The 204,859-nt window shown below is 71.3% G+C and carries 150 protein-coding genes and 1 pseudogene; 87 read left to right on the top strand and 64 right to left on the bottom strand.

The annotated features are described in order from the left end of the window. Positions 1–95 precede the first annotated feature (95 nt). Entirely contained in the window at positions 96–740 is a 645-nt protein-coding gene (locus ACFYML_RS21240) for a class I SAM-dependent DNA methyltransferase (protein WP_387422288.1), read from the bottom strand. 146 nt (positions 741–886) lie between these two features. After that, positions 887–2,287, bottom strand: coding sequence for an endo-1,4-beta-xylanase (locus ACFYML_RS21235; RefSeq protein WP_387422287.1), 1,401 nt, complete (start codon positions 2,285–2,287; stop codon positions 887–889). Between the two features lie 293 nt (positions 2,288–2,580). Here ACFYML_RS21235 and ACFYML_RS21230 point away from each other — a divergent pair, with 293 nt between their 5' ends. Together ACFYML_RS21230 and ACFYML_RS21225 are read left to right on the top strand one after the other, a co-directional pair. Continuing rightward, positions 2,581–3,144, top strand: coding sequence for a GNAT family N-acetyltransferase (locus tag ACFYML_RS21230; RefSeq protein WP_387422286.1), 564 nt, complete (start codon positions 2,581–2,583; stop codon positions 3,142–3,144). A gap of 68 nt (positions 3,145–3,212) precedes the next feature. Next, positions 3,213–3,581, top strand: coding sequence for a nitroreductase/quinone reductase family protein (locus ACFYML_RS21225; protein ID WP_387422285.1), 369 nt, complete (start codon positions 3,213–3,215; stop codon positions 3,579–3,581). Between the two features lie 24 nt (positions 3,582–3,605). Here the strand turns inward: ACFYML_RS21225 and prfH are convergent, their stop codons facing one another. Both prfH and ACFYML_RS21215 read right to left on the bottom strand, forming a co-directional pair. Next, a complete protein-coding gene (gene prfH, locus ACFYML_RS21220) occupies positions 3,606–4,223 on the bottom strand; it encodes a peptide chain release factor H (protein WP_387422284.1) in 618 nt (205 codons plus the stop codon). Then, entirely contained in the window at positions 4,220–5,407 is a 1,188-nt protein-coding gene (locus ACFYML_RS21215) for an RNA ligase RtcB family protein (RefSeq protein WP_387422283.1), read from the bottom strand. Before ACFYML_RS21215 ends, prfH begins: the two co-directional genes overlap by 4 nt. A gap of 207 nt (positions 5,408–5,614) precedes the next feature. Here ACFYML_RS21215 and ACFYML_RS21210 point away from each other — a divergent pair, with 207 nt between their 5' ends. The 3 genes from ACFYML_RS21210 to ACFYML_RS21200 all read left to right on the top strand — a co-directional run bounded on the left by ACFYML_RS21210 (position 5,615) and on the right by ACFYML_RS21200 (position 8,710). Beyond that, the gene (locus tag ACFYML_RS21210; RefSeq protein ID WP_387422282.1) at positions 5,615–6,172 is read left to right on the top strand and encodes a DUF4240 domain-containing protein; all 558 of its coding nucleotides are present in this window, start codon (positions 5,615–5,617) and stop codon (positions 6,170–6,172) included. A 368-nt stretch (positions 6,173–6,540) separates the two neighbouring features. Next, a complete protein-coding gene (locus tag ACFYML_RS21205; protein ID WP_387422281.1) occupies positions 6,541–7,449 on the top strand; it encodes a DUF4034 domain-containing protein in 909 nt (302 codons plus the stop codon). Between the two features lie 223 nt (positions 7,450–7,672). After that, positions 7,673–8,710, top strand: coding sequence for an aromatic acid exporter family protein (locus tag ACFYML_RS21200; RefSeq protein WP_387422280.1), 1,038 nt, complete (start codon positions 7,673–7,675; stop codon positions 8,708–8,710). Positions 8,711–8,922: 212 nt separating this feature from the next. On the opposite strand, the gene ACFYML_RS21195 is transcribed toward ACFYML_RS21200, so the two are convergent. Next, on the bottom strand, positions 8,923–9,105 hold the full coding sequence (locus ACFYML_RS21195) for a hypothetical protein (protein WP_387422279.1): 183 nt from the start codon (positions 9,103–9,105) through the stop codon (positions 8,923–8,925). Positions 9,106–9,320: 215 nt separating this feature from the next. Between ACFYML_RS21195 and ACFYML_RS21190 the strand changes: the two genes are divergently transcribed. From ACFYML_RS21190 to katG (ACFYML_RS21180), 3 genes are all read left to right on the top strand, one after another. Next, positions 9,321–9,872: a YciI family protein gene (locus tag ACFYML_RS21190; RefSeq protein WP_387422278.1), complete on the top strand. Its 552-nt coding sequence runs from the start codon at positions 9,321–9,323 to the stop codon at positions 9,870–9,872. Between the two features lie 139 nt (positions 9,873–10,011). After that, positions 10,012–10,416, top strand: a complete 405-nt coding sequence (locus ACFYML_RS21185) for a Fur family transcriptional regulator (RefSeq protein ID WP_387422291.1) — start codon at positions 10,012–10,014, stop codon at positions 10,414–10,416. Positions 10,417–10,450: 34 nt separating this feature from the next. Continuing rightward, positions 10,451–12,682 (top strand): catalase/peroxidase HPI, encoded by a 2,232-nt coding sequence (katG, locus tag ACFYML_RS21180; RefSeq protein WP_387422277.1) that lies wholly within the window; start codon positions 10,451–10,453, stop codon positions 12,680–12,682. Between the two features lie 62 nt (positions 12,683–12,744). Here the strand turns inward: katG (ACFYML_RS21180) and ACFYML_RS21175 are convergent, their stop codons facing one another. Beyond that, a complete protein-coding gene (locus ACFYML_RS21175; RefSeq protein ID WP_387422276.1) occupies positions 12,745–13,677 on the bottom strand; it encodes an AraC family transcriptional regulator in 933 nt (310 codons plus the stop codon). 88 nt (positions 13,678–13,765) lie between these two features. On the opposite strand from ACFYML_RS21175, the gene ACFYML_RS21170 reads away from it, so the two are divergent. Then, entirely contained in the window at positions 13,766–14,599 is an 834-nt protein-coding gene (locus tag ACFYML_RS21170) for an NAD(P)H-binding protein (protein WP_387422275.1), read from the top strand. Positions 14,600–14,649: 50 nt separating this feature from the next. Here the strand turns inward: ACFYML_RS21170 and ACFYML_RS21165 are convergent, their stop codons facing one another. From ACFYML_RS21165 to ACFYML_RS21140, 6 genes are all read right to left on the bottom strand, one after another. Next, entirely contained in the window at positions 14,650–15,855 is a 1,206-nt protein-coding gene (locus ACFYML_RS21165; protein WP_387422274.1) for a sugar phosphate isomerase/epimerase family protein, read from the bottom strand. 132 nt (positions 15,856–15,987) lie between these two features. Continuing rightward, entirely contained in the window at positions 15,988–19,443 is a 3,456-nt protein-coding gene (locus ACFYML_RS21160) for a ThuA domain-containing protein (protein ID WP_387422273.1), read from the bottom strand. Positions 19,444–19,978: 535 nt separating this feature from the next. Continuing rightward, positions 19,979–20,926, bottom strand: coding sequence for a sugar phosphate isomerase/epimerase family protein (locus ACFYML_RS21155; RefSeq protein ID WP_387422272.1), 948 nt, complete (start codon positions 20,924–20,926; stop codon positions 19,979–19,981). Between the two features lie 19 nt (positions 20,927–20,945). Beyond that, positions 20,946–23,057 (bottom strand): PQQ-dependent sugar dehydrogenase, encoded by a 2,112-nt coding sequence (locus ACFYML_RS21150; protein ID WP_387422271.1) that lies wholly within the window; start codon positions 23,055–23,057, stop codon positions 20,946–20,948. A 386-nt stretch (positions 23,058–23,443) separates the two neighbouring features. Next, positions 23,444–24,763, bottom strand: coding sequence for a cytochrome P450 (locus ACFYML_RS21145; RefSeq protein ID WP_387422269.1), 1,320 nt, complete (start codon positions 24,761–24,763; stop codon positions 23,444–23,446). Further along, positions 24,760–25,539, bottom strand: a complete 780-nt coding sequence (locus tag ACFYML_RS21140; protein WP_387422268.1) for an alpha/beta fold hydrolase — start codon at positions 25,537–25,539, stop codon at positions 24,760–24,762. Before ACFYML_RS21140 ends, ACFYML_RS21145 begins: the two co-directional genes overlap by 4 nt. A gap of 251 nt (positions 25,540–25,790) precedes the next feature. Between ACFYML_RS21140 and ggt the strand changes: the two genes are divergently transcribed. Then, entirely contained in the window at positions 25,791–27,593 is a 1,803-nt protein-coding gene (gene ggt / locus ACFYML_RS21135) for a gamma-glutamyltransferase (RefSeq protein ID WP_387422267.1), read from the top strand. A gap of 137 nt (positions 27,594–27,730) precedes the next feature. Then, positions 27,731–29,368 (top strand): family 10 glycosylhydrolase, encoded by a 1,638-nt coding sequence (locus ACFYML_RS21130; RefSeq protein ID WP_387422266.1) that lies wholly within the window; start codon positions 27,731–27,733, stop codon positions 29,366–29,368. Between the two features lie 4 nt (positions 29,369–29,372). On the opposite strand, the gene ACFYML_RS21125 is transcribed toward ACFYML_RS21130, so the two are convergent. The 5 genes from ACFYML_RS21125 to ACFYML_RS21105 form a co-directional block, all read right to left on the bottom strand. Next, positions 29,373–31,004, bottom strand: a complete 1,632-nt coding sequence (locus tag ACFYML_RS21125; RefSeq protein WP_387422265.1) for a hypothetical protein — start codon at positions 31,002–31,004, stop codon at positions 29,373–29,375. Positions 31,005–31,227: 223 nt separating this feature from the next. Continuing rightward, a complete protein-coding gene (locus ACFYML_RS21120; RefSeq protein ID WP_387422264.1) occupies positions 31,228–32,571 on the bottom strand; it encodes a glycoside hydrolase family 18 protein in 1,344 nt (447 codons plus the stop codon). Positions 32,572–32,739: 168 nt separating this feature from the next. After that, positions 32,740–33,531, bottom strand: coding sequence for a DeoR/GlpR family DNA-binding transcription regulator (locus ACFYML_RS21115; protein ID WP_387422263.1), 792 nt, complete (start codon positions 33,529–33,531; stop codon positions 32,740–32,742). Positions 33,532–33,555: 24 nt separating this feature from the next. Further along, a complete protein-coding gene (pdxA, locus tag ACFYML_RS21110) occupies positions 33,556–34,560 on the bottom strand; it encodes a 4-hydroxythreonine-4-phosphate dehydrogenase PdxA (protein ID WP_387422262.1) in 1,005 nt (334 codons plus the stop codon). A 10-nt stretch (positions 34,561–34,570) separates the two neighbouring features. After that, positions 34,571–35,785 carry a four-carbon acid sugar kinase family protein gene (locus ACFYML_RS21105; protein ID WP_387422261.1) on the bottom strand — a complete coding sequence of 405 codons (1,215 nt, stop codon included), beginning with the start codon at positions 35,783–35,785 and terminating at the stop codon, positions 34,571–34,573. Positions 35,786–36,012: 227 nt separating this feature from the next. On the opposite strand from ACFYML_RS21105, the gene ACFYML_RS21100 reads away from it, so the two are divergent. The 10 genes from ACFYML_RS21100 to ACFYML_RS21055 all read left to right on the top strand — a co-directional run bounded on the left by ACFYML_RS21100 (position 36,013) and on the right by ACFYML_RS21055 (position 48,183). Then, on the top strand, positions 36,013–37,635 hold the full coding sequence (locus ACFYML_RS21100; protein ID WP_387422260.1) for an ABC transporter substrate-binding protein: 1,623 nt from the start codon (positions 36,013–36,015) through the stop codon (positions 37,633–37,635). A gap of 8 nt (positions 37,636–37,643) precedes the next feature. Next, complete coding sequence (locus ACFYML_RS21095) at positions 37,644–38,576, top strand: ABC transporter permease (protein WP_387275977.1); 933 nt, start codon at positions 37,644–37,646, stop codon at positions 38,574–38,576. Further along, positions 38,573–39,475, top strand: coding sequence for an ABC transporter permease (locus ACFYML_RS21090; protein WP_387422259.1), 903 nt, complete (start codon positions 38,573–38,575; stop codon positions 39,473–39,475). Before ACFYML_RS21095 ends, ACFYML_RS21090 begins: the two co-directional genes overlap by 4 nt. Continuing rightward, complete coding sequence (locus ACFYML_RS21085; protein ID WP_387422258.1) at positions 39,475–40,323, top strand: ABC transporter ATP-binding protein; 849 nt, start codon at positions 39,475–39,477, stop codon at positions 40,321–40,323. Before ACFYML_RS21090 ends, ACFYML_RS21085 begins: the two co-directional genes overlap by 1 nt. After that, positions 40,320–41,168, top strand: a complete 849-nt coding sequence (locus ACFYML_RS21080; RefSeq protein ID WP_387422257.1) for an ATP-binding cassette domain-containing protein — start codon at positions 40,320–40,322, stop codon at positions 41,166–41,168. Before ACFYML_RS21085 ends, ACFYML_RS21080 begins: the two co-directional genes overlap by 4 nt. Next, entirely contained in the window at positions 41,165–42,142 is a 978-nt protein-coding gene (locus tag ACFYML_RS21075) for an aldo/keto reductase (protein WP_387422256.1), read from the top strand. The genes ACFYML_RS21080 and ACFYML_RS21075 overlap by 4 nt, the downstream gene beginning before the upstream one ends. 20 nt (positions 42,143–42,162) lie before the next feature. Next, the gene (locus ACFYML_RS21070) at positions 42,163–42,960 is read left to right on the top strand and encodes an HpcH/HpaI aldolase/citrate lyase family protein (protein ID WP_387422255.1); all 798 of its coding nucleotides are present in this window, start codon (positions 42,163–42,165) and stop codon (positions 42,958–42,960) included. Next, positions 42,957–44,165 carry an exo-alpha-sialidase gene (locus ACFYML_RS21065; RefSeq protein WP_387422254.1) on the top strand — a complete coding sequence of 403 codons (1,209 nt, stop codon included), beginning with the start codon at positions 42,957–42,959 and terminating at the stop codon, positions 44,163–44,165. The genes ACFYML_RS21070 and ACFYML_RS21065 overlap by 4 nt, the downstream gene beginning before the upstream one ends. 323 nt (positions 44,166–44,488) lie before the next feature. Further along, positions 44,489–46,633, top strand: coding sequence for an FUSC family protein (locus ACFYML_RS21060; RefSeq protein ID WP_387422253.1), 2,145 nt, complete (start codon positions 44,489–44,491; stop codon positions 46,631–46,633). A gap of 254 nt (positions 46,634–46,887) precedes the next feature. Continuing rightward, a complete protein-coding gene (locus ACFYML_RS21055; protein WP_387422252.1) occupies positions 46,888–48,183 on the top strand; it encodes an MFS transporter in 1,296 nt (431 codons plus the stop codon). Positions 48,184–48,225: 42 nt separating this feature from the next. On the opposite strand, the gene ACFYML_RS21050 is transcribed toward ACFYML_RS21055, so the two are convergent. The 3 genes from ACFYML_RS21050 to ACFYML_RS21040 all read right to left on the bottom strand — a co-directional run bounded on the left by ACFYML_RS21050 (position 48,226) and on the right by ACFYML_RS21040 (position 51,557). Continuing rightward, positions 48,226–49,089, bottom strand: a complete 864-nt coding sequence (locus ACFYML_RS21050) for a YybH family protein (protein WP_387422251.1) — start codon at positions 49,087–49,089, stop codon at positions 48,226–48,228. Between the two features lie 76 nt (positions 49,090–49,165). Beyond that, complete coding sequence (locus ACFYML_RS21045) at positions 49,166–50,182, bottom strand: sigma-70 family RNA polymerase sigma factor (RefSeq protein WP_387422250.1); 1,017 nt, start codon at positions 50,180–50,182, stop codon at positions 49,166–49,168. 85 nt (positions 50,183–50,267) lie between these two features. Continuing rightward, positions 50,268–51,557: a D-alanyl-D-alanine carboxypeptidase family protein gene (locus ACFYML_RS21040; protein WP_387422249.1), complete on the bottom strand. Its 1,290-nt coding sequence runs from the start codon at positions 51,555–51,557 to the stop codon at positions 50,268–50,270. Between the two features lie 239 nt (positions 51,558–51,796). Here ACFYML_RS21040 and ACFYML_RS21035 point away from each other — a divergent pair, with 239 nt between their 5' ends. From ACFYML_RS21035 to ACFYML_RS21020, 4 genes are all read left to right on the top strand, one after another. Then, a complete protein-coding gene (locus ACFYML_RS21035; protein WP_387422248.1) occupies positions 51,797–52,699 on the top strand; it encodes a phytanoyl-CoA dioxygenase family protein in 903 nt (300 codons plus the stop codon). Positions 52,700–52,845: 146 nt separating this feature from the next. Beyond that, the gene (locus ACFYML_RS21030; protein WP_387422247.1) at positions 52,846–53,592 is read left to right on the top strand and encodes a response regulator transcription factor; all 747 of its coding nucleotides are present in this window, start codon (positions 52,846–52,848) and stop codon (positions 53,590–53,592) included. Beyond that, positions 53,589–55,325 carry an ATP-binding protein gene (locus ACFYML_RS21025; RefSeq protein WP_387422246.1) on the top strand — a complete coding sequence of 579 codons (1,737 nt, stop codon included), beginning with the start codon at positions 53,589–53,591 and terminating at the stop codon, positions 55,323–55,325. The genes ACFYML_RS21030 and ACFYML_RS21025 overlap by 4 nt, the downstream gene beginning before the upstream one ends. Before the next feature lie 115 nt (positions 55,326–55,440). Then, a complete protein-coding gene (locus tag ACFYML_RS21020; protein ID WP_387422245.1) occupies positions 55,441–56,343 on the top strand; it encodes an NAD-dependent epimerase/dehydratase family protein in 903 nt (300 codons plus the stop codon). Between the two features lie 97 nt (positions 56,344–56,440). Here ACFYML_RS21020 and ACFYML_RS21015 read toward each other — a convergent pair whose 3' ends face one another. The 3 genes from ACFYML_RS21015 to ACFYML_RS21005 form a co-directional block, all read right to left on the bottom strand. Then, the gene (locus ACFYML_RS21015; RefSeq protein ID WP_387422290.1) at positions 56,441–56,743 is read right to left on the bottom strand and encodes a PxKF domain-containing protein; all 303 of its coding nucleotides are present in this window, start codon (positions 56,741–56,743) and stop codon (positions 56,441–56,443) included. Further along, positions 56,740–57,615 (bottom strand): oxidoreductase, encoded by an 876-nt coding sequence (locus tag ACFYML_RS21010; protein WP_387422289.1) that lies wholly within the window; start codon positions 57,613–57,615, stop codon positions 56,740–56,742. The genes ACFYML_RS21015 and ACFYML_RS21010 overlap by 4 nt, the downstream gene beginning before the upstream one ends. A gap of 143 nt (positions 57,616–57,758) precedes the next feature. Then, positions 57,759–58,127, bottom strand: coding sequence for a MerR family transcriptional regulator (locus ACFYML_RS21005; protein WP_387422244.1), 369 nt, complete (start codon positions 58,125–58,127; stop codon positions 57,759–57,761). Between the two features lie 94 nt (positions 58,128–58,221). Here ACFYML_RS21005 and ACFYML_RS21000 point away from each other — a divergent pair, with 94 nt between their 5' ends. Continuing rightward, positions 58,222–58,680 carry a hypothetical protein gene (locus ACFYML_RS21000; RefSeq protein WP_387422243.1) on the top strand — a complete coding sequence of 153 codons (459 nt, stop codon included), beginning with the start codon at positions 58,222–58,224 and terminating at the stop codon, positions 58,678–58,680. A 243-nt stretch (positions 58,681–58,923) separates the two neighbouring features. Further along, positions 58,924–59,499: a hypothetical protein gene (locus tag ACFYML_RS20995; RefSeq protein WP_387422241.1), complete on the top strand. Its 576-nt coding sequence runs from the start codon at positions 58,924–58,926 to the stop codon at positions 59,497–59,499. Positions 59,500–59,523: 24 nt separating this feature from the next. Here ACFYML_RS20995 and ACFYML_RS20990 read toward each other — a convergent pair whose 3' ends face one another. The 3 genes from ACFYML_RS20990 to ACFYML_RS20980 all read right to left on the bottom strand — a co-directional run bounded on the left by ACFYML_RS20990 (position 59,524) and on the right by ACFYML_RS20980 (position 61,822). Continuing rightward, positions 59,524–60,597 carry a winged helix DNA-binding domain-containing protein gene (locus ACFYML_RS20990; RefSeq protein WP_387422240.1) on the bottom strand — a complete coding sequence of 358 codons (1,074 nt, stop codon included), beginning with the start codon at positions 60,595–60,597 and terminating at the stop codon, positions 59,524–59,526. Between the two features lie 134 nt (positions 60,598–60,731). Beyond that, positions 60,732–61,040 carry a hypothetical protein gene (locus ACFYML_RS20985; RefSeq protein ID WP_387422239.1) on the bottom strand — a complete coding sequence of 103 codons (309 nt, stop codon included), beginning with the start codon at positions 61,038–61,040 and terminating at the stop codon, positions 60,732–60,734. A 179-nt stretch (positions 61,041–61,219) separates the two neighbouring features. Then, positions 61,220–61,822 (bottom strand): dihydrofolate reductase family protein, encoded by a 603-nt coding sequence (locus ACFYML_RS20980; protein ID WP_387422238.1) that lies wholly within the window; start codon positions 61,820–61,822, stop codon positions 61,220–61,222. 287 nt (positions 61,823–62,109) lie between these two features. Between ACFYML_RS20980 and ACFYML_RS20975 the strand changes: the two genes are divergently transcribed. From ACFYML_RS20975 to ACFYML_RS20950, 6 genes are all read left to right on the top strand, one after another. Beyond that, on the top strand, positions 62,110–62,823 hold the full coding sequence (locus ACFYML_RS20975; protein WP_387422237.1) for a hypothetical protein: 714 nt from the start codon (positions 62,110–62,112) through the stop codon (positions 62,821–62,823). A gap of 150 nt (positions 62,824–62,973) precedes the next feature. Further along, positions 62,974–63,348 carry an MmcQ/YjbR family DNA-binding protein gene (locus ACFYML_RS20970; protein ID WP_387422236.1) on the top strand — a complete coding sequence of 125 codons (375 nt, stop codon included), beginning with the start codon at positions 62,974–62,976 and terminating at the stop codon, positions 63,346–63,348. A 151-nt stretch (positions 63,349–63,499) separates the two neighbouring features. After that, positions 63,500–63,961, top strand: coding sequence for an SRPBCC family protein (locus ACFYML_RS20965; protein ID WP_387422235.1), 462 nt, complete (start codon positions 63,500–63,502; stop codon positions 63,959–63,961). After that, positions 63,958–64,308 carry an ArsR/SmtB family transcription factor gene (locus ACFYML_RS20960; protein WP_387275926.1) on the top strand — a complete coding sequence of 117 codons (351 nt, stop codon included), beginning with the start codon at positions 63,958–63,960 and terminating at the stop codon, positions 64,306–64,308. Before ACFYML_RS20965 ends, ACFYML_RS20960 begins: the two co-directional genes overlap by 4 nt. Positions 64,309–64,340: 32 nt before the next feature. After that, a complete protein-coding gene (locus ACFYML_RS20955) occupies positions 64,341–64,784 on the top strand; it encodes an SRPBCC domain-containing protein (protein ID WP_387422234.1) in 444 nt (147 codons plus the stop codon). 153 nt (positions 64,785–64,937) lie between these two features. Further along, entirely contained in the window at positions 64,938–65,951 is a 1,014-nt protein-coding gene (locus ACFYML_RS20950) for a methyltransferase (RefSeq protein ID WP_387422233.1), read from the top strand. Here the strand turns inward: ACFYML_RS20950 and ACFYML_RS20945 are convergent. Beyond that, entirely contained in the window at positions 65,926–67,008 is a 1,083-nt protein-coding gene (locus tag ACFYML_RS20945; RefSeq protein WP_387422232.1) for a PQQ-binding-like beta-propeller repeat protein, read from the bottom strand. The genes ACFYML_RS20950 and ACFYML_RS20945 overlap by 26 nt on opposite strands. Continuing rightward, positions 67,005–68,003, bottom strand: coding sequence for a LysR family transcriptional regulator (locus tag ACFYML_RS20940; protein WP_387422231.1), 999 nt, complete (start codon positions 68,001–68,003; stop codon positions 67,005–67,007). The genes ACFYML_RS20945 and ACFYML_RS20940 overlap by 4 nt, the downstream gene beginning before the upstream one ends. 95 nt (positions 68,004–68,098) lie before the next feature. Here ACFYML_RS20940 and ACFYML_RS20935 point away from each other — a divergent pair, with 95 nt between their 5' ends. The 3 genes from ACFYML_RS20935 to ACFYML_RS20925 all read left to right on the top strand — a co-directional run bounded on the left by ACFYML_RS20935 (position 68,099) and on the right by ACFYML_RS20925 (position 74,122). After that, positions 68,099–71,431, top strand: a complete 3,333-nt coding sequence (locus tag ACFYML_RS20935; protein WP_387422230.1) for a S8 family serine peptidase — start codon at positions 68,099–68,101, stop codon at positions 71,429–71,431. A gap of 243 nt (positions 71,432–71,674) precedes the next feature. Then, positions 71,675–72,256 (top strand): LemA family protein, encoded by a 582-nt coding sequence (locus ACFYML_RS20930; protein WP_387422229.1) that lies wholly within the window; start codon positions 71,675–71,677, stop codon positions 72,254–72,256. Positions 72,257–72,259: 3 nt separating this feature from the next. Beyond that, complete coding sequence (locus tag ACFYML_RS20925) at positions 72,260–74,122, top strand: DUF2207 family protein (protein WP_387422228.1); 1,863 nt, start codon at positions 72,260–72,262, stop codon at positions 74,120–74,122. Positions 74,123–74,255: 133 nt separating this feature from the next. On the opposite strand, the gene ACFYML_RS20920 is transcribed toward ACFYML_RS20925, so the two are convergent. Then, entirely contained in the window at positions 74,256–75,686 is a 1,431-nt protein-coding gene (locus ACFYML_RS20920; protein WP_387422227.1) for a PQQ-dependent sugar dehydrogenase, read from the bottom strand. Between the two features lie 558 nt (positions 75,687–76,244). Continuing rightward, positions 76,245–77,252 (bottom strand): sugar phosphate isomerase/epimerase family protein, encoded by a 1,008-nt coding sequence (locus tag ACFYML_RS20915; RefSeq protein WP_387422226.1) that lies wholly within the window; start codon positions 77,250–77,252, stop codon positions 76,245–76,247. A gap of 285 nt (positions 77,253–77,537) precedes the next feature. On the opposite strand from ACFYML_RS20915, the gene ACFYML_RS20910 reads away from it, so the two are divergent. Further along, positions 77,538–78,806, top strand: coding sequence for an ROK family protein (locus ACFYML_RS20910; protein ID WP_387422225.1), 1,269 nt, complete (start codon positions 77,538–77,540; stop codon positions 78,804–78,806). Between the two features lie 142 nt (positions 78,807–78,948). Here ACFYML_RS20910 and ACFYML_RS20905 read toward each other — a convergent pair whose 3' ends face one another. The 7 genes from ACFYML_RS20905 to dnaE form a co-directional block, all read right to left on the bottom strand. Further along, positions 78,949–79,344, bottom strand: a complete 396-nt coding sequence (locus tag ACFYML_RS20905; RefSeq protein ID WP_387275902.1) for a YkvA family protein — start codon at positions 79,342–79,344, stop codon at positions 78,949–78,951. Beyond that, on the bottom strand, positions 79,337–79,906 hold the full coding sequence (locus ACFYML_RS20900) for a Chromate resistance protein ChrB (protein ID WP_387422224.1): 570 nt from the start codon (positions 79,904–79,906) through the stop codon (positions 79,337–79,339). Before ACFYML_RS20900 ends, ACFYML_RS20905 begins: the two co-directional genes overlap by 8 nt. Before the next feature lie 52 nt (positions 79,907–79,958). Then, positions 79,959–80,291 (bottom strand): DUF3703 domain-containing protein, encoded by a 333-nt coding sequence (locus ACFYML_RS20895; RefSeq protein ID WP_387422223.1) that lies wholly within the window; start codon positions 80,289–80,291, stop codon positions 79,959–79,961. An 8-nt stretch (positions 80,292–80,299) separates the two neighbouring features. After that, positions 80,300–81,034 (bottom strand): cation transporter, encoded by a 735-nt coding sequence (locus ACFYML_RS20890; RefSeq protein ID WP_387422222.1) that lies wholly within the window; start codon positions 81,032–81,034, stop codon positions 80,300–80,302. Then, the gene (locus ACFYML_RS20885) at positions 81,034–81,363 is read right to left on the bottom strand and encodes an ArsR/SmtB family transcription factor (protein WP_387422221.1); all 330 of its coding nucleotides are present in this window, start codon (positions 81,361–81,363) and stop codon (positions 81,034–81,036) included. Before ACFYML_RS20885 ends, ACFYML_RS20890 begins: the two co-directional genes overlap by 1 nt. A 179-nt stretch (positions 81,364–81,542) precedes the next feature. Further along, on the bottom strand, positions 81,543–81,863 hold the full coding sequence (locus ACFYML_RS20880) for a DUF6300 family protein (RefSeq protein ID WP_387422220.1): 321 nt from the start codon (positions 81,861–81,863) through the stop codon (positions 81,543–81,545). Then, positions 81,860–85,435, bottom strand: coding sequence for a DNA polymerase III subunit alpha (gene dnaE / locus ACFYML_RS20875; protein ID WP_387422219.1), 3,576 nt, complete (start codon positions 85,433–85,435; stop codon positions 81,860–81,862). The genes ACFYML_RS20880 and dnaE overlap by 4 nt, the downstream gene beginning before the upstream one ends. A 90-nt stretch (positions 85,436–85,525) precedes the next feature. Here dnaE and ACFYML_RS20870 point away from each other — a divergent pair, with 90 nt between their 5' ends. Next, positions 85,526–86,482, top strand: coding sequence for a LysR family transcriptional regulator (locus tag ACFYML_RS20870; RefSeq protein ID WP_387422218.1), 957 nt, complete (start codon positions 85,526–85,528; stop codon positions 86,480–86,482). 77 nt (positions 86,483–86,559) lie between these two features. On the opposite strand, the gene ACFYML_RS20865 is transcribed toward ACFYML_RS20870, so the two are convergent. Continuing rightward, a complete protein-coding gene (locus ACFYML_RS20865; protein ID WP_387422217.1) occupies positions 86,560–87,831 on the bottom strand; it encodes an FAD-dependent oxidoreductase in 1,272 nt (423 codons plus the stop codon). Between the two features lie 65 nt (positions 87,832–87,896). Here ACFYML_RS20865 and ACFYML_RS20860 point away from each other — a divergent pair, with 65 nt between their 5' ends. After that, positions 87,897–88,511, top strand: coding sequence for a TetR/AcrR family transcriptional regulator (locus tag ACFYML_RS20860; RefSeq protein WP_387422216.1), 615 nt, complete (start codon positions 87,897–87,899; stop codon positions 88,509–88,511). A gap of 38 nt (positions 88,512–88,549) precedes the next feature. Continuing rightward, positions 88,550–89,197 carry a CatB-related O-acetyltransferase gene (locus tag ACFYML_RS20855; protein WP_387422215.1) on the top strand — a complete coding sequence of 216 codons (648 nt, stop codon included), beginning with the start codon at positions 88,550–88,552 and terminating at the stop codon, positions 89,195–89,197. Positions 89,198–89,302: 105 nt separating this feature from the next. On the opposite strand, the gene ACFYML_RS20850 is transcribed toward ACFYML_RS20855, so the two are convergent. After that, entirely contained in the window at positions 89,303–91,453 is a 2,151-nt protein-coding gene (locus ACFYML_RS20850) for a sialate O-acetylesterase (RefSeq protein WP_387422214.1), read from the bottom strand. Between the two features lie 310 nt (positions 91,454–91,763). Here ACFYML_RS20850 and ACFYML_RS20845 point away from each other — a divergent pair, with 310 nt between their 5' ends. Both ACFYML_RS20845 and ACFYML_RS20840 read left to right on the top strand, forming a co-directional pair. Continuing rightward, the gene (locus tag ACFYML_RS20845) at positions 91,764–92,465 is read left to right on the top strand and encodes a hypothetical protein (protein WP_387422213.1); all 702 of its coding nucleotides are present in this window, start codon (positions 91,764–91,766) and stop codon (positions 92,463–92,465) included. 135 nt (positions 92,466–92,600) lie between these two features. After that, positions 92,601–93,977 carry an FAD-dependent oxidoreductase gene (locus ACFYML_RS20840; protein WP_387422212.1) on the top strand — a complete coding sequence of 459 codons (1,377 nt, stop codon included), beginning with the start codon at positions 92,601–92,603 and terminating at the stop codon, positions 93,975–93,977. A 10-nt stretch (positions 93,978–93,987) separates the two neighbouring features. Here ACFYML_RS20840 and ACFYML_RS20835 read toward each other — a convergent pair whose 3' ends face one another. The 7 genes from ACFYML_RS20835 to ACFYML_RS20805 form a co-directional block, all read right to left on the bottom strand. Continuing rightward, a complete protein-coding gene (locus tag ACFYML_RS20835) occupies positions 93,988–95,163 on the bottom strand; it encodes a trans-sulfuration enzyme family protein (protein WP_387422211.1) in 1,176 nt (391 codons plus the stop codon). A gap of 74 nt (positions 95,164–95,237) precedes the next feature. Next, positions 95,238–100,544, bottom strand: coding sequence for an amino acid adenylation domain-containing protein (locus ACFYML_RS20830; protein WP_387422210.1), 5,307 nt, complete (start codon positions 100,542–100,544; stop codon positions 95,238–95,240). Then, positions 100,541–101,557, bottom strand: a complete 1,017-nt coding sequence (locus ACFYML_RS20825) for a TauD/TfdA family dioxygenase (protein WP_387422209.1) — start codon at positions 101,555–101,557, stop codon at positions 100,541–100,543. The genes ACFYML_RS20830 and ACFYML_RS20825 overlap by 4 nt, the downstream gene beginning before the upstream one ends. Positions 101,558–101,613: 56 nt before the next feature. Further along, positions 101,614–102,681: a TauD/TfdA family dioxygenase gene (locus ACFYML_RS20820; protein WP_387422208.1), complete on the bottom strand. Its 1,068-nt coding sequence runs from the start codon at positions 102,679–102,681 to the stop codon at positions 101,614–101,616. Beyond that, the gene (locus tag ACFYML_RS20815; RefSeq protein ID WP_387422207.1) at positions 102,674–105,847 is read right to left on the bottom strand and encodes an amino acid adenylation domain-containing protein; all 3,174 of its coding nucleotides are present in this window, start codon (positions 105,845–105,847) and stop codon (positions 102,674–102,676) included. Before ACFYML_RS20815 ends, ACFYML_RS20820 begins: the two co-directional genes overlap by 8 nt. Further along, positions 105,844–117,816 carry an amino acid adenylation domain-containing protein gene (locus ACFYML_RS20810; protein WP_387422206.1) on the bottom strand — a complete coding sequence of 3,991 codons (11,973 nt, stop codon included), beginning with the start codon at positions 117,814–117,816 and terminating at the stop codon, positions 105,844–105,846. Before ACFYML_RS20810 ends, ACFYML_RS20815 begins: the two co-directional genes overlap by 4 nt. Next, on the bottom strand, positions 117,813–117,965 hold the full coding sequence (locus ACFYML_RS20805) for a hypothetical protein (protein ID WP_387422205.1): 153 nt from the start codon (positions 117,963–117,965) through the stop codon (positions 117,813–117,815). The genes ACFYML_RS20810 and ACFYML_RS20805 overlap by 4 nt, the downstream gene beginning before the upstream one ends. Positions 117,966–118,238: 273 nt before the next feature. On the opposite strand from ACFYML_RS20805, the gene ACFYML_RS20800 reads away from it, so the two are divergent. Together ACFYML_RS20800 and ACFYML_RS20795 are read left to right on the top strand one after the other, a co-directional pair. Continuing rightward, positions 118,239–119,897, top strand: coding sequence for an FAD-dependent oxidoreductase (locus ACFYML_RS20800; protein WP_387422204.1), 1,659 nt, complete (start codon positions 118,239–118,241; stop codon positions 119,895–119,897). Beyond that, the gene (locus tag ACFYML_RS20795) at positions 119,894–121,318 is read left to right on the top strand and encodes an ATP-binding protein (protein ID WP_387422203.1); all 1,425 of its coding nucleotides are present in this window, start codon (positions 119,894–119,896) and stop codon (positions 121,316–121,318) included. The genes ACFYML_RS20800 and ACFYML_RS20795 overlap by 4 nt, the downstream gene beginning before the upstream one ends. 37 nt (positions 121,319–121,355) lie before the next feature. Here the strand turns inward: ACFYML_RS20795 and ACFYML_RS20790 are convergent, their stop codons facing one another. The 7 genes from ACFYML_RS20790 to ACFYML_RS20760 form a co-directional block, all read right to left on the bottom strand. Beyond that, positions 121,356–122,189 carry a DeoR/GlpR family DNA-binding transcription regulator gene (locus ACFYML_RS20790; RefSeq protein WP_387422202.1) on the bottom strand — a complete coding sequence of 278 codons (834 nt, stop codon included), beginning with the start codon at positions 122,187–122,189 and terminating at the stop codon, positions 121,356–121,358. Further along, positions 122,186–123,094, bottom strand: a complete 909-nt coding sequence (locus ACFYML_RS20785; protein ID WP_387422201.1) for a carbohydrate ABC transporter permease — start codon at positions 123,092–123,094, stop codon at positions 122,186–122,188. The genes ACFYML_RS20790 and ACFYML_RS20785 overlap by 4 nt, the downstream gene beginning before the upstream one ends. Positions 123,095–123,096: 2 nt before the next feature. Further along, complete coding sequence (locus ACFYML_RS20780; RefSeq protein WP_073834010.1) at positions 123,097–124,023, bottom strand: carbohydrate ABC transporter permease; 927 nt, start codon at positions 124,021–124,023, stop codon at positions 123,097–123,099. A 34-nt stretch (positions 124,024–124,057) separates the two neighbouring features. Next, on the bottom strand, positions 124,058–125,290 hold the full coding sequence (locus ACFYML_RS20775; protein ID WP_387422200.1) for an ABC transporter substrate-binding protein: 1,233 nt from the start codon (positions 125,288–125,290) through the stop codon (positions 124,058–124,060). A 150-nt stretch (positions 125,291–125,440) separates the two neighbouring features. After that, positions 125,441–126,331 carry a class II fructose-bisphosphate aldolase gene (locus tag ACFYML_RS20770; RefSeq protein WP_387422198.1) on the bottom strand — a complete coding sequence of 297 codons (891 nt, stop codon included), beginning with the start codon at positions 126,329–126,331 and terminating at the stop codon, positions 125,441–125,443. Continuing rightward, positions 126,331–127,245, bottom strand: a complete 915-nt coding sequence (locus ACFYML_RS20765) for a 1-phosphofructokinase family hexose kinase (protein WP_387422197.1) — start codon at positions 127,243–127,245, stop codon at positions 126,331–126,333. Before ACFYML_RS20765 ends, ACFYML_RS20770 begins: the two co-directional genes overlap by 1 nt. After that, positions 127,242–128,153 carry an SIS domain-containing protein gene (locus ACFYML_RS20760; protein WP_387422196.1) on the bottom strand — a complete coding sequence of 304 codons (912 nt, stop codon included), beginning with the start codon at positions 128,151–128,153 and terminating at the stop codon, positions 127,242–127,244. The genes ACFYML_RS20765 and ACFYML_RS20760 overlap by 4 nt, the downstream gene beginning before the upstream one ends. 238 nt (positions 128,154–128,391) lie before the next feature. Between ACFYML_RS20760 and ACFYML_RS20755 the strand changes: the two genes are divergently transcribed. Next, positions 128,392–129,843: a Gfo/Idh/MocA family oxidoreductase gene (locus tag ACFYML_RS20755; RefSeq protein ID WP_387422195.1), complete on the top strand. Its 1,452-nt coding sequence runs from the start codon at positions 128,392–128,394 to the stop codon at positions 129,841–129,843. A 65-nt stretch (positions 129,844–129,908) separates the two neighbouring features. On the opposite strand, the gene ACFYML_RS20750 is transcribed toward ACFYML_RS20755, so the two are convergent. Further along, positions 129,909–131,897 (bottom strand): NPCBM/NEW2 domain-containing protein, encoded by a 1,989-nt coding sequence (locus tag ACFYML_RS20750; protein ID WP_387422194.1) that lies wholly within the window; start codon positions 131,895–131,897, stop codon positions 129,909–129,911. A gap of 304 nt (positions 131,898–132,201) precedes the next feature. Between ACFYML_RS20750 and ACFYML_RS20745 the strand changes: the two genes are divergently transcribed. Continuing rightward, positions 132,202–135,951 (top strand): S8 family serine peptidase, encoded by a 3,750-nt coding sequence (locus ACFYML_RS20745; protein ID WP_387422193.1) that lies wholly within the window; start codon positions 132,202–132,204, stop codon positions 135,949–135,951. A 163-nt stretch (positions 135,952–136,114) separates the two neighbouring features. Further along, positions 136,115–137,329: a LuxR C-terminal-related transcriptional regulator gene (locus tag ACFYML_RS20740; protein WP_387422192.1), complete on the top strand. Its 1,215-nt coding sequence runs from the start codon at positions 136,115–136,117 to the stop codon at positions 137,327–137,329. 118 nt (positions 137,330–137,447) lie between these two features. On the opposite strand, the gene ACFYML_RS20735 is transcribed toward ACFYML_RS20740, so the two are convergent. Further along, entirely contained in the window at positions 137,448–137,975 is a 528-nt protein-coding gene (locus ACFYML_RS20735; RefSeq protein WP_387422190.1) for a CGNR zinc finger domain-containing protein, read from the bottom strand. A gap of 25 nt (positions 137,976–138,000) precedes the next feature. On the opposite strand from ACFYML_RS20735, the gene ACFYML_RS20730 reads away from it, so the two are divergent. The 21 genes from ACFYML_RS20730 (at position 138,001) to ACFYML_RS20630 (ending at position 164,940) form a co-directional block, all read left to right on the top strand. Then, on the top strand, positions 138,001–138,171 hold the full coding sequence (locus ACFYML_RS20730; RefSeq protein WP_387422189.1) for a hypothetical protein: 171 nt from the start codon (positions 138,001–138,003) through the stop codon (positions 138,169–138,171). Positions 138,172–138,557: 386 nt separating this feature from the next. Further along, positions 138,558–140,684, top strand: a complete 2,127-nt coding sequence (locus ACFYML_RS20725) for a Xaa-Pro dipeptidyl-peptidase (RefSeq protein WP_387422188.1) — start codon at positions 138,558–138,560, stop codon at positions 140,682–140,684. 159 nt (positions 140,685–140,843) lie between these two features. After that, positions 140,844–143,441, top strand: coding sequence for a M64 family metallopeptidase (locus tag ACFYML_RS20720; protein ID WP_387422187.1), 2,598 nt, complete (start codon positions 140,844–140,846; stop codon positions 143,439–143,441). A gap of 397 nt (positions 143,442–143,838) precedes the next feature. Beyond that, complete coding sequence (locus ACFYML_RS20715) at positions 143,839–145,197, top strand: alpha/beta fold hydrolase (protein WP_387422186.1); 1,359 nt, start codon at positions 143,839–143,841, stop codon at positions 145,195–145,197. Further along, positions 145,124–146,515: an aminopeptidase P family protein gene (locus tag ACFYML_RS20710; protein WP_387422185.1), complete on the top strand. Its 1,392-nt coding sequence runs from the start codon at positions 145,124–145,126 to the stop codon at positions 146,513–146,515. Before ACFYML_RS20715 ends, ACFYML_RS20710 begins: the two co-directional genes overlap by 74 nt. Before the next feature lie 47 nt (positions 146,516–146,562). Then, a complete protein-coding gene (locus tag ACFYML_RS20705) occupies positions 146,563–147,468 on the top strand; it encodes a dihydrodipicolinate synthase family protein (protein ID WP_387422184.1) in 906 nt (301 codons plus the stop codon). Then, a complete protein-coding gene (locus ACFYML_RS20700) occupies positions 147,465–148,466 on the top strand; it encodes a proline racemase family protein (RefSeq protein ID WP_387275840.1) in 1,002 nt (333 codons plus the stop codon). The genes ACFYML_RS20705 and ACFYML_RS20700 overlap by 4 nt, the downstream gene beginning before the upstream one ends. Then, entirely contained in the window at positions 148,463–149,146 is a 684-nt protein-coding gene (locus ACFYML_RS20695; protein ID WP_387275838.1) for a GntR family transcriptional regulator, read from the top strand. The genes ACFYML_RS20700 and ACFYML_RS20695 overlap by 4 nt, the downstream gene beginning before the upstream one ends. Continuing rightward, positions 149,143–150,303, top strand: coding sequence for an NAD(P)/FAD-dependent oxidoreductase (locus ACFYML_RS20690; protein ID WP_387422182.1), 1,161 nt, complete (start codon positions 149,143–149,145; stop codon positions 150,301–150,303). The genes ACFYML_RS20695 and ACFYML_RS20690 overlap by 4 nt, the downstream gene beginning before the upstream one ends. Next, a complete protein-coding gene (locus ACFYML_RS20685; protein WP_387422181.1) occupies positions 150,300–150,605 on the top strand; it encodes a (2Fe-2S)-binding protein in 306 nt (101 codons plus the stop codon). The genes ACFYML_RS20690 and ACFYML_RS20685 overlap by 4 nt, the downstream gene beginning before the upstream one ends. Continuing rightward, complete coding sequence (locus tag ACFYML_RS20680) at positions 150,589–152,082, top strand: NAD(P)/FAD-dependent oxidoreductase (protein WP_387422180.1); 1,494 nt, start codon at positions 150,589–150,591, stop codon at positions 152,080–152,082. The genes ACFYML_RS20685 and ACFYML_RS20680 overlap by 17 nt, the downstream gene beginning before the upstream one ends. Beyond that, positions 152,075–153,604 (top strand): aldehyde dehydrogenase (NADP(+)), encoded by a 1,530-nt coding sequence (locus ACFYML_RS20675; protein WP_387422179.1) that lies wholly within the window; start codon positions 152,075–152,077, stop codon positions 153,602–153,604. Before ACFYML_RS20680 ends, ACFYML_RS20675 begins: the two co-directional genes overlap by 8 nt. 328 nt (positions 153,605–153,932) lie before the next feature. Beyond that, positions 153,933–154,475 (top strand): 2'-5' RNA ligase family protein, encoded by a 543-nt coding sequence (locus ACFYML_RS20670; RefSeq protein WP_387422177.1) that lies wholly within the window; start codon positions 153,933–153,935, stop codon positions 154,473–154,475. 562 nt (positions 154,476–155,037) lie between these two features. Beyond that, complete coding sequence (locus ACFYML_RS20665; protein WP_387422175.1) at positions 155,038–156,255, top strand: ROK family protein; 1,218 nt, start codon at positions 155,038–155,040, stop codon at positions 156,253–156,255. After that, entirely contained in the window at positions 156,252–157,202 is a 951-nt protein-coding gene (locus ACFYML_RS20660; RefSeq protein WP_387422174.1) for a carbohydrate ABC transporter permease, read from the top strand. The genes ACFYML_RS20665 and ACFYML_RS20660 overlap by 4 nt, the downstream gene beginning before the upstream one ends. Continuing rightward, a complete protein-coding gene (locus tag ACFYML_RS20655) occupies positions 157,195–158,007 on the top strand; it encodes a carbohydrate ABC transporter permease (RefSeq protein WP_387422173.1) in 813 nt (270 codons plus the stop codon). Before ACFYML_RS20660 ends, ACFYML_RS20655 begins: the two co-directional genes overlap by 8 nt. Positions 158,008–158,037: 30 nt before the next feature. Beyond that, a complete protein-coding gene (locus tag ACFYML_RS20650) occupies positions 158,038–159,318 on the top strand; it encodes an ABC transporter substrate-binding protein (protein ID WP_387422172.1) in 1,281 nt (426 codons plus the stop codon). Between the two features lie 85 nt (positions 159,319–159,403). Continuing rightward, positions 159,404–160,519, top strand: a complete 1,116-nt coding sequence (locus ACFYML_RS20645) for a glycoside hydrolase family 15 protein (protein ID WP_387422171.1) — start codon at positions 159,404–159,406, stop codon at positions 160,517–160,519. Further along, on the top strand, positions 160,516–162,726 hold the full coding sequence (locus ACFYML_RS20640) for a TIM-barrel domain-containing protein (protein WP_387422170.1): 2,211 nt from the start codon (positions 160,516–160,518) through the stop codon (positions 162,724–162,726). Before ACFYML_RS20645 ends, ACFYML_RS20640 begins: the two co-directional genes overlap by 4 nt. Positions 162,727–162,928: 202 nt before the next feature. Next, the gene (locus ACFYML_RS20635) at positions 162,929–163,774 is read left to right on the top strand and encodes an SGNH/GDSL hydrolase family protein (protein WP_387422168.1); all 846 of its coding nucleotides are present in this window, start codon (positions 162,929–162,931) and stop codon (positions 163,772–163,774) included. A gap of 161 nt (positions 163,775–163,935) precedes the next feature. Beyond that, on the top strand, positions 163,936–164,940 hold the full coding sequence (locus ACFYML_RS20630) for a serine hydrolase (RefSeq protein ID WP_387422167.1): 1,005 nt from the start codon (positions 163,936–163,938) through the stop codon (positions 164,938–164,940). 46 nt (positions 164,941–164,986) lie between these two features. Here the strand turns inward: ACFYML_RS20630 and ACFYML_RS20625 are convergent, their stop codons facing one another. Further along, positions 164,987–166,159: an ROK family protein gene (locus tag ACFYML_RS20625; protein ID WP_387422166.1), complete on the bottom strand. Its 1,173-nt coding sequence runs from the start codon at positions 166,157–166,159 to the stop codon at positions 164,987–164,989. A 132-nt stretch (positions 166,160–166,291) separates the two neighbouring features. On the opposite strand from ACFYML_RS20625, the gene ACFYML_RS20620 reads away from it, so the two are divergent. The 7 genes from ACFYML_RS20620 (at position 166,292) to ACFYML_RS20590 (ending at position 179,119) form a co-directional block, all read left to right on the top strand. Next, entirely contained in the window at positions 166,292–167,422 is a 1,131-nt protein-coding gene (locus tag ACFYML_RS20620; protein WP_387422165.1) for a Gfo/Idh/MocA family protein, read from the top strand. Further along, positions 167,419–168,921, top strand: coding sequence for a sugar ABC transporter ATP-binding protein (locus tag ACFYML_RS20615; protein ID WP_387422164.1), 1,503 nt, complete (start codon positions 167,419–167,421; stop codon positions 168,919–168,921). The genes ACFYML_RS20620 and ACFYML_RS20615 overlap by 4 nt, the downstream gene beginning before the upstream one ends. Next, positions 168,918–169,943: an ABC transporter permease gene (locus tag ACFYML_RS20610; RefSeq protein WP_387422163.1), complete on the top strand. Its 1,026-nt coding sequence runs from the start codon at positions 168,918–168,920 to the stop codon at positions 169,941–169,943. The genes ACFYML_RS20615 and ACFYML_RS20610 overlap by 4 nt, the downstream gene beginning before the upstream one ends. Next, a complete protein-coding gene (locus ACFYML_RS20605; RefSeq protein WP_387422162.1) occupies positions 169,940–170,953 on the top strand; it encodes an ABC transporter permease in 1,014 nt (337 codons plus the stop codon). The genes ACFYML_RS20610 and ACFYML_RS20605 overlap by 4 nt, the downstream gene beginning before the upstream one ends. A 32-nt stretch (positions 170,954–170,985) precedes the next feature. Continuing rightward, entirely contained in the window at positions 170,986–172,161 is a 1,176-nt protein-coding gene (locus tag ACFYML_RS20600; protein WP_387422161.1) for a substrate-binding domain-containing protein, read from the top strand. Then, positions 172,158–173,009 (top strand): sugar phosphate isomerase/epimerase family protein, encoded by an 852-nt coding sequence (locus tag ACFYML_RS20595; RefSeq protein ID WP_387422160.1) that lies wholly within the window; start codon positions 172,158–172,160, stop codon positions 173,007–173,009. Before ACFYML_RS20600 ends, ACFYML_RS20595 begins: the two co-directional genes overlap by 4 nt. A gap of 170 nt (positions 173,010–173,179) precedes the next feature. Continuing rightward, positions 173,180–179,119: a ThuA domain-containing protein gene (locus ACFYML_RS20590; protein ID WP_387422159.1), complete on the top strand. Its 5,940-nt coding sequence runs from the start codon at positions 173,180–173,182 to the stop codon at positions 179,117–179,119. A gap of 80 nt (positions 179,120–179,199) precedes the next feature. On the opposite strand, the gene ACFYML_RS20585 is transcribed toward ACFYML_RS20590, so the two are convergent. Continuing rightward, complete coding sequence (locus ACFYML_RS20585; protein WP_387422158.1) at positions 179,200–179,559, bottom strand: VOC family protein; 360 nt, start codon at positions 179,557–179,559, stop codon at positions 179,200–179,202. Positions 179,560–179,622: 63 nt separating this feature from the next. Continuing rightward, positions 179,623–180,657 (bottom strand): sigma-70 family RNA polymerase sigma factor, encoded by a 1,035-nt coding sequence (locus ACFYML_RS20580; RefSeq protein WP_387422157.1) that lies wholly within the window; start codon positions 180,655–180,657, stop codon positions 179,623–179,625. A gap of 117 nt (positions 180,658–180,774) precedes the next feature. On the opposite strand from ACFYML_RS20580, the gene ACFYML_RS20575 reads away from it, so the two are divergent. The 3 genes from ACFYML_RS20575 to ACFYML_RS20565 all read left to right on the top strand — a co-directional run bounded on the left by ACFYML_RS20575 (position 180,775) and on the right by ACFYML_RS20565 (position 183,819). Continuing rightward, positions 180,775–181,395, top strand: coding sequence for a maleylpyruvate isomerase family mycothiol-dependent enzyme (locus ACFYML_RS20575; protein WP_387422156.1), 621 nt, complete (start codon positions 180,775–180,777; stop codon positions 181,393–181,395). A gap of 102 nt (positions 181,396–181,497) precedes the next feature. After that, entirely contained in the window at positions 181,498–182,619 is a 1,122-nt protein-coding gene (locus ACFYML_RS20570) for an SPFH domain-containing protein (RefSeq protein ID WP_387422155.1), read from the top strand. Positions 182,620–182,724: 105 nt separating this feature from the next. Then, positions 182,725–183,819, top strand: coding sequence for a hypothetical protein (locus tag ACFYML_RS20565; RefSeq protein WP_387422154.1), 1,095 nt, complete (start codon positions 182,725–182,727; stop codon positions 183,817–183,819). 90 nt (positions 183,820–183,909) lie between these two features. Here the strand turns inward: ACFYML_RS20565 and katG (ACFYML_RS20560) are convergent, their stop codons facing one another. The 3 genes from katG (ACFYML_RS20560) to ACFYML_RS20550 form a co-directional block, all read right to left on the bottom strand. After that, positions 183,910–186,105, bottom strand: coding sequence for a catalase/peroxidase HPI (gene katG, locus ACFYML_RS20560; protein ID WP_387422153.1), 2,196 nt, complete (start codon positions 186,103–186,105; stop codon positions 183,910–183,912). Positions 186,106–186,493: 388 nt separating this feature from the next. Further along, a complete protein-coding gene (locus ACFYML_RS20555) occupies positions 186,494–187,999 on the bottom strand; it encodes a sugar ABC transporter ATP-binding protein (RefSeq protein WP_387422152.1) in 1,506 nt (501 codons plus the stop codon). Between the two features lie 73 nt (positions 188,000–188,072). After that, on the bottom strand, positions 188,073–188,909 hold the full coding sequence (locus ACFYML_RS20550) for a DeoR/GlpR family DNA-binding transcription regulator (protein ID WP_387422151.1): 837 nt from the start codon (positions 188,907–188,909) through the stop codon (positions 188,073–188,075). A 257-nt stretch (positions 188,910–189,166) separates the two neighbouring features. Here ACFYML_RS20550 and ACFYML_RS20545 point away from each other — a divergent pair, with 257 nt between their 5' ends. From ACFYML_RS20545 to ACFYML_RS20520, 6 genes are all read left to right on the top strand, one after another. Then, positions 189,167–191,653 (top strand): LamG-like jellyroll fold domain-containing protein, encoded by a 2,487-nt coding sequence (locus tag ACFYML_RS20545; RefSeq protein WP_387422150.1) that lies wholly within the window; start codon positions 189,167–189,169, stop codon positions 191,651–191,653. A 103-nt stretch (positions 191,654–191,756) separates the two neighbouring features. Next, on the top strand, positions 191,757–192,821 hold the full coding sequence (locus ACFYML_RS20540; protein ID WP_387422149.1) for an ABC transporter substrate-binding protein: 1,065 nt from the start codon (positions 191,757–191,759) through the stop codon (positions 192,819–192,821). Next, positions 192,821–194,347, top strand: a complete 1,527-nt coding sequence (locus ACFYML_RS20535) for a sugar ABC transporter ATP-binding protein (RefSeq protein WP_387422148.1) — start codon at positions 192,821–192,823, stop codon at positions 194,345–194,347. The genes ACFYML_RS20540 and ACFYML_RS20535 overlap by 1 nt, the downstream gene beginning before the upstream one ends. Beyond that, the gene (locus ACFYML_RS20530) at positions 194,340–195,302 is read left to right on the top strand and encodes an ABC transporter permease (RefSeq protein WP_357436110.1); all 963 of its coding nucleotides are present in this window, start codon (positions 194,340–194,342) and stop codon (positions 195,300–195,302) included. Before ACFYML_RS20535 ends, ACFYML_RS20530 begins: the two co-directional genes overlap by 8 nt. Beyond that, positions 195,299–196,312 (top strand): ABC transporter permease, encoded by a 1,014-nt coding sequence (locus ACFYML_RS20525; RefSeq protein WP_387422147.1) that lies wholly within the window; start codon positions 195,299–195,301, stop codon positions 196,310–196,312. The genes ACFYML_RS20530 and ACFYML_RS20525 overlap by 4 nt, the downstream gene beginning before the upstream one ends. A gap of 235 nt (positions 196,313–196,547) precedes the next feature. After that, positions 196,548–198,791 carry a penicillin acylase family protein gene (locus ACFYML_RS20520; RefSeq protein WP_387422146.1) on the top strand — a complete coding sequence of 748 codons (2,244 nt, stop codon included), beginning with the start codon at positions 196,548–196,550 and terminating at the stop codon, positions 198,789–198,791. On the opposite strand, the gene ACFYML_RS20515 is transcribed toward ACFYML_RS20520, so the two are convergent. Next, complete coding sequence (locus ACFYML_RS20515) at positions 198,773–199,039, bottom strand: hypothetical protein (RefSeq protein WP_387422145.1); 267 nt, start codon at positions 199,037–199,039, stop codon at positions 198,773–198,775. The genes ACFYML_RS20520 and ACFYML_RS20515 overlap by 19 nt on opposite strands. Positions 199,040–199,134: 95 nt before the next feature. Here ACFYML_RS20515 and pdxY point away from each other — a divergent pair, with 95 nt between their 5' ends. The 3 genes from pdxY to ACFYML_RS20500 all read left to right on the top strand — a co-directional run bounded on the left by pdxY (position 199,135) and on the right by ACFYML_RS20500 (position 203,217). Then, on the top strand, positions 199,135–199,986 hold the full coding sequence (gene pdxY / locus ACFYML_RS20510; protein ID WP_387422144.1) for a pyridoxal kinase PdxY: 852 nt from the start codon (positions 199,135–199,137) through the stop codon (positions 199,984–199,986). A gap of 97 nt (positions 199,987–200,083) precedes the next feature. After that, a complete protein-coding gene (locus ACFYML_RS20505) occupies positions 200,084–201,592 on the top strand; it encodes a pyridoxal phosphate-dependent decarboxylase family protein (protein ID WP_387422143.1) in 1,509 nt (502 codons plus the stop codon). 299 nt (positions 201,593–201,891) lie between these two features. Then, the gene (locus ACFYML_RS20500) at positions 201,892–203,217 is read left to right on the top strand and encodes a phospholipase D-like domain-containing protein (RefSeq protein WP_387422142.1); all 1,326 of its coding nucleotides are present in this window, start codon (positions 201,892–201,894) and stop codon (positions 203,215–203,217) included. A 383-nt stretch (positions 203,218–203,600) separates the two neighbouring features. On the opposite strand, the gene ACFYML_RS20495 is transcribed toward ACFYML_RS20500, so the two are convergent. Together ACFYML_RS20495 and ACFYML_RS20490 are read right to left on the bottom strand one after the other, a co-directional pair. Beyond that, positions 203,601–204,602: a helix-turn-helix transcriptional regulator gene (locus ACFYML_RS20495; protein WP_387422141.1), complete on the bottom strand. Its 1,002-nt coding sequence runs from the start codon at positions 204,600–204,602 to the stop codon at positions 203,601–203,603. A gap of 109 nt (positions 204,603–204,711) precedes the next feature. Beyond that, positions 204,712–204,859, bottom strand: a pseudogene (locus tag ACFYML_RS20490) (IS5/IS1182 family transposase); the annotation flags it as partial.

Genomic DNA, 204,859 nt, shown 5'->3' with positions numbered 1-204,859 from the left:
TCGACACCGGGCAGTTTTCCTTACGTGGCAGGCACTTCGCCATATCTACCGACTCACCACCCATCCAAGATCACGATCGCCGTGAAAGGCCGAGGCTAGGGCTGGCGGCGGGCGAAGAGGAGGGCGCCGGGCACGCTCTGGTCCGGATCGACCAACAGCTGGGCCTCGACCGTGAATCCCGCGTCGCGCAGCCAGGCGGCCACCTGATCGGGTTGGCGGCGGTGAACGTGGACGTTCATCGGGTGGCCACCGTAGCCCCGCGTCTTCAGCCGCGAACCGTCGCCGACGTGGAAGCCGAGCAGCAGTGGTCCGCCGGGGCGCAGCGCCCGCCGGAAGTGGCCGAGGGTGACGGGGACCGCGTCGTCGGGAACGTGGATCAGCGACCAGCAGGCGAGCAGACCGGCGACGGATGTGTCGGCGAGGCGCAGGTCCGTCATCGAGCCGACCTCGAACCGCAGGCCGGGGTGGTCACGCCGGGCCACGTCGACCATTCCGGGTGAGAGGTCGATGCCGAAGGCGTCGATGCCCAACGTGTGCAGGTGGGCGGTGATGTGTCCGGGTCCGCAGCCCACGTCAACGACCGGTCCGCCACCGGCGGTGTGGATCAGGTCGGCGAACACCGCCAGGCTCCCGCGTAGGTAGGGCGAGCGGGCGAAAGCGTCGCGTACCTGGTCGGCATAGCTGACCGCGACGGTGTCGTAGGAGGTCCGGGTGTCCGCCAACCAACCTTGATCGCTCATCCCGGACAGCGTAATGGCCCGGAACGTCACCGTGCGGTTGACGGAAGTGACGGCCCGCGGTGGGGATCGGGCCGACGCCCCGCGGTCAGGCCGGCGGCTCACAGGTACGGCCCGGCGCGGGATCTTCCGCGCCGGGCCGCGCTCTGTCAGGCAGCGGTGCAGGTGGCGCTGCCGGAGGGTCCGGTGCCGACACCCTGGAAGCCGAACTCGGTGCTGGCTCCGGCACCGACCTGGCCGTTGTAGCTGAGGTTGCGGAAGGTCACGGCACCGGATGTGCCGCTGGGCTGGGCGTTCCAGGTGTTGGTGATCGTCGCGCCGCCCGGCAGGGTGAGCCCGACGGTCCACCCGTTGAGCGGGGTCGCACCGGCCGTGACGCGGACGTAGGTGACGAAGCCGCCCTGCCACTGGCTGAGGGTCAGGGTGGCGGTGCAGCCGCTGCCCGAGGGCGGCGGGCTGGTCGGCGGGGTCGTGGTCGGGGCAGTGGTGGTCGGTGGCGGGGTGGAGCCGCCGTTCAGGGCGTTGAGGACCGCGGTGTACGCGGGCTTCTTGTTGCCGCTGCCGTCGAAGAGCAGCGGGGTGCCGCTGGCCCGCCACGAGTCGGTGTCCCGGATGCCCCAGACGGTGATGCCGGTACAGCGGGGCACGGCCAGGCAGGCCCGGACGACCCGACCGTAGCTGTCGGCCTGGACGGTGCCGGAGCCCTCGATGTCCAGTTCGGTGATCTGCACGTCGACGCCGAGGTTGGCGAACCGCTGCAGGTTGGCCTGGTAGTCACCGGGTACCGGGGAGGCGCTGTTGAAATGGGACTGGAAACCGACGCAGTCGATTGGCACGCCGCGGGCCTTGAAGTCCTGCACCATCGCGTAGACGGCGTTGGACTTCGCGTTCTGCCCGTCGGTGTTGTAGTCGTTGTAGCAGAGCTTGGCGCCGGGGTCGGCGGCTCGGGCGGTGCGGAAGGCAGCCTCGATCCAGTCGTTGCCCGTGCGCTGCAGGTTCGAGTCCCGGCGGCCGCCGCTGCCGCCGTCGGCGAAGGCCTCGTTGACCACGTCCCAGGCGTAGATCTTGCCACGGTAGTGGGTGGCGACCTGGGTGATGTGGTTGACCAGCGCCTGGCGCAGTGCGCTGCCGCTCATGTTCTGCGCCCAGCCGGGCTGCTGCGAGTGCCACGCCAGGGCGTGGCCGCGTACCCGCATGCCGTTGGTCTGGGCGTGGCTGACGATGCGGTCGGCGTTGGTGTAGGTGAACTGGCCCTGGGACGGTTCGGTGGCGTCCCACTTCATCTCGTTCTCGGGGGTGACCATGTTGAACTCGCGGTTCAGGATGCCGACGTACGTGGCGTCCGACAGCTTGTTCGCCGCCACCGCGGCGCCGAAGTAGCGGCCCTGCTCGGCCGCCGAGGTCCCCAGGGTCGTGCCGGCGCTGGCCGTGGCGGTCACCACCACCGTGGCGGCGAACACCGCGACACCAGCCGCCGCCAACGCCAGGGCGGTATGCGGGCGGGACCGGGCCGTCGAGCTCCCGCTGCCGCGGGCGAGCACCTTGTGCATCAGAAAGCCTTTCCATAGCCGTGCGGATGAGGAGGACTCTTCGATCACTGCCCGCCACGGTGGTCGGCTCGCTGCGCGGCCGCCCGGAGGCCGCGCCAACCGGGATCGTCTCCCGCCCCACCATGAGTTGATCGAAGGAAATCTATCGAAAAGGTACCGGAACCTTTTCTGGCCCACAACGTGTCATGGCATGCCGACCGATGCCTGGAGGCCGGCGTACGGCGGGGTGACCGGGCCGGCCCCGAGCGAAAAATTTCCCGGACCGAACAGGCCCGTCCCGGTACGCTCCGGCCGTGTTCACCCCGATCCGCACCCGCCGGCTCACCCTCCGGCCGGTCACCCCAGACGACCTTGACGACGTGTGCGCGTACCAGCGCCGGCCCGACGTGTGCCGCTGGCTGCTCGGCGGCGAGCCGCGTACCCGCGAGCAGTCGCGGGAGTCGGTGGCGGCGATGGCCCGCGAGGACGGGCTGCGTGTCGAGGGCGACGTCCTGACCCTGGCCGCCGCGGCGGACGGGCGGGTGACCGGCACCGTCGAGCTGGTCTGGCGGAGCGAGGCCGACCGGACCGCCGAGATCGGGTACGTCTTCAACCCGGAGTTCTCCGGCCGGGGGCTGGCCACCGAGGCCGCGGCGGCGCTGCTGGGCTGGGGCTTCGAGGAGTTCGGCCTGCATCGCGTCTACGGCCGGTGCCATGCCGGCAACGGGGCGTCGGCCCGGCTGATGACCCGGCTGGGCATGCGGTGCGAGGCGCGGCATGTCGAGAGCTACCTGTTCCGCGGCGAGTGGGCCGACCAGCTCGTGTTCGCGATGTTGGCCCGGGAATGGCGGTCGCGGTCGGCGGCGCTCCCTGGCTGACGCGGGGCCCGCGGTGGGCCGTCGTGCAGGTGCGCGCGGTGGCCGCCGCGGGCCGATAGGGTCGCCTCGTGCCCGTCCACGAATTCGCCTACCTGACCACCGTCGGCCGGCGCAGCGGTCGCCCCCACACGATCGAGATCTGGTACGCGGAGCACCAGGGCGTTCGGTATGTGCTGTCCGGCGACGGTGACGGCGCCGACTGGGTACGCAACCTGCGGCGGGAGCCGAGCGCCCGGTTGCGCCTCGGTGGTCCCCGCGAACTGCACGCAGATCTGCCCGGGACGGCCGCCGTGATGGCCCGGTTCGTGGCCGCCCCGGCAGAGGAGGCGGTGGCTCGGCGCCTGTTGGCCGCGAAGTACCAGGGCTGGCGGGAGGGCGAGCCGCTCTCCGACTGGGCCGCGACCTCGCTGGTCGTGGCGTTCGAGCCGCCCGGCTGAAGCGACCCGCCTCCGGCTGTCCTGTCATGACGGCTTCGGGCGTTCGATGCGGGTGGGATTGCCGCGAACGAGTTCGTCGTGGATGCGCCATCGGTCGGTGGTGAGGGCGCGGCGTGCCTCCTCGTCGCCGTGCTCGATGCGTTGCCGCAGCAGTTGCATGGCGATGCGGCGGTTGAGGACGAACTGGCGCTCGGTGTCGACCACGACGACGACACCCGAGGGACGGTGAGTCGCCCGTACGGCCGTGCTGGCCTTGTTCCGGTGCTGGCCACCCGGGCCGCCGGTGCGGCAGGCGACGATGTCGACGTCCGCTTCGGTGAACGTCGTGGTCGGGGTGTCGACCTGGCAGGGCCGGGCGATGACGTACCAGTTCTTCCGGCCGGCGCTCGTCCGGTAGGGGCTGGGCGCCTGCCAGCACAGGGTTCCGGTCCACGAGGCGGCGAACCTCTCGGCGCGGGCGCCGGCGATGCGTACCAGGACGGACCGGTAGGTGTCGGGCCGGTCACCGGGCACGGTCCGGATCCGGCGGGTGGTCAGCGCGTGCCGGGTGGCGTCGGCCTCCAGACGGGACAGCAGCCGGGCCAGCGCCCAGGCGCACTCCTGCGGGCCGCGCCCGGCGGACATGAGCAGGTGCACACTCACGGCCGGCCATGCCTGCGGCGGTTGTCCCGGCGGTCCGGTCGCGGCGTGGCCCCGACGTCGGGCGTCTTGTAGGTGACCAGCGGGATCGTGGTCGCCACCGGGGTGGCCAGGTGGTGGTCGACGAGATCGTTGATCACCTGCTCGATGCGTTTGTAGGCGGTGGGTGCCTCCTCGAACAGCAGTTGGCGGTCGCCGCACACCACCAGCGACCCCACCGGCGTGCGGCGCAGTTCCGCCACGGTGTGCTTGGCGCGGCCCCGGCGCAGCGCGTCGGCGCGGGACATCTTGCGGCCCGCGCCGTGGGCCACGGAGTGGTTGGCGTCCGGGCCGGCGTGGGCGGCCACGAGGTAGGACGGGGTGCCGCGGGTGCCGGCGATGAGCACGTCGCGGCCGTCGCCCGGCGCCGCGCCCTTGCGGTGCAGGTAGACCCCGTCGCGGATTTCGACCAGGTTGTGGCACTGGTCGAGGATCGGTTCGCTGGGCTCGGTCCCCAGCGCGTGCGCGACCCGGGCCGCCAACAGCCGCCGGTTGAGCGAGCCCCAGCGTACGGCCTGGTCGTGCAGGGCCAGGTAGGCGGCGGGGTCAGGGGCGGGGCCAGCGCCGTGGACCTCGGTGTGCGCCCGCAGGATCCGTTCGCCGAGTCCCCGGGAGCCGCTGTGGACGACGAGTACGAGGTCGCCGGCGTCGAGCCCGAGACGGTTCGCGTGACCCGGGTCGAAGACGGTGCCGATGCGTGCCAGCTCGACGAAGTGGTTACCCCGGCCGACCGTGCCGAGTCCCTCGAGGTGGCCGGCGGGAACCTCGCCGGCCACGACGGCCCAGGCGGGGTCGTCGGCGCCCCGTTGAGGGTCCAGGGCGCGGTCGAGATCGGGGAACCGGGCGGCGAGCTTCTCGGGTGCGGGGCGCTTGAGCTTGATCGGGAACACGGCGATTCCGCACCCGATGTCGGAGCCCACCAGGAACGGGTACAGCACGGTCGACGCCATCGCGGCGCCGATGGGGGCGCCCTTGCCCGGGTGCAGGTCCGGCATGGCGGCGACGTGGATCATGCCGTCGAGGGCGGCCACCTGATGGCACTGCGCGACGGCGCCGGACTCGATCCAGCTGGTGGGAGAGGCGAACACGGTGATGGTGGCCGGAGTGGACGGCGGCACGGACTCCCGCCGCGAGGGGTGCTGAGACAAAGACGCTCGCTTCTTAACGGAAAGGTATGGGCGGACGGCCAGGACGGCACCGATCGGTGCCGTGGAACCTGGGATCAGCGGGTGCGGTCCGTCAGAACGTCATGGCGCCCACCCTCCCGGAGCCCGCCGGGGCGCGGCAAGCGACTTTCGACCGCGCGGCCTCGTCCGGGCCCGCTGCTTGTCGGTGGGCTCCACTAACCTGCGCCCGTGACCGACACCGATCTCGCGGCTCCGCCGCGGCTGCCGACGGCTGAGGAAGAGTCCCGCTTCTGGGCGCTCGTGGAGGAGGCGTGGGCCCGACTCGGCCCGGAGCCGGCGGTGCTGCGCCGCGCCCTGCTCGACCGGGACCCGGCGGACGACGACGTGGAGGACGGGGACGGGCTTTACGCGATCGACAAGTGGCTCGACCCGTTCCTGGGCGAGCTACGTGAGCTGTGCGCCGAGCTTTCGGGCCCGGAGTTGGTCGACCTCGACCGGGTCGTCGAGCGGAAGCTGTACGACATCGACCGCGCCGACATCCAGGAGGTGACGGACGGCTCCGACGACGGTTTCCTGTACGCCCGCGGGTTCATCGTGGCGATGGGCCGCCAGTTCTACGAGGCGGTCCAGGCGAATCCGGCGATGGCCGTGCTCGACGCCGACTGCGAGGGACTCTGTTACCTCTTCGCCCACCTGTACGAGGAGTGCTTCGGGGCGTGGCCCGAGACCGGCTCGGGTATCTCACGGGAGTCCGTCTGCAATCCTGCCGGGTGGCCCGAGGACTGATCACTGCGGATGATCCGCCGCCCGGCCAGTGTGCTCAACTCCCCGGGGCCGGCAGTGGCGACTATGGGAGTTGGCGTCCACCAGGGAGTAACCGACGCCGCGTGCGGACTCCACCGCGACGGCGCATCGACTTCGCCCTCCGACCCACCAAGTGTTGACCGACAACTGAGATCACCCGGGCCCGCGCCGATCACTCGGCGCGGGCCCGGCCCGTCGGCAGGGCGCTCGATCGACAGCGCCGCTTCCGGTGGATCACCGAGGCCCCTATGATCTGCGCGAGATCACGGGGAAAGGAACGGGACATGTGGCCATTCCGGCGTAGCGCGAGGCCGGCTGCCACACCCGCCACGCTGTCGATCGACCCGGCCATGGGCGATCCGACCGCCGCCGCGCTCCGCGCCGCGTTGCAGCAGCGGGACTGGCCCACCGCCCGGGATCTGCTCACCCCGATCACCGACCCGGACGACCACGCGTACTACCTGGGTGTCGCGGGGAACGTGTCCGGCGTGCAGGACTGGATCGGTGAGTGGATCGACGCCGAGCCGCGTTCGACCCTTCCGCTGCTGGTGCGTGGCGTGCACGCGGTCTACTGGGCGTGGGAGGCGCGGGGTGGCGCCCGGGCGTCGCAGACCCGGCAGGAGCAGTTCCGAGAGTTCCGGAAGCGACTCACGCTCGCCGAGAACTGCCTCGACGAGGTGGCCGACCGGGACCGGGACGACACCACGGCCCGCACCTTCCTCGTCACGTCGGCGCGTGGCCGGCAGGTCGACCGGGACGAGGCGCAACGACGCTTTGACGCGGTGACCGACCGGCATCCGTGGCACCGGATCGCCCACGAGCACATGCTGCAGTACCGGTGCCGGAAGTGGTTCGGCAGCCACGAGGAGATGTTCGAGTTCGCCCGGAGTGCGGCGGCGAAGGCTCCCGCGGGGTCCACGCTGGGGCAGCTCGTCCCGATCGCGCACCTGGAGATGTGGCTCGATCTTCCGGTGGGGGAGGACGCCGAGTACATCGGTGCGGCGGCGGTGGTCGCTGAGCTCAACGCCGCAGCCGACCAGTCGGTACGGCATCCCGACTACCAGCGTCGACCGGGTTGGCCGGTCGTGCACAACCTGTTCGCGATGGGCTTCGCCATGGCCGGTGACCTCCCCTCGGCGGTCGCGCAGTTCGAGGTGATCGGCGACCTCGTGACGGAGTGGCCGTGGCAGTACCACTCGAGCGATCCGGTCGGCGCGTTCCTCGCCGCTCGACAGCGGGTGCGCGGCGAGCACGGCTGAGCAGGCAGGCGGCCGCACCGGCTTAGACACCGAACGCTCTTCGCGCATCTTGGTGTCCCATGACTAGTTCCGCGGAGAGTGGGAAAGCCGTCGCATGGCTAATCCGGGTGCCCCCGGCCGGCGTCCCAGCCGTCCGGCGGGGCATCCCGGCCGCGTATGGCCGCTGCCGGCCGTACGGCAATTTCTCGCTACCCGGCAGCTGGCGCCCATTGCGTTGATCTCCGTGCAGGCTGGGCTCGCCACGGCGGGGGCCTGGATCATCGCCACCGACTTCCTCGGCCGCAACGCGCCGGTCTTCGCGCCCGCGGCCGCTCTCGCCACCATCGCCTCCGCCACGGGACAACGCACCAGACAGACGGTGGAACTCCTCATCGGGGTCGGTCTGGGCATCACGGTGGCCGACGCCCTGCTGTATCTCGTCGGCAGCGGCGCGTGGCAGATCGCAGTAGTTGTCTCCGGTTCCATCGCCCTCGCCCTGTTGGTCGCCGGCCGCAGTGGTGCCCTGGTCAGTCAGGCCGGTGCCACTGCGACACTGTTCGCCACCCTGTCCGGCAGTCAACGCAGCCTCGAGCTGCCCCGCATCCTCGATGCCGCCGTGGGTGCGTCGATGGGCTTCCTCGCCGTGGCGCTGCTCCTGCCCTTCGACCCGTTGCGGGGTGTCCGTCGCGCCGCCAGGCCGTTCTTCACCGATCTCGCCGCGGCCATCCACACCACCGCCCAGGCGCTGGCAGCCGGTGACCGGGACCTGGCCGTGCGAGCGCTGGACAGCTTCAACGGCGTTGCTGCCGACGCCAAGCACTTCGACGAAGCCCTGCGGGGGGCCGAGGAAATGGTGAGCATCGCGCCGTGGTGGCGCCACCGGCGCAGCCGCTACCAGCAGTACCGGGCCGCCGCCGACCAACTCCGTGCCTTCACCACCAACGTCCGGGTGATGGCCCGCCGCGTCGTTACTCTGCTCGAATATCACGAACCGGTCCCGCCGTCCTTGCATCAGGCCGTCACGGCCCTGGGTGACGCGCTCACGTATCTGCACGGCGACTGCACCACCGGCCGGGCGTCCGGACAGACCCGGCAGTCCGTGCTCGAAGCCGCACGGCTGGCCGGACAAGCGGACCGCGCCCAGGCGCGGGAGTTCGGCGAGACCGTTGTCGTGCAGATCCGCAGCGCCGCCAGCGACCTGCTGCGCGCCACCGGCGCCAGCCCACAGGACGCCAACCGCCTGGTCCGCGAAACAGCCACCGGCGACGAGAACGGCCGGTAACCCCGCCGCCCGGCCACGTCGGCCTCGCCGCCCCTCGCGGACCACCGGCCCTTCGTGCCGTCCGTGGCCTGGGCGGTGTTCGCCACCACGCGGAACGGCCACCATGGTGGGGCGGGATCCCGGCGGCCCCGGTCAGGGATCGCGGCGGCTGGGCGCGATCGGCGGGGTGCTGCTGACCGGCAGGAACAGCTCCAGTAGGTCGTCCAGACGGATCAGGATGAGCGCGCGCCCACCGCCCCGGCCGCCAGGGCGACGGCCGCGCCGGCCGGCGCCGGCGGGTACGCCGCCCCGAGGGCGATGGCCACGAGCGCGGCGGCGACGCTGGCCAGCAGGATGCCGTTGCGGACGACATCGTGCCCCCGACCGTCGTGGGCCCGCGGCGCCAGTATCGCCACTCGGACGCCCCGGGGGAAAGGATCGACCGCCGTGCGCGTCGGGCGGCCGGGTCAGGGCACCGGCGCGGGCAGGACCGCGACGGGGTCGAGGCCGGCCAGGCGGGCCAAGACGGCCTCCGCGTTCGCTCGACTCCCGCCAGTCCGGGTCTGTCACCACCGACCGCCTGCCGGGCGGGTGCTGCGCCGCCTGCGGTAGTGCGGTCAAGATCTGGGGCATGGAGTTCTTCTGCTATCACCGTGACCGGCCCGGCTCCGCGGTCCTGCGCCGCGAGCTGCTGCAGGAGCACTGGTCCTACATGGACCGGTACGCGGCGGAGATGATCGCCCGGGGCCCGACCTTCGCCGACGACGGTGCCACGCCCACCGGCAGCGTGCACATCGTCGACCTGCCGGACTCCGCCGCCGCCCGGGCGTTCGCCTTCGACGAGCCCAACTATCAGGCCGGTGCGTACCGGGACGTGCTGCTGCGCCGGTGGCGCAACATGCTGGGGCGCACCATGTGGGACTTCCCCGGAGGCCGGACCGGGGGCAACCGGTATCTGGTGCTCGGCCTCGGCGCCGGGCCGGCCGCCGACATCACCGTGCCGCCCGACCGGGACGAGCTGATCGCGTACGGGCCGTTGCTGTCCGACGACGGCGCCACCTGGCTGGGTACCGCGGTGCTGCTCCGGGCGTCGGATCCGGACGCGGCGCGTGCGGTCCTGACCCCGGACCGGTACGCCGACATCGAGGTGCACGGCTGGGCGTTCGGTGGGCGGCCGGCATGAGCCGACGATGGCGGTGGACCCCTCGGTGGTGGTGCGTGACTGAGATCGCACTCACGGTGATGTTGCCCGGATATTCTTGACTCATTCCAGAAAACGGACCAGACTGCGTGGCGTGGTCACCAGCCTGGACTTCCAGCAGATGCTGCGCGAGGCCGCGTTGCGCGTGACCCGTCCTCGGGTGGCGGTGCTGAACGCGGTGCACGCGCACCCGCACGCCGACACGGACTCGATCATCGGTGCCGTACGCCGGGAGCTCCCCGGGGTGTCCCGCCAGGCCGTGTACGACGTCCTGCACGCGCTGACGGCCGCGGGCCTGGTGCGGCGCATCGAGCCATCCGGCTCCGTGGCTCGCTACGAGTCGCGGGTCGGGGACAACCACCACCACGTCGTGTGCCGGTCATGCGGGCTCATCGCCGACGTCGACTGCGCCGTCGGTGCGGCACCCTGCCTGACCGCGTCCGACGGCCGCGGCTTCTCGATCGACGAGGCCGAGGTCGTCTACTGGGGCCTGTGCCCCGACTGCTCCACCGCCGGCAATTCCTGATTCCCTCTGATCCGCCAGTCACGGAAGGAACCTGATGTCCGAGAACCACGACGCCGTCGTCCACGACGCGGAAGCGGGCAGCGAGTCTCGCTGCCCCGTCGCCCATGGACGCGCCCCGCACCCGACCCAGGGCGGCGGCAACCGCGGTTGGTGGCCGAACCGGCTCAACCTGAAGATCCTCGCCAAGAACCCCGCCGTGGCCAACCCCCTCGGCGAGCAGTTCAACTACGCCGAGGCGTTCCAGGCTCTCGACCTCGCCGCCGTGAAGCGGGACATCGCGGAGGTCCTGACCACCTCGCAGGACTGGTGGCCGGCCGACTTCGGCCACTACGGCCCGTTCATGATCCGGATGGCGTGGCACAGCGCGGGCACCTACCGCATCAGCGACGGCCGCGGCGGCGCCGGTGCCGGGCAGCAGCGCTTCGCGCCGCTCAACAGCTGGCCGGACAACGGGAATCTCGACAAGGCTCGCCGCCTGCTGTGGCCGGTGAAGAAGAAGTACGGCCAGAGCCTGTCCTGGGCCGACCTCATGATCCTCGCCGGCAACGTGGCCCTGGAGTCGATGGGCTTCAAGACCTTCGGCTTCGCCGGTGGCCGCGAGGACGTCTGGGAGCCCGACGAGGACGTCTACTGGGGCCCGGAGACCACCTGGCTCGGTGACCAGCGCTACACCGGCGACCGGGACCTGGAGAACCCGCTCGCCGCGGTCCAGATGGGCCTCATCTACGTCAACCCGGAGGGCCCGAACGGCAACCCGGACCCGATCGCCTCGGCCCGCGACATCCGCGAGACGTTCCGCCGGATGGCGATGAACGACGAGGAGACGGTCGCGCTGATCGCCGGCGGTCACACCTTCGGCAAGACCCACGGTGCGGGCCCCGCCGACCACGTCGGCCCCGAGCCCGAGGGCGCCCCGCTCGAGGAGCAGGGCCTGGGCTGGAAGAACAGCTTCGGCACCGGCAAGGGCGCCGACACCATCACCAGCGGGATCGAGGTCACCTGGACCTACCACCCGACCCGGTGGGACAACGAGTTCTTCCACATCCTCTTCGCCTACGAGTGGGAGCTGATGCAGTCGCCGGCCGGCGCGCACCAGTGGCGGCCCAAGAACGGCGCGGGCGCCGACATGGTCCCCGAGGCGCACGATCCGTCGAAGCGCCGCGAACCGCGGATGCTCACGAGCGACCTCGCGCTCCGGTTCGACCCGATCTACGAGCAGATCTCGCGGCGCTTCCTGGCGAACCCGGCCGAGTTCGCGGACGCGTTCGCCCGGGCCTGGTTCAAGCTGACCCACCGCGACATGGGTCCGATCGCCCGCTACCTCGGCCCGGAGGTCCCGACCGAGACCCTGCTGTGGCAGGACCCGTTGCCGCCGGTGACGCACGAGCTCGTCGACGCCGAGGACGTCGCCACCCTCAAGGGCCAGATCGTCGCCTCGGGCCTGACGGTCGCCCAGCTGGTCTCCACCGCGTGGGCGTCGGCGTCGACGTTCCGCGGCAGCGACAAGCGCGGCGGCGCCAACGGGGCGCGTATCCGCCTCGAGCCGCAGATCGGCTGGGAGGTCAACAACCCCGACGAGCTGGCGCCGGTGCTGCACACCCTGGAGAAGATCCAGGAGGCGTTCAACGCCGCCCAGACCGGCGGCAAGAGGGTCTCCCTGGCCGACCTGATCGTGCTGGCCGGTGGGGTCGGTGTCGAGCAGGCCGCCCGGAACGCCGGCTACGCCGTCGAGGTCCCCTTCACGCCGGGGCGTACCGACGCGTCGCAGGAGCAGACCGACGTGGAGTCCTTCGCCGCGCTCGAGCCGACGGTGGACGGGTTCCGCAACTACGTCGGCAAGGGTAACCACCTGCCGGCGGAGTTCCTGCTGATCGACAAGGCGAACCTGCTGACCCTGAGCGCGCCCGAGATGACGGTCCTCGTCGGCGGTCTGCGCGTCCTCGGTGCCAACTACCAGCAGTCGCCGCTGGGCGTCCTCACCGCGGCCCCCGGGTCGCTGACCAACGACTTCTTCGTCAACCTGCTCGACCTGGGCACGGCGTGGCAGCCGACGTCCGAGGACGCGAACACCTTCGAGGGCCGTGACCTCGCCACTGGCGAGGTCAAGTGGACGGGCAGCCGGGTCGACCTCGTCTTCGGCTCGAACTCGGAGCTGCGCGCGCTCGCCGAGGTCTACGCGGGTGACGACGCGCGGGAGAAGTTCGTGCACGACTTCGTCGCCGCGTGGGCCAAGGTGATGGACCTCGACCGGTTCGACCTCGCCTGATCCGCACGTCCAGGCCGGCCCTCGTGGGGGCCGGCCTGGACGGCCAGGACAGGCGGTTCGGGTCAACCGGGGGAGTGAGCAGCGGCGCCTCCGGCGAGCTTGCGGTGCTCGCTGGGGCTCACCCCGTGGGCCCGTTTGAAGGCCGCGCTGAAGCCGAACGCGTCCGCGTAGCCGACCTGGCGCGCCACGGCGGCGACCGTGGCGGTGGAGTCCGCCAGCATGTCGGCAGCGAGCGTCATCCGCCAGTCGGTCAGGTAGGTCAGGGGCGGCTCACCCACCAGTTCGGTGAAGCGCTTGGCCAGCGTCGTGCGGGACACTTTGACCAGAGCTGTCAGCGAGGACAGCGTCCACGGCATGCCCGGCGCGTCGTGCATGGCGCGCAGCACCGGTCCCACCGTGTCGTCGCTCAGAGCGCTGTACCACCGGGGCGCCTCGGCGCCGGGCTGGTCGAACCAGTCCCGGATGGTGCACACCAGCAGCCAGTCCAACAGCCGATCCAGGACGATCTGCCGACCCGGGCGGCACCCGCCGAGCTGGTGGTCCAGGTAGTCGCGTAGCGACGAACAGTCGTGGTCGTCGGGTACGACCAGGACCGGCGGCAGCACCCCGAGTAGCCGCTGCGGCGCCTGGCCCTGGACGTGGTACGCCCCGGCGAGCAGCACCATGTGCTCGGCCGGGTCCGCGTCCGGCGGCTCGGCCGCCCGCGATTCGCCGCAGCGGACGTCTCGAAGCTCCCCGGGCCGGAAGCTCGACCGCGGCTCGGTGGAGAACACGAACGGCTCCGGCCCTCGCACCACGACGGCCTCGCCGACCCGCACCAGCCGCGGTTTGTCGCACTTCGGATGCAGGATCCAACCCTCGCCCCGCAGGGGTATGCAGAGCGTCACCGGCGCGCCGTCGGTGAACCGCAACGCCCACGTCGGCGGCAGCACCGACCGGCCGAAGGCGGCGCCCTCCGCGCGTACGCCCCGCAGCAGACTGTCGAACGGGTCCATCGCTTCACCATAGGTCGCGGACGATCGCACATGCCCCGCGTACGGCCAGGCATGTGCCGAGGGCGGTCGGGTCGGTTGACTCGTGGTCATGACGACAGCAACGAATGAGATCCTCGTCCTTGGCGGAACCGGGAAGACCGGACGCCGCCTGGTGCGCACGCTGCGGGCGGCGGGCAGGCGGGTGCGGGCGGCGTCCCGCTCGGGAGAGGTGCGATTCGACTGGGCGCAGCCGACCACCTGGCAGCCGGCCGTGGCGGAAGCTTCCGCGGTCTACCTCATGGCGCCGGAAGACCCGGCCCTGGCCGACGACTTCGTGTCGCGGGCGGTGAAGGCGGGGGTGGGCCGGTTCGTCGCGCTCTCCGGACGCGGAATCGACCGGATCGACCAGGATTTCGCGCCGGGCATGCTCGCCGCCGAACAGGCGGTGCGGGACTCCGGGGCGGAGTGGACGATCATCCGCCCGAACAACTTCAACCAGAACTTCGACGAGGACCTGTGGCGCCAGCCGCTGGTGGAGGGCCGGCTGGCCCTGCCGATGGGCGCCACGCCGGAGCCGTTCATCGACGCCCAGGACATCGCCGACGTCGCCGCGGCACTGCTGACCTCCGACGGCCACCACGGGCAGGTGTACGAGCTGTCCGGCCCCCGTGCGCTCACCTTCGGCTCGGCGGTGGCGATGATCGCGGAGGCGGCGGGCCGATCCATCCGCTACCTGGAGCTGACGCCCAAGGAATACCGGGCCGAACTGCTGGCCCAGGGACATTCGGAGGCTACCGCAACGGCGCTCAACGCCATGTTCGCGGGCATGCGCGCCGGATACCTCGCCGAGCCCACCGACACGGTCCGGCGGATCCTGGGACGCGACCCGATCGACTTCGGCACCTACGCCGCTGAGGCCGCCGCAAGGGGCATGTGGTCGTAACCGGTGGACGACGTCGCCGGCCCGCGGGTGTCGCGGGCCGGCGACGTATGTCAGTAGCGCAGGGCGCGGAGGTTGGCGTAGCTGTCGCAGGCGGACGAGACGCCGTCCGGGCGCGGGCTGTCGTTCTCGGTGAAGTAGTAGTCGGTGCCGGCCATCTCGCTGTAGGCGAAGATGCGGGCGAAGTCGATGGTGCCCTCGCCCACGTCGGCGAACGACCCGTCGGCGGCCATGTCCTTGACGTGGAACAGCGAGAACCGGCCCGGGTACTGCGTGATCAGGTCCACCGGGTCGGCGCCGACGCTGCTCGCCCAGTACAGGTCCAGCTCCATCGCCACCAGGTTCGGGTCGGTCTCGCGCACCAGCACGTCGTAGCCGCGCGTGCCGTCCTGGGCGGTGAACTCGAATCCGTGGTTGTGGTAGGCGACCGTGATGCCTTCCTGCTTGAGTCGCGCGCCGACGGCGTTGAGGGTTGCCGCGACCTCGGCGTAGTCGTTGAGCTTCCAGGAGGCCGAACCTGAGATCCGGACGTACTTGGCGCCGAACGCCTTGGCGTTGGCGATGACGCCGTCGATGTTGTTTCTGAGGTCGCCGAGGCCGATCCCGATCGACGGCGCCGACAGACCCGCGTCGGCGACCAGGGGTGCCAGCGCCGTGGCCGTCTTGCCGTAGAAGTTGTTCACCGCGCCGGAGGGTTCCGCGTTGCGGTAGCCGCAGGCGGCGAGCGCGGCCAGGGTGGCGTCGGGCGCGGTCGGCATGGTGGCCCGCACCGTGTAGAGGACGAGGCCGATCCGCTCGTCGGGTACCGCGCGGGTTCCGGTGGCGGGCTGCGGCTTGCCGATCTCGGAGTCGGCCGCCGCCCGTACGATGCTGCTGCTCTCCTCGGGCGTGAGGATCGCGGTCTGCCTGAGCTCGTTGGCGAGCCGGCTGACCAGGCTCACGAAGCTGCCGTGGTTGGCGAACGGCGCCTCGGCCCAGACGGTGTCCATGATCGTGCACCCGTCGCCGAGGTCGCGGTTCGGTACGCCCGAGTCGGCGCCCCGGCCGAAGAAGACCGTGGCTGAGGTGAGGTATCCCCACGGGCAGCGGTCCGCGGTCACCTGCTCGGTCACCTGGGCGCTGGTGGCGTCGGTCGCTGTTTCGGCGGCCGCCGCCGGAGTCGGTGTGAACGGCAGGAGGGCCGCGGCGAGCGACGCGGCAAGCAGGTGACGTGCTCGTCTCGATCGGGTGTGGGGCGGGCGGGCGGAGTTGGCATGCATGTCGTCTCCCAGGTAGCGGAGGAATTCAGACTGGTCAGGTGGTAGGCCGACAGGCCTTCGCGACAGGGACGGCGGCGGTGCCGGGCCGGTGGTGGCGGGGTGCCGTCCCACCCCGCCACCCGCTCCGGACGCTCAGCGCACCGTGACGACCACGATCGAGGACATGGTCGCCCCGAGGCTGTCGGTGACGGTCAGCCGAGCGGTGTAGGTGCCCTTGCGGGCGTACGTGTGACTGGCGGACGCGCCGTGCACGGTCGCCGCGTTGTCGCCGAAGTCCCACGCGTGGTCCGTGATGGTGCGCCCGGCCGCCGGTGCGGCGGTGCCGGTGAAGGCCACCTGCAGCGGCCCGGTGCCCGTGGTGGGTGTGGCCGAGGCCGACACCGTGGCGTCGGTCTGTTCGCGCACCCCGGCGCCGTTGAAGCGCAGCCAGTCCAGCGCCATCAGGTCGGGGGTGCCGCCCGTCTGGTTCGGGTTGACGAAGACCAGATAGAGCGTGACCGTCCGGCCCGGATCGGTGAGCTCGACGGTGGGTGACACGAGGTTGTCCCAGCCGCCGGTGCCGCCGACGGTGGCCCGGCCCAGGAGTTCGCCGGTGGGGGAGTCGGCCCTGATCTCAATGTCGCCGCCGCTGCTGCCCGAGGCGACGCCGAAGGTGACCGAGTCGATGTCGCGCAGGTTGACCGGGCCGAAGTTGATCCAGTCGCCGTTGTCCATGTCACCGATGCGCTTGCCGGCGCTCGCGGTGGCCCGGTCGATCACCTGGACGCCGCTCTGGCCGTCGAAGTGTTCGGCCTCCTTGCGCTTGGTCTGCAGCTCCGCCCGGGTCGAGCCGACCAGCGCCGGTGCTCCGGCCGCCCCGCCGTCGGTGTACTGCGCGGTGAGCACGGTGTACAGGTTCTGTCCCGGGCCGTGCCCGTCACCGCCGTTGCTCTCGGTGACCGCGACCCCGGTGCATCCGATGTAGTTGTCCAGCGGGTGGGTGTGCGAGTCGTGGCCGAGCTGGGTCTGCACGACCACCTTCGAACAGTCGATGCTGTTTTCCTCGGGGTCGGTGACCGTCACGGTGTAGGGAATGCGGTCACCGAAGTCGAAGAAGGCCCCGTCGGGGACGCTGAGGGTCACCGTCGGCCGAGTGTTGCCGACCGTGATCTCCTGTACGGCGACGGCGGTCTGCCCGTTGGTGGCGGTGACCGTGAGCCGGGCGGTGAAGCGCCCCGGTGTGCTGTAGGTGTGGCTGGGGTTGGCGGCGGTGGAGTCGACGCTGCCGTTGCCGTCGAAGTCCCAGGCGTACTCGACCGCGGTGCCGTCCGGCCCGCTGGTGCCGGCGCTGGAGAAGGCGACGGTCAGCGGCGCGGGCCCGCTGTCCTTGTCGGCGGTCAGCTTGGCCACCGGCGGCCGGCTGTTGGCGACGTAGTCGATGCGGTAGATGCCCGCGCCGTCGTTGCTGCCGCCCCGGCCGCTCCCGCTGCCCGCGCCGAAGTCGATGACGTAGAGCGAGCCGTCCGGCCCGAACTCCGCCTCGAACGGCTGGATCCACGACATGTTGCCGAAGATGCCGTTGATGGACTGCAGGTCACCGACGTTGGTGGGGTTGAAGCGGGGATCGTTGAAGGTCTGGGCGGTGGAGTGGATCGACAACGTCTTGAACCACTTGCGGGTCAGTTCGTAGACGATCCACTTGCCGTCGAAGTACTGGGGGAACTTGGTCAGCCGCTTGTTGGACGGGTCGTAGTCGTAGACGGGTCCGCCCATCGGGCCGCCGCCGCCCGTGCCGAGCTCGGGGAACTCGGGGGAGGCCGAGTAGGCGTACCAGACCAGCGCTGGCTTGGCCGCGGGGAGGCTGGTCAGGCCGGTGTTGTTGGGGGAGTCGTTGACCGGTGCGGCGCAGTCGAACTTCGGCCCGGAGGTGGAGGTGGCGAAGTCGTAGTCGTTGAACGGCGTGTTGTTGCCGATGCAGTAGGGCCAGCCGTAGTTGCCGGCACTGGTGATCCGGTTGAACTCGACGGTCCCCTCCGGCCCGCGGTTCGGGTTGGCGGACCGGGCGTCGGGGCCGTAGTCGGCCACGAGCAGCGCGTTCGTCGTGGAGTCGACAGTGATCCGGAACGGGTTCCGCATGCCCATCGCGTAGATCTCGGGCTTGGTCCTGGCCGTGCCCGGGGCGAACAGGTTGCCCTCCGGGATGGCGTACCTGCCGTTGGACAGGGGCTTGATCCGCAGGATCTTGCCCCGCAGGTCGTTGGTGTTGCCGGCGGTGCCCTGCGCGTCGTACGCGCGGCGGCCGGCCCGCTCGTCGACGGGGGTGAAGCCGCTGGACTCGAACGGGTCGGTGTTGTCACCGATGGCGGCGTACAGGTTGCCCTGCTTGTCCATGGTCAGCGAGCCGCCCATGTGGGAGTTGGCGCGCGCCTCACCGCGCCAGGTGGGGATCGTCAGCAGGCGCTTCTCCGAGTCGAGGCGGACGCTGTCGCCGTCGACGGTGAACCGGGACAGGTTCAGCTGCTTCTCCACCCGGTCGGACCAGAGCAGGTAGATCCAGCTGTTGTTCGTGCCGAAGTGCCGGTCCAGGGTCATGCCGAGCAGGCCGTCGGACTGGCTGGTCTGCTCCGGCGTGTAGGCGAAGTCCAGGAGGGTGGTGACGGCGAGGGTTTCCTGGTTGATGACCTTCAGTGCGCCGGTGCGCTCGATGTAGAAGACCCGCCGGTCGGGCGCCACCGCCAGCTCGAACGGGTCGGAGAGGTCCTGGTTGACCAGGGGGATCCGCTCGAAGTTGTCGGTCCTCGTGGCGCCGCAGTCACCGGGGGCGGTGCCCGCCGCCCACCTGATGCCGCCGAGGAGGTGCTGCAGGAAGGCCGGCTCCTGGAAGGAGGAGGAGCTGTGCCCGCCGGCGGTGAACCAGGACCGGCCGCCGTCGTAGTTCTGGCACCACGAGTACGGGTGGTCGACGCCCTCGTTCAGTCCGGATATGCCGTCGCGCACCTTGATCTGGGCGAGAGTGTGGACCTTGCCGGTGGGGTTGGTCCGCCAGTTGTACCACTCCTCGCTGCGCTCCCAGAGCTCCGGCAGGTTTTTCGTGGAGGGGTGGGCGTGGTCGAGGACCTTGATCCGGCCCGGGAAGGTACCCCCGGTGCGGGAGAAGTCCGGGTGGGTGTCGAAGATGGCCCCCACCAGTCCCTCGTACCACGTCCAGTCCCGCTCGCTCGCCGAGGCGGCGTGCAGGCCGACCCAGCCGCCGCCGCCGCGGATGAACTTCTGCAGTGCGGCCCGCTGGTCAGCGTCGAGCAGGTCGCCGGAGGCGGGGGTGGAGTTGGTGTTGTTGAACACGAGGGCGTCGAACCGGGCGAGGTTGGCGTCCGTGAACGCGGCCGCGTCGGTGGTCGCCTCGACGGCGAAGCCGTGCTGGTCGCCGAGTTGCCGGATGGCGGCGACGCCCGCCGGAATGGAGTCGTGATAGAAGTTCGTGACCTTGGAGAAGACCAGGACCCGGAAATCGGCGGCGGTGGTGGATTCGGCGGCGGTCGCCGGCGTGCTCGACAACACGAGGGTGACAGCCGCGAGTAGGGCGAAAAGTAGCGTGCGGTGGCGTCTCATACACGCGCTCCTGAATGGGGGACGGAGTAGGAAAGCGCTTTCCACGTTCCTTGTACCCTACGAGATCCATTTCGCCGGGTCAATATTTAGACGACTCCATATTTCTGCGACGTCGTCTCGATCGCGATGAGGCTCGCCAGAAAGCCCGTCCGCTACCGGCACCATCCGCGGTTGCTCACCCGGCAAACGGCCGGTCAGTGCCACCGCTGGTCGGCGGGCGCGGCCACACGGCGCGCAGGGCGGGCGGATTCCCAGCGGAAGGCGGGCTGCCGATAGTGCCACGACAGTTTTCAACCCGCGGCATGGCGGCGTAAAAGAAATACGCGAACGGCCCTGTCGCCTTGCCATTTCCACAGTGAATTGCTCCCTCTGTCGAGGGAGTTGGCCGTGGCGCTTATGTGGCTTTTAAAGGGTCAACTCGTTGCCCACGACATGGTGGGCGGTGAACACCAGGGCCGGCAGTTGCGGCCGATTGGCAGAATGCCTGGTCCGCCTGCCGGCCCTGGTGTCCGTCAACGCTCCTCTCCGGGGTTCCTCAGAACCGCACGTTGCGCAGGTAGCGGTAGCCGATCTCGGCCGTCCGCTGCGGCGTCACGTCGGGGGTGTCGTTCTCGACGATGTACTCCTGCACCGAGTGCTCCCGGAAGATCCGGGCAAAGTCGATCATGCCGGTGCCCAGGTCGGCCATGTCGCCGTCGGACGCGTGCCGGTCCTTGACGTGGTATTGCAGGACGCGCTGCGGCGCGGAGCGGATGACGTCCAGGGTGAAGCCCTCGGGGTCGGCCACGCCGTCGCCGGAGTTGATGCCGCCGGTGACGGCCCAGTAGATGTCGACCTCCAGGTGCACGAGCTTGGGATCGAGCTCCGCGGTCAGCACGTCCCAGGGGCGCTTGCCACCGCCGAGGTCGATCGTGAACTCGTGGGCGTGGTTGTGGTAGCCGTAGCGCAGGCCGGCCCTGGCCGCCGCCGCGGCCTCGACGTTCATCTGCTCCGCCCAGCGCTTCCACTCGTCCGCGCGCTCGGAGTACAGGTAGGGCACCACCATGTACGACTGGCCGAGGGTGACCGCGTTCTGGATCTTCTGCTCCAGTTCGGCGGCGTTACCGCTGATCCCGTCGTGGCTGGAGCTGGCCCGGATGCCGATGCCGTCCAGGAACTGGCGCAGCTGGGCGGCGGTGCGCCCGAAGTAGCCGAGCGCCAGCTCCACCTTCGGGTAGCCGATCTTGGCGAGGTGGGTCAGGGTCGCGTCGTACCCCGGCGCACCCCACAACGCGTCGCGCACCGTCCACAGCTGAATGCTGATGAGGCCCGGAGGAACATGCTGCCTCCCGGTGGTGCGGGTGGTCGCCGTCGCGGCCGTCGCACCGATCCCCGCCGACGCGAGCCCCACACCGGCCAGCGCCGCCAGTGAACCGCGCAGCAGGCTTCGCCGGTCCATGACGGACCGCCGCAGCGCGGCCTCCCCGTCGTATCCGTAACACATGGTGACTCCTTCTAGGTGGCTACTTCGTGGGAACCAGGACGACCTCGTCCGACCCGGTCAGGGCGGGCAGCCCGTTGCCACCGGGATCGGTGTAGGACGCCACGAACACGGCGGTCAGGTTGTCCTTCTCCGGGTCGTGGCCGGACGGCACGGTCGTCTGGATCGAGCCGGTGCAGCCGTTGGCGGTGGTCTGCGGGTGGCCGTGCGAGTCGTGGCCGAGGACGTATGTGACGCTGACCCGGGCGCAGTCCACCGGCTGGTCGTCGGTCACCCGCACCTCGAACTGCACGGTGTCGCCGAACTTGAGCGGCTGGCCCGCGACCGGCTTGACCAGCTCCACCACGGGCTCGGCGTTGCCGACCACGACCCGGACCGACGCGGCGGCCGACAGCCCTCCGGGGTCGCTCACCTTGACGGTGGCGTTGTAGAGACCGTTCGTCTGGTACGTGAACGTCGGGTTTGCCGCGCGCGAGTCGACCTTGCCGTCGTTGTCGAAGTCCCACGCGTACGACAGCCGGTCGCCGTCGTAGTCGGTCGTGCCCTCGCTGGAGAACGTGACGGTCAGCGGGGCGAGCCCGTTGGTGGGCGTGGCCGAGACCTGGGGCACCGGAGTGTGGTTGCCCGTCCAGCCGGTGTAGTCGATCCGGGCCAGCTGCGCGTCCGGGTTCTCGCTGAAGAAACCGTCGCCGTACTCGAGCACGTAGAGCGCGCCGTCCGGGCCGAACTCCAGGTCCATCGGGTTGTCGAAGATGAACGAGGGGAGCACTCGCTCGATGCCGCTCAGGTCACCGCCGGAGTTCAGCCGGAAACCCTGCACGTAGTCGCGGGTCCACTCGTAGAACAGCGGAATGCCGTCGTAGTAGGCCGGCCAGGCCACCGGGGCGCGTCCCCGCGTGGTCGGGTAGGAGAAGTGGTACGCCGGCCCGGCCATCGGCCCGATGCCGCCCGTGCCCAGCTCCGGGAACTGCGCAGAGGCGCCGTAGCCGTACCAGACGTCCGGCTGCTGCACCGGCGGCAGCTCGCGCAGGCCGGTGTTGTGCGGGGACTCGTTGATCGGCGCGGAGCAGTTGAACGGCTGCCCGGACCGGCCGGTGGCGAAGTCGTAGTCCACGTACGGCAGCTGTGCGGTGGCGCAGTAGGGCCAGCCGTAGTTCGCCGCCTTGCGGACGACCGCCCACTTGCCCTGCCCGGCCGGCCCGCGCTGCGGATCGGCCTCGCCCGCGTCCGGCGAGTAGTCGGCGACGTACAGCTCGTCGGCCTGCCGGTTGAACTCGATCCGGAACGGGTTGCGCAGGCCCATCAGGTAGATCTCGGGCCGCGTCTTGGGCGTGCCCGCCGGGAAGAGGTTCCCGTCCGGGATGGTGTAGCCCCCGCCGTCGCGTACCTTGATGCGCAGGATCTTGCCGCGCAGGTCGTTGGTGTTGGCCGAGCTGCGCTGCGCGTCGTACGCCGGGTTGCGGCCGGCACGCTCGTCGATGGGGGTGTAGCCGCCCGACTCGAACGGGTTGGTGTCGTCACCGGTGGACAGGTACAGGTTGCCCTTGGCGTCGAAGACGATGTCCCCGCCGACGTGGCAGCAGATGCCCCGGTCGACCGGTACGTCGAGGATCTGCTGCTCGGTGGAGAGGTCCAGCTTGTCCTTGACCAACCGGAACCGGGAGAGCCGGATCGCTCCCTTGAACGGCTCGAAGTCGGCGGGGGTGCCCCAGGCCGGCGCGTCGCCCTCGTTGACGTTCGGGGTCGACGGGTCGTCGACCGGGGTGTTCATCGGCGGGGAGTAGTACAGGTAGACCCAGTTGTTTCCGGCCTTGCCGAAGTTGGGATCGATCGCGACGTTCTGCAGGCCCTCTTCGTCGTGCCGGTAGACGTCCAGCGTCGCGGCCAGGGTGTTGCGGCCCGTGGCGGGGTCGTGCAGCCAGACCTCCCCGGGGCGGGTCACGTGCAGCACCCGGCTGTCCGGCAGCACGGCGAGGTCCATCGGCTCGCCCGGGTGGTCGTTGAGGGTCACCTTCTGGAAGCTCGACTCGGGGGGCGCGTCTGCCGTGGCTGGCTGGGCCATCGCGACGGTTGGTGTGGCGACGAGGGTGATGGTCGCCAGGCCCGCTACGGCGAGCGAGAGTCGTCTCTTCATCTGCCTCTCCTTTGGCTGGGGACGGGTCGGGGCAGGTCGGGGACGTACTTTTTGTTCCTTTTTTGAGTGGGCGATCCGGGTGGTGGGGGCTGCTGAGTGGCGCGCGGGACGTCGACCGCGGCGCCGATCAGCGCTGCCCGCGGTGCGACATGCGGTCAGTCACGCACGGGTCGCCGATGGCGGTTCACCTCGACGAACCACGTGGTCACGCGGCCGACGGTACAAAACTAATGTCTATATGTCCATAGCTTTCACCGCAGCCGCACTGACTTTCGTCGCGCCCGGACGAAAGTTGGTGTGGTCCCTGAAATTGGCCGCAGTCCGACGTCTTCGACGCCCCGACGGTCGGTGTCGAGCGCCGGCGGCAAGGTGCGGCCGGAGCCTGATCAGCGGCGCCGCCAGTGGATCGGCAGGCGCTTCACACCGCGCTGGAAGTTCGAGCGCAGGTAAGCCGGTGGACCCGCGTACGTGATGCTGGCGGTGTTCGCGAGCAGCGCCTCGAACAGGGCGCGGAGCTGGCACCGGGCCAGGTGCGCGCCCAGGCAGAAGTGCGGTCCGTGGCCGAAGACCAGGTGCGGGTTCGGGTGGCGGGTGAGGTCGAGCCCGTCGGGCTCGGCGAAGACGCGTTCGTCCCGGTTGGCCGACGCGAACGAGACCACCACCTTGTCCCCAGCCCGAACCGGTACGCCGGCGACGGCGGTGTCCGTCGTGGCGGTGCGCCGGAACACCATCACCGGCGTCCACCAGCGCAACAGTTCGTCGACGGCGGTGTCGAACAGGGCCAGGTCCCGGCGGAGCCGCGCCATCTCGGCCGGATGCTCCAGCAGGGCGATCATCGCGCCGGGCAGGCCGTTGCGGATCGTCTCGTTGCCGGCCACGGCGAACAGCCAGAACATGTTCTCGAACTCGTCCACCGAGAGCCGGTCATCCCCTTGCTGGGCCAGCAGGATGGACATGACGTCCGGGCCCGGGCTGCGGCGCTTCGACTCGGCCAGCAGGTGGGCGTACGCGTAGAGGTCGGCCATACCGGCCCGGGTGCGCGGGTCCGGCATCCGGCCGTCGGCGTCCGGGGCCGGCCGGTGTCGCAGGGCCTCGCGGGCCGCGGCGGTGCCGGCCCGCGGATCGAACGCGGCTGACCCGGCATGGTCCGGATCCTGGAAGCCGATCACCCGGTTCGACCAGTCGTACAGCAGCCAGCGGTCGGGCTCCGGCATCCCGAGCACGTCCGCGAGCGTGAGCAGCGGCAGGTCGGCCGCGAGATCACGAGCGAAGTCGAAGGTCCCCTCGTCGGCGTCGCCCAACGTACGCTCGACGAGCGCCGCCGCGGTCGCGCGGATCGACGCCTCCAGCGCGGCGACCGCGCGCGGAGTGAACGAGCGGGCGACGGACCGGCGCAGCCGGCCGTGCTCCGGCGGGTCCATGTTCAGCATCATCCGCCGCACGTAACCGAGATCCTCCGGGCTGGCCGGGTCGCGGATCTGGGTGGCGCCGAGCCAGGACGAGAAGAGCCGTGGCTGCTTGAGCACGTCTGTCACCTCGGCGTGCCGGAGCACCAGCCAGAAGCCCGGCCCGCCGGGTAGCCCGAGCAGCGGCGGCTCCTCGACCCACGCCACCGGGTCGGCCGCGCGCAGCGCGGCGAGCAGGTCGTACGGGACGCCGTCGACATAGGTGCGCGGGTCGACCAGGGGCGCCGGATCGACAGTCACTGCCCGAGAAACTCCTCGAGCACCGTGGTCAACCGGACCGGCGTCTCGTACATCGCGTAGTGCCCCGCGTTGGCCAGCACCTCGAGCCGAGCGTTGGGATAGTGGCGCATCCAGGTCTCGCGCATCGTGTCCGCGCCCAGCGCCGGGTCGTGCTCGCCCACGACGGCGAGCGCCGGTACCGGATTGCCCTTCACCTCGTCGGTGAAGTCGGTCCGCGCCCAGGCGGTGAGGTAGGCGCCGAACGCCGCCGGAGTGGAGTGATCGAGGGAGAACCGGACCATCTCGTCCAGCCAGCGGCCGGACAGCCGGTTGCCGGTGGTGAGGTCGATGATGGCGCGCCGGTTGTCCGGGTTGGCGGCCGCGCCGTCGAACAGCGTCCAGCCCTGCAGGTCGAAGGGCACCCCACCGGCCGGGACCGGGCTGATGCCGACGAGGCGTTCCACCCGGCCGGGGGCGTCGGCGAGCACCCGCTGGGCAGCAATGCCGCCCATGGAGTGCCCGACCACGGAGAAGGTGTCCCAGCCGAGGGAGTCGGCGAGGTCCAGGGCGTCGCAGGAGATCTCGGCGATGGTGTGCTCGCCCGCGACCGCCGTGCGCGTGCCGTATCCCCGGTAGTCCAGGAACGCCCAGGTGAAACGCTCGGCGTCGATCAACTCGGGCAGCCAGCCCCAGCCCTGCGCCGACCCGAACCACCCGTGCAGCGCCAGCACCTTGTGCGGGCCGTGACCGACCGGACCGGCGCCGGACTCACCGACGCTGCTGTGGCTGACCGTCATGACGGCGACCCCTTCCGCTGTGCGGAGCACTGCGACGAACGACCGGAAACCCGACCTGGATGAACGCTGGCGAGGTGACAGCGACCGTAGTCTGCGGGGGGACCGGACGGAAGTGCAGTCGCGATCGTGACAGATCGGGCGTCATGGTCACCCGCTGCTGAACCCGGCCTCGGCAATATCGACTGTCGGGTTGCCTACACCCGGCGAGGAGGGTAGGCAGGAATCCCACCTACGCCGATCGGGGAGAACACATGAGACCTCGAGCCCTCATCACCACGACCATCGCGCTGGGCGCGCTGGTGGCCGGGACCGCGGTTCCCGCCCAGGCGAAGCCGGCCGAGCCGCCCACGGAGCCGGTGGCCGTCGGATACGGGGGCGCGGTGTCCACGGTGGACGCCACCGCCACGGCCGTCGGGCTGGACGTGCTGCGGCGCGGTGGCAACGCGGTCGACGCGGCGGTCGCCGCCGCCGCGACCCTCGGCGTCACCGAACCGTTCTCGGCCGGCATCGGCGGCGGCGGCTTCTTCGTCTACTACGACGCGAAGCGCGGAAAGGTGCACACCATCGACGGCCGCGAGGCGGCACCGGCGTCGATGAACGAAACCAGCTTCGTCAACCCGAGCACCGGGCAGCCGTACCGGTTCGACGAGGCCCGGATCAGCGGGCTGTCGGCCGGCGTTCCCGGCACCCTGCTGACCTGGCAGGACGCGTTGGACCGCTGGGGCACCCGGTCGCTTTCGCAGATGCTCAAGCCCGCCGCGCGGGTCGCCGAGGACGGCTTCCCCGTCGACGAGACCTTCGCCAGTCAGGTCGCCGCGAATCAGGCCGCGTTCGGGCAGTTCAGCTCGACCAGTGCGCTGTACCTGCCCGGTGGCCAGCCGCCGGCGGTCGGTAGCACCTTCCGCAACCAGGACCTCGCCGAGACGTACCGTCTGATCGCCAAGCGGGGCACCGACGTGTTCTACCGGGGCGAGGTCGGCCGCGACGTGGTCGCCACCGTGCAGCACCCGCCGGTGGCGGCGCAGCCGGTCGGGTCGTGGCCGTATCCGATCCGGCCGGCGGGGATGACCTCCGCCGACCTCGCCGGCTACCGCACCCGCTTCCCCGAGCCCACCCGGTCGGACTACCGCGGCTTCGAGGTGTACGGCATGTCCACCCCGTCGAGCGGCGGCACCGCGGTGGGGGAGGCGCTCAACATCCTCGAGCAGTTCGACCTGCGGTCGATGACCGCGACGCAGGCCATGCACCACTATCTGGAGGCCAGCGCGCTGGCGTTCGCCGACCGTAACCGCTACGTCGGCGACCACACCGGGCAGAGCGTGCTCCAGGAACTGCTCAGCGACGGGTTCGCCAAGGAACGCGCCTGTCAGATCGCTTCCTCGGCGGCGCTGCGCAAGCCGGTCGCACCCGGCGTCCCCGACGGCGCCTACGGCGGTTGCTCGGCGGCGGCGGTCGCCGACACCCGCGACGACCGCAAGAGCACCACCAACCTGACCGTGGCCGACCGGTGGGGCAACGTGGTGGAGTACACGCTGACCATCGAGGCGACCGGCGGCAACGGCATGGTGGTCCCCGGTCGGGGATTCCTGCTCAACAACGAGCTGACCGACTTCAACTTCGCGCCGACCCAGGGCACCGCGCCCGACCCGAACCTGCCCGCGCCGGGTAAGCGCCCCCGTAGCTCGATGTCGCCCACGATCGTGCTGGCCGACGGGCGGCCGTTCCTGGCTGTCGGCACGCCCGGCGGCGCGACGATCATCACCACCGTTCTGCAGATGCTGGTCAACCGGATCGACCTGGGGATGACCCTGCCGGAGGCGCTGGCGGCGCCGCGGGCGTCGCAGCGCAACGGCGCCAGCACGCAGGCCGAGCCGGCGTTCATCACCGCGTACGGCAACGGCCTGCCCCCGGGGCACGCCTTCTCTTCCACCGAGGAGATCGGCGCCGCGACCGGTATCGAGTTCCTGACGGACGGCCGGCTGCTCGCCGCGGCCGAACCGGTACGCCGGGGCGGCGGCGCGGCAGCGGTGGTCGGCCGCTGGGCGGGCCACTGACGGTGTGAACGCCAGGACGGCTCAGGCAAACGCCTGAGCCGTCCTGGCGTCGTCACTCGCGGGAACTCGCCTTAGCTGGCTGTTAAGTAACGGCCGAACTGGTTCATCCGGGGGGTCGCACCGGGCAGACTGGGCCGATGCCCGCCGCCGATCCGCCCGCTTCTTGGTTCCGCCGCCGCCGTACCCAGACCCTCGTCGCGGTGGTCGTCTCCCTCGCCGTGGCGGTCGCGCTCGGCGCCTGGTCGCTGCAGGGTCGGGTTGCCGGCGGCGGCGGTGCAGCGGAGTCAGGCGAGGTGGCTGCCTCCGGCACCCCGAACTGCGTCGGTCGGCCGGCGCGGGCACCCCGCGAGTTACGCGGCATGTGGATCACGACGGTCAACAACATCGACTGGCCGAGCCGGCCCGGGCTGCCCGCCGCGACGGTGCGGGCGGAGTTCCGAAGCTGGCTGGACCTGGCCGTGCGGCGCAACCACAACGCGGTGTTCGTGCACGTGCGGCCGAGCGGGGACGCACTCTGGCCGTCCAGGTACGCGCCGTGGTCGCAGTGGCTGACCGGGAGCCACGACGGCCGTGACCCGGGCTGGGACCCGATGGAGTTCATGGTCGCCGAGGCGCACGCCCGCAACCTGGAGTTCCACGCGTGGTTCAACCCGTACCGGGGTGGGCAGCCGGCCACGGTCGGCGGGCCCGGCCCGCGGCTGGACCAGCTCGCGCCGGCCCATCCGCTGCGCCGACACCCCGATTGGGTGGTGACCTATCCGAGCGCTGACCGGCCCGGCAGCCGCCTCTACTTCAACCCGGGTGTGCCGGAGGCGCGCAAGTTCGTCGAGGACTCGATGCTGGAGGCGGTGCAGCGGTACGACGTCGACGGGGTGCACTTCGACGATTTCTTCTACCCGTATCCCGAGGCCGGGCAGGACTTTCCGGACGGCGCGGCGTTCGCCCGCTACGGCCGGGGGTTCGCGGACAAGCACGACTGGCGGCGGGACAACGTGAACACGCTGGTCCGGGAGATGAGCGAGCGGATCAAGGCGATCAAGCCGTGGGTGAAGTTCGGCATCAGCCCGTTCGGTATCTGGCGTAACAAGCGCACCGACCCGGCCGGCTCGGCGACCGCCGGGTTGCAGAGCTACGACGACATCTATGCCGACACCCGACTGTGGGTACGGGAGCAGTGGCTGGACTACGTCGTGCCGCAGCTCTACTGGCACATCGGGTTCGGCAAGGCCGACTACGCCAAGCTGCTGCCGTGGTGGGCGGCAACGGTGCGGGGCACCCGGGTGCAGCTCTACATCGGCCAGGCCGACTACCGGGTGGGCGAGCGCGGCGCCTGGCGCGACCCGGCCGAGTTGGACCGCCAGCTCGCCCTCAACCAGCGGCACGGGGTGAGCGGCAGCGTGCACTTCAGCGCCAAGCAGGTGCGCGCCGACAGACTCGGGGCGGTCAGCCGGTACAGCGAGGCGCACTACGCCGGCCCGGCGCTGGTGCCCACGATGGCGCAGCTACCGGCCGCGCCGCCCGCGGCGCCCGAGGTCACGGGCGTACGACGTGCGGACGGCGGAGTGGTGCTGACCTGGCGCGGGGAGGGCGCGGCGAGCTTCGCCGTCTACCGGGTGGACGCCGAGGTGGCCCGGCTCGTCGGCACTGCCCGTGGTGGCGGTTGGGTCGACCGCGCCGCCCCGACCGGCGGATCCCTGTCCTACTGTGTGTCGGGGCTGGATCGCAGCGGGAACGAGGGCCGGCTCAGCACGCCGGTGTCGGTCGCCGCGAAGTAGGGCGTCAGGTGCGGCAGAATCGGGTCGGTGTGAACGGCCGGCCGGGTGGCGCGGTGGGCCGCCAGACCGGATTCAGCTGGATCGCCAGGGCGGGGGCATGCCAGGCGTCCCCCAGTTGCTGGAGTGGGCCGAACTCGCGGCGGGGATGGTTGACGTTCGCGCCGGCGAGGAAGCTGATCAGCACGTCGTCGGCGCCCTTCCGGCCGATGATTCCCGCATGGAAGGTCGGCACCTCGACCACCGGGATCTGGAGCTTCTGGCCGGGTGGGGCCTCGGCGGCGCTCACGGTCGGCAGGAAGGCGACGACGCGTACGCCCGGGATCGGGCACAGGATCTGGTAGCGGTAGAAGGTCGCCCCGTCCAGCAGTGAGCGGACGAACGGCTCGTCGGGTGTGCTGCCGGCCCGGTTGCCGATGGTCGTCACCTTGAACATCACCCGCAGCAGCCATCCGGCGGCCAGCCCCCAGCCGGTATTGGCCTCCGGCGGGGGATAGTAGGTCCGTCCGGCGCGGACCAGCGGGCTGAACATCGCCAGCGCCCGCACCGGAGAGTCGGGCCGGTCCCGCAGGTAGGTGCGGGCCACCATCGCCCCCTCGCTCCGCGCGATCAGCGCGATCGGTCGTCCGGTGCGCTGGTGGAGCACCTCGATCTGCGCGGCGAGCAGTTGCGAGCTGGACTCCAGCGACCGGTGGGTGGCGCTCGACCGGTACGGCCGCGGGCGGCCAGCTGCGTCCAGGCCGAGGTATGAGAAGGGCTGCACGTTCGGATCCGCCGCGGGTCGGCCGTCGTACGCCGAGTCGTGCCCGTCGAGCAGGATCACCGCGTAGGGCACCTGCGGCGGCAGCCGCTGGCTGAGAATCGGCGCCGTGACGGTGTTGGCCTGGTTGCGGGGTTGGGAGAGCACCTGCGACGTCAGCGGGACGGCCAGCGCCAGCACCATGACGATCGGTGCGACCGGCACCCGCGCCCAACGTATCCGCTTCTGCAGGACGGCCGCGTGCACCGTTTGCCGCCACAGCAGACCGTTGAGTGCGCCGGCGGCGATGGTGACGATGGGCGTCCACACCTCCGGTGTGCGCCACACCAGCCCGCCGAGCACGGTGATCACGACGAAGTCGAGTAGCGACCAGCCGACCAGTTCGATCGACGGCAATCCGCGCCACCACCCTGGGCCCACCGACATCCGCTGCAGGAAGGGGGCGAGCAGCAGCATCGGAATGAGGGCGGCGAACAGGAACCAGGACAGCGAGACCACCGACGCCGCGATCGCGTAGGCGGCGTACGGCAGGACGAGGAACGCTCCGAACGCCGCTACCCCGACGTTGCGCAGCACAAGCGCCCGGTACGGCGGCCGGGGCGCATGCGCCGGCCAGGCCAGGCTGACGATCGTCGCGGACAGCACTCCACGCAGCGCGATCAGACCCAGCAGGCCGGCGCCGAACATGAGCCAGGAGTTGTGGTAGACCAGCAGCCAGCGCATGTCGTGGTAGGAGTCGTACGGCCAGACCGCCGTGCTCTGCGGCGCGAGCCCCTCGGCCGGGATGAACCCGACCAGCACCAGCACGAAGACCTCAGCCAGCGGGACCGCCGCGGCGATCCCGAGCAGCGCCAACAGCCGCCGGTGCATTGGTGGCACGGGTCCTCCTCCGGTACGTGCGGCTCTGCGCCGACTCTCCCGTGTTTGCCGGTTGCATAGGGCTGAACGATCAGATCGGTCGTCCGTCGCCCGGCCCACCCTCGGCCGGCCGTTGCGGGTGCTTCCGAACGCCGCCGGCCCGTCGCCGGCCGAGAAATTCGGTCGGTGACGGGCCGGCGGGGATCGCTGGGTGGGACCGGAGCGTCCCGGTGGCGAGGTACGGCTACGGGGTCGCCAGCCCGAGGCTGATCGTCCTGGTCAACGTGGCGTTGTCGTCGTCGCCGTCCAGCGACCAGACCATTGCTCCGGCCAGGCCGGCCCGGCGGATGTACCGCGTCTTCTGCAGCACGACCGCCGGATCGTCGTACGTCCAGAACGTCGTGCCGTCGAACAACCAGGTGTGCCCGGCGCGAACGTCGCGGTGAATGGTGAAGCCGTCGCCGGCCAGGGCCTTGAGCCGCCGATAGTCCTCGTAGCCGGCCTCGAAGGTGGCCGGCGCGGGCCCGGCCGCGGGCTGGAACAGGCCGTTCCCGCCGCCGGTTACGCCGGTCCAGCCCCGGCCGTAGTACGGGATGCCGAGGACCAGCTTGTCACGTGGTGCACCGCGAGCGATCCAGCCGTCGATCGCCACCTCGGCGGAGAAGTCGGGGCTGTCGGGTGCTCCCGCCGGCACGCGCAGCGCCGACTGCTGGTTGGTCACCGCGTCCCAGGCGCCGTGGAAGTCGTATCCCTGCACGGTGGCGAAGTCCAGGTACTGGAAGATTTTGCGGCCCTCGTAGCCGGCGTCCATGGCCGCCGGGTTGGCCGGCAGGAAGGCGGTCAGCTCGTAGTGCTTGCGGGTCTGCCGGCCGTACGCGTCGAGTTGCCGGCGGAACTCGGCGAGCAGCTTGGTGAAGTTCTGCCGGTCCTCCGGGCGGACCACGTTGCCCGGCTCACCCGGCCAGTTCGGCCACTCCCAGTCCAGGTCGATGCCGTCGAAGACGCCGGCGGCCGCGGCCGGGCCGCCGCTGCCACCGTCCAGGACCGGGAGGTTCCCCTTGAGGTAGAGGTCGATGCAGGAGGCGACGAACGCCCGGCGGGAGGCGTCGGTGCGGGCGGCGTTCGAGAAGTACGTCGACCAGCTCCAGCCGCCCAGCGAGATCAGCACCTTCAGGTCGCGGTGCTTGGCCTTGAGCTTGGCCAACTGGCCGAGGTTGCCGTTGAGCGGTTCGCCCCAGGCGTCGGCGACGCCGTCGACGCTCTCCTCCGCCGGGACGGGGCGCTGGTAGTCGGCCCAGGCGTCACCCTCGCCCGGCCCACCGTCCACGTAGCAGCGCCCGTCCTCGCTCACGTTGCCGAAGGCGTAGTTGACGTGGGTGAGGCGGCTCGCCGCCCCGGAGGTGTCCAGCTTCTTGACCGGGAAGGCCCGGCCGTAGATCCCCCACTGGGTGAAGTAGCCGACATGGAGGTGGCCGGCCCGGCGGTTCGGGTTGTCCGGCGCGCTCGCGGCGGTCGCCGGGGTGGCGGAGACCAGCACGGTCGCCAGGGCGACGAGGGCGGTGAGGCGGCGGTGACGCAACGATCGCATGGGCGCTCCCACGAGGGATTAGGCCAAATTAGTTAAGAGACCTTTCTGATTGACGAAGCTAAGCCGGCCACGGTCGGCGGTCAAGGGCCGACATGCGGGCAGCTGGCCGGGCCGTGGTCGGACCGAACTCCGGTCGGACGCGCGGGGAGCCTGATCGGCTCGGCGGCCTCAGGCGGCGCCGGTCGGGGCCGGATCGACGATGACCACCTGGATGCCCTTGTCGCGGAACTTGGCCACCTCGTCGTCCGGCGCGGAGTCGTCTGTCACGAGGGTCCATCGGGGTGGCATGACCGCCCACGCGTGGAAGGGCGCCTGGCCCAGTTTGGCCCCGTGCACCAGGACGTAGACATGATCGGCGCGGCTCATCATGAGCTCCTTCAGCCGCGTCTGTTCGAGGTCCTTCTCGTTGATGCCCCGGTCGGCGCGTACGCCGTCGGCGCCCATGAAGGCGCGGTCGAACGACATCCGCTCCAGCGCCGACTCGGTGACCGGTCCGACGAAGCTCTGGCTCAGCGTCCGCAGCCGGCCCCCGAGGAGGACGACATCGAGGTGCTCCGCCTCGGCCAGGACCTCCAGGGCGGTCAGGCCGATGGTCGAGACGGACAGGTTGGTGAACCCGGTGAGGATCTGGGCCAGGGCGGCCGTCGTCGACCCGGCGTCGAGCAGGACGCTCTCGCCGGGGACGATCTGCTCGGCCGCCCAGGCCGCGATCGCCCGTTTGGCGGCGTACGCCTCGCCGAGGCGCTGACGTAGCGAGGCCTCCGGGTGCGGCTCCAGGCTGAGGGCGCCGCCGTAGGTGCGGGCGAGTTTGCCCTGGGTGGTGAGCAGCGCGAGATCGCGCCGGATCGTGGAGGGGGTCACGCCCAGCTTGGCGGAGAGTTCCTCCACACTGGCCAGTCCGTTGGAAGCGGCCATCTGCACGATCTGGTCGCGTCGTTGCGACGATCTCTGCCTGCTCATGTCATGCGCACCTTATCCGAGGAGTCAACCGGCGACCGGCTGCGGCGCCATCTCGACGGCGAGCCGCAACGCCTCGATCATGGATCGGTGGTCGGCGATCCCCTTCCCGGCGATGTCGAACGCGGTGCCGTGGTCCACCGAGGTGCGGATGACGGGCAGGCCGACGGTGATGTTCACGCCCGCCTCCAGGCCCAGCACCTTCACCGGGCCGTGGCCCTGGTCGTGGTACATCGCCACCACCAGGTCGTAATCACCGCGTCCGGCGAGGAAGAAGAGCGTGTCCGCGGGCAGCGGGCCCTGCACGTCGATGCCGTCGGTCCGGCAGGCCTGGACGGCGGGGACGATCTTCGACTCCTCCTCGCCCCGGCCGAACAGGCCGTTCTCGCCGGCGTGCGGGTTGATGCCGCAGACCCCGATCCGGGGTGCGGGCACACCCGCGTCCACCATGGCCTGGTGACCACGCCGGATGGTCCGCTCCACCAGCCCCGGCTCGATGCGCTCCACGGCGTCGATGAGGCCGATGTGGGTGGTCACGTGGATGACCTTGACCCTCGGCGTCGACAGCATCATCGACACCTCGGCGGTCCCGGTGAGCTGGGCGAGCAGTTCGGTGTGGCCGGGGAAGACGTGCCCGCCCGCGTGCAGCGCCTCCTTGTTCAGCGGGGCCGTGCAGATGGCCTGCACCTCACCCGCCATCGCCAGCTCGCTGGCCACCCGCACGTAGTGGTACGCGGCGTCGCCGGCCACCGGCGACATCCGGCCGAACGGCAGGTCGGCCGGCAGCAGTCCCAGGTCGATGACGTTGATCCGGCCGGGGGTGAACTCGGCTTCGGTCACTCCGGTCACGGGGACGATCTCCGGATCGAGCCCGACGATGCCGGCGGCCTGCCGCAGGCGGGCCGCGTCGCCGATGACGACGCACCGGGCTGTCGCCGAGACCTGGGGGTCGAGCAGCGCCCGCACGATGATCTCGGGGCCGATTCCGGCGCCGTCGCCCATGGTGACGGCGATGTAGGGACTGCTGGCCATCTCGGCTCCTTCAGGTCACGTGCTCGGACAGCACGATGCGGACGAGGTCGGTGAGGGAGGTGGGGCCGCCGAAGCTGCCCGGGCGGGTCACCACGACGCGCCCCGTGTCGGTAAGCGAGAGCACGGCGCCTTCCCGCTCGGCAACGGGTCGCAGGCGCGCGACGCCGAGCCGGTCGAGAACCGCGCGGGCGGTCTCGCCGCCGGTGAGCACGAGGGCGCGTCCGTCCATGGTCGACGGCGCCACGGCCTCGGCGAGGGCGGTTGCCAGGCGCGTCGCCACGTGAGGGCGGATCTCGGCGCGGTCGTCGATGGTGACCGCAGCGCAGCGGGCGCCGTCCAGGCGGGCGGTCACCTGGTGGGCCGCGGCGGCCGGGTCGTTCAGCAGTGCCTCGGGGTCGAGGCGCAGCACGACGTCGGCCCGGGGGGCGAGCGCGGCGAGCTGAGTTCGAATGGTGGGGGCGGCGGTCCCGGCGACGACCAGCACCGCGCCGGCGGCCGGCACAGCGTAGGTGGGGTCGGCGGCGTGGTCGGGATCCGGTGCCATGCCGCGGGCTGCCGCGGCGGCGAGCCCGGCGGAGCCGACCAGCAACGGCCGTTCGGTGGCCAGGCGCGCCGCGGCACAGACGGTGTCGAGGTCGGCGTCGGTCGCGGCGTCGCAGACCGGTACGAGCCCGGCCGCGATCGCCGCCGCCAGAGAGCGGGCCAGGTCCTGGGGGCCGCCGCGTACGACGGTGAGGGGCACCGGGTGGGTTGGCAGGGGCGCGAGCGCCGCGGCGAGGTCGCGCGGGGCGGCTCGTTCTTCGGCGTGCCAGAGGCCGGTTTCGTGCAGCGGGACGCCGCGGACGTGCAGCACGCCGTCGACCACGATCCGCCCGGCGCCGGGAAGTGCGGTGGCGACGACCGGGGTGGCACCGAGGACGGCGTGCAGGGCCGCCACCTCGGTAGCGAGGTTGCCGCGGAGCAGCGAGTCCACCTTCTTCAGGACGGTTCCGCCCGGCGACCCGGTGAGCAGTGACTTGATCCGGTCGGCTGCGTCGGTCGGGTGCAGGGCCCGGGTGGCGGTGTCGACCGCCACGACGCGCGGCGGGGTGGCGGCGTCCGCTGGCCCGCATGGTGGAGGTTCGTGGCCGAGGAGCACCGAGATGCGCGTTGTGCGCAACAGGAAGGTGGCGGCGGCCTCGGCGGCTCCACTCAGGTCATCGGCCACGACGGTCAGCTCCGGCATCCCCTCACCTCCCCTTGAATGCGCCTGCGAACTGCTCTTTCGATCCACGGTGGCGGCATCCCGCGCGGGGGCTCGGCCGGGGGACCGGCCGCCGGCTCGGATGCATTCAGCGACGCGAAAGACGCTAGCGCCATTGCGCAGAACGCGCAACTGTGCCATCGTGGCTCCACCACCAGTGGCGTCCGTCACAACGGACATTCCTTGCCAACCACCACAAGGAGGAATTCATGTCCGACATCGTCGGGATGAGCGGCGCCACCGGCGCCGGCCCCGGTCGGGGGATCTCCCGCCGGGCGCTCCTGCAGTTCGCCGGCCTCGTGGGCGCGGGCACCGTCGTCGGCTCGGCGCTGAGCGCCTGCGCCGGGCCGCAGGGCGCCGGCGGTGCCACCGGGTCCGGAAGCGGCGGCAAGCTCAGCATCGTGCTCAACCGCAACCTGGTGAGCCTCGACAACAAGCTCAACCAGTACGACGCCGCGGTCACCGTCCAGCGCGCCGTCCGGCAGGCCCTGACCCGGATCGGTCAGAACCTCAAGCCCGAACTGGTGCTGGCCGAGTCATTCGAGCTCACCGCACCCACCACGTGGACCGTCAAGCTCCGCAACGACATCCACTACTCGGACAAGTCGCCGGTCGCCGTCGAGGACGTCGAGACCGCGCTCAAGTACTATTTCCAGGTGAAGGCGAGCTACGTCGCCGCCCAGTTCCCCGAGCAGCCCGTGTTTACGAAGATCGACGACCGCACCTTCACGCTCACCACCAGCAAGCCGCTCGTGACGCTCGACTCGCTGATGTCGAACATCCTCATCACCCCGGCCAAGGCCAACAAGCCGGAGGAGCTGCGCGACGGCATCGGCACCGGCCCCTTCAAGGTCGCCTCGGCCGACTCCGGCACCGGCACCTACCGGCTGGTGCGCAACGAGAACTACTGGGGCGAGAAGGCGCTCCTCGACGAGGTCAACATCTCCTACCAGGAGGAGGAGGGTGGGCGCGTCATCGCCATCACCTCCGGCCAGGCCGACGTCATCGACACCATCACCCCCGAGTCGGCGGCGGCGCTGAAGAAGAACAACGACATCCAGCTCATCCAGGAGCCGGGCACCCGCCTGATCCACCTCTTCTACAACTTCCGCAAGCCGGCCGGTCACCCGCTGACCAACCCGAAGGTCCGGGAGGCGCTCAGCTACGCCGTCGACCACGACTCGCTGATCTCCAGCCTGATGAACGGGGTGGTCAGCTCCGCCGAGGGCGTGGTGCCCAAGACCCTTGCCGGCTTCGTCCGCACCGGCGAGTACCGGTTCGACCCCGCGAAGGCCAAGCAGATGCTCGCCGCCGAGGGCGTGTCGAACCTCAACCTCACGTTCATCTGGGAGGAGTCCGAGTTCGCCGGCGCCGCCCGGGTGATGGAGGCACTGGTCAGCATGCTCGGCGACGTCGGCGTGACGGTGAAGCTGAAGGAGATCCCCAAGGGCGGTGAGATCAACGCGTGGCGCCGCGGTGAGGCCGGCGACTGGGACGTCCTCGGCAACGGCTACGGCAACCAGACCGGTCTGGCCATCACCAACCTTCAGGGCCAGTACGGCGGCACCGCCGCGAAGGAGAAGACCCGCGACACGTACCACGGCTTCGTCTTCCCGGAGATCAGCGGCCTGATCGACCAGGCCGGCTCGGAGCCCGACGCCGCCAAGCGGGACGCGCTGCTCAAGCAGGCTCAGGAGAAGATCTGGGCGCTCTGGCCGGCCATGTGGGCCTGGACCCCGGACAACGTCCTGGCCAAGCGCAAGCGGGTCACCAGCCTCGAGCTTTCCCCCGCCAACTCCTACGACCTGTCCAAGGTCCGGGTGTCAGGCTGAGCAGCGCCATGCCCCGCTACCTCCTCAAGCGCCTCCTCCAGACGGTGCTCACCGCGTGGTTCACCGTCACCGTCGTCTTCGTCCTGCTGCGCATGGCGCCCGGCGACCCGGCGGTGAACTACGCGCCACCCAACCCGTCCAGCGAGCAACTGGCGGCGGTACGGCACGAGTTCGGGCTCGACCAGCCCGTCCTCGGGCAGTACCTGACCTACCTGCAGCACCTGCTGCGCGGGGACATCGGCGAGTCGTTCCAGTTCCGCCAGTCCGCGTTGCAGGTGGTGCTGGACCGCCTGCCGTACACCATCACGCTCGCCGTCGCGGCCATCGCCGTGACCGCCCTGCTGGCCATCCCGCTCGGGGTGTGGATGGCCCGCCGGGGCAACACCGCCGGGGAACTCGGCGCCAACATCGCGACCATCGCCGGGCAGTCGATGCCGGACTTCTGGATCGGCTTCGTGCTGCTGATCGTCTTCGCGGTGAACCTGCAGTGGTTCCCGCCGTCCGGGTTCACCTCGATGAGCTCGATCGTGCTGCCCTGCCTGACCATTGTCATCCTGCAGGTAGCCCTCATCTCACGGCTCGTCCGGCGCGAGATGGTGACCAACCTCAACGCCCCGTACGTCACCATCGCCCGGTCCCGCGGCGTCTCCGAGCGCCGTCTGACCTGGCGGTACGCCTTCGCCAACTCGTCCATCCCGGTGGTCACGGCGCTGGGCACCCGCTTCGCCGCCATGCTCAACGGCGTGGTGATCGTCGAGGTTGTCTTCAAATGGCCCGGGGTCGGCGAGCTGGTGGTGGACGCCCTGGAACGGCGGGACTTCCCGCTGATCCAGGCGACGGTGCTGGTGACGGTGGTGCTCGCCCTGCTGGTCCAACTCCTGGTGGACATGCTCTACCCCCTCATGGATCCCCGCGTCCGGCTTCAGGAGGCCCGCCGATGAGCGATCTGGCCGTCTCTCCCACCCGTACCGCCGTGCCGCCCAAGGTGCTGCGCCGGTCGGCGGCGGCGCGCAAGGCCCGCTACAGCACGATCAAGATGTGGGTCGGCGCGCTGTGCACGGGGGTCGTCGTGGTCCCGGTGGCCCTCGCCCGCGTCCTGCCGCTGCCCGACCCGGTGCACGGCGTGCTCCGGGAGACCTCGCTGCCGCCGCTGAGCCCCGGGCACCTGCTCGGCACCGACCCCAACGGCCGCGACCTGCTCTCGCGCATCCTGCACGGCGGGCAGACCTCGCTGCTCATCGGGCTGCTGGCGATCCTGCTGTCCGGGCTGATCGGCATCGTGGCCGGCGCCGCCGCCGGCTACTTCGGCGGGTGGGTGGACACCGTCATCTCGCGCCTGCTCGAGGCGCAGATGTCCCTGCCGCTGCTGCTGATGCTGCTGCTCGTCGTGGCGCTGTTCGGCCCGTCGATCCTCGTCATCACCCTGGTGATCGCCGTCGCACAGTGGCCCGAACCGGCCCGGCTGACCCGGGCGCTCGTGCTGGTCGAACGGGAGAAACCGTACGTGGCCGCCGCCCGGGTCCTCGGGCTCGGCCGGCTGCGCATCATCGCCCGGCACATCATCCCGAACATCCTGTCCCAGACCCTGGTCGTGGTGCTCCTGCTGCTCGCCCAGGCGGTGCTGCTGGAGAGCGCGCTGAGCTTCCTCGGCGCCGGCGTGCAGCGCCCCTACCCGACCTGGGGCGGCATCATCTCCGACGGCCGGGAACTCTTCGTCACCGGCGCGTGGTGGCTGGTCACCATCCCCGGCGTCGCGATCGCCCTGCTCGTGCTCGGCGTCAATCTGCTCGGGGACGGACTGCGCGACCGGGTGCGGCGCGCGAAGGCGGTGACCTCCTGATGGCCGTGCTCACTGTGCGGGACCTGACCGTCGACCTGATGACGGGGCTCGGCGCGCTGCGCGCGGTCGACGGGGTCAGCTTCAGCATCGATCCCGGCGAGACGGTGACGATCATCGGCGAGTCCGGCTCCGGCAAGTCGACCACGGCGATGGCCCTGCTCCGGCTGCTGCCGGACGACCTCGCCGTGGTCGGCGGCCACGCGGAGATCGCCGGGCGGGACGTGATCGGCAGCCGGCGGCACGTCGCCGCCCTGCGCGGCCGGACGGTGGCACTGATCCCGCAGGACCCGATGACGGCGCTCAGCCCGATCGCCACCATCGGCCGGCAGATGACGGAGGCGATCCGGCTGTCGCACCGCGGCGTCTCGAAGGCGCAGGCCCGCGAGCGGGCCCTCGACCTGCTGCGGGCGGTCCACCTCAGCCAGCCGGAGCGGCGGCTGAAGTCCTACCCGCACCAGCTCTCCGGCGGGATGCTCCAGCGGGTCCTGATCGCCATGGCGCTGTCGGCCGAGGCCGACCTCATCGTCGCCGACGAGCCCACCTCGGCGCTGGACGTGACGGTGCAGGCCGGCATCCTGGACCTGCTGCTGGAGATCCAGGAACGCACCGGCGCCGCGATGCTGCTCATCACCCACGACCTCGGCGTCGCCCGGCTGATGAGCGACCGGGTGCACGTGATGCAGTCCGGCCGGTTCGTGGAGAGCGGCGCCGTGGAGGACGTGATCGACCGGCCCCAGCACCCGTACACCAGGAAGCTGCTGGCGGCGCTGCCGAAGCTCGGGTCGTGGGACGACCCGGGAACGCCGGCCGTGCCGCAGCCGCAGGTGATGAAGGAAGGCGTGTCATGAACCAGCCCCTGCTCGACGTCCGTGGGCTCGTGGTGGAGTACGGCCACGGCCCGGGGCTGCACCGCGCGGTCGACGACGTCTCCTTCCGGATCCCCCGCGGCGGCTCGCTGGCCGTGGTGGGCGAGTCCGGCTCGGGCAAGTCGACCATCGCCCGGGCCCTGGTCCGGCTGGTCAAGCCGACCGCCGGGTCGATCACCTTCGACGGCGTCGACCTGGCCGGCCTCACCGAGCGGCAGCTGCGACCGCTGCGGCACCGTATCCAGATGGTCTTCCAGGACCCGTACGGTTCGCTCGACCCGCACCTGGACGCTCAGCAGATCGTGGCGGAGCCGATCGCCGTACGCGGCGAGCGGTCGCGCAGCATCCGGGAGCGGCGGGCGGCCGAGCTGCTCGACCGGGTCGGCCTGCCCCGCTCGGCACTGCACCGCCGGCCGCACGAGTTCTCCGGCGGCCAACGCCAGCGCATCGGCATCGCCCGGGCGCTGGCGTCCGAGCCCGACCTGCTGGTCTGCGACGAGGCGACCAGCGCTCTCGACGTCTCCGTGCAGGCGCAGGTCCTCGACATTCTCGCCACGCTGCGGCGGGAGCAGGGCCTGACGTTCCTGTTCATCTCGCACAACCTCGGCGTGGTGCGGGCGGTGAGCGACGAGGTGCTGGTGTTGCGCACCGGCCGGGTCGTCGAACAGGGCCCGACGGAGGAGGTCCTGCAGCGGCCCCGGGACGAGTACACCCGGCGGCTGCGCCGCAGCGTCCTGGAGCCGGCGCTGATCAGCGGCCGCAAGCCCCGCGAGATGGTCCGGCAGGTCGCGGCGGCCCGGGCGGCGGAGAGCGCGGTGGCATCATGAGGCACACCCCGCTGACCGGGCTGCGCCGCCCGCTGCCCGAGCTCGTGCTGGGCACCATGACCTTCGGCGACACCGCCGACCTGGACACCGCCCGGGCCATGGTCGACGCGGCTTTGGACCACGGCCTGACCTCCTTCGACACCGCCAACGGCTACGCCGGCGGGCGCAGCGAGCAGATGCTCGGCGAGATCCTGCGGGGCCGCTGGGACCAGGTCACCGTGGCCACCAAGGCCGGCATCTACCCGGGGGACGCCGGTGGCCACCCGCTGCTGTCCCGCAAGGGCGTCCGGGCTTCCCTCGAGACCAGCCTGCGCCGGCTCGGCACCGACCGGGTCGACCTGTTCTACCTGCACCAGCCGGACCGGTCGGTGCCGCTGGAGGAGACCGCCGAGGCGCTCGCCGACCTGGTCCGCGACGGACTGGCCGGGGCGATCGGGGTGTCGAACTACGCGGCGTGGCAGATCAGCGACGTCGCAGCGGCGTGCGCGGCCGCCGGCGCGCCGCGGCCCGTCGTGGCGCAGCAGCTGTACAACCTGGTGGCCCGCCGCATCGAGGACGAGTACGTCGAGTACGCGCGGACCCACGAACTGGCCACGGTCGTCTACAACCCGCTCGGCGGTGGCCTGCTGACCGGCCGGCACTCGTTCGACGCGGCGCCGGTCGAGGGCCGGTTCGGCAGCTCCGCGCTGTCGGGCATGTACCGCGACCGGTACTGGAACCGGCCGATCTTCGAGGCGGTGGAGGGGCTGTCGCGCATCGCCGACGGCGCCGGGATACCGCTGCCCGAGCTGTCGCTGCGCTGGCTGCTGTCCCGGGAGGTGGTGACGTCGGTCCTGCTCGGCGGGTCCAAGCCGCAGCAGCTGCGCGACAACATCCAGGCAGCGGCCCGCGGGCCGCTGCCGCGCGACGTGCTCGACGCCTGCGACGAGGTCGGCCGCGTCCTCGCCGGCCCGATGCCCGCCTACAACCGCTGACCCACCCAGGAAGGACCATCGTGACCACCGAGCAACCGCCAGCCGCCCGGCCCACCGCCCGCGCCTTCACCGACCGGCTCCGCCGGCGCGAGCGTGCGCTGGGCTACTGGGTGATCATGGACTCGCCGGTGTCCACCGAGCGCATCGCCCGGCTGGGCTACGACTACGTCTGCATCGACGCCCAGCACGGACTGGTCGAGTACGGCGGGATCCTGCGCGGCCTGACCGCGATCGACGCCGGTGGCGGCTCGGTGGGGATGGTGCGGGTCGGGGCGAACGACCCGTTCCACATCGGCCAGGCCCTCGACGCCGGCGCCGCCGGGGTGATCGTGCCGCTGGTCAGCTCGGCGGACGACGCGGCGCGCGCGGTGGCCGCGGCGACGTACCCGCCGCGCGGCGTCCGGTCGTACGGGCCGATGCGGTCGGCGCTGCGGGTGGGCCCGGTGCCGGCGGAGGCCGACGCGTCGGTTGCCTGTCTGGCCATGATCGAGACCCCGGAGGGGTTGGACAACGTCGAGAAGATCTGCGCCGTGCCGGGTCTCACCGGCGTCTACGTCGGCCCCTCGGACCTGTGCCTGGCGGTCGGCGGGGCGTACCCGGGCGACCCGGCGGTGGCGGAGGTGTTCGAGGCGGCGCTGCGGCGGATCAGCCGGGCCGCCGCCGAGGCGGGCGTGGCGGCGGGGATCCACACCCCGGCCGGTGCGGACGCCGCCCGCCGACTGGCTGAGGGTTTCACGTTCGCGACGGTCTCCTCGGACCTCGTACACCTGGAACGCGCGGCGGCCGACCACCTTAAGGCCGCCGGCGGTGCGGGATGAGCAGCCCCGCCGGACTGGCCACCGACGGGCTGGTGCGGGCCCGGCCGGACGGCTTCGGCGAGGCGTACCTGCCCACCCGGACGGTGCAGTCCCACGCGGCCAACCTGGCGGTGCTGCCCGACGGCGACCTGGGCTGTGTGTGGTTCGGCGGTACGCAGGAGGGAGTGGCCGACATCAGTGTCTGGTTCTCCCGCCTGCCGGCCGGCACCGACCGGTGGCGCGATCCGGTGCGACTCAGCGACGACGCCACCCGCTCCGAGCAGAATCCGGTGCTGTTCGCCGCGCCCACCGGCGAGCTGTGGCTGCTGCACACCGCGCAGCACGCCGGGGACCAGGACACCGCGGTGGTCCGGGCTCGCGTGTCCGTCGACTCGGGCCGCACCTGGGGGCCGGTGCGGGACCTGCTGTCGTCCCCGCACGGCGGCGTCTTCGTGCGGCAGCCCCCGGTCGTCCTGCCGTCGGGGCGGTGGCTGCTGCCGACCTTCGCCTGCCCGAGGGTGGCCGGTCGGGCGTGGAGCGGGGAGCACGACACGAGCAGCGTCTGGTTCTCCGACGACGGCGGTGGCAGCTGGCAGGAGGCGCCGGTGCCGGCGTCGACCGGGCGGGTCCACATGAACATCGTGCCGCGCCCCGGCGGGGGGCTGACCGCCTACTTCCGCAGCCGTTGGGCCGACCACGTGTACCGCAGCGGCTCGCCGGACGGGATCACCTGGCAGCCGCCGCACCCCGTCGGGTTGCCGAACAACAACTCATCGATCCAGGCGGTCGCGTTGCCCGGCGGCCTGACCGCCCTGGCGTTCAACGACAGCAGTCGCCGCGACGCGGTTGCCCGCCGGGTCTCGCTGTACGACGAGATCGACGGAGCGGGCATCGTCGAGAATGCCGTCCCGCAGGTGCGGGCGGTCGAGGACGGTGACGGTGACCGGACCGCCTTCTGGGGCGCACCCCGGGCACCGCTGGTCCTCGCCGTCTCCGCCGACGACGGCTCGACCTGGCCGCGGCGCTGGCTGCTGGCCGACGGTGACGGGTACGCCCTGTCGAACAACTCCCGCGACGCGATCAACCGGGAGCTGAGCTACCCGTCGCTGGTGGTGGACAGCGCGGGGGACCTGCACGTCGCGTTCACCCACCACCGGCGGGCGATCCGTTACCTGCGCGTCCCCGCCCGGATGTTGCGGACCGAAGCGGTCGGGGAACGCGACTAGGCGGAAGTCGACGCCTGGCCAGCTCCCGGCCGGACCGGCCGGTTTCGTGCCTGTTTCACCGCCGGTGCCGGCATCGGCGGACCCCTTCGAGTCGGTTCGGGTACGTATCTCTGCCGCGGCCCGGGTGTAGTGGGTTCGCTGCTGGCTACTGATGCCTCATGGGGAAGCCCGGCGGGGTGAACGGCGCCGACGGTCGGCCGGACAGCCGGAGTTCCGGCGGCGGAGCCGGCGGGCCGGCGGCACCCGGCCGGATCGCGCGCAGGCGCCTCCGCCGGGCGGTGACGGCGCTGGCTGATCCCGAGCGGAGCGCGCCGAGAGCCGGGGTGCGCGCCGCGATCGTGCTGCCGGGTCTGTTCGCGGTCGGACAGTACGTGGTCCGCAACCAGTCGTTCGCCACGTTCACCATCTTCGGCGGCTTCGCTCTGCTGATCATGAGTGACTTCGGTGGCACCCGCCGGGAACGGACCCGCTCCTACCTGCTCGCCACCGCGGCGGGAGCGGTCCTGGTGGCGCTCGGCACGGTGGTGTCCCGCTCGCTGGTCGCCATCCCGGCCGTGATGTTCCTGCTGGCATTCGTCACCACCTTCCTCGCCGCGGTGGTGGGCGGCCACGTCAGCACGGCCCGGCTGGGCCTGCTGCTCTCCTTCGTCCTGGCCGTCACGCTGCCCCCCGCCGCGGGGCAGCTTCCGATGCGGGTGGCCGGATGGCTGTTCGCCGGCCTCGCCGCGACCCTCGCCGGCCTGCTGCTGCCCCGCGCCGGGCCGGTGGCGCTGACCCGTGCCGCCGGCGCGGCCTGCCGCGCGGCAGCCGACCTGATCGATGCGATGGCCCGCACTCCGGACGATCCGGGTCTCAGCCGGCTCCGGCAGGCGGCGGCGGAGGCGGTCGACACGGCTCGCCGCCGGTACGCCGGCACGGCGAGCCGGTCGGTCGGCTCGCGGCATCGACTGCGCGGGTACGCCGAACTCATCGGCGATCTGCAGTTGCTCGTGGGTGTCGCCGGTCATCCGCTGTACCGGCCCGAACACCTCGCCCGGCGGGGCACCGGGACCGAGGGCGAGTTGGTGGCGGCGATGTCCGGCGTCCTGCGGGCCAGCGCCGCCACGCTGGCGGGCCGCGCGGGCGGGCCGGACGTCCGCGCGGTCGACGAGCGGCGGTGGGCGCACCGGCGCGCACTGGAGCGGTGGGTGCGGCGGTCGCTGGGCCCGCCGGCAGCCGGTGAGCAGGTCCTCGACGCGTTGAACGTCGACCACACGCTGCGCGTGCTGGCGTATCTGGCGACAGCGGTGGCGGCGAACGCAACGGCGGCGGCGGGCCGGGACACCGGTGCCCGGAGCAGTGGACGAGGCCGGGAGGTCCTGGGCGACCAGCAGGTCCGCCATCGGCGGCTGCGGTGGCTGGCGTCCTCCGCGGCGCCGGGCTCGGTCGCGTTGCGGGACAGCCTCCGGGCCGCGGTCGGCCTGGCGGTGTCGGTGTGGCTCGCCGTCCGGCTGGGCCTGCCACACGCGTTCTGGGTGGTGCTGGGCACGTTGCAGGTGCTGCGGACCAACGCTCTGGGAACCGCCCGCTCGGTGCTTCGTGCCATCGCCGGCAACGTGGTGGGCGTCGCCGCCGGTTCGGCTGTGGTCATCGCGACCGCCGGGCACCCGGCGTGGCTGTGGGCGGTGCTGCCGGCCGCGGTGTTCCTGTCCGCGTACACCTCCGGCTCCCAGCGGTTCCTGCTCAGCCAGGCCGCGTTCACGGTCGACCTGATGATCATTTTCAACCTGCTCGCCCCGGTGGGATGGCGCTTGGGCCTGATCCGGCTGGAGGACGTCGGCGTCGGGGTCGCCGTCAGCGTCGCGCTCAGCCTGCTGCTGTGGCCGCACGGGACGCGCCGGCAGTTCATCCGGAGCGTCGCCGCATACCAACGGGCCGCGATCGGGCGGCTCCGGCACGCCTTCGACCGGGTGCTGGCCGTCGGCGCCGAACGGCTGCCCGCTCCGGCCCCGCCAGCGGGCGCCCGGACCCGGGCCGAGCTGGCGCTCGGCGCCTACCTGGCCGAGCGGTCGGCCGGACCGCTCGACGCCTCGACGGCTGTGGTCCTGCTGTCCGGGGCCAACTACCTGGCCATGGCGGCCAACCTGCTGGAGAACGCGGTCACCGAGTTCGGCTACCGGGCCGACGAATGCCGGGACGCGGTCGAGCCCGTCCGAACGGCGCAGCAGGCGCTGCTGAGCGGGCTGGGGCGGCTGGCCGACCGGTTGGCCGAGACGGGGGCCGGATCATCCTGGCCGGCCCTGCCGGATCTGGACGGGCCGGTGCGTACCTGCCTGCAACGGTGGCGTGACGACGAGGCGGCGGCCGGATCCGCGATGGCGCTGGTGGTCGCGACCGAATGGATCCGCAGCATCCACCAGGTCGGCGACGACCTGGCCGAGCCCGTCGACCGTGCGGTCGCGGTGGCACGCCGGCCCTGGTGGCGCTGACCGGCCGCACGAGCTGGCGTCCGCTGCCGCCGTAGCGACGGCGGATCGCGGGCGTGCGGAAGCAAACGCTCGCCGGCAACGGCCGAATCGGCTACACCCCGCCGCGCACCCACTGACCGCGCGGCCCGGGACGAAGATCACGCCGGTTGCGGGACGCGGCACCACGCCCCGAAGTGGTTGAGTGGGCCGGTGCCGAGTCCGTCATCTGTGCCACCAAACCTGCCGTCCGGGCGGCTGACCAGGATGAGAGCCTGATGTTCGCTCCGCTGCGGTTCGCCGCGTTCCGTTACCTGGCGACCGGCCGCCTGGTGAACATGCTGGGCAACGGGGTCGCTCCCATCGCGCTGGCCTTCGCCGTGCTCGATCTGACCGGCTCGGTGCGCGACCTGGGCCTGGTGGTTGGCGCGCGGTCGCTGTTGAACGTGCTGTTCGTGCTCTTCGGCGGGGTGGTGGCCGACCGGATTCCGCGCCGGGTGGTGCTGGTCGGCTCCAATCTGCTCGGCGCGTCGACCCAGGCGGCGGTGGCCGCTCTGGTGCTCACCGGTACGGCGACGATCCCGCTGTTGCTGGCGCTCAGCGCGGCCAACGGCGTCGTGAGTGCGCTGGCCCAGCCGGCCTCGGCCGCCGCGACGCCGCAGACCGTGCCGCCGGACATGATCCAGCCGGCCAACGCGATCATCCGGCTCGGCATGAACGCGGGCATGATCGGGGGCGCCGCGCTCGGTGGGCTCCTGGTGGCCGCCGTCGGCCCCGGCTGGGGCCTCGCCATCGACGCGCTCACCTTCGCCATCGCGGCCGTCGCCTTCACCGGAGTCCGGGTCGCCGCCCCACGGGCACGGACCAGTGGCACGAGCATCGTCGCCGACCTCCGTGAGGGGTGGACCGAGTTCACCGCGCGGACCTGGGTCTGGGTGGTGGTGCTCGGCTTCATGATCCTCAATGCGGCCCTCTCCGGCGGCGTGAACGTGCTGGGCCCGGCCGTCGCCGATGCGACGATCGGCCGCAGCGCCTGGGGGGTGGTGCTGGCCGCGGAGACCGCCGGAATGGTCGTCGGCGGGCTGGTCGCCCTGCGGATCCGGGTACGCCGGCTGCTGCTGCTCGGGGTGGCCTGCATGTTCGCCGAGTCGTTCCTGCTGTTGGCGCTGGCCCTGGCGCCGACCGTCGCCGTGCTGCTGGCCGCCGGCGTGGCCGTCGGCATCGCCGTGGAACAGTTCGCGGTCGCCTGGGACACCTCGATCGCGCAGCACATCCCCGCCGAACGGCTGGCCCGCGTCTACTCGTACGACATGTTGGGCTCCTTCGTCGCCATCCCACTCGGCCAGGTGGCGGTCGGACCGGTCGCCGCGGTGATCGGCCCCCGCGACACGCTGCTGATCCTCGCGGCGTTGGTGGTGCTCGCCGTACTCGGCATGTTGGCCAGCCGGGACGTCCGCCGGCTGCCGGCGGCGGCCCCCGCCCGGGCCGCCGACGCAGCGCCGGCCGAGCACGTGCCGCCCGGGCCGGGAGACGGCCCTGTCACGGCACCTGCCGGACCGGCCGTCCCCACCTGATCCACATCCGTGGGGAGCAACGATCGGCGCGAGGAACGAGGACTACGGATGCAGGTCGGTCCGCGCCCGACCGGTGGACGGATCGTAGGGGTACGACAGGTGCTGGTGGATCATCAGCCAGGCACCGTCTCGCCGTTCGAAGATCCGGGTTCCGCGCGACCAACTGTCGGCGGTCTGGCCGTCGGCCGGCGTCACCCGGACCTGGTTGAGACCCCAGGCGACCGCCAGATCGCCGTTGACCAGGATCTTCAGGTCGGGCACCTGCCAGGTGACGCTGCCGTCGCCGGCGGCGTCGAGGCCGGCCTTGCAGACCTCGCGTACCGCCTGCACGCCGACGTGCTGCAGGGGATGGTCGTGTTCGTAGGAGATGACGTCGTCGGCGATGCCGGCCATCAGGCCGTCGAGGTCCTTCGCGGCGGTGCGGTCGAACCACCGCTGGTGCAGCCGGCGCAGGTCCTGCTCCGCGGCGGCGTCGTCGCGCCGATCGGGGCCGACGTCAGCGGGGGCCGGGTCGGTGAGTGGGAAGGAGTGGTGCTCGTGGGTGACGACCCACCGGCCGTCCTGCTTGCGGAGCCCGAGCGTCAGCCGGAGCCGGTTGTCGGGATCGTGGGCGAACTCGTCCGGGGTGCCGCAGCGCAGCAGCGCGTACGCGAAGGCAACCTCGTCGCCGGCGGTGATGTCGAGCGACTCGATCTCGAACGAGGCGCCCTGGGCCTGCCACTGGAAGAACGGCGGCCAGGTTTCCCGGTAGGCGTCCAGGCCGCGGACGCCCTGCCGCGGTGGCGGCACGTCGAACATCACGATGTCCTTCGCGTGGTCGGCAAGGACGGCGCTGAGGTCACCGCGGTGGACGGCGTCGGCCCAGCGCTCGATCAGGGTGCGGATCTGTTCCTCGTCGGTAGGCATGCTCCGTGCGGCCCTCTCGGTTGGTGTGTCCGTCAGGACTACAACCCGGGCCGGCCCGGAAACTCATCGCGCGCCGTCAGATTTTCTCCGCCAGCTGTGCCGGCAGGCCGAAGGTGGGGAAGTGGGCGTCCAGGAACGAGACCACCTCGGCCACCCGGCCACCACGCAGCGTGAGCAGGTCCAGGCCGGCCGGGACGTACGCGAGGCGCTCGTCGTCCCATCGGTAGGTGCCGAACGCGAGCTGCCCGTTGGCCCGCGCCGGCCGGAAGCGCCAGCGATGCTGGAGCACCGCCTCGACCAGGAATTCGCGGATGGCGTCCCGGCCCTCGTACCAGGTGCTCAGCGGTGGCATCGAGTACCGTGCGTCCTCGGTCAGCATCGCCACGATGGCGTCGACGTCGCCGGCCTCCCACGCGGTCAGGTACCGCTTGACCACGTCCCGCTGCGTCGCGTCGCCCAGTGCGTCCAGGGTCTGTCGCTGACTGGCCTGCGGCAGCAGGTCGGCGAGCACCTTCCGGGCTCGCTGCAGGGCGCTGTTGACCGCGGCGACCGTGGTGTCCAACAGCTCGGCCGCCTCGGCGGCGGAGTAACCGAGCACCTCGCGGAGCAGCAGGACGGCTCGCTGCCGAGGCGACAGGTGCTGCAGGGCGGCGACGAACGCCAGCTCGACGCTCTCCCGCGCGAGCACGCGGTCCTCCGGGCTCAGCCGTGCGGTCCAGCCCATCAGCTGATCCGGGTACGGTTCCAGCCACGCCCGTTCCGCCAGCGGCGCACCTTCGGAGCCCAGGTCCGCGGGCAGTTCCCGCCGCCCCCTGCGCTCGACGAGCGTCAACGACCGGTTCGTCGCGATCTTGTAAAGCCATGGCCGGATCGACCCGTGGTGCTCGAACCGCTGCAGACTGCGCCAAGCCCGGTCCAGCGCGTCCTGGACGGCATCCTCCGCGTCATGAACCGACCCGAGCATCCGGTAGCAGTGTGCCCGCAACTCGTCGCGCAACGGCCCGACGAGCCGGCCGAAGGCATCCCCGTCGCCGGCACGCGCCGCGGTGAGCAACTCCGTCACCGACGGCTCTCCGTCCTGCTCCGTCCGCACGTGCCAGCTCCGTCCTGATTCGTCACCGCCATCCACGCTAGTGCGGTGTGTCCGCCCACGGGTGCGCCCGGTGCCGGGCGCGGGCTCAGCGGTGCTGTCGGATCCGGTCCCAGGTGCTCGGCGGCTCCAGCCCGGCTCCGGTGCGCAGCGGGGTGGCGACCGGCGTACCCGCGCCGGCGACTGCGGTGACCCGGCCGTGTTCGGTCTCGGCCGGCAGCCGTGCCGGCACGGCCGGGATGTCGACGTCCAGCCGGACCCGCATGCCGGGCCAGCCCACCACGGTCAGGTCCTGCGCGGCGGTGAGCGTCGTGCCGCCGCCGAGCGGGGCGCGGACGGTGGCGACCTGATCGCCGGCCCGGATGACGGGGTGCACCCCGATCGCCCTGGCGGCGGTGCGGACCAGCGGTCGGGTCGCCCGGAACACCCGGTCCAGTTGCTCGGGGGTGTGGGCGCCGGGCTGCCCGAGGACGGCGCCCACGATGGTGAATTCCCGGCCGCCCACCTTGACGACGGCGGCGAAGACCAGGCAGCCGCCGGCTTGGTCGGTGGAGCCGGTCTTGATCCCCACGACGCCGTCCTTGCCGACCAGGGAGTTGTAGTTGCGTACGGGGCCGGCGACCGGCAGGGTGGCCGTCTTCTGCGCCACGATCTCCGCGAACGCCGGCAGTTCCATCGCCTTGCGGGCCAGGATCACCTGGTCGACGGCGGTGCTGACGGTGCCCGGGTCGTACCCGGACGGGTCGGTGTAGTGGGTGTCGGTCATGCCGAGCGCCGCGGCGGTGTCGTTCATCTTGGCGACGAATGCCTGGATGCTGCCGGCGTCCCAGGCGGCGAGGATCCGCGCCATGTTGTTTGCCGAGGGAAGCAGCAGCGCCTGCAGCGCCTGGCGTTCGGTGAAGACCGCGCCCGCGACGACCGGCACGAGGGACTCGCCACGCGCCTGCTCCTCCGGGTACGCGGCGGCCTGCTGCGCGGTGACGGTGAGGTTCGGGCCCTGCTCGCCCCGGTCGAGGGGGTGTTCGGTCAGGATGACGTAGGCCGTCATCACCTTGGTCACGCTCGCGATCGGCACCGGCTTGCGCCCGCCCGACGTGCCGAGCGTGCCGACGCCCTCGACCGAGAGGGCAGCCTGCCCGGTCCTCGGCCACGGTACCGCCGGTGCCTTGCCGGGGATGAGGGTCGACGCGGGCAGGGTCCGGGTGACCGTCGGGGCGGGCAGTGGGCGGCGCAGCGGCGAGACCGCGACCAGCGCGGTGGCGGCGAGGAGCAGGGCCAGCAGGCCGCTGATCAGCAACCAGTGACTGGGTCGGCGACCCTGGTTCCCCGGTCGGGGCGGGACCGCTTTGATCACCTGGGTCGTCGCGGAGTCGAGCATCTGGTTATGTCCCCCCGGGTGGCAGGCCGGCCTGTTCCACGGCACGCTGATGTCGGTGTAACTGCTGTCGGCGCACGATCAAGTTCAGTCGGGCGGCCGCCGCAGACGGATCGTTCCTCGGTGGGGACCCGTGCGGCAAGGGGCGCATCCGTTACCCATGCGAATCGCACAGCTTCTTCACACCCGGCCGGTTAGCTCCTGATCACCACGACAGGAATCACGCCGATGGAGATCGCCGGATGTATGACTACGACGGCCGGACGGGCTACGAGCCGATCAGCGACGTCGACCGCAAGGAGTTCCACGAGCAGGGCTTTCTGCTGCTGCGTGGCGTGCTGACCGAGGAACACCGGGCGGCACTTGAGCAGGCGGTGGACCGGATCCACGGGCGGGCGAGCGCCACCGGTAACACCGGCGCGGACGGTTCCCTGCACCTGCTGGGCTTCCTGGAGCGCGATCACCTCTTCGGTGACCTGCTCACTCATCCCGTGACGTTTCCCTACGTGTGGGGGTTGCTCGGCTGGAACATCTATACGCATCACCACCACCTGGACGTGACGCCACCGGCGCGGGAGCCGGAGCGCCCGTACTGGGGATGGCACCAGGACGGGTATCGGCAGAACTCCGACCCGGAGACGCTGGATCCGGAGGTGCCCCGGCCGATGTTCTCGCTCAAGGTGGCTTACGTGCTGTCCGACCTCTCCGAGCCGGGTCGCGGCGCGACGAAGATCATCCCCGGCAGCCAGGTGCGGAACAGCCTGCCTCGGCCCGACGACGTGTCGGCGTACCACCCGGATCCCACGGGCACGGTGGAGATCACCGCAAAGCCGGGCGACGCCTTCGTCTTCGACCGCCGGCTCTGGCACTCCAGGTCGACGAACCGCTCTGCGATCACCCGCAAGATGCTCTTCGTCGGTTACACGTACCGCTGGATCCGGCCGCTCGACGACCTGCACGTCGACCGGGAGGGGCCGTGGTGGGCGGCCCGCACGCCGGTGCAACGCCAGTTGCTGGGCGACGGGAAGCACACGGCCAACTACTGGGGCATCAACTGGGACGGGCACGTGGACGACGACATCCCCCTGCGCCAGGAACTGAAGCATCGCGGGCTGCTCGACCGGAGGATCCCCTGGCTTCGCTGAAGCCGCCGGCATGGCTACGCTCTGCGACGAGGGCCGCGCGTCGGATCTCGCGAACCACCCGGGGCATCGTCACCGTCAGTGACGACGAGGTGGCCGGCTCGCCGTGACGTGCCGGCCGCCCCCGGGCCCGATCAGGATGGAGCGACATGGGCGGACGGATTCTGGTCGCCGAGGACGATCCCAAGCAGGCCAACCTGATTCGGCTCTACCTCGAGCGCGAGGGACACACCGTGCTGGTGGTCGGCGACGGGCGCAGCGCGCTCGACCAGGCCCGGAGCCGCCGTCCGGACCTGGTGGTCCTCGACGTGATGATGCCGGTCGTCGACGGACTCGACGTGTGCCGGATCCTGCGCGCCGAATCGGACGTGGCCATCCTGTTGCTGACCGCCCGTACCACGGAGGACGACGTTCTGCTCGGCCTCGACATCGGCGCCGACGACTACATCACCAAGCCGTACAGCCCGCGCGAGCTCACCGCCCGGGTGCGGGCCCTGCTCCGGCGGGCCGGTGTCGTGACCGCGGGAACCCAGGCGGTGCTGCAGGTGGGCGACCTGGAGGTCGACCCGGGCCGGTTCGAGGTACGGGTGGCGGGCCGGCCGGTCACGCTGACCGCCAAGGAGTTCGGCATTCTCGAGGTGCTCGCCGGAGAGCCGGGACGAGCGTTCACCCGGACCCAGATCATCGATCGAGCGTTCGGCTTCGACCATTTCGTGCTGGAGCGCACGGTCGACGCGCACGTGATGAACCTTCGCCGCAAGATCGAGACCGATCCGGCGGCACCACGCTACGTGCAGACCGTCTTCGGCCGCGGCTACCGGCTCGCCGCTCCCCGGCCGGGGCCGGCCGACCCCGGCGGCTCGTCGGTTCGCCAGTCGGCGGATCGCCGGCCGTGAGCTTCCGCCTGCGACTACTGTTGCTCGTCGTCCTCGTCGCGGTGACCGCGACCGTGGCGACCGCCTGGCTGACCCTGCGCCAGGCGTCCCAGCAGGTCCTCGACTCGGCGGCGGCCGACCAGACGCAGATCGACCTGGTCACCGAACAACTGACCCGGTACGGCCAGGAACACGGGACGTGGACGGGGGTGGTCGACCTGGTACGGGATCTGCGGTCCAGGACCGGCCAGCGGATTCACGTGGTGACCGAGTCCGGTGTGGTGCTGGTCGACACCGACACCGAGGAAGGCCGCGCGGCCCGCCCGCTCGGCAGCAGCAGCGCCATCGTCGATCCGCGGCCGACCTTGCCGCTGACAGTCGCCGGCCCCAATGCCGCGAAGACCACCGCCGGTGCGATCGCCGAATACCGCCACACCGCCCGGTACGCGGCCTGCCTGTCGGCCGGCGGAGTCCCGCTGGAGCGCTCGTCCGGCTACCTCGGTCTGCCGCAGTTCGCGCCCGTGTCGCCGGGGCAACCGGACCTCAGAGAGATCATGGCGAACTGCGACAGCGTCGCCGCCGCCGCTGACGACGCCGAGGCGACCGGGCAGGTGGAGGCCTGCGGCACGGCCTCCACGGACAGGACCGAGAGAATTCCCGTGCCCGCCGAGGCACAGCGCCCGCCCTCCGCTGCAGCGACCCGCGAAGACCAGCTGCGCTGCCTCGCCGGCGCGTTCACCGAGGGGATCCGTGACGTGACGCCCGTGCCGGTCCGGATCTATTTCGGTGCCCGTGGGGACGCGGCGCGCCCGGTGGCGACCGGTCCGCTGCTCGCCGCCGCGGCCGGTGTGGCCCTCGTGGTCATCCTGGGCACCGGCGTGTTGAGCCATCGGGTGCTGCGTCCGATCCGGACCCTGACCACCGTGGCCCAGCACCTCGGCCGGGGAGACCTGAGCAGCCGGGTCCCGGTGCAGGGGAACGACGAACTGGCCAACCTCGGCCGCTCGTTCAACCGGATGGCCGACTCACTGCAACGCGGTGAGGAACGACAACGGCGGCTCGTCGCCGACGTGGCTCACGAACTACGCACCCCGCTGGCCAACCTGCGCGGCTACCTCGAAGCGCTCGCCGACGGGGTGATCGCCCCCGACCCGGAACTCTTCGCCTCCCTGCACGAGGAGGCCGTGCTCCAGCAACGGATCGTCGACGATCTGCAGGACCTGGCGCTCGCCGAGGCGGGAAGACTCACCTATCACCGGGTGGCGGTCGACGTCGCCGAACTCCTGGAGACCTGCCGGACCACGCACCGGGCACGGGCCGAGGTCGCCGGGGTGACCCTGAGCGTCCACGTCGCACCGGCCACCCAGCCGGCCGCCTCGGACGCGCCGGCCGGGCCGCCGGTAGTGAACGCCGACCCGGACCGGCTGCGGCAGGTCCTCGGTAACCTGATCACGAACGCGGTGCGGGCGACCGCGTCCGGCGGCAGCATCTCCCTGCACGCCAGCCGGACCGACGCGGTCGCCGTGATCCGGGTCGTGGACACCGGCACCGGCATCGAACCCTCGGCGGTGCCGCACATCTTCGATCGGTTCTGGCGGGCCGACCCGGCCCGCGGGCGGCACACCGGTGGCGGCGGGCTCGGACTCGCGATCGCCCGGCAGATCGTCACCGACCACGCCGGCACCATCACGGTCGCCAGCCAGGTCGACGTCGGCACCACCTTCACCATCACCCTGCCCATCCTCGCCCGATGACGTCGGCACGGGTGCCGGCGTCCAGGCAGTCGCCGAGGCACACCGTCACGCCATCCGCCACCGCTCGCGCCGCACCCTCGTGCGCGGTACGACGTACCACAGCAAGGATGTGACCATGACCGATCCCGTTCTCGAAGCCGCACTCCCCGGACGCGTTGTCGTCACCGGGGCCAGCGGCAAACTCGGTCGCGCCGTGGTCGCGCACCTGCGCGCCGTGGGCGTCGACGTGCTGGCCGTGGACCGCGCCGCCGGGCGCGACCCCCGCGAGGTCGACGGCGAGTTCCTGCTCGTCGACCTCACCGACTACGGGCAGGTGGTGGAGGCTTTCACCGGCGGCGTCGACGAGCACGCCGGCAGGGTCGACGCCGTCGTGCACCTGGCGGCGGTGCCGGCCCCCGGGCTGCTGTCCAACGCGGCCACCTTCGCGAACAACTCCGCCGCGACGTACAACGTGTTCGCCGCGGCCAGGGCGGCAGGGATCAAGCGGGTGGTGTGGGCGTCGAGCGAGACCGTGCTCGGGCTGCCGTTCGACACCCCGCCGCCGTACGCGCCGCTCGACGAGGAGTATCCGCCGCGCCCGGAGTCGACCTACTCGCTGAACAAGGCGCTCGAGGAGGAGATGGCGCGGCACTTCTGCCGATGGGACCCCGAACTGGTCATGGTGGGTCTGCGGTTCTCCAACGTCATGGACGTCGAGGACTACGCGCAGTTCCCGTCCTTCGACGCCGACCCCCGGCTGCGCCGGTGGAACCTGTGGGGCTACATCGACGCCCGTGACGGTGCCCAGGCGGTCGAGCGGGCCCTCGCCCACGACCAGCCCGGCGCCGACGTCTTCATCATCGCCAACGCCGACACGGTCATGAGCAGATCCAGTGCCAGCCTGATGGCCGAGGTCTACCCGGGTGTGGAGGTCCGCAAGGAACTCGGCGAGCATGAGACCCTGCTCGGCATCGACAAGGCACGGCGGGTGCTGGGCTACGAGCCTCAGCACTCATGGCGCAACCACGTGGACCGCTGACCGCCGGTACCCCGTCGCCGGGCGGTGGCCGGGCGACCCGCCCAAGCAGTGGCGGTCCGGGGCCGGAGCCGCGGACCGCCACCGCCTCCGTCGAGTGCTAGTTGAACTGGAAGTTCGCCGAGTGGGTGGTGCCGTCGATCAGCGTGACCTCAAGGCGTCCACACGTCTTCGCCAGCGACTTGTCGGTCTTCCAGACGTATTGGTACTGCTTGGTGACCGGGTCGTAGGTCAGCGTGCTCGCGCCCGCCGTGAGGGTCTGCTGGACCACCTCCTGCGCGGCCGAGGTGTTGCACGTCGTGGCGTGCAACTCGGGGAAGCCCGACGCGAGAACGGCGAGACCCTGATCGCCACCGAGACCGAACTTGACTGGGACGGCGAGGTCGAACCGGCGTGGCGCTATTCGAGGCTGGCCAGTTCGTCCGCGGACAGGCGAAGCGCCCCGGCGGCCACGTTCTCGACCAGGTGATCCGGGTTGCCCGTTCCCGGGATGGCCAACACGTGCGGCCCGCGACTCAGCGTCCAGGCGATCCGGACCTGGGCGGGCGTGGCGCCGTGTGCACGTGCGATGGCGAGGACCGAGCCGTTGTCGGCGACACCGCCGGCCTCCCGTCCGTCACCGGCGACCGCGAAGAACGGCACGAACGCGATGCCCTGCTCGCCACATGCGCGGAGGGTTTTGTCGCTGGTGCGGTTGTCGATGCCGTACGCGTTCTGCACGCACACGACGGGGGCGATCGCCTGGGCCTGAGCGAGATGCTGCGGGCGGACATTGGAGATGCCCAGGTGCCGGATCAGGCCGGCGTCGCGCAGCTCGGCAAGCGCACCGAAATGCTCGGCGATCGAGTCGAGGCCGTGCTGGCGCAGGTTCACCACGTCCAGGTGGTCGCGGCCGAGCTGGCGCAGGTTCTCCTCGACCTGCCCACGTAGCTGATTCGGCCGGGCCAGGGGCAACCAATCGCCCGACGGATCCCGGCCGGGGCCGACCTTCGTGGTGATGACCAGATCGTCGGGGTACGGCGCCAGCGCCCGGTTGATCAGCTCGTTGGCCGAGCGCAGCGAGGAGAAGTAGAACGCCGCGGTGTCGATGTGGTTCACCCCCAACTCGACCGCCCGGCGCAGCACACCGATGACCCGGTCGCGGTCGCTTGGCGTGCCGAGGTTGAAGGCAGCGCTGCCCGTCAGTCGCATCGCGCCGAAGCCGATCCGGTTGACGGTCAGGTCGCCGAGCGTCCACGTACCGGCCGCAGCCGCGGTGATCTTTCCAGTAGGCATCGGACGAACATAGCCATGGCCCATGACCTGCGCATTCGGTCGTGTGCCCGATGGTGTCACGCCAAGATCCCTGCTAAATTTCTTATCGTCAGGGAGCACTGCGACGCTGTCCCGGCGGCCCGGACAGCTACTGGCAGGCCCGACTAGTTCGCGGCATGGCCGGCCGCCCGCAAGGGGCATCCCGTGCCGATCCGCGCGGCGAGGTCGTCCCGCAGGGCGGCGAGTTCGGCCATTCGGGCGTCGATGACGTTGATCTTTTCCGTGAACAGCGCCGACAGCGCTTCCGCGGTGTCGGGTGAGTCGCGCAGTTGCTCGCCGTTGCGCGCGATCTCCGCAAGCGAGAAGCCGAGCTGCTGCGCGGTGCGGATGTAGTGCAGCCACACCACGGTCTCTGGCGGGAGGTCCCGATAGCCGTTGGGCAGGCGCCGACCCGCGAGGAGGCCGACCTTCTCGTAGAACCGGATCGTGTCCGTGCTCATGCCCGCCTGGACGGCCAGTTCCCCGATACGCATGACCCTCCGTCTGCTCGTGGACTTGACCTTGGAGCGTACTCCAATGTTTACCGTCGGGCGTCCCCGCCGACGAAGCCACCAGGAGCCGTCCGTCGTGATCGATCTTCTAGCCCCCTCCCGCCCCGCGTACCGTCGTCTCGTCCGTGCGAGTGCCTGGTACGACCTCGTCATCACGGCCGGCTTCGCGACCCCGTGGACGTATGCGCTGCTGCACGGCACGCTGTCGCAGTTGGGTCGCGCGCTCGGACTGGGCGTCCTACCCGCCCTTGACCCGATGCAGACCCTGTACGCCAACCTGATGGGATCGGTCGTGGTCGTCTGGGCCCTCCTGCGCATCGTCCAGGCGCAGCCCGTACACGGCCTGCTCGACGGCGTCGCGCGCACACTATTCGCGGCGTGGCAGACGTACGCACTGGCTCACGGTGCCACCCGGCTGCTGTGGCTGTTCCTCGTCGTCGAGGTGGCATTCGGCCTCGTTCAACTCCTGCCCTGGTGGCGGAATGGGCGCACCAACCGCTGGAGCGAGGTCACGACCGCAGCCGCTCGCCGCTGATGAGGTGACTGGGCGGCCACCGCCTCCCGGATGCTGGCGGGCAGGGTCGGACTGGAGATGCGCAGCGCCGCCGACGGCGGGCCACCTACCGGCAGGTAGGCCGATGCCGGCGCCTCACAGTTCCAGAAATCAAATAGAGTGTGGCTAATGGAACAAACCGTCGCAGGTGCGGCCAGGCGTGCGCCGGAACGCGGCCGCCACCGGGCTCAGAGTTCAGCCCCGTCCGGCCGGCACCGCAGGCGTTTGCCCACCTACTTCTGGCTGGTGTTGATCGGCGTCCTCGGCGGCGGCCTGCTCTTCGCCTTCCTGCCCGGCTCGTCCGGCACCGACCCGAGCCAGCAGGCCATCGCCCCGGGCCCGACGATCGGCCTGCCGCAGGAGACCTTCCCGATCGAGTTGACCGAACAGCGACCGACTCCGACCGCAGCGCCTCAAACGGACGAACCCGAGGCGTCGGCATCAGCGTCTCCGACGCCCACACCGACCCTCTCCCCGACACCTACCCCCACTCTCACCGCATCGTCGCCGCCCAGCCGGTCGCCGACCCCTGGAGCCACCGCCCGGCCGGAGCTGCTCGGCCCGGCCAACGACGGCGAACTGGCGAACATGGTGCAACGCTATTGCGACCGGCACGTCTCAGGGTCCGGCTCAGCCAGCGCACGGTCGGACGGCCGGTGGGAATGCCGGCGATTTCTGGCGTCACCGCGGATCGTCAACATGGACACCGCCTGCCGCGACCGGTACGGAGCCGACGCGTACGCGCAGAACTCGACCGGCGACGCGTACGGCTGGCACTGCTACCGCATCCAGTCCGGGTGACCCCAGCACTGCCCGGTTCGATGATCACTCCATGAAGTCGACCTTGGCCAGTTGGACCTGCCGGTGCGCCGCCAACCGGTCGGCCTGCTCCGCGATGGCTGCCCGAGTGCGGATCGGCACGCTCGACCACAGTTGCACCTGCACGGTCAGCTTCTTCCCGGACTGGCGCGGGCGCCAGGTGCCGGCGACCTCGCCGTCCGCAACCACCGCACCGGGCCGGCCGAGCACCGGCCAGAGGGCCTTGGCCTGGGCCGGGGCTTCGACCAGCAGCGGACGGTCCTTTGCCTGCAGGAACAGGTCGAACGGCCCGAGCAGCCGGACGAGCCGCGGCCGCGACGCATCGAAGCGGTCGGCGTCGCTGGAGAGCACCCACCGGGCCTCGCCGGCGACGGACACCTCGACGCTGTCGGACGGCCAGTGGGCCTTGACGTCCTTGACCGGTGCGTCAAGGTAGTCGGCGACGTGCTTGGGGGTGGCCGGGCCGAGCAGCCGCAGGTAGGCGCGGATCAGGTCAAACCCCGGTGAAACGTGATGCGCCGGCCGGTGGCCGGGGATGGGTTGCAGCACCGGCGGAGAGGTGCCCGCCTGCAGTTCCAGGCCGGCGCGCAGCGCCGCTAGCCGGAACGGCATCTCGTAGAGGTGCGTGGCGTTGCACGGCCGGCAGAACCGCAGGTAGGGGGAGTCCATCTGGCCGGCCACCGCGGCGGAAGCCTCGCCCTTGACCAGCGGCGTGGTCACCACTGACCGCATGACGGCCGCGATGGCGTCCAGCGCGGCGAGGTTGCCGATGCCAGCCGCCTTCAACGGCTTGGACGCGTCGTAGATGCGCTTGCCGGCATCCGCATCGGAGAACGGTTCGACGGCGGCGGCGACCTGCGGCACGTCCTCGCGACGGTACAGGTGTGGGGCGCCGCGCACAGTCCAGAGCGTGGCCAGGTCGCGCTCGCGGAGCGCCGAGCCGTCAAGGCCGCGGTTGCGCAGGGCCCACAATCCGCCGTCCGTCCCGGTGTCCTGCACACCGATGTCGAGCACGGCGGTGTCGGCCAATCCGCCGGCTGCGCGGTCCAACTGCTGGGCGCGCACCCGAAACCCAAGCACTTGGAGGCGATCAATCGAAGCCACCACGGGCGCCAGCCTACGGCCCGCCACCGACATGGTGGGCGGAATGACGGGCGGGGCGAGACCACGGCCAGCCGGATCAGGGACGCTGGTGACCGCCCAGCGGCCTGCGCTCAGAGGGCGAATCCTTGGACGGGGTGTCGGGAGCCGTCGGGGAGGAGGATGTGTGCGGAGTTGGCGGCCCAGCCGATGGCGGCCGTCCACGCCCGTCGGGCCGGTCCGTGACCGCGGAGGTTGACCTGGGAGCCGGTGCCGAACACGACCGATCTCCGGAATGGGCGGTGGTCTACTTGCTCTCGCTGCCGTACTTCGACCTGCCAGCCGGTGCAGTCGGCGTCGCTGTCATCGATGATCAGGTGACGCACCCCGTCGGCGTCGCTGGCGAAGTGGTATGTCGGCAGTGGGCGTGCGGGCCAGTCCACCCGGCGAGTCTGGCGCACCTGCTGTAGTGGGCAGCCGCGGGGTCCGTTGTCGCATACGGCCACTGCCGCGCGATCTGCCGGCCGCTGGCCGGTGCGATCCACCGACACGAATCATGTCAATGCCGGTGCCCCAGGTCGCCGTCACACCCGGAGCACCGGCACTGATCGCAGCCGGAGGATCAGCCTGCCTGGCGCACGCGGTAGGCAAGATGGGTGACGCCGTTGCCCTCGACGACACTCGTGGGGCCCTCCAACTGGACCGGGGTGATCTTCAGACCGGCGAAGAAGGGGATGCCGTCGCCGAGCAGGACCGGGACGAGGTCGACATGGACCTCGTCGAGCAGGCCGGCCTCGAGGACCTGCGCCGCGATGGTGCCGCCGTTGACTCCGACCTCCTTGCTGCCGGCGATGGCCTTGGCCCTGTCGATCGCGCTCTCGATGCCGTCGGTGACGAACACGAACGAGTCGCTCTCGCGCTCCCACCCGTCGGGCACGGTGTGCGTGACGACGACCACGGGTACGTCCATCGGGTGCCGGCCGCCCCAGCCGTGGGTCATGTCGAACAGCCGTCGGCCGACCACCAGCGCTCCCGTCCTCTCGGTCAGGTCGCGCAGGTGCTTGGCGCTCGCCGCCGAGGTGCGCATCGTCATGCCGGGCATGGCCGTCGGCGTCTCGACGTCGCCGTTGTTGTACCACTGGAAGAGGTACTCGAACCCACCGTGCGACGCGTCGGCGATGTAGCCGTCCAACGACATGGTCGCTCCGGTCGTAACCTTCGTCATCGATCCGCTCCTTGTTCTTCGCCAGCCTGCCCCTAACCGGGCCTGTCCTTCACCCAGGGGTCGATCCTGGCGACGCCAGTTCGACATCCCCCAAGAAAATTTCGCGCCGTACGCCTCAAAGAGAGATCCGCCCAGCGTGGGCTCAAGGGCATCGGCGGTTGTTAAAGTCGACGCCTCGATCGACGGGAGGGCTGCGGCACGGCATGCGGGTGACGATGACGAGCGCCGCGGCAGGCACCGACCGGGCAAACGAGGACTTCGTCGGCGCCGTACCGACGGCAGCGGTGGTGATCGACGGGGCCGGCGGCTTCTCCGGCAGCGAATCGATCTGCCGGCACGGCGTGGCCTGGTACGCCAGCCGCCTGGGCGGCGGGCTCCTCAGCCTCTTGTCACTCGTGCCGGACCGCAGCCTTTCGGCGCTGCTCGCCGAGGCCATCGAGCAGGTGACGGATGATCACCGGCACACCTGCGACGTCGCCGACCCCATCAGTCCGTCGGCGACCGTAGCCATCCTGCGCCGGTCCGAGGGCCTCATCGAGCACTTGGTGCTCGGTGACTCGGTCCTCGTGCTCGACCGAGCAGGCGGTGCGCCGCTCGTCGTCTCCGATCCCCGAGAGGTGGTCATCAGCCGGTCGTACCAGTCCGCGCTCGCGGCTGTCGCCGAGGGTAGCGAGGAGTACCACAGGCTCCTCCGAGACCTGCGCGCCAACCGGAACCGGCCGGGTGGCTTCTGGGTGGCCAAGGACGACCCGCGGGCGGCGGGCGAGGCGATCACCGGAAGTTGCCCGATCTCCGAGCTGGCCGGTGCCGTCCTGCTCAGCAATGGGGCCAGCCGCGTCGTGGACCGGTTCCGGCTCACCGACTGGCCAGGGGTCATGGCCATCCTGGCATCGAGCGGACCCGCCGAAATCATCCATCGCGTCCGGCAGGCGGAGGTGCGCCACGCGGTGGTGGCGGACGACGCGACGATCGCACAATGCACCGACCTCGCCGAGGCCTGACCGTCGCCAGGCCCGCCCGGCCGCCTGGCCTGGTAGGACCACGGTGGCAGGTGCCGCTGTCGCCACCAGCGGGCCGTCTCGCCGGCGAGGCGGAGCTGCGGGGTGGTTAAGCTGTACGGATGCGGAGGGCGGTCTGCTGGAGGGACCTCGATGGCTGACGCCGACGATGTCCGTCAGCTGGCGCTGGTGCTGCCGCATGTGGTCGAGATCGACAGTGAAGGCTTCGATTTCCGGGTCGCCGGCAAGGGATTCGTCTGGTCCTACCCAGAGCGCAGGCCTGGTACGTCGCGCCTCATCCGGACCGACATCGCGGTGCTGTACGTCGGCGACGAGGCGGAGAAGCAGGCGTTACTCCTCGGCGAGCCCGGGGTCTTCTTCACCACGCCCGCATATGACGGGATGCCCCTGGTCATGTTGCGGCTGCCGCAGGTGAGCGTCGATCGCCTGAAGGAACTCGTCACCGACGCGTGGCGCATGCGCGCCCCGGACTCGCTCGTCGGTGACCTTGACGGCACCGGCTCGTGAGCCCAGATCTGAACAGAGCCGATCAGTAGGTCGACGTAGCGCCGGTTGCCACCGGCGGTGCCTTCACCTCCCGTCGGAGGTGCAACCGATGGTTGCGAAACGCCGGCCTCCCGGCTAGCCTGACACGCAACCAAACGTTGCGGGAGGGGTCATGGAGTTCGGAACCATCGAGCGGGAGATCTACGTCGAGGCTTCGCCCGAGATCGTCTTCGAGGTGGTGAGCAGTCCCGACCACCTCAAGGAATGGTGGCCGGACGACGCCCGGTACGAGCCGACGCCCGGGTCGACGGGCGAGATCGTCTTCGGCGACCCCGACGCCGGCGGGGCAGTGGTGCCGTTCACCGTCATCGACGCGCGACCGCCGCGGACGTTCTCGTTCCGCTGGACGCACCCGGCCGACGAGGTCGCGGCAGAGGGCAACTCGCTACTGGTCACCTTCGAGCTGACCCCGTCAGGCGGCGGGACGCTGCTCAAGATGACCGAGACCGGCTTCCGCGAGATGGGCTGGGAGATCGCCGTCCTCGAGCAGCAGTACCAGGAGCACGTCACCGGCTGGGACTTCTATCTGCCGCGGCTCGCGCCGTACGTCGCAACGCTGCGGGTGCGGCCGTGAGCGCCGCTGTGGCCGAGAAGGTCGACGACGACCTCTGGTCCGCGATCGGGGACCCGACGCGGCGCCGGATGCTTGACCTGCTGCTCATCGAGGGCGACGGCACCGCGACCACACTGAGTCAGCAACTGCCGGTCACCCGCCAGGCGGTGGCCAAGCACCTCGGCATCCTCGACCGGGTCGGCCTGGTCCGGGCGACGCCGGCGGGCCGGGAGAAGCGGTACCGGGTGGACGACGTCCAACTCGCCCGCGCGGTGGCCCAGCTCGCATCCGTCGGCTCGGCATGGGACGCCCGGCTGCAGCGGATCAAGCGGATCGCCGAGGCGATCCAGCGCACCCGACAGGACTGACATCGAGTCTGACGAGACCAAGGAGAGTCGAGATGGTGGACATTCTGCACCGGGTCGGGGTCAAGACCCCGACACCGGAAAAGGTGTACGACGCGCTGACGACCGTCGAGGGCCTCGCCGGCTGGTGGACCGACGACACGAAGGGCAGCGGCGACGTCGGCGGTGTCCTCGAGTTCCGGTTCCCCGTCGGTGGCTTCGACATGGAGGTCGTCGAGCTACGGCCGTCCGAACGGGTGGCCTGGCGGGTGGTCGACGGCCCCGAGGAGTGGATCGGGACCACGATCGACTGGGACCTCCGCCAGGACGGCGACTACACGATTGTGCTGTTCAAGCACCAGGGCTGGCAGGAGCCGGTGGAGTTCATGCACCACTGCAGCACCAAGTGGGGCTCGTTCCTGATGAGCTTGAAGTCGCTGGTGGAGACCGGCGAGGGTGCACCGGCGCCGCGGGACGTGCAGATCAGCGACTGGCACTGACCCGGCCGGCGGCCAGCCCTGTGCGGCGACGAGGCGAGGTCCCGCCGGCGCCGGCGGTTCCGGGGTGACCCAGCCCGGGCGCCGGAGATAGCGTTCCGGGGGGCGATGTTGTCCGACCGGGCGAGCCAGGCAACCGACGAGCAAGGAGGCGCCATGGCAGAGGAGGCGACCGGCTGGGGCGGGAGGCTGTGGGCGGCCGCTGACCTGGTCACCCCGATGGCCATCCGAGTGGCGGCGACACTGCGGTTGGCCGACCACATCGCCAGTGGCACGCGGACGATCGAGGCGCTGGCCGCAGCGGTGGACGTCGACCGGGACGCGCTGGGGCGACTGTTGCGCCATCTGGTGACCGCCGGTGTGCTGTCGCATGCGGGGACCGGCACCTACCACCTGACGGCCCTGGGTGAGCAGCTCCGTGACGATGATCCAGAAGGCGTGCGGCCCTGGCTCGATCTGGAGGGTGCCGTCGGGCGCGCCGATCTGTGCTTTGTCCAGCTCTTGCACACCGTGCGTACCGGCGAGCCCGCGTTTCCGCGCCAATTCGGCCGCTCGTTCTGGGACGACCTGTCGGCCGACGCCCGGCTGGGAGCGTCGTTTGACGCGCTGATGGGAGCCCGGCTGGTGGCGGACGCGCCCGCGATAGCTGCTGCCTACCCGTGGAGCACACTTGGTCACGTCGTCGACGTGGGTGGCGGCAACGCCAGCTTGCTGATCGCCATCCTTCGTGCCCATCCCGACCTGCTCGGGACGGTGATCGACCTGGCCGGCCCGGTGGCCCGCGCCGCACAAGCCATCGCCTCAGCGGGCCTGGGCCCCCGGGTCGGCACTCAGGTCGGCAGCTTCTTCGATGCCCTCCCCGCCGGTGCGGGCGGCTACCTGCTCTCGGGTGTCCTGCACGACTGGGATGACGAGGAGGCCGCCCGCATCCTGCAACGGTGCGCCGACGCAGCCTCGGCGACGGGAAGAGTGCTCGTCGTCGACCACATCGGCGATGCCCAGGGCGACACCTCGGACACCGAGGGAGACCTGCGCATGCTCTGCTACGTCCGCGGCCGGGAACGCACCCTCGACCAGTTGGACGAGCTGGCCAGGTCAGCCGGCCTGCAGGTCAGCTCGGTCCGGCCGGCCGGCTCACGCTCGATCATCGAGTTGCGTCCGCCTCACTGAGCCATCCGCTTGCCGGCGGGATATCGAGCGTGACGAGGTGGCCTTCGCCGATCGCGTGCATCAAATTGTTGGCGCCGGGAACCAGCCGGTCAATCCGCGCCGACAGCCGGAGGTGAGCGCCGACGTTGCCAGCGCGGTCGATGGTGACCAGCGATCCGTCCGCAAAGGCGAACAGCACACCGCCGGACACCAGGGCCGCGGCGCGGACGGCGCCGTGCGGTAGGGGCCGTATCGCGGTGACAACACCTTGGCTCAGGTCGATGACCGCAATGCCCGCGTCCTCGACGAGCCACAGCGTATCGCCGTGGAGGACCGCCGCTTGTGGGCGGAGATCACGCTCGTGTTGCCACAGCACCTGCACGCCGTTCACCGGATGAAAGGTCATGACCCTGCGCCGACCACTGAGGAAGGTCACCCGGCCATCGCTGCTGACTCCGTAGCCGCCGCCGACATCAGTGATGACCACCGGCGCCGGCAGTAACCACTCCGCCAGAACGGCCCCGGAGGTGGCGATCACCAGTAGTTTTGGCAGGTCGGTGCCCGCGATGAGCAGCCCATCGGCCGTCGAGTCGCGTTCGGGCTTCCACCGAACCGGCTGCGGCCAGGCAAGTGGACCGGCTCCGGCGAACGCAGCGCCGTCGAACGGCAGGCACTTGCCGTCGGCAAGGGCTACCCGCATCAGAGGGTGGTAACCGCGCCACCCTCCCAGCAGCACATCCGAGCCGCTGACGCTGACGTGATGTCTCAGTCTCATGCCGGGCGTCGACCACAACCGTTGCCCGTTGGCCAGGTCGAAGCAGTGCAGAACCCCTGCTTGGCTCAGGTAAAGGCAGCGCTCGCCCGCGATTACGGTCGTGCCCCAGCAATCCTCGACGCGTTGTTCCCAGCGCTGCAACCCGCTGCGCGGGTCCAGCCGGACCAGGCGCGAGTGCCGCTGCGCCACGACGACGGAACCGGGCGCCGTGGCCATCGCCAGCGAGCCCGACCTCAGATGCAAGGGCCGCGACCACAATACGCGGACCGACCGACCCACCACGCCAGCATGATCCGTCGTCATCGCGGATGAGGGCTCGCGGCCGTGCCCCGGACGCCAGGCCCGCCCGGCATCGGAGTGCGGCGGTCGAGCCAGTCCCGGTAGACCGGGGATCTCCGCGCTTCCGCCCAGTACGCCTCGGTGAGCGCGTCCCGTAGCGGGTGCGCGTGCGGTGCGAGCGGCCCGTGGGAGGGCCAGATGAGTCGTTGGCGTGCCCACATCGGATCGCCGGCCAGCGGTCGGATCAGGACGCCTGGGCGGGCCGGGGTCAACGCGTGGGTGAGTGCTACTCCGTGGCCCTGGCCGATGAGCGGGAAGATGACGGCGGCGTTCATCCGCTGCACCCGACGCGGGGTGAAGCCGGCACGCCGGCAGGCGGCCCGGAACAGGCTGCGCATCCGCACGTCCTTGCCCTCGCCGGCGAGCCATTGCTCGGTGGCGAGGTCGGCGAGCGCCACCTCTGGCTGCCCGGCCAACGGGTGTCCCGCGGAGAGCAGGACGAAGATGGGCTCCACCGCGAGTACGGCGTCGTCGAGCTCGGGCGGCAACGCGAGCTCGTACCCGGGATAGTCCAGGCCCAGCCCGAATTCCAGGCGCCCGCCGGCCAGCAGGTCGAGGAGTTCCTCCTCGGTGTCGGCCACGTGCAGGGAGGTGTCGGCACGGGGGAACAGCGCCCGGGCGGCGGTCATCAGCAGCGCGGTGAGCGGACCGGGTATCGAGCCGAGTCGCAGCGCGTCGAGGTCGGTGTCGCCGGGCCCGCGCTGGCGTACGTCGCGGAGCAGGTCGTCGTAGAGGGTCAGGACACCGGTGGAGTGGTTCAGGACGATGCTGCCGAGCGTGGTGGGCCGGGTGCCGCGGCGACCGCGGTCGAACAGCGGGCCGCCCAGGGCGCGTTCGATCCGTTGCAGCTGCGCGGTGAGCGCCGGTTGGGTGTACCCGAGCGCGGCGGCGGCCCGGCTGATGCTGCCGGCCTCGGCGATCGCAGTCACCATGCGCAGATGACGGATCTCCAGGTCCATAACCCGATGGTATGGCCGGCTGGGATTTCCCGGTAGTTCCTGCCGGTCGGGACAGTAACCCGGGCCTGATCAGCAGTGTTCGGCAGGAGGCGCAGGTGCGGGAGAGACGGTTCTACAAGCTGGCAACACTGATGTCGGCGGTGCTGGCCGCGGGTGCCGTCTCGGCGCTGCCGGCGGCCGCCGCGCCGGTGCCATCCGGCACGTCCGGCAGGTCCGACTGGACGGTGGGCGTTTCCGCCCGTCCCGATGATGGGCACTGGGTCACGCTGGTGACCGGCGACCGTGTGTACCTGGCCGAGAAGCGGGTCGCGATGACTCCGGGTGCCGGGCGGGAGCACATCGGCTTCAGTCAGTTCACTGAGGACGGCCACCAGTACGTTGTGCCGAACGATGCCCTGCGGCTGGTCTCCGCCGGGCGGGTGGACCGCCGGCTGTTCGACATCACCGGCCTGGTCGCGGCGGGCTACGACGACGGGCAGGTGAGCGAGGTGCCGACCATCGTCGCGTACCCCGCCGGGACCGCCGGCCGGGCGCGGCTGCGCGCGGACGGCGCATCCCGGGTGACTCGGACGCTGCCCAGCGTGCGCGGCTCGGCGGTGCGCGTGAACAAGCAGCGGGCCGCGACCTTCTGGGCCGATGTCACCGACAAGGGCTCGGGGCTCGGCAAGCTCTGGCTGGACGCCAAACGCGCGGTCAGCCTCGATCAGAGCGTGCCGCAGATCGGCGCGCCGCAGGCATGGTCGGCCGGGTACGACGGAACCGGGGTCACCGTCGCTGTCCTGGACACCGGGGTCGACGACACCCACCCGGACCTGGTCGGCCGGATCGCGGAGAAGCAGAATTTCACCACTGCCGCCGACGCCGGCGACCCGGTCGGACACGGTACCCACGTGGCGGCCACCATCGCGAGCACCGGGGCGGGCTCCAACGGCAAGTTTCGTGGTGTCGCGCCCGGCGCCTCGCTGCTGATCGGCAAGGTCTGCGAGACCAGGAACTGCGCCGAGTCGGCGATTCTCGCCGGCATGGAGTGGGCGGCGCCACGCGCGAAGGTCATCAACATGAGTCTCGGCGGGCCGGATGAGGGCGACGACCCGTTGAAGGCGGCGGTGAACACGCTGACCGCCCAGACCGGGGCCTTGTTCGTCGTCGCGGCCGGCAACGACGGCCGCGATGGAGGCGTCTCCTCGCCGGCCACCGCCGACGCGGCGCTCGCCGTCGGTGCGGTGGACAAGCAGGAGAATCTGGCGTCCTTCTCCAACCGGGGACCGCGCTCCGACGGTGCCATCAAGCCGGAGATCACTGCGCCCGGCGTCGGTATCGTCGCGGCGCTGTCCAAGGACAGCGACTATCCGGAGTACGCCCCCGGGTACACCCAGCTGAACGGCACTTCGATGGCCACCCCACACGTGGCCGGGGCCGCCGCGTTGCTGGCGGAGCAGCACCCGGGTTGGACCGCCGGCGCACTGAAGGCGCAGCTGATCGCGTCGGCCAAGCCGAACCCCGCGCTGAACGCGTTCCAGCAGGGCGCCGGCCGGGTGGATGTGGGCCGCGCCATCAAGCAGGCGGTGCTGCCCAGCCCGACCAGTCTCGCACTGGGCACCCAGGCGTACCCGGCTGACGACGACGTCCCGGAGGAGCGGACCGTGCGCTACCACAATGACGGCCCGGCCGCGGTGACCCTGAACCTGACCGCACCGGCGACCGGGCCGGACGGCGCGGCGGCCCCGGCCGGCATGTTCACGGTGAACCCGAGCCAGCTGACCATCCCGGCCGGCGGCACCGCCGAGGCCACGCTGACCGCCAACACCCGGGTGAACAGCGCGACCGGCCTGTTCAGCGGCGCTGTGGTGGCCAGTTCCCCGGACGGTACGGTGTCCGCCCGAGTGCCGGTGGCCATCACCAAGGAACACGAGTCGCGCAAGCTCACCGTCAAGCTCATCGACCGCAACGGCGCGCCGGCCAGCGACTACTCGCTCAGCGTCGTGGGCGTCGACTTCGCCGTCTACAAGGTGCCTTACCACGCCTCGGGCACCGTCACGACCTCGGTTCGGGTCGGCCGGTACGCCGTACAGGCGACGATCCTCACGGACGAGCCCGACGGTGCCAGCTCGACGCTGCTGGCCCAGCCGGTCTACACCGTCACCTCCGGCGGCGACGCCGAACTGGTGCTGGACGCCCGCAAGGGCACCTCGGCCTCGGTCACCGTGCCGCATGAGGGGGCCGCCAGCCGCAGCGCCCACCTCGGCTTCTTCCGGACGCTGCCGTCCGGGTACGTGTTGGACAACCGGGTCAGCGGGACCCGCTTCGCCAAGCTCTACGCGGCGAACCTGGGCGGCCCGGTGCCGGCGGACGCGGGCACGCTCACCGGCGAGGTGCGTACGGTCTGGGCGCAACCGAACGCCGACGGTAGCTTCACCAACTCGCCCTACGAGTACGACCTCGTCTGGTTCCGGCGCGGCGACCTGTTCACCAACTTCCGACACACCGTCCGGCAGGGTGAGCTGGCCACCGTGGTCAACCGGTTCCACTCCGTCGGCCCGGTCGACCGGACCGGGTACATGCACAGCTGGGGCTTCCCGGCGGACGGCGGCAGCGCGATCTCCGCGCCCATCCCGTTCACCATCCCCGGCGAGCGCACCACCTACTACTCGGCCGACGGCGTGATGTGGCGGAACAGATGGGAACCGCAGGGGCCGTACGGGGCGCAGTTCTGGACGGGTGACCTGACGTACGAGCCGGGCCGGCGGTACGTGGTGGACTGGCAGAAGGGGCCGTCCGCGCCCATCTTCAACGGGGACCGGGTGTTCTTCACCCGGCAGGGCAACTACATGGCCCTCAACGTGCCGGTGTTCGGGGACCAGGCCGGGCACACCGGGTACTCGTGGCTGGACACCGGCCGGATGGCGCTCTACAAGGATGACAAGCTGCTCGCCGCCATGCCCACGTACTTCTACGACGCGAGCGGCTCCGTTCCCGCGGCGGAAAGCACCTACCGGCTGGAGTACGCGGTGACCCGCGGCGCGAACGGTTCGATGGACAACAGCACGTCGATCAGCGGCAAGTGGACGTTCCGCTCCGCCGAGACGCCCGGCGAACAGCCGACCGCCCTGCCGCTCGCTTCGGTCGCGTTCCGGCCGGAGCTGGACGTCGAGAACAGCGCGCGCGGCGGACGCGTGTTCCCGGTCCCGCTCAGCATCGAGCGCCAGCCGGGTGCGGCCGCCGCCGACCTGAAGACGGTCAACGTCGAGGTGTCGTACGACGAGGGCGCGACCTGGCGGCGGGTGTCCCTGCAGAACACCGGCAAGGACGCCTTCCTGGCTCTGCTTCACCAGCCGGAGCAGGGGTACGTGTCGCTGCGCGCCAGCGCGGCGTACGCGGACGGCGCCACCGTCGACTACACCGTCATCAAGGCGTACCGGTTGCGGTAGCCGTGACTGCGCTCAGCGCCTGATGGCCAGCCGGGCCGCCGCCATCCGCGGCGGCCCGGCGTGTTCCTCCTGCGGTACTTGCTGTCCAGGTCGGGCCTGCGACCGGCGACGGCGGCGGCCTCGTCAGCGCCGAGGTCCGCCCGGTCCGCGACGACGACCACACCGAACGTTCGATGCCGCGGTTGCGCGGGGATGACACACTCCCGGCGATGCCCCATGGAACCTTCGTGGAAGGGAGTCCCCGTGGCGGAGACGGGCGGACTCATCGCGATCATCGGCGGGCTGGTGTGCCTGCTGGTCGTCGGCGTACTCGCGTGGCTGATCATGACCTACAACCGCCTCGTGCGACTGCGCAATCAGGTCGCCGCTTCGTGGGCGCAGATCGATGTGCAGCTCAAGCGACGCTCGGACCTGATCCCGAACCTGGTGGAGACCGTCAAGGGCTATGCCGCGCACGAGAGCGCCACGCTCGCGGCGGTGACCGCCGCGCGTACCGGGGCGGTCGCGGCGGCGGGTGCCGAACCGGCCGCGCGGGCCCAGGCGGAGAACGCGCTCACCCAGAGCCTCGGCCGGCTCTTCGCCGTCGCCGAGGCGTACCCGGACCTAAAAGCCAGCCAGAACTTCGCGGCCCTGCAGGCCGAGCTCGCCACGACCGAGAACAAGATCGCCTACGCGCGGCAGTTCTACAACTCGGCCGTCCAGACGCACAACAACGCCGGGCAGACCTTCCCGACCATGCTGATCGCCGGCCTCGCTGGGTTCCGCGCGCGGGAGTTCTTCGAGACGGCCGAGGGTGAGCGCGGCCCGGTGCAGGTGCGGTTCTAAGCCATGAGCCCCGCCGTCCTCGAGCTGGGTGCCGTCGGCGCGTCCCTCGCGCTCTTCTTCGGCGCGTACGCGTTGATGCTGTCGATCACCGGGCGGCGCGGCATCCACGCCGCGCCGCCCTCGCCGGATCTGCCCGAGGAACCGCCCGCCGTGGCGAGCCTGCTCGGCACCGGCTGGCAGGTCACCGAGGATGCCGCCGAGGCGACGCTGCTGGATCTGGGGGCTCGCGGCTATCTCGAATTCCGCCAGCCCGACAACGACCCGCACCACACGACGGTCCACCTGACGGGCACCGTCCCGGCCGGGCTGACCGCGTACGAGAAGCGGGTCTACGAGCGCGTCGTGACGCTGGCCGTGGACGGTGTGGTGCCCCTCACCGCGATGACGTTCCGCGACGAGAAGGCGGCGAGGTCCTGGTGGAAGGCGCTGCGCAGGGAGGTCGTCGCCGACAGCCGGGCGCGCGGCCTGTCGCGCCGCCGCTTCGGTCCGGCGATCGTCGTCCTCCTGGTGATCGTGGCCGCTGTCGCCGCGGCCGGGATCACCTACGGCTTCGGTCATTTCGCTATCCGTACGCCGGACAAGCGCGGCAACGACATCGGGGCGACCATCGGGGCGTACGTGATCAGCTTCGCGTTGCTGGCGACGTTCGCCGGCCGCTACAACGGGGAGCGGGACACCGCCACGGGACGGCAGGCCGCGAGCCGATGGATGGGCGTGCGTGACTGGCTGCGCGGGCACGAGGCGTTCGCCGATCTGCCCCCGGCCGCCGTTGGGCTCTGGGATCGCTACCTCGCCTATGGCGCCGCGCTCGGGGCGACCCGCATGGCGAGCACCGTCATCGACATGGGCATGGGCGACCGCACCCGGGTCTGGTCCACCTTCGGCGGCTCGTGGCACCGGATACGGGTGCGGTATCCGCGCAGTGGACGATACGGGGAGACCGCACCGAGGCTGCTGTTCCGCGGCGTCCTGCTGGCCGTCATCGGCTACGCCATCGCCCGCTATGGTTACGTCGTCGTGGACATCGCGATGCAGATCGACGCGGTGTCGGCCAGCGCCTTCGCCTCGTTCGCCGGCCTCACCTCGGCCCTGATCACCCTCACCGGTGCGCTGCTGGTGGTCAACGGCTGCTACACCGTCGTGCGTACGATCATCGACCTCGCCAGACCGAAGACGATCACCGGCCAGGTCCTCTGGATCGACCTGTGGCGGACGCAGAACTCCAGCAGCGACAACAGCAGACCACAGCCGATTCTGTACTACCTCGCGGTCGATGACGGCACCAGCGACCGCACCGTGGCGTGGGGGCTGCCGCTGGCGCTGGCGAACAGTTGCGCGACCGGCGACACGATCCAGCTGACCGTCCGGCCCTGGTCCCGGCGCGTCACGGCGATAGGCGTCGTCGAGCGGGGGAGTGGACACGGTCCTCAGCCGGAGGTACCGACCGACAACCTGGTGCTCGCCGCGCTCGACCGGCCCCGCCAGGGCGGCGGCGCAGCCCCGGCCTTGACCCGCAACGGCTCCCTGCTGCAAGCCGAGGAGGTCGCCAGCGCCCTGCAGTGGCCGTCGCCGGTCACCGCCAGGGCGATGATGGGGCCGGGCGGGATCATCGAGTTCTCCGCTCCGGAGGGCCCGATCCTCATGCTGGTCACGGCGCACGGTGTGCTCGGCTCGATGGCGTGGCGGACGGCGAGCCAGGGAACACCACTGCCCGGCGTCGGCGACGCCGCGTTCACCCGCGGGCCGGCGGCGGCCGCCCGCGTCGACGGCAGCACCGTGCAGGTGGCCCTGCTGCCGGCTGCCAGGGGCCGCGATGCCGCACTGCCGGGCCTGCTCAAGCTAGCGGTGGGGCGGTTGCGGGCATGAGCGAACCGCGTTTCCGCGCGCCGACTTCCTTGATCGCGTTCCTGGCCAGGTCGAAGGCTTCGGCACGACGACGGGGTGACCCGCCCGGCCGGCACGGCGGACAGGCGGCTCACCCCGTCGGGTTTGCTGATCGTCAGCGCCGGTAGATCGTGTAGACCGCGCCGTTGGTCAGCGAAAGGACGGCCAGATTCCCGTCCGGGCTGGTCTCGACGTCCGTGACGACGCCGAAGTCCCGGCCGATCAGGAGGCTTTCGCTTTCCGTGATCTCGTGCTTGGCGAGGTTGTCCGCCACCCGGTCTTCCAGCCGAGGATCGTCGACGGCGATCTTCTGGCGGTTGCCGGTCAGGTTGAAGTGGAAGAGGTAGCCCCCGTTGAGGGCGGCCGTCGCGCCACCCATGAACAGGTCACCCTGGAACTCCGGCCCGAGCGCCCGGCTGTTGAGGAAGCCCATTCCGCCGGGGGCGAGCTCCCACCTCCAGCTGAACTCGGGATCGCTGTAGTGCGCCCCGGGAAGCATGAACAGCCTGCCGAGCGCCTCCTGCGGGCTGTCCGCGATGTTGCTCGGCGGCCAGCGTAGTTGCTGCAGGTTCCGCCCGCCGAACGTCGTCTCGATCTCCTTGAACTGGGCGACCCGCTGCACCGGCCCGGCGATCTGGACCCAGCCGCCGTTCATGCCCGGCTCGAGCCGGTTGATCTCGCTGAAGCTGTCGTCGCCGTTCTCCTGCATCCACACATTTCCGGTGGCGGGGTCGACGGCCATGCCGAATCCGTTGCGGTGGCCGTACGAAAAGATCTTCTGTACGGTGGCGCCGACCTCGCCGCCCATGGCCGCACCGGGCCGGAAGAAGGGGTTGTCGGTCGGCGTCGTGCCGTCGTCGTTGAGGCGCAGGACGACGCCGCTGAGGTGGGCGTCGTCTGGTGCCGGTCCGCCGAACTGGTCGTCGGGCACGGTCGGCCCCGGGCAGGCGGCGGTCGGGCCGCAGGTGAGGTTTTGCAGCTGGCCACGCCGACCAAGGTCGCCCGTGAAGGTGTACAGCTTCCCGTCGCGGCCGAAGCTGATCACCCCGCCGTTGTGGTTGGCGCGTGCGGGCTGGCCGGCGTCCTCTTGACGGGCGCGGATCCGGATCAGGTTGCGGTCGAAGGTGAGTGTGCTGCCGTTCCACACGAACCGGTCGACCCGGTTGCCGAGCAGCGGGGTTTCGCTGAGGACGGTGGTGTCGCTGCCGGTCGTGCTCTCCGTCCAGTACAGGTAGACCCCAGGATTCGTCGGGAAGTCCGGGTGCAGGGCGATCCCGAGCAGGCCTCGCTCGGAGCCGGCATTGACGGCGAGGTCCAGTGGCGTGCTGGCGATGGCTCCGTTGACGACGCGCTGGACCCGTCCAGTCGTCTTCTCGAGCACGAACATGTCGTCGTCGCCGATGAAAGCCAGGCCGGTGGGGTTGACCAACCCTGTGACGGCCCTGCGCACGGCCAGCTTCCGGTCGAGCATCGTCGGTCCGCCCGGCTCGGCGTTGGCTGGGGCAGCCGCGGTCATGGACAGTCCCGATGCCGCCAGGGTCAGCATGGCGATGATCGTTCGCGGTTGGCGGCGGGCGCGCGTCGGTGCCACGCTTCCGCCTGGTGATCCATTCGGTGCTTCCATGGTCTGGCGGCGTGGGACGACGGTGCGGCGAGGTCGTGCGTGCATGCCAGGTTCCCTTCCTGCCCGAGTGGTGAAGAGTGTTCCGCGGACGACGTCGACCGGTCGCGAAGCCCGACTGCCGCCGCATGGTGTCGTTCGGTGCAGTGACCCCCTTTGTCCAACGGCGGCGCAGGCGGGCCGTTACGTCCGGACGAACCCGCTGGTGACGGCCGGGCTTCGCGACCACTGGACGCCCGGCCGGGCCCGAGGTCGGCACTCACCGACAGGTCGCCGGAGAAAGGCCAGGACCTCGGGTCCCACCGGAAGGCACGCGCCCCGGCCGCGCTCGGTTCACTGTCGATCGAAAATTTTCGACGGAGGCGACCAGGTCACAGCTACCGGTTGCTCCGGCCGGCGTGGAGACAACCGGTTGAGGGTGATCGATGCCGAGCCTGTCGTCGATGCCGTCAAGGTGGCCGGGTGCCTCGACTGCCTGAAACGTCAGCGGCGCCCTGGCCGGGTTGTCAGCTGGGACAGATGCTTGGCGCCACGCCACACGGTGTTGGGGGCGCCAGCCGGATTGAGGCTGAGATTGCCCGCGTCGTCGTGCTCGATGAAGTACCGGTGCGCGCGGAGGTCCTTGAGCGCCGACAGGGTCCGGACCCAGTCGACGTCACCCTTGCCGAGGTCCGCGAAACCGAACCGTCTGCCCGCGTTGGTCGTTCCGGCGGCCGCGACGCGGGGACCGTTGGGGTCCCACCTGATGTCCTTGATGTGGAACATCGGGAACCTGCTCTGGTGCCTGCGCAGGTACTCATAGGGGTCTTCCCCGGCAACAGAGACCCACCCGAGGTCGACCTCGAACTTGACGTAGCGGGGATCGGTTTCCTCGAGGAGGATGTCGAACAGGGGCCGTCCGTTGACGATCGCGAATTCCCGGTCGTGGTTGTGGAAGAAGAACCCGTCGAAGCCGTTCCTTACGGCGTCCTCTCCCCACTCGTTGAACAGGTCCGCCATGGCCCGGAACGAGTCCTCGGTGAACTCGTTGATGATCCCGATCGTGCTTCCGGTCCCCACGATGGGCAGACCGAGCGAGTGCGCTTCCTGGAACAGTTGGGCGCGGCCCTGCGCCGTCGCCCATGGGTTCGGCGCGTCGAGGCTTCGTGGGCCGAAGTGGTTGCTCGCGACGCGGATGCCCAGTGACTCCGCGATCGAGCGGATCTCCACGGTAGTCTTGTCGTAGTACGTGCCGGCGAGCTCGATCTCCTTCACACCCGCCTCCGCCACGACCTCCAACGTGCCTCCGATCTCGAGGCTGGTCGGTACGAGCGTCCGAACGGTGAAGACCTGCAGCCCGATTCGGTCCTTGGGGATGACATGCGGTCCGCCGTTACCGATGCTCGCCGTAGCGTCATCGCCGGCGGCCGACGCCGGACCTGCGACCGCCGCCAGCGCCGCCGTCGCCGCCGCACCCGCCCCAGCTCCGAACAGCGCCCGGCGACTCCACATCGATGACTCTCCCATCACACATCACTCCTTCCGCGCGGCTCAGGCCTCCTCGGCCGAGCGCGATCGCTCAGGGCCGTGGTCGATGAGCATCGACCCGGCGACTCATGGGTTCGGGCGGCGCCAGACGCGCGCCGCCTCGGACGATAAGGCGACGGGAAAACTTTTAACAAGAGGTAGGCAGAAGCCTGTCGAGTCACATACATAAGTCGGTGGCTAACCAAGCCAAAGCATGGCGTCCGGGACGCACAAGTCGCGTCTCGGCCCGTCGTGTGCTTCACTTCGACCGTGCCCCAGCCCGCAGCCGCGCCACCTGCGTCCGTCCACCGTGGCGCGGTCGCCGCCGGCGCGTACACCGGACCTGGCTCGGGCGTCCCCGGCGCCGGCGAACTGCTCCAACTTCTTCGTGACGGGCAGCCCCGGACCCGTGCTGAGCTCGCCAAACTCACCGGGCTGACCCGGTCCACTGTGAGCGCCCGCATCGATGCCCTGCTCGCGAGCGGTCTGCTCGCGCCCTCCGGCGAGGCGGCCTCGACAGGCGGTCGCCCGCCGGCCCGGTTCGCCTTCAACCCGCAGGCTCGCGTCGCCGTCGGTGCCGACCTCGGGGCGACGCACGGCAACATCGCGCTCACCGATCTCACCGGTCAACCGCTGTCCGAGGTCGCCGAGCGCGTCGACATCTCGGCAGGGCCGGTCACGGTCCTCGACTGGGTCGTCGAGACGACCCGACGGCTCCTCGACGAGGCGGGCCGGCAGGTCGACGACCTCGTCGGCATCGGGATCGGCCTGCCGGGCCCGGTCGAGCACTCGAGCGGCCGGCCGATGCGCCCACCGATCATGCCGGGCTGGGACGGCTACGACGTGCCCGGACACGTGCGGCGGCATTGGGAGGTGCCAGTCCTCGTCGACAACGACGTCAACGTCATGGCCCTCGGCGAGCACGCGATGGCCCACCCGGAGGTCGAGCACCTCCTGTTCGTCAAGGTCGCCACCGGGATCGGCGCCGGAATCATCAGTGGTCGGCGCCTGCACCGCGGCGCGGTCGGGGCGGCCGGCGACCTCGGTCACGTGGCGACCCCGCACGCCCTCGACGTCCTCTGCACGTGCGGCAACACCGGGTGTCTGGAGGCCGTCGCGAGTGGCCGCGCGATCATCAGGGAGCTCGCCGCGGCCGGGGTCCCGGCGATGACGAACAGCGACGTCGTCGCCCTGGTCAGCGGCGGCAACATCGCTGCCGCACAGGCGGTCCGTCAGGCCGGGCGCACGATCGGCGAGGTCCTCGCGACGTGCGTGAGTCTGCTCAACCCCGATCTGGTCGTCATCGGAGGTTCACTCGTCCAGGCCGGCGAGAGCGTCATCGCCGGGGTGCGCGAGGTCGTCTACGGCCGCTCGCTCCCGCTCGCCACCGGCCACCTGCAGATCGTGCCGGCGACGACCGGCATCCAGGCCGGCGTCATCGGCGCGGCGACGATGGTGATCCAGCACGCCCTCGCCGCCGATCGTGTCGACGAGGCACTCGCCAGCGCGTCGTCGGCTCCGCTGGCAGTCGGCGGCTGAGGGCTGACGGCCCCGAACGCGAGGCTTCAGCGCATTGCACACCGTCCACGAAGCTGTCGCGGGCGGGTGTGCCGGGTAGCTCATCCGACCGGTGCGGCCGGCGTAACAGCACGTCGTTGGTCGGCTTCCACGGTGTTCGGGGTCAGGCTGACGGCTGGCCGAGAAGTCGTTCGATGAGTCGTGGTTCGCCGGGCCAGGCGGCCAGGAGCACGTCACGGGGGACTTGCCGGCCGGCGTAGCGCAGGGCCAGGGCGACCACGACGATGTCGTCGAGGGGGCCGATGACGGGCAGGAACTCGGGAATGAGGTCGATGGGGCTGGCCACCCAGAGCCCGGCGATCAGCACGGCGATCTTCGCCCGGCGGGGGACCCGCGGGTCCTTGCGGAGTCGTCGGACGGTGGTGACGCAGTCGGGGATGAAGGCCGCGAGGTCGCGCAGGGTGCCCGGTGGGAGCCGGCGGGCCAGCAGGATCAGCAGCGCCCACGAGGCGAGCAGTAGCGCGATCGCGGTGGCCAGGGCGAGTAGCCAGTCATGCATGGGGGGATTCCTGTCCGAGCGGGGCGTGCACGGCTTGGTAGACGGCGGTGGCGTAGCTGTCGAGCGCCTCGGCGCAGCGCTTTAGGCCGTCTTCGGCCTGGACGCCGGCGGCGACGCCGAAGATGTCGCGGGCCTTGAGTTCGCGGAACCAGCGGCGTAGCCGGTCCAGGCTCTGCTCTTCCTCGTCGAGTTCGGCGACGGTGAGCTTGCCGATGCGTCGCTCCTTGGCGATCTCGGCTTCGTACTTGTCGCACTCGGAGGTGAACTCGGTCCACTCGTCGGCCCGCGCGGTGTTGAACTCGTCGAGCAGGCTGCTCCGGCTGTCGTCGTCGTGCGGGGTGGCGTCGAGCATGAGCATCCGGCCGTCCGCCCGGCGGACCAACTCGGCGACGCGGTCCAGGCCGGTCGCGAACACGGGAGCCGCCGGTGCTGCCCAGACGCCGCCGCTGACCGGGACGGCGCCGACCCGGCGCAGCTCTCGCCAGACCGCTACCCGGTGTCGGGACGGGCCGGCCGGTAGCCGGATCACGGCGATCAGCCAGCCAAGAGAATCGCTCGCCACGTAGGCGAGTGTAACAGCCGCTACATCAACCGAGTCCCCCTCGATCGCGTGCTCACCTGGCGAGCAGCGCGGCCAGGTCGTCGGGCACCGGCATGGGCTGGGTGAGCGGCACCCGGGCGCGGCCCGTGTTGCCCTCCGGGTAGCGGCCGGTGGCGGACCCGGGGCCGGCGACGGCGAGCCGGACGACCTGACCGACCGCCTCGACCACGTCGCGCTCGCGCAGCGCGCGGCGCAGCATGGCGGCGTGCACGACCGTGTGCGGCCAGGGCCAGGGCTGGGAGAGGATGTGCGCCCGTTCCGCCGCCCGCCACGCGACCGCCTGATCGCTGGCGGTGCGGGCCGTGGCCAGTTCGGCGTCGAAGGCGGCCCGGACCGCCGCCGGCATTGGCCGCCTCACCGGTCGCCGCCGGAGCAGCAGGAGCAGCCGGGCCGGCAGCCGCAGGCATCGCCATCCTCGGAAGTCACGGCAGCGGCGGACGCGGCGGCCCCCGGGACGGTGCAGCAGGTGTCCCCGCGCCAGGCTTCGCGGCCTTCCTTGACGGCGACGGCGGCGATGACGAGTGCGGCGACCGGGTCGGCCCAGGACCAGCCGAACAGGCTGTTGAGGGCGAGTCCGACGAGCAGGACCGCGGACAGGTAGGTGCACAGCAGGGTCTGTTTGGAGTCGGCGACCGCGGTGCGGGAGCCGAGTTCCCGGCCGGCGCGGCGCTGGGCGTACGACAGGCCGGGCATGACGGCGAGCGACAGCGCGGCCAGCACGAGGCCGACGGGGGAGTGGTCGGCGTCGGCGCCGCCGAGCAGGGCGCGGACCGACTCGACGGTGACGTACGCGGCGAGGGCGAAGAACGACACCGCGATGATGCGCAGGGTGGTCTTCTCCCGGGCCTCGGGGTCGCGGCCGGCGAACTGCCAGGCCACTGCTGCGGCGGAGGAGACCTCGATGACCGAGTCGAGGCCGAAGCCGATCAGCGCGGTCGACGAGGCGATCGTGCCGGCGCTGATCGCCACGACCGCCTCGACCACGTTGTAGGTGATGGTGGCGGCGACGAGCAGTCGCACGCGGCGGGCCAGGACCGCCCGCCGGGCCGGCGAGGGGCCGGCTGGGGTCTGGATCAGCGGCAGCGTCATCAGCAGCAGCCCTTCGCGTCGGCGTCGGGGCAGGCGGCCGGATCCACGGCGAGCACCAGACCAAGGAGGTCGCCGAGGGCGTGCGCGAGCCGGGCGTCGGCAAGCTCGTAGCGGGTGCGCCGGCCCTCGGGGGCGGCCACGACCAGGCCGCAGCCGCGCAGGCAGGCCAGGTGGTTGGACAGATTCTGCCGGGTCGTGCCGAGCAGGTCGGCGAGCTGGGCCGGGTAGCCGGGGCCGTCGCGCAGGGCCAGCAGCAGCCGTGCCCGCGTCGGATCGGACAGGGCGTGGCCGAACCGCGCCAGCACCTGCCCGTGGGTCAGCGTCTCCACGCCACCGATAGTACATCCAATGCTGTATCAAGCGGCTGGGTCACCGCCGCCGCATCACGGGACCGTACCCCCGGTTGCAGGTCACCCGGACGATCTGTGCGGGGCGCCATGTACCGCTGTGGTGGACGCGGTATGCGCAGGCTTGCGACTGATCCACCAGACGCTGTCGAGACGATCTGTCACAGCTCGCCGCGGTACCAGGCGTCGACCTCGGCTTTCAGCGCATTCTCGTCCGGTCTCGCCGGTCGCGCGTGATCGATCCAGCGGAGCAGATCCCCGGCGAGCTGAGCCGCGTTTCCCGGCTGTCTGGCCCCGTCCGCGTCGAGGTGCCCGACGACGGGGCCGGCGAGGGGATCGTCTGCGTCGCAGCGAGCGCACAGGTGGATCTCCTGGACGACCGGGACCCGGTTCCCTGACGCGTTCGTCCAGCTGCCGGGACGGCGCAGCACGGCGAGGACGTTGTCGGTGCCGCATCGGTGGCACGGCCGGTCACGGGTCATGCGCGGCAAACCGCGTCCGCGCCGAGCAGCGCCTTGACGTCCCCGTAGAACGCCGGTTCCGGAGTGACCCGGAAGGGCTTGAGGTTGAACAGCAGGCTCCGCGCACCGTGCCGGTCCAGGCGTACGTGTACGGGTGCCCCGCCCGGATGGGTAGTCAGGATGTGTTTGAGGTCCTGGACGAGACGCCGGTTCACCTGGTTCTCCTGGAGCGCGATCACCACAGGTGGCTCGGCGTCCGCCCGGGAGACGTCGAGCAGCGTTATCTCCTCGCCGTAGAGGCTCATCGTCTCGTCGCGTACGTTGATCCGGCCCCGTACCGAGACGACCCGGTCCTGGGCCAGCGCGTCGCCGTACACCGCGTAGGTCTTGGGGAAGACCAGACATTCCACGGCGGCGTCGTGGTCCTCGAGGGTGACGATCGCCCACGGCTTTCCCTGCTTGGTGACCTTGCGCTGCAGGCCCGAGATGATGCCGCTGACCCGGGTCGCCCGGTCCGGCCGCCCGGTGCTGAGCAGGTCGGCGATGGTGGTGTCACGGTGGGCACCCAGTACGTGTTCGGCGCCGTCGAGCGGGTGGCTGGAGACGTACAGGCCGAGCATCTCGCGTTCGAAGGCGAGGAGGGTGGTTCGGTCCCACTCCTCCCGTGGGATCGTGATCGAGAAGGCGCCGCTCTGGCCGGTCTCGCCGAACAGCGAGTCCTGGCCGTGGGCCTCGTTACGCTTGACATCGATGACCGCGTCGACGGCCTGCTCGTGCACGGCGACCAGGGCTTTGCGGTGATGCCCCAGGCTGTCGAACGCGCCGGCCTTCGCCAGCGATTCGATGACCCGCTTGTTGCAGACGATGGACGGGACCTTGGCGAGGAAGTCATTGAAGTCGGTGTACCCGCCCTTGGCCTCGCGGGTGGCGACGATGGCGTCCACGACGCCGGCTCCGACGTTGCGTACGGCTCCCAGGCCGAAGCGGATGTCGGAGTCGACGGCGGCGAAGTCCAGCTGGCTGGCGTTGACGTCGGGTGGCAGCACTTTGATGCCCAGGCGCCGACAGTCCGACAGGTAGACGGCCATTTTGTCCTTGTCGTCGCCCACCGAGGTGAGCAGCGCGGCAAGGTACTCCTGCGGGTGGTTGGCCTTGAGGTACGCGGTCCAGTAGGAGACCAGGCCGTATCCCGCCGTGTGCGATTTGTTGAACCCGTACCCGCTGAACGGCACCAGCACGTCCCAGACCGCCTTGATCGCCTCGTCAGAGAAGCCGCGCGTACGCATGCCGGCGAAGAAGCGGTCCCATTCGGCGTCCAGGACCTCCTTCTTCTTCTTACCCATGGCGCGACGCAGCAGATCGGCGGCGCCGAGAGAGTACCCGGCGAGCTGTTGCGCGATGGCCATGACCTGCTCCTGGAAGACGACCAGGTGGTAGGTGTCACCGAGGATGGGCTCGAGCGCCTCCTCGAGTTCCGGGTGGATCGGTTCGACCGGCTGCCTGCCGGTCTTGCGCAGGGCGTAGTTGGTGTGGGCGTTCATCTCCATCGGGCCGGGCCGGTACAGCGCGTTCACTGCGGCGATGTCGGTGAACGTGGTGGGCTGCATGAGTTTCAGCAGGACCCGCATGCCGCCGCTGTCCAACTGGAAGACCCCGAGCGTGTCACCGCGCGCCAGCAGCTCGTAGGTCTTGGCGTCGTCGAGCGGGACGGTGAGGATGTCGATGTCGATGCCCTTGTTGGCGCGGATGTTGGCAATCGCATCGCCGATGACGGTGAGGTTCCGCAGGCCGAGGAAGTCCATCTTCAACAGGCCGATGTCTTCCGCCTGCGTGAAGGGGAAGCCGGTGATCACCGGGCCGTTGGCCTTTGGTTTGACCAGCGGAATCACGTCGATCAGGGGCTCGCTGGAGAGGATCACGCCGGCGGCGTGTATGCCGGTGCCCCGGGTGAGGCCCTCCAGGCCGACCGCGGTATCGATCACCCGTTCGACGTCCGCGTCCTGCTTGTACATCTGGCGCAGCTCGGCTGCTTCACCGTGGCGGGGATGCCCGGTGTCGCGGATGGCGGCCAGCGGGATCTCCTTGCCTCCATCCGCCGCCGGAAAGGCCTTGGTGATCCGGTCCCCCAGCGCGTACGGCAGACCCAGCACCCGGCACGCGTCCTTGACGGCGGCCTTCGCCTTGATGGTATTGAAGGTCACGATCTGGCAGACCCGGTCCGCGCCGTACCTGCGGGTGACGTAGTCGATCATCTCGTCGCGACGCCGGTCGTCGAAATCGAGATCGACGTCCGGCATGGTGACGCGCTCGGGGTTGAGGAAGCGCTCGAAGATCAGCTTGTGTTCGATCGGGTCGAGCTGGGTGATTCCGGTGCAGTAGGCGACGATCGACCCGGTGGCCGAGCCGCGGCCGGGGCCCAGGCCGATGCCGTGCTCGCGGGCGTACCGGCAGATGTCGGCGACAACCAGGAAGTAGCCGGGAAAGCCCATGGCGTCGATGACCGACAACTCGTAGTCGATGCGTTCCCACACCTCCTGGGGCGGGTGCTCGCCGTAGCGGCGGCGGGCCCCCTGCAGGGTGTCCTTGCGCAGCCAGCTCGACTCGCTCTCGCCGTCCGGTACGGGGAAGCGAGGCGTCAGGTCCCGGTGGGCGAACACCTCGCCGTAATCGCCGATCCGCTCGGCGATCAGTAGGGTGTTGTCACAGGCTCCGGGTACCTCTCCGTCCCACAGCGCGCGCATCGCCGGCGCGGACGTGAGGTAGTAGCCGCTGCCGCCGAACCGGAAACGGTCGGTGTCAGCGAGGCGCTTGCCAGTCCCGACGCACAGCAGCGCGTCGTGCGCCTGGGCCTGGCTCTGCGTGACGTAGTGCGAGTCGTTCGTTGCCAACGGTGGCAGGTCGAGTTGCTTGCCGAGCTGGAGCAGTTCGTCGCGGACCCGGCGCTCGACGGCCAGGCCGTGATCCATCAACTCCAGGAAGTAGTTGTCCCTGCCGAAGATGTCGCGGTATCGCGCGGCGGCCTCGACCGCCTGGTCGTACTGGCCGAGGCGCAGCCTGGTCTGCACCTCCCCCGACGGGCAGCCGGTCGTGGCGATGATGCCCTGGCCGTGTTCGGCAAGTAGCTCGTCGTCCATGCGCGGGTACTTCTGGACGTGGCCCTCCAGCCAGGCCCGCGACTGGAGGCGGAACAGGTTCCGCAGGCCCTGAGCGTCGGCGGCCCACATCGTCATGTGGGTGTACAGGCCCCGCCCGGAGACGTCACCGCCCTCGCCGGTGTCGTCGTTGGACCGGCGCAACGCGAGGTTGTCGCTGTAGTACCTGGGCTGCCGGTGATGACGCGAGGTCGGAGCGACGTAGGCCTCGATGCCGATGATCGGTTTGATCCCCGCCTTGCGGGCCGTCTGGTGGAACTCGTACGCCCCGTGCACATTGCCGTGGTCACTCATCGCCACGGCCGGCATCCCCTGCCGAGAAACCTCCTCCATCAGCAGGCCCACCTTGGCGGCCCCGTCGAGCATGCTGTACTCGGTGTGCACGTGGAGATGCACGAAGGAACCCACGGCGACCACACCTCCTGGCTGTAGGCTCGCCATCGACCTGAGCATTCGACCCGAGGGCAGGAGCGGTTGTCCAACAGTCAACACGCCAACGGACCACAACCAACGGTTGTGGACGAGGCTGTGATGGATCTTGACGTCGGCGCTGTCCGCGCCTTCGTCGCGGTCACCGAGGAGCGCTACTTCAGCGAGGCCGCTGCCCGACTGGGCATCAGCCAGCAGGCAGTCTCCAAGCGCATCGCCATGCTGGAGAAGGACCTCGGCGTGGCGCTGTTCACCCGCACCTCTCGCGGCGCCCAGCTCACCGTCGACGGGCAGGCGTTCCTCCCGCACGCGCGCACGCTGCTGCGCGTGGAGGCACGTGCCGTTGCCGCGGTGCGTCCCGGACGTCGCGCACTCCGCGTCGACGTGCTCAATCACCGGATCGGACCGGCGGCGCTCCTGCGCGATTTCCACCGAGCGCACCCTGACATCGAGCTCGATGTCGTGACGCTCATCGACGCCGATGTCGACGCGGCTGTCGCCGCCATCAGGTCCGGAGCGGTCGACGCCTCATTTCGGGCCGTCACCGCACCGGAACAGCAACTCCGGGACGGCGTCACGGCAGCGCGAGTCCTGGACGACCCCCACGAATTGCTCACCGGACCGGCCCACCAACTGGCCGCCGCTCGCGCGGTCACGCCTGCCGATCTCGTCGGACATCGGATCTGGATACCCGGCATCATTCTCGGAACCGAGTGGGCCGCCTTCTACGACGATCTTGCTGCCACGTTCGGGCTCACCATTGAGCGCGTCGGCCCGAACTTCGGCACCGACCACCTCCTGGACGTGCTTGCGGACTCCTCGACCCTGGCCAGCCTCACCGGCGCGCAGGTCCGGTTGCTCTGGCCGGTCAACTACGACCTACGGCGCATCCCCGTCGTCGACCCGACACCGGTCTACCCGCATTCGCTGATCTGGCACCGCGACAATCCACACCCAGGACTTGCCGAGCTGCGCAACTACATCCGGTCTCTGCAGCGCCCGCACCACGCCGGCAAGACCTGGGTACCGAAGTGGGCAATGCCGCACGCGGCGGCGTGAGGCCGTCGGCTGCCCACGCCACGACAGCGTGCGTGCGGCGACCACGGGTACGCGCCGCTGATGGGCGCGCGGCGAGGTCAGCGGCCCAGGCTGGCGGCCATGCGGCGGCGCATGGGTGGGATCGCCGCGGTCAGACGCAGGATCGTGCGGAAGGTTGCCCGGCCGAGCGGGGTCGAGTTCGCGGCGTTCTGGGCGTTGCGCAGGGACTGCTTCACGGCAGCGAAGCCGTAGCGCAGCATCTCGCGTTCGTACCCGGAGATCGCGGCCGGGAGTGGGACCTCGCCGGCGTGGGCGGCGATCAGCGTGCGCCGGAGCAGGTCGGCGTCGCGCAGCGCGGTGTTCGCGCCGATGCCGGCCATCGGGGTCATGTTGTGGATGGCGTCGCCGAGCAGCGTGACGCGGCCGGTCGGCCAGGGTGTGACCGGGCTGGCGCTCTTCACCCGGATCGCGTGGAGGGTGGCCGGATCGCTTCCGGCGATGAGCCGGTGGAACGCGGGCGACCAGCCGCGGATGCGCTCCGTGACGACCTGCTGCAGCGATGCGCCGTCCTGCTGCTCCACATCCGGCGGGAACCGGTCGGTAGCGTCGGCGAACCCCCAGAACGCGTAGTCGGTGTCGTCGTACGGCGGCGTACCGGAGCGCCCGGCGGCCGGCCGGTCGATGCGATCGTGCTGCCAGACGGCGGTGAAGAGCGAGCCGCGGCCACGGGGGACGACGATGTTGGCCCGGGTCCGCAGGGCGGGCGGCAGGTCGGACGCCCGTTCGGGGGTCAACGGATACTTGCCGGCCACCGCGAGCACGCCGGTGTCAAGGCGCTGCGCATGCGGGAGGAGTTGGCCGCGTACGCGGGAATTGGCGCCGTCCGCGCCGACCAGGAGGTCGGCGGTCGCGGTGGTGCCGTCGGCGAAGTGGGCGGTGACCCGCTCGCCGTCGAGCTCATAGCGGTGGAAGTTCCTGCCCAGGTGTACGACGTCGTCGAGCTCGTCGAGCAGGATCTCGCGGAGCCGGATCCGGCTGACGCCGTGGTGGCGGCTGGTGGGGTCGGTGGACGGGTTGATCTCGGCCTCGGTCAACCCGAGTAGCTCCGTGCACTGGTCGGTGAGAAAGCCGAAGCCGCTGTCACCGGTCGAGACGGTGGTCAGGAACGACAGCCACGCGTCCGGGGGAAGGCAGTTGTGCAGGGCGTGCGCGCCGGCCGGGTTGATGTGGATCCGGTAGCCCTGCAGCCAGTCCGTGCGTTCGAGGGTGCGCTCGTAGACGTTGACCTCGATGCCGGCTCGGCGCAGCCCGTGCGCGAGGGCCAGTCCGCCGATCCCGCCGCCGATGATCATCACAGAAAAGCTCGTCATGTTTCCCAGAGTCACCCTTGCGTCTGACTCTGTCAACCATCTGTTTGATTGATAGGATCAGGAGCATGCCTGAGGAGTCGAGACCTCGTCGTTCCCCGTCCGGTCTGGAGCGGAAACGGGATGCCGAGCGCACCCGGGAGCGGATTCTCGACGCGGCGCTGGTGGAGTTCGGTGAGCACGGCTACGCCGGCGCGCGGGTCAGCGCCATCGCCCGCCGGGCCGGCGTCAACCAGCAGTTGATCTCGTACTACTTCGACGGCAAGGAAGGGCTGTATCGCGCCCTCATCGAACGCTGGCGTGCGTTGAGCGGTGAGCTGAACCGCCCGGACGCTCCGCTGGACGAGGTGGTCGCCGCGTTCCTCCAGGCCGGAACGGCACAGCGGCACTGGGTCCGGCTGCTGATCTGGCAGGCCCTGGAAGGCGACCGCGAAGAGGGCGCGGAGCAGTATCGCCGGTCCATGGTCGACGACCTGCGCCGACGCCAGGCCGCCGGTGAGATCGCCGAGGACCTCGATCCGGCCTACCTGCAACTGGCCCTCTTCGGCGCAGCGCTCGCGCCCACCCTGCTGGCCCACTTCGCCGAGGACTTCACCGGACTGTCCGTCGACTCTCCCGAGTTTCTCGCCGGGTACGGCGAAGAACTCAGACGCCTCGTCGCGCGGCTGGCCAAGCCCCTGTGACCGATCCGCAAAGGCCGTAGCCGATGAGGAAGCGAACCGTGGCTGACACCCTTCCCGATCCGAGCGTTGTCCATCCGATCCCCGAGCAGCCGCGTGTGGTGCTGCTGAAGCCGTTGGTGACGTCTCCGCTGATCGAGGTCGGAGAGTTCTCCTACTACGACGACCCGGAAGACCCGACCGCCTTCGAGACCCGTAACGTGCTGTATCACTACGGGCCGGAGAAGCTGGTCATCGGGAAGTTCTGTGCGCTGGGCACGGACGTGCGGTTCATCATGAACGGCGCCAACCACCGGATGGACGGTCCGTCGGCCTTTCCTTTCCCCATCATGGGTGGTTCCTGGGCCGAGCACTTCGACCTGATCACCGGCCTGCCCGGACGGGGCGACACCGTCGTGGGCAACGACGTGTGGTTCGGCTACCGCGCCACGGTGATGCCCGGCGTCCGTATCGGCAACGGAGCGATCATCGCCTCCGGTTCGGTCGTGGTGGAGGACGTGCCCGACTACGGCATCGTCGGCGGCAACCCGGCCAGGCTCATCCGTCACCGCTATGCCGAGGAGGACGTCGCCCGCCTCCTGGCCCTGGCCTGGTGGGACTGGCCGATCGAGCACATCACCGAGCACCTCCGCACGATCATGGCCGGCAGCCTCGACGATCTGGAAGCCGCGAACCCCGGACAGCGGTAGCGGCACGCGTCGAGGAGGTCAGGTCGGCCGACGCACATGGTTCCATCCTGGTAGGCAGGCGGGACGCGGTCGCCGGCCACCGCGTCCCGCCTGCCTCGGGGCCGGTCAGGTGATCGGCAGGTTGTGGAAGGTCAGCAGACCGCTGCCGGTCGCGTTGACGATCCAGGGTCCGGCCCGCAGATGGCTGAGGTAGCTCACGCCCGTCGCGCCGTCGGCGGGCGCGGAGAGGGTCAGCTTCAACTGGCCGCCGGCGACGTACTCGACATCGGCCACGGTGACCGTGGTCCCGTTGACCCGGAAGTCCGCCGCCGAACCCGGCTCGACCGTCAGCGGGTCGTCGCTGCGCAACTGGATGGTGATCTCCGTGCGCTCGGGGTTCGAGAACGCCGCGGTGCTCGGGTTCGGCGGGGCGACCCCCTCAGCAGGTCCGTGGTAGAGGTCGCGCGCCACCACCGCGAACGTGTGGTCGCCCATCTCCCGGTAGCCCTGCTCCCAGGCGTAGTGGCAGCCGTCGTGGCCCGAGAGGCCGTTGGTCGACAGCAAGGTCACGCCGAGTGTGTCGCCCATCTGCCGCTGCGCCTCCCGCAGTGCGCCGGTGGTGCTGTTGCTGCATGGCGAGGTGCGGACCTGATAGACGAAGTACCGGGTCCCCTCGGCGATGTCGGCTCCCAGCTCAGCTCGCCAGTCGTCGAGCAGCGCGGTGAAGCCGGTGACGTGTACGGCCGCTTGGTCGTTGTCGGATTCGCCCTGATACCAGAGCAGCCCGCGGACGTCGCCCAGCACCCCGGCGCCCACCAGGCGTTGCCGCAGCCGGCCGTAGTTGGTGCGGATGTCGTCCGGGTCCGCGTCATTGCGCTGGAAGAACGAGATCGGCTGGCCGCCGTGGGCGCCGTTGAGGATGGCCACCGGGACCTGATAGGTGTCCACGATGCGCCGGGCCATGCGGATGCCCCACTGCCCGATCGAGCCGGGCTGGTTGGTGACCTCGCTGCCGGCGTAGTTCCAGCGGCGGTCCGCCGCCGACAGGACCGGATCGGCCGTGGGAGACCCGTAGCTGCGAATGAACGGCGACTCCTCGCCGGCGGAGGAGCCCTGGTAGGTCGCCGCCACGGCGTTGGACTGGCCCTGGATGAGGTAGACGTCGCCGGCCAGGATGCCTTCCCATCCGGCCACCCGGCGGGTCACCTGGGCGCCCAGCGCGCGTAGCGCGAACCGGTAGTCGCGCAAGGTGGCGTCGATGCGGGGGCGGAACGAGAAGTCGCGCCGGTCGGTGACCGGGGCCGTGTAGGTCCACTCGTCGTCGCCGCTGGTGACCGTGAGCTGAACCGCCTTGACCCGCGGGTCGGTGACTGCTCCGGACACCGGCACGGTGGCGCCGTTCGCGGCGTCCCGGGGATACAACTGGCGGTCCTGCGGGTGCTGATCCAGGGTCAGCACGGAGGACCGGGCGTACACGGTCAGCCGCCGTTGGGTGAACGTGCCGGCGTTGCCGGCGAACGTCCAGTCCGGGTGGCCGGTTGGCGCAGAGCCGATGCCGAGCGAGAGCGCCGCGCCGGTGGAGGTGAAGGTGTTGACCGCCAGTACCGTGCGCGGCGCGTCCGGCGAGGGGCGGCTGGCGCCGACCTGGTGCACCTGGAACGATCCGTACCCGCCGGAGGCGTTGACGGTGTCGTCGGCGTCGTAGCTGGTGGACGAGGCACCGGAGATCTGCCGGGACGAGCCCGTGCTGTAGGTGTTGGGCCACATCTCCAGATAGCCGGCCAGGCCGGTGCCCGTGGTGACGCCGGGAACGTTGGAGGCCACGTCCAGGTCGTTCACCCGCTGACGGGTGATCTCCCCGGTGCGGGTCGGCAGGCCGAGGCGGTGCGCGTCCGCGGTGAAGGGCTCCATGGCCGTCCAGACCCACTGCGGGCCCGTCACGCCGTCCAGCTCGAGGCAGTAGCCGACCCGGTCGAAGCCGGCCGCCACCGCGTCGGTGCGGTCGAAGGTGTACGGCGGGGTCTGGTTGAGCCAACTCGCCCGGGTCGGCAGGTCGATCGAGAGGACAGGCGTGAAATCGGCCGTGCCGTCGACGTTCGCGGCGCAGGCCGTGTCGTCGACCGCCCGGTCGACAGCGAGCGTTGGACTGGCGGCGGCCGCCGGCCCGGACACCACCGCGATCGAGGACAGCAGCATTAGGCCGGTCGCAACGAGGGCGACGCCGCGCAGTCGTGGCGCCGCATCGCGGAGCCCGGGGGAGAAGTGTGGACGGGGCATGACTCGTACCTCCAGCAAGGTCGTAGTTCGCGCCGCCGGAACGACGTGCCCCATGACTAGCAGCGGACATTTGTATATCGCAATGTCATTGCGGTGAATGGTTGGATCCTCGCGACGGAGGCGCCCTCAGGGGCGGCCAGCGGGCGACCGGCTGCGTCCACAGGGGCCAGCCTTGCCCGGATGGCGCGCCTGGCAGGGGCACTCCGTCATGACCCGCCCGGCGCGACGATTTCGTTGATGCGGCAGGATTGCCGCCATGGTGTCGTCGCCGCAGTGGCTCAGCCGTTACCGTGCCGGACAACGGGAGCAGGTGTGGCACGAGCTGCACCAGCTGGGCAGCACAATTCGGCAGCAGGCCGATCTGGCGGAGGAGGCCCAGCTGGTCTGCGACGAGATGGCCCGCCGGGCCCGGCAGAACGTCGAGGTCATCGTCGAGCGGCTTTCGGCTGACGGCTACCGGTTTCACGCCAACGACGACGAACAGACTCCCATGACGCCCCACGCCGCGCCGACCGCGACGGCTGCCGAGCACGCGGATTGGCTCCAGGAACGGTTCGACGCGGTACCCATGACCCTGCGTTCCTGGGTGCGGCTCGTCGGGGACGTCTGGCTGGTCGGCACGCATCCGCAGTGGCCCACGTCGGCTTCGGCTGACCCTCTCGTGATCGAGCTGGAGGGCTCGCTCCACGCCGACTTTCCGTCGATTCGTGACTACTTCGCCGACGAATGGAACGGCTGGCGTGAACGCCGCGCGGAAGACGCCAGCGCCGGCGTGTTCGTGCTCCCACTCGCACCCGACCGGTTCCACAAGGAGAACGTCAGCGGAGGCTCACCGTACGGGATGGTCCTTCCGGACGGCTGCGTCGACGGGCTCTTCGCGGCGGAGACAACCATGCCGTTCGTCTCGTACCTGAACTGGGTCTTCGATCACGGGGGCTTCCCGTGGCCCACCGAATCATCCAGCCAGTGGCGGGTCAGGCGAGAGCTTGCCCGCGACCTGTTGCCGCTTTGACGCGATGGCCGCTGCCTCGGCGCTTGTGCAACGATCGTCGGGGGTCATGCCGACCTGCCGTCCGGCCGGTTGGCCCACGTACGGCCTTCCGCCGGCACGGGAAGGTGCCACACCTCGTATCCCTTGGAGAGCTTGATGTTCCGCTCCCCGGCTCGGGTGTTCGCCGCGCTGAACGCGGTGCGACCGCCCGATCAGGTGGTCCCGATCATGGGCAAGGCGGTGGTGCTCGGTGGCAGCGTCGCCGGGTTGGTGGCCGCCCGGGTGTTGTCCGACCATGCGGAGAGCGTCGTCATCATCGACCGGGACGACCTGCAGGCGTCCGGCGAGCGGCCCGGTGTGCCGCAGGGGACGCAACTGCACGCGCTGCTGCCCGGCGGCTTCCTCCAGCTCGAGCGCCTGTTCCCGGGATTCCGCGAACAGGCGCTGGCCCAAGGCGCGATCGAGGCTCCACCCGCGGCCAGGCGCAACTACCTCGACGGCCGCCGGAAGGTTGTCGTACCCGACGACGCCGACAGCTTGGCGGGGAGCCGGCCGCTGCTGGAAGGGCTGATCCGCCAGCAGGTGCTGCGACTGCCCAACGTCAAGGCGGTCAACGCCCGCGCCACGGGCCTCGTCTGCGACGGCGCCGTGACCACCGGGGTCCGCTGCGACGTCGGCGCGCTGGCGGGTGTCGAGTCCGGTGATCTCGTGGTGGACGCGATGGGGCGGTCGAGCAGGCTGTCCGAGTGGCTGGAGCAGGCTGGCTGGGAACGGCCGGTCGCACGGCGGATGCCCGTGCACCTGAACTACGCCACCGCCCTGTTCCGACGCCGTGCGGCGAACCCGGAACTCGCGGTCGTCCTGGCGCTGCACAGTCCGGGGATGTCGTCGGACGTGGCCGGCGCGGCGTTCTTCGCGGTCGAGGATGGCCGGTGGATGGCCATGATGGCCGGTTACGGCGAGAACCGCCCGGGGCGGACCGCAGACGACTTCGTACGCCGGCTGCGGGAGCAGTTCCCACCGGAGTTCGGCGAGGTCGCCGGGGGCGAACTGCTCGGCGACGTCCAGACCTACCGCCATGCGGACAGCCGGCGACGGGACTTTCATGCGCTGAAGCGGTTTCCGGCCGGGCTGGTCAGCGTCGGTGATGCGGTCGCGTCGTTCAACCCCGTGTACGGGCAGGGGATGACGGCGGCCGCAATGCACGCTGCCTGCCTGTCGGCGTACCTGCGGTCGAGCCCGGATCTGGGCGCGCCGGCGCGCCGGTTCTTCGCCCTGCAGAAGGTGGTGGTCGACGCCGCCTGGTCGACGTCGACCTCCGCCGACCTGGCGCTGCCGCACGTCAACGGGCCCTACCCGCGCGGGTACCGGTTCTCCAGCTGGGTGAGCCGGCAGATCGTCACGGCGACCGTCACGGACGTGACGACCGCGCGGCGGTTCAACGAGGTCGTTTCCATGCGGGCACACCCACGGTCGCTGGCCACACCCGGCGTGATACTCGGTGCTCTGCGCGCCAACCGGCGGGCACGCTGATCCGGTCCGGCTAAAGGTCGGCCGCCTTGTCCAACGCCGTCAGGAAGTCGTCCACCAGGTCGGCGGTGTCCTCGATGCCGGTGGAGACGCGGACCAGCCCGTCCCCGATACCGCTGGCGGCCAACTGCTCGGCATCCACGATTCCCGCCCACATCGACCTCGGGTGCACCACCAGGGTGCTGACGCTGCCCAGGCTGGCCGCGCGCTTGGCCAGCCCCAGCCCGGCCAGCAGCGCGGCGGCGCCCGCCCGGCCAGCCTTCAGGTCGATGCTGAGCACCCCGCCGAAGCCGGTCATCTGCCGGCGGGCCAGCGCGTGCTGGGGATGCGACGGCAGTCCCGGGTAGCGGACCCGGGCCACCGCCGGGTGACCCTCCAGGGCCAAGGCCAGGGCGGCGGCGTTGCTGTTGTGCCGCTGCACCCGCAGCGGCAGCGTACGGATGCCGCGTAGCAGGAGCCAGGCGTCGACCGGGCCGAGGGTGCTGCCCGTGACGATCGCGGTCTGCCACACCCGCTCGATCAGTTCGGCGGCGCCGACGACCACTCCCGCCGAGACGTCGGAGTGGCCGCCGAGGAACTTGGTGCCGCTGTGCCAGACCAGGTCCGCTCCGGCGCTCATCGGACGCTGGTTCACCGGGGTGGCGAAGGTGTTGTCGACCACCACGAACGCGCCCGCCGCATGGGCCAACTCCACGACGGCCGTCAGGTCGGTCAGCTCCAGCAGCGGATTGCTGGGCGTCTCCACCAGCACCAGCCGGGTCTGCGGGCGGATGGCCCGTTCGAACGCCCCGAGGTCGGTCTGGTCGACCTGGGTGCAGGAGACCCCGAAGCGGGGCAGCAGTCCGGTGGCGAGTGAGGTGGTGCCGCCGTATGTGCTGCGCTGCACCACCACGTGGTCGCCGGCGGAGAGCAGGGCCAGCGCGACGGTGCTGATCGCGCCCATTCCCGAGGCGGTGACCAGACCCGTCTCCGCGCCTTCCAGCTCGGCGACCACGGCGGCCACCTGCGCATGGTTGGGGTTGCCGTACCGGGTGTAGAAGGTGCTGCCCCGGGTCTCGGTGGCGATCGCGGTGAACCGCTCGTCGGACGCGGCGCTGAAGGTCGCGCTCTGCACGATCGGCGGTGCCACCGCCCCACCGGGGTTCAGGCCGTCGTCGCCGTGCACGGCGGTGGTGCTGAGGCCGGTCAACGGTGCTCCTCTCGATAGCCGGGAACGGCCGACCGGGCCGGCGCGGGCCGGCCCGGTCGGCCGCTGATCAGGGGTCAGGCGGAACGGGCCACCCGGTCCACCAGCGCACCGTAGCTGCCCAGCGTCACGAACTCGGGCAGGGTGAGGTCGCTGCCGTGGCGCTGTCGCAGCACGGTGACCAGCCGCAGGGCGCGCAGCGAGTCCCCGCCGGCGGCCAGGAAGTCGGTCCCCGGGTCGCTCGGTGCGATGCCGAGCACCTCCTGCCAGGCCGCCGCCACCCGGGCCGCCCACCTGGTCCGCACGTCGTCGTCGAGCGCTGGCCCGCGCGGGGCGACGGCGGATAGCGGTGCGGTCGGGTCGGCGGCCAGCAGCCGGCGGAAGCCGTCGGCGAAGGTGTCGACGCGGTCTGCCGGGACGTGCCGGTGGTCGTACTGGACGGTGAGGGCGAGACGGCCGGTGTCGGCGTCCAGTTCGGCGTCGACGGCGAGGCTGAACGCCACGTCCACCGTGATGCCCCGACTGTCCACGATGCGACTGCCGCCATCGGCCTGCGCGTTCGGGAAGTGGGTCCAGTTGAAGAAGTGGTCGAAGCGGGGGCCGGCCCCGCCGGCGCGGACGATCTCGGCGAGCGGGAAGCGGTGGTGCGCCATCAGCTCCCGCTCGGCCCGCCAGACCTCGGCGGCCAGGTCGGTCAGGGACCGGGCGCCCAGCTGCACGCGCACCGGCAGGGTGTTGAGGAACAGGCCGAGGGTGGCATCGCTGCCGTCCCCCTCCGGCCGGCCGCCGACCACCAGGCCGCTGACCACGTCGTTGCGGCCGGACAGCTCGCCGACCAGGCGCAGGTGGATGGCGAGCAGCCAGGACTTCACCGGCACGCCGGCCGCCCGCGCGGCCTCGGTGACCACGTCGGTCGTGCCGGCCCTGAGCGGCACGCGCCGGGTGGTGGTGGTCCGCGGGTCCGGGCCGCCGAGCAGCAGCGGCGGCACCGCGCCGGGGCCGTCCAGCCAGAACCGGCGGGTGACCGGGTCCGCCAGGGCGTCCCGCTCGGCCGCCACGTACTCCCGGAACTGCAGGCCGGGGCGGGCCGGGCGGGCAATGCCGGCCCGCTCCCGGTCGTACGCGGCGAGCAGGTCGGTGAGGAACAGGTGCAGACTCCAGCCGTCGAGGATGGCGTGGTACTCGGCGACGATCAGGGTGAACCCGTCGGCGTCCTCGCGGACGGCGTGCAGCCGCAGCAGCGGCGGGCGGGCCCAGTCGAAGGGGTGTACCCGCTCTTCCGCCACCAGCTCGTCGACCCGCTCGCGGCGGGCCTGCGGGTCGGCGTCGGCCAGGTCCGTCACCGGCACCTCGACCGGCACGTCCGCGTGCACGAGCTGCAACGGCTCCGAGTACGCGCCCAGCGCGAACCCGGTCCGCAGCATCGGGTGGGCGGCCACCAGGCCGGCCAGCGCGCGGCGCAGGGCCGCCGCGTCCAGCGGCGCGGCGATCCGGTGCGCGGTGACGTTGTGGTACATCGCCGGGTCGCCGGTCAGCTCGCAGTGGTAGACCATGCCCTGCTGCAGGGCGGTCATCGGGTACGCGTCGGTGAGCCCGGCGGGCAGCAGCTCCCGGTCGGCGGCGGCGACCAGTGCGAAGCGCTCCGCTTCCTCGGCCGCGCCGGAAGCCGTGGGCTCGGCGGAAGCACCGTCGAGGGTGATCTGCCCGTGCGTGACGAGCTCCCGGATCGACTGGTAGGTGAAGATGTCGCCGAGCCGGAACGACAGCCCCCGCTTGTTCGCCGCGACCTGCATCTGGATGCTCCGGATGGAGTCGCCGCCGAGCGCGAAGAAACTGTCGGTCACGCCGAAGCTCGCCACCCCGAGGACCTCGCGCCACGCCTCGACCAGGATCTCCTCGGCCCGGTTGGCGGGCATCACCGCCGCGCTGTCGCGAGGCCGGTCGAGGCGGGGCGCGGGCAGCGCCGCCCGGTCGAGCTTGCCGTTGCGGGTCAGCGGCAGCTCTTCGAGGAGCACCACGGCGGCCGGGATCAGGTGGGCCGGCAGCCGGTCGGCCAGCCAGCCGGTCAGGCGCTCCGCCAGCGGGCCGGCCGCCGGCCCGGCCGGGACGACCACCGGCGGGCGCGGATCGGCGGCGTACTCCGGGCGCACGGCGTGCAGGGTGTGCCGGTCGGTGCCGACGAGCAGGTCGTCCTGCCGGGTCACCACGTCGAAGCCGTGGCCCTCGAAGAACGCGACCAGCTCGGCCAGCCGGCCTTCCGTGTCGGTGCCGGCCGCGTCGTGGACCTCCATGGCGACCTGCGCGATCAGCGGCCAGTGCCGGTCCGCCAGCCCGGCGAGCACATCCGCCTCGGCGCGCTGCACGTCGATCTTCAGCAGGTCGATGCGCTGCGGGCCGATCTCGTCGAGCACGGCCGACAGCGGCCGGACCGGCACGGTGAGCTCCCGGCCGGCGAAACGTTCCGCCAGCAGTTCGTCGACCCGGCCGAGCAGGACGTCCCGCTCGTCGGCGCCGGCGTCCCGCTCGTTGGCGAGGTACCGCTTGATCACCGACACCTCGGCCGCCGGGTCGGCGTACGCGGCGTGGCCGGACATCATGGAGTAGCCCGGGTAGTAGGTGAAGGAGACCTCCCCGGCCGTCCGGGACAGCCCGAACCCGTGCACCGTGGCCGGTACGCCGAACTCGGCGACGTTGCGCCGTAGCACGTCGGCGACCGACGGCACCGGTTCGAACGCGTGGATCGTCGCGTCCGGGCAGACGGTGTGGACGAACAGCGAGAACATGCCGATGTTCGCGCCCACGTCGAGCACGGTCGCGCCGGGCCGCAGCACGATGCCGTCGCGCAGGTAGACCTGCTGGACGAAGATCTCGTCGTACAGGTAGCGGGTCTCGTGCGGGTTGATCCCGGCGATCCGCTCGACGTCGACTTCAGCGGTCCCGGTTGGGCGGCCCGGCCGGACGTAGGCGACGAGCCGGTCGCCGTGCCCGTCGTCGTCGCGGGCCACCACGGCGGCGTCGGCGACCTCCGGGTGCTCGCGCAGGACGGTGGCGATCTCGCCCGGCTCCACCCGGAAACCGTGGATCTTCACCTGGTCGTCCAGGCGGCCCAGGTAGCGCAGCCGCCGGTCGGCGTCGAAGCGGACCCGGTCGCCGGTGCGGTACACCCGTTCGGTCCGGCTGGACGGCAGCGCCACCGGCACGAACCGCTGCGCGGTGGTTTTCGGGTCGCCGAGGTACCCGTCGGCGAGCTGCGGCCCGCTGACGCAGAGTTCCCCGGCCGCGCCCGGCGGCACCGGCCGGAGCTGCCCGTCGAGCACCCAGACCGCGACGCCGGGCAGCGGCCGGCCGATGGTCGGGGCGTCCCCGGCGCGTACCTGCGCCGCGCTGGTGTCCACCGTGCACTCGGTCGGGCCGTACAGGTTGACCGCGCGGACGTCGGGCAGTGCCGCCACCGTCTCCCACAGGTCCGGCGCGATGGCCTCCCCACCGAGCAGCAGCAGGCCGGGCAGTCGGGTGTCGCCCGCCCCGGCGAGCAGGATGCGCAGCTGGGCGGGGGTCAGGTCGAGCACGTCGACGTCGTGGTCGGCGAGCGCGGCGGCCAGCGCCGCTCCGTCCCGCCGGACGTCCTCGGGGACGAGGTAGAGGCTGCGGCCGTGGCCGAGCTGCACGAGCTGCTTGATCGAGGCATCGAAGGTGAGCGGAGCGTTCACCGCCACCCGCAGCCCGGGGCGGCTGCCGGCGTAAACGGTGCGCTCCAGGGCGTCGGCCAGGTGCGCGGCGGCGCCGTGCGACACCTGCACCGGCCGGGGCGTGCCGGTGGAGCCGGAGGTGAAGATCACGTACGCCGGGTCGGCCGGGGCCGGCGCTGCGGCGGGCGGCTGGCCGCCGGCCGCGACGAGTTCGTCGACCGCCACGGTCGCCGGGCCGCCGACGCCGACGACGACCTGCGCGCCGACGGCGCGGACCTGGGCGGCGAGGCGCTGCGCCGGGGCGTCCGGGTCCAGCGGGACGAACACCGCCCCGGCCCGCAGCACGCCGAGGAACGCCACGACGGTGTCCCGCGACCGGGCGGCCAGCACCCCGACCGGGGTGCCGGACAGTCCGCGCGCGGCCAGCGCGCCGGCCACCCGCGTGGCCCGTTCGTGCAGCTCGCCGACGGTGTACGCGCCGTCCGCGGCGACCACCGCCGCGGCGTCGGGGTCCATGCCGGCCAGGCCCGCGTCGAGCAGGTCGACGAGGGTTCGCCCCGGCGTCTCGGCGGTGCTCCCGGCCGCGTCGGCCAGCCAGCGGGCCTCCCCGTCGCCGAGCACAGCCAGTGGGGCGGCGGCGGTGAGCGCGGCGGGCAGGGTCCGCAGGATCGCCAGCAGTGCGTCGAGCAGCCACTGCCCGCCGACCACCCGCAGGGTGATCTGGTCGCCGTCGGTCAGGGCGGTGAGCTGCGCGCCGCCGGCCGGCGGCGGGTCGGCCACCGCCACGGCGGCGCCGTCGAGGCCGGCCACGGTGGCCGGGTCCACGGTGGGCAGCACCGCGAACCCGGCGACCGCCTCGGACTGCTCGTCCACCGGTTCGACCAGGTGGAACGTGTCGTCGGCGGCGGTCTCGGCGGCGTGGACGCAGGCCAGCAGGTCGGCGGGGGCGGCGGGCAGCGGCAGGGCCAGCCGGAGCGGGCCGTAGCCGCCCAGCGGTCCGACCACCTCGGCGGTGCCGGCGGCCTGGCGGCCGTCGCTCCACCGGGCCAGCACCAGGTCCGCCTCATCGGCCCCGTCCGGCGCCTCGGCGCGGCGGGAGACCGCGAGGGCCCAGGCGGCGAGGAGCACGGTGGCCGGCTCGACATTCGCGGACCGGGCGGCATCGGCCAGGGCGGCGGCGGGCACCGCCGCGGTGACCACGGCGGTCGGGTCGTCGCCGTGCGGGGTGACCAGCCGCGCGGCCGGGGTGGTGGGCGCGGCGGCCGGGTTCTGCTCCCGTTCCTCGAGTTGCCACTCGGCCACGTCGAGGAACTGCAGCGCCTCCGGGTCGTCCGGCAGCGCCTCGCCGGCGTAGGCCCGGGCCAGGTCGGCGAGGACCAGGCGAAGGCTGGCCGGGTCGGCGATCAGCGGGGTAGCGGTCAACTCCAGGGCGTCGTCGGTGAGGGTGACGGACAGTTCGCCCTGGGCGCCGATCACCACGGCGCGGTTGTCGTCCACGTCCTGCAACGGCACCCGCAGGCCGGGGTGGTGCACCAGGGTCAGCCGTAGCGCCTCGTGCCGGGCCACCACCGTGTCGACGGCGGCCTGCAACCGCGCCCGGTCCAGCGGCCGGTGCAGCCGGACCCGGGCCCGGATCAGGTCCTGCTTCCCGGACCAGGCCAGGCGCTGGATCGGCGACAGACGGTATCCGTTCACAGCTCACTCCGGTTGACGTAGAGGTCGGACATGGCGACGAGGATCTCCCGGTCGCCGCTGAAGGGTTCCCGGCCGTGGGTGGCCAGGAAGTTGTCCACGACCAGCACGTCGCCGCGCTGCCAGGGCACCGAGACGGCGTGCTGCCGGTACAGCTCGCGGATGCCGGTGACCACCTCGTCGGGGATCGGCTCGCCGTCGCCGTAGTACGCGTTGCGGGGCAGCCCGTCCGGGCCGTACTCGCGCAGCAGCGCGCCCGACACCTCCGCCGGCATGTTCGACACGTGGAACAGGTGGGCGTGGTTGAACCAGACCGTCTCCCCGGTGCGCGGGTGCGTGGCGATCGCCTGCCGCCGGGACCGGGTGCGCAGCCCGTCCCCACCCAGCCAGGTGAACTCCGTCGCCGAGGCGGTGCAGTACGCCTCCACCTCCGCCCGGTCGGTGGTCTGGAACGCCTCCTGCCACGGCAGGTCCAGGTGCGGGCCGTAGTTGCGCACGTAGCAGACGCCGGAGCGCAGGAACCGCTCCCGCACGTCGGCGGGGATCAGCGGGGTGATGACCCGCTCGCTGGCCAGCGGGGTGGCCCCGCCGTCCCCGGTGGCTGGCTGCGCGCACCAGAAGTAGAGGTAGGTGGGCCAGTTGTGCGAGTACGACATCTCGTGGTGCAGCGGGATCCACTGCTCGGCGTTGAACTCGGTGGAGGTGAACACCCGGTCGGCGACCTCGTGACGGGGGGCGGCCCGCTCCAGATAGCCGAGCAGGTCCGGGCTGACCGCCCGGGCGGCCTCGCTGAAGTCGTCGGCGGTGCCGACCTCGAAGCCGCGGAAGAACACGGCCCCGTAGCGGTCCAGGTCCTGCAGCAGCTCCTCACGCCGGCCGGCGAGCCAGCCGGCCAGGTCGAGGTCGGGCACGGTGGCCTCGATGAGCAGCACGAACTCCTCGTCCACGAGCACCCGCCGGGACACCGGCGAGGTGACCGGACCGCTACCGCGCCGGCGCGGCCCCGGCCCGGTCACGGCACCACCTTTCGTTCGCGGCTGCGGGGCTCGCAGGCCCGGCTCACTCCTCGCGCTCACGGCCGGTCTCCCGTCGTGGCCGGGCCGGAGCGGAGCGCCTCGGTCAGCTCGGGCGCGGCGACCGGGTCGGACATCGCGGTGAGGATCCGTCGGGGCGGGGTGAACGGCTCCCGGGCGTGCGCGGCGAGCATGTTCTCCACCAGCAGCACGTCGCCGCGCCGCCACTCGAAGGAGCGGGTCTCCGCGGCGTACGCCGCCCGCAGCTCGGCCAGCACCTCGTCGGGGATGGGCGTGCCGTCCCCGTACGCGGTCTGGTAGGGCAGGTCCTCCTCGTCGAGGGCGGCCCGCAGGCCGGCGCCGACGTCCTCGGGCAGGGAGGTGACGTGGAAGAACAGCGCGTGGTTGAACCAGGTCCGCTCTCCGGTGACCGGGTGGCGGCGTACCGCCGGGCGGACCTGCCGGGTGCGCAGCTGCTGGTCGCTGACCCATTCCACGTCGATCAGCGCCCGGGCGCAGTACGCCTCGACGTCCTCGCGCCGCTCGGTCTGGAACGCGGTCTGCCAGGAGAGGCTGATGCCGGGCAGGTAGTTGCGCCGGTAGAGCACCCCGCGCCGCTCGAACTCGGCGACCGTCTCCGGGCGGAGCCGGGCGAGCACCCGGCGGCTGTCGGCCAGCGGAGTGCGCCCGCCGGCGGCCGGCGCCACCTCGCAGTGAAACACGATGCGCAGCGGCCAGTTCACCGTGTACGACTGCTCGTTGTGCAGCACGATCGGCTGGTCGGCGGGGTGCTCGGTGGAGGTGTACACCCCCTCGGTGACCTTGCTGCGCGGCGAGGAGCGTTCGCCGTAGGAGAGCACGTCGTCGGAGACGGCGGCCATCACGGTGCGGAAGTCGTCCGGGCCGGCCACGGCGAAGCCGCGGAACAGCACGGCTCCGGCCCGGCGGGCCAGTTCGTCGACCTCGTCGCGGTGGCCGGCCAGCCAGCCGGACAGGTCGATGTCGGGCACGTTGGCCTGCACCAGTGCCGGCAGCGGGCCACCGGGCCAGTCGGGCCGCACGTCCACTAGGTTCCGGTCGCGGCCGCGACGGGGGATGGCCCGCGCGACCCGGGTCTGCTCACTCATCTTTCGCTCCAAAGGTGTCGGCGCAGTCGGCCAGACTGCGCCGGGGGTCGGCGGCGGCGGTACGCAGCAGCGCGGTGAACCGCCGGTGCCACGCGACCACCCCGTCGTGGTCGAACAGGTCGGTGCGGTAGGTCCAGAGCGCCTCCAGCCCGTCCCGCCGCTCGTCGAGCCAGAGGGTCAGGTCGAGCCGGGCGGTGTCCGGGGCCAGTTCCACGCCGGTGAACTCCCCGGCCGCGCCGTGATGCCGGGCCGGCGGGGCGTTCTGCACACCGAAGGCGACCTGGACGAGGGGGTTGCGGTGCGGCCGGCGGGTGGGCTGCAGCCGCTCCACCAGCAGGTCGAAGGGGACGTCCTGGTGGGCCGCGGCGAACAGGGTGACCCGGCGGGCCTCGTCGAGCAGGTCCGCGAAGCGGCGGTCGGGGGCGGGCCGCAGCCGCAGCGGCAGGGTGTTGACGTAGCAGCCGACGCTCTGCTCGGCGGCGACGCTGGTCCGGCCGGCGAACGCGACGCCGACCAGCAGGTCGTGTCGGCCGGTGGCGGTGCCGAGCAGGGCGGCGAAGGCGGACAGCCCGACCATGTGCAGGCTGACCCGCTCGGCCCGGGCCAGGTCCCGCACGGCCGCGGCGGTGTCGGCGTCCACTCGGGTCCGCAGCGCGGCACCGGACGCGGGGTGCCGGCCCGGACGCGCGACAGGCGGCGCGGGCTGGCCGGGCCGGGGCGGGGCCGGGGGCAGGTCGAGCAGGTCGGGCGCGCCGCGCAGCTCGTCGAGCACGTCGGCCACCGCCTGCCGTCCGGCCGGCCCGGCCAGCCAGTTCCGTTCGGCCAGGGCGAGCGCCGCCGGGCCGACCGCCGGGGGTTGGCGGACCGCCGCGGCGGCTGCCTCGGCGTCGTACGCGCGGGCCAGGTCCCGCACGATCACGCCGAAGGACCAGTCGTCGCAGACGATGTGGTGGACGACCAGCAGCAGCGCCACCGCGTGGCCGGTGTCGTCCGGCACCAGCTGGGCGCGCAGCAGCGGGCCGGTGGCCAGGTCCATCGGTGACCGGGTGGCTGCGGCGGCGAGCCGGGTGAGGCGGTCGTCGAGCGGCGTGCCCGCCTCGGGCGGCGCGACGACCGGTGCCACCTCCGGGGTGGGGTGGAGGTGCTGCACCGGCCCGTCGGGTCCGGAGGGGAACGTCGTGCGCAGGGCCGGATGCCGGTCGACCACTCGACGCAGCGCCCGGGCCAGCCGGTCCGGGTCCAGCGGCGTGGCGAACCGGATCGCGAAGGCGAGCAGGTAGGAGGTGTCGTCCGGGTCGAGCTGGTGCAGGAACCAGAGCCGGGTCTGCGCGGCGGACAGCGGGGCGGGGCCGGCCGGCGCCGGGGCGGCCGGCGCGCTGACCGGCGGCGGGTCGGTGGTCAGCCCGTCGAGGTGGGCGGCCAGCGCGGCGAGGGTCGGGTGGGTGAAGAGGTCGGCGGGTCGGACCGGCCGGCCGGTAGCGGCGGCGAGCCGGGTGGCGCAGCGGACCGCGAGCAGGGAGTCGCCGCCGAGGGCGAGGAAGTCGCTGTCGGCGCCGGTGACGGGCACGCCGAGCACCTCGCGCCACACGGCGGCCACCGCGCCGGCCGTCCCGGGCAGCGGTCCGGTGTCGGGTGCGGTGTCGTCGCCGAGGGTGGGGGCGGGCAGGGCGGCGCGGTTCACCTTGCCGTTGGGCAGGGTGGGCAGCCGGTCCAGCCAGACCAGGGTTGCGGGGACCAGCGGCGCGGGCAGCACCTCGGCCAGCCGGGCGCGTACGTCGTCGCGTCGCTCGCCGACCAGGTAGCCGACGAGCAGCGGATCACCGCTCGGTCCTTCCCGTACGGCGGCGGTCGCTTCACGGACCCCGGGCAGGCCGGCGAGGCGGGCGGAGACCTCGCCCAGCTCGATCCGGTAGCCGCGCAGCTTCACCTGGTCGTCGAGCCGACCCAGGTAGGCCAGCTGCCCGTCCGGTCGCAGCCGGACCCGGTCGCCGGTGCGGTACATCCGCTCGCCGGGCCGGAACGGGTCGGGCAGGAACCGGGCCCCGGTTTCCTCCGGCCGGTCGAGGTAGCCGCGGGCCAGGCCCGCCCCGGCCAGGTAGAGCTCGCCCGGATCGCCCGGCTGGACCGGCTGCCCGTCCGGGTCGAGGACGTAGGCGCGGGTCTGCGGCAGCGGGCGGCCGATCGGCGGGTCTCCGCTGTCCGGTGGCACCTCCGCCCAGGTGGAGTAGGTGGTGTCCTCGGACGGGCCGTAGAGGTTGCACAGCCGGCGTACGTGCGGGCGGGACCACACCCGGGCGGCCAGCGCGGCGGTGAGCGGCTCGCCGGCCAGGCAGACGGTGCGCACGCTCCGCGGTAGGGCGCCGGCGGTGAGCAGTTCGCCCATCGCGGAGGGGACGGTGTTGACCAGGGTGACGGGCAGCCGGTCCGCCCCGGCGGCGGCGAGGGCCAGCACGTTGTCGACGAGCAGCACCCGGCCCCCCCAGCAGAGCGGGGCGAAGATCTCGAAGATGGACAGGTCGAAGCAGACGGAGGTGGCGGCGAGCAGGCCGCCCAGTTCGGCGTCGTCGAAGGTCTGCCGGGCCCAGTGCATGAGCAGCGAGGCCGACCGGTGTTCGATGGCCACGCCCTTGGGTCGCCCGGTGGAGCCGGAGGTGTAGATGACGTACGCCAGGTCCGCCGGCGTGGCCGGCGCCGCCGGGTCGGTGCTGTCCTCGGCCGGGTCGAGCCGGTCGACCAGGATCGCGGTGTCGGGGAACCGGTCGGCGAGGTCGGAGTGGGTCAGCACCAGCCGCACGCCGGAGTCGGCGGTCATGAACGCCACCCGGGCCGGCGGGTAGGCCGGGTCCAGCGGCACGTAGCAGGCGCCGGCCTTGAGCACGGCGAGCAGGGCGACCACCAGCTCGGGGCTGCGCGGCAGGCAGACGCCGACGCGTTCCTCCCGGGTCACCCCGCGCTGCAGCAGCGCCCGGGCCAGCCGGTTCGCGGCGTCGTCGAGTTCACGGTAGGACAGGGTGCCGTCGGTGTGCCGTACCGCCTCCGCGTTGGGGGTGCGGGCGGCCTGCGCCGCCACCATCCGGTGCAGGCAGTCCGCGGCAGGCGCGGCGCCGCTCGGGCGCCGGCCCGCGGTCCGGCGGGTGGGGCCGGCGGGTCGGGTGGGTGCGCTCACCGGCGTGGACCTCCGCTCTTGTGCAGCACGAGCTGGCGGTCGGCGGCCTCCTGCAGGCGGTCCTTGTCGGCGAGGATGACGGCGCCGGGGTCGTTGTCGGGCAGTTCGTCCTCGACGTTGCGGATCGGTCGGTAGGCGATGCCGGCGGCGGCGAGGGCGAGGGAACAGAGTCCGGCCACGATCGCCGCGACGGCCATGCCGCGGCCCGGTCCGCTGCCGACCACGGCGGCCAGCGCGCCGTCGGGCGACACCATCGGGGCGAAGACGTGCTCCGCGAGCGGGCCGGCGGTGAGGAAACCGGCCGGCACCATCAGCCAGGACAGCATCTGGCCCATGGACAGGACGCGCCCCTGCAGCTCCAGCCCCACCTTGGCCTGCACGATGGCCAGCCAGTGCGTGTTCACCAGCGCGGTGGCCAGGCCCATGCCGAACAGGCCGAGGGTCGGGAACAGCGGGCTCGGGTGCAAGCCGACGGTGAGCAGTGACGCACCGAGGAGCACGACGCTGGCCAGGATGCCGGTGGTACGCCGAGCCGTGCCGCCCCACACGCCCATGAGGACCGAGCCGACGAGCATGCCGACCCCGCTCGCGGCGAGCACCCGGCCCAGCACCGCCGGATCGCCGAACGACAGGGTCAGCGGGGTGACCAGGACCTCGACCATCGAGAAGAAGTAGTTCAGCGACGCGGTCAGCACGACCAGCGCCACCAGGCCGTGCCGGCGGATGATGAACCGCCAGCCGCCGAGGATCTCCCGCAGGAACGGCTCCTCGCGCCTGACGAAGAGGCTGTCCGGGAAGCGGACCGACAGGGTGACGGTCACCGCGACGGCGAAGGTGAGCAGGTCGATGACGACGATCCCGCGCAGCCCGACGGCGATCACCAGCGCGCCGCCGACCAGCGGCGCCAGCACGGTGCTCGTCGCCGTGCCGAGGGCGACGATGCCGTTGGCGCGCCCGTAGTACCGCTTCGGTACGAGTTGGGTGACGGCCGCCAGGTAGGCGGGTTGCTGGAAGGCGGTCGCCACCGCGGTGACGGTGATGGCGGTGAACACGTGCCACAGCTGGAGTTGCCCCAACCACAGCAGGAGGGCGAGGCTCACGGTGCCGGCGGCGGCCAGGGAGTCCGCGAGGACCATGATCCGTCGTCGGTCCCACCGGTCCGCCAGCGCGCCGGCGATGGGGGAGAGGACCACGGCGGGCAGCAGCGCCAGGACGGTGGCCGTGGCGAAGAGCGAGACCGACCGGGTCTGCTGGTAGACCCACAGGCTCATGCCGAAGCCGGTCAGTCCGCTGCCGATGAGCGAGACGAGTTGACCGATCGCGATCAGGTAGAACACCGTCAGGCTGGGCATCGTCCGGCGCGCGGGGGGCCGGTGGGCGGCCGGCGCGGCCGGGACGGCAGCGACGTGTTCCGGCTGCTCGGGTAGCGGCGGGGTCGCGGCGTCGGTTTCCGGGGCGTCGGCCTGCGGCGGGAATGCCGGGCTCGGCGCGCCGCAGTTCGCCAGGATGATGCTCGCCAGCTCGCCCGGCTGGTGCTTGGCGAAGTAGTGGCCGGCGCCGTCGATGACCTCCAGCGACACCCGGTCGGCGAAGAACTCCCACTCCAGGTACCGCTCCTGGTAGAGCTCGGTGGCGCGGTCGCCGCTGCCGACGACGCAGACGAGCGGGGCCGACAGTTTCCGGGGCAGGCCGTTGGCGTAGACGTCGGTGTAGTAGTCCTCGCCGGCCGCGGAGTCGGCCAGGACCACGCGCATGACGAAGTCCTTCTCGTTCTCGTCGAAGACCTCGGTGAAGAAGCCCATCGCGCGCAGCGCTTCCAGCGTCCGCCGCTTCGACGTCCAGCGTTCCAGCGGGAACCACCGGCGCAGCCAGGTGAACAGCCGGCCGGGCAGTCTCGGGGCGGGGAAGTGGGCGCCGATGACCACCCCGGTCAGGTCGACGCCGGCCGCTTCGAGCCGGCGGGCCAGCTCTACCGCTTCGGCGCCGCCCACGCAGTGCCCGTACACCGCAACCGGGCCCTTGATGCCGTCGAGGACCTCGGCCACGCAGCGGTCCACCAGCTCGTCCAGGCCCAGCAGAGGTTCGTCCGGGCGGTTCAGGTCGTGGCCCGGCCGCTCCAGCGCGTACAGGGACACCCCCGGTGGGAGGGCGTCGGCGAGGGGCTGGAAGGTGATCGCGCTGCCGCCGCCGAACGGTACGCACAGCAGCGTCAGCTGCGTCGGCGTCGCCGGTCGGGACGGGGTCAGCTCGTGCAGCAGCCGCCCGGCGGAGCCGCCGGTCGCGTCCAGGTGCTCGGTCAGCGACCGGATCGTCGGGTAGCGGAACAGATCGAGGACGCTGATCGCCGGGTCGTTCCCCGCCAGCGCCTTGATGGCCTTGAAGGAATCGCCGCCGAGGTCGAAGAAGTCGTCGTCGATGCCGACGCTGTCGTAGCCGAGCACCGCCGCCCACCGTTCGGCCAGGGCCTTCCGCAGCGGGGTGTCCGGTGGGGTGGCGCCGACGGTGGCGTTGCCGCGCCGGGGCGCGGGCAGGGCCGCGCGGTCGACCTTGCGGTTGGCGTTGAGCGGCATGCGGTCGAGCACCACGAAGGCGGACGGCACCATGTAGTCCGGCAGGTAGGTGCGGGCGAAGGCCCGCCACGGCGCCGGGTCGGCGTCGAAGTCGGCGGTGACCTCCGGCTGATTCGCGTCCGCGTCGGGTTCTGCTGCGGTGGTCAGGGTGAGGTAGGCCGTGATCCTCTTCTCACCCTCGTCCTCGCGGACCACGACGGCGGTGTCGCGTACCGACGGGTGGCGGCGCAGCACCGCCTCGATCTCGCCGAGTTCGATGCGGAATCCGCGCACCTTCACCTGCGAGTCGCTGCGGCCGACGAACTCGATGCGGCCGTCGGCCAGGTAGCGGCCGAGGTCGCCGGTGCGGTACAGCCGGCCGCCGCCGTTCGGGTCCGGCACGAACCGCTGCGCGGTCAGCGCCGGGTCGCCGTGGTAGTCGCGGGCCAGTCCCGCCCCGCCGAGGTACAGCTCACCGAGGACGCCCACCGGGGCGGGGGACAGCTGTGGGCCGAGCACGTAGATCCGCATGTTGCCGATCGGTCGGCCGATGGTGAGGTGCGTGCAGCCGGGCTCGATGCGTTCCATGGTGGACCAGACGGCGGCCTCGGTCGGACCGTAGAGGTTCCACAGCGCGCCGACCCGTTCGGCCAGTTGCCGAGCCAGCGGCGCGGACACCGCCTCGCCGCCGCACACGGCCGTCAGGCCGGGCAGTCCGGTCCAGCCGGACTCGATCAGCAGCCGCCAGGTGGCCGGGGTGCCCTGAGCCAGGGTGACCTCGTCCGTGGCGAGCAGTCCGGCCAGTCGGGTCGCGTCGTAGGCGACGTCGCGGCCCACCATCAGCATCCGGGCGCCGACCACGAGGGGCAGGAACAGCTCCGGTACGGACATGTCGAAGGCGAAGCTGGCCATCGCGAGCATGGTGCCGTCGGCGGTCAGACCCGGCCGTTCGCGCATGGCGGCCAGCGTGTTGACGACGGCGCCGTGCGTCACCCGTACGCCCTTGGGGCGTCCGGTCGACCCGGACGTGTAGATCACGTACGCGAGGTCGTCCGGACCGGCGAGGGGCTCGGGGTCGGTGTCCGGCTCGGTGGCCAGGGACGCTTGGCCGCTGTGCAGCACCTCGCCGGCGTACCCGGCGAACCGGTCGGCGAGGTCCGCTTCGGTGACCAGGACCGGGGCGCCGCTGTGCGTCAGCACGTACCGCTGCCGCTCGATCGGGTAGTCGGGGTCCACCGGGACGTACGCGCCGCCGGCCTTGAGCACGCCGACCAGGGTGACCGGCAGCTCGGGCGTGCGATTGAGGCAGACGGCGACGGTGACGTCCGGGCCGACGCCGGCGCGGCGGAGCCGGTGGGCGAGCCGGTTGGCCCGGGCGTTGAGCTCGGCGTAGCTGAGCGTGGTCGCCCCGAACGTCACGGCGGGCCGGTCGGGGTTCGCGGCGGCCTGGTGCTCGATCAGCTCGACGAGGGTCGGTGTCTTCCCGTCGCGCCCCGGCGTGGCCCAGCCGAGCGGGGTGGCGGTGTCGTTCCATTCGGCGATGCGGGCCAGCTCGGCGGGGGTGAGGACGGCCATTTCCGCGAGCCGGACGCCGGGGTCGGCGACGGCGGCGGCGAGCAGCGTCTCCAGGTGCCCCATCATCCGCTCGGCGGTCGCCGCGTCGAACAGGTCGGTGTTGTACTCCAGCCGGAACCGCAGTCCCTCGGCCACCTCGTACGCGTACAGGGCGAGGTCCTGCTGGGCGATGCCCGGCTCGACGGCGAACTGGACCATCCGCAGCCCGGTCGTCCGCAGGTCCTGTTCGGGCACGTTCAGCATGTTGAACATCACCTGGAACAGGGGATTCCGGCTGAGGTCGCGGGGCGCGTCGACGAGGTCGACGAGGCGCTCGAACGGCACCTCCTGGTGGTCGTACGCGCCCAACGCCGTGCGCCGCACCTGCGTGAGCAGCTCGTCGAAGGTCCAGTCGCCGTCGATGACGGTGCGCAACGGCAGCATGTTGACGAAGAAGCCGACCATCGGTTCGAGCTCGGCGCGGACCCGCCCGGCGACCGGGGTGCCGACACAGATGTCGGCCTGACCGGTGTAGCGCCAGAGCACGGCCTTCAGCGCGGCCAGCGCGGTCATCGCCAGCGTGGCGCCTCGGGCCTGGCTGAAGCGGCGCAGTTCGTCGGCCGTCTGCGAAGGCAGGACGAGGGTGCTGACCGCGCCGTCGAACGTCTGCACGGGCGGCCGCGGCCGGTCGGTGGGCACCTCCAGGACGCTGGCCACGCCGTCGAGTTGCCGGCGCCAGTACCGCATGTCGTCGCTGTCGGTGTCCGCCATCCGGTTGCGCTGCCAGCGCGCGTAGTCGCCGTACTGGATGGCCAGTTCGGGCAACGGCGAAGGGCGGCCGTCGAGGACGGCGGCGTAGAGCGTGGCCAGCTCGCCGGCGATGATGCCGAGGGACCACCCGTCGGAGACGTTGTGGTGCATGGTCAGCGACAGCACGTGCCGGTCGTCGGTGATGCGGAGCAGCACGGCCCGGAACAGCGGCCCGCGGGCCAGGTCGAACGGGCGTCGGACGTCGGCGGCGAGGGCCTGGTGCACCCACGGCGGCACCGCGTCGGCGACCGCGGACTCCACGATGCTGCGGGTACCCCCGAGCGGGTCCGTCTCCGCACCGGCCGGCGCGGACCTGATCGCCAGCTCGACCGGGCTGGGCGGCAGCACCTCCTGAACCGGGTCGCCGTCGGGGCCGAGCGGGAAGACGGTACGCAGCGACTCGTGCCGCCGGACCAGCTCCGCGAGGGCGCCGCGAAGCGCGTCGACGTCGAGGGTGCCGTCCAGCAGCAGCGTGGTGCTGACGGTGTAGGCGTTCTGGTGGTACGCCTGGTCGAGGAACCACAGCCGGTGCTGCCCGGAGGACAGCGGCGCCGGACCGGTGCCGGGATCGGTGCGGGGGATGGCCGGCGGGGCCGGCGCGGCGGCGGGCTGCTCGGCGGGAACGTCCACGGGACGGGCGGGTGCGGCGCCGGTCGCCGGCAGCGCCGCCGCGAGCTGCGCGACGGTCGGCTGCGCGAAGACCGTCTCGAGCGGCAGCGCCACGCCGAGCCGGGCCCGCAACCGTACGACGAGTTGGGTGGCGAGCAGCGAATGCCCGCCCAGCTCGAAGAAGTTGTCGAGCGCCCCGACCGGCCGGATGCCGAGCAGCTCGCTCCAGATCTCCGCCACGCACTCCTGCATGGGCGTGTTCGGGGCGACGTAGGCCGTGCTGAGGACCGGCCGGTTGCCGGCGTCGACGGGCTCGGGCGCGTCGGCCGGGGCGGCGGCCACCAGGGCAGGTGCGGGGTCCGCCGCGATCGTGCGCGGCACGGCGTCCACCCAGTGCCGGTGCCGTTCGAACGGGTAGCCGGGCAGGGCCAGCCGCCGGCGCGGGCCGTGGAACCGGCTCCAGTCGACCGGTACGCCGGACAGCCACATCCGGCCGACGGCGTCGAGCATGGTGGTGAGGTCGTCGGCGTCGCTGCGCGGATGCCGCATCGCCGCCACCACCTGACCGGGCTTCAGGCCCGCCAACCGGGCCAGGCCGCCGAGGGCGTGCCCGGGGCCCAGCTCGGCGAGGACCACGTCCTGCTCGGCGAGCAGCGCGGCCGACTCGGCGAACCGCACCGGCTCCCGCAGGTGCCGCACCCAGTAGCCGGGATCGGTGACCTGGCCGGGGGTGACCGGGCCGCCGGTCAGGTTGGCCAGGTAGGGGTGCTCGGGTTCGGCGTAGGTGACCCGGCGGGCGTGGTCGGCGAACTCGTCGAGCACCGGGTCGAGCAGGGGGGAGTGGTAGCCGCGGGTGACCCGCAGCGGCCGGCAGTCGATGCCGTCAGCCGTCAGCCGCAGGCGAAGCTGCCCGATCGCCTCCGGGTCGCCGGAGAGCACGCACAGCTCGGGGGCGTTGACGGCGGCGAGCGACACCCGGTCGTCGAGCAGCCCGGCCACCGCCGTCTCGGGCAGGCTCACCGCGAGCATCGCCCCGGTCGGGGTCCGCTCGACCAGCTCACCGCGGGCGGCCACCAGGCGCAACGCGTCGGCCAGGGAGAAGACGCCGGCGAGGCACGCGGCGACGTACTCGCCGAGGCTGTGCCCCACCATCAGGTCCGGGGTCACGCCCCGGGCGAGCAGCGCCCGGGCGAGGGCGTACTCGGTGACGAACAGCGCGGGCTGGATGAGCCGGGGCTGCGCGAGCAGCCGCTCGGCCTGCTCGGGTGCCTCGGGCGCCGGGCAGAGCAGGGTACGCAGATCCAGCCGCAGGTCATCGCGGAGCAGCTCGGCGCACTCGTCCACGACGGCCCGGTAGGTCGGCTCCGCGCGGTACAGGCCGGCGCCCATCGCCACGTGCTGGGCGCCGTGGCCCGGGAAGGCGAACACCAGCGGTCGCCGCCCACCCGCGTGGGCGCCGGTGAACTGCCGCTGCGGCGAGTCGAGCGCGGCCAGCGCGTCGGCGCGGTCCGCCGCGACGAGGAAACGCCGGTGACTCATCGACTTCCGCCGGCCCAGGTTGGCCGCCACGTCGGCGAGGTCCACCGCCGGGTGTGCGTCCAGCCAGTCGCGGACCTGCCCCGTCTGCCGGTCCAGCGACTCCGTCGTACGGGCCGACACGACCAGCAGCTGCGGCCCCGTGGCCGGCGTCTCCGGCGGCCCGTCGGGCGACGTGCCGGGCGGCTCCTCCAGCACGACGTGGGCGTTCGTGCCACCCATGCCGAACGAACTGACCCCCGCCCGGCGAGGGCCGTCGCCGGGCCACGGGCGGGCGGTGTCGTTGAGGTAGAACGGGCTGCTCGCGAAGTCGATCGCCGGGTTGGGTCGGCTGACGTTGATCGTCGGGGGGAGCGTCCGGCGGTACAGCGCCATGACCGTCTTGATCAGGCCGGCCACCCCGGCGGCGGCGTCGGTGTGCCCGATGTTGGCCTTGACGGAGCCGAGGGCACAGAAACCGCGGTCGTCGGTGCCGGCCCGGAACGCCTCGGTCAGGGCGGTCACCTCGATGGGGTCGCCGAGGCTGGTGCCCGTTCCGTGGGCCTCCACGTAGCTCAGCGAACGGGGGTCCACGCCGGCCGCCGCGAGGGCGCTGCTGATCACCTCGACCTGGCCGTCGACGCCCGGCGCCGTGTAGCCGGTGCGGCGCGCCCCGTCGTTGTTGATGGCGGAGCCGCGGATCACCGCGTACACGGTGTCGTTGTCCGCGACGGCGTCCTCGAGTCGCTTGAGCGCGACGATCCCGACGCCGCTGGATTCGATGCTGCCGCGCGCGTCCGCGCTGAACGGGCGGCAGTGCCCGTCGGGGGAGTAGATCCCACCGTCGTGGTAGAGGTAGCCGCGCCGCTGCGCGGGGAAGATGCTGACCCCGCCGGCCAGGACCAGGTCGGATTCGCCGGTCAGCAGGCTCTGCCGGCCGAGGTGCACGGCCACCAGCGAGGTCGAGCAGGCGGTGGCGACGGTGACGGCGGGACCGGTGAGGTCGAGCTTGTAGGCGACCCGGCTGAGCAGGAAGTCCTTGTCGTTGCCGAGGGACAGTTGGTGTTCGCCGAGGGCGCTCATCAGCTCGGGGTGGCTGCTCAGATGGTCGAGCAGGTAGCTGCTGCGACCCGACCCGGCGAACAGGCCGATCCGGCCGGGGTGGGCGGACGGGTCGTAGCCGGCGTGCTCCAGCGCGTGCCAGGCGCATTCCAGCAGGAGCCGGTGTTGCGGGTCGAGGGTCTGCGCCTCGCGGGGCGTGATGCCGAAGAAGGCCGCGTCGAACTGGTCGATGCCGGGCAGGTAGGTGCCGGCCCGGACGTACGCCGGGTCGTCGAGCCGGGTCGGGTCCGCGCCGTCGGCCAGCATCTCCTCGACGGTGAACTCCTGGATCGACTCCACGCCGGTCCGGATGTTGTGCCAGTACTCGTCGAGGCTCCGGGCGCCCGGGAAGCGGCAGGCCATGCCGACGACGGCGATCAGGCCGCTGGGCTGGCCGGTGTCGTCGCTCGCGCCGGCGTGCGCGACGCGGGTCGGCGCGGGGCGTGGCGCGGCCGGGGCGGTCGCCGTCCCGGTGGTGGCGCTGGCGAGGAACACCGCCAGCGACTCGACGGTGGGGTTGCGGAACAGGTCGGTGACCGTGACGACGTCGCCGAGCTGTGCGCGCAGCCGCTCGAGGACGGCCAGCAGGCGCATCGAGTGGCCGCCGAGGTCGAAGAAGTTGTCCCGCACCCCGACCCGGTCGACACCGAGCACGTCGCGCCACACGTCCACGACCAGCCGTTCGAGGCGGATCCGGGTGGCGTCCCACTGGACCGGGCCGGGGTCGGCAGGCGCAGATCGTTCGGCTGTGCCCGGCTGGTCCTGCTGCGGCGCGAGGCGCTGCCGCGGCAGGTCCGGTGCGCGACCGGGGGCGGGCAGTGCGGCCGTGTCCACCTTGCCGTTGCCGGTCAACGGCAGCGAGTCGAGGAAGACGAACGCGGCGGGAACCATGTACGACGGCAGCTCGGCGGCGAGGGCCGGCCGGAGGATCGCAGTGTCGTGGCCGGTGTTCGCGACGCCCGCCACGTACGCGACGAGCTGCGGGTCGTCGGGGTCGTCCCGGCGCAGCTGCACCGTCACGTCGCTGTCCGGCAGGTGCCGCCGGACGGCCGCCTCGATCTCGCCGCACTCGATGCGGTAGCCACGCAGCTTGACCTGGTTGTCGGTGCGGCCCAGGTATTCGAGGTTCCCGTCCGGGCGCATGCGCACCAGATCGCCGGTGCGGTACAGCCGCGCCCCCGGGACGGACGAGAACGGGTCCGGGACGAACCGCTCGGCGGTCAACTTCGGCTGGTGCAGGTAGCCGCGCGCCACGCCGGCTCCGCCGACGTACAGCTCGCCGACCACGCCCGCCGGGACCGGGTTCCCCCACGCGTCGAGCACGTACAGCTCGGTGTTGGCGATCGGCCGGCCGATGGGGACCGAGCCGTCGCCCGGGGTGGCCGGGTCGACCTCGTACGCGGCGCAGCCGACCACGGTCTCCGTCGGCCCGTACTCGTTGACCACTGCGGTGGCGGGGGCGTGGGCTCGCCAGGGCGCCACCTGGTCGGCGCGCAGGTTCTCCCCGCCGATGACGAAGCACCGGGTGCGGCCGGCCAGCTCGGCGGGGCGGAGCTGGTGGTTGACCAGGTCGAGCTGCGCCGGAGTGATCTTGACCAGCCCGAAGGGCGTCCGCTGCCGGCGCAGCGCCTCGCCCAGCGCCTCCGGGCCGAGGTGCTCGCCGATCATCAGGACGGTGGCGCCGCTGGTCAGCGGGACCAGCAGGCTCGTGACGGTCAGGTCGAACCCGATCGACGAGTGCAGCGGCACCGTGTCTCCGGGCTGCAGCCGGTAGGCCTGCGCCGCCCAGCGTACGTAGTTGCACACACCGCGGTGGGTGACCATGACGCCCTTGGGGCGGCCCGTGGATCCGGAGGTGTAGATGACGTACGCGAGGTCCTCCGCCGACGGCGTCCGCCGTCGCCGCGGCCGCCGCTTCGGCCCACCGCCCGAACTGCCGCTGCCACGATCGGGGTCGGGTTGCGTGACCGGGGTGTCCAGAGCCGGCATCAGCAGCGCCGTGTCGTCGGGCACCAGGTGCGCCAACTCGGCGCAGGTGAGGACGACCGGGGCGGCCGTGTCGGCGAGCAGATAGCGCAGTCGGGCGGGCGGGTTGCCCGGATCCATGGGCACGTAGGCCGCGCCGGTCTTCAGCACGGCGAGGACCGCCACGGCGAACGGGACCGCGCGGGGCAGCAGCACGCCCACCAGGCCGCCGATGCCGACGCCCCGCTGGCGCAACGTCTCCGCCAGTGTCTCGGCCCGCGTGTGCAGCTCGTGATAGGTCAGCGCGGTGTCGCCGTCGGTCACCGCCACGCCGTCGGGGGTCCGGCGCGCCTGCTGCTCGATCAGCACGTGGACCAGGTCGTCCGGCTCGGCGGGGGTGGCGGTGCGGTTCCATTCCGTGACGAGTTGCCGGGACTCGCCCGGGGTGAGCATCGCGGCCGCGCCGACCGGCGCGCCCGGGTCGGCCACCAGCGACCGCAGCAGCGTCTGGAAGTGTCCGGCGAGGCGGACCATCGCGTCGTCGTCGAACAGGTCGGTGCGGTACTCCAGCACGGTCCGCACGCCGTCGGCGTTCTCCCGTACCGAGACGGTGAGGTCGAACTTGGCCGTGGTGCCGGGCACCTCGAGCGGGGTGACCTCGAGGCCGTCGAGGCGCGGGGGTGCGGCCTCGCGGCCGTACACGAACATCACCTGGAACAGCGGGGTGAAGCCGGGCCGGCGGGCCGGGCGCAGCGACTCGAGCAGCGCCTCGAAGGGAAGCTCCTCGTTGCTCAGGCCCTCGAGGACCGCGGTACGCACCTGGTCGAGCAGCGTCTCGAACGACGGGTTGTCGTCCAGCCGGGCGCGGATGGCGACGGTGTTCAGCAGCAGCCCGACGAGTTTCTGCGCCTCGGGCCGCTGCCGGTTGGCCGTCGGCGTGCCCACCACGATGTCGCGCTGCCCCGTCCAGCGGGCCAGCAGCACCTGCAGCACGGCGAGCATGACCATGTACGGGGAGACGCCGAGCCGGTGGCACAGCGCCATCAGCGCCTCGGTGGGCACGTCCAGCGGGACTGACAGGGTGGACCCCGCGCTGGACGGCACGGCGGGCCGTGGCCCGCGGGTGGGCAGTTCGAGGACCGCGGGCGCGTCCGCGAGCTGGTCGCGCCAGTAGGCGCGCTGGGCGGCCGCCTCCGCGCCGCCGAGCCAGTCGTGCTGCCACGCCGCGTGGTCGCGGTAGTCGACGTCGACCGGGTCGAGGTCCGCCGGCTGCCCCGTGCGGGGCGCGGTGTAGAGCCGTTCCCACTCGTCGTGGAGGATGCTCAGCGACCACTCGTCGACGGCGACGTGGTGCAGCGTCAGCAGGAGCACGTGCTCCTCCGGCGCGCAGCGCAGCAGGCTGGCCCGCAGCACCGGTCCGTGTTCCAGGTCGAGCGGGGTGCGCGCCTCGGCGTCGAGCCGGACCTGCAGCTCCTGGTCGCGTTGCCACGTGGGCAGCCCGCTCAGGTCGTGCACCCGCAACAGCCCCGGGCGCGGGTCGTGGACCACCTGGCGCACGCGCTGCACCGCACCGTCCGGACCCGGCGACCCGGCCGAGGCGTCCGCCGCCGGTGCGAGGGTGGTGCGCAGCGCGGTGTGCCGGGCCACCAACCCGTCCAGCGCCGCCGACAGAGCCGCCACGTCCAGCGCCCCGTGCAGCCGGTACGCCAGCGGCACCAGGTAGGTGGCCGCCTCCGGGTCGAGCCGGCTCAGATACCACATCTGGCGTTGCGCGTACGAGGCCGCGACCGGGCCAACGGGGCGCTCGGAGTCGACCCGGAGCGGCGCGACGGGCGTCGCTTGCCGGGACCTCAGGACGTCGGTCATCGAGTGTGCCTTCTCTGCGCCAGCACCGGCCGGAGGAGCGCCGCCAACGCGCCGGCCCGTTCCACCAGTTGCTCGTAGTCGGGTAGGGCGAACCTGTCCATGCCGGCCGGTTGACGTGGGATGCCAGCCCTCGTGATCAGCATGTTCATGTGACAGATGTAGATCCTTGACAGGAGAAGCCCGTTTGACATCATGGCACTGATGATCTTGGTTGGGGGATCCCCGGATTGTGTCGGCTGTCGATGCTTTCGGTGCCGAGGCTGTTGCACGTTCGTCTATTTTTTCGCCGGCGGCAAAGTCTCTGACTCGGAAGCTGTCGGGCGGCCGATTGACCGAGTCGGGCGGCGGCCGCGGACGCGGGCAGCTCGGCAGCCGGGCTTCCCGCTCGGGCCTACCTCGCGAGAAGTGCTTTAGTTGACGCCATGCCCAACCCCGCGATCCTCACCGTCGACGACGACCCGGCCGTCTCCCGGGCGGTCGCCCGCGACATCCGCCGCCGCTACGGCGACCGCTACCGGGTGGTACGAGCCGACTCCGCGGAGACGGCGCTGGAGGCGCTGCGCGAGCTGAAACTGCGCGGTGAGCAGGTCGCCGTGCTGATCGCCGACTACCGGATGCCCCAGATGAACGGCATCGAGTTCCTCGAGGCCGCCATGGATCTCTTCCCGGCGGCGCGCCGGGTGCTGCTGACCGCGTACGCCGACACCGACGCGGCGATCAACGCGATCAACGTGGTCGACCTCGACCATTACCTGCTCAAGCCCTGGCATCCGCCGGAGGAGAAGCTCTATCCGGTGCTGGACTCGCTGCTGGAGGCGTGGCGGGCCACCGCGGCGGCGCCCACCACCGAGCTGCGGGTGGTCGGGCACCGCTGGTCGGCCCCCTCGTTCAAGGCGCGCGATTTCCTGGCCCGCAACCTGGTGCCGTTCCGCTGGGTGCTCGCCGACGAACCCGAGGGCGCCGAGTTGCTGGTGGCGGCTGGGGTGACCGCGAACGACGTACCCCTGATCGTCACGACCGATGGCAAGTCGCTGGTGCAGCCGGCCGAGGCCGACCTGGCCGCGCACGTGGGGCTGACCACGGCGCCGGCCGCGGACTTCTACGACCTGGTGGTCGTCGGGGCCGGCCCGGCCGGGCTCGGCGCCGCCGTCTACGGCGCCTCGGAGGGGCTGCGGACCGTGCTGATCGAGCGGCGGGCCACCGGCGGGCAGGCCGGGCAGAGCAGCCGGATCGAGAACTACCTCGGTTTCCCGGATGGCGTCTCCGGTGCCCAGCTGACCGACCGGGCCCGCCGGCAGGCGCTGCGGTTCGGCGCCGAACTGCTCAGCGCCCGCGAGGTGGTGGCCCTGGAGGACGCCGGGGCGGCACGCGTGCTGCGGTTCGCCGACGGCAGCAGCATCGCCACCCACACCGTCGTGCTCGCCACCGGTGTCTCGTACCGGATGCTCCCCGCACCCGGGTTGGCGGAGCTGACCGGCCGCGGCTGCTTCTACGGCTCGGTGGCGAGCGAGGCGCCGAGCTGCTCCGGGCAGGACGTCTACATCGTGGGCGGGGCGAACTCCGCCGGCCAGGCCGCCGTGCACTTCTCCCGGTACGCCCGACGGGTGCACCTGCTGATCCGTGGCGCCGACCTGGCCCGGTCGATGTCCAGCTACCTGATCGAGCAGATCGCACAGATCGACAACATCGAAGTCCACCCGCACACGGAGGTGGTCGGCGGGGCCGGCCAGGAGCACCTCGAGGAGGTGACCCTGCGCGACATCCGCAGCGGCGAGGTCCGCCGCGTCGACACCTCGTGGCTGTTCGTGTTCATCGGAGCGGAGCCCCGCACCGACTGGCTCGACGGCGCGGTCGCCCGTGACCCGCGCGGGTTCGTCCTCACCGGCCCCGACCTGACCCGGGGTGGCCGCCGGCCGTCCGGCTGGAGCCTGCCGCGCGACCCGTACCACCTGGAGTCCAGCATGCCCGGGGTCTTCGCCGCCGGCGACGTACGGGCCGAATCGGTCAAGCGGGTCGCTTCGGCCGTCGGCGAGGGTGCGATGGCCGTGTCGCTCGTGCACCGCTACCTGGAGGCACAGTGACCTGCGAACCCGGGCGGCTCACCCCCGACGAGCTTCGTGGCCTCTTCCTCTTCGAGGCGCTCACCCCGCAGCAGCTGGCGCACCTGGCCGAACACGGCCGGGTCGAACAGCGCCCCGCCGGCGAGGCCGTGTACGTCGAGGGCGAGCCGGCGAGCTGCTTCTACGTGCTGCTCGACGGCACGGTGGCGATGCGCCGCCGGGTGCAGGGCGACGACGTCGAGGTCAGCCGGACCAGCCAGCGCGGCGTGTACGGCGGGGCGACGCAGGCGTACGTCGGTGACCTGGCCGAGCAGCGGTACGCCAACAGCCTCTTCGCGGTGACCGACTGCGCGGTGTTCGCGCTGCCCGCCGAGATCATCGCCGAGGCGATGCGTACCTGGTTCCCGATGGCCACCCATCTCCTGGAGGGGCTGTTCATCGGGATGCGCAACACGCAGACCATCGTCGGCGAACGGGAGCGGCTGCTGGCGCTGGGCGCCCTCTCGGCGGGGCTGACCCACGAGCTCAACAATCCGGCGGCGGCCGCGGTCCGGGCCACCTCCGCGCTGCGCGGCCGGGTCGCGAAGATGCGTCACAAGCTCGCGCTGATCGCCGACGGTCGGCTCGACGGCCGGCGCCTGCACGACCTCGTCGCCCTGCAGGAGGAGGCGGTGAAGCGGGCCGCCACCGCGCCGCCGCTGACCCCTCTCGCGGCCAGCGACGCCGAGGACGAGCTCGCCGACTGGCTCGACGACCACGGCGTCCGGGGGGCCTGGGAGGTCGCCCCGACGCTGGTCGCGGGCGGCATCGACGCGGGGTGGCTGAGCCAGGTCGACGCCGCTGTCGGCACCGACGACCTGGAGTCGGCGATCCACTGGATCACGTACACCATCGACACCGAGCTGCTGATGGGCGAGATCGACGACGCCGTCGGCCGGATCTCCGGGCTCGTCGGGGCCGCGAAGCAGTACTCCCAGCTGGACCGGGCGCCCTACCAGACCGTCGACGTCCACGACCTGCTCGACGCCACCCTGGTCATGCTCCAGGCCAAGATCCCGTCCGGGGTGCAGGTGGTGAAGGAGTACGACGAGAACCTGCCGGCCATCCCGGCGTACGCCGCCGAGCTGAACCAGGTCTGGACCAACCTGGTCGACAACGCGCTCGGCGCGATGGGCGAAACCGGAACATTGACGGTCAGGACCGGCCGCAAGGAGGACCGGCTGATCGTCGAGATCCGCGACACCGGCAGCGGTATCCCGCCGGAGATCCGGCCGCGCATCTTCGAACCGTTCTACACGACGAAGCCGGTCGGCGAAGGCACCGGCCTCGGCTTGGACATCTCCTACCGGATCATCGTCAACAAACACCACGGGGACATCCGGGTGCAGTCGCAGCCCGGCGACACCCGGTTCGTCGTGCTGCTACCGATGACGCCCGGATAGCCGAGCGTGACACGCGGCCATGATCGGTGGAAGGGGCCTAGGACAGGAGCACCGTGACGCCGGCGGCCCGCAGATCGGTGACAACCTTCTCGTCGGCGGCGTCGTCGGTGACCAGGGTGTGCACGGCCGATGCGGAACAGATTTTGGCGAAGGAGTGGCGGCCGAGCTTCTCCGAGCCGGCCACCACGACCACCTGGCGGGCCCGGCTGACCATCAAGGCGTCGATGCCCGCCTCGCTCTCGTCGTGGCACGAGGTCCCCTCGATGGAGAATCCGTCGACGCCGAGGATGAGGGTGTCCAGCCACAGGGCCTGCATGACCATGCTGGTCAGCGGCCCGGTCAGCTCGTACGACTGGGGCAGGGCGACCCCGCCGAGGATGACCGTGCGCAGGGACGGTCGCAGCACCATCTCGGTGGCGATGTTCAGCGCGTTCGTCACCACCGTCAGGGCCGGCCGGTGGGTGGCCTGCGCCAGGTCGGGTCGCGCCGCGATGTGCCGGGCGGTGGCCGAGGTGGTGGTGCCTCCGTTCAACCCCACCACGCTGCCCGGTTCGATGAGCCCGGCGGCGGTGGCGGCGATGCGTTCCTTGGTGCTGTGGTCGCCGCGGTGGCGGTAGCGGACCGGCAGATCGTAGGCGACCGAGCTGGCCACGATGCCACCGTGGGTGCGGGTCACCAGGTGCTGTTCGGCCAGGGCGGTGAAATCACGGCGGACGGTCGCTTCGGAAACCTGCAACGCGGTGGCGGCCTCGAGGACGGAGAGCCGCCCGCCCCGCTCGGCCAGGATCTCCAGCAGAGCCTGTAGCCGGCGAGCGCGATCGGCCAGCCCGCCGCCCGCGGCGGCCCCCGTCGCGGTCTCGGTCGAGGTCATTTCACGGCTCCCGCCGTCAGACCCGCAACCAGGCGCTTCTCTACCAGCGCGAAGAGGATGACCACGGGCACGATGCTAACTATCGAGACGGCGAACACGTAATGCCACGCGGAGTCGTACTGGCCGACGAACTTCGTGATCGCCACCGACAGCGGCTGGTTTTCCGCGGTGGTGAGGATGACCAGGCTCGCCGCGAACTCGTTCCAGCAGGCGATGAAGGTGAAGATGATGGCGGTCACGATGCCGGGCCAGACCAGCGGCAGGGTCACGTGGCGTAGCGTCTGGAGCTTGCTGGCGCCGTCCACCAGCGCCGCCTCGTCGATCTCCTTGGGCAGGCCGGCGAAGAAGCTGTGCATGATCCACACGGCGAAGCTGAGGTTGAAGGCGGCGTTGACGAGAATCATCGCCAGCCAGGTGTCGTCGATGCCGAGCGCCAGGAACTGCCGGAACAGTCCGGGTGCCAGCACGGTCGGCTGGAGCATCTGGGTGGCCAGCACGAGCAGCAGGAACACCCCGCGGCCGGGAAACGGGTGCTTGGCCGTGTAGTAGGCGGCGGGCAGGGCGACCGCGAGCACCAGCACGGTCCCGCAGAGCGAGATGATCAGGGTGGAGGCCAGGTTGTACGGCAGTGGCGCCTCGGGCGTGGACCACATGGTGAGGTAGTTGGCCGGAATCCACTCCGTCGGCAGGTAGGTGGGCGGGATGCGCAGGATCTCCGCGTGTCGCTTGACGGACCCGATGAGCATCACCACGTACGGCGCCAGGAACACCAGCGCCACCACCACGCCGGCGGTCGTCTTCGTCCAGCGCCGGCCGTGGCGGCGGCGCGGTCGGGCGCCTCGGTGCGCGTCCGTCGCGCTCGGGCCCGCACGCCGGCCGGTCGTCTCGGGGGTCGTGGTAACCACTGCTACTCGTCTCTCATCGGTCGGAGAGCCGCCAGGTAGATGCCGATCACCGCGAGAACGATCAGGAAGTTCACCACGCTGAGCGCGCTGGCGAGATCGACCTGCCGGTCCTGCTGTACGTATTTGAAGATCAACGTGGTCGTGGTGTCGGCGTCGTACCCGGGGATGCTGCCGGTCATCGTGCGCAGGATGGGCAGGGAGTTGAAGACGTTGATGATGTTGATGAGGACCGCGACGGCGATCGCGGGCCGCAGGATGGGCAGCACGATTCTGCGGTAGATGCGCCCGGGCCCGGCGCCGTCCATCCGAGCCGCCTCGACGATGTCGTCCGGCACCGTCTGCAGGCCCGCGAGGATGGTGTAGGTGGTGAACGGGAGGGACACGAACACCGCCACCACCATGGACACCACGAACGCGGGCACCGGTCGGCGGGTGAAGCCGAACCCGGCGTCGAGGATGCCGAGGTCGACCAGGAACTGGTTGAACACGCCGTAGAAGGGGTCGAGCGCGTAGTAGAAGACGGTCGAGGTCATCACGACGCTGGCTGCCCATGGCACGATCACCGCCAGCCGGACCAGGCGCCGGCCGGGGAAGGCCTGGTTCAGCAACTGCGCCAGAGCCAGGGAGATCAGCAGCGTCACGAGGACCACGCCGACGACCCAGATGATCGTGTTTGTGAACACCCTGCCCAGCGCGGGGAAGTTCAGCAGTGCCACGAAGTTGTCGAGTCCCGCCGAGCCACGGTCGACTCCGGCCTGCGACACGTCCCGGGAGGACGTCCACACCATGTAGGCGGCGGGAAACAGGACGATCGTGAGGATCAGAGTCAGCGCGGGCAGCAGCCAGGGCAGGGCCCGCACCAGCTCCCGGCGCGCCGGTGGTGCGGACCTGCCGGGCGGCAGCTGCACCTGGGTGTTCTGCTCGCTCATCGTGTCCTCAATGGGATGAGTGCGACGGCCGCTGCTAAGCGTCGGCCTTGGCCTGGATGCCGGCGAGCACGGCCTGAGGTTGCTTGCCCTGCCCGATCTGGCCGATCTGGCCCTGGAGCGCGCCCTGAGTGGCCGCCCAGCGGGGGTTGGTGCTCGGGTAGAACCGGGCGCCCGGCAGGACCTCCAGGAAACTGGCGATCTCCTTCTTGTCCTTCAGCGCCTCCGCCCCGGACTTCGTGGTGGGCAGGAAGCCCTCCGTGTCGACGAACTTCTGGTAGACCTCGGCGCTGAAGAAGTAGTCAAGGAAGGCCTTGATCGCCTCCTGCTTGCTGCCGTCGTTCTTGAAGGCCATGAGGTGATCGGCCACCCCGAGCGTCATCGGCTGCCCGTCCTTGGTGGGAATCGGGGCGGTCCTGTATTTGAGCTGGGGGTTCTTCTGCGCGATCTGCCCCACCGTCGGAGGCAGCCCCACGGCCATGGCGATCTTGCCCTGGATGAACACGTCCAGCATCGGGGTGCGGTCGCTCGCTCCGGGGTCGGGCTGGGTCAGCCCGGCGTCGATCATCCGCTTCATGAACTGCACCGCTTCGACGTTGCGCGGGTTGTCGACGGTGATCTTGTCGCCCTCGTGCCAGGAGCCGCCGTTGCCGAAGATCCAGATCGAGGTCTCCGCCTGGGCCTCCTCGCTGCCCAGTGGCATGCCGTAGCCGTAGACACCCGCGTTGAGGTTCTTGATCTTCTGCGCGGCGTCGTACAGCTCCTGCCAGGTTGCCGGGGGCTTGGTCACGCCCGCCTTGTCGAGCAGCTCCTGGTTGTAGAAGAGGGTGCGGGCCGAGGCGATCATCGGCAGGCCGTACATCGTGCCGTCGATCGAGGCGTTCTTGGCGAAGGAATCCTGGAAGTCGGCCAGGGTGTTGGGGGAGACCACGTCGGCGGCGGGGTAGAGCAGGTCGTCGGAGGCGAAGCCGGAGAAGGCGTCGATGTTGAGGATGTCCGGCGTCGCCTTCGCCTGCACCTTGGTGCGGATGACGTCGTTGATGTTGTCCCAGGACTGGATCTCGAGGTTGACGGTGATGTCCGAGTGCTTCGCCTGGAAATCGGCGATGATGCCCTCCCAGAGGGCCTTGGTGCCGTTGCTGTAGCTGGGAACCAGCAGCGACAGCTTCCTGCTGTCGCCGCTTGCGTCGTCCTTGCCGCCGAAACCGCAGGCGGTCATGGTCAGGGCGGCGAGCACGACTGCCGCCGACAGGCGCAGGAACCGTTTCATCTCTGCCTCCATGATGGATGGACCATGAACAGCTGTGATCAGATCCGGGATGTCGCTGACTGTTCTTGACCGACTAACGCGCTAATCATTCATGATCGCGCCGCTATTGCGATTCTGTGACGGCGGTCGATCGACGTCAAGACCAACCGCTCACGATTCGGTCACGGTCGGCGCTCGTCCGGCCATCGATGCCGGCGGGTTGGCCGCGCCGGACACGAGCCGGCAGAAATGGGTCACTGTCTCGGCCATCGCCTCCCGGGCCGACGCCAGATACCGGCGCGGGTCGACCAGCTCGGGGTGCGTGGCCAGGTTGCCGCGCACGGCGCCGGTGAAGGCAACGTTCAGCGCCGTACCGATGTTCGCCTTGACGATGCCACCGCGCACGGCCCGGCCCAGCTCCTCGTCGGGCACGCCGGACGAGCCGTGCAGCACCAGCGGCACCGCGATCTCGGCCCGCAGCCGCCCGATCAGGGTGTGGTCCAGCACGGCGCTGCGGGTGGTCATGGCGTGCGTGGAGCCGACCGCGACGGCGAGGGCGTCCACACCGGTCCGTGCCACGTACGACGCCGCCTCGGCCGGGTCGGTGCGGGAACCGGGGGCGTGCGGGTCCACCGGCGGCTCGCCGTCCTTCCCACCGATCGTGCCCAACTCGGCCTCGACCCACAGTCCCCGGGCGTGGGCGAATTCGGCGACCGCCCGGGTCGTCGCGACGTTCTCCCGGTACGGCAACCTCGACGCGTCGACCATGATCGAGCCGAAGCCGTGCTCCGGGGCCTGGCGCCACAGGTCGGGGGAGACGACATGGTCGAGGTGCAGCGCCACGTCGACCGTGGCCGCCGCCGCGACGGCCCGGGTCGCGGCGGCGATCGGGGCGAGCCGAGAGTCGTGGAACCGTACGGCGTTTTCGCTGATCTGCAGGATCACCGGTCGCGCCGCGGCCTCCGCGCCGGCGACGATCGCCTCGGCGTGCTCCAGGCTGATCACGTTGAACGCGCAGACCGGCCCGGCGGCGACGATCTGTCCGGTCGGTACCAGCGGCATCACAGCTCCTTGAGGGTCACAGCCCGGCGCAGCCGCCGGTAGTCGGACAGGTCCACGCTTCCCGCCACCGGTGCCCGCACCGCCGCCGCGGAGAGCGCCACCGCGTCGGTGAGCCGTTCTGGCCAGGGCCGGCGGTGGATCATGCCGTGGGCCAGTGCGGCGACGCAGGCGTCCCCCGCCCCGGTCGGGTTGCCAACGACCGGATGCGGCAGGAACGCGTGCCAGCTGCCCTGTCCGGTCCGGGCGAGCAGTCCCTCCGGCCCGAACGAGGCCACGACGGTACGCGCTTCGAGCGCGCGTACCGCGGTGACGGCCGCAGCCGGCCCGGGGAGCGCCTGCCCGACGAGGCCGGTGAGCTCCTCGGTATTCGGCTTGACCAGATCGGGGCGCGCGCGCAGGCCGTGCCGCAACGGCGCACCGCTGCTGTCCAACACCGTCCGGGCGTTGGCGTCGCGGGCCGCCCCGATCAGCGCGCGATACGCATCGGCTGGTACCCCTGGCGGCAGGGAGCCGGAGAGCACGACCACCGCCGCGCCGCGTACCAGATCGGCGAACCGGCTGAGGAAGGCGTTCCACTCGTCCGGGGCGACCCTCGGCCCGGGTTCCCACAGCCCGGTCGCCGCGTCCGGTTCGGCCAGGACCACCGTGCGCCGGGACTCGGCCGCGATCGGCACGAACGCCTCCGGTACCCCTTCGTCGGCGAGCAGGGACCGGATCCGCGCGCCGCAGGCACCGCCGGCCAGCCCGGTCGCGACGACCGGGTCGCCGAGGGCACGCAGTACGCGGGCCACGTTGACGCCCTTGCCGCCCGCCCGCTCGGCCACCTCCGCGACCCGGTGGGTGCTGCCCGGAACGAGGGCGGGGATGCGGTACGTCACGTCGAGCGCGACGTTCAGTGTGACGGTGAGGATCATCCGTCGAGCCCCGTACCGGCGGTCTCGCCACCGGTCAGGATCACCGAGCGGGTCAGGTGGCGTGGCGCGTCCGGGTCGAGTCCCCGGTGGCGGGCCAGGGCGACGGCCAGCCGCTGCGCGAGGATCAGCTCGGCCATCGGATCGCGTACGGAGTGGACGAAGGCGGCACCGGTGCCGGCCACCTCCTCCGGCAGTCCCGCCGGCACGGCCCCGAACGCCCACACCGCCCGGCCAGGGCCGGCAATGGCGATCGGGCCGTGCCGGTAGTCCATGGCCGGGTACGCCTCCGCCCAGAAGCGGGCGGCTTCACGGCACTTGAGCCCTGCCTCGTGGGCGAGGCCGACGGTCCAGTCCCGGCCGACGAACGTGACCTGTTCCAGCGTGGTGGGTTCCAGCGGGAGCGGTGCCGTCAGGGCCTGTGCCGCGTCGCGGACCGCCTGGTCGAGGCGCTCACCGAGAGGCGCGCGGAGCACCGCCAGCGCGGTCGTGGCGAACCGGGTCTGCACCACGGACTTCTCGTCGGCGAACGGCAGGCAGACCGGATCGTCCACCAGGGCCACGGCTGGGGACCTCGGGTCGCCGATGATGCCCGTGCTGCGGGTGTCGCCGGCGATGGCGCGCAGGACGTCGAGCACCTCGCTCGTCGTGCCGGATCGGCTGATCACCACCACCCGGTCGTAGCGGCGCTGCCGCGGGAACTCCGACGCCGCGAACGCGTCCGTCTCGCCGAGGCCGGCCCGTTCGCGCAGTCCGGCGTACGCCATCGCCATGAACCAGGACGTGCCGCAGCCGACGACGGCGACCCGCTCGCCGCGCCGGGGCAGCTGTTCGGTGATTGAGCCCGCGAGCGCGATGGCTCGTTGCCAGCACTCGGGCTGGCTGGCGATTTCCTCATCGACGTGTGTCATGACACTCCGACCTGCTGCTCACGACGGACTCCTCGGAGCGCGCGAAACCGCGCGGTTCGGCAGCGATCCGAGCGTAAATCGACGACGGCCACTTGGGCAATCCGTCACGCGGCATTCCCCGGTGTTCGAGGCTCTTGCGACGCAGGCCCTTGTCATCGATGAGCTTTTGAACGACACTGCTCGATATCAAGAGCAACTTGGCAGGTTCGATCAGTCTCCGTCACAAAGGAGTGATCACGTGGCCCCATCCGCTCACTTCAATCCGTCCCGTCGTGACCTGCTCCGGTCCGGTGTCGTGCTGGGTGCCGCCGCCGGCCTGAGCGGCGCGGTGGGCGCCCCCGCAGCCGCCGACGACTCCACCGGCGCCGAACCGCGCCGCGGCAGCGACGAGAAGAGCATGACCAACGTGCCGTTCGAAGGCTTCGATCGAGTCCGCATCGGGCTCATCGGCCTCGGCAACCGCGGCGGCGACCAGGACCGACGGTTCGGCGCGGTCGGCACGGTCACCGCGGTCTGCGACATCCGGCCCGAACGGGTAAGCCGCACCATCGGCCGGATCATGCAGCAGGGCTTCCAGGACACACCGCCGGCCGGCTACTCGGCGGGGGAGGAGGACTATCTCAACCTGGTCCGCCGCGACGACATCGACCTCATCTACATCGCCACCCCCTGGGAGTGGCACTACCCCATGGCTAAGGCCGCCATGGAGCACGGCAAGCACGTCGCCGTCGAGTTGCCGATCGCGCCGTACCTCGATCAGATCTGGGAGCTGGTGCGCACCTCGGAGCGGACCAGGAAGCACTGCCTGCTGCTGGAGAACGTCAACTACTTCCGCCCCGAGATGGCGATGTTCAACATGGCCCGGCAGGGGATCTTCGGCGACCTGCAGCACGCCTCCGGCGGATACGTCCACGACCTGCGCTGGCCGTACACGTTCGGCGGCGCCTACTACCCCGAGCATTGGCGGCGCCGCTGGCAGACCAGGATGAACGCCTCGCACTACCCCACCCACGGCCTGGGGCCGGTGTCGGCCACCCTGGGCATCAACCGCGGCGACCGGTTCGAGGAACTGATCTCCGTGGCGTCCCTGCCCAAGGCGCTGGCGCTCTTCCGCGCCGAGGACCCCCGGGTCGGCCCCGACCACCCGTCCTGGGATGACGAGCCCTACATCTCCGGCGACCGGCACACCTGCTTCGTCACCACGACCAGCGGACGGTTCATCCGGGTCGAGCACGACGTGAACTCCCCGCACCCGTACAGCAGGGAGACCACGCTCACCGGCACCCGAGGGACGATCGAGCTCGACAACGCCCGGGTCTACCTCGAGTCGCTCGGGCACAGCAACCACAGCTGGCGGACCGGCAACGAGTACAACACGATCCTGCGGCAGCACGACCACTGGTTGTGGCCGACGCTGGAGAGCCTGGCCGGCCAGTACGGCGGCCACGGCGGCGGGGACTTCATCGCCATCTGGCGTCTCGTCCAGACGATGCGCCTCGGGATGACCCCCGACATCGACGTCTACGACTCGGCGGCGTGGTGCTCGGTGATCCCGCTCAGCCACGAGTCGTTGAAGACCGGCCGGATGCATCCGGTCAAGGTGCCCGACTTCACCCGTGGCCACTGGCAGGCGGCGCGACCCACGTTCGACCGGCCGAAGCCCGCGGACCCGGTGTTGGACAAGAACTGAAGCAGGCCGGGCAAGCACGTGCCGACGGCAGGCTCCCCAGCGTGCGGAGCCTGCCGTCGGACCGGTCAAGGGGTGCAGGTGATCGTCGGGGCCGCCCAGTCGGCGTGGTCGTAGTTGGCGTCGTCGAGCGTGTCCGTCCGAAGTTCGATGACGTTCACCCCGCTGACCGCGAGGTCCAGCGGTACGCCGGCGCCCGCTCCGGTGGCCTCGGCGCCGGCGAGCTTGGCACCGTCTCCCCACACCTCGAAGCCGACCCGGCCCCGGTCACCGACCTCGTCGTCGATCCCGACGGTGACGGTGAACCGGCTGCAGCGGGAGCCGAGGAAGTAGCCGATCCTGCCCGGTGCGTGGGTGCCGAGGCCCTTCGGATAGACGGTGCCCGCGATCGTCAACGGCTTACCGTCCCCGGGGGCCGTCTCGCCGTTGCTCCGGTCCTTCTCGACCGGGCCCCAGCCGTTCTCGGCGTACAGCCAGGTCAGGTCGGACAGCTGCGACGAGCCGGCCGGGGGTGCGGTCGCCACGGTGAACCGTCCGGCTGCCGTGCCGCTGTACACCTGGTTGCGCGAGGTCCAACTGGCGCTTGCGGTCAGGTCCACCGGACCGAGGTCGGGTCGGTCCGCGGTGAGCGACCAGGTGGCCGTACCGGTCGTGCCGGGACCGATCGAGCCGACCTGGGTCGGCCCGGTCGCCGTCGCGGCCCACCCCTGCGGCGCGGTCAGCAGCAGCCGGGCCCTCGTGACGGCGGTCGTGCCGTCGTTGTGGACCTTCACCGTGACGGTGTTCGCCTCGGCGCCGTCGACGTACGGCTTCCCTGGCGTGGCCTCGACCACGACCATCGGCGGCAGGCCCTTCCCGCCGGGGCTGACCCGCAGCATCACCGCATCGTGTCCGGGGACCTGGGCCCGGATCGTGCCACCGGAGACGGACGTGGTGTTGGTCCACAGGTTCCGCACCGCGTACCCGGTGTCGGCCGGCGGCAGCCCGAGCTCGGCCGCGGTGGTGCCGAGCACGGCCGGCGTCGAGGCCCGGTTGAGCAGGACGACGGCGACCGAACCGTCCGACATCTTCTTGGTCCACACCTCGGTGTCGCCGGAGTCCCGCAGCTTCGCGCCCTGGCGCCCGCTCCAGTCCTGGTTGACCGCGAGCACGTCCGGATCGGTCAGCTGGTTGCGCGCCCACGCCGGCATCGAGCGAATGTCGTTGCCCGCGATCAGCGGCGCGTTCAGCAACGCCCAGAGGCTCATGTGGGCGCGGCTCTCGCCCTGCGTCAGGCCAGGATTGCCCACCTCGAGCATGTCCGGGTCGTTCCAGGCGCTCGGACCGGAGTACGCCTCCAGCCCGACCTGTTGGTCGAGGATCGACATCACGCTCGGCCAGGAGTCGGTGATGTCGCCGGTGGTCCGCCACAGGTCGCCGCCGACCGAGTCACCCCACAGCCACGGCTGGTTGGCGCCCCACTCGCAGATGCTGTAGACGATCGGCCGGCCGGTCTTCTTCAGCGCGTCACCCATCGCCTGGTACCGCTGTTGCGCGGGGACGCCCTGGTTGTTGCAGTTGTCGTACTTGAGGTAGTCGACGCCCCAGTCGGCGAACGTCTGGGCGTCCAGTTCCTCGTGGCCGAGGCTGCCCGGCATCGTGCGAGCGCAGGTCTGGGTGCCGGCGCTGGTGTAGATGCCGAGCTTGAGCCCCTTGCCATGGACATAGTCCGCGAGCGCCTTGATGCCGCTGGGGAACCGTTCGTGGTGGGCGACGTACTTCCCGGTCGCCGGGTCGCGCTCCTGCTCGGCCCAGCAGTCGTCGATGTTGACGTACCGGTAGCCGGCCGCGGCCATCCCGGACGAGACCATCGCGTCGGCGGTGTCGCGGATCAGCTTCTCGTTGATGTCGCAGGCGAAGGTGTTCCAGCTGTTCCAACCGAGCGGTGGCGTCGACGCCAGGATCGGCTCGGCCGCCGGCGCTGCGGTCACGTCGTGGACCGACGTTGCGGCGGACGCCGGGACGGTGACGGTCATGGCGAGGACGAGAGCGAGGGTGGTGGTGGCAACTGTTCGCATGGCGGCTCCTGAGGGGGCGGCTGGCGCGATGCAGATCTATGTAAGAACGTAAATGTATCTGTGCGGTTACGTCAACACGTGTGCGAAAATGTTCGACGCTTCGACGTGCAGCCCGACGCCCAGCGGTACCCGGCGAGAACCGCGGCCGGATCGGCGCGATCAGATCCCGGCGGGCCCGGAGGCGTTTCCGCAAGCGGACATCGTCCGGAAGGTGACGCGCTCTCGCCTGTTCAGGACGCCACCGGATCGGAATCCTCGGATGCCATACCGCCTCCTTCCGGTGGCGTGGATCGAGAGGAACGGCATGTCAGCACGGAACAGACGCCCTTGGGCGCAGGCGACCCTCGCGATCGGAGTGATCGCGGCGACAGTGAGCGCCGTACCCGCGAACGCATCGGCCCCGACGGCGAGCACGGCCCCGACCAAGCAGGACGCCACCAGGCAGGGCGTCACGCAGCACCGGTTGACGCTGGTCACCGGAGACGTCGTCACCCTGACGACCCGTCCCGGCGACGACCACCCGGCGATCAACCTCGACCCGACCGGACCGTCCCGGGGCACCGCAGAGGTGACCCGCAGCGGCAAGGCGACCTACGTCGTGCCGGTCGCGGCCAACGAGGCCGTCACGAGCAACGCCGTGGATCTGGCGCTCTTCGACGTCGAGGGCCTCGTCGAGAGCGGCTACGACGACGCGAAGAGCGACTCGCTGCCGCTCCTGCTCGACAACCGTACCGGCCGGGCCGAGCCGAACGTCCCGACCACGGCCAAGGCCGGGAACCGGCTGGAGAGCATCCACTCCCTCGGGGCGCGGGTGCCGAAGCGGCAGGCGTCGGCCTTCTGGCGCGCCAACGACTCGGCGGCCGAGCGCAGGGCCGCCCGGGTCGGCAAGATCTGGCTCGACGCCAAGGTCAAGGTCAGTCTCGCCGACTCCGTACCCCAGATCGGTGCCCCGACGCTGTGGCAGGCGGGCTACGACGGCAAGGGCGTCAAGGTCGCCGTGCTCGACACCGGCGTCGACGCAACCCACCCCGACCTCAAGGGCCGGGTCTCGACGGCCCGCAACTTCACCGACTCTCCGGACGCCGGCGACCACTTCGGCCACGGCACGCACGTCGCCGCGACGATCGGCGGCAGCGGCGCCGGCAACGGCGCCAAGGGTGTCGCGCCCGGCGCGGACCTCATCAACGGGAAGGTGCTCGGGGACGAAGGATCCGGGACGTACTCCAGCATCATCGACGGGATGGAATGGGCGGCCGCGAGCGGAGCCGACGTCATCAACATGAGTCTCGGCACCCCGGTGCCCGACGACGGCAACGGGCCCATCAGCGCCGCGGTCAACCGGCTCACGGAGCAGTACGGCTCCCTCTTCGTCGTCGCCGCGGGCAACAGCGGCCCGAACACCATCGGTGAGCCCGCCTCCGCGGCGCGCGCCCTCACGGTCGGTGCGGTCAGCAAGTCCGACGCCCTCGCAGGTTTCTCGAGCACAGGGCCGCGGATCGGCGACTACGCCGTCAAGCCCGAGCTCACCGCCCCAGGCGTCGACATCGTCGCGGCCCGGGCGAGCGGGACGAGCATGGGCACTCCCGTCAACGACCTCTACACCACGGCGAGTGGCACGTCGATGGCGACGCCGCACGTCGCGGGCGCCGCGGCGCTGCTCAAGCAGTCCCACCCCACGTGGACCGCGGACCAGCTCAAGACCGCCATGGTGAACTCGACCGACCAGGGCGGCTACCGCGCCGACCAGGGCGGCTCCGGACGGCTCAACATCGCCCGCGCCGCCACCCAGCGGGCCAAGGCCACCCCGGCGACCCTCGACCTCGGCGCGGTGCGGTATGCCGCCGACGGCACCTACCAGCCGGTCCGCCGGCAGGTGACGATCCACAACGAGGCGGCGACCGGCCGTACCTTCTCGGTGACCGCCACCGGGGTCGCCGCCACCGGTGGCTCGATGCCGGCCGGTGCACTGGCCGTCGACCTGCCCACGGTCACGGTCGCCGCCGGTGGCACGGCCACGGTGACGCTCACCTTCGACCCGAACGGGCTGACCCGGGAGCGGCTCTACAGCGGATTCGTCACGGCGGTCTCGGACGACTCGACCGTGAGCCTCCGGATCCCGTTCGCCGTCTACCTGGAACCGTTCCTTCGCGAGCTCAAGATCACCGGGATCGGGCGTGACGGCGCCAAGGCGGGCGGGCCGAGCCAGGTGCTGCTGCTCCCCGAGAGCCCCGGCCTCTACCAGTTCCAGCGCGCCTCGTTCCGCGACGGTGTCGCCACGGCACGGGTCAAGCCGGGTGTCTACAGCGTCCAGACGATGATCTACACCCCCGAGGCGTCGGGCTGGTGGATCGAGAGCGCCGCTGCTTCCTACCGGTCGTTCGTCGACCTCACGACCAGCGATGTCAGCTACACGCTCGACGCCCGGCAGGCCGCCGAGGTCCAGGTCGACGCCGGACGGCCGACGGAGCGCCTCGGCAGCGCGATCGGCTACCAGACGCGGAACGGCCGCGGTGGCTACCACGACGTGATGTCGCTCATCTCACCCGACGTCAAGCACGTGCACCTGTTCCCGTCGGCGGCGGCGCCGGCCAGCGGCTCGCAGGAGATCATGGTCCATTCGACCCTTGTCGCCCCGCAGTTGACGGCGACCGTGCCGGGCGCCCCTGAGGTGACGCTCAACCCGACGCCGCTCGACGGCGCCCGCAGGTTCGAGGGCGACAAGTCCGTGGAGCTCGCCGTGGTGGGGTCGGGCACGGCTGCCGAGTTCAGCCGCGTCGACGTCAAGGGCAAGCTGGTGCTCGCCACGCGCTCCGACGTGCCGATCAGCCAGGTCATCGAGACGGCGGCCAAGCGGGGCGCGGCAGCGGTGGCGGTGAGCAACGCGCAACCGGGACGCCTGGTGGCGCGGGCCGGCTCGCAGGCCGTCCCCGCCTTCGCCCTGTACGGCGAGGACGGCGCCGCGCTGTCCCGGCTCGCCGCGTCACGCGACGTCGTCGTCAAGCTCGCGGGTACGCCGTACAGCCCGTTCGCCTACAGCCTGGCCACCCCGTTCGCCTCGGTCCCCGAGGGTGATCTGCGGATCCCGGTCGACAGCAGCAAGACCGCGCGGATCACGGCGAACAACCACGCCCGCGACGTCACCACGGGGGTGAGCGTCTTCTGGAACCGCCGCGCCGGCAGCTACTACTGGGTGACCAGCGAGGTGCCGACCCGGCTCGGAGCCGTGCAGGAGCAGTGGGTGACCGCCGACCCGAGCACGCAGGTGCAGACCGCCGTGGTCCTCGGTGACACCGGGTTCCTCACCTACGACCGGACCTGGCGCATCTACCAGCCCGGAAGCCACCGCACGGTGAACTGGTGGAAGGTCGTCAACAACCCCACGATCGACTCGACCCAGCCGGGGTTGTTCGAGCAGGGCTACCAGAGCTGGAACAACCAGGCGACCCTGACGATCGGGGTGCCGCCGTTCCCCGACGGCGACCCCACCCACGCCGAGTTCGCCGACTACCGCGACACCTACTCGATGAAGCTCACCCGCGACGGAACCGAGATCGGGCAGGGTACCTACTGGTACAACTTCTTCCGGATCCCGAGCGGCAACGCCGAGTACGAGGCCGTACTCGAGGCCTCCCGATCCCTGACCGGGTGGGGCTTCGCCACGCGGTCGACCACGAAGTGGAGCTTCCAGGCCGGCGGCAGCACCGCGAGCCACACGCCGATCTCGATGCCGCAGGTCACCTACGACGTCGACACCGGCCTCGACAACCGGGTCAAGCCCCGAGTGCCGCAGACGATGACCGTCAACGCCAAGCCCTGGCTCGCCGGCGGCGCGGACGTCGTCGACGTCAAGGTCTGGGCCTCCTACGACGACGGCAAGACCTGGCTGGCCCTCACCCTCACGCCGACCGGCACGGCCGGCACGTACACGGCGAGGTTCACGACGCCGACGGCCGCCGACACGTCGGGCTACGTGAGCCTGCGGACCACCGCGGCCGACGCCAAGGGCCACCAGGTCGAGCAGACCGTCGAGAGGGCGTTCGGCATCGAGCGATGACGCCCTGACAACCCGCGGAGCCGGCCTTCGGCCCGTCGAGGGCCCGATCCCACGGCGGCTTCCAGGGGTCGTCGCAACACGTGGTCGTGTTGATCAGGCCGCGAGTAGTTCATGCAGGCGCTCGGCTGGGGTTTCCCAGCCGAGCGTTCTGCGTGGGCGGCGGTTGACCTGGTCGGTGAACGGCGGCCAGGGGCCCGAACGCTGCGGCTCCCGCTTCCCGACCGGGGTTGCCGCCCCCGGGCGGACGAGGTCTTCGCGCAGGTCGTCGTATGCGCCCAACGGCCCGATCACCTGCGGACACTATGCTTCCCTTGATCCACACGCCGACAGCGCAGTATGTCGTGTGGCAACCGACGGTTCCGGCGAGGTTCGCGGTGCGGACATGATCCGCTCCAGGAAGCCTGAGGGGTGGCAGATGATGTCCGAGGAGTCCATGTCCGCCGGGCTCGGCATGCCGAACGCCGCAGCCGCGATCTACCTGTTCCTGCTGGAGCGCCCGACCGCGACCACCGCGGAACTCGCGGCTGCGTGCGATCTCGACGCCGACGGCACCATCGCCAATCTGACCTGGCTGCGTGACCACGGGCTCGTGCTGCGGGCCAAGGCCATGGCGATCACCGGGGTTCCCGACCAGTGGTCGGCCGCCGAACCCGACCATGCGCTGCGTGACCTCGTCCGGGCGCGTGAACGCACCCTGCACGACGTCCGCGCGGCGCTTCCCGAACTGCAGGAGCGCTTCCGTCAGGTGCACCACGACTCCATGACCGGGCAGGCACTCGAGCACGTGCACGGGTGGGAGAACGTGGGCGCGCGCTACCACCAGATCCTCCGGGACGCGACCGAGGAGGTCGCGTTGTTGGACCACCGGCCCTACACGCCGGGAGCCGCTCCGACGGAGGAGTCGATCCTGAACCGGGGCGTCCGGTTCCGGGTGATGTGCGACCCGGTCGATCTTCCCCAGCAGTTGGCGGACGAGTTCGCCGCGCTGAGGGGCCTGGAGGCCCGTCTGCATCCGGACGTGCCGTTCCGTGGGGTCATCGTCGATCGAAAGATCGCCCTGATCACGATGGATCGCGCGCCGCAGAACATGTCCGCGATCGTGGTCCGCCCGTCGCCCCTGCTCGACGGGCTCGTCCTGCTCTTCGATGCGTGCTGGAGCCGGGCGGTGCCGCTCGGCATGGACGAGATCGCCCTGGAGGGGCAGGGACTTCAGGTGCTCAAGTTGCTGGCGGCAGGGCTCAAGGACGAGGCGATCGCCCGGCAGTTGAACACGACGACTCGCACGATCCGGCGTCGGGTCCAGGATGTGCTCACCGCCCTGCACGCCAAGTCCCGGTTCCACGCCGGGGTCGAGGCCAGTCGACGCGGCTGGGTCTGATCCGTTCCCGGTGCCTGCCGCCAAGCGGCGTCCCCTGCCGGGGCAGCGTCATGTACAGCGAGGAGAACTCCACGCTGTCGTACCTGCCGAAACTGGCCGCGGGGGCGGGACGCCCGGTTCAACGCACCGGACCGCTCCGGGCGCGGTGGCGGCGTACCGCGTCACGGTTGGCGCACCGGGGTGAGCAGTAGCGCTGCTTGCCGGTCCGGGACAGGTCGGCGTAGATCGTCCGGCACCCGTCCCGGGCACATCGGCCCAGCCGGTCCATGCCGCGACCGGTCAGATGCAGTGCGGTGCCGACACTGATCAGAGCGCGGAGCACGGCCGACAACGGCACGCCGTCGTCCCGGTAGTGCAGGTGCCAGGGCCCGCCCGCGTGGTTGGTGAGCCGGGGGTACGTCGACGCGCTGGCCAGCATGCGGTTGAGCAGCTCCGCCCGCTCGTCCGCCGAGGCGGCGTCGACGATCTCGGACCACTCCTCGACCAACCGGAGGGTGACCGAGAGGTCGACGTCCCGCACCGGCATGTCCATCACCACCCCGGCCGCCCGGCATCGGCGGGCCAGCTCCGGCACCGATCGGGGCGGGTCGTTGGCCAGCTCGACGGCCAGCCGTACCGGGTCGGCGCCGTAAGGGTTGAGATGCATAATGCCATTACAGCAGGCTGTGACCATGAGCGACAGCGACGGGCATGTCTGGCGGACCCGGTCCCGGCACCGGACGAGCGACGGGATCATCTACTACCAGTCCTGCCACTGCGGGCGGTGGCGGATCCGTGCCGGTCGACAGGCCGGAGTCCCGGTCGAGACCCGGCCCCTCTCGACGTACCGGCCACATCGCTGAGCCCGATCCGGCGACGGGGCTGCCCCACCCCGTTGCGACGTTGGATGGCTGGAACCCCACAGAAGTTTCGTCAGCTGTCTGGTGATCCCACTCCGAGCTGCCAGCTACGGTCTTGTGGCCGGCAGAGAGATCGGTGAATGAAGGCGGCGGAGGCGGTCGCCTGCCGGCAGGCGACCGACGGGTTCCGGCGATGCCTGGGGAGCGGAATGCCCCGGCAAGGGGGGACGGCGTTGGTCGGACGGCTGGCTACCTCAGCCATGGCACGAAACCGGATCAGACCGAGCACGCCTCACTGCTCACGTCGACACGAGCCGGGTCGAACTACCGACTGTGGCGGGCGGCCCGGGCCCTTCGGGATCGCCGGCTGACGATAGAAGGGACTCTTGATGGCGCGACGAAAGCTGCGCCCGCGGGCGGCCGGCCTCACCGCCGTGTCCGCCGCGGTGACGCTGGCTCTTTCGCTAGGGGTTGCGGGACCGGCCGCGGCCAGCCCGGATGAGGTCGGGCCGGTCTTCGTCGACGGGCAGGCTCAGATCGTCCCGGAGTTTGCGAACTCCAGCAGCTGGATCCGCCAGCGGTTGTGGGTGGAGACCGAGTTCGACTCCGACGGCGACGGCAAGCTCGACCGCATGCACGTGGACGTCACCAGGCCGGCGCAGACCGAGCAGGGGTTGAAGGTCCCGGTTGTCTACGAGAGCAGCCCCTACTACGCCGGTACGGCGTCCAGCCAGTCGCAGTACTTCTGGAACGTGCGACACGAGCTCGGTGAGCAACCGCAGGCCCGGCTCTCACCGCCACCGATCGCCCACCAGCCGGGTCGGACCTCGGTGTCCACCAGCGAGGTCAGCACCTGGGTGCCGCGCGGGTTCGCCGTGGTCCACTCCGACTCTCCGGGTACCGGGCTGTCGCAGGGCTGCCCGACGGTCGGCGGACCCAACGAGTCGCTGGCGCCGAAGGCGGTGATCGACTGGTTGAACGGCCGCGCGAAGGGCTACACCAGCGTCACCGGGGATCAGGAGGTCTCGGCGACCGGTTGGGCGACCGGCAAGGTCGGCATGACCGGTACGTCGTACAACGGCACTCTGCCGCTCGCCGCCGCGACCACCGGAGTCGACGGTCTTGAGGCGATCATCCCGATCGCGCCGAACACCTCGTACTACCACTACTACCGCTCCAACGGGCTGGTCCGGAATCCCGGCGGTTGGGTCGGCGAGGACATCGACTACCTGTTCGACTACATCAACAGCGGCTATCCGGAGCGCCGGGCGTACTGCATCGACACGATCCGGGTCGGCGAGATGAACCGCAACCAGGACCGGGCGAACGGCGACTACAACGACTTCTGGGCCGGTCGGGACTATCTCCACGCCGTCGGGACCGTCAAGGCCGCCACTCTGATGGCGCACGGGTTCAACGACTGGAACGTGGTGCCCGAGCACAGCGTGCGGATCCTCGAGGCGCTGAAGGCACAGGGGACGCCGGTGCAGGCGTACTACCACCAGGGCGGACACGGCGGTGCCCCGCCGCTGGACATGCGCAACCGGTGGTTCACCCGCTACCTGTACGGCGTCCAGAACGGGGTCGAGAACGACGCCCGGGCCTGGGTGGTGCGGAACGAGACCGGTGCCAGCCAGCTCACCCCGTACGCGGACTACCCCAACCCGGCCGCGGCGCCGGTCACCATGGTGCTGAAGCCCGGCGGTAACACCACCGGCGAGCTGACCTCGTTGGCTCGGCCCGGCAAGGGTGTGGAGTCGCTGGTCGATGCCGGCAACACCGCGTGCAATGCCGGCGCGCTGGCCACCACGGTGTCCGACCATCGGCTGCTCTACGTGACGCCGGAACTCACCGCGCCGGTGCACATCTCCGGTACGGCGCAGGTGACGCTCCGGATGAGCGCGAGCAAGCCGGCGGCCAACCTGTCGGTGGCGCTGGTGCGGCTGCCGTGGACCGGCGGATCGGGTTGCGAGTCGAGCACCCGGGGCACCACGACGAGCATCATCACCCGGGGCTGGGCGGACCCGCAGAACCGCCACTCGCTCACCCGGAGCGAGCCGCTCGTGCCCGGCGAGTTCGTCGACGTGACCGTGCCGCTGCAGCCGGATGACCAGGTCATCCCGGCCGGCTACCGGATCGGCCTGATGGTCTTCTCCACCGACCACGAGTTCACGCTGCACCCGGCCCCGGGCACCGTGCTCAACGTCGACCTGGCCGCAACGGCCCTGCGGCTGCCCGTGGTCGGCGGCCCGCTGGCGATGCCGGTCTGCGCGAGCACCGACGCCCGGGCGACGGTGGTGGTCGGCGGCGTCGACAGCGGTGTGCCCAACCACCCGCTGGCCGGCAACTGCACGATCAACGACCACCTCCTCGACGGGGAGCAGTGGTCGAACCACGGCCAGTTCGTGACCCACGTCAACCAGGTCGCGGACCAGCTGGTCGCGGCTGGGGTGGTCACCTCGGGGCAGCGCGGGGCCATCGTGTCGGCGGCCGCCCGGTCGCGCATCGGCAAGTGACGAAGTAGCACGGAGGCTTCCGTGGGCGGCGCACGTAGACGTTGGACGGGCGGCGCCCACGGAAGTTCTGTCAGGTGTCCGGTGGTTCTCGCTCGGTACCGGGGGCAGCTTCCGGTGGCCGGAGGGAACGCCGGCGGATGAAGGTGAGGTGGAGAGCGAGTGAGACTGAAGGTCGCGACCCTCGCGGCGCTAGCCTTGGTGGCCGGCTTGCTGACCGGCGCCGGCCCGGCGAGCGGCGCCCCGGCGGACGGCCCGCCGATGCCGTTGCCCAACCCGAAGGTGCATCCGATTCAAGTCACCGGCCCGGCGGCCGAGCGGTTGAATCTGATCATCCTCGGTGACGGCTACCAGTGGGACCAGCAGGGGATTTTCCTGAAGGACGTGGACCGCAACCTGGCCATCATGTGGGCCACGGAGCCGTTCCGGACCTACCGCGACTACATCAACGTGTACGCGGTGGAGATCGCCTCGATCGACTACGGCGTCCGGTGCGACCCGGACGGCCGGGTACGCAACCCGGACGGCACGATCCGGGACACCGGCCAGCGCGAGGGCCCGATCGACGCCAAGAACACCGCGCTGCGAATGATCTACCAGAACGGCTGTAACGATCCCCTGTCGCGCGGCACCGTCTACGGCGGTGCGCCGGTGAACTGCGCGAGCTACGCCGCCTACTACCCAGCGGGTGTGAACCCGTGCGAGACCGGGAACCAGGCGCACAACCGGATCATCGACAACTACGTCGCGCCGGTCCTGGGTATCCCGCGCACGGCGCAGAACCTGCAGACCCTGGCGATCTTCAACACGTTCACCTACGGCGGGATCGGCGGCACCCAGGCGACGACCTCGGGCGGCTCCCCGCAGGGCCCGCTGATCTCGCTGCACGAGATCGGCCACTCGCTCGGCACGTTGGTCGACGAGTACCCGTACTCGTCCCGCGACGTGGTGCGGCCCTGCTACACCGGCGGTGAGCCCAGCAGCTTCCACCACACCATCTACCGCGACCCGCAGAAGATGGTCGAGGACCAGCAGAAGTGGTGGCGCTGGATCGGCGAGGAGAGCCTGTCCGGCGGCACGATCGGGACGCACGAGGGCGGCGGCATGTACCCGTGCGGCCAGCGCCGGCCGAGCGAGCACTCGATGATGCGCTGGATCGGGTTCGACTTCGACCAGATCGGCCTCGAGCACATGGTCGCCCGGGTGACCGGGATGCGTAACTCCGGGCAGATGAACGTCCGGCACAGCCCGTTGGGCACCGTGGCGTCCGACAGCGTGCTGTGGGTCGAGCCCGGACAGCCGCGCTACCACGAGCTGCAGGTCACCTGGCGAGTCGGTGGTCCGAACGGCACCGTGCTCGACACGCACAACAGCAGCAGCCTCGACCTCGGCGAGTTGGACCTGCCCGCCGGGACCGTGGTGCACGTCGAGGTGCGGGACCCGGTGGGGCCGGACGGCATCGACTGGGTTCGCAACCCGTCGACCGCCAACACGGCCACGAACTCGGGCTACAACGGAGCGCGGTTCGTGCAGACCCGGCAGTGGACGGTGGGTGACACCAAGGTGACCCCGTCGTCGCCGGCCGCGACCATCACCGGCTCCACGCCGAACACCCAGCCGGTCGCCGGCGACGAGGTGGTCTACGTGCGGACCGACCACCCGGCCGACCGGATCCTCGACGTGGCCTGGTCGCTCGACGGCAAGACGCTGCCGAACCCGCACAACAGCCGCAACCTCGACCTCGGCGCGCTGAAACTGGCGCCGGGCACCCACCAGCTGGCCGCCACGGTGACCGACCCGGCCGATCCGGGTGGCGTCTCCGACCGGATCGACTGGACCGTCGACAACGCGATGCCGACCGCGCCGCGTACCCTGTCGGAGCCGCTGACCCGGCTCGGGGACAACATGGAGCACCCGGTGTACTTCAACGGGTGGGACATGTGGCTGGACCCGCAGGACGACCACACCGGCTATGCCGAGGACCGCTACGTCGTTGGTCAGCTCCGGCTGAACAAGGACGGCTGGTTCAACTACTTCGGGTTCCCCGAGCAGCCGATGCCCGAGTCGCCGTTCCAGTTCCGTCACTCGGGCACGAACATCAAGGCCCTGACGTACGGCAACCTCGGTACCGGCGGCCTGTCGAAGGCGGCGTTCGAGCAGACCCTGCCCGACGACCACCCGGGCGGCGGGTTCGTGCCGGGGTTCGGCACGCACCTGGTCGAGCACCGGGCCATCGACGCGGCCGGCAACGTCGGCGAGCCGAGCGCCTACCGGGCCACGGTGCTGCCGGGCTCGTCGCCCGACTGCACGCGTACCCTGACCGGCCAGCAGCCGCGGGTCGTGGTCAGCGAGGGGGTGACCTGCCTCAAGGGTGCCCAGGTGAACGGTGGGGTGTCGGTGCGTCCGGGCGCTTCGCTGGTGGTCAGTGACAGCTCGATCGACGGCGGGTTGACGGCGACCGGCGCTCAGGCGGTGCAGCTGTTCGGCAGCACGGTGAACGGCCTCGCCCGGATCACCGGAGCCACCCGGGACGTGACCATCGCGGGCAGCACCTTCAACGGCTCGCTCACCCTGTCGGACAACGTCCAGGTGACGGCCAACGACCGGTTCAGCCGGCTGGCCGGCGCCTACGGGCCGATCCTGGTCGGTAGCCGGGTCAACGGACCGCTGAGCTGCACCGGCAACAGCGCGGCGGTGAAGGACTTCGGCGCGCCGAACACGGTGACCGGTGCCAAGGGCGGTGACTGCGCGGCTCTGTAGCGCGCCGTTGCTGCAACAGGAACATCTGGTGGGCCGGCAGTCGCCGGCCCACCAGTCTCTTACCGTTGTCGCCCTGCACTGGATCGACCAGTCGAGTGCAATGTTACTGGGGGAGGCGTTCGGTGCCTCTTATGGCTATCTATCCGCTTTTAGGGCCGAGGCGGTCCGGCGAGCGGGGCCAGCCTGGGCGTCATGTCACCTCGCCCACGGCGATTGCCGGTCGGGTCGCGGCTGCCCGCCTTCGCTTGGCGGGCCGCGCTCGCTTCCCGGTTGCCCCCCTCTATGCAGTGTTCGCGGCTGCGTCTAGGATCAGTGCAATGGCACACCTTACTGGGGGGGCGTTGATGGCATCTGGGCGGCGCAGCCCCGAGCGCGTCCGGCAGGAGAAGTGGGCCCGATGACCGTTACCGCGAGTTACACGATCCCCGGCATGCGGGTCCGCGATCACGTGACCGACGTGCCGCTGGACTGGTCCGACCCGGCGCGTGGCACCATCCAGCTCTTCGCCCGTGAGATCGTCGATCCGGTACGGGCCGGTGAGGATCTGCCGTGCCTGGTCTACCTGCAGGGCGGACCGGGCGGGAAGGGCCCCCGCCCGCTCGACCGGTCCGGCTGGCTCGGCCAGGCACTGCGCGACTACCGCGTCGTCCTGGCGGACCAGCGCGGCACCGGCCGCAGCACCCGCGTCGACGGTCGCCGGATGAGCGGGTTCGCGTCGGCCGAGGAGGCCGCCGGCTTTCTCGCGTGCTTCCGGGCCGACTCGATCGTCGCCGACCACGAGCACCTGAGGAAGACCGTCTTCGGCGGCCGGCGCTGGTCCACCCTCGGGCAGTCCTACGGCGGCTTCCTCACGTTGACCTACCTTTCGAAGGCCCCGGAAGGCCTGAGTGCCTGCTACGTCACCGGCGGACTGCCCGGTCTCGACCCGTCGGCGGCCGAGGTCTACCGGCGCACCTATCCCCGGGTCGAGGCGAAGAACCGGGCGTTCTACCGGCGCTACCCGCACCAGGTGGCACAGGTGAGCCGGATCGCCGACCGGCTGGCCGAGGGCGATGTGCTGCTGCCCGACGGCGACGTGCTCACGGTCCGGCGGTTGCAGTCGCTCGGCATCGACTTCGGCATGAAGCCCGGATACGAGCGCATGCACTGGCTGCTCGACGAGGCGTTCTCGGGGACCGAGCTGTCGACGACCTTTCTGCACCAGGTGCTGGCCAGGACTTCGTACAGCGACAACCCCCTGTTCGCGGCCCTGCAGGAGAGCATCTACGGCCACGGCGCCGCCGCCACCGCCTGGGCGGCGCAGGCCGAACGGGCGCGGCACCCGCAGTTCGCCGAGGAAGCCAGGCCGCTGCTGTTCACCGGCGAGATGATCTATCCCTGGATGTTCGAGGAGATCGCCGAACTGCGCCCGTTCCGCGGCGCCGTCGAGCTGCTGGCCGCCCGAGCGGAGTGGCCGCAGCTCTACGACCTCGACCGGCTGGCCGGCAACGAGATCCCGGTGGCCGCCGCCGTCTACTACGACGACATGTACGTGGACGCCGGCCTGCAACTGGACACCGCCTCCCGGGTCGGAAACGTCCAGACCTGGGTCACCAACGAGTACGAGCACGACGGCATCGGCGACGACCGGGTCTTCAGCCGGCTGACCGAGCTGGTCCGGGAACTGGGCGGAGGAGTCACCGGTGAACCCGCGACCCGAGCCGACGGAGGACCGGGCCGGCCGGTCGGCCAGACAGGAGGAGCCGCAGTTGCGTGAAGGTAAGCCGCCGAAGCTGTCCGAGATCGCGGCGTTCGCGGAATACATGAACACCGGATGGGGCGTGCCGGACCGCACCCCGTCGGTCGTCCCCGGCGCCGCCGACGCAGCCGCCGCCCACCGGGCCCGGCTGGCCGAGGCGCTCCCGGGCCGGACCATCGTGCTGGCGGCGGGGGAGGCGCCCGTGCGCAGCAACGACACGACGTACGACTTCCGCCCGGACAGCGACTTCGTCTGGGTGACCGGCTGCGGGATCGAGCACGCCGTGGTGGTGCTGCGCGACGGCGACGCCACGCTCTACCTGCCACCGCCCGCTGTCCCCGGCGACTCCGGGTTCTGGACCGACGCCCGTTACGGCGAGCTGTGGGTCGGGGCCGCTCCGGGACCGGCCGACTGGGCGCGAGCGCTGGGCGTCGAGGTCCGGCCGCTCGCGGAGCTCACCGAGGACGTGACCCGGGACGAGGAGGTGGGCCGGACCCTCGCCGAACTGCGCATGTACAAGGACGAGTGGGAGATCGGGCAGCTCCGGGAGGCCGTGGACCGCACGGTCGAGGGCTTCGCCGCGGTCGTCCGCGAGATCCCCACCGCGATCGCCGGGCCCGGGGAGCGGTGGCTGCAGGGCACCTTCGACCGGTACGCCAGGGCGTACGGCAACGCCCCCGGCTACGCCACGATCGTCGGCAGTGGCCGCCACGCGCCCACGTTGCACTGGGTGCGCTGCGACGGCCCGGTGCTGCCCGACGAGGTGCTCCTGCTCGACATGGGCGTCGAGGTCAGGAGCTTCTACACCGCCGACGTCACCCGCACGTTCCCCGCCTCCGGCCAGTTCTCTCCCGCACAGCGGCAGGTGCACGACCTGGTGGAACAGGCCCACCGGGCCGGGCTGGCGGCGGTCGGCCCCGGCCGCCGGTTCACCGAGTTCCACCATGCGGCGATGGAGGTGATCGCGCGGGGGCTGGCGGACTGGGGACTGCTACCGGTCTCCGTGGACGAGGCGCTCTCCGACACCGGCCAGCACCACCGGCGCTATCTGGTGTGCGGCATCGGCCATCACCTGGGGCTGGACGTGCACGACTGCGGCCGGGCCGCGGCGGAGGCCTATCAGGGCGCCGTCATGGCACCCGGCATGGTGCTCACCGTCGAGCCCGGGCTGTACTTCCACGCGCACGACCTGACCGTGCCTCCGGAGCTGCGCGGGATCGGCGTGCGCATCGAGGACGACCTCCTCGTCACGCCGGACGGCACGGAGGTGCTGTCCCGCGCGTTGCCGCTGGAGGCCGACGGTCTGGAGAAGTGGATGGCGGCTCAGATCATGTGAGATAGCGCGCTGTCAGACTTCTCGATCCGACCACCAAGGAGATCCCAATGACCACCCCTGCCAAGCCGTGGCGCGGCGTCAACGTCGCGACGGCACTGCCCTTCCATGACGACCTCTCCGTCGACTACGACTCGTTCGCCGAGCACGTGCGGTTCCTCGCCGCCGGCGGCTGCGACGGGGTGACGCCCAACGGCTCGCTCGGCGAATACCAGACGCTGACCCCGGAGGAGCGGGCCCGCGTCGTCGAGGTGGCCGTCCAGGCCGCCCCCGCCGGGTTCGGTGTGATGCCCGGCGTCGCCGCCTACGGCGCGCTCGAGGCCCGCCGCTGGACCGAGCAGGCCGCCGCGGCCGGGGCCACCTCCGTCCTGCTGCTGCCGCCGAACGCCTACCGCGCCGACCGGGCGGCCGTCGTCGAGCACTACCGCGAGGTCGCCCGGGCCGGGCTGCCGGTCGTCGCCTACAACAACCCCATCGACACCAAGGTCGACCTCACTCCCTCGCTGCTCGCCGAACTGTTCCACGAGGGCCTGATCGTCGGCGTGAAGGAGTTCACCGGCGACGTCCGCCGGGCGTACGAGATCGCCGAGCTGGCACCTGGCCTGGACCTCCTGGTCGGTGCCGACGACGTGCTGCTCGAGTTGGGCCTCGCCGGAGCCGTCGGCTGGATCGCCGGCTATCCGAACGCGATCCCGGAGAGCACCGTGGAGCTCTACCGGCTGGCCACCTCGGGCGACCCCGCCGACATCGCCAAGGCGGTGCCGATCTACCGCGACCTGCATCCGCTGCTGCGCTGGGACTCCAAGACCGAGTTCGTCCAGTCGATCAAGCTGTCGATGGACGTCGCCGGCCGTAAGGGCGGGGCCTGCCGTCCGCCGCGACTGCCGCTTCCGTCCGAGCTGGCGGCCCGGATCACCGCCGACACCGAAGCCGTCCTGAGCAAGGGCTACCGATGAGGTCCCGCCGCACGTTCCATGCCGTCGACTCGCACACGGAGGGCATGCCCACCCGAGTCGTCGTCGGCGGCATGGGCACGATCCCCGGGGCGACCATGGCCGAGCGCAGGCTGTGGTTCATGGAGCACAGCGACGACATCCGCACCCTGCTGATGTACGAGCCGCGCGGCCACAGCGCGATGAGCGGGGCGATCCTGCAGCCGCCGACCCGTCCCGACGCCGACTACGGCGTGCTCTTCATCGAGGTCTCCGGGCTGCTGCCGATGTGCGGCCACGGGACCATCGGGGTGGCGACGGTGCTCGTTGAGACCGGGATGGTGCCCGTCGTCGAACCGGTGACCACGATCCGGCTCGACACCCCCGCCGGACTGGTCGTCGCGTCCGTGGCGGTGCGCAACGGCGCGGCCGAGTCGGTCACCATCCAGAACGTCCCGTCGTTTTCGTACGCGCTGGACCGGAAGGTGCAGGTGCCGGGCTTCGGGAACGTCGGGTACGACATGGCCTTCGGCGGGAACTTCTACGCGATCGTCGAGCTGGCGGAGCTGGGGTTGCCCTTCGACCGGTCCCGCGCCGGTGACCTGCTGGCCGCCGGCTTGGCGATCATGGAGGCGGTGAACGAGCAGGACCCGCCGATCCACCCCGAACGCGACGACATCAGCGGCTGTCACCACGTCTATCTGAAGGCCCCCGGCTCCACCGCCTCGTTGTCCCGGCACGCCATGGCCATCCATCCCGGCTGGTTCGATCGTTCCCCCTGCGGCACGGGCACGAGCGCCCGGATGGCCCAGCTGCACGCGCGCGGCGAACTGGGCCTCGGTGAGGACTTCGTCAACGAGTCGTTCATCGGCACCCGCTTCACCGGCCGGCTGCTCGGCGAGACCACGGTCGGGTCGCTGCCCGCCGTGCTGCCCTCGATCACCGGGCGGGCGTGGATCACCGCGACCTCGCAGTTCCACCTCGACCCCACCGACCCGTTCCCGGCGGGGTTCCTGCTGTGAGCCCCGCGCCCGTCCCGGATCTGCCCGGCGTCGGCCGCAGGGAGAATCTCCGCGACCGGATCAGGGAGGCCCTGCGCGCCGCGATCATCTCCGGCAAGCTCGAGCCCGGCGTGGTCTACTCGGCGCCCGCGCTGGGCGCGCAGCTCGGCGTCTCGCCCACACCGGTACGGGAGGCCATGCTCGACCTGGTGAAGGGCGGTCTGGTCGTCCCCCACCCGAACAAGGGCTTCCGGATCACCGAGGTGTCCGAGGAGGACCTCGACAACCTGGCCGCCGTGCGGCTGCTCATCGAGCCGCCGACCGTGCGGGACGTGGTGGCGGTGATCCCGAAGGAGGACATCCCCGAACTGCGGACACTCGCGCAGGCCATCGTCGACGCGGCGGAGCGGGGCGACCTGGTCGGCTACATCGAGGCCGACCACGTCTTCCACCTGACCCTGCTCGGCTACAGCCGCAACCGGTTCCTGGTCGACGTCGTCGCCGACCTGCGCTCGCAGACCCGGCTGCTCGGCCTGACCCCGCTGCTGGAGAGCGGCAGCCTGGGCCGCTCAGCCGCCGAGCACCACGAGATCCTGGACTTCATCGAAGCCCGCGACCCGTCCGGGGCCGAGTTGCTGATGCACCGGCACATCGGGCACGTGCGAGGTCTGTGGGCAGGTGGCGCCAAGGACGCCACATGACCAGCGCGGATCTTGTGGTGGTCGGGGCGGGGGTCGTCGGCGCTGCCAGCGCCTACTTCGCGTCGCTGGCCGGGGTGCGGGTGGTCGTCGTCGATCGCGGCGCGATCGCCGGGGGCACCTCCAGCGCCGGCGAGGGCAACGTGCTGGTGTCCGACAAGGAGGCCGGCCCCGAGCTCGACCTGGCGTTGTACTCGCAGCGGGTCTGGCGCGAGGAACTCGCGGAACACGCCGACCTGTGGGAGTTCGAGGCCAAGGGCGGCCTGATCGTCGCGGCGTCAGAGCAGAGCGTCGCATCGCTGCGCGACCTCGCCGTCCGGCAGCGCCGGTGCGGTGTCGAGGTCCGCGACGTCGCGCGCACCGAGTTGCGCGACTACGAGCCGCACCTTGCCCCGGAGCTCGCCGGCGGCGCCTTCTATCCGCAGGACGCCCAGGTTCAGCCCATGCTGGTCGCGGCGCAGCTGCTGCGGCTGGCGCGCGAGCGAGGGGCACAGGTGCACACCCGCACCGAGGTGACGGGCTTCCTGCGCGACGGCACCCGGGTGACGGGCGTGCGGACCACCGGGGGCGACATCTCCGCCGGGGCGGTGCTCAACGCCGCCGGCACGTGGGCCGGCGGGGTCGCCGACCTCGCCGGGGTGCGCGTCCCGGTGCTGCCCCGCCGCGGCTTCGTCCTGGTCACCCAGCCGATGCCGCCCCGGACGATCCGCCACAAGGTGTACGCCGCCGAGTACGTCGGCGACGTGGCCAGCTCCGACGCGGCCCTGCAGACCTCGCCCGTCGTCGAGGGGACCGCCAGCGGCACCATCCTCGTCGGCGCGTCGCGCGAGCGCGTCGGGTTCGACCGGACCGTCTCCGTCACCGCGATCAGCACGCTCGCGGCCAAGGCGATCACGCTGTTTCCGATGCTTCGCGAGGTCCGCGCGATGCGCACCTACCTCGGCTTCCGCCCATACTGCCCAGATCACCTGCCCGTCATCGGTCCCGACCCCCGCGCGCCCGGCCTCTGGCACGCCTGCGGCCACGAGGGCGCCGGCATCGGCCTGTCCGCCGGCACCGGCAGGCTGATCGCCCAGGCGCTCATTGGGGAGCGGCCGGACCTGGACCTCACGCCGTTCGCCCCGGACCGATTCGCGGACGCCGAGAAGGAACCCCGATGACTCACCAGATGACCTTCCGTGGCGGCACCGTTGCGGCGGAGCCCGGCCAGAGCGTCGCCGCCGCGCTGGTCGCCGCCGGAATCCACGACTGGCGCACCACCCGTAAGGGCGGTCGGCCCCGGGGATTGTTCTGCGGCATCGGCGTCTGCTTCGACTGCCTGATCACCGTCGACGGCGTCCCCGACCAGCGCGCCTGCCTGGTCGCCGCCGCCGACGGCATGACCCTCGGCGACGACGCCGAGGCCGGCGCGGACCGCGAGGACGCCGGAGACCGGAGGAACGCCGATGCCGCAGGTGCCTGACGTCGCCGTGGTCGGCGCGGGTCCGGCCGGCCTCGCCGCCGCCGTCGAGGCCGCCGAGGCCGGGCTCGGCGTCGCCCTGATCGACACCGCCGGGCAGCCCGGCGGGCAGTACTGGCGGCACTACGACGAGAACCATGCCCGCCCCGACGATTCCGCCGGCCATCACGGCTGGCCGGTCTTCGCCCGGCTGCGGGACCGCATGTACGCCCTCCGGGCCGCCGGCCGGATCCGTTACCTCCCCGGCCACCAGGTCTGGCTCGTCACCCGCGACGACAGCGGCGCGTTCATCCTCCGGATGACGGCCACCATCGCCACGGCCGGCGGGACGGACCGCACACTCGTCACGCGGGCACTGATCCTGTGCCCCGGGGGATACGACCGGCAGCTGCCCCTCCCCGGCTGGGACCTGCCCGGCGTGATGACCGCGGGCGGGGTGCAGGCCCTGCTCAAGGGGCACCGCACCACGGCGGGACGGCGAGCCGTCGTCGCCGGCACCGGCCCGTTCCTGCTTCCCGTGGCCACCGGCCTCGCGCGGGCCGGGGTGACCGTCGCGGCCGTCGTCGAGGCCAACGGCACGCTCGGTTGGCTGCGCGACCCGGCCGGCGCGATCTCCGCGCCCGGCAAGGGCGTCGAGGCACTGCAGTACGCGGCACTCATGGCCCGACACCGCATCCCGTACAGGACCAGAACGGTGATCCGGGAGATCCTCGGAAGCGACCGGGTCGAGGCGGTCCGGCTCGCCAGGGCGGACCGTGACGGCCGCCCGACCGGGCCGGACGAGGAGATGCCCGTCGACGTCGTGGCCCTCGGCTGGGGCTTCACCCCGTCGCTCGAGCTGCCGCTCATGCTCGGTGCGCAGACGGCGAAGGACGTCGACGGATCTCTCGTCGTGACCGTAGACGACCGCCAGCGCAGCAGCGTCGAAGGACTGTACGTCGCCGGCGAGGCGACCGGCGTGGGCGGCGCGGCCCTGGCTGTCCAGGAAGGACGGTTGAGCGCCTTGGCTCTCGCCGACGCACTGGGCCGCCCGGCCGATCCGGCCGCGATGAGGCGACTGGGCCGCGCCGTCCGGCGCGGGCGCCGCTTCGCCGCTGCCATGCACCGGACCTATCCGGTGCCGCCCGCGTGGCCGCAGTGGCTGTCCGAGACGACCCCGGTCTGCCGCTGTGAGGAGGTCTCGTACGGTGACCTGCGGCAGGCGCACGACGACCTCGGCGCGGAGGATGCGCGCACCTTGAAGATGCTCGCCCGGCCGGGGATGGGCTGGTGCCAGGGGCGGGTGTGCGGCTTCGCCACCGCCGGGATCGCGGCCTGCCTGAGCAGACGCGATACCACGTCCGAGGACCTGCGCAGCCTGGCCACGCGCAGCCTCGCCGTACCGGTGCCCCTGGGCGAGCTCGCCGCCCTGACCGAAGACACGACGCCCGTCGAGGCGGCCGGAGAACCGACGCAACAGAGAGGACGAGACGGTGAGTGACGTGCTGAGCATCGACCCGCGTACCGGAGCCCCGCGGGGACGCGTGGCGACCGAGTCGACGGCGGAGGACGTGGACGAGGCGGTGCGGGCCGCCGCCGCGGCCGCCCCGGCACTCAGGGACCGCGCCGCGCGGGCCGACCTGCTACGCACGGCGGCCGCGCTCCTGGAGAAGAACGGTGAGGAGATCATCGCGGCCGCCGATGCGGAGTCGGCGCTCGGCCGGGTACGGCTCACCGGCGAGCTCGCCCGCACCTGCTACCAGCTCCGCGCGTTCGGGGACGTGGTCGAGGCGGGCGGCTACCTGGACGTGATCATCGACCACGCCGACCCGCAGGCGGCGCCCGCGCCCCGCCCCGACCTGCGGCGCTACAAGGTGCCGCTGGGCGTGGTCGCGGTCTTCGCGGCGAGCAACTTCCCGCTGGCCTTCAGCGTGCCGGGCGGCGACACCGCGAGTGCGCTGGCCGCGGGATGCCCGGTCGTGGTCAAGGCGCACCCGGACCATCCGGCCACCTCCGTCCTGTGTGCCCGGATCCTCCGCTCCGCGGCGGCCGAGGTCGGGTTGCCCGAGGACGTTGTCCGCCTGGTCCACGGTTTCGACGCGGGCCCGGAACTCGTCCGCCACCCACTCACCGCCGCCGTCGGGTTCACCGGCTCGGTGCGCGGCGGCCGCGCGTTGTTCGACATCGCGTCCTCCCGGCCGCGGCCGATCCCGTTCCACGGCGAGTTGGGCAGCCTCAACCCGGTCGTGGTGACCACGCGGGCGGCCGAGACCAGAGCGGACGAGATCGGAGCGGGGCTTGCCGCCTCGTACACCCAGGGTCTGGGCCAGTTCTGTGTCAAGCCGGGCCTCGTCCTGCTCCCGGCGGGACCGGCGGGCGACGCCGTCATCCGGGCGGTCGTCACGGCGACGGTCCCGTCCGGGCCACTGCTCGACCCGCGCATGCGTGAGGCGTTCCTCGCCGGAGTCCGCTCCCGCGCCGCGCTCCCAGGCGTCGCCGAACCGCTCGGGGCGGGGGAGGCCGGCGACGACGAGACGCCCCTGGCGGTCCGGCCGGGGTTGCTGACCGTCGCGGCGTCGCGGCTCGCCGAGGGCGGCCCGTACCGGGAACTGCTGGAGGAGTGCTTCGGGCCGGTGACCGTGCTGGTCCGCTACGGCTCGACGGTCGAGCGGGACGCGGTGCTCGGCGCCCTGCCGGGCAACCTCACCGCGACCGTGCACCTGGGCGCCGACGAGCGGGACGCCGCGGCGGCGGAACTGGTCGCCGGGCTGAGCGGGATCGCGGGGCGGGTCGTCGTGGACGGCTGGCCCACCGGGGTGACGGTCGCCCCCGCCATGCAGCACGGCGGTCCGTACCCCGCCTCCACCAGCGGCTCGACCTCGGTGGGAAGCACCGCGATCGAGCGCTGGCTGCGGCCGGTCTGCTACCAGAACACCCCGGACCCGCTGCTCCCACCGGAGCTGCGCGAGGCCAACCCGCTCGGCCTTCCCCGCCTCGTCGACGGGATCCGCACGACCTCGTAGCGGCTCGGGTGCGGGGCGCGGTGGGCCGCAGGTTCGCGTGATGATGAGAGCTGGTCGCCGGAGAACGGAGTGAACGTGGCAGGTGACGACGACGCGTACGACCATCGCCCGGTCCTGCTGGCTACGGCTGGCCGGCGGACAGTTCGTCGAGGCCAGCGCCCCGCCGGCCGGCTGAGGTGCCGGCCCTGGCCCGTCCGGACCAGGCATCAGTCACGAGTGAGTCCTGGCGGTAGCGCGTCCTGGTCAGGTTTGACTCGGCGGGCGCCGGACGGGGGCTGCTGGCTATGTCGAGTCGCAGGATCCGCGTGACGAGATCTAGGATCGCGCCATGGGGGCGGTGTTGGGTCGAAGTGCCCTGGTGGTCGAGGTCCCGGAGGCCGAAGCGGCAGTGGGGTGCCACCGTGATGTCCTCGACGCCACCGCCAGGTTAGGAGTCCCGGCGCACATCACCGTGCTGTTTCCGTTTGTGCCTCCAGCTCAGATCGACGCGATGGTCGTAGCTGAGCTGCAACGGATCTTCGCCGGCACGGCCGCGTTCGACTTCCGGCTGACCCGCACCGCATGGTTTGGCGACGAGGTCCTGTGGCTCGCGCCGGAGGATTCCCAGCCGTTCCGGATGCTCACCGAGCTCGTGCATGCGGCCTTCCCGGCTTTCCCGCCGTACGAGGGGCAGTTTGACGACGTCGTTCCGCATCTGACGGTGGCTGATGGCTGCGACCTGGCGGACATGCAGGCTGCAGAACGGGCTATCGAGCAGCATCTGCCACTGCGGGGACTTGCCCGGAAGGTGTCGCTCATGGCTCAGTTCGATGACAGCGGCACGTGGACCAGACATACGAGCTTCCCGTTGGCCGAGCCAGGCAGGAGTTGAAGGTCCTCGCATGCCGCCGCTCGGCCCGGGCGCGGTGGGACGGGGCCAACCTTCGGGGAGCCGTCGCCGAACGCGTCGTCGGGTGGCCGGACGGCGCCTGAAGCGCCACAGTCGGCGACGCCGACCGGTGGGGACTGGTGCGGATCTGCGAACCGAGGGCGGAGTGGCGGTGTGCCTAGACTGGCCCGCCGTACGTGACGGCTTGGCGGACGAGCCGAGGTGCCTTTGCGGCGAGCTGTGGATCTGGCCGCGCTCCGAGCGCATCGTTGATGGTGGAGAACGCCAGCCGGAACGCTGAGTTCGGCCAGTCTGGATCCCCACGCCAGCGCACAGTAGGCGTCGCTACGGGCCGCGGCGGTGGCCGCGACCATCACCGCCACCTCCCCGGGGGCGACAGGTCTGACTCGAGGGGTGTCCGGCATTTCGGTCGAATCCGTCCGGACCGGTTCGACCGGACGGCGGGTGGTGTCGCAACTTTGGCCCCGGTTGGGGATTGACACGTCGGCCCTATCTTCCGAGACTTTCTTCGGCCATCGAATTTGGCTTCGGAAGGAAGTGTGCCGTGACGGCTGCGACCTCAGGTCCCCGCCTGCGAGACGTCAACCGGGTCGCCGTGCTGGCCCTGATCGGGCGACACGGGCCGATCTCGCGTGCTGACATCGCCCGGCGGCTGGGCCTCAGCCCACCGACCGTCACGGCGGTCACCCGCTCCCTGATCGAGGCGGGCGTCATCCACAAGGTCGACGACGGCATGCCGCGCGGCGGACGGCCGAGCGAGCTGCTCGCCGTGGTGGGCCCGGCCGCACACGCGATCGGCGTCAAGGTCGCCGCCGGTCGGCTCACCGGGGTACGCGCCGACCTCGACGGCACTGTCCTGGACACCTTCGCGGCACCGTTCGACGAGAGCGCCGTCAACCCCTTCGACGCCCTGTCCGAGCTGCTCGCGCCGCACGTCGCCGCGGCCGGTCATCCACCGCTGCTCGGCGTCGGGCTCGGTGTTCCCGGCTTCGTCGACAGCCGCACCGGCCTGGTCGAGGCGCCACTGCTCGGCTGGCGGCACATGCCCCTGCGCGACTATCTCAGCCGGCTGCTCAACGCGCCGGTGCTGGTCGACAACGACGTCAACACCCTGGCGGCCTACGAGCACCTCTACGGGCTCGGCCGGCCGTATGAGGACTTTCTGACCATCACCCTCGGGCAGGGCGTCGGTGGGGCCGTCGTCCTCGGCGGCGACCTGCGCCGGGGCGGGCACGGCGCCGCCGGTGAGCTCGGGCACCTGCCGATCGACCCCGACGGGCCGCCCTGCCACTGCGGCAAGCGCGGCTGCCTGGAAACGTACGTGAGTGACGCGGCCCTGCTCGCCGAGGCACGGAAGCTGGGTGCCGTCGGCCCGGACGCCGGATCGGCCGTCCTCCGGGCGGCGGCGGACCGCGGCGACCCGGCGGCCCGGGCCGTCTACCGCGCCGCGGGCGAGCGCCTCGGCGCCGTCGCGGCCGGGTTGGCCACCGTGCTCGACCCGCAGGCGGTGCTGGTCAGCGGTGAGGGGACGCTGGCCTGGACCCACCTGGCCGAGGGATTCCTCACCGCCCTGCGCGCGGGCATGTTCCCGCCGATGGCCGACGGGGTCAGCGTCCACGTCGACCCGTGGGACGACGCGAAGTGGGCGCTGGGCGCGGCCGCGTTGGTGCTCCGGGCACCGTTCACGCTGAACGCGGAGGCGCAGGGCGACGCGATCCGGGCCCGGCTCGCCGCGTTCCCCGGTGCCGAGGTGTCCCAATGACCGCGCCGCCCGCCGCCGCGACCACCCGACCGGCACCCCGCGACGCGGGGAGGCGCTACCGCCGCCGCACCACCGGCCGCCGGGTGCGGAACATGGCCGCGGCGGCCGGCTTTCTCGCTCCCAGCCTGGTGCTGCTGCTCGGGTTCTGGATCGGCCCGATGGCCGGCACCGCCTGGGTGAGCCTGCAGGACTGGAACCTGATCGGCGTACCGACTTTCGTCGGCCTGGACAACTACACCGAACTGCTGGGCGACGCCGAGTTCCACGCCGCGCTCGGTCACACCCTGGCCTACCTGGCCGGCTACCTGCCCCTGGTGCTGGTCTGCGGGCTCGCCGTGGCGCTGCTGCTCGACGCGAAGCTGCCCGCGATGACCCTCTACCGGGCCGTCTTCTTCCTGCCCGTGATCAGCAGCTGGGTGGCGGTGTCGCTGCTGTGGAAGTGGCTGCTCAACCCGGCCGACGGGCTGGTCAACCGGATCCTCGGCGCGGTCGGCGTGGCCGGACCCGGGTGGTGGACCGACCCGGACTGGGCGATGCCGTCCGTGGTGCTCGCCTCCGTCTGGAAGGACGTCGGCTTCGTCGCGGTGATCCTGCTGGCCGGCCTGCAGGCCATCCCGCGTGACCTGCTGGAGGCCGCCGCCCTCGACGGCGCCGGCTGGTGGCGCAGGCTGCGCAGCGTCACCCTGCCGCTGCTCTCCCCGTCGCTGTTCTTCGTGACCGTGATCAGCCTCATCAACGGCTTCCAGGTCTTCGACCAGGTGTGGGTGATGACCGAGGGCGGCCCGGGTGGCGCGTCCAGCGTCGTGGTCGAGCAGATCGTCAACTACGCGTTCTCGTACGGGCGGGTCGGCTACGCCTCCGCCATGAGCATGGTGCTCTTCGCGGTGATCCTCCTGGTCACCCTGGTCCAGCTCCGACTGCAACGCAGGTGGGTGCACTATGACTAGGAAGATCCTGCGCTACCTCGCGCTGACTCTCGGCGCGGTGGCGATGCTCGGGCCGTTCGCCTGGATGCTGGTCACCTCGCTCACCGGTGACCCGCAGCTCGCCCGGGTCGACGCGCCCCTGCTGCCCGATCCGCCCACCGTCGAGGCGTACCACCGGCTGGGCGACGCATTCCCGTTCTGGCGCTTCGCCGCCAACAGCGTCGGCGTCGCCGTCGTGTCCACCCTGCTGCAACTGGTCACCAGCGCCACCGCCGCGTACGCGTTCAGCCGGCTGCGCTTCCCGGGCAGCAACGCGGTGTTCGCGCTCTACCTGGCCACCATGATGATCCCGATGCAGGTGATCATCGTCCCGCTGTTCATCGAGATGCGCCACCTCGGGCTGGTCGACAGCTACGCCGGGCTGCTGCTGCCCACGGCGGTCTCCAGCTTCGGCGTGTTCATGCTCCGGCAGGCATTCCTGGCACTGCCCAAGGAACTGGACGAGGCGGCGTACGTCGACGGGGCCGGCCACCTGCGGGTCTTCGCCCAGGTGCTGCTACCGCTGGTGGCCCCGGCGCTGGCCACGTTCGCCGTCTTCGCCTTCATGTCCAGCTGGAACGCCTTCCTCTGGCCGCTGGTCATCGCGCAGACCGAGGCGCACATGACCCTGCCGGTCGGGCTGTCGTTGCTCCAGGGCCGCTACAGCACCGCGTGGAACGTGGTGATGGCCGGCTCCAGCCTGTCCGTCCTGCCGATCCTCGCCCTGTACGTCTTCGCCCAGCGCTACGTCGTACGCGGCATCACCTTCACCGGAATCAAGTCCTAGCCACCACCCCACCCCCGAAGGAGATATCCGATGACCACGAGAAGACGGCTCCTGGCGGCTGCCGCCGGGGCCCTCGCCACGGCCACCCTGCTCGCCGCCTGCGGGCAGGACGCGTCCGGCGGAGCCGACGACGGCGCCACCGGCACGGTCACCTACTTCACCTTCTCCGCCGCCCCCGACCATCTGAAGGATCTCGACGCGATCAAGGCCGAGTTCGAGAAGCAGAACCCCGGCATCACCGTCCAGGTGCAGACCGCGGCGTACGACGACTACTTCACGAAGCTGCAGACGGCGATCGCCGGCGGCACGGCGCCGGACACGTTCGAACTCAACTACGAGAACTTCGTGACGTACGCCCGCGCGGGCGCGCTGCTGCCGCTCGACGAGCGGGCCAAGGCCGACAAGGACTACGACGCGAACCGGCTCTACCCGAAGGCGCTGGAGGCGTTCCAGTTCAAGGGCAAGCTCTACGCGGTGCCGTCGACGTTCTCCGACGTGGTGCTGTTCTACAACAAGAAGCTCTTCGACGCGGCCGGCGTCGCCTACCCGACGGCGGACTGGACCTGGGCCGACGAGCGGGCCGCGGCGCAGAAGCTGACCGACAGGAGCAAGGGAATCTACGGCGACTACCAGCCGGTCACCTTCCACGAGTTCTACAAGGCGCTGGCCCAGAACGGCGGATCCTTCCTGTCGGAGGACGACAAGAAGGCGACGTTCAACGACGCCAAGGGCCTGGAGGCGGCCCAGTGGCTGCTCAGCAAGCCGGGCACGGTGCAGCCGACGGTCGCCGAGATCGGCGGCAAGGCCGACTACGACACCGCGCTGTTCAAGTCGGGCAAGCTCGCCATGTGGCACAACGGGATCTGGCAGATCTCCGGGCTCGCCGGAACCGCCGGCCTGGACTTCGACATCGTCACCGAGCCCGGTAACACCCGGAAGGCCAACGCGGTGTTCATGAACGCCACCGCGGTGTCCGCCAAGACGAAGAAGGGCACCGCCGCCTGGAAGTGGGCGAGGTTCCTCGGCTCGTCGCAGAAGGCGGTGGAGACCCGGCTCGCGTCCAACTGGGAGCTGCCCGCGGTCAACGACCAGGCCGCGTTCGACAGCTACCTCACCAAGACTCCGCCGGCCAACCGTAAGGCCGTTTTCGATGCGCTCGAGAACATCGCGCTGCCGCCGGTCCTCGACGCTCAGCAGGCGAAGATGCAGGACACGGTCACCAAGGCGCTGGAGAAGGCCGCCTCCGGGCAGGCCACCCCGCAGCAGGCGCTCGACGAGGCGGCAGCCGCCGTCACCGCCCTCATCAAGTAGGTGACCCTGAACGGGGGTGCGGCCGTTCCGCGCTCGGCCGCACCCCCGCACGTACCATACCGACCTTTCCTCAAGGAGCCCTCCCGTGCCGACCGCCGCACGGTCCGACCTGCGTACCCTGGTCGAGTCCAGCCTCACCCTCATCGAAGCCCACCAGCATTCCTCCGGCGCGTACCCGGCCAGCCCCGACTACCCCGTCTACCGGTACAGCTGGCTGCGGGACGGCGCGTTCATCGCCGACGCGATGAGCCGCGCCGGCCGGGCCGACAGCGCCGACCGGTTCCTGCGCTGGTGCGCCACCGTGATCGACGCCCGGGCCGACCGGATCGCCGACCTGGTCGCCCGGTCCACCGGGGGCGAGCAGATCCCCGCCGACGAGATGCTGCCGACCCGCTACACCCTCGACGGTGGTGACGGCGACGAGCCCTGGTGGAACTTCCAACTCGACGGCTACGGCACCTGGCTGTGGGTCCTGGCGACGCACGCGACGCGGCACGCCCGCCCACTCGCCGTGTACCGGCCGGCGATCGAGTCCACCGTGGACTACCTGGTCGCGTTCGGGGACCGCCCCTGCTACGACTGGTGGGAGGAGCACGCCACACACCGCCACGTCGCCACCATCGGCGCGGTACTGGCCGGCCTGCGGGCCGCCGTCGGGGCCCGCGACGAGTACGGCGACCCGGTGCTCGACGCCGCCCGCGCCCGCGCCGCCGCCGACCGCGTCACGGCGCTCGAGGCGCTCGTCTCCAGCGAGGGAGTCGCGGACGGGCACCTCACCAAGTGGCTCGGCGGCACCGCCGTCGACGGCAGCCTGCTGGCCTGCCTCACCCCCTTCGAGGTGGTCGACCCGCGCGGTCCGGTCGCCGAGCACACCTATGACCAGGTACGCCAGCAGCTGCTGCGCGGTGGCGTCTACCGCTACCTCGGTGACACCTTCTACGGCGGCGGGGAATGGCTGATCCTCACCGCCTGGCTGGGCTGGCACGAGGCACGCACCGGCCGTACGGAGGAGGCGATGCGCCGGCTGGACTGGATCGCCGCGCAAGCCACCACCGAGGGGCACCTGCCCGAGCAGGTCAGCGGCAACACCCAACGACCCGAGTACATCGCCGAGTGGACCGACCGCTGGGGCCCCGTCGCCACGCCCCTGCTGTGGTCGCACGCCATGTTCGTCACGCTCGCCCTGGAGGTCGGACTGTGACCGCTCCACTGATCAGCCACCGTCCGGCGGGCACCGGCCACCCCTACCGCCACGATCTCGACCAGCGCGTCCCGGTGCACCCGCTGCGGGGCGAGGAGTACGAGATCCGCGTGCTCTCCACTCCGGAGGTGACCGCTGTCGACGTCGAGTTCGGCGACGGCACCCGGGTGAGCGCCGACCGGGCCGACCCGGCCACCGTGACCCTCGACTTCGGCGCACCGGCCGCGCCCGCCGCCGGCTCCGCCGGCCACCTGGCGGCGGCGGCCACCGCGGCCCCGGACACCGGCGGCCGCACGGCCTGGATCGCCCGGGTGACGGCCGACGCCGACGACGCGTACACCGTCGTCGCCCGCACCGGCGCGGGCGGCGACGTCCGGACCGGCCCGTTCCCGGTACGGCCGCTGGCCTGGCGGCGCGACGGCGGACGCCTCGAACTGCGCGACCCCGGCGCTGTCGGCGCCCTCGATCCTGACAGCGTCGAATGGCTGGCCGGCAGCGACGGGCCCCGCCGCGTGCGCTTCGCGCTGCGGCTCGCGGCGGCCGAGCACGTCGTCGGCTTCGGCGAGCGCTACCACGCGCTCGACCAGCGCGGCCAGGTGCTCGACGCGACAGTCTTCGAGCAGTACAAGCGGCAGGGTCACCGCACCTACCTGCCGATGCCGTTCGCCGTGGTCACCGGCGGGGACACCGGCTGGGGCTTCCACGTGGTGACCAGCCGGCGGACCTGGTACGACGTCGGTGCCAGCCGGCCGGACCGCATCCTCGTCGAGGCCGAGATCGACCCCGCGGACCCCGCGCTGCCACTGCGGCTTTACGCCGGAGAGCCGGCAGCGGTGGTCCGGCAGTTCCTCGGCGAGACCGGGCAGCCCCCCGTGCCGCCGTCCTGGGTGTTCCGCCCGTGGATGAGCGGGAACGAGTGGAACACCCAGGCCCGGGTGCTGGCCGAGGTACGCCGCAGCCTCGCTGAGGACATTCCCGTCGGCGCGATCGTCATCGAGGCATGGAGCGACGAGGCGACCTTCGTCGCCTTTCGCGACGCCCGCTACCGCGTGCACCCGGACGGCGCGCCGCACCGCCTCGCGGACTTCGAGTTCCCGCCCGACGGCGCCTGGCCCGACCCGAAGGCGATGATCGACGAGCTGCACGAGGCCGGGGTGAAGGTGCTGCTTTGGCAGATCCCGCTGATCCCGACCGATCGGGGTGACGACGGTCAGATCGCCGCCGACCTGGCGACCCTGGCGGAGCGTGGGTACGCCGTCCGCGACGCCGACGGCTCGCCGCACCGCAACCGCGGCTGGTGGTTCCCCGGCGCGTTGCTGCCCGACTGGACCAACCCGCAGGCGCGGCAGTGGTGGCTGGACAAGCGCCGCTACCTGGTCGAGGACCTCGGTGTCGACGGCTTCAAAACCGACGGCGGCGAGCACCCCTGGGGCCATGACCTGCGATATTTCGACGGGTCGCGGGGCGACGAGGCGAACAACCTGTTCCCGGTGCGCTATGCGGCCGCCTACCACGAGCTGATGCGTTCGGCCGGGGTCGACGGGGTGACCTTCAGCCGGGCCGGCTTCACCGGCTCGGCCGTGGCACCGGCGCACTGGGCGGGTGACGAGGACTCCACCTGGGAGGCCTACCGGGCGTCGATCACCGCGGGGCTGACCGCCGGTGTCGGTGGCATCTACTTCTGGGGTTGGGACCTGGCCGGCTTCTCCGGGGAGATTCCCGACGCCGAGCTCTACCTGCGCTCGGCCGCGGCCGCGTGTTTCGCCCCGCTGATGCAGTACCACTCGGAGTTCAACCACCACCGCGAGCCGTCGGTGGACCGCACGCCGTGGAACATCGCCGAGCGGACCGGCGAGCCGCGCGTGCTGGAGGTGTTCCGGCGCTTCGCCCGGCTGCGCGAGGACCTCGTGCCGTATCTGGTGGAGCAGGCGGAACGGTCGGTGCGGACCGGCAAGCCGCTGATGCGGCCGCTGTTCTTCGATCACCCCGGCGACGAGCGGGTGTGGAACTGGCCGCAGCAGTGGCAGCTCGGCGACGATCTGCTGGTGTCGCCGGTCACCGAGCCGGGCGTGACGACCTGGCCGGTGTGGCTGCCGGCGGGGGAGTGGGAGGACTTCTTCACCGGCGAGCGGCACGTGGGTCCGGTCGAGGTGCACCGGAGCGTGCCGATCGACGAAATCCCCGTCTACCGGCGCCTGCCGGGATGACCTGAACCGCCGATCACCGGCGTGCCGGACCGCGTCGCGCGTCCGGCACGCCGTGCCAAGTGGCCACTGCCCACTTGTTCGATTGAAGGAAACTTCCGTTCGATCTCTTGCGCGTGTCAGTGCTCGCCGCCGACAGTCTGGATCACCACCAGCCTTCGACATCCGTCGATGCGCTCTCTCGGTGGGCAGCTGAGGAGGAAGCATGGCACCCGTCGCCCCCCGCCACAGAAGCCGCCTCGTCACACTCGCGGTCGCCGTCCTCGCCGGCCTGGCGCCGGCCGTGCTGTGGGCGCTGCCCGCGCAGGCGGCCGCGCCGCTCTACACCGCCCTCGGCGACTCGTACGCCTCCGGCGTCGGCACCCGCTCGTACTACTCCGACGGCACCAGTTGCTCCCGCTCGCCGTACGCCTACCCGGTCCTCGACGCGAACCAGATCGGCGCCAGCCTCACGTTCGCCGCCTGCTCCGGCGCGAAGGTCGCCGACGTGTCCAACAACCAGCTCGGCAGCCTCAGCTCGTCGACCAGCTACGTCACGCTGACCGTCGGCGGCAACGACGCCGGGTTCTCCTCCGTCATCACGCAGTGCGCCAAGCCTTGGCCCTACACCTGCTGGGGTGACATCGACAACGCCAACACCTACATCCGGAACACCCTGCCCGGCACCCTGGACGCGCTCTACAACAAGATTCGCTCAAAGGCACCGTCCGCCCGGGTGGTGATCGTCGGGTATCCGCGCCTGTTCAACGAGAGCGACTGCCAGTCGCTGTCCCGGATCAGCCCGGGGGAGCAGGCGGCGCTGAACGACACCGCCGATCTGCTGAACCAGACGATCAAGGCCCGAGCGGTCGCGCACTCGTTCCCGTTCGTGGACCCCCGAGCCGCCTTCACCGGGCACGCCGTCTGCGACGCCGTCGAGTGGATCAACGGCCTGTCGAACCCGATCTCGGAGTCGTACCACCCGAACCGCACCGGCCAGTCGGGCGGATACGCGCCGCTGGTGAAGAGCGCCATGGTCGGCACCACGACGGCGGCCGCCGGCAAGGCGTAGCCACCACCGGCCGGTGCCGGCGGTGCCAAGGGCAGCGCGGCGCCTCGGGTTCGCCTAGGGTGGTCGGGCGGGATCGGTGATCACTTTTCGGTCCCGCGCCGGCCATCTGCCGGTGGCCGTCGACGGTTCACGTTGGACGGAGTAGAGGCGTGGCGAGCAGGGTGAATCGTAGGACCGCGCTGGGCGTCGGCACCATGGCCACCGCCGGTGCGGTACTCGGGCTGGCGAGCCCGGCCGCGGGGGCGCGCGGTGCGTCCACTTCGCACGGCGGAGAAGGCGGATCCCCGGTGAACCAGGTGGCGGCGGCCTACCAGCGGGAGCGGATCCGGGCCGGCGGAAACTGGTACTCCTACCTCAGTGTCGCCGGTGCCGGCGGCACGCCCCGGGTCGCGGTGCAGGAGAACGCCGACACGGTGGTCGAGGCCTACAGCGTCAACAAGGTCGCGGTGGCCGTGGCGGTGCTGGACAAGGTCGATCGGGGCCTGCTCACCCTCGACCAGCGGGTGGAGGTCACGGCGGCGATCGTGGTGCCGGGCGGTGACGGCATCTTCGGCCTCGACACGGGATACCCCAGCTCGGTGACCCTGGGCCATGCGCTCGCCGCGCTGCTGACGGTCTCGGACGACACCGCTGTGCGGCTCTGTGGGCTGGTCTGCCCGGCCGCCGAGCTCAACCAGATCCTGGTCGCCAAGGGGTTCCCCCACACGCAGGTTCAACCGGTTGCCAACCCGAACCGGTTCTTCCTCGGCACCAGCACCGCTCGTGAGACGCACGATCTGCTGCAGGCGCTGGTCGCCGGCACGCTGCTCTCGCCCGCCTCGACCACCTTCCTGATCAACCTGCTGCGTTCCCCGATCGCCTTCACCGACGGAATCCGGCGCACCATGTCCTCGGCGGAGCGGGCCCGGGTGGCCACGAAGGCGGGCTGGTTCGCCGACGCCCGCCACGAGGCGGGCATCGTCTTCGACGCGGCCGGCGCCCCAGTGCTGACCTACGTGCTGTTCGCCGACGGGCAGGCGGATCCCGACAACTTCGGCGCCACCCATCCGGCCGTGCAGGCCCGGGCAGCGATGGGCCCGAAGTTCCTGACGGCGGTCAGTGGGGTGACCAATCCGGCCGCACCCGCCCGCCGACCGCGTACCTACCGGCCGACCAACGGCGGCTGACCCGGCCCGGCCCGGTGCAGCCCGGTAAGGGCTCGCCCGGTGTGGATCAGGCCAGCTCGCGGTCGAGCACGGTGGGGGAGAGGACATGCTGGACGACCATCGCCGCGGCGCCGACCACGCCCGCGTTCGCGCCGGCCTGTGAGGTGACGATGCGCAGACGCTCGGTGGCCAGCGGCAGCGAACGGCGGTAGATCGACTCCCGGACGCCCGCCAGCAGCATCTCGCCGGCCTGCGCGACCGCCCCGCCGATCACGATCAGCGACGGGTTGAACAGGCTGACGCCGGCGGCCAACACCTCGCCGATGTCCCGGCCGGCCTGCCGTACGGCTTGGCCGGCGATCGGGCTGCCGGCCTGCACGAGGGCCACGACGTCGGCGTTGTTCGTCGCGTCGAGCCCGGCGGCGCGGAGCGTCGCGGCGATGGCGGGGCCGCTGGCCACGGCCTCCAGGCACCCGCTGTTGCCGCAGCGGCACTGCACGTCGCCCGCGTGTGGGGCCAGGATGTGTCCGAGGTCGCCGGCCGCGCCGACGTCGCCGCGGTGCAGTTGGCCGTTGCTGATGAGGCCGGAGCCGATGCCGGTCGCGACCTTGACGAAGATCATGTGCGCCTCGTCGGGAAAACAGCGGACGTGCTCCCCGAGCGCCATCAGGTTGACCTCGTTGTCCACCAGGACCGGCACGGCGAAGTCGACCGCGATCCGCGCGGGCACGTCGTATCCGTTCCATCCGGGCATGATCGGCGGGTGGGTCGGCTTGCCGGTCGAGTGCTCGACCGGGCCGGGCAGTCCGATGCCGACGCCGGCGATCGGGGCGGTGGGGTCGTGGTTGGCGCACAGCCGTCGCCAGGTGTCGATGAGCAGGCTGAGCACCGCGTCGGGCCCGTCGGCGATGTCCAGGGTGAGCCTCTCGACGGCCAGCGGCTCACCGGTCAGGTCGGCGATGGCGACGGTGGCGTGGGTGGCCCCGACGTCGGCTGCCAGCACCGCCCGGCCGCGGGCGTTGAACACGAACCTGCTGGCGGGCCGGCCGCCGGTGACGGCGTCGCTGCCCCAGTCGGTCACCAGTCCGGCATCCGTGAGCGCGTCGAGGCGCAGGCGCACGGTCGACCGGGCCAGTCCGGTTTCGGTGGCCAGCTCGGCTCGGGTGCGTGCCTGCCCGTCGCGCAGCAGCTGAAGCAACCCGCCGGGCGATGTCGGGGCGGCGCTGTGCCCATTGTTCATCCCCCAATTAAACCGAAGCGGCCGCGTTACGTCGGCCGGCGCGAGGGTTCGAGATGTTGATCATCTGAGTGCGGTCGACGTAGATACATCTTTTGATTGACGATCGTCATAAGTGGACGTTACCGTCGTCACATGTCTGTGACCGATGTCATTACGGCGTCTGGTGGTGGCCTCGAATCCGACCAGCAGACGCTACGCGTGGCGGTGGTCGGCGCGGGGTTCATGGGCCAGGTGCACGCGGAGGCGGCGCGGCGCGCCGGAGCGACCGTCGTGGCCGCGATGGCGTCGCGCCCCGAGGGCGCCGCCGCTGCGGCTCGCGCCGTCGGCGCGGACGAGGGCTACCCGAACCTGGCGGCCCTGCTCGACGGCGCCGAGATCGACGTGCTGCACGTGTGCACGCCCAACGCGTCGCACGCCCCCGTGGCCGCCGCCGCGCTCGCCGCCGGCGTGCACGTCATCTGCGAAAAGCCCCTCGCCACGGGCAGCGTCGAGGCCACGGCGCTGATGGAGGCGGCCGGCGATCGGGTAGCCACGGTGCCGTTCGTCTACCGCTTCCACCCGATGGTGCGCGAGTTGCGCGCCCGGCTGGCCGCCGGCGAGGCGGGCGTCGTCGCCAGCGTGACCGGCGGCTACCTCCAGGACTGGCTGTCCCGCCCGTCCGACGACGACTGGCGGGTCGACGCCGCGCTCGGCGGGCCGTCGCGAGCCTTCGCCGACATCGGCTCGCACTGGTGCGACCTGTTCGAGTTCGTCACGGGCGACCGGATCGCCCGGCTGTCCGCGCGCACCGCGGTCGTGCACGAGCGCGCCCGCAGGGCCGGGACGCCCACCGAGGACCTGGCCACCGTGCACTTCACCACGGCCGCCGGCATGGTTGGCACTCTGGTGGTGTCGCAGGTCGCCGCGGGCCGCAAGAACCGGCTGCACCTGGAGCTTTCCGGCACCGAGGCGAGCTTCGGCTTCGACCAGGAGGACCCCGAGCGGCTGTGGGTCGGCCGGCGCGAGGGCGGCCAGACGCTGCTGCGCGACCCTGGCACGCTGCACCCCTCCGCCGCGCGCTACGTCCGGCTGCCCGCCGGGCACGCGCAGGGCTACCAGGACTGCTTCGACGCGTTCGTCGCCGACACCTACCGGGCGGTGCGTGGCGGGGACGTCCCGGACGGGCTGCCCACGTTCGCGGACGGCCTGCGCGCCGTCCGGATCACCGACGCGGTGCTGGCCTCCGCGGCGGCGGACGGCGCGTGGACAGAGGTGCCGGCATGACGCCCGGCCCAACGACGAGCGTGCGGCTGACCGGGATCACCAAGTCCTTCCTCGGCGTGCCGGTGCTGCGCGGGGTGGACCTAGAGCTGCGGGGCGGCGAGGTGCACGCCGTGATGGGCGAGAACGGTGCGGGCAAGTCCACGCTGCTCAAGGTGCTGGCCGGGGTGCACCGGCCGGACGGCGGCACCATCGAGGTCGACGGCGCCGAGCTGTCGTTCGCCGGTCCCACCGACGCGCAGCGGGCCGGCATCGCCATCATCCACCAGGAATTCACCCTGCTGCCGCACCGCAGCGTCGCCGAGAACGTCTACCTCGGTCGCGAGCCGGTGCGGCGGATGCAGGTCGACCGCCGGCGCATGATGGCCGACACCCGCGAGCTGCTGGACTGGCTCGGCGAGGACGGGATCGATCCGGCCGACACCGTGTCGTCACTGTCGGTCGCCCAACGACAGGTCGTGGAGATCGTCAAGGCGCTGTCGACCGACGCGCGGGTGCTGGGCATGGACGAGCCGACCGCCGCGCTCGCCGATCACGAGGTCGAGCTGCTCTACGACCTGGTGCGCCGGCTGCGCGAGCGGGGCATCGCGATCCTCTACGTCTCGCACCGGATGCGCGAGGTGTTCGACCTCTCCGACCGGATCACCGTGCTCAAGGACGGCCAGTTCGTGACCTGCGCCCCGACCAGCGAGCTGACCTCGGAGGACCTGGTCCGCCACATGGTGGGTCGTGACCTGGGCGAGTACTACCCGGACCGGGCGGTTCCCGACGACCTCGGGGCGGTCCGGCTTGCGCTGCGCGGCGCCGGCAACGACCGCCTCCGCAACCTGAACCTCGAGGTGCGCGCCGGGGAGATCGTCGGGCTGGCCGGGCTGCAAGGATCTGGCCGCTCGGCGGTCGCGCGCGCCGTGTTCGGCGTCGAGCCGTTCACCCGCGGCTCGTTGGAGGTCGACGGCGCGACTCGGCGGGTGGCCCGGCCCCGCACCGCCGTGCGCCTCGGGATCGCGCTGGTCACCGAGGACCGCAAGGGGGACGGGCTGGCGCTTGGGCAGTCCGTGCGGGACAACACGCTGCTGGTACGCCGCGCCGCGCTGCGCGGCGGGCGCTCCCGCGAGAAGTCGGATGTGGCGGAGCTGCTCGACCTGGTGACCGTGGTGGCCCGCGGGGAGCACCAGGAGGTGCGCTTCCTGTCCGGCGGCAACCAGCAGAAGGTCGTGCTCGCCAAGTGGCTGGCGGTCGAGCCGAGGGTGCTGGTGGTCGACGAGCCGACGCGCGGCATCGACGTCGGCGCGAAGCGGGCCGTGCACGAGCTGCTGCGCGACCTCGCGAGGCGCGGGGTGGCGGTGCTGATGATCTCCTCGGAGCTTCCCGAGCTGATCGGGATGAGCGACCGGATCCTCGTCATGCACGACGGTGCGCTGGCCGGTGAGCTGCCTGCCGGCGCGAGTGAGGGGGCTGTGATGGCGCTGGCCACCGGACACGGGATCGGTGAGGCGGCGTGAGCATTCTTCAGGAGAACACGGTTCCGGTCGAGCAGAAGGCCATGCGGCCGGCGGTGCGTCGGCGGCTCACCCCGACGGTCATCGTCTACCTCGCACTCGTCGCTCTGCTGGTCGTCGGCAGCGTGCTCGTCGGGATGCGCGGCGAGGTCCTGCTCGACCAGGGCGGCATCCTCAACATCCTCACCCGGGCCACCGCACTCGGTCTGGTGGCGATAGGACAGACGATGGTGATCCTCACCGGATCCCTCGACCTGTCCGTCGCCTACCTGGTCGGCCTCACCTCACTGATCGCCGCGGAGACGATGGCCGGGCGGGACGGCATGCTCGTGCCCGGCGTGCTGCTGGCGCTCGCGGTCGCCGCCGGCGTCGGCCTGGTCAACGGGCTGGTCATCACCGTCCTCAAGGCCAACGCGTTCATCGCCACGCTCGGTGTGGCGCTGATCCTGCGCGGCTATCTCGAGGACAACTACACCGGCCCGGCCGGCGACGTGCCGCGCGGCTTCCAGCACCTCGGCTACGACCGGATCGGCCCGATACCGGTCGCGGCGCTGCTCATGCTGGCCGCCGCCGCACTGGCCTGGTGGTACCTGTCGCGGACCCGCCCCGGCTACCACATGTACGCCGTGGGCGGTGACATCGAGGTGGCCCGGCTGTCCGGGGTGCCCACCCGCCGGGTCATCGTCACCGCGCACGTGCTGTGCTCGGTCGCCGCCGGTCTCACCGGGATCTACCTCGCCAGCCGGCTCGGATCGGGGGCACCGTACGTCGGCACCGACGCCGGGTACGACCTGGAGTCGATCGCCGCCGTCGTGCTCGGCGGGACGCTGCTCGCCGGTGGCCGGGGCGGCGTCGTCGGCACCATCGGCGGCGTCCTCATCCTCGCCACCCTGGACACCATCTTCGACGACCTCGAGGTCGATCCGTTCTTCAAGGACGTGGTGCGCGGCGTCGTACTCGTGACCGCGGTCGCGCTCTACGCCCGCCGCATGATCGCCAGCCGCGGCCGTGGGAGGTTGGCATGACCTGGCGTCCCCGCCTTGCCGAGGGCACCGCGCCGGTGCTCGTCGTCCTGTTCGTGCTGCTCCTCGGGCTCGCGATCGCCGGCCCGGCCTACGCCGAGCCGTCCGGCTACCTGGCGCTGCTCAAGCGGGCCGCGCCGCTGATGATCCTCGCGATCGGGCAGTACTTCGTCATCGTCTCCGGCGGGTTCGACCTGTCGGTCGGCGCGCTGGTGACCGCCGGGGTGGTCATCGCGGCCCGGCTGATCAACGGCAGCGAGTCCGCGACGGCGCGGGTGATCCTGCTCGTGCTCGGGTTCGGCCTGCTGGTCGGCCTGGTCAACGGGCTGGTCACGACGAAGCTCCTGGTGCCGTCGTTCATCGTCACGCTCGGCATGCTGCTGGTGCTCGATGGCGCGATCTTCCTGTGGACCGGCGGTGCCCCACGCGGCGCGCTGTCGGCCGGGTTCCGGACGTTCGGGCGCGGCGCCGTCGAGGTCCCCGTGCTCGGCGAGGTTCCCTGGTCGGTGCTCATCCTGCTGGCGATCCTGGTGGCCGCGGCGCTGTTCATGCGCGGCGGCACCGGCCGGGCGCTGGTCGCGGTCGGCGACAACGAGGCCGCCGTGCGGCTGTCCGGCGGCCAGGTCGACCGGCTCCGGTTGCTCGCGTTCGTCCTGTCCGGGCTGCTCGCGGCGGTCGCCGCGATCCTGCTGGGCGGGTTCGCCGGCGTATCGGCGCAGGTCGGCGACGGCCTGGAGTTCCGGGCGATCACCGCCGTCGTGCTGGGCGGCGTGCTGCTCGGCGGCGGACGCGGGTCGGTGGTGGCGGCCGCCGCCGGCGCGCTCTCGCTGGAATCCCTGTTCACGCTGCTGAACCTGCTCGGCGTGAGCGGCGCCCTCGAGTCGGCCGTGCAGGGCGTGATCATCATCGCCGCCGTCGCCTACGCCTCCCTCGGCAGCGGCGTACGGCAGCGGCTGCGGTGGTGGCCGAAACAGCGGAGCAGCGCGGCACCCGCGCAACCCGCCTCCTCCTGAAGTCCCCAAGGTTAGTAAGGAGATCGACGATAATGACCAAGAAATGGGCCACGGTGGTCGTGGCGGGCGCACTGGCGCTCGCCGGATGCTCGAGCGACCTGCCCGACGACAAGGCGACTGCCGGCGGATCACCCAGTTCCGACGCGAACAAGTCGAAGTTCTTCGACCAGGCGGAGTACGACCGCCAGTTGGCGTTCCGCGGTGCCACGCCGCAGGGCCCGGACGGCAAGCCGTGGGAGCAGATGCTCGAGCCGGAAATGGTGGACACCGCGAAGTTCGCCAAGCCCGGCGGAAAATACACCCTCTGCTTCTCCAACGCCGCCGTGAACAACCCGTGGCGACAGGTGGGCTTCAAGACCATGCAGCAGGAGGTGAAGCAGCACCCGGAGATCACCACGTTCACCGTGCTGGATGCGGAGGCCAAGGACGACAAGCAGATCAGCGACATCCAGTCGCTGTCCGGCAAGAACTGCTCCGCGATCATCATCTCGCCGAACACCACCGCCACGTTGACGCCGGCGGTGGAGCAGGCGTGCCAGACCGGCGTGCCGGTGATCGTGTTCGACCGAGGCGTCAACACCAGTTGCCCGGTCACCTTCATCCACCCCATCGGCGGCTTCGCCTTCGGCGCGGACGGCGCGGAGTTCCTGAAGGAGAAGGTCAAGCCGGGCGGCAAGGTTCTCGCTCTGCGCATCCTGCCCGGTGTGGACGTGCTCGAGCAGCGCTGGGCGGCCGCCAACGAGATCTTCGGCGGCAGCGAGCTGAAGGTGGTCGGTGTGGAGTTCACCGACGGCGACGCGGCGAAGACCAAGAGCATCGTGGCCGACTACATCCAGCGCGAGGGCCGGATCGACGGCGTGTGGATGGATGCCGGCGCGACCGCCGTCGCCGCGGCCGAGGCGTTCCAGGACGCCGGGGTCGACGTCCCGGCCATCGTCGGCGAGGACCAGCAGGACTTCCTGCGGCTGTGGGTCGACGAGGGCCTCACCGCGGTCGCGCCGACCTATCCGACCTACCAGTGGCGCACGCCGATCATCGCCGCGCTGAAGATCCTCAAGGGCGAGCAGGTGCCGAAGGAGTGGGTGCTGCCGCAGCCGCGGATCACCGGCGACAACGTCAAGGACTACGTGAAGCAGGACATGCCGCCACTGCACTACGCCATGTGCGGTTGCGAGGGCATGCCGGGCTACCCGGGGCCGTGGCGGTGATCAGTCATCCCCTCGGGGTCAACACCTGGGTGTGGGCCTCGCCGCTGACCGACGCGACCTTGGCCGCCCTCGCGGCCAGGGTCGCGGGGTGGGGCTTCGACGTGCTCGAGCTTCCGGTCGAGAACCCGGGCGACTGGGAGCCGAGGCAGGCCGCCCAGGTGCTCGCCGACCACGGCCTGGGCGCCACCGTGTGCCTCGTGATGCCCCCCGGTCGTGAGCTGGTCGCGGCGGACCCGGCCACCATCCGGTCCACCCAGGATTACCTGTTCCGTGTGGTCGACGCCGCCGCGACCGTCGGCTCGCCGGTGATCGCCGGACCGGCGTACGCCTCGGTCGGCCGGACCTGGCGGCTGTCACCGGCCGAGCGGGCCGCGGCGTACGCGCAACTTCGGGAGAGCCTCACCCCCGTCGTCGAGTACGCGGGCGCGGCCGGCGTCACGGTGGCCGTCGAGCCGCTCAACCGCTACGAGACGAGCCTGCTCAACACCGTCGGCCAGACCCTCGAGGCGATCGGCGACCTGCCGCACTGCGGCGTCGCGCTCGACCTCTACCACCAGAACATCGAGGAGACGGACATCCCGGCGGCGATCCGCTCGGCCGCTGGCCGGGTGGCACACGTCCAGGTGTGCGGCAACGACCGCGGCACGCCCGGCGCCGATCACCTGGACTGGCCGGCGATCCTCGCCTCGATCGACGAGGCGGGCTACGGCGGCCCCCTGTGCATCGAGTCGTTCACCGCGGAGAACGCGACGATCGCGACCGCCGCCTCCATCTGGCGTCCGCTCGCCGCGAGCCAGGACGCGATCGCCGTGGACGGCCTGAAGTTCCTGCGGGCGGTGGTGCCCTAGCACCGACGGCCAGCTCCACCCCCACTCCGACGGCGCCGGCACGCCGCACGGTCATGACCCCACCAGTAGTTCCTCGCGTCCCAGGAGGTCCGCATCTCATGAACGTGACCTGGCGTCCCCGGTGGGGACGACTGTTAGCGATACCCGTCGTCGGTGCGCTCGCGCTGTCCATGATCAGCCCAGCGCCGGCGGCCGCCCACGAGGGCACGCACGGCCAAGCCCACGTGCTGATCTTCACCAAGACCACCCAGTTCCGGCACACCGAGGCGATCGAGCAGGGCGTCCCCGTGCTGCAGGCCGCCTTCGCCGACGCCGGGATCACCTCCCAGCACACCGAGGACTCGTCGATCTTCAACGACGAGGACCTCGCGCACTTCGACGCCCTGGTGATGTTCCAGGCCTCCGGCGACCCGTGGACCGCCGACCAGAAGGCGGCGATGGAGCGCTACATGAAGGCCGGGCACGGCATCGTCGCCATCCACAACGCCACCGACATGCGCGGGAACTACGAGTGGTGGGACAACATGATCGGCTCGCTGATGCCCGGCCACGCCGCCACCGGCACCAGCCCCGGCCTGCCCGGCACCGTCCGCGTCGAGGACCACAGCCACCCGTCGACCGCGCACCTGCCGCAGCGGTGGGAACGCGCCGACGAGTGGTACAACTACGCGCTCAACGTCCGCGGCAACGCGCACGTGCTCGCCACGATGGACGAGACGACGTACAACCCGGGCAACAACGCCATGGGCTACGACCACCCGATCTCGTGGTGCAAGCCGTACGACGGCGGCCGTGCCTGGATGACCGGCATGGGCCACTTCGGCGCGCACTACACCGGCGAGCCGGGGCTGGTGCAGCACATCGTCGGCGGCGTGAAGTGGGCGGCCGGCATGGTCGAGGGCGACTGCGGCGGCACGGTGTGGGACCAGTTCGAACGGGTTCCGCTGGACCAGAACACCAGCGCCCCGTTCGCCATGGACGTCGCACCGGACGGCCGGGTCTTCTTCACCGAGCTGGTACGCGGCCAGATCCGGGTGTACGACCCGCGGACGAAGACCACCTCCACCGCGATCACGATCCCGGTGTACTCCGGCGGTGAGGACGGCCTGCTCGGCATCGCGCTCGACCCGAAGTTCGCCCAGAACGGCTACCTCTACATCTACTACGCGCCAGCGAGCACGAACGACAGCGACCCGGCGAACTTCGTCAGCCGCCTGTCCCGGCTCACCGTCGGGCCGGGCTCGCAGATCGACCGGGCCACGGAGAAGGTCCTGCTCGAGGTGCCGGCGCGGCGGCTCCCCGACGAGCCCGGGCACACCGGCGGCGGCCTCGCGTTCGGCCCGGACGGGAACCTCTACCTGAGCGTCGGCGACGACGTGAACCCGCACTCCGAGCCGTCCGGCGGCTACGCGCCGCTGTCCGAGCGGGACGGCACGTTCCACGACGCGCGGGCGACCTCGGCCAACACCAACGACCTGCGCGGCAAGCTGCTGCGGATCCGCCCCGAGGCGGACGGCAGCTACTCCATCCCCGCGGGCAACATGTTCCCGCCGGGCACCGCGAAGACCCGGCCGGAGATCTACGCGATGGGCTTCCGCAACCCGTTCCGGTTCTCGATCGACCCGCAGACCGGGGCCATCGGGCTGGCGGACTACTCGCCGGACAACAGCAACGACAACCCGGACCGCGGGCCCGCCGGCATCGCCGAGTGGAACCTCATCACCGAGCCCGGCTTCTACGGCTGGCCGCTGTGCATGGGCAACAACGAGCCGTTCCGGGACGTGGACTACCGGACGAACCCGGTGACGGTCGGGGCGTACTTCGACTGCGCGCGCCCGATCAACGACTCGGTGCGCAACACCGGCCTGACCGAATTGCCGGCGGCCAAGGCACCCAAGATGTGGTACGGCTACAAGCGTTCCTCGGTGCCGTCGGTCATCCCGCAGGGTGGCGGCCTGGCCCCGATGGGCGGCCCCTTCTACAAGTACGACCCGAACCTGCAGTCCGACACCAAGTTCCCGGCGTCCTACGACGGCAAGCCGTTCTTCTACGAGTGGTCGCGGAACAAGATGTACTCGATCATCCCGAACGGGCAGGGCGGGGTCGAGAAGGTCAACCCGTTCCTGCCGCAGCAGCAGTTCCTCGCCCCGATCGACTCCAAGTTCGGTTCCGACGGCTCCATGTACGTGCTGGACTGGGGTGGTGGCTTCGGCCGCGACAACCCGAACTCGGGGCTGTACCGGGTCGACTACATCTCCGGCTCGCGCTCGCCGACGGCGAAGATCAGCGCGTCGCCCGACTCCGGCCAGGCGCCGCTGCAGGTCCGCTTCGACGGCTCGGGCAGCACCGACCCGGAGAACGAGCAGCTGCGCTACGAGTGGGACTTCACCGGTGACGGCACTGTCGACTCCACCGAGCCGAAGCCGACCTTCACCTACACCGCGAACGGCGTCTACAACGCCCGCCTCACGGTGACCGACCCGGCCGGCAAGACCGGGACGGCGACGGTGCCGATCACGGTCGGCAACACCCGGCCGCAGGTGAAGTTCAACCTGCCGCCCAACGGCGCGTTCTTCGACTTCGGCGACGAGGTGAGCTGGGACCTGTCGGTCAGCGACGCCGAGGACACCCAGATCGACGACGCCGACGTGGTGATCCAGCCGGCGATGGGCCACGACGAGCACGCGCACCCGGCCGACCCGTTGCACGGACGCACCGGCAAGGTGGTCACCGCCCTCGGCGGCGGGCACGGCGAGGACATGAACGTCTTCTACGCGATCGACGGCCGCTACGCCGACTCCGGCGGCGCGGGTGGCATCCCGAGCCTGACCGGATCGGACACCACCCTGATGTTCCCGAAGCAGCGGGAGGCGGAGTTCTTCGACAACTCGTCGAACGTGACGGTCGGCTCGTCGCGGGACGTCGAGGGCCATGGAAGCTCCATCGTCGGCCAGAACGGCGCCTGGACGTCGTACGACCCGGTCAATCTGCACAACGTCGACCGGTTGATCCTGCGCGCGTCGGCCGCCAGTGCGGGCAGGATCGAGCTGCGGCGGGGCGCGCCGGACGGGGCACTGCTGGGCACCGCGCAGGTGCCGGCGACCAGCGGCGGCGGCTACGTGGACGTCCCGGTCGAGGTGGCCGACCCCGGCGAGACGTTCACCCTGTACGCGGTGTTCCCGGGTGCTGGTGAGCGGCGCCTGAACTTCATCGAGGCCGACGGCAAGGGCGTCTCGCCGACGAGCAAGCCGAAGGTCGCGGTGACCTCCCCGACGCCGACCGACGAACTGGAGCCGGGCGAGATCCAGGTGACCGCGGCCGCGAGCGACGCGGAGAACACGATCACCAAGGTCGAGTTCTTCGTCGACGGCACGTCGATCGGCGTCGACACCACGGCGCCGTACTCGATGAAGTGGAACGCGTCCACCCAGAAGCGCTACCAGCTGACCGCGGTCGCGACCAACGACAAGGGCTACCACGCCAAGTCCCGCGTCGTGCAGGTCGAGGTCGGTGACCTCTACGGAGCCTGGCAGACCTACAGCAACACCACCGCCGCGTTCGACCGGCCGGACCAGGACACCTGGATCATCAACGCCGGCGGCGAGAACATGTGGCAGGGCACCGACCAGTACGGCTCGGTGTACCTGCCGGCGGCGGCCGGCAACACCTGGACCGCCACGGTGAAGATCGAGAGCCAGACGAACACGAACAACTCCGCCAAGGCCGGCCTGATCGTCCGGAACGACGCCACCCAGCCCGGCAGGTCGCCCGGGTACGCGGCGATGACGATGCGGGCGGGCCTCGGCTTCGAGTGGCTGCGCGACACCGACGGCAACGGCCAGCTCGACGCCAGCACCGGCGCCAGCAACACGAGCTACCCGTCCTGGGTACGGATCGTGCGCGACGGCGGGAAGTACTACGGGTACTGGAGCAAGGACGGGAAGTCGTTCACCCTGGTCGGTGACCCGGTGACGCTGCCCGGCGCGGCCAGCCCGCAGGACATCGGCCTCGCGGTCACCGCGCACAACGCGTCGGCCACCAGCGAGGTGAAGTTCACCGGCTTCACCCTGGTCGACAAGGCCATCCACCCGGCACCGCCGGAGACCGCTCCGGGCTGCGCGATCCGCGGCTCGGACACCTTCGACGGTGACACGCTGAACACCAACCGGTGGACCACCGTGCGCAACGCCCCGAACCTGCCGGTGCGGGTCACCAACGGCGGGCTGGTGCTGCCGGTCACCAACGGCGACATCAACGAGGCGAACACCGGACCGATCAGCTACGCCGGCCAGCGCGCCAAGGTCGGACCGTGGACGATCACCACGAAGGTGACCATCCCGCACGACCGCGAGTGGCAGCACGCCGGTCTGCTCATGCACGGCACCGACAACGACTACGTCAAACTGGCGTTCACCCGCTCCTCGTCGGGTGGTCGGATCCTGGAGTTCCAGACCGAGGCCGGCGGGACGCGGACCTGGCACGCCAACGTGGGTCTGCCGGCGGACTTCCCGGCCAGCGCGCACCTGCGACTGGTCAGCGACGGTCAGAAGCTGACCGCGGCGTACTCGGCCGACGGTCAGAGCTGGACGGCGCTCGCCGGCTCCGCGACCGTCATCCCGAACGCGACCGTCGGCCCCATGGCCGCCGGTGACACCGGGGCGGCACGGGTCAACGCGGTGTTCGACCACTTCACCATCACGCCGGACGGCACGGACGACGGGGTCCGCGGGCCCAGCGACGAGTTCGACGGCAGCACGCTCGACGGCTGCCGGTGGAACTCGGTGGTGCGGTACGACTCGGCCAAGGCCGCGGTGAGCGGCGGTGCGCTGCGCATCGAGACCCAGCCGGGCGACATCAACGGCACCAACAACGACTCGCCGCGGAACTTCATCCTGCAGAAGATCCCCGCGGACGTCGCGGCCGGCGACTGGACGATCGAGACCAGGCTGACGCCGTCCATGCTGCACAAGTGGCAGCTGGCCGGCTTCCTGGTCTACAACAACGACGACAACTACGTGAAGTTCGACGTCGTGGCGAACAACAACGCCGGAACGCCGACCAACCTGCGCGCCGAGCTCGTCTCGGAACGCAACGCGCAGTTCGGCAACGGCGGCAACCGGTCGATCGACATCGCCGACTCGTCCGAGAGCGGCTGGTACTACCTGCGGCTGAGCCGGAGTGGGAACAGCTACTCGGCCCAGGTCAGCGACGGCGGGGTCAACTGGACCTCGCTCGGCCAGCCGGTCACCAACGACGCCGCGATGACCTCGTTCGGTCTGATGGCGTTGGGTCCGGAGCAGGCGCAGCCGGTCACGGTCGGCTTCGACTACTTCCGGATTCTCGACACGACGGCGCCGAGCCTGACCGTGGCGGTCGACCCGGCGCAGCCGAACGGCAAGCGCGGTTGGTACACCTCGCCGGTGACGGTCACCGCCTCGGCGAGCGATGACCGCGGCGGGCCGGTCCGCATCGAGTTCGTCGAGGGCGACGGCGCCTGGGCCGAGTACCGCGAGCCGATCAAGGTGACCGAGGACGGCCGGTGGGAGCTGCGGCTCCGGGCGATCGACGAGGCCGGCAACATCTCCGCGCTGAAAGCGGTGTCCCTGGCCGTGGACACCACGGACCCGGTGGTGACCGTCGACGGCGTGGCGAACGGCGGCAAGTACGACCTCGGCAGTTCACTGCCGATCGCCGCCACGGCCCGGGACGCCGCGTCGGGCGTCGACTCGGTGGCCCTCCGCCTGGACGGGGTGGCGATCGAGAGCGGCGCGGGTGTCCAGCCCACGGCCGGTGGCCACGAACTGACCGTCGTGGCGACCGACCTGGCCGGCAACGCCACGGAGGTGACCGTCTCGTTCGAGATCGTCGCCACCTACGACAACGCTCAGGCGCTGGTGCGGCGATACCAGGCGGACGGCTTGATCAGCGAGGATCTCGCCGACCACCTGTTCGGCCAGCTCCAGGCGGCCAAGAGCACGGCGGCGGCGGGCCGGCCGGAGCAGGCCAAGGCTGCTCTGGACCGGTTCGCGGCGGCGGCCAGGACCGCCACCGACGAGTCGGCCCGCGCGCAACTGCTCGCGGCCGGCGCCTACCTGAAGGCCCGGCTGTGAGGAGATGACGGCGAGCCGGTGCCGGCCGGCTCCCCGACCGGTGCCGGAGCACGCCGCGCGTGCTCCGGCACCTGGTCTTCTCAGATCTCCTGGGTCAGGTTGATCAGGTTGCCGTCAGGATCGTGCACGTGCGCCACCCGCTGGCCCCACGGCATGTCGTTGGGTGGGCCGAGCACCCGCCCGCCGGCTGCCACCACCTCGTCCAGCAGCGCGTCCACATCCTCGACGTCCACGCTGAGCAGGATCCGCGGCGGCGTGGACAGGTCGGTGTCGGGCTGGCTGACCAGGCCGACCTCCGAATCGCCCAGCATGAGGCTGACGAAGAACGGCGGGCCGTCAGCTGGGAACCGTCGCACCTGCACGGCGTTGAACAAGCGTTCGTAGAACGCCTGCAGGCGGCCCAGGTCGGGCGTGCTGATGACGGGCTGGACCGTTGTCATTGATTGCTCCTCCGATTGGCGTGGCTGTCACCCACCGGGGAATACGTGCTGGAGTCGCCGGACTCATCGGTGCGCCGCGCGACGGCCCGCGAACGGCCCGGTGACCCGTGGCGGGCCGGCCGGCAAGGCCCCGATCGGCGGCCAAGGCTCGGCCGGCGGGCCGAACAGTTGGACCAGCCGGCCGGGGTCGAGGTAGGTGGTGCTGCCGGTGACCAGACCCTGCCACACATCGAGGACGACCAGCCCGAACGGCACGTGCACGCCGTCCTGATCCGGCCGGGTCTGCCAGTACGCCGGCGATCCGTTCGCCGCCACCGGCACCAGCCGGGCTCCTTCGCACGTTCCCGGTGCCAGCAGAGCCTGTCGGATCTCCGCCCGGCCGCGGATCCACCAGCGGAACGGTGGCATCGATATGGTGGCCTCCTCGTGCAGCATGGCCACCAGCGCGGTCACGTCGTGTCGCTCGAACGCGTCGCAGTATCGGGCGAGCAGGTCGCGTTGGGCCCGGTCGTCCGGCCGCAGCGGCTCGCCCGGCGTCACCCCGGCGGCTTTGAGCGTCGTTCTGGCTCGTTGCAGGGCGCTGGTCACCGCCGCCACCGTGGTGCCCAGCAGATCCGCGACCTCCTCGGCCCGCCAGCACAGCACGTCGCGCAGGATCAGCACCGCCCGCTGGCGGGGCGGCAGATGCTGGAGGACGGCGACGAAGGCCAGCCGGATCGTCTCCCGGCGCACGGCCTGCTCCTCCGGGCCGCCGTCCGCCGGCAGCACCAGATCGTCCGGCACGGGCTGCACCCAGGCTCGTTCGGTGGCCGGCGCGCCGATCTCCGCACCAGCCCTCGACGGGCCGCTGAGATCCATCGCGAGGGCACGGCGCCGCGCGCCGCGCAGCATGTCGACACAGACGTTCGTCGCGATGCGGTACAGCCAGGTCCGCAGCGAGGCGCGCCGCTCGTCGTACCGGTCGAGCGACCGCCAGCCGCGCAGCAGGGTTTCCTGCACCGCGTCCTCGGCTTCGAACCCGGACCCGAGCATCCGGTAGCAGTAGCCGGTCAGCTCCACCCGGTACGGCTCCAGCCGGTCCACCGTCGTGTCCACCACGCCCCCGACCATACGGATACCGGCCGACGTACGGCGGCAGCGATGAGTTCGGAACGCCTCCGTCGTATCCCCTGGTGCGGATCCGGACGGGTCCGCGTAACGGACGGGAGGCGGATGATGGTAGATCGGCTTCGAGCCGCGGTGGCGGCGGAACGGCGCGAGTTGGCGGACCTGCTGGCCGCCCTGCCGGCCGAGCGATGGGATTCGCTCACCCTGTGTGATGGCTGGCGGGTGCGGGAGGTCGTCGCGCATCTGACGATGCCGTTCCGGACCTCCCTCCGGCGGATCCTCATCGACCTGATGAAGGCGCGCGGCAGCTTTGATCGGATGGCTGACCGCGCCGCCCGCCGCGACGCGGCAGGCATGCCGACCGAGCGGCTGATCGCGGCGCTGCGGGACAACATCGACCACCCCTGGACCCCGCCCGGCGGCGGGGTCGCCGGAGCGCTGTCGCACGACGTCATCCACGGCCTCGACATCACCGTGGGCCTCGGGCTGCCTCGCAGCATCCCACCGGACCGGGTGGCGCTGGTGCTGGCCGGCATGCGGCCACGGAACATCGCGTACTTCGGCACCGACCTCACCGGGGTCAGCCTGCAGGCGACCGACCTCGACTGGGTGTACGGATCAGGAGCACCCCTGCGTGGACTCGCTCAGGACCTGCTGCTCGTGATCTGCGGCCGCCGCCTACCCCCGGGACATCTCGACGGTGAGCCCGCGGCACGGTTCTCCCGGTGACCGGGGGGAGGGGGAACCGGCGCGGCGGCCACGGGTGGCGGGCCCTTGTTATCGTCGCCGCGACGCCGATGACCTCGGCAGCGACAGGGGGAGGGGGCCGCGGTGGGGTTGATGGACAAGCTTCGGGGCGAGTTCGTCGACATCGTGGAATGGCTGGACGACAGCCGGGACACGATCGTCTGGCGCTTCCCCCGTTACCAGAACGAGATCAAGATGGGCGCCCAGTTGGTCGTCCGGGAGTCCCAGACGGCGGTGTTCGTCAACGAGGGGCAGATCGCCGACGCGTTCCCACCCGGCACCTACACGCTGGAGACCCGGAACCTGCCCATCCTGTCCACCCTCAAGGGCTGGAAGTACGGCTTCAACTCGCCGTTCAAGGCCGAGGTGTACTTCGTCAACACCCGGCAGTTCACCGACATGAAGTGGGGCACCCAGAACCCGGTGATCCTGCGGGACGCCGAGTTCGGCGTGGTCCGGCTGCGGGCGTTCGGCGCCTACGCGGCGCGGGTGGTGGACGCACAGCAGCTCCTGCGGGAGCTGGTCGGCACGGATCCGCAGTTCCGCACCGAGGAGGTGCAGGAGTACCTGCGCCAGCTCATCGTGGGGCGGCTCGGCGGCGCGCTGGCCACGGCGGGGGTGCCGCTGCTGGACCTGGCAGCGCACCAGGACGCGATCGGCCGGCGGCTGGCCGCCGTGCTGACCGAGGAGTTGGCCGAGGTCGGCATCGCCATCCCCAAGTTCGTCATCGAGAACGTCTCCGTGCCGCCGGAGGTCGAGCGGGCGCTGGACAAGCGGACCGGCATGGGCGCGGTCGGGGACCTGGACCGGTTCACCCGCTACCAGGCGGCCACCGCGCTGGAGGACGCGGCGAAGAATCCGGGCGGCGGCGCCGGGGCCGGCCTCGGGCTGGGCATGGGCATGGCGGTGGGTCAGCAGGTGGCCAGGTCCATGTCGGGCGGCGCGGGGACGCAGCCGGCGCCGGTGCCGCCGGGCACCGCCGAGCCCCCGCCGCTGCCGAACCAGACGCAGTGGTACATCGGCGTCGCCGGGCAGCGACAGGGCCCGTTCGACCTCGGTGGGCTGGCCGAGCAGGTGGGCGCGGGCACGCTGGGCCCGGACACGCTGGTCTGGCGGGCCGGCATGGCGCAGTGGCAGCCGGCCGGGCAGCTGCCGGAGCTCGCGTCGGTGCTGGCCAGCGTCCCACCGCCGCTGCCGCCGCAGTGAGCGCGCGGTATCGGAGGGGGCCCCGATGAGCGAGCGCCAGCGAGTGAATCATCAACGCGGCCCGCTGGTGCCGCATGCCGGCACGCGGCGAAGCGGAGTGCCGACATGAGCGACACGGCCGTCTTTCCGCCGTCCTACCAGTGCGGCGGCTGCGGTGCCCGGGTGGAGTACGCGCCGGGCACGGCGGTGCTGCGCTGCCCGTACTGCGGACACCGGCAGCAGATCGCCGGTGCCGGCCGGGAGGTGCGCGAGCACGCGTACGCGGAGCTGGCAAACTTGCCGCGCAAACCGGCGGCCAGCGTCGGCGCGTACACGTTCGTCTGCCCGGGTTGCGGCGCCCGGACCGAGAGCGACGCGCTCGCCCAGCGCTGCCAGTTCTGCGCCACGCCGCTGGTGGTGGACGCCGCGGCGGTCGAGCTGATCGCTCCGGAGGCGGTGCTGCCGTTCGCGGTGGACCAGGCGGGCGTGCGCACCGCCCTGGGCCGGTGGTGCCGCAGCCGCTGGTTCGCGCCGAACAGCCTGAAGAAGGTCAGCGAGGCGGAGACGCTCAAGGGCACCTACCTGCCGCACTGGACATTCGACGCGCGGACCGTCTCGGACTACCGGGGCCAGCGCGGCGAGTACTACTACGTCACCGAGACGTACACGGTGACGGTGGACGGCAGGCAGGAGACGCGCACCCGGCAGGTGCGGCACACCCGGTGGTATCCGGCGAGCGGCACCGTCCGCCGGGACTTCGACGACGTGCTGGTGCCCGCCACGGCCCACCTGCCGGAGAAGCAGCTGGACCAGCTGACCCCGTGGCCGCTGGCCGAGGCGGTCGCCTACCACGGGGACTACCTGGCCGGCTATCACGCGCTGCGGTACGACACCGAGCCCGAGGCGGGGCTGGCGGCGGCGAAGGCCCGGATGGCGCCGGTCATCGAGCGGGACTGCCGGTCGGACATCGGCGGCGACGAGCAGCGGGTCACCTCCGTGCGCACCACCTACTCGGGCGTCACCTACAAGCTGCTCCTACTGCCGGTGTGGATCGCCGCGTACCTGCACGCCGGCCGGTCGTACCAGGTCCTGGTCAACGCCCGGACCGGCGAGGTCATCGGCGAACGCCCGTACAGCGCCGCCAAGATCACCGCCGCGGTGCTGGCCGCGCTGGCGCTGGTCGCGGCGATCGTGGTGGCGTACCTGATGACCCGTCAGTAGTGGTTCCCTCCGGAGCCCGGCGGACAGCTCCGCAACTCACCGACGTCGACGGGCCCCGGTCACCGTTCTCGGCGGCCGGGGCCCGTCGGGTCAGGCGAGGTCGTACCGGTCCAGGTTCATGACCTTGACCCACGCCGTGACGAAGTCCTGGACGAACTTCTCCTGCGCGTCGCGGCTGCCGTAGACCTCCGCGATGGCTCGGAGCTGGGAGTTCGAGCCGAAGACGAGGTCAACGGCGGTGGCGGTCCACCTGACCTCGCCCGTGGCCCGATCCCGCCCCTCGAACACGTTCTCGGCCGTGGTGGCGGCCGTCCACTCGGTGCCGGTGTCGAGCAGGTTCACGAAGAAGTCGTTCGTCAACGTCTCGGGCCGGTCGGTGAGGACGCCGTGTCGTGCGTTCCCGGTGTTGGCCTGCAGGGCCCGCATGCCGCCGAGCAGGACCGTCATCTCGGGAGCGGTCAGGGTCAGCAGGTTGGCCCGGTCCAGCAGCAGCGTCTCCGGCGGCAACTTCTGTCCGGCGCGCAGGTAGTTGCGGAATCCGTCCGCCCTCGGCTCGAGCACGGCGAACGACGCCACGTCGGTCTGCTCCTGTGAGGCGTCCGTACGGCCCGGCCGGAACGGCACGGTGATCTTGTGGCCGGCGTTCCTCGCCGCCTGCTCGACCGCCGCGCATCCGCCCAGGACGATCAGGTCGGCGAGCGACACCTTCGTGCCACCGGACTGTCTGTTGTCGAACTCCTGCTGGATCTGCTCGAGGGCCCGCAGCACCGTGGCCAGTTCGGCCGGGTCGTTGACCTCCCAGTTCCGCTGCGGCTCGAGGCGGATCCGGGCCCCGTTGGCGCCGCCACGCATGTCGGTGCCGCGGAAGCTCGCCGCCGACGCCCACGCGGCGCGGACCAGCTGAGCGATGGACAGTCCGGATTTCAGGATCGTGCCCTTGAGGGCAGCGATGTCCTCAGCCCCGATGAGCTGGTGGTCGACCGCGGGGACGGGATCCTGCCACAGTTGCGGCTCGGGAACCCACGGGCCCAGGTAGCGCGTGACGGGCCCCATGTCGCGGTGCAGCAACTTGTACCACGCCTTGGCGAACGCGTCCGCGAGCTGATCCGGGTTCTCCAGGAAACGCCGCGAGATCGGCTCGTAGATCGGGTCCACGCGCAGCGCGAGGTCGGTCGTCGCCATCATCGGGGCGTGCCTGACCGCCGGGTCGTGCGCGTCGGGCACGGCGTCCGCCCCGGCGCCGCCCTTCGGCTTCCACTGCTTCGCGCCGGCCGGGCTCTCGGTCACCTCCCACTCGTAACCGAAGAGGGTCTCGAAGAAGCTGTTGTCCCACGTGATCGGGGTGGGCGTCCACGCACCCTCGAGCCCGCTGGTGATCGTGTCCCGGCCCTTGCCGCTACCGAAAGTGTTCTTCCAGCCAAGGCCCTGGCTCTCGACGGGAGCGCCCTCGGGCTCCGGGCCGACGTATTCGGCGGAGGCGGCGCCATGGGTCTTGCCGAACGTGTGGCCGCCGGCGATCAGCGCCACGGTCTCCTCGTCGTTCATGGCCATCCGGCGGAAGGTCTCGCGGATGTCCCGGGCCGCGGCCAGCGGATCCGGGTTGCCGTTGGGGCCCTCCGGATTCACGTAGATGAGGCCCATCTGCACGGCGCCGAGCGGTCCGGCGAGCTCCCGGTCACCGCTGTAGCGCTCGTCCCCGAGCCAGGTGTCCTCCGGTCCCCAGAAGATCTCCTCGGGCTCCCAGACGTCTTCCCGCCCGAAGCCGAAGCCGAAGGTCTTGAAGCCCATCGACTCCAGGGCGACGTTGCCGGTGAAGACCAGGAGGTCGGCCCACGAGATCTTCCGCCCGTACTTCTGCTTGACCGGCCACAGCAGCCGGCGGGCCTTGTCGAGGTTCGCGTTGTCGGGCCAGCTGTTGAGCGGAGCGAATCGCTGTGCGCCGTCGCCGGCGCCGCCACGGCCGTCCTCGATGCGGTACGTGCCGGCGGCGTGCCAGCTCATCCGGATGAAGAGCGGCCCGTAGTGGCCGTAGTCGGCCGGCCACCAGTCCTGCGACGCCGTCATCACGTCGAGGATGTCCTGCTTGAGCTCGTCCACGTTGAGGGTCTTGAACTCCTCGGCGTAGTCGAAGTCCGCGCCCATCGGATTGGCTCGCGGCGAGTGCTGGTGCAGAACCTGCAGGTTCAGCTGATTCGGCCACCAGTCCTGGTTGGTCCTAGGCCGGTGCGGGGTCGGAGTGGGGGACGGGATTACCGGGTTTTCGCTCTCGCTGCCGCGCTCAGACACGTCGCTCCTTCTCCTGTCGTGGTTCTCGTTCGTTCAACTGTTGGCGTTTGCCGCGCGACACTCGCGGCAAACACCCCAGTAGGTGACGTCGGTCAGCGCGCGCAGCAGGTCGTACCCGGCCTGGTGGGACACCTCGGGCAGTTCCTACGTACGGCACCGAAGATCGAGACGGTGTCGGCGTGCGGATGCGCGTGCACCGCGGCCAGCACCGCCCGCTGCGGACGGGCCACGCGGAGCGCGGCACCGCGCAGCATGCGCTCGAAGTCCGCGGGTCGCGACCACAGTGCGCAGTATGCTCCATTTTATTCTTGAATGCATCAAATCCAGCGGCGCGCGGCGGGGAGCCTGAGGCGGCCCGGCTGACCCAGGCGCGGCGGCGTCGCGGTGGTCAACTCGCCGCGAGCAACGCCATGATGTTCTTCTCGGTGACGCTGGGGCCGGTCAGCTGCCCCGCGACGGCGCCGTCGCGCAGCACCAGGACCCGGTCGCAGGAACCGACGAGTTCCTCCAGATCGGAGGAGATCAGCATGACCGCCAGCCCGTCCACCGCGAGATCGTCGATGAGCGCCTGCACCTCGGACTTGGTGCCGATGTCGATGCCGCGGGTGGGCTCGTCGAGCATCAGCACCCGCGGGTGAGTGGCGAGCCAGCGGGCCAGCAGCACCTTCTGCTGGTTGCCGCCGGAGAGTTCCCCGACCGGTTGGTGCGGGCCGGTTGCCTTGATCCGGAGCCGGCGCACGAAGGTCTCGACAATCCGGTCGAGGCGGGCCTCGGAGACGATGCCGGCGCGGGAGAGCCGGGGGAGCGCGGCGAGCGCGATGTTGTCGCGCACCGACAGCGAGGCGATGATGCCCTCGGTCGTACGGTTCTGTGGCAGCAGCCCCACCCCGGCGCGGACGGCGCCGGCGATCGAGCGCCGGCGCAGGCGGGCGCCGGAGACGGTCACCTGCCCGGCGTCCAGCGGCATGGCGCCGGCGATCGCCTTCGCCGTCTCGCTCCGGCCCGCACCCAGCAGCCCGCTGAGGCCGACGACCTCGCCCGGCCGGAGGTTGATCGACACGCCGCCGAGAACGTGGCGGCGGGTGAGTCCGGTGGCCTGCAGGATCGGTGGGTCGGCGGGCTCTGCGGCCACGCCTCCGGGGGCCGGCGTCCCGAGCGACACCCGCCGCCCGAGCATCAGCGACACGAGCCGCATCCGGTCGAGGCCGGCGAGCGGACCCGTGTGCACCAGCCGGCCGTCGCGCAGCACGGTGGCCCGGTCGCAGATCCGCTCGATCTCGGCGAGGCGGTGGCTGACGTAGACGATCGACCGGCCCTGGGCCCGCAGCGCGTCGAGCATGGCGAGCAGTCGTTCGACCTGATCGTCGTCCAGGCCGGCCGTGGGCTCGTCGAGGACGATCACCGAGGTGCCGATGGCGACCGCGCGGGCCACCGCGACCAACTGCTGGATCCCGGCGTCGAACGACTCGACGGGCTGGCGTACGTCGATCCGTAGGCCGCAGGCGGCCATCATGTCGCTCGCCCGGGTGTTCATCGCCGCGACGTTGATGAGGCCGATCCGGTGGCGCGGTTCGCGGCCCAGGAACAGGTTGCGGGCGACGCTCATCTGTGGGACGAGGTTGGCCTCCTGGTGGACAGCGCCGATCCCGGCGCGCTCGGCGTCGCGCGACGAGGAGAACAGCACCGGCGTGCCGTGCAGCCGCAGCACGCCCGCGTCCGGCCGGTCGATGCCGCAGAGCACCTTGACCAGCGTCGACTTGCCGGCGCCGTTCTCGCCGAGGATGGCGTGCACCTCGCCCTGTCCGAGGGTGAAGGAGACGTGGTCGAGGGCGCGGGTGCCGGGGAAGTTCCGGACCACGCCCGCGGCTTCGATCACGGTGCTGCTGCCTGCCACAGTGCCTCCTCGCAGCGGCTGGCGAGCCGGCTGAGGCGAATGATCGCGCACGGCGGGTGGAAAGGTAAAGACGTCAGGGCCGGGCGACGTGCAGCCGGACGGCCCGGTTGGCCAGTTCGTCGAGCACGTCGCGGGGGGCGGCGTCGTCGGTCACGAGGTGGTCGATCTCGTCCGTGGGGATGGTCTGCACCATGGTGTCGACTCCGATCTTGGTGTGGTCGGCGAGTACGACGATCTCCTCGGCCGCCGCGGCGAGCGCCCGGTCGACGCTGGCGACCTGCATGTTCGGCGTGGAGACGCCGCGTTCGGCGGTGAGGCCGTTGCCTGAGATGAAGGCCCGGCGGACCCGCAGACCCGCGAGCGAGCGTTCGGCGGCGCTGCCGACCAGCGCGAGGATGGCACCGCGCAGCGTACCGCCGGTGAGGACGACCTCGACCCGCGGCGCGTTGGCGAGCGCCTGGGCGACCAGCAGCGAGTTGGTCACGACGGCGAGTTCGGCATACCGGGCGAGCTGTTGGGCGAAGAGTTGGGTGGTGGTGCCGGCGCCGATGACGATGGCGTCGCCGTCCTCGACGAGCGATGCCGCGAGCTCGGCGATGGCGGCCTTCTCGGCGGCGGCGACCTGGGCTTTCTGGGCGTACGTGGGTTCCCGGGACAACGCGCCGGGCAGGGTGGCCAGCGCGCCGGGCAGGGTGGCGCCGCCGTGATGGCGGTTGAGCAGCCCGTCGGCCTCCAGGATCCGCAGGTCACGTCGGACGGTGACCTCGGAGGACTGCACGGCCTGGGCGATGTCCCGCAGCGAGACCGCGCCGTTGGCGTGCATCAGTTCGAGGATGCGTTGCCGGCGCTCGGCGGCGAACATGGTCCGCCGGCCCTCGGTCGCCGTCCGGGAGTCGTCGCCAGGTGCCACGTTGTCCTCTCTTCGTGAACGGGTCGGTCTGGTTCTGATCGTACTCTGTGGCGTCGGAGGCTAGATGAGAGCGCTCCCGGATCGTTTCTGATCGGATCTGATCGAATGCTATTGACTTGAGATCGTGACGATGATTGATTGTTTCCCAACGATTTCAGGCAGGCCTCCACCCGGTCCGGCCGGCTCAGCTCCGGCCCGTTGCCCGGGCGCTCCGGCCTGCCCTCTCACGCCACGCTCGTGAGAAAGGGGCCTGAACGATGAGAAGAGCAGCCACCGTGCTGATCGCCGTGGCCTGCGTGCTCGGCGGCGTGCCAGGGGTCGCGCGCGCCGAGGCGACCTGGCATCCGGGCACACCACCGATCGCCACGCCGTGGACCGGTCAGGTGTCGCCGGACAACGCGCTTCCCGACTACCCCCGTCCGCAGCTGGTCCGTAAGAGGTGGGAGAGCCTCAACGGGGTCTGGCAGTTCGCGGGGGCGCAGGAGGGCGAAGCTCCGCCGATCGGCGAGCAGCTCAGCGAGCGGGTGCTCGTGCCGTACCCGATCGAGTCGGCGCTGTCCGGCATCCAGCGGCACGAGGACCGGATGTGGTACCGGCGCACGTTCGGCGTGCCGGCGAACTGGCGGATCGGCGGCGACGAGCGGCTGCGGCTCAACTTCGGCGCCGTCGACTACGACGCCACGGTCTGGGTCAACGGCGTCAAGGTCGCCACCCACCGCGGCGGCTACGACGGCTTCAGCGTCGACGTCACCGACGCCCTGCACGGCCGGGGAGCCCAGGAGTTGGTGGTCGGCGTCGAGGACCGCACCGACCAGACCTGGCAGCCGGTCGGCAAGCAGCGCAACCGGCCCGACCGCGGCATCTTCTACACCTCGTCGTCCGGCATCTGGCAGAGCGTGTGGATGGAGCCGGTGTCGGCGAGCCACGTCGAGCGGTTGCGGATGACCCCGGACGTCGACGACGCCAGCCTCCGGCTCACCGCGCAGGTCGCCGGCGGCAGCGGCCGCACGGTCGAGGCCGTCGCCTACGCCGGCAACAAGGTCGTCGGCCGCGCGTCCGGGCCGGCCGGCGCCGAGCTGCGCGTCCCGGTGCCGAACCCGCGGCTGTGGTCGCCCGACTCGCCGTACCTCTACGACCTGCAGGTGCGGGTGCTGGACGGCCGGAAGGAGGCCGACCGGGTCGAGTCCTACTTCGGCATGCGCGAGGTGACCAAGGTCAAGGGTGCCGACGGCAAGCTTCACCTGGCCCTCAACGGCAAGATCCTGTTCAACATGTCCACCCTGGACCAGGGCTTCTGGCCGGACGGCATCTACACGGCGCCGACGGACGAGGCGCTGCGCTTCGACATCGCCGAGACCAAGCGGCTCGGCTTCAACACGATCCGCAAGCACATCAAGGTGGAGCCGGACCGCTGGTACTACTGGGCCGACCGGCTGGGCCTCATGGTGTGGCAGGACATGCCGGCCATGCGTACCGGGGGCATCCCGCCGGTCGACGCGCAGCAGGAGTTCGAGCGGCAACTGAAGGAGATCGTCGCCGAGCACCAGAGCTGGACCTCGATCACTGTCTGGGTACCGTTCAACGAGGGCTGGGGCGAGTGGGACCGCTCGGCGACCGGGCGGATCGCCGACGAGCTGCGGGCCCAGGACCCGAGCCGGATGGTCAACGCGCACAGCGGCGTGAACTGCTGCGACTCCAAGGGTGATTCGGGGCGCGGCGACATCGTCGACTTCCACCAGTACGTCGGACCAGCCTCGCCGGTGCCCGGCGGGGACCGGGTCGCCGTGGACGGCGAGCACGGCGGCTTCGGCCTGAAGGTCGACGGCCACATGTGGTTCGGCGACGGCCACGCCTACGAGATGACACCGGACAGCGCCACGCTCACCCGACGCTACGTCGAGAACCAACGTGACCTGCTGACCGTGGCCAACCGGTGCGGGCTCTCCGGCGCCGTCTACACCCAGACCACCGACGTGGAGCACGAGGTCAACGGCTTCTACACCTATGACCGCCAGATCCAGAAGATGGACTTCGACCGCGTCCGGGACGTCAACCGGGCCATCGTCCGCTCGGTCGACGGCACCGGCGCGAACGCCCCGCAGTTGCCGCCGGGCACGCCCGGCCTGACCGGGGTGGGCTGGTGGCCGCTGGACGAGGGCGCCGGCACGGTGACCGACGACAAGGCCGGCAACCACGACGGGACGTTGGTGAACGGCGCGACCTGGACCAGCGGCCACTCCGGCGCCGCGGTGCAGCTCAACGGCGTGAACCAGTACGTCGACACGGGCGCCGCGATCCTCGACACCACCGGCAACTACTCCGCCTCGGCGTGGGTCAAGCTGGACAGCCGCGGCGGGTTCGCCACCGCGGTCAGCCAGGACGGCGGCAGCCACAGCGCCTTCTTCCTGCAGTACTCGGGCGCGGACAACCGGTTCGCGTTCAGCTTCGCCGGGGTCCGGGCGCTCGCCCCGGCCGCACCCGAGACCGGCCGCTGGTACCACCTGGTCGGCGTGCGGGATGCCGCCGTCGGCACGTTGACGCTCTACGTCGACGGTCAGCAGGCTGGCACGGCCAGCTCCTGCCTGGGCGAGGCGTCCAGCGGACCGACCGTCATCGGGCGGGCCAGGTTCAACGGCGGCCCGGTCGACTACTGGCGTGGCGCGATCGACCAGGTGCGGATCTACGACCGCGCGCTGTCCGCCACCGAGGTCGGTCAGCTGTACGCCTCCGGAGGCCTGCGGTGAGGCGAATCCGCCTCCTCGCCGTCGCCGCCGCGGTGCCCACCGCGGCGGCGGCCCCCGACCCCATCCCCGCTGAGTGAGAACCGCCTCGGGAAAGGAAGCCCTCATGTCCAGGACATCCGGATTGGCGGCGGTCGCGCTGGCCGCCCTGCTCGCCACCGCGGCGTGCGCCAAGGGCGAGGACAGCGGCGATACGCCCGCACCGGCCGGCAGCGCAGGTCAGCAGGTCGTGCAGAGCCAGGGCGCCGCCGGCCCGACCTGCACCTTGCAGAGCTTTGGCGGGCAGAAGTTCGACCTGAAGAAGGACGTGGTCGGCTTCTCGCAGTCGGAGAAGGAAGCCAACCCGTTCCGGATCGCCGAGACCAGGTCCATCAAGGACGAGGCCGCCAAGCTCGGCATCGCCAACCTGCGGGTCACCAACGCGCAGTCCCAGTTCTCCAAGCAGATCTCGGACGTTCAGCAGCTCATCGCCCAGGGCGCCAAGCTGCTGGTCATCGCGCCGTTGAACTCCGACGGCTGGGAGCCGGTGCTGAGGCAGGCGGCGGAGAAGAAGGTCCCGATCATCACCATCGACCGCAAGATCAACGCTCAGCCGTGCACCGACTACCTCACCTTCATCGGGTCGGACTTCTATCAGCAGGGCGAGCGGGCGGCCGACCAGATGATCCAGGCCCTCGGCGGCCAGGGTGAGGTCGCCATCCTGCTCGGCGCGCCCGGCAACAACGTCACCACCGACCGGACCAAGGGCTTCAAGGACCGGATCCAGGAGAAGGCACCTGGCGTCACCATCTCGTTCGAGCAGACCGGCGAGTTCACCCGGGAGAAGGGCCAGCAGGTCACCGAGCAGCTGATCCAGTCCCGCCCCGGCACCAAGGGCATCTACGCCGAGAACGACGAGATGGCGCTCGGGGCGGTGACGGCGCTCAAGGGCGCGGGGAAGTCGCCCGGCCAGGTCAAGATCGTGTCGGTGGACGGCACGCGCGCCGCCGTGCAGGGCATCGTCGACGGCTGGCTGTCCGCGGTCGTCGAGTCGAACCCGCGCTTCGGGCCGCTCGCCTTCGCCACCACCCAGAAGTTCCTGGACGGGGAGGGGATCCCGGCCACGGTGATCATCAGCGACCAGGAGTACACGACGGCGAATGCCAAGGAGAGCCTGGGAAACGCGTACTGATGGCGACCGCGGTTCTGGAGGCCCGGGGAATCTCGAAGGGATTCCCCGGGGTCCTCGCCCTCGACGACGTGTCCTTCCGGCTGGCTGCGGGGCAGGTACATGCCCTCGTCGGCGAGAACGGCGCCGGCAAGTCGACTCTCATCAAGGTCCTCACCGGCGTGTACCGGCCGGACCGGGGGACGCTCCTGCTGCGCGGCGAGCCGGTCACCTTCGACCACCCCCTCGCCGCCCAACAGGCCGGGATCTCGACCATCTACCAGGAGGTCAACCTTGTCCCGCAGATGAGCCTCGCGCACAACCTGCTGCTCGGGCGGGAACCGCGCAGCCGGCTCGGGGTCATCGACATGTCGCAGCTGTACGCCGAGGCCGAGCGCGTGATGACCCGGTACGGCATCCGCATCGACGTGCGCCGGCCGCTGCGCTCGCTCGGCATGGGCACGCAGCAGATGGTGGCGCTCGCCCGCGCGGTCTCCATCGACGCCCGCGTGGTGATCATGGACGAACCAACCTCGGCCCTGGAACCGCGGGAGGTGGACACCCTCTTCGGCGTCATCGCCGACCTGCGGGCGCAGGGCATCTCGCTGATCTACGTGAGCCACCGCCTCGACGAGCTGTACCGGATCTGCGACCGGGTCACCGTGCTGCGCGACGGCAGGGTGGCGCACGCCGGACCGCTCGACGAGTTGCCGCGGGTGGATCTCGTCGCGCTGATGCTCGGCCGCGACCCCGCCGAGATCCGGCGGGAGGGGGCGACGAAGTTCTCCGGCGAGCACACCGCCGCGGCCAGCGGGCCGCTGGTGGAGGCCCGATCGCTGTCCCGCCGGCCTGCCCTGCGTGACGTGTCCGTGCAGGTCCGCCCCGGCGAGGTGGTGGGCCTGGGCGGGCTGCTGGGCGCCGGGCGCAGCGAGACGGCCAAGGCGATCGCGGGTGCCCTTCCGCTCGACGGTGGCACGGTGCTGGTAGCTGGGCAGGAGGTGCGCCGAGGTTCTCCGGCGGCCGCGATCCGGGCCGGCGTCAGCCTCGTCCCCGAGGACCGCAAGGCCGAGGGCATCGTGCCGACCCTGTCGGTAAAGGACAACATCGCGCTGGCCGCCCTGCCCCAGCTGTCCCGGTCCGGAGTGGTGTCCGACGCCCGGGTTGACCGGGTCGTCGACAGCTTCATGCGGCGGCTCCGCATCAAGGCCGCCTCCCCCGACCAGAAGGTCGCCGAGCTGTCCGGCGGCAACCAGCAGAAGGTCCTGCTGGCCCGCTCGCTGGCGACCGGCGCGAAGGTGCTGCTGCTCGACGAGCCGACCCGGGGCATCGACGTCGGGGCCAAGGCCGAGGTGCAGGCACTCATCGACGAGTTGGCGGCCGAGGGGCTCGGGGTGCTGCTGATCTCCTCCGACCTGGAGGAACTCGTCGAGGGGGCGGCCCGGGTCGTGGTCCTGCGCGACGGCGCGGTCGCGGGCGAGCTGAGCGGGGACCAGGTTACGGAAGAAGCGATCATGGCAACGATTGCCGCGACAGGAGAGACCGATGGCTGACCTCGCGGTCGCGCCGCGCGCCTGGGGCGGGCGGGTACGCCTGCTCGCGTGGCTGCAGGAGTACGGCGTCTACGTGTCGGTGCTCGCGCTCCTGCTCTTCAACGTGGTGTTCACGCCGCACTTCCTCGAGGTGGCGAACTTCCGGACCCAGCTGATCCAGGTGGCGCCCGTCGTGATCACCTCGCTCGGGATGGCGCTGGTGATCGGCACCGAGGGTATCGACCTGTCCGTAGGTTCGGTGATGGCGCTCGCCTCGGCGGTGGTGGTGCTCTACCTCGGGTACGGCGCTCCGGTCGCGATCGTCGCGGCCCTGATCGGCGGCGCCGCCGTCGGCGCCGGCGGCGGCGCGCTGGTGGCGTACGTGGGGGTGCAGCCCATCGTGGCGACGCTGGCACTGCTGGTGGGCGTACGCGGCCTGGCGAACGTGCTGGTGCCGCAGCTCACCGAGTTCCGCAACCCCACGCTGATCACCCTCGGCAGCCGGTCCGTGCTCGGCCTGCCGCTGGTGGTCATCATCGCGGCGGCGCTCACCGTGCTGGTCGCGTTCCTGGTCAAGCGCACCACCTTCGGCCGCCAGCTGGTCGCCGTGGGTGGCAACCGGGCCGCGAGCCGGCTGTCCGGCCTGCCGGTACGACGCGTCCTGGTCACCGTCTACCTCATCTCCGGCCTGCTCGCCGCGGTGGCCGGGGTGCTGGCCACGTCCCGGCTGCAAGCCAGCGACCCCACCTCGCTGGGCCTGCTCATGGAACTGTCCGCGATCACCGCCGTGGTCGTCGGCGGGACCCCGCTCACCGGCGGCCGGGTCCGGGTGCTCGGCACCGTGCTGGGCGCCCTGCTCATCCAGCTCCTCCAGGCCACGCTCATCAAGCACAACCTGCCGCAATCCTGGACCCAGATGGTCCAGGCGGTCATCATCCTGGCCGCCGTCTACGCCGCCCGAGGGAGGCGCGCATGACCACCACCATCGCCGACGCGGACGCCGGCGCCGAGGCTCGGCGCCGGCCGGGCCCACTGCGCCGGGAACGGGTCGGTCACCTCCTCCAGCATCACGGCGCGCTCATGGTGCTGGCGGTCACCGTCGTGGTCGGGGCCGTCGCCTTCGACTCGTTCGCCACCCCACAGAACGCCGCGAACATCGTGGTGTCGTCGTCGTTCCTGGCGATCGTCGCGATCGGGATGACCTTCGTCATCATCAGCGGCGGCATCGACCTCTCCGTCGGCTCGTCCTTCGTGCTCGCCGGGGTGCTGGCCGCCTACGGCTCCCGGTACGGGCTGCTCGTCGCGTTGCTGCTGCCGCTCGCGGTGTGTGGCGCGATCGGGCTGGTGCAAGGGCTGATCGTGGCGCGCACCGGCATGGCGCCGTTCATCGTGACCCTGGCGGGCCTGCTCGGCATGCGTGGCCTCATGCTCGCGGTCTCCGACGAGGGGGCGAACACCTACCTGGTGCGGAACGACGCTTTCAGCGCGCTGGGCCAGGCGTCCGTCCTCGGCCTCACCGCGCCGGTCTGGATCACGCTGGTTCTGGTCCTGCTCGGCGGCGTGCTGCTGCAGCGCACCGGCTTCGGGCAGAAGGTGTATGCGATCGGCGGCAGCGAGGAGGCCGCGGTGCTCATGGGCGTGCCGGTCGCCCGGGTCAAGGTCCTCGTCTATCTCATCTCCGGACTGCTGGCCGGGTTGGCGGGCGCCCTCAACGCCGCCCGCCTGTCCTCCGGCGTCACCATCCTCGGCGCCGGCATGGAACTCGACGTCATCGCCGCCGTGGTGATCGGTGGCACGCTGCTCACCGGTGGCGCCGGCGGGCTCACCGGGACGATGGCCGGGGTGCTGCTGCTCGGCGTGATCCAGAGCCTGATCAATCAGATCGGCGTGCTCACCTCGTCGTTCCAGCAAGTCGTCAGCGGCGCGTTCCTCGCTCTGGTGGTGATCCTGCAGCGGATCCTGCACCGGGCGCAGCGGCTGTCCTGAGGGCCGCACCCGTCGCGAGTCCACTCGCGATCGACCGCGACTCCACTCACGACGGATCTCGATTGTCACGAGCATGTCTCGCAGGTCAAATAGCTTTTGATCTCTATTGCCATGCCGCCCGAGCGAGTGGTACGCAGGTTGGGCCAGGTTGATCCCCAAGCGGTCAGGAGGCGGCGATGACCGCTGTCCTTGCCTGGCCGAACGGCGGCTGCTGCCCAGAAAGGTGGACCCATTCATGAACCACGCGCAGAACGAAGGGCTGAGCCGACGTCGCATCCTGGGCGGGGCTGCCGGGCTGGCCGCGGGAGCCGCGGCCGTCGCGGCGGGGCTGCCATCCGGCGCGTCCGCCGCCCCCGCGCAGCACGCGCCCGACCTCGCCCGCTGGCGTAGGCAGGCTGCGCACGTGACGATCATCCGTGACGACTGGGGCGTCCCGCACGTGGTGGGCAAGACCGACGCCGATGCCGTGTTCGGGATGATGTACGCCCAGGCCGAGGACGACTTCAACCGGATCGAACGCAACTACCTGGTGAGCCTCGGCCGCCTCGCCGAGGCCGAGGGCGAGAGCGCGATCTGGCAGGACCTGCGCCAGCGGCTGTTCATCGACCCCGAGGTGCTGAAGGGGGACTACGCGAAGAGCCCGGCCTGGTTACGCGAGCTGATGCAGGCCTGGGCGGACGGCCTGAACTACTACCTCGCGACCCACCCCGAGGTGCAGCCACGCGTGATCAACCGGTTCGAGCCGTGGATGCCGCTGAGCTTCTCCGAAGGCAGCATCGGCGGCGACATCGAGCGGGTGCCACTCACCCAGCTGGAAGCCTTCTATGGCAGGCGCGCGGTGCCGATGACCGATGAGGAGCGGGGGCTGTTGTTCCGCGAACCCAGCGGCTCGAACGGCATGGCGATCGCGCCGAGCCACACCCGAGACGGCCATGCGCTGCTGCTGATCAACCCGCACACCAGCTTCTTCTTCCGCTCCGAGCAACATGTGACGAGCGGCGACGGGCTCAATGTCTACGGCGCCGCCACCTGGGGGCAGTTCTTCATCTACCAGGGCTTCAACGCGAACACGGGCTGGATGCACACGTCGAGCGGCGTCGACAACGTCGATGAGTTCGCCGAGACGATCGTGACCGGAGCGGACGGCAGCCGCTCCTACCGCTACGGCAACGAGCTGCGGCCGGTGACGACGAAGAACATCACGTTGTCGTACCGCACCACGGCGGGCGGGCGGGCGCAGCGCAGCTTCACCACCTTCGCCACCCACCACGGCCCGATCGTGCGCGAGGCGGACGGCAAGTGGATCGCGTTCGCGCTGATGAACAAGCCCGTCGAGGCGCTGCAACAGAGCTTCCTGCGCACCAAGACGCGGGATTACGAGGACTTCATCCAGGTGGCGGGCCTCAAGGCCAACAGCTCGAACAACACGCTCTTCGCGGACTCGACGGGCGAGATCGCCTTCCTGGTGCCGCAGTTCATGCCGGTGCGAGACGATCGCTTCGACTACCGCAAGCCCGTCGACGGCAGCGATCCGGCAACCGACTGGCGCGGGCTGCACAGCCTCGGCAGCCTGCCACAGGCGGTGAATCCGGAGAATGGCTGGGCGTTCAACACGAACAACTGGCCCTGGACCGCGGCCGGCGCGGACAGCCCCAACGCCGCCGACTATCCACGCTACTTCGACCAGGCCGGCGAGAACCCCCGTGGCCCGCAGGCCATCCGGGTGCTGACTGCGCGGCGGGACTTCACCCTGCAGACGCTGATCGCAGCCGCCTTCGATACGTACCTCACCGCGTTCGCCCGGCTGGTGCCCGGGCTCGCCGCGGCGTGGGACAAGCTGCCCGAGGGTGACCAGCAGAAGGCGAAGCTCGCCGGGCCGATCGGCCTGCTGCGCGGCTGGGACTACCGCTGGGGTGCGCAGTCAACCGCGACGTCGTTGGCCGTGTTCTGGGCAGAGGCGCTCTGGGCGCCCCTGGCCCAGGCAGCGCGAGATGCCGGTATGTCGATGTGGGACTACCTCGCCGAGCGTGCCACCGATGCGCAGCGGCTCACGGCGCTCGAGGCGGCGGTGGAGCGGCTGACCCAGGATTTCGGCAACTGGCAGGTGCCCTGGGGCGAGATCAACCGGTTCCAGCGCAACGACGGGGCGATCGTCCAGACGTTCGACGACGCCAAGCCGAGCAGCCCGGTGCCCTTCACCTCCGCGCAGTGGGGCTCCCTCGCCTCGTTCGGGGCGCGGCGCTACCCGGGCACGAAGCGCTACTACGGCACCAGCGGCAACAGCTTCGTCGCGGTCGTGGAGTTCGGGCCGCGGCTTCGCGCCTGGGCGGTGACGGCGGGGGGCGCGAGCGGGCATCCCGACTCGCCGCACTTCAACGACCAGGCCGAACGGTACGCGAGTGGCGACCTCCGGCCCGTCTACTTCTATCCCGAGGAGCTCAAGGGGCATGTCGAGCGGAGCTACAAGCCGGGCAAGTGATCAGTCGCCGGCGAGGAGTTGATCGGCGAGCCGCTCCGCCGCGCTGACCCGCCCCTATGGTCTTCGTCGATGCCGATGCGCGTGCTGGCCACCCGGTCCGCGCGCGCGTCGGCGTCGGCGCTGATCCGGCCCACGATCGTGGCGAGGGAGGTGTTGTCCGGCAGCCCGGCTCCGCCGGGGCGGATGGCGGCCCGCACGGCGTCCGGGTCGGAGACCTTCGCCGACCTGCTCGGCCTCGGAGACGTCACGCACGGGCGCGGTCTGTCGGTGGCCCGGAGTGGGTCAGCCGACAGAAAGCCCGGGTAGCGCGTAGCCGACCGGCGGGAACCGCCATGATGAGCAGGTGAAGATCCTCTCCATCCAGTCGTCGGTCGCCTACGGCCACGTCGGCAACTCGGCGGCCGTCTTCCCCCTTCAGCGGCTCGGGCACGAGGTCTGGCCGGTACTGACCGTCCACTTCTCCAACCACACCGGGTACGGCGCGTGGCGCGGGCCGCTGCTCGCGCCGGTCGACGTGGCCGAGGTGATCGCGGGCATCGCCGATCGCGGGGTCCTCGGCAGCGCCGACGCGGTGCTGTCGGGCTACCAAGGCGACCCGGCGATGGGCGCGGTGATCCTCGACGCGGTGGACCGGGTCAAGGCGGCCAACTCGGACGCGGTGTACTGCTGCGACCCGGTGATGGGCGACGTCGGCCGCGGTCTGTTCGTCCGGCCGGGCATCCCCGAGTACCTGCGGGACGTGGTCGTCCCGCGCGCGGACATCATCACCCCGAACCAGTTCGAGCTGGACTTCCTCGCCAGCCTTAGGACGAACTCGCTCACCGAGTTGCTGGCGGCGGTCGACGTGGTCCGCGAGACGGGGCCACGGCACGTCCTGGTCACCAGCGTGCTCCACGGCGACGTGCCGGCGGGGTCGCTGGAGGTGGTGGCCGTCTCCGACGAGGGCGCCTGGGCGGTGACCACGCCGCTGCTGCCGATCAACCCGAACGGCGGCGGCGACGTCACCGCGGCGCTGTATCTGGCGCATCTGTGGACGACCGGCTCGCCCGCGACGGCACTGGAACGCACCATCGCCTCCGTCTTCGCCGTACTCGAGGCGACCCTCGCGGCGGGCACCCGGGAGCTCCAGCTGATCGCGGCCCAGGACGCGATCGCCGAGTCGCCAACCACGTTCACCGCCCGGCGGCTGCGCTGACGCGACTTCCGTCGGCGCCACGGGTGCCGCGCGGTCAGACCTCTCGCGCTCCGGCGTGGGCGACCGCCAGGAGGTGATTCGAACTATTCTCCAGCCCATGACTTCGATCTCACCGGACAGGCGCGGCGTCGACTCCGCCCTGGACCCCTCGGCGGAGCAGATCCGGGACATGGGTGAGCGCGCCGTCGAGTGGATCGCCGCCCACCACGACTCGATCCGGGACCTGCCCATCGCCCCGCGCACCTCCGCCGCCGCGCTGAGGGAGCTGCTCGCCGAGCCGCTGCCCGTCGAGGGTCGGGACTTCACCGACCTGCTCACCGTCTTCCGTGAGGTGGTCGTTCCCGGCAGCCGGCACAACGGGCATCCCCGCTTTTTCGGGTACGTCTCGGCACCGGGCACCGCGGTCGCCGCGGTGGCCGACCTCCTCGCGTCGGCGCTGAACCCGAACCTCACCGCGTGGCGGTCCGCCCCGGCTCCCACCGAACTGGAGCACGTGGCCATCGACTGGATCAAGGAGGTTCTCGGCTGCGACCCGGGCGCCGGAGGCCTGTTCATGAGCGGCGGCTCGATGGCCAACTTCACCGCGCTCGCCGCCGCCCGACACCGCCACTGCGGCGACGCGGTCGCCACCCACGGCGCGGCCGCCCACCCCGCGCCGCTGCGCGTCTACACCTCCACCCAGACCCACCACTCGATCCACAAGGCCGCCGCGCTGCTCGGCATCGGCCGCGCGAACGTCCGCGAGATCCCGGTGGACGCCCGTTTCCGGATGGACGTCGACGCCCTGGTCCGCGCCATCGAGGAGGACCGGGCCGCCGGGGCGGAGCCGCTCTGCGTGGTGGCGAACGCCGGCACCGTCGTCACCGGCGCGGTCGACCCGCTCGCCGAGATCGCGGCGGTCGTCCGGCGGTACGGGCTGTGGATGCACGTCGACGCGTGCTATGGCGGCTTCGCGCGGCTCGCTCCCTCGGCCCGCCCGCTCTTCGACGGCATGTCGGAGGCCGACTCGATCGCCCTTGACCCGCACAAGTGGCTCTACCTGCCCGCGGACTGCGGCTGCCTCATCTACCGCGACCCCGAGGCGGCGCGGCGCGCCTTCAGCGTGGACGCCGACTTCATCCGGGTCATGCAGACCGAGCCGGCCGAGTCCTTCGCCTTCTGGGACTACGGTCCGGACCTGTCCCGGCGCTTCCGAGCCCTCAAGGTCTGGATGGCGCTGGCGCACGCCGGTTCGCGAGCTGTTGGCGACGCGATCGAGGGCAACCTCGACTGCGCCCGCCACCTGGCCGACCTTGTCGACGCCAGCGCCGACTTCGAGCTGCTCGCCCCGGTCGAGCTCTCCATCTTCTGCTTCCGCTACCTGCCGCGCACCGCACCTGCCGGCCCACGGTCCGAGGCCGACGAGGAGGAACTCGACCGGCTCAACGAACGGATCATGGTGGCGCTGCAGCAGGCCGGCAGTTCGTACCTGTCCAACGCGACCATCAACGGCCGCTTCGCGCTGCGCGGCTGCGTGCTCAACTACCGCACCACCCGCCGCGACATGCAGATCCTGCTGGACGACGTACGCCGCGCTGCCGAGCAGGTGATCGAGGAGACACGCTGACGAATCGACCGGAGTTGCCGGCGGCGTTACGGCTCGCCACTCCCGCCGAGGCCTCCGGTGCCGCCGCGCGGATCACCGATCGTGCCGGCGACTCCCGCACGTTTTCACGCTCCTTCCACAGTGCTTCCACCACCCGCCGGCACATTCGAAGTCAGTCAATGTCAACGGCCGTTGCCGGCGGCGAAGTGACCGGGTCCCGGTGGCAGGTGATGCCCGCCGCGACCCCTGGATCACGGGGAAGGACTGATCACCGTGCAATCGACATCGTGCATGGCCCGGACGAGGGAGTTGAGTGCCGCATGACCAGAAAACCCTATCTGCGCGGCCTCGCCATGGCCGCCGCCGTGCTGACGGCGGTCTCGCTGCCGGCGGCCCCGGTCGCGGCGGGGACCGCCGCCGAGGCGGCCGCTCCCGCCGCGGCGGCGGTGGTCCCCATCGCCGCCGGCGAGGTCTACAACTACGCCTGGTTCAACAGCAAGCAGGAATTCCCCGACATGCACAAGGGGGTCGGCGCCCACGTGGCCCGGCTCATCAACGCGACGCCGACCGGGGCGACCCTCTCGCTCACCCTCTACTTCTTCAACCGTCAGGAGGTCCTCGACGCGCTCAAGGCCGCCGCAGCGCGTGGGGTGCGGGTACGCATCGTCATCAACGGCAGCCAGGTCTGGGCCGGGGACGCCTTCTACCAGGCCCTCAAGGCGACCCCGTCGATAACGGTCGTGGAGTGTGGCACGAGGCGCCCCGACAAGCAGTCGACCCGCGGCTGCATGACCAACCGTACGGGGTCCCCGTTGAACAACCCGCCGCTGCTGCACGACAAGTTCATGACGATCTCCAGCGTGCGGGTGGCGGGAGGTGGAACGGCGAGGAACGTCCTCTACGTCTCGTCGGCCAACCTCGACTACTACGCGGCGTACGAGGATGCCATCACCATCAGCCACGCCGGCCTGTACGCGGACTACCTGCGGTACTTCAACGACCTGATGGCGCACGGCAGGTCAGGGGCGAGCGACGACAACGCGGGCCGGACCTACGCCGCCGGCGCACACCGCCTCTACACCTTCCCGCGCCGGGAGGCCGCCGGCAGCACCGCGCGCAGCGGGAGCAACGACCCGGTCGTACGCATTCTCAAGGGCCTCAGCTGCTCCAGTTCGACGAAGGTCGACCTGGCGAACTTCCGGATCCAGCGCCGGGCCGTGGTGAACGAACTCATCGCCGCACGTAAGCGCGGGTGCCAGGTCCGGATCGTCACCGGCGCCAAGTCCGGCGCCCCGCACGACAAGGGCAAACCCATGGCCGCGTTGGTGGACCTCGCCAGGGCCATGCCCGTCCACCTCTGCGGCTACACGGAGAACGAGAAGGGCGAACAGCAGGGCATCCCGATGCACGAGAAGTTCATGATCATCCGTCAGGGTGCCCAGTCGACGCTCTACCTGGGTAGCCACAACCTGACGTACCGGGCGTTGCGGCAGAACGACGAGAACATCCTGGCGCTGCGTAACCACCCGCTCGCCACGCCGTTCCAGCGGCGGTTCGAGTCCCACCACAGCACCTGCTGGGTCTACAACCCGCCGGCGGGCGTCGCCTTGACGCCGAGCGACGCCGACGACGAACCCACCGCCTGAACACGACGAGCCGGCGGCTGAAGCCTTGATGCCCACTCCGCCGGCACCGCCGCGCCAGGGCCGACCGTCCGCGGTCGGCCCTGGCGCCGCTGACCGCTGATCGTTCCCCGGACGGCGCTGTCGGTCGGCCCTTCGGGCGTGATCTTCGACGTGGTGCGGGTGGACGTCATGCTGGCGACGTCTCGTTCTCGAGCCGGGTCAGCCGCCGTGGTCGTATGGTGCGCCGACGGTGTAGAGCAGGGTGGCGAGTGCGGCCAACGCAAGAGCGATTCTCAGCCTCATGGCACTCGATGCTATTGATTGACGAGCATCAACCGCTTCGGCGGTATCGGTGGTGGCCTGAGGCTGTTCGTATGCCAATGCCGGATGATCAGGTACTGGATTCATCGATCAGTGGTCGTCGTATCCTCCGACATCGCTGTCGAGGTACGGTCCGCCAGGGCGGCAGCGAAACGCGTCGCGAGCATCGCGATCGCGGCACAAAGCTCTTGTCCGCCAACGACGCGGAAGGCGAACGGCACACTCGCCAACCACTCCTGGGCATACATCACCGGATTGCTCGTGCTGCCGACGAGCACGCACCCGTCTCCTGATGGTTCAAGCCGTCCCATGGGCGGCCGGATCCACGGGGCCACCTCAGCCAGCGGAGCGTCGAACACCACGTGGGTGGGGAACTCCCACCCCATGCCCAGGTTCTCCTCCAGCGCGGCGACCGGGTCGAGGTCGTCGGGCGGCTCGAACTCGCGCGTGGTCTGCTGGACCGCGCGGACCCGGTCGACGCGGTAGGTGCGGATCGCGTCCACCCGATGGGAATGACACAGGAGGTACCAGCGCCCGTGGCGGACGACGACCGCCCAGGGGTCCACCTCGGCGTCCCACTGGTTGCCGGTCTCGCTCCGATACGTGACCAGCACGCGGCGTCGGGCCGCGACGGCAGCGACGAGTGCGCTGGTGGTGGCGGGATCTGGACGGGCCGAGTACCGGTCGGGCGCGGCCGACGCATGCTGCCGCAGCGCGGCCGCTTGCCGGCCGACGCTCTCGGGCAGGGCCTGGATGACCTTGCCGAGGGCAGCACCTACGAGGTCGTCGACGTCGGCGGCGGCCGGCTGGCCGTCGAGCACCGCCATGACCAGACCAAGCGCCTCGGCCTGCGTGAAGACCACCGGGGGCAGCCTCGTCCCGCCTCGGAGCCGGTACCCGCCGTGAGGGCCCCGGGCCGACTCGACGGGGATGCCCGCCTCCCGGAGGATCCCGACGTACCGGCGCGCGGCCCGCTCCGTGACACCCAGTCTCTCGGCGAGTTGGTCGGCGGTCGTGCTGGGGCGGGTCTGGAGGATCTCGAGGGCACGTAGTGCTCTTGCCGTGGGGCTGGGATCGGTCGGCACACGAGCAGGCTAGGAAATTACGAGATGAACCGGAAGTAGATCGTCCGGAACTGGCCCTAAGGGCTGTCTCGTAAGTGGGTCGAGGCGTTGCCCGTAGGCGGGTTGGTTGTCACCAGGTCAGGGCGATGTTGTGCAGGTTGGCGATGCCGGAAGCGGCATCGGTCAATGTGCGGGCGGCGCGGCGGTAATCGCGCAGGATCTTCCAGTTCTTCATCCTGGCCAGGGTGTGTTCGACCTGCGCTCGGATTGTGCGGTGC

This window comes from Micromonospora sp. NPDC007230, assembly GCF_042869115.1.
GTDB lineage: Bacteria > Actinomycetota > Actinomycetes > Mycobacteriales > Micromonosporaceae > Micromonospora.
The sequence above is the reverse complement of the archived record's forward strand: the minus strand, read 5'-3'. Positions and strand labels throughout refer to the sequence as shown.

What these genes read in the sequence shown, in the direction of transcription:
- ACFYML_RS20655 (WP_387422173.1), top strand. Translation starts at nt 157,195, where the DNA reads ATGACTAGGAAGATCCTGCGCTACCTCGCGCTGACTCTCGGCGCGGTG.
- ACFYML_RS20635 (WP_387422168.1), top strand. Translation starts at nt 162,929, where the DNA reads ATGGCACCCGTCGCCCCCCGCCACAGAAGCCGCCTCGTCACACTCGCG.
- ACFYML_RS21055 (WP_387422252.1), top strand. Translation starts at nt 46,888, where the DNA reads ATGTTCGCTCCGCTGCGGTTCGCCGCGTTCCGTTACCTGGCGACCGGC.
- ACFYML_RS21205 (WP_387422281.1), top strand. Translation starts at nt 6,541, where the DNA reads ATGGGCGATCCGACCGCCGCCGCGCTCCGCGCCGCGTTGCAGCAGCGG.
- ACFYML_RS21190 (WP_387422278.1), top strand. Translation starts at nt 9,321, where the DNA reads ATGGAGTTCTTCTGCTATCACCGTGACCGGCCCGGCTCCGCGGTCCTG.
- ACFYML_RS20925 (WP_387422228.1), top strand. Translation starts at nt 72,260, where the DNA reads ATGAGCCCCGCCGTCCTCGAGCTGGGTGCCGTCGGCGCGTCCCTCGCG.
- ACFYML_RS21155 (WP_387422272.1), bottom strand. Translation starts at nt 20,926, where the DNA reads ATGTGTTACGGATACGACGGGGAGGCCGCGCTGCGGCGGTCCGTCATG.
- ACFYML_RS20725 (WP_387422188.1), top strand. Translation starts at nt 138,558, where the DNA reads ATGGCGCGACGAAAGCTGCGCCCGCGGGCGGCCGGCCTCACCGCCGTG.
- ACFYML_RS20745 (WP_387422193.1), top strand. Translation starts at nt 132,202, where the DNA reads ATGTCAGCACGGAACAGACGCCCTTGGGCGCAGGCGACCCTCGCGATC.
- ACFYML_RS20970 (WP_387422236.1), top strand. Translation starts at nt 62,974, where the DNA reads ATGGCTGACGCCGACGATGTCCGTCAGCTGGCGCTGGTGCTGCCGCAT.
- ACFYML_RS20505 (WP_387422143.1), top strand. Translation starts at nt 200,084, where the DNA reads ATGACTTCGATCTCACCGGACAGGCGCGGCGTCGACTCCGCCCTGGAC.
- ACFYML_RS21185 (WP_387422291.1), top strand. Translation starts at nt 10,012, where the DNA reads ATGCTGCGCGAGGCCGCGTTGCGCGTGACCCGTCCTCGGGTGGCGGTG.
- ACFYML_RS21160 (WP_387422273.1), bottom strand. Translation starts at nt 19,443, where the DNA reads ATGAGACGCCACCGCACGCTACTTTTCGCCCTACTCGCGGCTGTCACC.
- ACFYML_RS21235 (WP_387422287.1), bottom strand. Translation starts at nt 2,287, where the DNA reads ATGCACAAGGTGCTCGCCCGCGGCAGCGGGAGCTCGACGGCCCGGTCC.
- ACFYML_RS20890 (WP_387422222.1), bottom strand. Translation starts at nt 81,034, where the DNA reads ATGACGCTGCCGCTGATCCAGACCCCAGCCGGCCCCTCGCCGGCCCGG.
- ACFYML_RS20565 (WP_387422154.1), top strand. Translation starts at nt 182,725, where the DNA reads ATGAGCGACACGGCCGTCTTTCCGCCGTCCTACCAGTGCGGCGGCTGC.
- ACFYML_RS21095 (WP_387275977.1), top strand. Translation starts at nt 37,644, where the DNA reads ATGCCCCGCTACCTCCTCAAGCGCCTCCTCCAGACGGTGCTCACCGCG.
- ACFYML_RS20955 (WP_387422234.1), top strand. Translation starts at nt 64,341, where the DNA reads ATGGTGGACATTCTGCACCGGGTCGGGGTCAAGACCCCGACACCGGAA.
- ACFYML_RS20800 (WP_387422204.1), top strand. Translation starts at nt 118,239, where the DNA reads ATGCCCAACCCCGCGATCCTCACCGTCGACGACGACCCGGCCGTCTCC.
- ACFYML_RS20715 (WP_387422186.1), top strand. Translation starts at nt 143,839, where the DNA reads ATGACCGTTACCGCGAGTTACACGATCCCCGGCATGCGGGTCCGCGAT.
- ACFYML_RS20575 (WP_387422156.1), top strand. Translation starts at nt 180,775, where the DNA reads ATGGTAGATCGGCTTCGAGCCGCGGTGGCGGCGGAACGGCGCGAGTTG.
- ACFYML_RS20520 (WP_387422146.1), top strand. Translation starts at nt 196,548, where the DNA reads ATGAACCACGCGCAGAACGAAGGGCTGAGCCGACGTCGCATCCTGGGC.
- ACFYML_RS20820 (WP_387422208.1), bottom strand. Translation starts at nt 102,681, where the DNA reads ATGAGTGAGCAGACCCGGGTCGCGCGGGCCATCCCCCGTCGCGGCCGC.
- ACFYML_RS21115 (WP_387422263.1), bottom strand. Translation starts at nt 33,531, where the DNA reads ATGAGCAGGCAGAGATCGTCGCAACGACGCGACCAGATCGTGCAGATG.
- ACFYML_RS20680 (WP_387422180.1), top strand. Translation starts at nt 150,589, where the DNA reads ATGCCGCAGGTGCCTGACGTCGCCGTGGTCGGCGCGGGTCCGGCCGGC.
- ACFYML_RS20530 (WP_357436110.1), top strand. Translation starts at nt 194,340, where the DNA reads ATGGCTGACCTCGCGGTCGCGCCGCGCGCCTGGGGCGGGCGGGTACGC.
- ACFYML_RS21065 (WP_387422254.1), top strand. Translation starts at nt 42,957, where the DNA reads ATGAGCAGCCCCGCCGGACTGGCCACCGACGGGCTGGTGCGGGCCCGG.
- ACFYML_RS20615 (WP_387422164.1), top strand. Translation starts at nt 167,419, where the DNA reads ATGACGCCCGGCCCAACGACGAGCGTGCGGCTGACCGGGATCACCAAG.
- ACFYML_RS20775 (WP_387422200.1), bottom strand. Translation starts at nt 125,290, where the DNA reads ATGAAACGGTTCCTGCGCCTGTCGGCGGCAGTCGTGCTCGCCGCCCTG.
- ACFYML_RS21130 (WP_387422266.1), top strand. Translation starts at nt 27,731, where the DNA reads ATGCCCGCCGCCGATCCGCCCGCTTCTTGGTTCCGCCGCCGCCGTACC.
- ACFYML_RS20525 (WP_387422147.1), top strand. Translation starts at nt 195,299, where the DNA reads ATGACCACCACCATCGCCGACGCGGACGCCGGCGCCGAGGCTCGGCGC.
- ACFYML_RS20915 (WP_387422226.1), bottom strand. Translation starts at nt 77,252, where the DNA reads ATGTGGAGTCGCCGGGCGCTGTTCGGAGCTGGGGCGGGTGCGGCGGCG.
- ACFYML_RS21170 (WP_387422275.1), top strand. Translation starts at nt 13,766, where the DNA reads ATGACGACAGCAACGAATGAGATCCTCGTCCTTGGCGGAACCGGGAAG.
- ACFYML_RS20895 (WP_387422223.1), bottom strand. Translation starts at nt 80,291, where the DNA reads ATGCCGGCGGCGGTCCGGGCCGCCTTCGACGCCGAACTGGCCACGGCC.
- ACFYML_RS21150 (WP_387422271.1), bottom strand. Translation starts at nt 23,057, where the DNA reads ATGAAGAGACGACTCTCGCTCGCCGTAGCGGGCCTGGCGACCATCACC.
- ACFYML_RS20670 (WP_387422177.1), top strand. Translation starts at nt 153,933, where the DNA reads ATGGGGGCGGTGTTGGGTCGAAGTGCCCTGGTGGTCGAGGTCCCGGAG.
- ACFYML_RS20585 (WP_387422158.1), bottom strand. Translation starts at nt 179,559, where the DNA reads ATGACAACGGTCCAGCCCGTCATCAGCACGCCCGACCTGGGCCGCCTG.
- ACFYML_RS21030 (WP_387422247.1), top strand. Translation starts at nt 52,846, where the DNA reads ATGGGCGGACGGATTCTGGTCGCCGAGGACGATCCCAAGCAGGCCAAC.
- ACFYML_RS21010 (WP_387422289.1), bottom strand. Translation starts at nt 57,615, where the DNA reads ATGCCTACTGGAAAGATCACCGCGGCTGCGGCCGGTACGTGGACGCTC.
- ACFYML_RS20620 (WP_387422165.1), top strand. Translation starts at nt 166,292, where the DNA reads ATGTCTGTGACCGATGTCATTACGGCGTCTGGTGGTGGCCTCGAATCC.
- ACFYML_RS20730 (WP_387422189.1), top strand. Translation starts at nt 138,001, where the DNA reads ATGAGCGACAGCGACGGGCATGTCTGGCGGACCCGGTCCCGGCACCGG.
- ACFYML_RS21140 (WP_387422268.1), bottom strand. Translation starts at nt 25,539, where the DNA reads ATGACGGTCAGCCACAGCAGCGTCGGTGAGTCCGGCGCCGGTCCGGTC.
- ACFYML_RS20660 (WP_387422174.1), top strand. Translation starts at nt 156,252, where the DNA reads ATGACCGCGCCGCCCGCCGCCGCGACCACCCGACCGGCACCCCGCGAC.
- ACFYML_RS21100 (WP_387422260.1), top strand. Translation starts at nt 36,013, where the DNA reads ATGTCCGACATCGTCGGGATGAGCGGCGCCACCGGCGCCGGCCCCGGT.
- ACFYML_RS21050 (WP_387422251.1), bottom strand. Translation starts at nt 49,089, where the DNA reads ATGCCTACCGACGAGGAACAGATCCGCACCCTGATCGAGCGCTGGGCC.
- ACFYML_RS20650 (WP_387422172.1), top strand. Translation starts at nt 158,038, where the DNA reads ATGACCACGAGAAGACGGCTCCTGGCGGCTGCCGCCGGGGCCCTCGCC.
- ACFYML_RS20625 (WP_387422166.1), bottom strand. Translation starts at nt 166,159, where the DNA reads ATGAACAATGGGCACAGCGCCGCCCCGACATCGCCCGGCGGGTTGCTT.
- ACFYML_RS21020 (WP_387422245.1), top strand. Translation starts at nt 55,441, where the DNA reads ATGACCGATCCCGTTCTCGAAGCCGCACTCCCCGGACGCGTTGTCGTC.
- ACFYML_RS20805 (WP_387422205.1), bottom strand. Translation starts at nt 117,965, where the DNA reads ATGAACATGCTGATCACGAGGGCTGGCATCCCACGTCAACCGGCCGGC.
- dnaE (WP_387422219.1), bottom strand. Translation starts at nt 85,435, where the DNA reads ATGGCGAGCCTACAGCCAGGAGGTGTGGTCGCCGTGGGTTCCTTCGTG.
- ACFYML_RS20735 (WP_387422190.1), bottom strand. Translation starts at nt 137,975, where the DNA reads ATGCATCTCAACCCTTACGGCGCCGACCCGGTACGGCTGGCCGTCGAG.
- ACFYML_RS21090 (WP_387422259.1), top strand. Translation starts at nt 38,573, where the DNA reads ATGAGCGATCTGGCCGTCTCTCCCACCCGTACCGCCGTGCCGCCCAAG.
- pdxA (WP_387422262.1), bottom strand. Translation starts at nt 34,560, where the DNA reads ATGGCCAGCAGTCCCTACATCGCCGTCACCATGGGCGACGGCGCCGGA.
- ACFYML_RS21165 (WP_387422274.1), bottom strand. Translation starts at nt 15,855, where the DNA reads ATGCATGCCAACTCCGCCCGCCCGCCCCACACCCGATCGAGACGAGCA.
- ACFYML_RS20850 (WP_387422214.1), bottom strand. Translation starts at nt 91,453, where the DNA reads ATGCCCCGTCCACACTTCTCCCCCGGGCTCCGCGATGCGGCGCCACGA.
- ACFYML_RS21240 (WP_387422288.1), bottom strand. Translation starts at nt 740, where the DNA reads ATGAGCGATCAAGGTTGGTTGGCGGACACCCGGACCTCCTACGACACC.
- ACFYML_RS21040 (WP_387422249.1), bottom strand. Translation starts at nt 51,557, where the DNA reads ATGCTCGACTCCGCGACGACCCAGGTGATCAAAGCGGTCCCGCCCCGA.
- ACFYML_RS20945 (WP_387422232.1), bottom strand. Translation starts at nt 67,008, where the DNA reads ATGACGACGGATCATGCTGGCGTGGTGGGTCGGTCGGTCCGCGTATTG.
- ACFYML_RS20765 (WP_387422197.1), bottom strand. Translation starts at nt 127,245, where the DNA reads ATGATCCTCACCGTCACACTGAACGTCGCGCTCGACGTGACGTACCGC.
- ACFYML_RS20870 (WP_387422218.1), top strand. Translation starts at nt 85,526, where the DNA reads ATGGATCTTGACGTCGGCGCTGTCCGCGCCTTCGTCGCGGTCACCGAG.
- ACFYML_RS20840 (WP_387422212.1), top strand. Translation starts at nt 92,601, where the DNA reads ATGTTCCGCTCCCCGGCTCGGGTGTTCGCCGCGCTGAACGCGGTGCGA.
- ACFYML_RS20865 (WP_387422217.1), bottom strand. Translation starts at nt 87,831, where the DNA reads ATGACGAGCTTTTCTGTGATGATCATCGGCGGCGGGATCGGCGGACTG.
- ACFYML_RS20980 (WP_387422238.1), bottom strand. Translation starts at nt 61,822, where the DNA reads ATGACGAAGGTTACGACCGGAGCGACCATGTCGTTGGACGGCTACATC.
- ACFYML_RS20810 (WP_387422206.1), bottom strand. Translation starts at nt 117,816, where the DNA reads ATGACCGACGTCCTGAGGTCCCGGCAAGCGACGCCCGTCGCGCCGCTC.
- ACFYML_RS20950 (WP_387422233.1), top strand. Translation starts at nt 64,938, where the DNA reads ATGGCAGAGGAGGCGACCGGCTGGGGCGGGAGGCTGTGGGCGGCCGCT.
- ACFYML_RS20770 (WP_387422198.1), bottom strand. Translation starts at nt 126,331, where the DNA reads ATGCCGCTGGTACCGACCGGACAGATCGTCGCCGCCGGGCCGGTCTGC.
- ACFYML_RS20535 (WP_387422148.1), top strand. Translation starts at nt 192,821, where the DNA reads ATGGCGACCGCGGTTCTGGAGGCCCGGGGAATCTCGAAGGGATTCCCC.
- ACFYML_RS20545 (WP_387422150.1), top strand. Translation starts at nt 189,167, where the DNA reads ATGAGAAGAGCAGCCACCGTGCTGATCGCCGTGGCCTGCGTGCTCGGC.
- ACFYML_RS21035 (WP_387422248.1), top strand. Translation starts at nt 51,797, where the DNA reads ATGTATGACTACGACGGCCGGACGGGCTACGAGCCGATCAGCGACGTC.
- ACFYML_RS20920 (WP_387422227.1), bottom strand. Translation starts at nt 75,686, where the DNA reads ATGCTGACCCTGGCGGCATCGGGACTGTCCATGACCGCGGCTGCCCCA.
- katG (WP_387422277.1), top strand. Translation starts at nt 10,451, where the DNA reads ATGTCCGAGAACCACGACGCCGTCGTCCACGACGCGGAAGCGGGCAGC.
- ACFYML_RS20760 (WP_387422196.1), bottom strand. Translation starts at nt 128,153, where the DNA reads ATGACACACGTCGATGAGGAAATCGCCAGCCAGCCCGAGTGCTGGCAA.
- ACFYML_RS20685 (WP_387422181.1), top strand. Translation starts at nt 150,300, where the DNA reads ATGACTCACCAGATGACCTTCCGTGGCGGCACCGTTGCGGCGGAGCCC.
- ACFYML_RS20860 (WP_387422216.1), top strand. Translation starts at nt 87,897, where the DNA reads ATGCCTGAGGAGTCGAGACCTCGTCGTTCCCCGTCCGGTCTGGAGCGG.
- ACFYML_RS20700 (WP_387275840.1), top strand. Translation starts at nt 147,465, where the DNA reads ATGAGGTCCCGCCGCACGTTCCATGCCGTCGACTCGCACACGGAGGGC.
- ACFYML_RS21085 (WP_387422258.1), top strand. Translation starts at nt 39,475, where the DNA reads ATGGCCGTGCTCACTGTGCGGGACCTGACCGTCGACCTGATGACGGGG.
- ACFYML_RS20500 (WP_387422142.1), top strand. Translation starts at nt 201,892, where the DNA reads ATGACCAGAAAACCCTATCTGCGCGGCCTCGCCATGGCCGCCGCCGTG.
- ACFYML_RS21120 (WP_387422264.1), bottom strand. Translation starts at nt 32,571, where the DNA reads ATGCGATCGTTGCGTCACCGCCGCCTCACCGCCCTCGTCGCCCTGGCG.
- ACFYML_RS20790 (WP_387422202.1), bottom strand. Translation starts at nt 122,189, where the DNA reads ATGACCTCGACCGAGACCGCGACGGGGGCCGCCGCGGGCGGCGGGCTG.
- ACFYML_RS20780 (WP_073834010.1), bottom strand. Translation starts at nt 124,023, where the DNA reads ATGAGCGAGCAGAACACCCAGGTGCAGCTGCCGCCCGGCAGGTCCGCA.
- ACFYML_RS21175 (WP_387422276.1), bottom strand. Translation starts at nt 13,677, where the DNA reads ATGGACCCGTTCGACAGTCTGCTGCGGGGCGTACGCGCGGAGGGCGCC.
- ACFYML_RS20690 (WP_387422182.1), top strand. Translation starts at nt 149,143, where the DNA reads ATGACCAGCGCGGATCTTGTGGTGGTCGGGGCGGGGGTCGTCGGCGCT.
- ACFYML_RS20705 (WP_387422184.1), top strand. Translation starts at nt 146,563, where the DNA reads ATGACCACCCCTGCCAAGCCGTGGCGCGGCGTCAACGTCGCGACGGCA.
- ACFYML_RS20940 (WP_387422231.1), bottom strand. Translation starts at nt 68,003, where the DNA reads ATGGACCTGGAGATCCGTCATCTGCGCATGGTGACTGCGATCGCCGAG.
- ACFYML_RS21105 (WP_387422261.1), bottom strand. Translation starts at nt 35,785, where the DNA reads ATGCCGGAGCTGACCGTCGTGGCCGATGACCTGAGTGGAGCCGCCGAG.
- ACFYML_RS20605 (WP_387422162.1), top strand. Translation starts at nt 169,940, where the DNA reads ATGACCTGGCGTCCCCGCCTTGCCGAGGGCACCGCGCCGGTGCTCGTC.
- ggt (WP_387422267.1), top strand. Translation starts at nt 25,791, where the DNA reads ATGAGACCTCGAGCCCTCATCACCACGACCATCGCGCTGGGCGCGCTG.
- ACFYML_RS20880 (WP_387422220.1), bottom strand. Translation starts at nt 81,863, where the DNA reads ATGACCCGTGACCGGCCGTGCCACCGATGCGGCACCGACAACGTCCTC.
- ACFYML_RS21005 (WP_387422244.1), bottom strand. Translation starts at nt 58,127, where the DNA reads ATGCGTATCGGGGAACTGGCCGTCCAGGCGGGCATGAGCACGGACACG.
- ACFYML_RS20905 (WP_387275902.1), bottom strand. Translation starts at nt 79,344, where the DNA reads ATGCATGACTGGCTACTCGCCCTGGCCACCGCGATCGCGCTACTGCTC.
- ACFYML_RS20965 (WP_387422235.1), top strand. Translation starts at nt 63,500, where the DNA reads ATGGAGTTCGGAACCATCGAGCGGGAGATCTACGTCGAGGCTTCGCCC.
- ACFYML_RS20540 (WP_387422149.1), top strand. Translation starts at nt 191,757, where the DNA reads ATGTCCAGGACATCCGGATTGGCGGCGGTCGCGCTGGCCGCCCTGCTC.
- ACFYML_RS21075 (WP_387422256.1), top strand. Translation starts at nt 41,165, where the DNA reads ATGAGGCACACCCCGCTGACCGGGCTGCGCCGCCCGCTGCCCGAGCTC.
- ACFYML_RS20750 (WP_387422194.1), bottom strand. Translation starts at nt 131,897, where the DNA reads ATGCGAACAGTTGCCACCACCACCCTCGCTCTCGTCCTCGCCATGACC.
- ACFYML_RS20590 (WP_387422159.1), top strand. Translation starts at nt 173,180, where the DNA reads ATGATCAGCCCAGCGCCGGCGGCCGCCCACGAGGGCACGCACGGCCAA.
- ACFYML_RS20600 (WP_387422161.1), top strand. Translation starts at nt 170,986, where the DNA reads ATGACCAAGAAATGGGCCACGGTGGTCGTGGCGGGCGCACTGGCGCTC.
- ACFYML_RS21080 (WP_387422257.1), top strand. Translation starts at nt 40,320, where the DNA reads ATGAACCAGCCCCTGCTCGACGTCCGTGGGCTCGTGGTGGAGTACGGC.